Annotated in this window: 205 protein-coding genes, 1 other RNA gene and 1 pseudogene (2 of these 207 only partly in view); 98 read left to right on the forward strand and 109 right to left on the reverse strand. The window is 60.7% G+C overall.

Annotation, left to right across the window (positions count from 1 at the left end; genetic code table 11):
• The 9 genes from lnt to ABH944_RS00310 all read left to right on the forward strand — a co-directional run.
• Window positions 1–560, forward strand: partial view of an apolipoprotein N-acyltransferase gene (lnt, locus tag ABH944_RS00270; RefSeq protein WP_404603874.1) — the 3' portion only. The gene continues 1156 nt to the left of window position 1, outside the view; 560 of the gene's 1716 nt are visible here — the last part of the coding sequence; its start codon lies off the left edge, out of view; it ends in the stop codon at window positions 558–560.
• Window positions 541–1038: a GNAT family N-acetyltransferase gene (locus tag ABH944_RS00275; RefSeq protein ID WP_404603875.1), complete on the forward strand. Its 498-nt coding sequence runs from the start codon at window positions 541–543 to the stop codon at window positions 1036–1038. Before lnt ends, ABH944_RS00275 begins: the two co-directional genes overlap by 20 nt.
• A gap of 183 nt (window positions 1039–1221) precedes the next feature.
• Window positions 1222–2229, forward strand: a complete 1008-nt coding sequence (gene glyQ / locus ABH944_RS00280) for a glycine--tRNA ligase subunit alpha (protein WP_404603876.1) — start codon at window positions 1222–1224, stop codon at window positions 2227–2229.
• Window positions 2230–2247: 18 nt separating this feature from the next.
• Window positions 2248–4347: a glycine--tRNA ligase subunit beta gene (glyS, locus tag ABH944_RS00285; RefSeq protein ID WP_404603877.1), complete on the forward strand. Its 2100-nt coding sequence runs from the start codon at window positions 2248–2250 to the stop codon at window positions 4345–4347.
• An 11-nt stretch (window positions 4348–4358) separates the two neighbouring features.
• The gene (gmhB, locus tag ABH944_RS00290) at window positions 4359–4922 is read left to right on the forward strand and encodes a D-glycero-beta-D-manno-heptose 1,7-bisphosphate 7-phosphatase (protein ID WP_062089633.1); all 564 of its coding nucleotides are present in this window, start codon (window positions 4359–4361) and stop codon (window positions 4920–4922) included.
• A 70-nt stretch (window positions 4923–4992) separates the two neighbouring features.
• On the forward strand, window positions 4993–5784 hold the full coding sequence (locus tag ABH944_RS00295) for a lysophospholipid acyltransferase family protein (RefSeq protein WP_404603878.1): 792 nt from the start codon (window positions 4993–4995) through the stop codon (window positions 5782–5784).
• Window positions 5785–5889: 105 nt separating this feature from the next.
• Window positions 5890–6882 (forward strand): M48 family metallopeptidase, encoded by a 993-nt coding sequence (locus tag ABH944_RS00300; RefSeq protein ID WP_404603879.1) that lies wholly within the window; start codon window positions 5890–5892, stop codon window positions 6880–6882.
• 170 nt (window positions 6883–7052) lie between these two features.
• Window positions 7053–7439 (forward strand): lactoylglutathione lyase, encoded by a 387-nt coding sequence (gene gloA / locus ABH944_RS00305; RefSeq protein WP_056351352.1) that lies wholly within the window; start codon window positions 7053–7055, stop codon window positions 7437–7439.
• A 265-nt stretch (window positions 7440–7704) separates the two neighbouring features.
• On the forward strand, window positions 7705–8640 hold the full coding sequence (locus tag ABH944_RS00310) for a DMT family transporter (protein ID WP_404603880.1): 936 nt from the start codon (window positions 7705–7707) through the stop codon (window positions 8638–8640).
• Window positions 8641–8649: 9 nt separating this feature from the next.
• Here ABH944_RS00310 and ABH944_RS00315 read toward each other — a convergent pair whose 3' ends face one another.
• The 7 genes from ABH944_RS00315 to ABH944_RS00345 form a co-directional block, all read right to left on the reverse strand.
• Window positions 8650–9594, reverse strand: coding sequence for a LysR family transcriptional regulator (locus ABH944_RS00315; RefSeq protein ID WP_404603881.1), 945 nt, complete (start codon window positions 9592–9594; stop codon window positions 8650–8652).
• A 142-nt stretch (window positions 9595–9736) separates the two neighbouring features.
• Window positions 9737–10024 (reverse strand): porin, encoded by a 288-nt coding sequence (locus ABH944_RS00320; RefSeq protein ID WP_404603882.1) that lies wholly within the window; start codon window positions 10022–10024, stop codon window positions 9737–9739.
• 26 nt (window positions 10025–10050) lie between these two features.
• Window positions 10051–10884 (reverse strand): porin, encoded by an 834-nt coding sequence (locus ABH944_RS00325; RefSeq protein ID WP_404603883.1) that lies wholly within the window; start codon window positions 10882–10884, stop codon window positions 10051–10053.
• A 405-nt stretch (window positions 10885–11289) separates the two neighbouring features.
• Window positions 11290–12102, reverse strand: coding sequence for a 16S rRNA (adenine(1518)-N(6)/adenine(1519)-N(6))-dimethyltransferase RsmA (gene rsmA / locus ABH944_RS00330; RefSeq protein ID WP_404603884.1), 813 nt, complete (start codon window positions 12100–12102; stop codon window positions 11290–11292).
• Window positions 12103–12150: 48 nt separating this feature from the next.
• On the reverse strand, window positions 12151–13137 hold the full coding sequence (gene pdxA / locus ABH944_RS00335; RefSeq protein WP_404603885.1) for a 4-hydroxythreonine-4-phosphate dehydrogenase PdxA: 987 nt from the start codon (window positions 13135–13137) through the stop codon (window positions 12151–12153).
• Between the two features lie 11 nt (window positions 13138–13148).
• A complete protein-coding gene (locus tag ABH944_RS00340) occupies window positions 13149–14519 on the reverse strand; it encodes a peptidylprolyl isomerase (protein ID WP_404603886.1) in 1371 nt (456 codons plus the stop codon).
• 112 nt (window positions 14520–14631) lie between these two features.
• Window positions 14632–17010 (reverse strand): LPS-assembly protein LptD, encoded by a 2379-nt coding sequence (locus tag ABH944_RS00345; RefSeq protein ID WP_404603887.1) that lies wholly within the window; start codon window positions 17008–17010, stop codon window positions 14632–14634.
• Between the two features lie 259 nt (window positions 17011–17269).
• Here ABH944_RS00345 and ABH944_RS00350 point away from each other — a divergent pair, with 259 nt between their 5' ends.
• Both ABH944_RS00350 and murU read left to right on the forward strand, forming a co-directional pair.
• A complete protein-coding gene (locus ABH944_RS00350) occupies window positions 17270–18304 on the forward strand; it encodes an aminoglycoside phosphotransferase family protein (protein ID WP_404603888.1) in 1035 nt (344 codons plus the stop codon).
• Window positions 18305–18321: 17 nt separating this feature from the next.
• Complete coding sequence (murU, locus tag ABH944_RS00355) at window positions 18322–19014, forward strand: N-acetylmuramate alpha-1-phosphate uridylyltransferase MurU (protein WP_404603889.1); 693 nt, start codon at window positions 18322–18324, stop codon at window positions 19012–19014.
• An 86-nt stretch (window positions 19015–19100) separates the two neighbouring features.
• On the opposite strand, the gene ABH944_RS00360 is transcribed toward murU, so the two are convergent.
• Complete coding sequence (locus tag ABH944_RS00360; RefSeq protein WP_404603890.1) at window positions 19101–19409, reverse strand: type II toxin-antitoxin system RelB/DinJ family antitoxin; 309 nt, start codon at window positions 19407–19409, stop codon at window positions 19101–19103.
• Between the two features lie 210 nt (window positions 19410–19619).
• On the opposite strand from ABH944_RS00360, the gene purB reads away from it, so the two are divergent.
• From purB to ABH944_RS00375, 3 genes are all read left to right on the forward strand, one after another.
• Window positions 19620–21008, forward strand: a complete 1389-nt coding sequence (gene purB / locus ABH944_RS00365; protein WP_404603891.1) for an adenylosuccinate lyase — start codon at window positions 19620–19622, stop codon at window positions 21006–21008.
• A 628-nt stretch (window positions 21009–21636) separates the two neighbouring features.
• Window positions 21637–22161 (forward strand): IS630 family transposase, encoded by a 525-nt coding sequence (locus tag ABH944_RS00370; protein WP_007179814.1) that lies wholly within the window; start codon window positions 21637–21639, stop codon window positions 22159–22161.
• A 10-nt stretch (window positions 22162–22171) separates the two neighbouring features.
• Window positions 22172–22675 carry an IS630 family transposase gene (locus ABH944_RS00375; protein ID WP_404604263.1) on the forward strand — a complete coding sequence of 168 codons (504 nt, stop codon included), beginning with the start codon at window positions 22172–22174 and terminating at the stop codon, window positions 22673–22675.
• Between the two features lie 530 nt (window positions 22676–23205).
• Here ABH944_RS00375 and ABH944_RS00380 read toward each other — a convergent pair.
• The 4 genes from ABH944_RS00380 to edd form a co-directional block, all read right to left on the reverse strand.
• On the reverse strand, window positions 23206–23700 hold the full coding sequence (locus ABH944_RS00380) for a gluconokinase (protein ID WP_404603892.1): 495 nt from the start codon (window positions 23698–23700) through the stop codon (window positions 23206–23208).
• A gap of 10 nt (window positions 23701–23710) precedes the next feature.
• Window positions 23711–25075, reverse strand: a complete 1365-nt coding sequence (locus ABH944_RS00385) for a GntP family permease (protein WP_404603893.1) — start codon at window positions 25073–25075, stop codon at window positions 23711–23713.
• A gap of 233 nt (window positions 25076–25308) precedes the next feature.
• Window positions 25309–25944 carry a bifunctional 4-hydroxy-2-oxoglutarate aldolase/2-dehydro-3-deoxy-phosphogluconate aldolase gene (gene eda, locus ABH944_RS00390; RefSeq protein WP_062089607.1) on the reverse strand — a complete coding sequence of 212 codons (636 nt, stop codon included), beginning with the start codon at window positions 25942–25944 and terminating at the stop codon, window positions 25309–25311.
• 10 nt (window positions 25945–25954) lie between these two features.
• Window positions 25955–27805: a phosphogluconate dehydratase gene (gene edd / locus ABH944_RS00395; protein WP_404603894.1), complete on the reverse strand. Its 1851-nt coding sequence runs from the start codon at window positions 27803–27805 to the stop codon at window positions 25955–25957.
• A gap of 299 nt (window positions 27806–28104) precedes the next feature.
• Between edd and ABH944_RS00400 the strand changes: the two genes are divergently transcribed.
• Together ABH944_RS00400 and ABH944_RS00405 are read left to right on the forward strand one after the other, a co-directional pair.
• A complete protein-coding gene (locus tag ABH944_RS00400) occupies window positions 28105–28950 on the forward strand; it encodes a MurR/RpiR family transcriptional regulator (protein WP_404603895.1) in 846 nt (281 codons plus the stop codon).
• 283 nt (window positions 28951–29233) lie between these two features.
• On the forward strand, window positions 29234–30010 hold the full coding sequence (locus ABH944_RS00405; RefSeq protein ID WP_404603896.1) for a copper homeostasis protein CutC: 777 nt from the start codon (window positions 29234–29236) through the stop codon (window positions 30008–30010).
• 123 nt (window positions 30011–30133) lie between these two features.
• On the opposite strand, the gene ABH944_RS00410 is transcribed toward ABH944_RS00405, so the two are convergent.
• From ABH944_RS00410 to ABH944_RS00450, 9 genes are all read right to left on the reverse strand, one after another.
• A complete protein-coding gene (locus tag ABH944_RS00410; RefSeq protein WP_404603897.1) occupies window positions 30134–30550 on the reverse strand; it encodes a CopD family protein in 417 nt (138 codons plus the stop codon).
• 43 nt (window positions 30551–30593) lie between these two features.
• Window positions 30594–31871, reverse strand: a complete 1278-nt coding sequence (locus ABH944_RS00415) for a glutamate-5-semialdehyde dehydrogenase (RefSeq protein WP_404603898.1) — start codon at window positions 31869–31871, stop codon at window positions 30594–30596.
• A gap of 85 nt (window positions 31872–31956) precedes the next feature.
• Window positions 31957–33084, reverse strand: coding sequence for a DNA polymerase III subunit delta (holA, locus tag ABH944_RS00420; RefSeq protein WP_404603899.1), 1128 nt, complete (start codon window positions 33082–33084; stop codon window positions 31957–31959).
• A 23-nt stretch (window positions 33085–33107) separates the two neighbouring features.
• Complete coding sequence (locus ABH944_RS00425; protein WP_404604264.1) at window positions 33108–33659, reverse strand: LPS-assembly lipoprotein LptE; 552 nt, start codon at window positions 33657–33659, stop codon at window positions 33108–33110.
• A gap of 92 nt (window positions 33660–33751) precedes the next feature.
• Window positions 33752–36346, reverse strand: coding sequence for a leucine--tRNA ligase (gene leuS / locus ABH944_RS00430; protein ID WP_404603900.1), 2595 nt, complete (start codon window positions 36344–36346; stop codon window positions 33752–33754).
• Between the two features lie 389 nt (window positions 36347–36735).
• Window positions 36736–37164, reverse strand: a complete 429-nt coding sequence (locus ABH944_RS00435) for an ExbD/TolR family protein (protein ID WP_404603901.1) — start codon at window positions 37162–37164, stop codon at window positions 36736–36738.
• Window positions 37165–37213: 49 nt separating this feature from the next.
• Window positions 37214–37918 (reverse strand): MotA/TolQ/ExbB proton channel family protein, encoded by a 705-nt coding sequence (locus tag ABH944_RS00440; RefSeq protein ID WP_404603902.1) that lies wholly within the window; start codon window positions 37916–37918, stop codon window positions 37214–37216.
• Window positions 37919–37969: 51 nt separating this feature from the next.
• Complete coding sequence (dapB, locus tag ABH944_RS00445; RefSeq protein WP_404603903.1) at window positions 37970–38767, reverse strand: 4-hydroxy-tetrahydrodipicolinate reductase; 798 nt, start codon at window positions 38765–38767, stop codon at window positions 37970–37972.
• A gap of 146 nt (window positions 38768–38913) precedes the next feature.
• Window positions 38914–39768, reverse strand: a complete 855-nt coding sequence (locus ABH944_RS00450; protein WP_404603904.1) for an outer membrane protein assembly factor BamE — start codon at window positions 39766–39768, stop codon at window positions 38914–38916.
• Window positions 39769–39969: 201 nt separating this feature from the next.
• On the opposite strand from ABH944_RS00450, the gene fur reads away from it, so the two are divergent.
• Window positions 39970–40398: a ferric iron uptake transcriptional regulator gene (gene fur / locus ABH944_RS00455; RefSeq protein ID WP_050382564.1), complete on the forward strand. Its 429-nt coding sequence runs from the start codon at window positions 39970–39972 to the stop codon at window positions 40396–40398.
• Window positions 40399–40501: 103 nt separating this feature from the next.
• On the opposite strand, the gene gap is transcribed toward fur, so the two are convergent.
• Window positions 40502–41512 (reverse strand): type I glyceraldehyde-3-phosphate dehydrogenase, encoded by a 1011-nt coding sequence (gap, locus tag ABH944_RS00460; protein WP_062089624.1) that lies wholly within the window; start codon window positions 41510–41512, stop codon window positions 40502–40504.
• 90 nt (window positions 41513–41602) lie between these two features.
• Entirely contained in the window at window positions 41603–43633 is a 2031-nt protein-coding gene (tkt, locus tag ABH944_RS00465; protein ID WP_404603905.1) for a transketolase, read from the reverse strand.
• A 357-nt stretch (window positions 43634–43990) separates the two neighbouring features.
• Between tkt and ABH944_RS00470 the strand changes: the two genes are divergently transcribed.
• Both ABH944_RS00470 and ABH944_RS00475 read left to right on the forward strand, forming a co-directional pair.
• The gene (locus ABH944_RS00470; RefSeq protein ID WP_062089626.1) at window positions 43991–44404 is read left to right on the forward strand and encodes a VOC family protein; all 414 of its coding nucleotides are present in this window, start codon (window positions 43991–43993) and stop codon (window positions 44402–44404) included.
• Window positions 44405–44512: 108 nt separating this feature from the next.
• A complete protein-coding gene (locus tag ABH944_RS00475) occupies window positions 44513–45250 on the forward strand; it encodes a 16S rRNA (uracil(1498)-N(3))-methyltransferase (protein ID WP_404603906.1) in 738 nt (245 codons plus the stop codon).
• Between the two features lie 161 nt (window positions 45251–45411).
• Here ABH944_RS00475 and ABH944_RS00480 read toward each other — a convergent pair whose 3' ends face one another.
• The 3 genes from ABH944_RS00480 to ABH944_RS00490 all read right to left on the reverse strand — a co-directional run bounded on the left by ABH944_RS00480 (window position 45412) and on the right by ABH944_RS00490 (window position 49409).
• On the reverse strand, window positions 45412–45969 hold the full coding sequence (locus ABH944_RS00480; RefSeq protein WP_062089636.1) for a barstar family protein: 558 nt from the start codon (window positions 45967–45969) through the stop codon (window positions 45412–45414).
• Window positions 45970–45974: 5 nt separating this feature from the next.
• On the reverse strand, window positions 45975–46493 hold the full coding sequence (locus ABH944_RS00485) for a ribonuclease (protein ID WP_404603907.1): 519 nt from the start codon (window positions 46491–46493) through the stop codon (window positions 45975–45977).
• Between the two features lie 609 nt (window positions 46494–47102).
• Window positions 47103–49409: an NADP-dependent malic enzyme gene (locus ABH944_RS00490; RefSeq protein ID WP_404603908.1), complete on the reverse strand. Its 2307-nt coding sequence runs from the start codon at window positions 49407–49409 to the stop codon at window positions 47103–47105.
• Window positions 49410–49654: 245 nt separating this feature from the next.
• Here ABH944_RS00490 and thiL point away from each other — a divergent pair, with 245 nt between their 5' ends.
• From thiL to ABH944_RS00510, 4 genes are all read left to right on the forward strand, one after another.
• Complete coding sequence (thiL, locus tag ABH944_RS00495; protein WP_404603909.1) at window positions 49655–50710, forward strand: thiamine-phosphate kinase; 1056 nt, start codon at window positions 49655–49657, stop codon at window positions 50708–50710.
• A complete protein-coding gene (locus ABH944_RS00500; RefSeq protein ID WP_404603910.1) occupies window positions 50700–51236 on the forward strand; it encodes a phosphatidylglycerophosphatase A family protein in 537 nt (178 codons plus the stop codon). Before thiL ends, ABH944_RS00500 begins: the two co-directional genes overlap by 11 nt.
• A gap of 54 nt (window positions 51237–51290) precedes the next feature.
• Window positions 51291–51791 carry a CinA family protein gene (locus ABH944_RS00505; protein ID WP_404603911.1) on the forward strand — a complete coding sequence of 167 codons (501 nt, stop codon included), beginning with the start codon at window positions 51291–51293 and terminating at the stop codon, window positions 51789–51791.
• A 72-nt stretch (window positions 51792–51863) separates the two neighbouring features.
• Window positions 51864–55169, forward strand: coding sequence for a DEAD/DEAH box helicase (locus ABH944_RS00510; RefSeq protein WP_404603912.1), 3306 nt, complete (start codon window positions 51864–51866; stop codon window positions 55167–55169).
• A gap of 48 nt (window positions 55170–55217) precedes the next feature.
• Here ABH944_RS00510 and purM read toward each other — a convergent pair whose 3' ends face one another.
• On the reverse strand, window positions 55218–56273 hold the full coding sequence (gene purM / locus ABH944_RS00515; protein WP_097261007.1) for a phosphoribosylformylglycinamidine cyclo-ligase: 1056 nt from the start codon (window positions 56271–56273) through the stop codon (window positions 55218–55220).
• 232 nt (window positions 56274–56505) lie between these two features.
• Between purM and hda the strand changes: the two genes are divergently transcribed.
• From hda to panB, 6 genes are all read left to right on the forward strand, one after another.
• A complete protein-coding gene (hda, locus tag ABH944_RS00520) occupies window positions 56506–57243 on the forward strand; it encodes a DnaA regulatory inactivator Hda (protein ID WP_404603913.1) in 738 nt (245 codons plus the stop codon).
• Between the two features lie 89 nt (window positions 57244–57332).
• Window positions 57333–58019 (forward strand): histidinol-phosphatase, encoded by a 687-nt coding sequence (locus tag ABH944_RS00525; RefSeq protein ID WP_404603914.1) that lies wholly within the window; start codon window positions 57333–57335, stop codon window positions 58017–58019.
• A complete protein-coding gene (pcnB, locus tag ABH944_RS00530) occupies window positions 58012–59601 on the forward strand; it encodes a polynucleotide adenylyltransferase PcnB (RefSeq protein ID WP_404603915.1) in 1590 nt (529 codons plus the stop codon). Before ABH944_RS00525 ends, pcnB begins: the two co-directional genes overlap by 8 nt.
• A 72-nt stretch (window positions 59602–59673) precedes the next feature.
• Entirely contained in the window at window positions 59674–60201 is a 528-nt protein-coding gene (folK, locus tag ABH944_RS00535; protein WP_404603916.1) for a 2-amino-4-hydroxy-6-hydroxymethyldihydropteridine diphosphokinase, read from the forward strand.
• A gap of 36 nt (window positions 60202–60237) precedes the next feature.
• Window positions 60238–60945, forward strand: coding sequence for a deoxynucleoside kinase (locus tag ABH944_RS00540; protein ID WP_404603917.1), 708 nt, complete (start codon window positions 60238–60240; stop codon window positions 60943–60945).
• Between the two features lie 58 nt (window positions 60946–61003).
• Complete coding sequence (gene panB, locus ABH944_RS00545; RefSeq protein ID WP_404603918.1) at window positions 61004–61819, forward strand: 3-methyl-2-oxobutanoate hydroxymethyltransferase; 816 nt, start codon at window positions 61004–61006, stop codon at window positions 61817–61819.
• An 80-nt stretch (window positions 61820–61899) separates the two neighbouring features.
• Here panB and pabB read toward each other — a convergent pair whose 3' ends face one another.
• The 5 genes from pabB to grpE all read right to left on the reverse strand — a co-directional run bounded on the left by pabB (window position 61900) and on the right by grpE (window position 68345).
• Window positions 61900–63687, reverse strand: a complete 1788-nt coding sequence (gene pabB / locus ABH944_RS00550) for an aminodeoxychorismate synthase component I (protein ID WP_404603919.1) — start codon at window positions 63685–63687, stop codon at window positions 61900–61902.
• A gap of 24 nt (window positions 63688–63711) precedes the next feature.
• On the reverse strand, window positions 63712–64854 hold the full coding sequence (gene dnaJ, locus ABH944_RS00555) for a molecular chaperone DnaJ (RefSeq protein ID WP_404603920.1): 1143 nt from the start codon (window positions 64852–64854) through the stop codon (window positions 63712–63714).
• A 333-nt stretch (window positions 64855–65187) separates the two neighbouring features.
• Entirely contained in the window at window positions 65188–67143 is a 1956-nt protein-coding gene (gene dnaK, locus ABH944_RS00560; RefSeq protein WP_404603921.1) for a molecular chaperone DnaK, read from the reverse strand.
• 190 nt (window positions 67144–67333) lie between these two features.
• Entirely contained in the window at window positions 67334–67738 is a 405-nt protein-coding gene (locus ABH944_RS00565) for a thioredoxin family protein (RefSeq protein WP_404603922.1), read from the reverse strand.
• A 25-nt stretch (window positions 67739–67763) separates the two neighbouring features.
• On the reverse strand, window positions 67764–68345 hold the full coding sequence (grpE, locus tag ABH944_RS00570; RefSeq protein WP_404603923.1) for a nucleotide exchange factor GrpE: 582 nt from the start codon (window positions 68343–68345) through the stop codon (window positions 67764–67766).
• Window positions 68346–68802: 457 nt separating this feature from the next.
• Between grpE and ABH944_RS00575 the strand changes: the two genes are divergently transcribed.
• Window positions 68803–68964, forward strand: coding sequence for a hypothetical protein (locus ABH944_RS00575; RefSeq protein WP_197500396.1), 162 nt, complete (start codon window positions 68803–68805; stop codon window positions 68962–68964).
• Here the strand turns inward: ABH944_RS00575 and ABH944_RS00580 are convergent.
• The 3 genes from ABH944_RS00580 to hrcA all read right to left on the reverse strand — a co-directional run bounded on the left by ABH944_RS00580 (window position 68936) and on the right by hrcA (window position 71640).
• Entirely contained in the window at window positions 68936–69343 is a 408-nt protein-coding gene (locus ABH944_RS00580; protein ID WP_404603924.1) for an RNA-binding S4 domain-containing protein, read from the reverse strand. The two genes, ABH944_RS00575 and ABH944_RS00580, sit on opposite strands and share 29 nt — an antisense overlap.
• Before the next feature lie 19 nt (window positions 69344–69362).
• Entirely contained in the window at window positions 69363–70430 is a 1068-nt protein-coding gene (hemH, locus tag ABH944_RS00585; protein WP_404603925.1) for a ferrochelatase, read from the reverse strand.
• Window positions 70431–70623: 193 nt separating this feature from the next.
• Window positions 70624–71640 carry a heat-inducible transcriptional repressor HrcA gene (gene hrcA, locus ABH944_RS00590; protein ID WP_062091740.1) on the reverse strand — a complete coding sequence of 339 codons (1017 nt, stop codon included), beginning with the start codon at window positions 71638–71640 and terminating at the stop codon, window positions 70624–70626.
• 232 nt (window positions 71641–71872) lie between these two features.
• Between hrcA and ABH944_RS00595 the strand changes: the two genes are divergently transcribed.
• The 4 genes from ABH944_RS00595 to ABH944_RS00610 all read left to right on the forward strand — a co-directional run bounded on the left by ABH944_RS00595 (window position 71873) and on the right by ABH944_RS00610 (window position 75200).
• Window positions 71873–72775: an NAD kinase gene (locus tag ABH944_RS00595; protein ID WP_062091739.1), complete on the forward strand. Its 903-nt coding sequence runs from the start codon at window positions 71873–71875 to the stop codon at window positions 72773–72775.
• A 7-nt stretch (window positions 72776–72782) separates the two neighbouring features.
• Window positions 72783–74438 (forward strand): DNA repair protein RecN, encoded by a 1656-nt coding sequence (recN, locus tag ABH944_RS00600; RefSeq protein WP_404603926.1) that lies wholly within the window; start codon window positions 72783–72785, stop codon window positions 74436–74438.
• 97 nt (window positions 74439–74535) lie between these two features.
• The gene (locus ABH944_RS00605) at window positions 74536–74793 is read left to right on the forward strand and encodes a type II toxin-antitoxin system Phd/YefM family antitoxin (RefSeq protein WP_404603927.1); all 258 of its coding nucleotides are present in this window, start codon (window positions 74536–74538) and stop codon (window positions 74791–74793) included.
• Window positions 74790–75200, forward strand: a complete 411-nt coding sequence (locus tag ABH944_RS00610) for a type II toxin-antitoxin system VapC family toxin (RefSeq protein WP_404603928.1) — start codon at window positions 74790–74792, stop codon at window positions 75198–75200. Before ABH944_RS00605 ends, ABH944_RS00610 begins: the two co-directional genes overlap by 4 nt.
• A 100-nt stretch (window positions 75201–75300) precedes the next feature.
• Here ABH944_RS00610 and glnE read toward each other — a convergent pair whose 3' ends face one another.
• Window positions 75301–78096 (reverse strand): bifunctional [glutamate--ammonia ligase]-adenylyl-L-tyrosine phosphorylase/[glutamate--ammonia-ligase] adenylyltransferase, encoded by a 2796-nt coding sequence (gene glnE, locus ABH944_RS00615; protein WP_404603929.1) that lies wholly within the window; start codon window positions 78094–78096, stop codon window positions 75301–75303.
• A gap of 206 nt (window positions 78097–78302) precedes the next feature.
• Between glnE and ABH944_RS00620 the strand changes: the two genes are divergently transcribed.
• The 3 genes from ABH944_RS00620 to tldD all read left to right on the forward strand — a co-directional run bounded on the left by ABH944_RS00620 (window position 78303) and on the right by tldD (window position 85018).
• Window positions 78303–82496 carry a YhdP family phospholipid transporter gene (locus ABH944_RS00620; RefSeq protein WP_404603930.1) on the forward strand — a complete coding sequence of 1398 codons (4194 nt, stop codon included), beginning with the start codon at window positions 78303–78305 and terminating at the stop codon, window positions 82494–82496.
• 109 nt (window positions 82497–82605) lie between these two features.
• Complete coding sequence (locus ABH944_RS00625) at window positions 82606–83439, forward strand: carbon-nitrogen hydrolase family protein (RefSeq protein WP_404603931.1); 834 nt, start codon at window positions 82606–82608, stop codon at window positions 83437–83439.
• A 112-nt stretch (window positions 83440–83551) separates the two neighbouring features.
• Complete coding sequence (gene tldD / locus ABH944_RS00630; RefSeq protein WP_097260970.1) at window positions 83552–85018, forward strand: metalloprotease TldD; 1467 nt, start codon at window positions 83552–83554, stop codon at window positions 85016–85018.
• 191 nt (window positions 85019–85209) lie between these two features.
• Here the strand turns inward: tldD and ABH944_RS00635 are convergent, their stop codons facing one another.
• Window positions 85210–85464 carry a hypothetical protein gene (locus ABH944_RS00635; protein WP_404603932.1) on the reverse strand — a complete coding sequence of 85 codons (255 nt, stop codon included), beginning with the start codon at window positions 85462–85464 and terminating at the stop codon, window positions 85210–85212.
• Here ABH944_RS00635 and aroG point away from each other — a divergent pair.
• Complete coding sequence (aroG, locus tag ABH944_RS00640; protein ID WP_404603933.1) at window positions 85463–86536, forward strand: 3-deoxy-7-phosphoheptulonate synthase AroG; 1074 nt, start codon at window positions 85463–85465, stop codon at window positions 86534–86536. The two genes, ABH944_RS00635 and aroG, sit on opposite strands and share 2 nt — an antisense overlap.
• A 71-nt stretch (window positions 86537–86607) precedes the next feature.
• Here the strand turns inward: aroG and hmpA are convergent, their stop codons facing one another.
• Together hmpA and ABH944_RS00650 are read right to left on the reverse strand one after the other, a co-directional pair.
• Entirely contained in the window at window positions 86608–87810 is a 1203-nt protein-coding gene (gene hmpA, locus ABH944_RS00645; protein WP_404603934.1) for an NO-inducible flavohemoprotein, read from the reverse strand.
• A gap of 119 nt (window positions 87811–87929) precedes the next feature.
• Entirely contained in the window at window positions 87930–88481 is a 552-nt protein-coding gene (locus ABH944_RS00650; RefSeq protein ID WP_404603935.1) for a cob(I)yrinic acid a,c-diamide adenosyltransferase, read from the reverse strand.
• Between the two features lie 212 nt (window positions 88482–88693).
• On the opposite strand from ABH944_RS00650, the gene ABH944_RS00655 reads away from it, so the two are divergent.
• The 6 genes from ABH944_RS00655 (at window position 88694) to proC (ending at window position 95919) form a co-directional block, all read left to right on the forward strand.
• Window positions 88694–90109 carry an FAD-binding oxidoreductase gene (locus ABH944_RS00655; RefSeq protein WP_404603936.1) on the forward strand — a complete coding sequence of 472 codons (1416 nt, stop codon included), beginning with the start codon at window positions 88694–88696 and terminating at the stop codon, window positions 90107–90109.
• Window positions 90110–90292: 183 nt separating this feature from the next.
• Entirely contained in the window at window positions 90293–91786 is a 1494-nt protein-coding gene (locus ABH944_RS00660; protein ID WP_404603937.1) for an FAD-linked oxidase C-terminal domain-containing protein, read from the forward strand.
• A 188-nt stretch (window positions 91787–91974) separates the two neighbouring features.
• A complete protein-coding gene (gene glcE, locus ABH944_RS00665; protein WP_404603938.1) occupies window positions 91975–93063 on the forward strand; it encodes a glycolate oxidase subunit GlcE in 1089 nt (362 codons plus the stop codon).
• Between the two features lie 15 nt (window positions 93064–93078).
• Entirely contained in the window at window positions 93079–94305 is a 1227-nt protein-coding gene (gene glcF / locus ABH944_RS00670) for a glycolate oxidase subunit GlcF (protein ID WP_404603939.1), read from the forward strand.
• Between the two features lie 80 nt (window positions 94306–94385).
• On the forward strand, window positions 94386–95087 hold the full coding sequence (locus ABH944_RS00675; RefSeq protein WP_404603940.1) for a YggS family pyridoxal phosphate-dependent enzyme: 702 nt from the start codon (window positions 94386–94388) through the stop codon (window positions 95085–95087).
• 19 nt (window positions 95088–95106) lie between these two features.
• Window positions 95107–95919, forward strand: a complete 813-nt coding sequence (gene proC, locus ABH944_RS00680) for a pyrroline-5-carboxylate reductase (RefSeq protein ID WP_404603941.1) — start codon at window positions 95107–95109, stop codon at window positions 95917–95919.
• A gap of 86 nt (window positions 95920–96005) precedes the next feature.
• On the opposite strand, the gene ubiA is transcribed toward proC, so the two are convergent.
• The 6 genes from ubiA to recG all read right to left on the reverse strand — a co-directional run bounded on the left by ubiA (window position 96006) and on the right by recG (window position 103174).
• Window positions 96006–96866: a 4-hydroxybenzoate octaprenyltransferase gene (gene ubiA, locus ABH944_RS00685; RefSeq protein WP_404603942.1), complete on the reverse strand. Its 861-nt coding sequence runs from the start codon at window positions 96864–96866 to the stop codon at window positions 96006–96008.
• Window positions 96867–97032: 166 nt separating this feature from the next.
• Complete coding sequence (locus tag ABH944_RS00690) at window positions 97033–97524, reverse strand: Dps family protein (protein ID WP_062091721.1); 492 nt, start codon at window positions 97522–97524, stop codon at window positions 97033–97035.
• A 155-nt stretch (window positions 97525–97679) separates the two neighbouring features.
• A complete protein-coding gene (locus tag ABH944_RS00695; protein WP_404603943.1) occupies window positions 97680–97850 on the reverse strand; it encodes a hypothetical protein in 171 nt (56 codons plus the stop codon).
• Window positions 97851–97921: 71 nt separating this feature from the next.
• Entirely contained in the window at window positions 97922–99406 is a 1485-nt protein-coding gene (locus ABH944_RS00700; RefSeq protein WP_404603944.1) for a catalase, read from the reverse strand.
• Between the two features lie 363 nt (window positions 99407–99769).
• Window positions 99770–100729: a hydrogen peroxide-inducible genes activator gene (locus ABH944_RS00705; RefSeq protein ID WP_062091719.1), complete on the reverse strand. Its 960-nt coding sequence runs from the start codon at window positions 100727–100729 to the stop codon at window positions 99770–99772.
• A 204-nt stretch (window positions 100730–100933) separates the two neighbouring features.
• Entirely contained in the window at window positions 100934–103174 is a 2241-nt protein-coding gene (gene recG, locus ABH944_RS00710; RefSeq protein WP_404603945.1) for an ATP-dependent DNA helicase RecG, read from the reverse strand.
• A gap of 346 nt (window positions 103175–103520) precedes the next feature.
• On the opposite strand from recG, the gene queA reads away from it, so the two are divergent.
• From queA to ABH944_RS00745, 7 genes are all read left to right on the forward strand, one after another.
• Window positions 103521–104573, forward strand: coding sequence for a tRNA preQ1(34) S-adenosylmethionine ribosyltransferase-isomerase QueA (gene queA / locus ABH944_RS00715; RefSeq protein ID WP_404603946.1), 1053 nt, complete (start codon window positions 103521–103523; stop codon window positions 104571–104573).
• A gap of 179 nt (window positions 104574–104752) precedes the next feature.
• On the forward strand, window positions 104753–105940 hold the full coding sequence (gene tgt / locus ABH944_RS00720) for a tRNA guanosine(34) transglycosylase Tgt (RefSeq protein WP_404603947.1): 1188 nt from the start codon (window positions 104753–104755) through the stop codon (window positions 105938–105940).
• Window positions 105941–106111: 171 nt separating this feature from the next.
• A complete protein-coding gene (gene yajC, locus ABH944_RS00725) occupies window positions 106112–106435 on the forward strand; it encodes a preprotein translocase subunit YajC (protein ID WP_062091715.1) in 324 nt (107 codons plus the stop codon).
• A 132-nt stretch (window positions 106436–106567) separates the two neighbouring features.
• Complete coding sequence (gene secD / locus ABH944_RS00730) at window positions 106568–108637, forward strand: protein translocase subunit SecD (RefSeq protein WP_404603948.1); 2070 nt, start codon at window positions 106568–106570, stop codon at window positions 108635–108637.
• Between the two features lie 17 nt (window positions 108638–108654).
• Window positions 108655–109605: a protein translocase subunit SecF gene (secF, locus tag ABH944_RS00735; RefSeq protein WP_404603949.1), complete on the forward strand. Its 951-nt coding sequence runs from the start codon at window positions 108655–108657 to the stop codon at window positions 109603–109605.
• A 190-nt stretch (window positions 109606–109795) separates the two neighbouring features.
• Window positions 109796–110074 carry a BrnT family toxin gene (locus ABH944_RS00740; protein ID WP_404603950.1) on the forward strand — a complete coding sequence of 93 codons (279 nt, stop codon included), beginning with the start codon at window positions 109796–109798 and terminating at the stop codon, window positions 110072–110074.
• Window positions 110075–110120: 46 nt separating this feature from the next.
• Window positions 110121–110378 carry a BrnA antitoxin family protein gene (locus ABH944_RS00745; protein ID WP_404603951.1) on the forward strand — a complete coding sequence of 86 codons (258 nt, stop codon included), beginning with the start codon at window positions 110121–110123 and terminating at the stop codon, window positions 110376–110378.
• A gap of 45 nt (window positions 110379–110423) precedes the next feature.
• Here the strand turns inward: ABH944_RS00745 and ABH944_RS00750 are convergent, their stop codons facing one another.
• From ABH944_RS00750 to ABH944_RS00765, 4 genes are all read right to left on the reverse strand, one after another.
• Complete coding sequence (locus ABH944_RS00750; protein WP_404603952.1) at window positions 110424–111698, reverse strand: MFS transporter; 1275 nt, start codon at window positions 111696–111698, stop codon at window positions 110424–110426.
• A gap of 228 nt (window positions 111699–111926) precedes the next feature.
• The gene (locus ABH944_RS00755) at window positions 111927–112511 is read right to left on the reverse strand and encodes a YceI family protein (protein ID WP_404603953.1); all 585 of its coding nucleotides are present in this window, start codon (window positions 112509–112511) and stop codon (window positions 111927–111929) included.
• A 49-nt stretch (window positions 112512–112560) separates the two neighbouring features.
• The gene (locus ABH944_RS00760) at window positions 112561–113133 is read right to left on the reverse strand and encodes a YceI family protein (RefSeq protein WP_404603954.1); all 573 of its coding nucleotides are present in this window, start codon (window positions 113131–113133) and stop codon (window positions 112561–112563) included.
• Between the two features lie 147 nt (window positions 113134–113280).
• Window positions 113281–113841, reverse strand: coding sequence for a cytochrome b (locus ABH944_RS00765; RefSeq protein WP_404603955.1), 561 nt, complete (start codon window positions 113839–113841; stop codon window positions 113281–113283).
• 491 nt (window positions 113842–114332) lie between these two features.
• On the opposite strand from ABH944_RS00765, the gene ABH944_RS00770 reads away from it, so the two are divergent.
• The 5 genes from ABH944_RS00770 to ABH944_RS00790 all read left to right on the forward strand — a co-directional run bounded on the left by ABH944_RS00770 (window position 114333) and on the right by ABH944_RS00790 (window position 119023).
• Window positions 114333–115100, forward strand: coding sequence for a paraquat-inducible protein A (locus ABH944_RS00770; RefSeq protein WP_404603956.1), 768 nt, complete (start codon window positions 114333–114335; stop codon window positions 115098–115100).
• Window positions 115097–115792 carry a paraquat-inducible protein A gene (locus ABH944_RS00775; RefSeq protein WP_404603957.1) on the forward strand — a complete coding sequence of 232 codons (696 nt, stop codon included), beginning with the start codon at window positions 115097–115099 and terminating at the stop codon, window positions 115790–115792. The genes ABH944_RS00770 and ABH944_RS00775 overlap by 4 nt, the downstream gene beginning before the upstream one ends.
• The gene (locus tag ABH944_RS00780) at window positions 115785–117458 is read left to right on the forward strand and encodes a PqiB family protein (protein ID WP_404603958.1); all 1674 of its coding nucleotides are present in this window, start codon (window positions 115785–115787) and stop codon (window positions 117456–117458) included. The genes ABH944_RS00775 and ABH944_RS00780 overlap by 8 nt, the downstream gene beginning before the upstream one ends.
• Complete coding sequence (locus ABH944_RS00785) at window positions 117455–118168, forward strand: PqiC family protein (protein WP_404603959.1); 714 nt, start codon at window positions 117455–117457, stop codon at window positions 118166–118168. The genes ABH944_RS00780 and ABH944_RS00785 overlap by 4 nt, the downstream gene beginning before the upstream one ends.
• A 243-nt stretch (window positions 118169–118411) precedes the next feature.
• On the forward strand, window positions 118412–119023 hold the full coding sequence (locus ABH944_RS00790) for a glutathione S-transferase C-terminal domain-containing protein (RefSeq protein ID WP_404603960.1): 612 nt from the start codon (window positions 118412–118414) through the stop codon (window positions 119021–119023).
• A 75-nt stretch (window positions 119024–119098) separates the two neighbouring features.
• On the opposite strand, the gene ABH944_RS00795 is transcribed toward ABH944_RS00790, so the two are convergent.
• The 4 genes from ABH944_RS00795 to ABH944_RS00810 form a co-directional block, all read right to left on the reverse strand.
• Window positions 119099–120124 (reverse strand): alpha/beta hydrolase, encoded by a 1026-nt coding sequence (locus tag ABH944_RS00795; protein WP_404603961.1) that lies wholly within the window; start codon window positions 120122–120124, stop codon window positions 119099–119101.
• A gap of 626 nt (window positions 120125–120750) precedes the next feature.
• A complete protein-coding gene (locus ABH944_RS00800) occupies window positions 120751–121326 on the reverse strand; it encodes a TetR/AcrR family transcriptional regulator (protein ID WP_097260916.1) in 576 nt (191 codons plus the stop codon).
• A gap of 417 nt (window positions 121327–121743) precedes the next feature.
• On the reverse strand, window positions 121744–122895 hold the full coding sequence (gene mnmA / locus ABH944_RS00805) for a tRNA 2-thiouridine(34) synthase MnmA (RefSeq protein WP_404603962.1): 1152 nt from the start codon (window positions 122893–122895) through the stop codon (window positions 121744–121746).
• A gap of 26 nt (window positions 122896–122921) precedes the next feature.
• Window positions 122922–123428 carry an NUDIX hydrolase gene (locus ABH944_RS00810; RefSeq protein ID WP_404603963.1) on the reverse strand — a complete coding sequence of 169 codons (507 nt, stop codon included), beginning with the start codon at window positions 123426–123428 and terminating at the stop codon, window positions 122922–122924.
• A 223-nt stretch (window positions 123429–123651) separates the two neighbouring features.
• Between ABH944_RS00810 and ABH944_RS00815 the strand changes: the two genes are divergently transcribed.
• The 12 genes from ABH944_RS00815 (at window position 123652) to ruvB (ending at window position 136341) form a co-directional block, all read left to right on the forward strand.
• Window positions 123652–124803: a Re/Si-specific NAD(P)(+) transhydrogenase subunit alpha gene (locus ABH944_RS00815; RefSeq protein ID WP_404603964.1), complete on the forward strand. Its 1152-nt coding sequence runs from the start codon at window positions 123652–123654 to the stop codon at window positions 124801–124803.
• Between the two features lies 1 nt (window position 124804).
• Window positions 124805–125134: an NAD(P) transhydrogenase subunit alpha part 2 gene (locus tag ABH944_RS00820; protein ID WP_404603965.1), complete on the forward strand. Its 330-nt coding sequence runs from the start codon at window positions 124805–124807 to the stop codon at window positions 125132–125134.
• On the forward strand, window positions 125131–126573 hold the full coding sequence (locus ABH944_RS00825; RefSeq protein WP_097260909.1) for an NAD(P)(+) transhydrogenase (Re/Si-specific) subunit beta: 1443 nt from the start codon (window positions 125131–125133) through the stop codon (window positions 126571–126573). The genes ABH944_RS00820 and ABH944_RS00825 overlap by 4 nt, the downstream gene beginning before the upstream one ends.
• A 150-nt stretch (window positions 126574–126723) precedes the next feature.
• Window positions 126724–128052 (forward strand): THUMP domain-containing class I SAM-dependent RNA methyltransferase, encoded by a 1329-nt coding sequence (locus ABH944_RS00830; RefSeq protein WP_404603966.1) that lies wholly within the window; start codon window positions 126724–126726, stop codon window positions 128050–128052.
• A 31-nt stretch (window positions 128053–128083) separates the two neighbouring features.
• Window positions 128084–129490: an aminopeptidase P N-terminal domain-containing protein gene (locus tag ABH944_RS00835; protein WP_404603967.1), complete on the forward strand. Its 1407-nt coding sequence runs from the start codon at window positions 128084–128086 to the stop codon at window positions 129488–129490.
• Entirely contained in the window at window positions 129480–130706 is a 1227-nt protein-coding gene (locus ABH944_RS00840; RefSeq protein WP_404603968.1) for a UbiH/UbiF/VisC/COQ6 family ubiquinone biosynthesis hydroxylase, read from the forward strand. Before ABH944_RS00835 ends, ABH944_RS00840 begins: the two co-directional genes overlap by 11 nt.
• Before the next feature lie 227 nt (window positions 130707–130933).
• Window positions 130934–132046, forward strand: coding sequence for a tRNA dihydrouridine synthase DusB (dusB, locus tag ABH944_RS00845; RefSeq protein WP_404603969.1), 1113 nt, complete (start codon window positions 130934–130936; stop codon window positions 132044–132046).
• Window positions 132043–132276, forward strand: a complete 234-nt coding sequence (locus tag ABH944_RS00850; RefSeq protein ID WP_031357513.1) for a Fis family transcriptional regulator — start codon at window positions 132043–132045, stop codon at window positions 132274–132276. Before dusB ends, ABH944_RS00850 begins: the two co-directional genes overlap by 4 nt.
• Before the next feature lie 95 nt (window positions 132277–132371).
• A complete protein-coding gene (gene purH / locus ABH944_RS00855) occupies window positions 132372–133937 on the forward strand; it encodes a bifunctional phosphoribosylaminoimidazolecarboxamide formyltransferase/IMP cyclohydrolase (protein ID WP_404603970.1) in 1566 nt (521 codons plus the stop codon).
• A gap of 105 nt (window positions 133938–134042) precedes the next feature.
• Complete coding sequence (gene ruvC, locus ABH944_RS00860) at window positions 134043–134585, forward strand: crossover junction endodeoxyribonuclease RuvC (RefSeq protein WP_404603971.1); 543 nt, start codon at window positions 134043–134045, stop codon at window positions 134583–134585.
• Between the two features lie 21 nt (window positions 134586–134606).
• A complete protein-coding gene (ruvA, locus tag ABH944_RS00865) occupies window positions 134607–135188 on the forward strand; it encodes a Holliday junction branch migration protein RuvA (RefSeq protein WP_062090400.1) in 582 nt (193 codons plus the stop codon).
• 88 nt (window positions 135189–135276) lie between these two features.
• On the forward strand, window positions 135277–136341 hold the full coding sequence (gene ruvB, locus ABH944_RS00870) for a Holliday junction branch migration DNA helicase RuvB (RefSeq protein WP_404603972.1): 1065 nt from the start codon (window positions 135277–135279) through the stop codon (window positions 136339–136341).
• Window positions 136342–136526: 185 nt separating this feature from the next.
• On the opposite strand, the gene ABH944_RS00875 is transcribed toward ruvB, so the two are convergent.
• From ABH944_RS00875 to tyrS, 3 genes are all read right to left on the reverse strand, one after another.
• Window positions 136527–137189 (reverse strand): histidine phosphatase family protein, encoded by a 663-nt coding sequence (locus tag ABH944_RS00875; protein WP_404603973.1) that lies wholly within the window; start codon window positions 137187–137189, stop codon window positions 136527–136529.
• 76 nt (window positions 137190–137265) lie between these two features.
• Window positions 137266–137724 (reverse strand): D-aminoacyl-tRNA deacylase, encoded by a 459-nt coding sequence (gene dtd, locus ABH944_RS00880; protein ID WP_404603974.1) that lies wholly within the window; start codon window positions 137722–137724, stop codon window positions 137266–137268.
• A gap of 4 nt (window positions 137725–137728) precedes the next feature.
• Window positions 137729–138985 carry a tyrosine--tRNA ligase gene (gene tyrS, locus ABH944_RS00885; RefSeq protein WP_404603975.1) on the reverse strand — a complete coding sequence of 419 codons (1257 nt, stop codon included), beginning with the start codon at window positions 138983–138985 and terminating at the stop codon, window positions 137729–137731.
• A gap of 393 nt (window positions 138986–139378) precedes the next feature.
• Here tyrS and ABH944_RS00890 point away from each other — a divergent pair, with 393 nt between their 5' ends.
• Window positions 139379–140512 carry an anhydro-N-acetylmuramic acid kinase gene (locus ABH944_RS00890; RefSeq protein WP_404604265.1) on the forward strand — a complete coding sequence of 378 codons (1134 nt, stop codon included), beginning with the start codon at window positions 139379–139381 and terminating at the stop codon, window positions 140510–140512.
• 220 nt (window positions 140513–140732) lie between these two features.
• Here ABH944_RS00890 and erpA read toward each other — a convergent pair whose 3' ends face one another.
• The 3 genes from erpA to rplM all read right to left on the reverse strand — a co-directional run bounded on the left by erpA (window position 140733) and on the right by rplM (window position 142184).
• Window positions 140733–141098 (reverse strand): iron-sulfur cluster insertion protein ErpA, encoded by a 366-nt coding sequence (erpA, locus tag ABH944_RS00895; protein ID WP_031357523.1) that lies wholly within the window; start codon window positions 141096–141098, stop codon window positions 140733–140735.
• 253 nt (window positions 141099–141351) lie between these two features.
• Window positions 141352–141744, reverse strand: coding sequence for a 30S ribosomal protein S9 (rpsI, locus tag ABH944_RS00900; protein ID WP_056355701.1), 393 nt, complete (start codon window positions 141742–141744; stop codon window positions 141352–141354).
• Window positions 141745–141755: 11 nt separating this feature from the next.
• A complete protein-coding gene (gene rplM, locus ABH944_RS00905) occupies window positions 141756–142184 on the reverse strand; it encodes a 50S ribosomal protein L13 (protein WP_031357525.1) in 429 nt (142 codons plus the stop codon).
• Window positions 142185–142829: 645 nt separating this feature from the next.
• Here rplM and ABH944_RS00910 point away from each other — a divergent pair.
• On the forward strand, window positions 142830–143252 hold the full coding sequence (locus ABH944_RS00910; protein ID WP_062090395.1) for an OsmC family protein: 423 nt from the start codon (window positions 142830–142832) through the stop codon (window positions 143250–143252).
• 75 nt (window positions 143253–143327) lie between these two features.
• Here ABH944_RS00910 and rnpB read toward each other — a convergent pair.
• The 3 genes from rnpB to pyrC form a co-directional block, all read right to left on the reverse strand.
• Window positions 143328–143745, reverse strand: an RNA gene (gene rnpB, locus ABH944_RS00915) — RNase P RNA component class A.
• Between the two features lie 46 nt (window positions 143746–143791).
• Window positions 143792–144598 (reverse strand): DUF3025 domain-containing protein, encoded by an 807-nt coding sequence (locus ABH944_RS00920; RefSeq protein ID WP_404604266.1) that lies wholly within the window; start codon window positions 144596–144598, stop codon window positions 143792–143794.
• A gap of 145 nt (window positions 144599–144743) precedes the next feature.
• A complete protein-coding gene (gene pyrC / locus ABH944_RS00925) occupies window positions 144744–145829 on the reverse strand; it encodes a dihydroorotase (protein ID WP_404603976.1) in 1086 nt (361 codons plus the stop codon).
• A gap of 384 nt (window positions 145830–146213) precedes the next feature.
• Here pyrC and ABH944_RS00930 point away from each other — a divergent pair, with 384 nt between their 5' ends.
• Both ABH944_RS00930 and ABH944_RS00935 read left to right on the forward strand, forming a co-directional pair.
• Window positions 146214–147116: a class II glutamine amidotransferase gene (locus ABH944_RS00930; protein ID WP_404603977.1), complete on the forward strand. Its 903-nt coding sequence runs from the start codon at window positions 146214–146216 to the stop codon at window positions 147114–147116.
• Between the two features lie 92 nt (window positions 147117–147208).
• Complete coding sequence (locus ABH944_RS00935) at window positions 147209–147562, forward strand: YegP family protein (RefSeq protein ID WP_062090394.1); 354 nt, start codon at window positions 147209–147211, stop codon at window positions 147560–147562.
• 123 nt (window positions 147563–147685) lie between these two features.
• Here ABH944_RS00935 and ABH944_RS00940 read toward each other — a convergent pair whose 3' ends face one another.
• The 6 genes from ABH944_RS00940 to ABH944_RS00965 all read right to left on the reverse strand — a co-directional run bounded on the left by ABH944_RS00940 (window position 147686) and on the right by ABH944_RS00965 (window position 153471).
• On the reverse strand, window positions 147686–148411 hold the full coding sequence (locus ABH944_RS00940; RefSeq protein WP_062090393.1) for an amino acid ABC transporter ATP-binding protein: 726 nt from the start codon (window positions 148409–148411) through the stop codon (window positions 147686–147688).
• Window positions 148408–149085 (reverse strand): glutamate/aspartate ABC transporter permease GltK, encoded by a 678-nt coding sequence (gene gltK / locus ABH944_RS00945; protein WP_031357532.1) that lies wholly within the window; start codon window positions 149083–149085, stop codon window positions 148408–148410. The genes ABH944_RS00940 and gltK overlap by 4 nt, the downstream gene beginning before the upstream one ends.
• Window positions 149085–149825 carry an amino acid ABC transporter permease gene (locus tag ABH944_RS00950; protein ID WP_062090391.1) on the reverse strand — a complete coding sequence of 247 codons (741 nt, stop codon included), beginning with the start codon at window positions 149823–149825 and terminating at the stop codon, window positions 149085–149087. The genes gltK and ABH944_RS00950 overlap by 1 nt, the downstream gene beginning before the upstream one ends.
• Window positions 149826–149894: 69 nt before the next feature.
• Window positions 149895–150788, reverse strand: a complete 894-nt coding sequence (locus ABH944_RS00955; RefSeq protein WP_404603978.1) for a glutamate/aspartate ABC transporter substrate-binding protein — start codon at window positions 150786–150788, stop codon at window positions 149895–149897.
• Window positions 150789–151070: 282 nt separating this feature from the next.
• Window positions 151071–152393: a Glu/Leu/Phe/Val family dehydrogenase gene (locus tag ABH944_RS00960; protein ID WP_404603979.1), complete on the reverse strand. Its 1323-nt coding sequence runs from the start codon at window positions 152391–152393 to the stop codon at window positions 151071–151073.
• Window positions 152394–152502: 109 nt separating this feature from the next.
• Window positions 152503–153471 (reverse strand): LysR family transcriptional regulator, encoded by a 969-nt coding sequence (locus ABH944_RS00965; RefSeq protein ID WP_097260877.1) that lies wholly within the window; start codon window positions 153469–153471, stop codon window positions 152503–152505.
• Between the two features lie 383 nt (window positions 153472–153854).
• Between ABH944_RS00965 and ABH944_RS00970 the strand changes: the two genes are divergently transcribed.
• Window positions 153855–155246, forward strand: a complete 1392-nt coding sequence (locus tag ABH944_RS00970) for an MFS transporter (protein ID WP_404603980.1) — start codon at window positions 153855–153857, stop codon at window positions 155244–155246.
• A gap of 102 nt (window positions 155247–155348) precedes the next feature.
• Here ABH944_RS00970 and ABH944_RS00975 read toward each other — a convergent pair whose 3' ends face one another.
• Window positions 155349–157244, reverse strand: a complete 1896-nt coding sequence (locus ABH944_RS00975) for an ABCB family ABC transporter ATP-binding protein/permease (protein ID WP_404603981.1) — start codon at window positions 157242–157244, stop codon at window positions 155349–155351.
• A 329-nt stretch (window positions 157245–157573) separates the two neighbouring features.
• On the opposite strand from ABH944_RS00975, the gene ABH944_RS00980 reads away from it, so the two are divergent.
• Window positions 157574–157969: an acyl-CoA thioesterase gene (locus tag ABH944_RS00980; protein WP_097260871.1), complete on the forward strand. Its 396-nt coding sequence runs from the start codon at window positions 157574–157576 to the stop codon at window positions 157967–157969.
• Here ABH944_RS00980 and ABH944_RS00985 read toward each other — a convergent pair.
• Window positions 157915–161118 (reverse strand): sensor domain-containing protein, encoded by a 3204-nt coding sequence (locus ABH944_RS00985; protein WP_404603982.1) that lies wholly within the window; start codon window positions 161116–161118, stop codon window positions 157915–157917. The genes ABH944_RS00980 and ABH944_RS00985 overlap by 55 nt on opposite strands.
• Before the next feature lie 275 nt (window positions 161119–161393).
• Complete coding sequence (locus ABH944_RS00990) at window positions 161394–161870, reverse strand: nitrate reductase associated protein (protein ID WP_404603983.1); 477 nt, start codon at window positions 161868–161870, stop codon at window positions 161394–161396.
• Between the two features lie 193 nt (window positions 161871–162063).
• On the opposite strand from ABH944_RS00990, the gene fdhD reads away from it, so the two are divergent.
• The 4 genes and pseudogenes from fdhD to ABH944_RS01010 all read left to right on the forward strand — a co-directional run bounded on the left by fdhD (window position 162064) and on the right by ABH944_RS01010 (window position 167361).
• Window positions 162064–162912, forward strand: a complete 849-nt coding sequence (fdhD, locus tag ABH944_RS00995; RefSeq protein ID WP_404603984.1) for a formate dehydrogenase accessory sulfurtransferase FdhD — start codon at window positions 162064–162066, stop codon at window positions 162910–162912.
• Between the two features lie 449 nt (window positions 162913–163361).
• Window positions 163362–164435, forward strand: a complete 1074-nt coding sequence (locus ABH944_RS01000) for an ABC transporter substrate-binding protein (protein ID WP_404603985.1) — start codon at window positions 163362–163364, stop codon at window positions 164433–164435.
• Window positions 164436–164534: 99 nt separating this feature from the next.
• Window positions 164535–166301, forward strand: a pseudogene (locus ABH944_RS01005) (ABC transporter permease).
• Entirely contained in the window at window positions 166294–167361 is a 1068-nt protein-coding gene (locus ABH944_RS01010) for an ABC transporter ATP-binding protein (protein ID WP_404603986.1), read from the forward strand. Before ABH944_RS01005 ends, ABH944_RS01010 begins: the two are co-directional and overlap by 8 nt.
• Before the next feature lie 86 nt (window positions 167362–167447).
• Here ABH944_RS01010 and ABH944_RS01015 read toward each other — a convergent pair whose 3' ends face one another.
• The 18 genes from ABH944_RS01015 to ABH944_RS01100 form a co-directional block, all read right to left on the reverse strand.
• Window positions 167448–168212, reverse strand: coding sequence for an enoyl-CoA hydratase (locus ABH944_RS01015; RefSeq protein WP_404603987.1), 765 nt, complete (start codon window positions 168210–168212; stop codon window positions 167448–167450).
• A gap of 89 nt (window positions 168213–168301) precedes the next feature.
• Window positions 168302–169501 (reverse strand): acetyl-CoA C-acyltransferase, encoded by a 1200-nt coding sequence (locus ABH944_RS01020; RefSeq protein WP_062090375.1) that lies wholly within the window; start codon window positions 169499–169501, stop codon window positions 168302–168304.
• Between the two features lie 77 nt (window positions 169502–169578).
• Complete coding sequence (locus tag ABH944_RS01025) at window positions 169579–172014, reverse strand: 3-hydroxyacyl-CoA dehydrogenase/enoyl-CoA hydratase family protein (protein ID WP_404603988.1); 2436 nt, start codon at window positions 172012–172014, stop codon at window positions 169579–169581.
• Between the two features lie 84 nt (window positions 172015–172098).
• Window positions 172099–173886, reverse strand: a complete 1788-nt coding sequence (locus ABH944_RS01030; protein ID WP_404603989.1) for an acyl-CoA dehydrogenase C-terminal domain-containing protein — start codon at window positions 173884–173886, stop codon at window positions 172099–172101.
• 86 nt (window positions 173887–173972) lie between these two features.
• Entirely contained in the window at window positions 173973–174572 is a 600-nt protein-coding gene (locus ABH944_RS01035) for a TetR/AcrR family transcriptional regulator (protein ID WP_404603990.1), read from the reverse strand.
• A gap of 204 nt (window positions 174573–174776) precedes the next feature.
• Window positions 174777–176006: a phospholipase D-like domain-containing protein gene (locus ABH944_RS01040; RefSeq protein ID WP_404604267.1), complete on the reverse strand. Its 1230-nt coding sequence runs from the start codon at window positions 176004–176006 to the stop codon at window positions 174777–174779.
• A gap of 47 nt (window positions 176007–176053) precedes the next feature.
• Window positions 176054–176530, reverse strand: coding sequence for a dihydroneopterin triphosphate diphosphatase (nudB, locus tag ABH944_RS01045; RefSeq protein ID WP_404603991.1), 477 nt, complete (start codon window positions 176528–176530; stop codon window positions 176054–176056).
• A 205-nt stretch (window positions 176531–176735) separates the two neighbouring features.
• Window positions 176736–178538, reverse strand: coding sequence for an aspartate--tRNA ligase (gene aspS / locus ABH944_RS01050; protein WP_404603992.1), 1803 nt, complete (start codon window positions 178536–178538; stop codon window positions 176736–176738).
• 77 nt (window positions 178539–178615) lie between these two features.
• A complete protein-coding gene (locus ABH944_RS01055; RefSeq protein WP_062090314.1) occupies window positions 178616–179272 on the reverse strand; it encodes a DUF502 domain-containing protein in 657 nt (218 codons plus the stop codon).
• A 199-nt stretch (window positions 179273–179471) separates the two neighbouring features.
• The gene (locus ABH944_RS01060; RefSeq protein ID WP_062090316.1) at window positions 179472–179894 is read right to left on the reverse strand and encodes an FmdB family zinc ribbon protein; all 423 of its coding nucleotides are present in this window, start codon (window positions 179892–179894) and stop codon (window positions 179472–179474) included.
• A 238-nt stretch (window positions 179895–180132) separates the two neighbouring features.
• Window positions 180133–180792 carry a methyltransferase domain-containing protein gene (locus ABH944_RS01065; RefSeq protein ID WP_404603993.1) on the reverse strand — a complete coding sequence of 220 codons (660 nt, stop codon included), beginning with the start codon at window positions 180790–180792 and terminating at the stop codon, window positions 180133–180135.
• A 7-nt stretch (window positions 180793–180799) separates the two neighbouring features.
• Complete coding sequence (gene ubiB / locus ABH944_RS01070; protein WP_097260838.1) at window positions 180800–182377, reverse strand: ubiquinone biosynthesis regulatory protein kinase UbiB; 1578 nt, start codon at window positions 182375–182377, stop codon at window positions 180800–180802.
• Between the two features lie 11 nt (window positions 182378–182388).
• The gene (locus ABH944_RS01075) at window positions 182389–183090 is read right to left on the reverse strand and encodes a ubiquinone biosynthesis accessory factor UbiJ (protein ID WP_404603994.1); all 702 of its coding nucleotides are present in this window, start codon (window positions 183088–183090) and stop codon (window positions 182389–182391) included.
• Window positions 183091–183259: 169 nt separating this feature from the next.
• On the reverse strand, window positions 183260–184276 hold the full coding sequence (locus tag ABH944_RS01080; protein WP_404603995.1) for a Tim44 domain-containing protein: 1017 nt from the start codon (window positions 184274–184276) through the stop codon (window positions 183260–183262).
• A 25-nt stretch (window positions 184277–184301) separates the two neighbouring features.
• On the reverse strand, window positions 184302–185033 hold the full coding sequence (gene ubiE, locus ABH944_RS01085; RefSeq protein ID WP_404603996.1) for a bifunctional demethylmenaquinone methyltransferase/2-methoxy-6-polyprenyl-1,4-benzoquinol methylase UbiE: 732 nt from the start codon (window positions 185031–185033) through the stop codon (window positions 184302–184304).
• Between the two features lie 96 nt (window positions 185034–185129).
• Window positions 185130–185540: a gamma-butyrobetaine hydroxylase family protein gene (locus ABH944_RS01090; RefSeq protein ID WP_404603997.1), complete on the reverse strand. Its 411-nt coding sequence runs from the start codon at window positions 185538–185540 to the stop codon at window positions 185130–185132.
• Between the two features lie 55 nt (window positions 185541–185595).
• Complete coding sequence (locus ABH944_RS01095; RefSeq protein ID WP_404604268.1) at window positions 185596–186045, reverse strand: HIT family protein; 450 nt, start codon at window positions 186043–186045, stop codon at window positions 185596–185598.
• Between the two features lie 36 nt (window positions 186046–186081).
• Window positions 186082–190173, reverse strand: coding sequence for a DUF3683 domain-containing protein (locus ABH944_RS01100; protein ID WP_404603998.1), 4092 nt, complete (start codon window positions 190171–190173; stop codon window positions 186082–186084).
• Between the two features lie 650 nt (window positions 190174–190823).
• On the opposite strand from ABH944_RS01100, the gene ilvA reads away from it, so the two are divergent.
• From ilvA to queF, 3 genes are read left to right on the forward strand one after another with little or no spacing between them, the layout of a single operon-like run.
• The gene (gene ilvA, locus ABH944_RS01105) at window positions 190824–192347 is read left to right on the forward strand and encodes a threonine ammonia-lyase, biosynthetic (protein ID WP_404603999.1); all 1524 of its coding nucleotides are present in this window, start codon (window positions 190824–190826) and stop codon (window positions 192345–192347) included.
• A 15-nt stretch (window positions 192348–192362) separates the two neighbouring features.
• A complete protein-coding gene (locus tag ABH944_RS01110; RefSeq protein ID WP_404604000.1) occupies window positions 192363–193268 on the forward strand; it encodes a 5'-nucleotidase in 906 nt (301 codons plus the stop codon).
• Window positions 193265–194095 (forward strand): NADPH-dependent 7-cyano-7-deazaguanine reductase QueF, encoded by an 831-nt coding sequence (gene queF, locus ABH944_RS01115; RefSeq protein WP_404604001.1) that lies wholly within the window; start codon window positions 193265–193267, stop codon window positions 194093–194095. Before ABH944_RS01110 ends, queF begins: the two co-directional genes overlap by 4 nt.
• A 55-nt stretch (window positions 194096–194150) precedes the next feature.
• On the opposite strand, the gene ABH944_RS01120 is transcribed toward queF, so the two are convergent.
• The 3 genes from ABH944_RS01120 to ABH944_RS01130 are packed head-to-tail and all read right to left on the reverse strand — an operon-like array spanning window position 194151 to window position 196992.
• The gene (locus ABH944_RS01120; protein WP_062090327.1) at window positions 194151–194537 is read right to left on the reverse strand and encodes a RidA family protein; all 387 of its coding nucleotides are present in this window, start codon (window positions 194535–194537) and stop codon (window positions 194151–194153) included.
• 19 nt (window positions 194538–194556) lie between these two features.
• Window positions 194557–196038, reverse strand: a complete 1482-nt coding sequence (locus ABH944_RS01125) for an N-acyl-D-amino-acid deacylase family protein (RefSeq protein ID WP_404604002.1) — start codon at window positions 196036–196038, stop codon at window positions 194557–194559.
• Between the two features lie 42 nt (window positions 196039–196080).
• Window positions 196081–196992: a MurR/RpiR family transcriptional regulator gene (locus tag ABH944_RS01130; RefSeq protein WP_404604003.1), complete on the reverse strand. Its 912-nt coding sequence runs from the start codon at window positions 196990–196992 to the stop codon at window positions 196081–196083.
• Window positions 196993–197140: 148 nt separating this feature from the next.
• Between ABH944_RS01130 and ABH944_RS01135 the strand changes: the two genes are divergently transcribed.
• Window positions 197141–198415, forward strand: a complete 1275-nt coding sequence (locus ABH944_RS01135) for an amino acid deaminase (protein WP_404604004.1) — start codon at window positions 197141–197143, stop codon at window positions 198413–198415.
• On the opposite strand, the gene ABH944_RS01140 is transcribed toward ABH944_RS01135, so the two are convergent.
• Window positions 198412–198897 (reverse strand): MarR family winged helix-turn-helix transcriptional regulator, encoded by a 486-nt coding sequence (locus ABH944_RS01140; protein ID WP_097265791.1) that lies wholly within the window; start codon window positions 198895–198897, stop codon window positions 198412–198414. The genes ABH944_RS01135 and ABH944_RS01140 overlap by 4 nt on opposite strands.
• Before the next feature lie 110 nt (window positions 198898–199007).
• The gene (locus tag ABH944_RS01145) at window positions 199008–200606 is read right to left on the reverse strand and encodes an MDR family MFS transporter (protein ID WP_404604005.1); all 1599 of its coding nucleotides are present in this window, start codon (window positions 200604–200606) and stop codon (window positions 199008–199010) included.
• Between the two features lie 105 nt (window positions 200607–200711).
• Here ABH944_RS01145 and ABH944_RS01150 point away from each other — a divergent pair, with 105 nt between their 5' ends.
• On the forward strand, window positions 200712–201554 hold the full coding sequence (locus ABH944_RS01150) for an EcsC family protein (RefSeq protein WP_404604006.1): 843 nt from the start codon (window positions 200712–200714) through the stop codon (window positions 201552–201554).
• Between the two features lie 12 nt (window positions 201555–201566).
• Here the strand turns inward: ABH944_RS01150 and ABH944_RS01155 are convergent, their stop codons facing one another.
• From ABH944_RS01155 to ABH944_RS01190, 8 genes are all read right to left on the reverse strand, one after another.
• Window positions 201567–202493, reverse strand: a complete 927-nt coding sequence (locus tag ABH944_RS01155; RefSeq protein ID WP_404604007.1) for an alpha/beta hydrolase — start codon at window positions 202491–202493, stop codon at window positions 201567–201569.
• 85 nt (window positions 202494–202578) lie between these two features.
• Complete coding sequence (locus tag ABH944_RS01160) at window positions 202579–202986, reverse strand: CHRD domain-containing protein (RefSeq protein ID WP_404604269.1); 408 nt, start codon at window positions 202984–202986, stop codon at window positions 202579–202581.
• A 277-nt stretch (window positions 202987–203263) separates the two neighbouring features.
• Window positions 203264–203518: a porin family protein gene (locus tag ABH944_RS01165; RefSeq protein ID WP_404604008.1), complete on the reverse strand. Its 255-nt coding sequence runs from the start codon at window positions 203516–203518 to the stop codon at window positions 203264–203266.
• Between the two features lie 31 nt (window positions 203519–203549).
• Complete coding sequence (locus ABH944_RS01170; protein ID WP_404604009.1) at window positions 203550–203879, reverse strand: response regulator; 330 nt, start codon at window positions 203877–203879, stop codon at window positions 203550–203552.
• A gap of 181 nt (window positions 203880–204060) precedes the next feature.
• A complete protein-coding gene (locus tag ABH944_RS01175) occupies window positions 204061–204366 on the reverse strand; it encodes a response regulator transcription factor (RefSeq protein ID WP_404604010.1) in 306 nt (101 codons plus the stop codon).
• Window positions 204363–204608, reverse strand: a complete 246-nt coding sequence (locus ABH944_RS01180; protein WP_404604011.1) for a response regulator transcription factor — start codon at window positions 204606–204608, stop codon at window positions 204363–204365. Before ABH944_RS01180 ends, ABH944_RS01175 begins: the two co-directional genes overlap by 4 nt.
• Before the next feature lie 846 nt (window positions 204609–205454).
• On the reverse strand, window positions 205455–205982 hold the full coding sequence (locus ABH944_RS01185) for a single-stranded DNA-binding protein (RefSeq protein ID WP_404604012.1): 528 nt from the start codon (window positions 205980–205982) through the stop codon (window positions 205455–205457).
• 174 nt (window positions 205983–206156) lie between these two features.
• The gene (locus tag ABH944_RS01190; protein WP_404604013.1) at window positions 206157–207359 is read right to left on the reverse strand and encodes an MFS transporter; all 1203 of its coding nucleotides are present in this window, start codon (window positions 207357–207359) and stop codon (window positions 206157–206159) included.
• Between the two features lie 335 nt (window positions 207360–207694).
• Here ABH944_RS01190 and uvrA point away from each other — a divergent pair, with 335 nt between their 5' ends.
• On the forward strand, window positions 207695–210568 hold the full coding sequence (gene uvrA / locus ABH944_RS01195) for an excinuclease ABC subunit UvrA (protein ID WP_404604014.1): 2874 nt from the start codon (window positions 207695–207697) through the stop codon (window positions 210566–210568).
• Between the two features lie 89 nt (window positions 210569–210657).
• Window positions 210658–211731 (forward strand): AI-2E family transporter, encoded by a 1074-nt coding sequence (locus ABH944_RS01200; RefSeq protein WP_404604015.1) that lies wholly within the window; start codon window positions 210658–210660, stop codon window positions 211729–211731.
• A 105-nt stretch (window positions 211732–211836) separates the two neighbouring features.
• Here the strand turns inward: ABH944_RS01200 and purU are convergent, their stop codons facing one another.
• The 5 genes from purU to ABH944_RS01225 all read right to left on the reverse strand — a co-directional run bounded on the left by purU (window position 211837) and on the right by ABH944_RS01225 (window position 216912).
• The gene (gene purU / locus ABH944_RS01205; protein WP_404604016.1) at window positions 211837–212706 is read right to left on the reverse strand and encodes a formyltetrahydrofolate deformylase; all 870 of its coding nucleotides are present in this window, start codon (window positions 212704–212706) and stop codon (window positions 211837–211839) included.
• Window positions 212707–212763: 57 nt separating this feature from the next.
• Window positions 212764–213609: an NUDIX hydrolase gene (locus tag ABH944_RS01210; protein ID WP_404604017.1), complete on the reverse strand. Its 846-nt coding sequence runs from the start codon at window positions 213607–213609 to the stop codon at window positions 212764–212766.
• A 77-nt stretch (window positions 213610–213686) separates the two neighbouring features.
• The gene (locus ABH944_RS01215) at window positions 213687–214301 is read right to left on the reverse strand and encodes a LysE family translocator (RefSeq protein ID WP_097260797.1); all 615 of its coding nucleotides are present in this window, start codon (window positions 214299–214301) and stop codon (window positions 213687–213689) included.
• Window positions 214302–214322: 21 nt separating this feature from the next.
• Entirely contained in the window at window positions 214323–214889 is a 567-nt protein-coding gene (locus tag ABH944_RS01220; RefSeq protein ID WP_404604018.1) for an adenine phosphoribosyltransferase, read from the reverse strand.
• Window positions 214890–214911: 22 nt separating this feature from the next.
• A complete protein-coding gene (locus ABH944_RS01225) occupies window positions 214912–216912 on the reverse strand; it encodes a monovalent cation:proton antiporter family protein (RefSeq protein WP_404604019.1) in 2001 nt (666 codons plus the stop codon).
• A 180-nt stretch (window positions 216913–217092) separates the two neighbouring features.
• Between ABH944_RS01225 and kdsD the strand changes: the two genes are divergently transcribed.
• From kdsD to ABH944_RS01280, 11 genes are all read left to right on the forward strand, one after another.
• Window positions 217093–218076, forward strand: a complete 984-nt coding sequence (kdsD, locus tag ABH944_RS01230; protein ID WP_062090346.1) for an arabinose 5-phosphate isomerase KdsD — start codon at window positions 217093–217095, stop codon at window positions 218074–218076.
• Entirely contained in the window at window positions 218076–218624 is a 549-nt protein-coding gene (locus tag ABH944_RS01235) for a KdsC family phosphatase (RefSeq protein WP_404604020.1), read from the forward strand. Before kdsD ends, ABH944_RS01235 begins: the two co-directional genes overlap by 1 nt.
• 5 nt (window positions 218625–218629) lie before the next feature.
• On the forward strand, window positions 218630–219229 hold the full coding sequence (gene lptC / locus ABH944_RS01240) for an LPS export ABC transporter periplasmic protein LptC (protein ID WP_062090348.1): 600 nt from the start codon (window positions 218630–218632) through the stop codon (window positions 219227–219229).
• Window positions 219230–219277: 48 nt separating this feature from the next.
• A complete protein-coding gene (gene lptA, locus ABH944_RS01245) occupies window positions 219278–219976 on the forward strand; it encodes a lipopolysaccharide transport periplasmic protein LptA (protein WP_062090349.1) in 699 nt (232 codons plus the stop codon).
• 11 nt (window positions 219977–219987) lie between these two features.
• Complete coding sequence (lptB, locus tag ABH944_RS01250; RefSeq protein ID WP_404604270.1) at window positions 219988–220755, forward strand: LPS export ABC transporter ATP-binding protein; 768 nt, start codon at window positions 219988–219990, stop codon at window positions 220753–220755.
• Between the two features lie 165 nt (window positions 220756–220920).
• Window positions 220921–222444 (forward strand): RNA polymerase factor sigma-54, encoded by a 1524-nt coding sequence (locus tag ABH944_RS01255; RefSeq protein WP_404604021.1) that lies wholly within the window; start codon window positions 220921–220923, stop codon window positions 222442–222444.
• Between the two features lie 173 nt (window positions 222445–222617).
• On the forward strand, window positions 222618–222977 hold the full coding sequence (gene hpf / locus ABH944_RS01260; RefSeq protein ID WP_031357598.1) for a ribosome hibernation-promoting factor, HPF/YfiA family: 360 nt from the start codon (window positions 222618–222620) through the stop codon (window positions 222975–222977).
• A 339-nt stretch (window positions 222978–223316) separates the two neighbouring features.
• On the forward strand, window positions 223317–223808 hold the full coding sequence (locus tag ABH944_RS01265) for a PTS sugar transporter subunit IIA (protein WP_075644011.1): 492 nt from the start codon (window positions 223317–223319) through the stop codon (window positions 223806–223808).
• Window positions 223809–223996: 188 nt separating this feature from the next.
• On the forward strand, window positions 223997–224965 hold the full coding sequence (hprK, locus tag ABH944_RS01270) for an HPr(Ser) kinase/phosphatase (RefSeq protein WP_047895605.1): 969 nt from the start codon (window positions 223997–223999) through the stop codon (window positions 224963–224965).
• Between the two features lie 97 nt (window positions 224966–225062).
• Window positions 225063–225959 (forward strand): RNase adapter RapZ, encoded by an 897-nt coding sequence (gene rapZ / locus ABH944_RS01275; protein ID WP_404604022.1) that lies wholly within the window; start codon window positions 225063–225065, stop codon window positions 225957–225959.
• A gap of 33 nt (window positions 225960–225992) precedes the next feature.
• Complete coding sequence (locus ABH944_RS01280) at window positions 225993–226625, forward strand: LON peptidase substrate-binding domain-containing protein (protein ID WP_404604023.1); 633 nt, start codon at window positions 225993–225995, stop codon at window positions 226623–226625.
• Between the two features lie 32 nt (window positions 226626–226657).
• Here the strand turns inward: ABH944_RS01280 and mutY are convergent, their stop codons facing one another.
• Both mutY and mutM read right to left on the reverse strand, forming a co-directional pair.
• Window positions 226658–227716: an A/G-specific adenine glycosylase gene (gene mutY / locus ABH944_RS01285; RefSeq protein ID WP_404604024.1), complete on the reverse strand. Its 1059-nt coding sequence runs from the start codon at window positions 227714–227716 to the stop codon at window positions 226658–226660.
• 5 nt (window positions 227717–227721) lie between these two features.
• Window positions 227722–228552 (reverse strand): bifunctional DNA-formamidopyrimidine glycosylase/DNA-(apurinic or apyrimidinic site) lyase, encoded by an 831-nt coding sequence (gene mutM / locus ABH944_RS01290; RefSeq protein WP_404604025.1) that lies wholly within the window; start codon window positions 228550–228552, stop codon window positions 227722–227724.
• Window positions 228553–228637: 85 nt separating this feature from the next.
• Between mutM and ABH944_RS01295 the strand changes: the two genes are divergently transcribed.
• Both ABH944_RS01295 and lolB read left to right on the forward strand, forming a co-directional pair.
• A complete protein-coding gene (locus tag ABH944_RS01295; protein ID WP_404604026.1) occupies window positions 228638–230506 on the forward strand; it encodes a tetratricopeptide repeat protein in 1869 nt (622 codons plus the stop codon).
• 59 nt (window positions 230507–230565) lie between these two features.
• On the forward strand, window positions 230566–230686 hold the start of the coding sequence (gene lolB, locus ABH944_RS01300; protein WP_404604271.1) for a lipoprotein insertase outer membrane protein LolB. The gene runs 452 nt beyond the window's last position; the window shows 121 of its 573 coding nt (coding positions 1–121); it begins with the start codon at window positions 230566–230568; its stop codon lies off the right edge, out of view.

Here is a 230686-nt window from a genome sequence, read left to right on the forward strand (position 1 = left end):
TGCCATTCGGCGAATTCGTTCCAACCGGTTTCCACTGGTTCGTGGCGCTGATGGGCATTCCGCTCGGTGACCTTGGACGCGGCCCGCCGGTGCAGAAATCGTTCTTCGTGCACAACCAGCCGATTGCCGTCGATATCTGCTACGAAGATATTTTCGGTGAAGAGATTGCGCGAACGATTCGCGAACAGGAAGCACCCGCGGGCATCCTGGTGAACTCGACGAATCTTGCGTGGTTCGGCAACACCATCGCACTGGATCAGCATTTGCAAATGGCCCGCATGCGTTCGATTGAAACCGGTCGCCCAATGCTGCGCTCGACCAACACGGGCACAACGGCGGTGATCGCGGCGAATGGCGCTGTAGTGGCACGGTTGCCCGTGTACACAGTCGGTTCCCTCGATGCCACCGTCCAGGGCACGTCCGGCCGCACGCCCTACGTCACGAGCGGCAACCTGACGGTGATCCTGGTGTCGCTGTTGCTGCTGGCGTTTGGATTTGCGTTCGCGCCGGGCAGGAATGGCCGCAACAAGCCTGACGACAATGGTTCCCAAAAGTCCTGAGCCGGGCCAGTTTGCAATCCGTAAAGCGGTGCGAGCCGACGCGGACGCCGCGTGGGACATTCGCCGCGCGGCCGTGATGAGCGAATGCGCGAGCGTGTATCCATTGGACCAACTGGAGCAGTGGACCGGCGGTACGGCCTCGAGAGCATTCGCCGATGCCGTTGAAGAGCGTTTCCTGGTGGCAACTGTTGATGAGCACGTGGCGGGCACCGGCATGATCGACCTCACGACAGGCAAAATCGATGCAATTTTTGTCCATCCGGCGTATATGAAACGCGGCATTGGTGCGGCAATGATGCGTCACCTGGAAACACTCGCGCGCTCGCGGGGACTCCGCGAACTCAAGCTCGACTCCACGCTGAACGCCGCTTCGTTTTATCGCTCCCTCGGTTTCGAAGGCGATGAAATCGCGCCATACCGCTCGCCACGTGGCCTGACCATGGATTGCGTGCCAATGACGAAACGGCTCGGCGGATAACGCCCGTTTTTACCGGCCGAATGGCCGATGAGTCCGCCGTTCATCCCCGGAAAGTCGCACAAGACCCTCATTCCCGCTAAAATTCAACGTTTTAGCCCTCCGGCCGGCGCATTTTTCCGGCCCGCTTCGAGAACTCGCCGGCCCACCGGCCCCAAGCTTCGAAGGCACGCTTCAAAGGCATTCATGCTCACTTTTCAGCAAATCATCCTGACGCTGCAATCCTATTGGGATAACAAGGGTTGCGCGCTTCTCCAACCGATCGACATGGAAGTCGGCGCGGGCACCTCGCACGTGCACACGTTCCTGCGCGCAATCGGCCCGGAACCGTGGCGGGCGGCGTATGTCCAGCCGTCGCGTCGTCCCAAGGACGGCCGTTACGGCGACAACCCGAACCGCCTGCAGCACTACTACCAGTACCAGGTGGTGCTGAAACCCGCGCCTGAAAACATCCTGGACCTGTACCTCGGCTCGCTCGAGGCGCTTGGCTTCGACCTGAAGCAGAACGACGTGCGTTTCGTGGAAGACGACTGGGAAAACCCGACGCTCGGCGCGTGGGGACTTGGTTGGGAAGTCTGGCTGAACGGCATGGAAGTGACGCAGTTCACGTACTTCCAGCAGGTCGGCGGCATTGACTGCAAGCCGGTGCTCGGTGAGATCACCTACGGACTCGAACGGCTCGCCATGTATCTGCAGAAAGTCGAGAACGTCTACGACCTCGTGTGGACCGAATGGGAAGAGGACACGCCGAACGGCCGCGAATTGCGGCGCCTGACATATGGCGACGTCTATCACCAGAATGAGGTCGAGCAGTCCACGTACAACTTCGAGCACGCGAACGTCGACCTGCTGTTCACGTTCTTCAAGAGCTACGAAGCTGAAGCTCAGAAAATGATCGAAGCGAAGCTCTCGCTGCCCGCGTACGAGCTCGTGCTGAAAGCCGGCCACGCGTTCAATTTGCTGGACGCACGCGGTGCGATTTCCGTGACGGAGCGCGCGGCGTATATCGGCCGGATCCGCGATTTGTCGCGTGCGGTGGCAAAGGGTTATTACGAGTCGCGTGAGGCGCTCGGTTTCCCGATGCTGGGCAATCCCGTACATGCGGCGGCCGGACTTGTTTCGGACGCACAAGATGCCGCGAAGCCCGCGTGGGCGCCGGCGCTGAAGGTCGAGCGCAATATCGATCAGGCCTGACCAGAGCACGACATAACAATGACCGAAACCAATCTTGCATCGCTGCTCGTCGAGCTGCGGACCGAAGAACTTCCGCCGAAAGCGCTCGCGCGCCTGGGCACCTCGTTTGCCGAAGGCATCGTGCAGCGGCTTGCCGCGCGCGACCTGATTGAAGGCGAAGCGATCTTCGAAAAATACGCCACGCCGCGACGTCTCGCGGTGCTCATCAAGAACGTGCGCACGGTCGCGCCGGAACGGCAAGTGCGCGAAAAGGTGCTGCCCGTTTCCGTCGCGCTGGACAAAGACGGCCAGCCCACCGCGCCGCTCGCAAAGAAACTTGCGGCGCTGGGTTTCCCCGACTTCCCCATTGGCGACCTCGAACGCGCGCAGGACGGCAAGGCCGAAGCGTTTTTCCTGCGCTACGCCGCGCCCGGCGCAACGCTTGCGGACGGCCTGCAAACCGCTCTGCAAGAGACACTCGGCAAGCTGCCTATTCCGAAGGTCATGACGTATCAGCGGCCCGACGGCACCAGCGTGCAGTTCGTGCGGCCGGTGCATGGGCTGATTGCGTTGCATGGCCGCCATGTCGTGCCGGTGAGCGCACTCGGCGTCGACTCCGGTGACACCACGCTGGGTCATCGGTTCATGTCGGAAGGGACCGTGGCAATTGGCAATGCTGACGATTACGCCAGCACGCTGCGCTCGAAGGGCAAGGTCGTGGCGAATTTCGACGATCGCCGCGAATCCATCCGCACGCAGTTGCAGGCATTCGCCCGTGAAGATCGCGTGGTGATGCCCGAGTCGTTGCTGGATGAAGTGAACGCGCTGGTCGAGTGGCCCGTCGTGTATCAGTGCCGTTTTGACGAGTCGTTCCTGCAAGTGCCGCAGGAATGCCTGATCCTCACCATGCAGACGAACCAGAAGTATTTCGCGCTGACTGACGAGCACGGCAAGCTGCGTTCGCGCTTCCTGATTGTGTCGAACATCGACACCCAAACGCCGGGCGATATTGTGGAAGGCAACGAGCGCGTGGTGCGGCCGCGTCTGGCCGACGCCAAGTTCTTCTTCGAGCAGGACAAGAAGAAACGCCTCGCCGACCGCGTGCCGCTGCTCGCGAACGTGGTGTATCACAACAAGCTCGGTTCGCAGTTGCAACGCGTGCAGCGGCTTGAAGCGCTGGCCGGCGAAATCGCGCCTATGATCGGCGTGGACGTGGCCGTCACGAAGCGCGCCGCCCTGCTCGCGAAGGCTGACCTGATCACCGACATGGTGGGTGAATTCCCCGAACTGCAGGGGACCATGGGCACGTACTACGCACACCACGACGGCGAGCCGGAAGAAGTCGCGCTCGCGTGTTCGGAACATTATCAGCCGCGTTTCTCCGGCGATGAAACGCCGTCAACCGGCGTGAGCAGCGCCGTTGCTCTGGCCGACAAGCTGGAAACACTCGTCGGCATCTGGGGCATTGGCCTGCAGCCAACCGGCGAAAAAGATCCGTTCGCTCTGCGCCGTCACGCGCTCGGGGTGTTGCGCATCCTGCTGGAAAAGCGCCTTGCCATCGACTTGTTCGACTTGCTGCGTACCGCGTACAAGCAATTCGCCGACATGCCGCAAGTCGTGGATTCAACCGACGCCCTCTACGCGTTTTTCATGGACCGGCTGCGCGGCGTGCTGCGTGAGCGCGGCTTCAACGCCATCGAAATCGACGCGGTGCTGAGCCTGAACCCCACGCGCCTGGACGACATCGTCGCGCGTCTGGACGCCGTGCGCGAATTCGCTGCGCTGCCCGAAGCCGCGTCGCTTGCGGCGGCGAACAAACGCATCTCGAATATCCTGAAGAAGTCGGCTGAAGGCGTGCCGGCCAGCGTGCAGCCTGCACTGCTTCAAGAGGCGGCCGAGAAAGCGTTGTACGCTCAACTCGAGCAAGTCGCGCCGCGCGTGCAACAGCAACTGGCCGAGCGCAACTATACGGAAGCGCTTTCGGCGCTGTCCGCCTTGCGTGATGCCGTGGATACTTTCTTCAACGACGTGATGGTGAACGCGGAAGATCCCGCGCTGCGAAACAACCGTCTGGCTCTTCTCGGCGCACTGCATCAGCAGATGAATTGCGTCGCGGACATTTCGAAGCTTGCCGCCTGATGCGCCACACCATGCCGACCAACGCAAACAAGAAACTGGTGATTCTCGATCGTGACGGCGTGATCAACGTCGACTCCGACGCGTTCATCAAGTCGCCGGACGAGTGGGTTGCCATCCCCGGCAGTCTGGAAGCGATCGCACGTTTGAACCAGGCCGGCTATCGGGTGGCGATTGCATCGAATCAATCGGGTATAGGCCGTGGTCTGTTCGACATGGCCGCGCTCAACGCCATGCACGAAAAGATGAACCGGACGGCGGCGGCAGTCGGTGGCCGCATAGACGCCGTGTTTTTCTGTCCGCATACGCAGGAAGACGAGTGCGAGTGCCGCAAGCCGAAGCCCGGCATGTTGCAGCAGATCGTGGAGCGCTTCGAGATCGATCCCGCCGAAACACCCATGGTCGGCGACTCGCTGCGCGATCTGCAGGCAGGCGCGGCGCTCGGCTTCGAGTTGCATCTCGTGCTGACCGGCAAGGGGCAAAAAACGCTGGCAGCGGGCAATCTTCCGCCGAATACGAAAGTACACGACGACCTGCGCCACTTCGCGCTCGACTTCCTTGCCGCACATCACGACTGACCTGACACTTGGTACCTGATACCTGACGCAGGGGTTTTTCCGTCACATCACATAATACTTGTTCAAGCCGATGCGCTTCATTCGTTCGCTGTTGCTGATGGTTTTTTTCGCGGTCTATACGGTGCCGTACGCGTGTGCATGCTTCCTCGTATTCCCGTTCATGCGCGCTGAAAAGCGTTACTGGATGGCGGCATACTGGTGCAAGTCGTGCATCGTGGTGATGCGTTACCTGAACAATATTCGCTACCGGATCGAAGGATTGGAGAACCTCCCCGACGGTCCGGCCGTGTTGTTGTCCAAGCACCAGTCCGCGTGGGAAACGCTGGCGTTCCCCGCGTTGATGCCGCGGCCGCTCTGCTATGTGTTCAAGCGCGAGCTGCTGTTCGTGCCGTTCTTCGGCTGGACCATGGGCATGTTGAAGATGGTGCATATCGACAGGCGTCAGGGCAAGGACGCGTTTGCATCAGTGGCTCGACAAGGGCGCGAACGCATGGCCGAGGGCGCGTGGGTCATCATGTTCCCGGAAGGCACGCGTACGCGCGTGGGCCAGCAGGGCAAGTACAAGTCGGGCGGTGCGCGGTTCGCGTGTGCGGCGGGCGCGCCGGTTGTCCCTATCGCCCACAATGCCGGCCACGTCTGGCCGCGGAAATCGTTTCTCAAATATGCGGGTATAGTCACAATGTCGATCGGTCGCCCGATCGACACGACAGGCCTCACGCCGGAAGAAGTCAACCTGCGTGTGGAGCGCTGGATCGAAACGGAAATGCGTCGAATTGATCCAGACTCCTACGGTGCTGCCGATCGTTTCGTCGCTGAGACTGAACCAGAATCCAAGTCTCACGGCGCGGCTACCGGCCTGTAGACCCGAGTGTCGTTATCGCTTCGCCCGTTTCGACCGTTTCTGTCGTTAGTTTCATTACTTTCGTTCTTCCCGTCATTCCCGCGCCGCGTGCGCCAAGCTGAGCCGATGCAGAAGACTCCCTCGCGACAGCGTCCCGCTGCCGCGCTCGACAACCCGCAACTCGACCTGCCGCTCAATCTTCCCAGTGAGCCAAGGCCGTCGAGTGCGACGCCATCGCCTGCCACGTCGGGCACTCTCGCCGCGCCTGTCCCGGCCATGCCCGCAACCTTGCGTGGCGATATCGCGCCGGCTGATACGACCGAGACCGCGAGCACGCCCGCGCCGCCCTTACGTGCGCCCAGTGCGCCCGACGGCGCGCGCAACCGGCACCTCATGCTCGGTTCGCAAATGCTCGATTACCGCTTGAAGCGTTCGTCGCGCCGGACGATCGGCTTCACTATCGACGGCACCGGTCTTGCCATTACTGCGCCGCGCTGGGTGACTATCGGCGCAATAGAAAGCGCGATTGCCGAGAAGGAAAAGTGGATCTTCAAGAAGCTCACCGAATGGCAAACGCGGGTGGAACAACGCGTGGTGCCCCGCATTGAATGGAAGGATGGCGCGCAGCTTCCGTATCTCGGGCAGACCGTCACCGTGATGATGACCTCGGCGCCAGGTACGACGGGCAAGAGCGCGACTCAACCGGCCTTCGATACCGACAGTGGCGTGCTATGGCTCGGCGTTCCCGCACTGGCAGATGCTCAGCTCATTCGCGAGCGTGTGCAACGCTGGCTGCATGTTCAGGCGCTGCAGGTCTTCGGCGAACGGCTACCGGTGTATGCGGCCAAACTGGGTGTGGAGTTCAGGGCTTATGCGTTGTCTTCCGCTGCTACGCGCTGGGGCAGTTGTTCCAGCGAGGGCAAGATCCGCCTGAACTGGAGGCTGATTCATTTCCCGGTGCATGTCATTGACTATGTGGTCGCGCACGAACTCGCGCATCTTCGCGAGATGAATCACAGTCCGCGGTTCTGGGCCACGGTCGAGTCGATCTTCCCGGACTTCCGCGAAGCGCGGCATACCCTGAAGCATCATCCGCCCGAGTTGCTGCCGCTGCTTTAGCACCTCCGCAGCGCCGACCGACACGGAGCAGCGCGCGGCGAGTGTTCGCGGTGAGCAGTACAATTTTGGACGTGGCCGTTTTTGTCGCGCGCGCTGTTCACCGAGACACAGTAAAAGACGCGGTAAAGCGGACCATCCGCTCCATCGATATTCCCCACAGGAACCCCATCATGCGACTTCTTCACACCATGCTGCGAGTCGGCGACTTGCAGCGATCCATCGATTTCTACACGCGCATCCTCGGTATGAAAGTGCTGCGCCAGAGCGAAAACACCGAGTACAAATACACGCTGGCGTTCGTCGGTTACGGCGATGAAAGCGAAAACAGCGTGCTCGAACTGACCTACAACTGGGGCGTCGACAAGTACGACCTGGGCTCGGCTTATGGCCATATCGCGCTCGAAGTGGACGACGCGGCAGCGGCTTGCAACCGCATTCGAGAAGCAGGCGGCAAGGTTTCGCGCGAAGCCGGTCCGGTGAAAGGCGGAACGACGGTGATCGCTTTTGTTGAAGACCCGGACGGGTACAAGGTCGAGTTGATCGAGAAGCATTCCTGAGACGGTATGCTGGTTTCGAGTCAAGAGCTCCCGCAGTGTTTGAGGCTCCTTCGGGAGCCTCATTTTTTTAACTTCTACCACTCCGCATCGCACCTTGTTGCCTCGTTAATACCAGATCAATTAATAAGATATCCTTAATTAATTAAAGCAGCGACAACACCCACCACCACGCCCACTCTCCGCAAGCCCGCATGACAGCCCCACCTCATCGATGGCAGAATGCGCCAGAGACATGCTTCAGCAACCAGTTAAAACACAATAATCAATGAGCACCACTGCCCTGCCCGTGCGCCGCGCACCCGACGCCACCGCCATCCTGTTGATGATCGCGCTATGCGCAGTGTGGGGTTTCCAGCAAGTCGCCATCAAGGGTGCGAACGCCTCTTTCCCGCCGCTGCTTCAAGCGGGCATCCGCTCAAGCATAGCGACAATTCTGGTCTGGCTATGGACACGTTCACGCGGCGTCGCGCTGTTTCGCCGCGACAATACCCTCGCGTCCGGCCTGTCCGCCGGTGTGTTGTTCGGCGGCGAGTTCGTGTGCATTTTCCTGGGGCTTACGTTGACCAGCGCCACGCGCATGGTCGTCTTTCTCTACACCGCTCCGTGTTTCATGGCGCTTGGCCTGCACTGGTTCGTCCCGGGAGAAAAGCTGAAGCGGATACAGTGGGCGGGAATAGCGCTAGCATTCGGAGGCATCACACTCGCTTTCGCCGATGGTTTCCTGCACCCGGCCACGGGCAGCACGTCGACATGGCAAGGAACGGCAGGCGATGCCCTCGGCGTACTCGGCGGCGTCTTCTGGGCAGCGACAACGGTCGTCATCCGCGCGTCCCCACTCGCTCGTGCGAGCGCAAGCAAGACGCTCCTCTATCAGCTCGCGGTATCGGCCATTGTTTTGCTCGGGCTCGCCTTCGCGCTCGGGCAAACGCATGTGAGTACGATCACGTTGACCGCCGTCGCCAGCCTCGCCTATCAGGCAATCGTGGTCGCGTTCCTGAGCTATCTCACGTGGTTCTGGTTGCTCACGCGCTACATGGCGTCCCGGCTCACCGTGTTCTCGTTTCTCACGCCCATCTTTGGCGTTGCGTTCGGCGTGGCACTGTTGGGCGAAACGCTGACTCACCGTTTCATGATTGCATCGGCTTTAGTTGTGGCCGGCATCGCGCTGGTCAATGCACCCGCCGGCCGGCGGCGCACCTGATCACACCGGCTACCGCACACGCCCGGCCGTTTGCGCGGCGCGACTCGCGTCGTTCATGATCTGCCCGGCCAGCGCGAGCGCCACATCAACCGCCGCGGATTGCGTGCGATCCGCAAGACAAACAAGCGCGAACTGCAGTCCCAGCTTACGCGGGTGAACAATCAACACGCGCACGAGGCGATGGCCATCGGGATCTCGTCGCAGCAATGAAACCGTGCAGAACATCACGGCATCCGAGCGCGCGACCACATCCTTCGGCACGGCGACGTCGTTACATTCCAGCTGCACGGGAACCGCCTCGTGCGCGCGAAATTTCAGCAGCCTGCGCAATGCGTCTTCCATAAACCCGGACAGCGGCACGGACACCAGCGGAAATTCGCGTACCGCCGCGAGCGGCACCGGCGCACGCGCGAGCAACGGATGGCCGGGGCGCACGAACCAGCCACCGTCGTGACTGAGCAGGCGATGCGTAGTGATGTCTGGCGCAGCCGGCGATTCACGACGATCGATCACCACGAAATCCACGCCCTCTGAGCGCAGGCTTTGCATCAGCACACTGGATTCGGCTATTTGCACGGAAACCTTGGTGGCAGGAAATTGCCGCGCGCTTTCGACCAGCAGATTCGGAAACAGGATGGCGGCGGTATAGGACCCCATGCCAATTCTCATTTCGCCCAGCGCGTCCGTGCGGATCAATTCGACATCGCGAAAAAGACAGCGCGCTTCGAACAGCACGCGCCGGCCACGCTCGACCAGCATCCGGCCGGCGGCAGTCGTTGCCACGCCGCGCGCCGCTCGGTCGAAGAGCTTGATATCGAACTCGTCTTCCAGTGCCTGGATGCTGCGGCTCAGCGCCGGCTGGCTCAGGTGAACCCGCTCGGCCGCACGCGCGAAACTACCCTCCTCGGCGAGGGCGACCAGATGCGCGCGGCGTCGCGAATTGATCTCATGCATGATTTAAGACGGAACCCTAACTAATTGATCGTCGGTTGCGAAGGCGGGTGGTTATATCATTTCCGGCTATCACCGGGGCGTACGCAACGGCGCCCGTGGTTCACAAAGGCGGCATCCCCCGCCGGATACCACCGATCCTGGCTCAGAACTTGTGCCGGATCCCGGCCATCACGCCAAGCTGCGTGCTTTTCTGCGCGAGACTGACCGCGTTGACTCCTTGCAACTGCGAGCCGATCAAACCGGCCCTATAGAGTGAATAGTCGGTTTCCAGATAAACGTCAGTGCGCTTGGACAGGTCGTAATCGGCAACCAGTTGAAACTGCCACGCCGCGCCGTCCTGCGACTGGGTCTTGCCGGCCTGCAGCGTGCGCCACACGTTCCCGGCGAGATGGCAGAATCCGACTTGCTGCGTAACACCGCCGAGTATCATCGTGCGCCGCTCGAAGTCCGAGTATTTCAGCGAGGCGAGTCCCTGCGCGGTGGACGGTCCATTGGCGAAAGTGGAGTATCCCCTATCGTTCTGATTGACGAGATAACCAGCGCAAAGCGCGTTTTGTCCCACGTGTACGAACCGCCGAAGGTCCATGCTTTCCCGTTGCTGCCGTTGATGGAGTCCTTGGTCTCCTTGAACGCTCCACCGAGCGTGAACGGGCCGTTCGCGGGTGCGTAGGCTGCGGCTACGCCGTATTGAGAGCCGTACGCCATACGGCCGGCGTTGCCGCTGAACGAATAGGCTGTCGAGATGCGGAAGTCCTTGTACTTGCCGTGATACTGGACCTGGTTGCTGCTCCGGATACCGCCGGTCATGGTGACTTCGGGCTGGAAGTTGAAGTCGGAGGGAATCCACGGATTGCTGGAGTAGCCGCCCATCACGACCCCTTCGATCATCACGTTATACTGACGGCCCAATACGAGATGCCCGTAAGTGGCTGACTGCAGCCCGATCTGCGCTTCATTGAAGAAGGGCATGGACGGATCGCCCTGGCCGTTGTTCAGCAGGAAACGGTTTTCAAGCCTGAAGGTAGTCGACCAGCCACCGCCCAGGTCTTCCACGCCCTTGATACCCCAACGGCTCTCGCTCAACCCGCCCGGGCCCATCAGAAAGCGGCCGTTGCCGGCGGTGTCCGCCTTCGACAGATAACACACGCTCGTGTCGGCAATGCCGTAGAGCGTGACGCTGGATTGTGCTTCGCCGGTTTCGCAGGCAAACGCGGCGGGCAGCAATGCGCAACTGACCTTCCACCATTTTCCCGGCTTGCCATGGGTTCTCCGTTGTCCCGACTTGTTCATACGTCTCCTCGTGATGTCGTCATCCGACGATCAGGCTTGGCCTGTATCGCCACGAATCAAAGAAGCCGTTGTGTGTCTCCGATACACCCGCGTCATGCCGCTGAAGCGGCTGCCCTTCATAAGGGTCTGCTGCGCTTTTGAGCCGCTAATTTGAGACTAACAAGGGGGATTAACTCCAGTGCATTCCTTGCATCGTGAAGATGCAGAAGCCGCATGGGAGCAAGGAGAAAAGAGATCGCGCGGTTCGCGTCAACGAACCCGGAATTTAGAGATAGAAAAGAGGAAATGAGCAGCAACAGGCGCGATAGCAACCCGATAGAACCGCCCTGGCGCGACCAGCGCGGCACGCCTAAGCGGGTCCGGCCATGCATGCGCCATCGAACCCGCCTGCGGCCTCAAAAACCGCTACTGCGCCGCCTTCACCACCTGCGCCAGTTTCACGAATTCGGCCACGGGCACTTCTTCCGCACGCCGCGAAAGATCGAATCCCAGCGCATCGAAATCCACGCGATCACGGTATACACCCAACGTATTACGCATCATCTTGCGGCGTTGCGAAAACGCCGCCAGCACGACTTCGCCCAGCACCTTGTCGTCGACATCAGGCAGCTCATGCGGCGCATACGGAATCATCCGCACGATGGCCGAATTCACCTTCGGCGGCGGATTGAACGATTCGGGCGGGACATCGATGAGTTTGTCGATGGAATACCGGTACTGCAGCATCACCGTCAGCCGACCAAAATCCTTGTTGCCCGGCTCGGCGATCATCCGGTCCACCACTTCATCCTGCAGCATGAAATGCTGGTCGATGACTTTCGGCGCGAACGTGGTCAGATGAAACAGCAGCGGACTGGAAATGTTGTACGGCAAATTCCCGACAATCCGCAGGGACGGTTTTTCACCTTCCAGCGCGAGCGAACCAAAGTCAAACGCGAGCGCGTCGCCGGCATGCAGCGCCAGCAGATTGCCAAACCGCTTCTCAAGCCGCCCGATCAGGTCTCGATCCAACTCGACTGCGTGCAGCGGCGACTCCGGCGTGGAGAGCCGTCCGATCAGCGGCGCGGTGAGCGCCGCGAGGCCCGGTCCGATCTCTACCATGCGTTCGCCGCGCTTCGGCGCGATGGTGTCCACGATCGAATCGATCACGCCTTGATCGACGAGGAAGTTCTGCCCGAAGCGCTTGCGCGCGAAGTGGCCCTGGTGCTTGATGGACATCGGAGAAGCCGATTAAAACCGCAATGAAAAGAAATGACGCAAAAGCAATCAGGCCGCGCAACGATGGCGCGCCATGGCAACGGCTGTATCGATGGCAACCATCAGGCTGCCCGGGTCCGCGCGGCCCGTGCCGGCCAGATCGAGCGCGGTGCCGTGATCGACCGAGGTGCGGATAATCGGCAGCCCCAGCGTGATGTTGATACCTTCACCGAACGTCGCGAATTTCAGGACCGGCAGACCCTGATCGTGGAACATCGCGAGCACGCAATCGGCGTCTTTGAGATAACGCGGCTGGAATAAGGTATCGGCCGGATAGGGACCGGGAGCGTCAATGCCCAGCGCGCGCGCTTGCAGAAGCGCGGGCGTGATGACATCGATTTCCTCGCGGCCCAGGTAACCGTTTTCGCCCGCGTGCGGGTTGAGCCCAGTGACCAGGATGCGCGGCTTCGGCAGACCGAACAGCGCTTTCAGGTCGGAATCGATAATGCTCAGCGTCTCGACAATCCCATCCACCGTCAACGCTGCCGACACGTCCTTCAGCGGCAGATGCGTGGTGGCGAGCGCGACGCGCAGCGGCCGGTCGCCCATGCCCGCGAGCATCATGACAACGCGCGGTGTATGCGTACGTTCGGCGAGATATTCGGTGTGGCCGGTGAAGGGAACGCCAGCGTCGTTGATAGTGCTTTTTTGCAGCGGAGCGGTGACGATAGCGTCGAAACGCCCGCTCACGGCCCCGTCTATGGCTGTATCGAGCAGCCCGAGCACGTAACGGCCATTGGCGGCGTTCAGCTTGCCCGCGGTCACCGGAACACCCAGCGCGTGATGCTCGATCTCGATGTCCGCGCCCTTGGAAAGCCACGCCGACGAACCCGCCCGCTCAACCATCAACTCACGGTCGCCGAGCACGGTAAACCTCACCGACGGCCAGCGCTGCGCTGCCTCAGCCAGTGCCGCCACGGTCAACTCAGGCCCCACGCCCGCCGGTTCCCCGGTGGTAATTGCAATCGACAATGGGGACTGGCTTGCTGCGTTCATCTCGCCATGCCTTACTGGTTTAGCGCTTGCTGAGCCGCGGCACCCTTGTACTGCACGTACGCGGTGTCGCGCAGTTCACGCAGCCAGTCGGAATACGCTTGCTCGGCCTTGCGCTGGCCGATGGCCTGACGCGCGGTGTCCAGTTGCTGCTGCACGGAACCTTCCGCGTCGCGGCGTGCCAGCACCTGGATCAAGTGATAACCGTACTCGCTGCGAACCGGATCGCTGACCTGACCGTCTTTCAGGTTGTTCATGGCGCGCTCGAATTCCGGCACGGTCTCACCCGGGCTGATCCAGCCGAGATCCCCGCCCTGCGACGCCGAACCGTCCTGCGAATAGGTCCGCGCGAAGTTGGCGAAGTCACCGCCCTTCTCAACGTCACTCTTGATATCGAGCAGCTTCTGACGGGCGGCCGCCTCGGACACGCCGTCGGCTACGCGCAGCAAAATGTGCCGGACATGGGTTTGCACGAGCTTGGGTGCATCAGCTGCCTGGCCCTGGCCTGTGCGGCGCTCCACCAGCTTGATGATCTCAAAACCGCCGTCGGTGCGAATCAGTTGCGGATTCACCTCGTTCGGACGCAGCGTTGCAACCGCGCTCACAATGGACGCCGGCAACGAAGCCTGCGTGCGGAAACCGAGGTCCCCGCCCTTGGGCGCGTCGGTATCCTGCGAATTGTTTTTCGCCAGCTTGGTGAAATCCGTTCCGCTTTGCGCATCTTTCAGCACGGCCTCGGCCTTCGCCTGGATAGCGGCAATATCAGCCTGCGTTGCGTTGTCCGGCACCTTGAACATGATGTGCTGGAGATGCAGGTCGTTGGACTGGCGGGCGTTCGGTCCACGCTGGCTGGCAACGTAGTTGGCCACTTCGCCGTCCGACACCGTGATCTTGCTGTCCACCTCTTTCTCACGCAGTTTCGACAGCGTCAGCTCGGTGCGGGCATCGCGCTGGAAGGTCGACCAGGGCACCCCTTGCGCCTCGATGCGCGCACGGTACACGTCAAGCGTCATATTGTTTTGCTGCGCGAGGCGCTCGAGCGTGCGTTGCACGGTGGCGTCGTCAACAGTGATGTTGTCTTCCTTCGCCTTCTGCAACTGAATCCGCTCGATCACCATCTGGTCGAGCACCTGGCGTTGCAACTGATCCGCCGGCGGAACCGGCGCGTTCTGCTGTTGCAGGCGGCGCACGATCAGACCCGTGCGGTCGGCGAGTTCGCGTTCCGTGATCACATCGTTGTTCACCACCGCGACGACAGAGTCCGCAATCTGCGCGCCGCCCGCCGTTGTCGCGGGCGACAGCGCCTGAGCGTGCGCGGCCGGGCCGGCCAGTAAAGCTGCGGCGAAAACACCTGCCGCGAACATTGCGCACTTCAACTTGTTCATGTTTGACACAGATACTCCATCGATTGCGGCCGGTGACCGACCCTATTGCCTGTTGCCCTATTGCCCTGTTACCTGCGGCGTGCTTCACACATTTCGGCACACATCCGCACGCTCATTCGTAATTCGTGTAACGCGCGAGCGGCGGGGCCGGCGGCGGTGGCGGCGTGTACCCGTTGACGCCGGCGCGGAACGCCGAGGTCAGGCCATTATCGACGTTCGCCAGGCCTTTGAACGTCATTTGGGCGAGAACGCGCGTCCCGGCAGTGTTACTTCCGGTGCTGGTGATACCGTTTGCGTAACGCTGCACGCCGATGCCGAGCGTCCAGCAGTCGGCATCGTACTGGAAGCCCAGCAGCCCGTCGACGAGACGATGGCCCGCCAGATCGTAGTTCACCCGGGCGACGCTATAAATGTGTCGCGACAGTGGCCATTGTGCCGAAACCAGAATCTGGTTGATCGGCGAGGTGGACAGCGTGGTCTCGTTCGCCCGCGTGTACCGATAGCCAACATTGATGACTTCGCGCGCCGCCGGGCTGAACCCGAAACCGATGCTCGAACGCACCAGCTGGTTGTTATCGGCATTATATTGGAACGCCGTTTCCTGTGAAAAACCAGCGCCCAGCTTGAACGACGCGCCCAGGATCAGGTCCGAGTGCTTTGCCTGGTCGAGCGCCTGACCTTGCGTGATCGTGACGCGCTGCGGCTGGAAATAATACTGCTGCGCGATCACAAAACGCGCACGCTCGTCGCCCGTTGCCGGGTTGATGAAACGCGAGGTCAGGCCTACGGTCACACGGTTCGCGTCGGCAATACGATCGTTACCCGCATACGTGTTCGGCGTGTAGATTTCAGCGAGGCTGAAGTCTGACTGGCCGGTGTCGAAGATCGGCGCGAATTCCTGGTTGCGATACGGCGTGTACACGTAATACAGGCGCGGCTCGAGCGTCTGGATGTAATCCTGCCCGAAGATGCGCACCGAGCGGTCGAACACGAGGCCGGTGTCGAAGCTGACCGTGGGAATGGATTCCGACAGGGTCTTTGGCTGGTTCGCGGGCGTACCATTCGCCGCACTGCCGATCTCGTTCAAATCGTACGAGGCGAAGTGATACTGGATCTTCGGCGTGACGAAATAACCCGGCCCGGTGACGCTGTAGCTCAGGTACGGGTTAAAAACAACGCGCTGGCCTTCCGTGGAATCCGCAATGGTGGTCGTAAAGCGCGTGTAGTCCGCTTCCGCGCCGTAGTCGAAGCCGCCTACGTTGTACTTGTTGTACAGCACGTTCAACTGCGGTTCGCGGGCGTACGGCGAGGTCGCCGGCGGCAATACCTGCCAGCGCTGCTCGTGCGCGAGAATGGACCACGGTCCGTTGTTGTACGTGACGCCGACTTCCTGCTGATACAGCACCTGCGTACCATTGATGATCTGGTTCGCGGCGTTGCCCAGGTCTTCCGGATACTGATTGTCCGAGACCTTGTTGTAGTTGATATACGCGCCGAACCCGCCACCAAAGTTCTGCTGGTGCTGGATGTAGATCGCATAACGGTTCGTATGCGTCTGCATGTCCTGCGGCAGGAATTCGCCGGTGATCGTGCCCGAATAAGTCGGCGACAAATACCGGAACGTCGACTGGATCTGAATGCCGCGCCGCGTCATCAGGCGCGGCGTGACCAGCAGGTCGCGATTCGGCGCGATATTGAAGTAGTACGGCACCGAGACTTCAAAACCGGTGGTTGAATTCAGCGACACCGTGGGCGGCAAGATGCCGCTGCGCCGTTCGCTGGTCAGCGGGAACGACAGCCACGGGCTCGCGAACACCGGAAAGCCCTGGAAAAACAGCACGCCGTTATGCGCGACGCCTTCGCTCGCGCCGGTATCGAAGTCGAACGACGTGCCCTTGATGTACCAGGCGGGGTCGGTCTCGCACGAACACGCCGTGTACGTGCCTGAAGTAACGTGCGTTTGCTCGTCATTGAGCAGGTCGGCGCGCGACCCGCTGCCCGACCCATTCGAGAGATTGAAGCGGTACTTCGGGTTCGTCATGTAACCCTCGTTCGCCTCCACCTGCAAGTGCGCTTCCGGGCCAATGAACGAATTGCCGTTACTGAAGATCCTGACAGAGCCGTAAGCATCGGCCATGTCGGTGTCCTGGTCGTAATGCAGCGCATCCGACTTGATCACCGAGACATTGCGGCGCAATTCGGCCGAACCCTTCGCGGCCATGTCCCGGTCGGCCGTACCCGTGGTGTGGTCGCCCAGCACGAACGTGGCCGGCTGGTCGCCCTGGCGCAGCGGCCGCTCTTCGAGCTGCGGTGCAAGCCGCAGGCTCCAGGGGTCGCCTAGCGGCTGCGAGTCGGCTGCCGCACCGGCTAGCTGCGCCTGTGCGAGCGCGGGCATGAGACCCGGCACGGCTATCAGGGCTGCGAACAGCCGCCGCCTGCGTGGCCGCGCTTCGCGCAATGGAACTGGTTTGGAAAACTGTCGTGGCGGCATGTTTGAGTGCTGTTCAATCGCGTCACGCCCCGCGCTCGACGAGAGTGCCCGGGCACAGCCACCGGAACTCGCGCCACCGGAGTTGACGGTTCGCTGCGAACGAAAATGAATCGATCGATGGATGATACGGGCGGCTGTCGTACCCTTCAGTAGCCAACGATACCGTTGTGGCCTGCCAAAGGCTTCGCGCCGGGCGCAAACGGAATGCTTAAAAAAGTCGTGGGGTATTATATGGCAAGACGTTTCACCCCTCGAGTTTATGACGCCCTCATCCAACGATTTCCCGGATTTTCGCCTTACCCAGCTTCATGAATGGCTGCAAACCTTGGCGGAGCGGTATCGGCTGGGCCTTTCCACGCTTGAAGCCGCTTCGGCCGACGCCAGTTTCCGGCGCTATTTCCGGTTGGCCGCCGACTGCGACGCCGGCAAGACGCTGATCGCCGTCGACGCCCCACCGCCCGAGAAGTGCCGCGAATTCGTGCAGGTCGCCGGGTTGCTGCGCGCAGCCGGCGTGCATGTGCCGCAGATCCTGGAAACGGATTTCGATGCCGGCTTCATGCTGGTAACGGATCTGGGCACCACGACGTATCTTTCCGTCCTCGATGAAAAGAACGCCCGGCCGCTGATGCGCTCGGCCATTGATGCGTTGATCAAGTTCCAGGTGACCTCGCATGAAGGCGTGCTGCCTTCGTTCGATGAAGCGTTCCTGCGCCGCGAAATGGAATTGATGCCCGAGTGGTTCGTGGCGAAGCATCTGGGCCACACGCTGGACGCGGCTGAGCGCAAGGTGCTCGACGATACCTTCAGCGTGCTCGTTCAAAGCGCGTTGGCCCAACCGCAGGTCTTCATGCTGCGCGATTTCATGCCGCGCAACCTGATGGTCACCGAGCCGAATCCCGGCGTGCTCGATTTCCAGGACGCGGTGTACGGGCCGCTGAGCTACGACATTGCGTCGTTGTTGCGCGACGCGTTCATTAGCTGGGAAGAAGAGTTCGAGCTCGACTGCTTCGTGCACTACTGGGAAGGAGCGCGCAAGGCCGGATTGCCGGTGGACGCGGATTTCGGCGAGTTCTACCGGCAGATCGAATGGATGGGATTGCAGCGGCATATCAAGGTGCTCGGGCTGTTTGCGCGGATTTATCATCGCGATGGGAAACCGGTCTATCTCGCTGATTTGCCGAGGTTTATTGGCTATGCACGAAAGGTTTCCGAGCGTTATAGGCCGTTGCGGCCGTTTGCACGGCTGCTGGATACGCTGGAAGGGCGCGCAGTCGACGTGGGTTATACGTTTTGAGCACCTTGAATGTAGCGATGATTTTCGCTGCCGGACGCGGCGAGCGCATGCGTCCGCTGACGGATTCATGCCCGAAGCCTTTGCTTGCCGTTGGCGGGAAACCGCTGATCGTGTGGCAAATTGAACGGCTTGCTGCTGCGGGCTTCAAGACGATTGTTATTAATCACGCGTGGCTTGGACGGATGTTTCACTCCAAACTCGGCGATGGCTCCCGCTGGGGCGTTGAAATCCGCTACTCGCACGAGATGCACGCGCTTGAGACGGCCGGTGGCATTGCCAAGGCTTTGCCGCTGCTCGAGAAAGACGGTGAAGCTGCGGTTTTTATAGCGGTCAGCGGCGATGTGTTCTGCGAGTTCGACTACGCGCGGCTGGACGAGCGCGCCGCGAAGATGGCGCTGCAAGACGAACCCGCGATGCATCTGGTCATGGTGCCGAATCCACCCTTTCATACTCTGGGCGATTTCGCCTTGAATCCTGAAGGCACGCTTTCGCTTGATGGCTCCACTCGCTACACCTTCGGCAATATCGGCTTATATGACACGCGCATGTTTCGCGATCTCGCTTCGGAAACGCGGCGAGCATTGACCCCGTACTATCGCGAGACCATTGCGGCCGGGCGCGCCACGGGCGAGTTGTATGAAGGGCGATGGGAAAACGTTGGTACGCCGAAGCAGTTGGAAGAATTGGACGCCGCGTTACGAGGCAAATAAGCGGGTGTTAGCTACGTAGCGGTCCACGGACCAATAACAGTGATTCCCGTCACGATCCGCCATTGCGAAAGCCGACCATTCAAGCCTCACGCGTCACCTTCGCCGGCTTTCCGAAGCGCTGCCGCGCGACGCTTGGCGAAACGGGCTTCGACGTCCTCGTGCGGCATGGCTGGACGCGGATCGTCCAATGCTTCCTGCACTTTCGCGCGGAACCAGGCGTCATGCACCGCCGGGTCGGTCGCAAAGGCGAACGGCAACGCACCGTCGTTGGCAATGCGCGTCAGCAAGATACGCACGGCATCCGAGACGGTCAGTCCGATTTTGTCAAGCACCGCAGCCGCACGCTCTTTCAGCGCAGGGTCGATGCGCGTTTGCACCAATGCACTCGCCGTCATGGCGATTTCTCCTCTGTGGTAGTTTCGAAAACCTCATCGTAATTCAGTCGAATTACACGTGGTATCACTCCCTACGCGCACGAATCTGGCGATGGCCGCAAAAATGCCAACTTTCGCGATAAGGCAAGTTCCACCGCTTCCGCCTAACCCTTTTTGCCGCAATGGTAAAATCCGCTTCTCCTTTCGTCTCACTGCGCGGCTGCCCCCACCATGTCCGATACTCGTCCCGATACCCTCTTCGCGCTCACCGCGCTTTCCCCGCTCGACGGCCGCTACGCCGCCAAAACGGAAGCATTGCGCGAATGGCTGTCCGAATACGCGTTCATGAAGCATCGTGTGAAGGTGGAAATTCACTGGCTGATCGCGCTGTCGCAAGCCGGATTCGATGAAGTCCCACCCTTCTCCGAGACGTCCGAAGACTTCCTGCTGCAGCTCGCCGAGCGCTTCACCGCCCACGACGCCGCGCGCATCAAGGACATCGAAAAGGTTACTAATCACGACGTCAAGGCAGTCGAATACTGGCTCAAGGAGTCAGTGAAAGGTCAGCCGGAACTCGAGCGCGCGAGTGAGTTCATCCATTTCGCGTGCACGTCCGAAGACATCAACAACACCTCGCACGGCATGATGATCGCCGGCGCCCGCGAACACGTGCTCCTGCCCGCGCTGCGCGCCGTTCACGATCGGCTCGTCAAGCTCGCCCACGCGCACGCAGCGCAACCCATGCTCTCCCGCACGCACGGCCAGCCGGCCAGCCCGACCACGCTCGGCAAGGAAATGGCGAACGTCGCGGCCCGCCTTCAGAGCGCCATTGAACGGATTGCGGAAGTGCCGGTTCTTGGCAAGATGAACGGCGCAGTGGGCAACTTCAATGCGCATCTCTCGGCATATCCGGAGTTCGACTGGGAAGAATTCGCTGAAGGTGTGGTCGAAGACCGGCTGAAACTGACCTTCAATCCGTACACCATTCAGATTGAACCGCACGACTACATGGCCGAGATGTTCGACGCCATTTCGCGCGCCAACACCATTCTTCTCGATCTGGATCGCGATATCTGGGGTTATATCTCCGTCGGCTATTTCAAGCAGCGGACGAAAGCGGGTGAAATCGGTTCATCGACAATGCCGCATAAGGTCAATCCCATCGACTTCGAGAACTCGGAAGGCAATCTCGGCATGGCAAACGCAATGCTGCGTCATCTCGCCGACAAGCTTCCCGTCTCCCGTTGGCAACGCGACCTCACGGATTCCACCGTACTGCGAAATATTGGTGTGGCGTTCGGCTATTCATTGCTGTCTTATGACTCGCTGATTCGCGGGCTGGACAAGCTCGAAGTAAATGCGGCTCGGTTGAATGAAGATTTGGACAACTGCTGGGAAGTGCTGGCCGAACCGGTGCAAACCGTCATGCGCCGTTACGGCGTGGAAAATCCCTACGAGCAATTGAAGGAACTCACGCGCGGCAAGGGCATCACGCGCGAAGGCTTGCAGACGTTTATCAGCGGCCTCGCCATTCCCGACGACGCCAAGAAACTCCTGCTCGAGATGACGCCGGGGTCCTATGTTGGGAAGGCTATCGAATTGGCGAAGCGAATTAAGTAACACGCTGGTTTTCAAACCTGCGTAAAAGCCGCTCGAGTTCATAATCGAGCGGCTTTTTCTATTTTATGGACGACTCCGCATCGCGCCGGACGCGGTGTCGGCCTGCTCGGCAATCGCGCGGCACGCCGAACGCGCGGTAAAAGGGTTGCGCGGGAAATGCGGTGGTGCGGATTCGGCCGCGCCGCGATTCATCCAGGATGCGTTGGCAGGGAAAACATCCGCCTCGGTGACCCTCGTCGTCCGTCATGCCGTTGACGATCGGCTTGGCCGGAGCAACCGGCGTGTTCGACGGAATACTCACGGGCATCACGTCGCACGCTGTGCCGAAGCTTCCGGTGCTGCTCACGGCGATGGCCGAGAACGAGTGGTTGCCAGCCTTCAGACACCACCGGTGCCGTGAAGCTCCACGTACCGTTCTCCGCTACCGTGGCCGTACCGATGAAACGTGCGCCGTCGTAAATGTTAACCGTGGTGCCGGCATCAGCCGTACCTGTGATCAAGGGCTTCGAACTGTCCGACGTGCCGCCCTTTGTTGCGCCGCCAACCGATGTAATGACCGCTTTAAACATGGCGACATAAATACTGCAGCATTATATGATTACGTGGTTACTCTTTTGGAGAGGCGACCATGCGCAAGCTCGAAATTGCAGACCCGCAGATCATGCAGGTTGCGATTCAACAGGAGATCGAACGGAGCGAGGAATCGCGGTATGACCATCGTCTCCATGGGGTGCTGCTGGTAAGCAGCGGTTACTCGTGCACTGAAGTGGGCCAGTTGTTCGGTCAGGCGGCCACGACCGTTCAGCGATGGGTCCAACGTTTCGAGCGCGGCGGCTTCGAGGGATTACGGGAAGGTGAGCGGCCCGGACGTCCACGTACGTTGGATGAATCGCAATGGGCTCGTATTGAGGCTGACCTGCGCAAGACACCACGTGACTTCGGATTTGAAGCGGGCCTGTGGGATGGGCCCGTTCTGTCGGAGCACTTGCGTCAGTGCTACGGCATCGAGCTGGGCGTGCGACAGTGCCAGCGGCTGTTTCGCCAGATGGGTTTTCGGCTGCGCAAACCGCGCCCGCAAGTCGCCCAGTCTGATCCCGTACGGGTTGCGACAGTAAAAAAAACTGCGGCGCCTGGCAAAGCGCGACGACGTTGAGTTATGGAGCCTGGACGAATGCCATTTCCAGCAGCATGGATCGCGCTGTCGCATGTGGGTGGCCCCGGAGGTTCGCGATCCGGTGTTGATGCACGCGCCCACGCGCAAGTCGGTGGCGTGCTTTGGCGCCGTCAGCCTGAGCACCGGGCGCTTCGTCTGGCAGGTGTGCCCTGTCTTCAACGCAGAAACGTTTGCGTCCTTTCTGCGCCGGCTACTGCGTCATCGACGTCGTGGCAAGCGCATCCTCGTCGTGCTGGACAACGCCAAGTACCACCATGCCAACATGCTCAAGCCACTGCTGCGCAAATACAGGCGGGACCTGACGTTGCTGTTCCTCCCGCCATACAGCCCGCAACTGGCACCTATTGAACGGGGCTGGAAGCTGACAAGGCGTCTGGCGCTGCATAACCGGTACTTCGCCACGCTCGCCGAAGTCCTCTCGGCCGTCGAGGCCTGTTTCCGGCGCTGGATCGGACCAAATGAAGTTCTACGGAGATTATGCTGTATTATTTAAGACGCTGTGTTTAGAAGGAGATTGAATCTCCATTTCTTTATGGCTTGTGTTGCTGAGAGATCGACGAGACCAGGAACCCGCGAGATAATGACGGATTCATGCGACCCCGGCCTAGTACCGCAAAGAACTAGCTGACGCGCAAGCCTCCAGCGAGAACCGCGATTCTGATTGCGAAGCCCACTACTACGTACGGAAAAAATCCTAGTTACTCGGATATCTCGCCATGTCCGGTCGCAATTCACAAAATAACATTCCAGCACTGCGAAACAATGCCTTTTAAATTTTTATTTCGCTTGGATTCCTGATAATTTCTCAAGACGAGCACCGCCCCTCCTAGGCGACAGGATGGACAATACGTTTGCGACAGCGCTCCACGTTATAGAAAAGCAAAAGACCGGTCCAGCTTGGCGCTGAAACGGTCTTTTGCTTTAGTGCGAAAGCAGATTGACGCCTGAATTGGCGATGATTCAGGCATTCGAATGTTTCGCTATTCGCGCTGCCCCAGGCGAATCTGAAATAGTTTCTAGAACTCAGCGAGCCTTCACCTCATTCAACACCTTGTCCACAATCTGCTCCGGCGTGAGCGCAATATTCACCTCTATAGCCTCATCCGGGCTGGGCGGCTCTAGCGTATCAAGCTGACTCTGCAGCAGCGCCGGATCGAAGAAATGGCCCGTGCGCGTCTTGATCCTCTCCCTCAACAACTCCGGCGTTCCCTTCAAATAAACAAACGTCACGTCCTTATCGCCTTTGCGAAGAATGTCGCGGTACACGTGCTTCAACGCCGAACACGCATACACGTGCGTGGTGCCGTCCGCCTGCTTTTCTTCTATCGATGCCCGGATGGCCGCAAGCCACGGCCAGCGGTCTTCGTCCGTGAGCGGGATGCCCTTGTGCATCTTGTCCTTGTTCGCCTGGCTGTGAAAACTGTCGGCATCAGCGAAATCGCACTTCAGCCGTTCAGCCAGCATTTCGCCGATCGTCGTCTTGCCACAACCGGATACGCCCATCGCGATCAATATCATCAACGTCTCCTTACACGACCGTCGCGAGCGCGAAAGTCAAACCCAAACCCATGATTGAAATGATCGTCTCGCACAGCGACCACGTCTTGAATGTCTGGCCGACCGTCATGCCGAAATATTCCTTGACCAGCCAGAAACCGCCATCGTTCACATGCGAGAAAATCAACGAACCGCAACCCGTCGCAAGCACCAGCAATTCCGGGCTGACGCTGCCGCCGGCGGCCGACGCGATCGGCGCAACAATGCCGCAAGCGGTGGTCATGGCCACCGTCGCTGAACCCGTCGCGAGGCGAATCAGCGCCGCGACGAACCAGCCAAGCAGCAGCGGCGACAGATGCGCAGCCGACGCCGAAGCCACAAGCTGCTGGGAAATACCGCTCTCGCGCAACACATTACCGAAGCCGCCGCCGGCGCCCACGATCAGCGTAATGCCTGCGATAGGCGCTAGGCATTCGCCGCAAAACTTCTGGATCTGCTCACGATTGAAACCACGCGACGCACCAAAACTCCAGAAGCTGAACAGCACCGCGATCAACAACGCAACATCCGAGTTGCCGACAAAATGCAGCAGGTCGTTAGCAAGCGTTTTCGGCGTGGAGACCAGGTCCGCCCAACTGCCGATCAGCATCAGGATCACTGGCAGCAAAATGGTGAACAGCGTGATGCCGAAACCCGGCAGTTCGCGCGGCGCGTCGCCTTCCTTGCGTGAATCCACAAATTGAGCCGCGAGCGGATTGTGTTCCGGCAACTTGATGTACTTGTGGATCAGCAACGCGAACAGCGGACCGGCCACAATGGCCGTGGGGATGCCGACGATCAGCCCATACACAATCGTCCTGCCTATATCCGCGTGGTATGCCTGCACGGCGAGCATGGCGGCCGGGTGTGGCGGAATCAGGCCGTGTACCACAGAGAGCCCGGCGACCATGGGCAGGCCGATCAGCAACAGCGATTTACCGGTGCGCTTCGCCACGTTGAACGCAATCGGAATCAGCAGCACGAAGCCCACTTCGAAAAACACCGGCAAGCCCACGATGATCGCCACGAACATCATGGCCCAGTGAATATGCTTTTCGCCGAACCAGGCAATCAGCGTATTCGCAACCCGTTCTGCACCGCCGGATTCGGCCATCATCTTGCCGAGCATGGTGCCAAGACCGACCACGATCGCTATGTGCCCGAGCGTGTTGCCATTGCCGGTTTCGAACGCCTTGACGATCTTGTCCATCGGCATGCCGGCGGCCAGCCCAAGCAGCAACGAAACAATGATCAGGACGAGAAACGGGTACACCTTGTATCGCGTAATGAGCAAGATCAGCAGACCAATCGCGATAACCCCGTACACCAGCAACATGCTGCCGTGAACTGGCTCCATGAAGTGCCTCCCTCAACTGTTGACGTTATTTTTTCGTCCGCTGCAGCCGTTGTCACCGGTTTGCTTTTTACCTTGGCTTGTCCGGCCGGGCGGATGATCGAGTGTTGAAACGGGATTTTACTTGCAGCGTTCGAAACGCGCGCAGTAAGCGTTCCCGATTGAGTAAAAGAAAAAGCCTCCGCGGTGAGGGTCCGGGGAGGCTTTTCAATTGAAGCGGTACAGCACTAGGGTTTCTACGCCCTTGCCGGTGCCAGCGTACTCGCTGCGCGTGCAAGGCGCGTGACTTCTTCCCAGTTTTGCGCGCTAAGCGCGGCTTTCGGCGTGAGCCACGAACCGCCCACGCAGACTACATTCGGCAGCGCGAGGAACGTCGGTGCGATTTCAGCGGTGATCCCGCCCGTCGGGCAGAACTTCAACGTTGGGAACGGACCGTTGAGCGCTTGCAGCATAGCCACCCCGCCCGCCTGTTGCGCCGGGAACAGTTTCACGATTTCGTAACCGAGTTCCATCGCGTTGATGATGTCGGTCGGTGTCATCACTCCAGGCAGGAGCGGCAGGCCGGCGTCGAGCGAAGCCAGATGGATCTCCTTCGTCAACCCTGGCGACACCCCGAATTGCGCGCCCGCTTTTTTCGCCTGCGCGCAGTGCTCGGGTTTGGTGATCGTACCCACGCCCACCACAATGTCGTCCGCCAGATGGCTCGCCCGCTCGATAGCCGCAAGCCCCGCCGCCGTGCGCAGCGTGATTTCCAGCACCTTCACGCCGCCCGCGTGCAGCGCGCGCGACACGTTTTCGCCCTGTTCCACCGACTCGAACGCGAGGACCGGAATGACCGGCCCCAGCCGCACGATTTCGCTTACCGTTTTCATGTACTGCTCCTTATAGGTTGTGGGGGGCTTCGCCCACCATCGGCCCGAAAACCGATGCGCCCAGTTCAGCCGGCATTGCCGCGCTGCGAAATACGCCGAACAGCTCGCGTCCGAAACCGACTTCGTTGCCGGCCTGATGTTTCGGCTGCCCGACTTCGCGGGCGGCCCATTCCTGCTCGCCAATCTCGACGTCGAGCACACCCTTGTTTGCATCGATAACGATCATGTCGCCCGTGCGCACCTTGCCTATTGGGCCGCGCAGCAATGCTTCCGGCGAGATATGAATCACAGCAGGGACCTTGCCCGACGCGCCGGACATGCGTCCGTCCGTCACCAGCGCAACGTGGAAACCCTGATCCTGCAACACGCCCAGAAGCGGCGTCAACCGGTGCAACTCCGGCATGCCGTTCGCCCGCGCGCCCTGGAACCGCACGATGGCGACGAAATCGCGCTTGAGCTCGCCGTTGTCGAACGCTTCCTGCACTTCCTCCTGCGACTCAAACACAATAGCCGACGCCCTCACATGCCGATGCTGCTCCGCCACCGCCGAGATCTTGATTACGCCACGGCCGAGTTTTCCCTGCATCAGGCGCAAACCGCCATCGGGTGCGAACGGTTCCTTGTGGCTGCGCAGCACTTTCGTGTCGTGGCTGGTTTCGCTGCCGTCGACCCATTGCAGCTTGCCATCAATCAGTTTTGGTTCGCGCGTGTAGTGCTTCAGGCCCTTGCCTGCGACAGTCGTCACGTCTTCGTGCAGCAGGCCCGCCTGAAGCAGGTCGCGCACCAGATACGCAACGCCGCCCGCCGCGTGGAAATGATTCACGTCGGCCTTGCCGTTCGGATAGATCCGCGCGGTCAGCGGCACGGCTTGCGAGAGTTCATCGAAGTCATTCCAGTCGATCACAATGCCCGCCGCCCGTGCAATCGCCACCAGATGCAGCGTGTGATTGGTGGAACCACCCGTTGCCAGCAATGCAACGATGCCGTTCACGATCGCCTTTTCATCGACCACATGGCCAACCGGCGTGTAATGCCCACGTTCCACGGTCAGTTCCAGCACGCGCTTCGCGGCTTCGGCGGTGAGCGCGTCTCGCAGCGGCGTATGCGGGTGGATGAACGCGGAACCCGGCAGATGCAGGCCCATGACTTCCATCAGCATCTGGTTGCTGTTAGCCGTGCCGTAGAAGGTGCACGTGCCGTGGCCGTGGTAAGCCGCCGCTTCAGCTTCCAGCAACGCGCTGCGGTCGCAGGCGCCGGTCGCGAATTGCTGGCGGACCTTGGCTTTGTCGTCGTTCGTGAGGCCGCTGGTCATCGGACCGGCGGGAACAAAAATGGTTGGCAGATGACCGAACTGCAGCGCGCCGATCAGCAAGCCCGGAACAATCTTGTCGCAGATGCCCAGGCACAAGGCGGCATCGAACATGTTGTGGGTCAATGCGACGGCGGTGCTCATTGCAATCACTTCGCGCGAGAACAGCGACAGTTCCATGCCCGCGTTGCCTTGCGTGACACCGTCGCACATGGCCGGCACGCCGCCCGCGAATTGCGCCACACCGCCCGCTTCGCGGGCGGCGTGCTTGATGATGTCGGGGTAATTCTTGAACGGCGCATGGGCGGAAAGCATCTCGTTATAAGACGAAACGATGCCGATATTTGGCTCGCGTACCGCCTTGATCGCGATCTTCTCCTGGCCCTCGAGTCCGGCAAAACCATGCGCGAGGTTTGCGCATGACAGCGCGCCGCGGGCGGGAAAGTGGCCTTGCGCGCCGTCGATACGCGCCAGGTACGCCGAACGCGTCGGCTTGCTGCGCTCGATCACGCGCTGGGTGACTTTATTCAGATGTGAATGCGGGGAAACCATCGAAACTCCTTCGGCTCGTTGTAGCGAGCGGGCGGTTGACGCCGGGTTGAACGGTCGCAGGGATGGGGAAGTTTTGTTTTTGAGGCGTTCCCGAGTCATGAGTACGAATTTTAGTAGAAAAACTACACGAATTCCATCTGGAAAACCCTTATTTTGCGTCGAAATCTTATGTATTGGATCACTTTGCCAGCTTCCCGACATCTTGCGAAACGCTGAGAATCGCAAATATTTATGTAGTTTTTGTACATTTCTGTCAATCAGCTATAGTCCACGCATTTCCAGCATAGGCGAGATTCCCGATGTTGCTGTCCCAAGTCGAAGCAATGCGAGAGCAGTTGCGCCCCTCCGAGCGCAAGCTGGCTGACTACGTGCTGGAGGCGCCGCGCGAAGTGCTGGATATGGCCATGACGGACTTCGCCAAGCGCGCAGGCGTCAGCCAGCCGACGATTGCGCGGTTCTGCCAGGCGCTGGGTTTTTCGGGATTCCGCGAGTTCAAGATCCGGCTGGCGCAGAGCATTGCATCTGTTGTTCCCGCACCGGCCGTTTTCCGCGATGTCCGCGCCGATGAACCCGCCGCCGGCGTCGCGGCAAAAGTGCTCGACCGGACCATTGGCGCGTTGCTGCAGGTCCGCAATAGTTTGTCATCGGATAGCGTGGCGGCGGCGATCACCTTGCTTGCAGAAGCGCGGCGGATCGAGTTTTACGGCGCGGGCGGATCAGGAATTGCCGCGCTCGATATCCAGCACAAATTCTTCAGGCTCGGCGTGCCGAGCGTGGCGTATTCGGATCCGCATACGTACACGACGTCGGCCGCGCTGCTGGGCGCGGGGGATGTGGTCGTGGTTATCTCGAACACGGGCCGCACGCGCGACATACTCGACGCGGTGAAGTCGGCTTTGGACAGCGGCGCGAAGGTCATTGCGATCACGCATGGGAATTCGCCCCTGGCGCGTTTGGCGAGCGTGGGGTTGTTCGCGAACGTAGACGAAGACACGGACATCTTTTCGCCGATGACATCGCGGGTATCGCATCTCGCGATCGGCGATATTTTGGCGGTGGGTGTGGCGCTGGCGCGCGGGCCTGAATTTGCGGAGAGGCTCGCTGAGGCGAAGGGCGTGCTGGATAGAAGGCGGGTGGGAAATTAGGAGGGCTAGATTTTTACGCCATATAAAAAAGCGGGTCCTTCCGAAGAAGAACCCGCTTTGCATTTTAGAAGACCCTTTTCTTCGAAAAACCCGGTTCTGGCGAACCGGATTTCTCTCAGGTCAGACTTCGATTACCGAAGGGCACTAAGGCCAGACCCTTCTGGCATATTGAATAGTACTTATCGAAGCGCGCGTTTTCGCAAACCGGCGATACAACTCACGCGATGAAGCGAGGCCCCGTGCTTTAAGCTACCCGGCTTGACCTCATTGGGAAGATCCCTCCATGTCCGTGTCACCACTTCTGCTGGAAATCTGTGCCGGTTCCGTTACCTCTTGCCTGGCAGCGCAAGAAGGGCACGCGGGCCGTGTAGAGTTTTGCGACAACCTGCTGGAAGGCGGCACTACGCCTTCGTATGGCGCCATTGCCAGTGCCCGGGACAAACTATCAATATTGTTGAACGTGATCATCCGGCCGCGTGGCGGCGACTTTCTTTATTCGGATGTCGAATTCGACGTGATGGAGCGCGACGTCTTCGCCTGCAAAAAGCTCGGCGTGGACGGCGTGGTGATCGGACTGCTCACCGCCGATGGCGACATCGATGTGCCCCGTACCAGGCGTCTGGTCGAACTGGCCGCGCCCATGCCGGTTACTTTTCACCGCGCGTTTGACGTAGCGCGTGATCCGTTCAAAGCGCTGGAAGACATTATCGATGCGGGTTGCAACCGTCTTCTTACCTCTGGCCAGGAAGCGAACGCGTTGGAAGGTCGAGCGCTGATCGGGAAGCTGCGCGAGGCGGCGGAGAGCCGGCTGACGGTCATGCCCGGCGCCGGCGTGCGATTGAACAACATTGCACAACTGGTCTCTGAAACGGGCTGCGTCGAATACCACACGTCCGGCCGTGCGCCCATTGCCAGCGGCATGCGCTATCGCAATGAGCGCGTAAAAATGAGCGGTCCGGGGCAGGATGAATACGCGATCGTGGAGACCTCGGCGGATCTGGTGAAACAGGTCATTGCCGAGATGAATACGAGCTGGGAACGCCTGCATCGCGGAGATTGATAGCACTCTCGCGAGCCAGATATGGCGCAGCGAAACGCCCGCCAAATGTCGTCATGCTGCAGACCATCGGATGTGAAAACGCCGGCGCTTGGCTGCGCTGGCGTTTCGTCTGTCGCAACATGCTTAGAACGGCTTGATAACCACCAAGAGCGTTGCGCCCAGCAGCCCGAGCACCGGCAACTCGTTGAACATGCGATACCACTTGTCCGAACGCGTATTCTCGCCGCGCTGGAACCTGCGCAGCAGAACACCGCAGTACGCGTGGTAAATGATGATCAGCACCACAATGCCGAGCTTTGCGTGCATCCAGCCCTGGCCCTGGCCAATGCCCACGACCAGCAGCAGCCACAAGCCGCACGCAAGCGCCGGCACGGCGATGAACGTCATGAAGCGGAACAGCTTGCGCGCCATGATCAGCAAGCGGGCGGTAGCCGCCGGCTCGGTTTCCATCGCGAGATTGACGAAGATGCGCGGCAGGTAGAACAGACCGGCGAACCACGAAGCGACTAATACTATGTGCAGGGATTTGATCCAGAGCATTGGAATGGCGGTCTCGCTTATTGTCGTTGCTTGTTGACGTTGCTTATTGGCGTGATTCGCCGTGTCCGAGCACGACGTATTTCAACGATGTCAGCCCGTCCAGCCCAACCGGTCCACGCGCGTGAAGCTTGTCGTTGGAAATGCCGATTTCCGCACCGAGTCCAAATTCGAAACCATCGGCGAAACGGGTCGACGCATTCACCATCACGCTCGCGGAGTCGACTTCGCGCAGGAAGCGCATGGCGCGGTCGTGGTCCTCGGTAACAATGGCGTCAGTGTGATTCGAGCTGTAGGTGTTGATGTGATCGATGGCTTCGTCCAGATCGTTCACCAGCTTGATCGACAGGATGGGTGCGAGGTACTCGATGCTCCAGTCGGCTTCGGTCGCATCGTTGAGGAGACCGTCATATCTGGCTGCCTGCAGCACGGCGCGCGCTGCCGCGTCCACGCGCAACTCCACGTCTTTCGCCTTGAACGCCTTGGCCAGCAGCGGCAAGGCTTCCGCCGCGACACCCTTGGCGACCAGCAAGGTTTCCATCGTGTTGCAGGTTCCGTAACGATGCGTTTTGGCGTTATCGCAGACGTTGAGCGCCTTCGCCAGATCCGCCCGGTCGTCCACATAGACGTGGCAGATGCCGTCCAGGTGCTTGATCATGGGCACGCGCGCTTCTTCCATCAGGCGCGCGATCAGGCTCTTGCCGCCCCGCGGCACGATCACATCGACGTATTCGGTCATGGTGATCAACTTGCCCACTGCCGCGCGATCCGCCGTTGCGACCACTTGTACGGCTTCTTGCGGCAACCCGGCCGCCTCCAGCCCTTCACCAATCAATTTCGCCAGAGCCGTGTTGCACTCCAACGCTTCGGAACCGCCGCGCAGAATAGCTGCATTACCGGATTTAAGACAAAGCGCGGCGGCGTCGATAGTCACGTTCGGCCGCGATTCGTAGATGATCCCGATCACACCCAGCGGCACGCGCATCTGGCCCACCTGGATGCCGCTCGGACGGAACTTCAGACCGCTGATTTCGCCGATGGGGTCCGCGAGCGTTGCAACCTGCCGCAAGCCTTCGACCATGGTGTTCAAGGCTTTATCGGAGAGCGTCAGGCGGTCAATGAACGCAGCGTCATAACCTTTGTCGCGGGCGCGGGCGAGATCTCGCGCGTTCGCGTCTTTCAGCGCAACGCGCTCGCGTTCGATCGCGTTTGCGACCGCTTCGAGCGCGGCGTTCTTCGCCGCCGTCGATGCACGCGCCATCGCGCGCGAAGCCCGGCGCGCACGGCGGCCGAGGTCGGTCATGTATTCGTCGATGTCGGTCATCGTCATTCTCTTGGTTTCGTTCGACGCTTGAGGTACAGCGCGGTTTTCGGCTTTTGGAGCCGAAGAGGGCAATTTTAAGCCGTTGTCAGGCTGGGCGCTTGTTAGCTGGCGGCGTCGGCTTCGCGGCAGGCGCGTTGCGCTGCAGCGGACTGCCCGATGATGCGACGATCATCGCGAGTTCGAACATGCCGTCCCACGGGTCAGGCGGGGGATCGCCCGAGTTCGCGCTGCCTCGCGGGCCAGTGCCGCCCGAGAGGCCCTTGACCTGCCGGTCGAGCTTCGCCGCCAGCGACAACGCCTTTTCCAGCGCCGCCTCGGTCACCCGCGTAAGCGCCGGCCCGATCAGCCGTTCGCGCGGACCCCAGACGCGGCTCTCGCGCAGCAGCGTGGCGAGCGGCTTGCCGGCCGCCACGCCACGTTTCATCCGCAGCAGCGTGCGCACTTCTTCCACCAGCGCCCAGATCACGAGCGTTCCCGCTTCGCCTTCGCCCTTCAGGCCGTCAAGCATGCGTGTCAGACGGCCTACATCGCCGGTCAACATGGCTTCGTTCAACTTGAACACGTCATAACGCGCGACGTTGAGCACGGCCTCGTGGATCTGTTCAAAGGTGAGCACGCCCGCCGGATACAGCAATCCCAGCTTGAGGATCTCCTGATGCGCGGCGAGCAGATTGCCCTCCACCCGTTCCGCGATAAACACCAGCGCGCGCCGCCCGTCTTCGCCGGGAGCCACGCGCTGGTTCTGCGCGCTCAGCCGCTGGCCGATCCACATGGGCAACTGCGCGCGTTCAACCGGATCAATCTTCATCATCACGCCCGGGCCACTCAGCGCCGTGAACCACGCGGACTTCTGCGTGGCTGCGTCGAGGCGTGGCAAGGTAATGAGCGTCAGAACGTCGGGGTTATCGGCGGCGGCTAACGTTTTCAGCGCCTCGCCGCCTTCCTTGCCGGGCTTGCCGGTGGGAATGCGCAACTCGACCAGTTGGCGGTCGCCGAAGAGCGACATCGACTGGCTCGCGCCCAACAATGAACTCCAGTCGAAATACCGGTCGACGACGAACACCGAGCGATCCGTGAAACCCTGCGCTCGGGCGCTCGCGCGAATCTTGTCGCACGCTTCCTGCGCGAGCAGATGCTCGTCGCCATAAACGACGTACAAGCCTTTTGGCCCTTTCGCGAGATGCGCGTCGAGCGCGTCGAGTCGAAGTTGCATGGTTTTTTGCGAAGCTCCGGCGCTTACAGCGGCGGCACAGGCAACGGCGCACGCGGGGCGATGCCCGGCAACGCTTCACTCGGCGCTGGATGCAGCGAACGCACGACTGCGAGGCGGCGCATCAACTGGTCAACGGCGTCGAACTGCATGTCACGGAACAGCGTCTGCGCTTCAATACCCTTCGCGAGCGTGAACTGGTCGCTATACGTCAGCGCACGGTTCAGCGAAATTGAGCTCGGGGGAATCAGAACGGTGCCGTCGGCACCGACCATCGAGTAGCCCAGGCTGTAGTCGAGCTCGTATTCCTGCACGACGCCCTGTGCATTCAGGCTCAGGGTCTTCATGCCACTAGCGCTGGTCAGCGAAAGGATCGCGTCGGGCTGCTCGGCGGCCTTCACGACCACGGTGTCGCTACCGCCTTCCACCACACGCTGCAGGCGCCCGAGCATTTCCGGCGGAGCCCCGACAACCGCGAGCCGCTTGAACGCGTAGTCCTGCTGGCCACGCAACTGGAACCCGCATGCCGACAGCAGGACCGCACTGCACGCCAGCGTCAGGATCGAGCGCCGGCTGATCGCGCGCTTCGTCTTCGTGTTGGTCGAACTCAAGCTGACAGCTTTCCTGCTCACAACATCCTCCAGGATTTTCATGGCGCGCGATCTCCGGCTCATACGACCACGTTCACCAAACGGCCCGGCACCACGACGACCTTCTTCGGCGTGCGCCCTTCCGAAAATTTCTCGAACATCTCATGCGCGACCGCCGCCTTTTCGATGTCCTCGCGCGACGCATCCTTCGCCACGGTGAGCGAACCACGCATCTTGCCGTTGACCTGCAGCACGAGTTCGATTTCAGCCTGCTCGAGTGCGGCTTCGTCCACTTTCGGCCAGGCTGCATCGAGCAAACTGCCATGCAGACCGGCGTAGCCGAGTTCCTGCCACAACTGGAACGTGATGTGCGGCACGACCGGATACAGGACACGCAGCAATACGCTGAAGGTCTCGTTGAGAACAGCGGGCGTTGCATCCTTCGCGCTATCCACCGCGTTCAGCATCTTCATGGCCGCCGAGACGACCGTGTTGTACTGCAAGCGGCCATAGTCGAAATCGGCCTGCTTCAGGATGGTGTAGATCTCGCGGCGCAGCGTGCGGTCCGTGTCGTTCAGCTTCGACGTATCGAGCTTTGCGTGCGTTTTCAGCACGTCCGCACGGCCATGCGCGAGTTGCCACACGCGGCGCAAGAAGCGGCTCGCACCTTCCACGCCCGTGCCCGACCACTCGAGCGACTGCTCCGGAGGAGCCGCGAACATCACGAAGAGACGCGCGGTATCCGCACCGTAAGCATTGATCAACGATTGCGGATCGACACCGTTGTTCTTCGACTTCGACATCTTCTCCACGCCGCCGATCACCACGGGCTTGCCATCAGCGTTGAGCACCGCGCCAACCGGGCGGCCTTTGTCGTCGTGCGTGACGGTGACGTCCGCGGGATTGATCCAGGTCTTCTTGCCCGCGGCGTCTTCGCGATAATACGTTTCGTTGAGCACCATGCCCTGCGTGAGCAGGTTCTTCGCCGGTTCATCGAACGTGACGAGGCCCAGGTCGCGCATGACCTTGGTCCAGAAACGCGAGTACAAGAGGTGCAGAATCGCGTGCTCGATCCCGCCGATGTACTGATCCATCGGCATCCAGTAGTCGGTACGCTTGTCGACCATGGTTACCGCGTCAGGGGCTGCGTATCGCGAGAAATACCACGCGGAATCGACGAACGTGTCCATGGTGTCCGTCTCGCGTTTCGCCGGCGCGCCGCACTTCGGGCACGTGCAATTGACGAACGCTTCGGACTTCGCGAGCGGATTGCCCGTGCCGTCCGGCACGAGGTCTTCCGGCAACACGACCGGCAGGTCCGCTTCCGGCACCGGCACGTCACCGCACGTGGCGCAGTGGATGATCGGGATCGGCGTGCCCCAGTAACGCTGGCGAGATATGCCCCAGTCGCGCAGGCGCCAGGTGATTTGCTTGTCGCCCAGGTTCTGCGCTTTCAGGTCGGCGGCGATTGCGGTGGTTGCTTCTTCGAAATTCAGGCCATCGTACTTGCCGCTATTGACCAGCGTGCCCGCGCCCTTTTCCGCGTACCACTCTTGCCAGGCGTCCGTGCTGTAGGTCTTGCCTTCAACCGCAACGACTTGCTTGATCGGCAGCGCGTATTTCTTTGCGAACGCGAAATCACGTTCGTCGTGTGCCGGCACGCCCATCACGGCGCCTTCGCCATAGCTCATCAGCACGTAGTTGCCGACCCAGACTTCGACCTTTTCCTGCGTCAGCGGATGCGTGACGAAAAAGCCCGTGGGCATGCCCTTCTTTTCCATGGTCGCGACGTCGGCTTCAGCCACGCCGCCGCGTTTGCATTCTTCGATGAACGCTTGCAGGCCCGGGTTATCGCGAGCAAGGCGCGTTGCCAGCGGATGCTCCGCGGCAACCGCAGCGAAGGTCACGCCCATGATGGTGTCCGCGCGCGTGGTGAACACGCGCAGCAGTTTGCTTTCGCCGTCGATCTCATACGGGAAGCCAAAGTTCACGCCGAAGCTTTTGCCGATCCAGTTCTGCTGCATGACCTTCACGCGCTCGGGCCAGCCGAGGCCTTCCAGGTCGCCGAGCAACTGGTCCGCATATTCCGTGATGCGCATGTAGTACATCGGGATTTCGCGCTTTTCCACCAGCGCGCCCGAGCGCCAGCCGCGCCCGTCGATCACTTGCTCATTGGCGAGCACGGTCTGGTCTTCCGGGTCCCAGTTCACCGTTCCGGTCTTTTTATACGCAATGCCCTTTTCCAGCATCTTCAGGAACAGCCACTGGTTCCACTTGTAGTACTCGGGCTTGCACGACGCAATTTCCCGCGACCAGTCGATAGCGAGGCCCATCGACTGCATCTGCTTCTTCATGTAGTCGATGTTGTCATACGTCCACTTCGCCGGCGGCACGTTGTTCGCCATTGCCGCGTTTTCCGCCGGCATGCCGAACGCGTCCCAGCCCATGGGCATCAGCACGTTGTGGCCGTTCATGCGCAGGAACCGGTACATCACGTCGTTGATCGTGTAGTTGCGCACGTGCCCCATGTGGAGCTTGCCCGACGGGTACGGCAGCATGGACACGCAGTAGAACTTGGGTTTGTCGCTGGTTTCGGTCGACCGGTAGACGTCTTTCGCGCGCCAGTCGCTTTGCGCTGCGGATTCGACGTCGGCGGGTACGTATTTATCTTGCATGGTGTGGTTTTGGCGGTTTTGCCTTTCGGCGTTACGGCAGTGCTGCCTTGCGGCGAGATGACCTTGGCTGCAGTGCTCGGCTGGCGTCGGTTTGCGGGTTTTGCCCGGGGCTTACGGGTCTTACCTACAAGGTCTTACCGGTAAGTGCAGCCCTCGGGCCGCTGCCTTGCGGTACTCCGCCCCGGTAATTCCCAGGTAGGCGCGCCCACGCGGCCAAAGCGCGATTATACCGTTGAGGCAGAAGGTTCTGGCACTGCGCGTGCCGCGGCATTGGACTTGTCTGGACATGCGTGTTGCCGGGGGCAATTGGTTTGGGCGAGTCAGGGAGCTTTTTATCCCGGCGAAGCGGTGCGCTCGAGGTTTCGGCTGGGGAGCGTTGCCCGAACAGGCTACTGATGCACCGGCTTGACCTGATCGGTCACAAAGCCAATCTTGTTTAGCCCCGCGCCCTGCGCCGCGCCCATTACCTGCGCGATCACGTCATAACGCGTGGCACTCGATGCCCTCAGGTGAATCTCCGGTGGCGTTGCGCGTTTGCCTTCAGCCACGAACTGGGCGCGCATCTGATCGAGCGTAATCGGCTTGTCGTTCCAGTAAATCTTGCCTGCATCATCGATGGAAAGCGTGATGGTCTCAGGCGTCTCGCGCGCCACTTGGGACGCGACCTTCGGTAAATCGAGCCGGATAGCATGCGTGAACAATGGCGCCGTGATGATGAAAATCACCAGCAACACGAGCATGACGTCGATCAACGGAGTCATGTTGATCTCCGCCATGGGCGCGCCGTTCGATTTCTTGTCCAGTCCGCCGAATGCCATGATGTGCTTGTCCGGGTGCGGAAAATTTAAGGGTCGGCTGGCGCCTTGATTAAACCACGCGGTCTTCAACGGGCGCGCTCTTCGCGCGGCGCGGCGCCACGCCGCTCGTGTAAGCGTGCAGATCGTGCGCGAAACCGTCCAGCTCCTCCGATATCTGCCGTACAAGCCGACCGAGCACGTTGTACGCAAGCACAGCCGGGATGGCTACGACCAGACCGAACGCCGTCATGATCAGCGCCTCGCCCACCGGTCCCGCCACGTTTTCGATCATGGCCTGCCCGCTCGCGGCAATGCTGCCGAGCGCGTGATAAATGCCCCACACGGTGCCGAGCAAACCGACGAACGGCGCGGTACTTCCCACCGACGCCAGCAGAACCTGCCCGAATTCAAGCCGCCTTTGCGACGCCAGCAACGCATGCCGCAGCGCGCGCAATACGCGCTCACCCGGCTCCACATGTGCGATCAGCGCGCCAGGCATTTCTGCCTCCGACGCGCGCCACGCAGCCACCGCAAGCGGCAAATACACGCCTTCCCGATCCAGCTTGCGCAATTCCGCGATCCCTTCGGCCAGCGTCGGCGCCTGCCAGAAACGCTGCACGGCGCGCGGTCCCTGACGCTTCGCGCGCACCAGGACCCACGCCTTCACGACGAGAAAACACCAGCTCGCCACCGACATGGCCAGAAGCACACCTGCGACGCCATGCGTAATGCCGTCGCTGCTCTGCAGATAATGGAAGATGCCGGTTGTAGCCATCGGACAAAAACCCCGGGTTTGAGTGGCTCAAGATCAGGCTGAGAATCAGGCTCAGCGCAGACCGAGCACGTCTTGCATGTCGAAGAAACCGCGCTCGCGGCCGGCAAGAAAGTGCGCCGCACGCAACGAGCCCTGCGCGTAAGACAGCCGGTTGGCCGACTTGTGCGTGATCTCGATCCGCTCGCCAATGCCTGCGAACAGCACAGTGTGGTCGCCGACAATGTCACCGCCGCGAATGGCGGCGAAACCGATGGTGGATGGATCACGTTCGCCGGTCACGCCTTCGCGGCCGTACACCGCGCAATCCTTCAGCTCGCGGCCGAGCGCATGGGCAATGGTTTCACCCATCGCAAGCGCGGTGCCCGAGGGCGCGTCGACCTTGTGCCGGTGGTGCGCCTCGATAATCTCGATGTCGTAGCCTTCAGCGAAATGCCGCGCCGCGAACTCGAGCAGCTTGAGCGTCACGTTCACGCCCACGCTCATGTTCGGCGCAAACACAATGCCGATTTTTTCACCGGCAGCGCGCAATTGGGCTTTTTGATCATCGTCGAAACCGGTCGTGCCGACGACCATCTTCACGTTATGCCGCAACGCCGCTTCCAGATGCACGAGCGTGCCTTCGGGACGCGTGAAGTCGATCAGCAGATCCGCGTTGGCGAAAACCTGCTCAATATTGTCCGTCAGCACTACGCCCGTCTCTTGTCCGAGGAAAGCGCCTGCGTCCTGCCCGAGTTGCGGCGCTCCGGTTCTGTCGAGCGCACCGGTCAGCGTGGCGTTGGCGTCCTTGAGAACGGTTTCTATGAGCATGCGGCCCATGCGGCCCGATGCGCCGGCAATGGCGATTTTCATGGCGTGTCTCGCGTGAGTTGAGGCTACGAAGTCAGAAGCATGGAAGCGATAAGGCCGCCGCCTGGCGCGCGGCCGCCGGAGCAGGACAGGTCTCGACTAAACCAGACAAGGCAGGCGGGCGAAGTGTGCCGGCCCGCCGTTTCTGCTTAGTTGGTGCTCGTCGCCGGCACGGAGGACGCGCCAAGGCCGCTGCTCGAGTCCGCCGGAGCGGACGACGACGGGCCTTGCGGACCCACGGCGTTGCTGTCCGGCACGGTGACCGGGTTCGGACGACGCTGCAACTGGATCTGCGAGTTGCCTGCGGCGCTCACGTTCGGCGGCAATCCAGGGTTGCCCGGCACGGTCGGCATGGCCGACGAGCGGGTACGGCCCGTGGGTGCCTGCACGGCGTCGGTCGCGCGATTGGCGGCCTGGGCGGCTTGCTGGTTGGCGTCACCGGCAAATGCGCTCGACGCATTCGATGCATCCGGCTGGACACCCGGCGCACTCGCCGCTCCCGCGACCGCTGCACCGCTGGCGGACGTACCCGCTGCCGTTGCTGCCGACGTGGCGCTAGCCCCGCTGGCTGCTGCAGCCGTGGCCGCAGCTGTAGCGGCGGCCAGCTTACGGCCCTTGTCGCCGTCAATTTCAGCAAGCAATTCGAGATTCGACGGCAAACCCTCGCCGCCCGACCAGCTCGCCACGCGGTCGCCCGCGAACAGCACGACGAAATCACGCTGCTGCACGACCGCCGTGGAGCCACGCTTGAAATAGAAGATGTAGTCCCAGCGATCCGCATGGAACATGTCTGCCAGCAACGGCGTGCCGAGCAGCGCCTTCACCTGGTCGCGCGTCATGCCGGTCTTCATCTGGCTGGCAGCTTCCGCCGAAACAAAGTTCCCCTGTACAACCGTGATCCGATACGGTGTGATGTGCTGCGCGAAGCTCTGCGTAACGCTATCGTAAGTGGAACAACCGGCCAGGACGGTCATAGTGGCGGCAGCGATCAAAGTTCCGCGCATACGACGGCTCTCCCGGCTATTCAATAAAGATTTTAAAAACATTTCACCCTTCATTTCACCCTTCGCCTGGCCCATCGCCCGTGGGGGCGCAAGAAGTTTCGGAGTCTTTCGGAGATCGCGCCATTTCGTTCGGATGGTGACCGGAACGGTAAAAACGCATTACTATGAGAACCTTGAATTGTACTCTAGGGATGCCTAGCGATGACCAATCCCGCCGATCTGAAAAATATCGGGCTGAAGGCGACCTTGCCCCGGCTCAAGATACTTGAGATTTTCCAGCATAGTCCTGTGCGTCACCTGACTGCAGAAGACGTGTATAGAAACCTGTTGCATGAGGAACTCGACATCGGTCTCGCCACCGTATACCGCGTGCTCACGCAGTTTGAGCAAGCTGGCCTGCTTTCCCGCAGTAACTTCGAGTCGGGCAAAGCCGTGTTCGAGCTCAACGAAGGGACCCATCATGACCACCTGGTGTGTCTGGACTGCGGCATGGTGGAAGAGTTCTTCGACGCCGAGATCGAAAGCCGTCAGCAGGATATTGCCAAGCACCGGGGCTTCAAGCTGCACGAACATGCCCTCGCGCTGTATGGCACCTGCACGAAGGAGCACTGTCCGCACAGGAAGAACTGATTTCGAATGACCGTTCAGGCGCGTGATGTCGGCGCGCCCAAGTGTGAAAAAGCCGCCGGTTCTTGCAAACCGGCGGCTTTTTTTTCAGCTTCGCTTCACTGTGTTACTTGGCGTTAGCCAGCGCGACCGCCGTATCCAGCATGCGGTTCGAGAAGCCCCACTCGTTGTCATACCAGCTCGACACCTTCACCAGACGCCCGGACACCTTCGTGAGCGTCGCGTCGAACGTCGACGAAGCCGGGTTATGGTTGAAGTCGATCGACACCAGCGGCGCCGTGTTGTAGCCCAGGATGCCCTTCAACGCGCCTTCCGACGCTTCCTTCATGATCGAGTTCACTTCATCGACCGTCGTGTCGCGTGCGGCGATGAACGACAGATCCACGATCGACACATTGATGGTCGGAACACGAATGGCGTAACCATCCAGCTTGCCGTTCAATTCCGGCAACACCAGGCCCACCGCCGACGCAGCACCGGTCTTCGTCGGGATCTGGCTGTGCGTGGCCGAGCGCGCGCGGCGCAGGTCCTCGTGATACACGTCCGTCAGCACCTGGTCGTTCGTGTACGCGTGGATGGTCGTCATCAGGCCGTTCACCAGGCCGATCTTGTCGTTGAGCGGCTTGACGAGCGGCGCCAGGCAGTTCGTCGTGCACGATGCGTTCGAGATAACCGTATCCGACGCCTTCAGCACGTGGTGATTCACGCCATAGACGATGGTTGCGTCAACGTCCTTGCCGCCCGGTGCCGAGATGATGACCTTCTTCGCGCCGCCCTTGATGTGGGCGCTGGCCTTTTCTTTCGTCGTGAAGAAGCCGGTGCATTCCAGCACGACGTCCACGTTCAGCTCGCCCCACGGCAGTTCAGCCGGGTTGCGGGTAGCCAGCACACGGATGCGGTCGCCATTGACCACGAGGTAGTCGCCGTCCACCGACACTTCGCCCGGGAACTTGCCGTGCGCCGTGTCGTACTGCGTCAGGTGCGCGTTCGTGGCGGCATCGCCGAGGTCGTTGATGGCAACGATCTCGATGTCGTGCTTCTTGCCGTTTTCATACAAGGCACGCAGCGTATTGCGGCCGATCCGGCCGTAGCCGTTGATTGCAACGCGAATCGTCATGGTCTATCTCCTGATGGCTGAAAAAAAGTTCCAATTCGCTGCTGCCGGGTTCGCTGGGTCAGCGGGTTATAGCGCTGCCCTAGCGCCCTGTCAGCCCGCGAGCGCGGCTTTCGCCGTCTCCACGACATGCTCGACGGTGAAGCCGAAATACTTGAAAAGCTCGCCGGCGGGCGCGGACTCGCCGAACGAATCAATACCCACCACGCCGCCTTCGAGACCCACATACTTGCGCCAGAAATCGGTCACGCCGGCTTCGATCGCCACGCGCACGACGCCCTTCGGCAACACGCGGTCGCGATATTCCTGGTCTTGCAGATCGAACACGTTCGTACACGGCATGGACACGATGCGCGCGCCAATACCTTCCTGCGCCAGTTTCTCGCCGGCCTTCAGCGCCAGTTCGACTTCCGAGCCCGTCGCGATGAGGATGATCTTGCGTGCGGGAATGTCGTCGTTCCAGTCGCGCAGCACGTAGCCGCCCTTCGAAATGTTCGCGATCTGCACGTCGTTACGCGGCGAGAACAGCAGGTTCTGACGCGTGAAAATCAGCGCCGACGGCCCTTTGTGCTCAATGGCGAACGTCCAGGCCACAGCGGTCTCGACGGTATCCGCCGGACGCCACACTTGTAAGTGCGGAATCAGCCGCAAGCTCGACGTTTGCTCCACCGACTGGTGCGTCGGGCCGTCTTCGCCCAGGCCGATCGAATCGTGCGTGAACACGAAGATGGACGGTGCCTTCATCAGCGCAGCCACGCGTAGCGCGTTGCGGCTGTAGTCCGAGAAGGTCAGGAAAGTGCCGCCGAACGGGCGATAACCGCCATGCAGCACGATGCCGTTGATGGCCGCGCTCATGCCGAATTCGCGCACGCCGTAGTTGATGTGGTTGCCCCACTGGATGTCGGTCGTGCCCTCACCGGCGCGCACCGGCTTCGATGCCTTCCAGTTCGTCAGATTCGAACCCGTCAGGTCGGCGGACCCGCCCAGCAGTTCCGGCAGCGCGGCGGCGAGGCCGTCGAGCGTTTGCTGCGAAGCCTTGCGGGTGGCAATGGTTTCGCCCTTCTGATTCGCGGCTTCAACAATGTCCTTCGCGTCCTGCGCCCACTTGGCCGGCAGTTCGCCGTTCATCCGGCGCACGAATTCCGCGGCTTCGGCAGAATGCTTCGCGCGATACGCATCGAATTGCTTGTTCCATTCCGCTTCCGCGCGCGCACCGGCTTCCTTCGCGTCCCACGCTGCATAGACTTCCTGCGGAATCACGAACGGTTCCCAGGTCCAGCCCATGCCGGCACGAGCGTCCGCGATTTCCTTGGCGCCCAGCGGCGCGCCGTGCGAATCGTGGCTGCCTTGCTTCGTCGGCGCGCCCTTGCCGATGGTCGTACGGCAGCAGATCAGCGTGGGTTTATCCGAGTTCTTCGCTTGCGCAATGGCCGCGTCCACCGCGTCCACGTTGTGGCCGTCCACCGCGCGAATCACGTTCCAACCGTAGGCTTCGAAACGCTTCGGGGTGTCGTCGTGGAACCAGTGCTCCACATGACCGTCGATCGAAATACCGTTGTCGTCGTACAGCGCGATCAGCTTGTGGAGCTTGAGCGTGCCGGCGAACGAACAGGCTTCGTGCGAGATGCCTTCCATCATGCAGCCGTCGCCGAGGAACACATACGTGTGGTGGTCGACGATCTTCGCGCCGTCCTTGTTGAACTCGGCTGCGAGCAGCGCTTCGGCGAGCGCCATGCCCACCGCGTTCGCCAGACCCTGGCCAAGCGGGCCGGTGGTCGTTTCAACGCCCGGCGTCATGCCGTATTCCGGGTGTCCCGGCGTCTTCGAATGCAGTTGGCGGAAGTTCTTGAGTTCGTTGATCGGCAGGTCGTAGCCGGTCAGGTGCAGCAACGAGTACAGCAGCATGGAACCATGACCGTTCGACAAGACGAAACGATCGCGGTCAGCCCAGTGCGGGTTGCCCGGGTTGTGCTTCAGGTGACGCGACCAGAGCGCGACACCGATTTCCGCCATGCCCATTGGCATGCCCGGATGGCCGGAGTTGGCTTGTTGAACGGCGTCCATTGCCAGCGCACGGATTGCGTTGGCCATCAGGGTGGTCTGGCTGGAAGTCGGGGTCGTCATGTCGAGTCCGGTAGGTCCTGAAAAGATCCTGGGATGATTCTGGGCGACGCACCGGAGCAAACGATGAAACCACGTTTTCAACAGCCGGAGCGACGAGAAACGAAGAGGATCGGAAGCCGGTTATTCTAGCAGACGACTTTGAGACGCTGGCGCGAGGGCCGCGGGGAACCGGGCGGCGGCGAAGGGGATTGCCCGGCGGAAACATAAATCATAACGAATGCTTCGCGCGGGCACGCTCCCTGCATCGGGATATCCCGCGGACGCGACGTAGCGCAGCAACAGACGCCCGCCCAGCCCTTCTGCCAAAGGGCGCCATGGCACAATGCACCTGTCAGCCGAGCTCGAGGAGAAGCCCATATGTCCGACCCCCGCCCCGCCGATGTGCCGTGGCTCACGCCTTACCTGACTGTTCGCGACGCCCGTGTCTCCACCGGCTTCTACGAACAGGCGCTAGGTTTTGCGGTGCGTGACAGCGTCAACGACGACGGCGCCGTGATCCACGTCGAGATGACGTATCGCGGACAGTTGATCCTGATGTTCGCGCCCGAAGGCGCCTACGGTTCGCACGCGAAGACGCCCAAGAGCACGGGTCTGATGGCGCCGCAATCGTTCTATCTCTACGTCGACGATGTGGATGCCGCGTTCGCCCGCGCGGTCGCGGTTGGCGCGAAGCCGCTGATCGAACCCCAAGACCAGTACTGGGGTGACCGTTTTGCGCAGTTCGAAGACCCGGACGGGTATCGCTGGGCAATCGCCCGGCATTTGAATTAGGCTGGGTCCGTCGCGTTCCATGTTGTTGGTCGAAGGTTGAACGGATAACGCTCAAGCACCCATCACTTCCCTGCCCGCGCGCTTCCTTGCGTCCGGGCGAGTTACTTCATGCCACGTTTCTTTGTTGCCAGTCCGCTCGTCGCGGGCGAAATCATGAGCTTGCCGGACGATGTCGTCCGCCATGTTCATGTCCTGCGTCTGCAATCAGACGACACCGTCTGTCTCTTCAACGGCTCGGGTGGTGAATATCACGCGCGTCTGGTTGAAATCGGCAAGCGGACGGCGACCGCGCAACTCGATGAATTCATCGACCGCGAAGCGGAAGCGCCGTATAGAGTCACCCTGGCGCAAGGTGTGGCAGGCGGCGACAAGATGGATTGGCTGATCGAGAAGGCGGTGGAACTGGGGGTGTCGTCCGTCATCCCGCTCACGGCCGAGCGCGGCGTGGTGCGGCTGTCGGGCGAACGCGCGGCGCGTCGGCAAGGACATTGGCAAGCGCTGGTGCAGGCAGCATGCGAGCAATGCGGAAGAAACCGGGTGCCGGACGTAGCGGCGCCTCAGGACCTGGATAAATGGCTTGGCAACCTGCCGCCCGCGCAGGACGGCGAGTTGCGGCTCCTCCTGTCGCCGCGGGCGCAGCTTGGTTTTGGGTCTTTGCCCGCAAGCGCGCCCGCGGCACCCGTGACCATTGCGATCGGGCCGGAAGCCGGGTTTTCGCCGGCAGAGGAAGCAACCATTGTCGATGCCGGTTTTGCCACCCTTGGGCTCGGACCTCGCGTCTTGCGCACCGAGACAGCTGGCATTGCAGTCCTTGCGGCGCTTGCCGCGCGCTGGGGCGGGTGGTGAATGAACCACCGCCTCGCTGCAATCCATCCCCAAATCAAACGCAAAAAAGCCGGCCAGCGCCTGTGTTTAACAGACGATGACCGGCTTTCCAACCTCTTTGCGCTGAGAACACTCAGCAGTATCAGCTCCGCGACGCAGGCGCTTATCTTCAGGCGAACCGCTCAGGCGAACGAGTAAAACACCCTGAACGCGACACGCCGTTCCGCCCAGAATTCTGACGCTTCGCGAAATACGTCGAGCAAGGTCTCACGACCTTCCTTGTCAAATTTCTGCGCAACGGGGAGCGCTTCCAGCACGATCACGAAACCCGGTTGCGAACCGGCTTTGTGCACGAGGTCGGTGAGACTGTCGTACAGCGCGTCGTAGTTCTTCCCAAAGTGCTTGGGAAACAAAAACGACGTGGCAATAGTTTCGAGCACTTCCTGCTTGCTCTGGGCCTGCCCGCAATACGCGTAAAGAAAATGCTGGCCCAGCTTGCTCGCTTCGTCGGCGAGATCCTGAACCCTGAAAGCGCGGATCGACTGCACGATATTCGATCGTACCGTCTTGAAAAGACTCATAGACCCCTCGTTCAATGATGACAGCGCCGCGCTCTGCTCGTCGTCGGGTCGATTTTCTTCTGTCGTGCGAAGTCGCAAAACTCGCTGGAACATGTTGCCATCGCCGGCGAAAAGATCACCCGCGACACCGTTGTCGTGCGCGTAGATGTTGTCGCTCATGCCGTTCATCCCGAAGTTAATCCCGCAATGCGTTTAAAACTCACGTAATGGTCGTCGGTATAGAAGCAGTTGTCGATCTGCCGACGAGGCCCGCCACATACGATCCGACGTGCGCCGCGATCGCGGGCGCGCGGCGTAGGAACGGTGTATTCGTGGTAAAAGCCGCGCGGGTGCGGCGGCAGGATACGCTCGCGGTTGCCGAACACGATGCCGTCTTTTTCATACGGGAAAGGTCCGCCAGCCTCGATCCGCCGCAGCGTCACAATGGCCTGTTTGGGCAATTGCGCGGCGTCGACAGTAGTCTGCGACGGTTCCGAACCCGTTGATGCGGTATCGCGCCAGTTCCCTGCGCGCGGATCGCTTTTCAGCTTGTCCTTGTCTTGCAACACGTGCGGCGGTTCCGCCTGCGACGCTACTGCAGAGGCATTCGCAGCCGGGCTTTGGGAATCCGGCCCGCTTTTCCCGCAGCCGCTCAACACCCAGGAAAGCGCCACGATAAACCCACAAAACCATGCGCGCTTCACCAAACCTGTCCCCGCTTTGAACCCAAAAATATGACGACCATTAAAGACGTAAGGGTATCGCTAATGACACGCGGAATCAATGTCGGTTCGGAAGATGCCAATTTTTTGGGCGGGCGTTGCAGCTTATCTGACCGTTGCATGCGGCCTGCCGCCGGTTTTATGTCCGTGATCCATAAAATAGGGCCAGATTATATTTAAGATAAAATTGAGATATTTTTATCTTTAGCAGGTTAATAATGACTTCATGCGTGGTTTGGGGAGTGGAACCAGTTTCGCCTCTCTCGCGAAGCTCCCACGGTGCAAAGCCGGCGCCATCGCTGTTTGGAGGAGAAAGCAAATCCCCTTGCATGCCTCAAAGCGTGCCGGATCATCCGGCACGCTTTTTTTCGTTCGATGATTCGTTCTCGTCGGCCGATTCAGCGCAACCATCAGGAATCCGATCATTGATCAGATCACTAGTCCGATCACTCCCTTCAACCGTACGGCGCGATCGACGCACAAATAAAAAGAGGGATGGCGACTACTTGTCGCAATCCCTCCCGCAATCCCTCTCACTGAAGTTCCGCCCGAACCCGCCAGCCCTGCGCGGGCGTTCGGACGTTAAGGCGCTTACCGTGCCACAGCCGTTGCGTCCGCCACCAGCAACGCCGTCATGTTGACGATCCGGCGCACCGTGGCCGACGCCGTCAGCACATGCACGGGCTGAGCCGCGCCCAGCAGGATCGGGCCAATGGCGATGTTATTGCCGGCGGCTGTCTTCAGCAGGTTGTACGAAATATTCGCGGCGTCAATGTTCGGCAGTACGAGCAAATTCGCGTCACCCACCAGCGTTGATTCCGGCAGGACTTCGCGGCGCAGATTGGCATCCAGCGCCACGTCGCCGTGCATTTCGCCGTCCACGTCCAGATCCGGCGCACGCTCGCGCAGCAACGCCAGTGTGTCACGCATCTTGATCGCTGTCGGCGCGTTGCTCGTGCCGAAGTTCGAATGCGAAAGCAGCGCGATCTTCGGCGCGATGCCGAAGCGGCGCACCTCTTCCGCCGCCATGATCGTGATCTCGCAGAGTTGCTCCGGGGTCGGGTCCACGTTCACGTGCGTATCGACAATGAAGATCTGCCGGCCCGGCAACACCAGCGCATTCATTGCCGCGTAGACGCTGCAGCCTTCCTTCTTGCCGATCACCTGATCGACGAAATGCAGGTGGCGATGCGTCGTGCTGATCGTGCCGCAGATCATGCCGTCCGCTTCGCCCTTCTTGACCAGCATCGCGCCGATCAACGTGGTGCGGCGGCGCATCTCCAGCTTCGCCATTTGCTCGCTGATACCCTTGCGCGCCATCATGGTGTGATACGTCTGCCAGAAGTCGCGGTACCGCTCGTCGTGATCCGTATCCACCACCGTGAAGTCCACGCCCGCCGTCAAACGCAAGCCGTACTTCGTGATGCGCTGCGCGATCACGGCCGGGCGTCCGATCAGGATCGGCTTGGCGATCTTCTCGTCCACCGCGATCTGGACCGCGCGCAGCACGCGCTCTTCTTCACCTTCGGCGAACACAATGCGCTTCTTGTCCGGCTCCACGCTACGCGCGAGCTGGAACACAGGTTTCATGGTCGTGCCGCTGTGATAGACGAACTGCTGCAGGTGCTGTTCGTACGCGTCCATGTCTTCAATAGGACGCGTGGCTACGCCTGACTCCATGGCAGCCTTGGCCACGGCCGGTGCGATCTTCACGATCAGGCGCGGATCGAATGGTTTCGGAATCAGGTACTCGGGACCAAACGACAGGTCCTGGATGCCGTAAGCCGTTGCGACGATATCGCTTTGTTCCTGCCGCGCCAGTTCCGCGATCGCGTTCACCGCGGCTATTTCCATCTCGCGCGTGATCGTGCTCGCGCCGGCATCCAGCGCGCCACGGAAAATGAACGGGAAACACAGGACGTTGTTGACCTGATTCGGGTAGTCCGTGCGGCCTGTAGCAAGCACGGCATCCGGGCGAACTTCGAGCGCGAGTTCCGGCAGGATTTCCGGTGTCGGGTTGGCGAGCGCAAGAATCAGCGGCTTTTGCGCCATGCCCTTGACCATCTCCTGCTTCAGCACGCCGCCGGCGGACAGGCCCAGAAATACGTCGGCGCCTTCCATCACCTCGGCCAGCGTACGCGCCGAGGTTTCGCGCGCAAACCGTTCCTTGTCCGGGTCCATCAGTTCCACGCGGCCCTTGTAGACCACGCCGGCCAGATCCGTCACGAAGATGTTTTCCAGCTTCATGCCGAGTTCAACCAGCAGGTCCAGACAGGCCAGGGCTGCCGCGCCCGCACCCGAGGCGACCAGCTTCACTTCTTCAATCTTCTTGCCGACCACGACCAGGCCGTTGGTGATAGCGGCCGCGACCACGATAGCCGTGCCGTGCTGGTCGTCGTGAAACACCGGAATCTTCATGCGCTTGCGGCATTCTCTCTCGACGATGAAGCAATCCGGCGCCTTGATGTCTTCCAGGTTGATGCCGCCGAACGTGGGTTCAAGCGCGGCGATCACGTCCACGAGCTTCAGCGGGTCCATTTCGTTCAGCTCGATGTCGAACACGTCGATACCGGCAAACTTCTTGAACAGCACCGCCTTGCCTTCCATGACGGGCTTCGACGCGAGCGGGCCGATATTGCCGAGCCCGAGCACCGCGGTGCCGTTTGTCACGACGCCGACCAGGTTGCTGCGCGCGGTAAAACGCGCGGCATTCAGCGGATTGGCGACGATTTCCTCGCACGCGAAAGCCACGCCCGGCGAATACGCCAGCGCGAGATCTCGCTGGTTGATCATCTGCTTGGTGGGGGCAATCGCGATTTTGCCGGGGGTGGGAAACTCGTGGTAATCGAGCGCGGCTTCGCGGAGTTTGGCTTTGGCGCTATCGGCAGGAGTGGTCATGAGGCGTCTGGCTTTAGGCGAGATTAGAATAGAAGTTCGAACGCATTGTAGCGCCAATCAAAGTCCGTCCCGATCGGTGATACCGGCAATACACGGCACATAGCCCATTTGGACAAGGCCCCGAGAAGCAGCATGAACGCCAAGCCAGCAGCGGGTTCACGCCGCAAAATTCCCTTATTGAGATGAAACGCGCGTCAACACGCGCGCATCGTCCCCAACTCTCTCCCGACATTGCCGGATTGCCGATGCTCTCAGAGTTTTCCCTGATCGAACGATATTTCTCCCAGCCCGCCGCCACGTTCCCGGCGACGGACGACGAGCCGAAGGCGACGCTCGGCATTGGTGACGACTGCGCGCTGCTCGCGCCGAAGCGCGGTGAGCACCTGGCAATTTCCACAGACATGCTGGTCTCGGGCCGCCATTTCTTCCCCGATGTCTCCCCGTGGGCACTCGGTTACAAGGCGCTGGCGGTGAACCTGTCGGACCTCGCCGCCATGGGCGCGAAGCCGCGCGCGTTCGCCCTTGCTTTGTCGATGCCGAAAGCCGACGAAAGCTGGCTCGAAGCATTCAGCAGCGGTCTTTTCCAGATGGCCAACCAGTACGGCTGCGAGCTGATTGGCGGCGATACGACCAGTGGTCCGCACGTGTGCATCAGCATTACCGTGTTCGGCGATGTCCCCGTGGCGCTTGCGCTGCGTCGGGACGCAGCGCGTCCGGGCGATGATATCTGGGTGTCCGGCGTACTCGGCGGTGCGCGCGCCGGGCTGGGAATCCGCCGTGACGAATGGTCGCTGAAGGACCCCGCCGACGAAGCCATTGCTATCAAGGCGCTCGAACAGCCCGAACCCCGCGTGGCGCTCGGCATGGCGTTGCGGGGCATCGCGCACGCGGCGCTCGATATCTCCGACGGTCTCGCCGGTGACCTGCTCCATATCCTGAAGCGCTCGAATGTTCGCGCGACGGTGAATATCGATCAGGTGCCCCGCTCCGGCACGCTCGCCAGCCTGCCCGCGGCCACGCAGGTGCATTGCATCCTGGCCGGCGGCGACGACTACGAACTCTGCTTCACCGCGCCTGTTGCCGCGAGGGCCGAAATCGAGCGGATAGGAACAGCGCAGAAAGTTTTGTTGACTCGTATCGGTACAATCGAGGGTCCGGCCGCCGAAGGACGAACGGCTTCCGGCGCGTTCAGCGCAGCCCCGGCGGGCGCGCCGCGCGACGTGCCGGCCATCGGCTGGCACGACAACACTGGTCCGGTTTCTTTCCCAGACACGGGCTTCGACCATTTTCATGCAGACTGATCCGATCATCGACACAATCGACGACACACCCCGCGCAAAGCCGTCGCGCCGGACAAGTGCGCGCTTCATGTTCTCCCATCCGCTGCATATCCTGTCGCTGGGTTTCGGCAGCGGCTTGTCGCCAATCGCACCCGGCACCGTCGGCACCTTGTTCGCGTGGGTGTCGTTCGTGGTGTTCAACCCGCACCTGACGGTCGCCGAATGGGCTGTGCTGATTGCCGTGGGGTTCGTGGCCGGCTGCTGGTTCTGCGGTTTCACGGCGAAGAAAATGGGCATTTCCGATCCCTCACCGGTGGTGTGGGACGAGATCATCGCGTTCTGGCTGGTGTTGCTGTTCGTCACGCCGGCCACGTTCACCGGGCAGTTGTGGGCGTTCATCGTGTTCCGTTTCTTCGACATGGTGAAACCGCCGCCCATCCGGTATTTCGACCGCCAGTTGAAAGGCGGTTTCGGCATCATGTTCGACGATATCGCCGCTGCGTTCTTCACGCTGCTCGTGATTGCGCTGTGGCGCATGACCGTTTGATTTCCGTCTTGCCTGCGTCTCACGTCTTTCGAGCGCTCCACCCGAGGCTTTGCCATGGCTACCGATAACGTCGTCCACCAACTCGCCATCCGTGTCGGCAACAAACTGCGCGACGAGCGCCTGATGCTCGCGACTGCCGAATCGTGCACCGGGGGGTTGGTGGCTGCCGCCATGACCGATATTTCCGGCAGCAGCGCATGGTTCGAACGCGGCTTCGTGACCTATTCGAACCTGGCGAAGATCGAGATGATCGGCGTGCCGGCCGACATGATCGATCGCCACGGCGCGGTCAGCGAACCGGTCGCCAAAGCCATGGCGGAAGGTGCGCTGAGAAATAGCCGGGCGCAGGTCTCGCTGTCTATTACGGGCGTGGCCGGACCCGGTGGCGGTACGGAAACAAAGCCCGTCGGCATGGTGTCTTTTGCATGGAGCAACCGCCTGCACACGGCGGTGGAGACGCAGCAATTCAAGGGCGATCGCGAACAGATCCGCACCCAGGCGGCGGCCTACGCGTTGCGTGGCTTGCTGGAACTATTGGAAAGAAGGGAACGGTGAGTAGACGGTGATTGAGCGGATGGCGGCAGAACGGGCTGAGACGGGAACGGCCATGCACGGGCGGGTTTGCTGATGCCGGCGTTTGTGTACGACACGGCTCAGATCATCAAGTGGCTCGGCTCGCATACCGTTGCCAAGGCACGCTCGTATGTGGATGAAGTGACGCGTCTGCATTGGGACGAAGACGTGCTGCGCGCCAACGTTCAAGGCACGCAACGCCAGCCTTATATCGTGGAAGTGACGTTCAACGATCACCACGGCAATCTGTCCGCGCAGGGTCATTGTTCGTGCCCGGTGGGATACGGCTGCAAGCACGCTGCCGCCGTATTGCTCGCGAGCGCCGCGGACAGACCGCGCGAGTCCGAAACCGTGCGCCCCGAAGTAGCGGGCTGGCTTGAAGGATTCCGCTCGCGGTTCGCCTCCACTCGCAACACCGCCGCAAAAAAGCCCGGCGAGTCGGGCGGTACGCTCGCGCTCGTTTATCTGCTGGGAACGTCGCGCATCATGCGCACCGCCGAAGTCGCACTGTATAAGGTGCGGCTCAGCCCGGACGGATCATTCCAAACGCTCGACCGGCCTTGGACCAATCTGGACGCGGCGCTGGTCAAGCAGCCGAAGTTCGTCAGCGACGAAGACATGAGCATCGTGCGCGGGCTTGTCATTGGACGTACCCGCAACGATTTCGGTGGCTTCGGGCTGCACGGCGAAGAAGGCGCGGATCTGATGCAGCGCATGCTGGCAACAGGACGGTTGTTCAGCGCCATGCCGGCCGATCACGACGCCGCGGAGCCGCGCCGGCCGCTGCGCGAAGCTCAGCAACGGCCGGGACGGATCGAGTGGACACCCGACTTGGACGATCGCGTGCGTCCCGTGCTTCAAACCGAGCCGCCCGCCACGCTGGTCATTCCTACCGAACCGCTCTGGTTTGCCGACGCGCAAACGCTCGAAGCGGGCGTTGTCGATATGCCGCAACCTGCCCGGCAACTGGCCGACTATTTGTCGATGCCGCCCATCTCGCTGGCCGAAGCGCCGCTGGTGAGCGCAATGCTGCGTGAAGTCGACTCCGACCTGCCCCCGCCGCCGGAGCAGGAAACGCTGAACGTGCATATTGTCGATTCGGAACCGGTGCCGGTGCTCCTGCTCGATACACGGCCGGTCAACAGCAGCTGGCGGTCCCGCGACGAGCGCACTGCCGCGAACGTGCTCGATTTTGCTCTCGTCAGTTTCGATTACGATGGCTTCAGCATCGACCCCACGCGCGCCACCACGGTCATGCGCGCGGCGTCCGGCGAGATGGTCCAGGTGAAGCGCCGGCACGACGTGGAGGCGCGTTACCTGGCCTCGCTCTACGACCTTGGCTTCCGCCAGATTCCTTCGCATCAGCGGTTCGGCCCCAAGCCCATTCCCAATGGCGTGCTCGGCTTGCCGGTGCCCGACGCATGGGCCGTGTTCACCAACGACGCGCTGCCCGAGTTGCGCGAGAACGGCTGGCGCGTGAGCATGTCGCCGGAATTTCGCTTCGACTTCATTGAGATCGATGACATCCAGGGCACCGCGCGTCAGGGCACCGATGGCTGGTTCGACCTGGAGCTCGGCATTGTCGTAGGTGAGCGCAGCGTGCGGCTCGAACCGCTGCTGGCCGACCTGTTCCAGCGCGACCGGCGCTGGCTCGCGGGCGCCATCGATTCAATCCCGGACGAAGAAGGCATCGAGCTGAAGACCGATTTGGGCGAGCGGCTGCGGGTGCGGGCGGCACGAATCAAGCCCGTGGTGCGCGTGTTGATCGATCTCTTCGATACCCTCGCCACCCATCCGCTGCGTGTTTCCGAGCAGGACGCCGGACGGCTGGAAGCGCTCAGCGACACGGGCCGCTGGCAATTCCACGGCGACCTTTCCATTCGTGAGCTTGCCCGGCGTTTGCAGGAAGGGCCGGGCTTGCGGGAAGTGCCCGTGCCGCGCGGCTTGCGCGCCGAGCTTCGCGGGTACCAGCGCGAAGGGCTCAACTGGATGCAGTATTTGCGCGAGCGCAATCTGTCGGGCGTTCTAGCCGACGACATGGGCCTCGGCAAGACCGTGCAGACGCTGGCACACATCCTGGTCGAGAAGGAGTCGGGACGGCTGGACCAGCCGGTGCTGGTGGTGTTGCCAACCACGCTGATTCACAACTGGCGTGAGGAAGCGAAAAAATTCGCGCCTGATTTGCGGGTGCTGGACCTGCATGGCCCGCAGCGCAAGGAACGTTTCGACCAGATTGGCGAGCACGATCTCGTGCTGACCACGTACCCGCTGCTGTGGCGCGATCAGGCCATGCTGGCGCTGCACGAATACCACCTGCTGATCCTCGATGAAGCGCAGATAGTGAAGAACGTCGCGACCAAGGCCGCGAAGGGCATTCGCGATTTGCGCGCGCGGCATCGGTTGTGCCTGACCGGCACGCCCCTGGAAAACCACCTGGGTGAGCTGTGGGCACAATTCGATTTCCTGCTGCCCGGTTTCCTTGGCACGCAGAAAGACTTCACGAAACGCTGGCGCACGCCGATCGAAAAGTACGACGACCCGGTGCGGCGCGATTTGCTGGTGCGCCGGATTCGGCCATTCATGCTGCGTCGAAGAAAGGATGAGGTCGCGAAGGAATTGCCGCAGAAAACGACCATTGTGCGGACGGTGGCGCTTGAGGGTGCGCAGCGCGATCTGTACGAGACGGTGCGGATCGCGATGCAGGAAAAAGTGCGGATGGCGGTAGCGGATCAAGGGCTGGCGCGCAGCCATATTGTTGTGCTCGAAGCGCTGCTCAAGCTGCGGCAGGTTTGTTGCGATCCCGCACTGGTGAAGCTGACGCGGGCCGGGCGTGTGGAGGAATCGGCGAAACTCGATTTGTTACTCGATATGTTGCCGGAGTTGCTTGAGGAAGGGCGCCGGGTGCTGCTGTTTTCCCAGTTCACCGGAATGCTGGCGATCATTGCCGCCGCGCTCGATAAAGCCGGGCTTCCGTATGTCACGTTGACGGGAGACACCACGGATCGGATTACGCCGGTTAAGCGCTTCCAGGACGGTGAAGTGCCGTTATTCCTGATCAGCCTGAAAGCGGGTGGCGTGGGGTTGAATCTGACGGCTGCGGACACGGTGATTCATTACGATCCATGGTGGAATCCGGCGGCGGAGAATCAGGCGACGGACCGGGCGCACCGGATTGGGCAATTGAAGCCGGTGTTTGTCTACAAGCTGATCGTGGCGGGGAGTATTGAAGAACGGATTGTGGCAATGCAGGGCCGCAAAGCCGCTCTCGCCGATAGCATTTTGCGTGAGGACGCAGCCGGGGCAGCGAAGTTTTCTGCCGAGGATATTGAGGCGTTGCTGGCGCCAATGCCGGTGGTTTGAGGTCGTTCGCGCCGGTGGAATCCGCCGGCGCGAACGGAAATTCAAACTTTAAACCACCACCGTCTGAGCTTCACCCGGCAGTGAATCGCGCACCACGCCGATCGACCAGACTTGCTCTCCAGCCGCCGACAAAAGCGCCGTCGCGGCTTCAACGTCGCCGGCGGCCACCACCACGACCATCCCGATCCCGCAGTTGAACACCCGATGCATTTCCGCATCGGCCACGCCGCCATGCTTCTGCAGCCACGAGAACAACGGCGGCAATGGCCACGCCCGGTGATCCAGTTCAACCGTCAGGCCATCGCGCAAAACCCGCGGAATGTTTTCAACCAGGCCGCCACCAGTGATATGCGCCATGCCCTTCACGGCCATCTGCGACATCAGCGACAACAACGGCTTCACGTAAATATGCGTAGGCGCCATCAACGCGTCGGCAAGCGAACGGCCATCGAAGTCGGCGTTCAGGTCAGGCTGAGCGCGCTCAATGATCTTGCGCACCAGCGAATACCCATTCGAATGGATGCCGGACGAAGCAAGACCCAATACGACGTCGCCAGGCTGAATGGTCGAGCCATCGATAATCTTGCTTTTCTCAACGGCGCCCACCGCAAACCCGGCCAGATCGTACTCGCCGTCCGGATACATGCCCGGCATTTCAGCCGTTTCACCGCCAATCAACGCACACCCGGCCAGCTCGCAACCCTGCGCAATGCCCTGCACCACGGTCGCGGCCGTATCCACGTCCAACTTGCCGCAAGCGAAATAATCGAGGAAAAACAACGGCTCGGCACCCTGCACCAGGATGTCGTTGACGCTCATGGCGACCAGATCCTGCCCTACGGTGTCATGCTTGTTCAACTGGAACGCCAGCCGCAGCTTCGTGCCCACGCCGTCCGTGCCGGACACCAGCACCGGCTCCTTGTACCGCTTGGGGACTTCGAACAGCGCGCCGAATCCGCCAATGCCGCCCAACACGCCGTCGCGCATGGTTTTTTTGGCAAAGGGCTTGATCCGGTCGACAAGTGCGTCGCCGGCATCGATGTCCACGCCCGCGTCGCGATAGGACAAACCTTGGGCGTCTGGGGCGGATTTCGGTTGATTCATGGGGGATCGGCGAGAAGGTCGGTAAAATGAGATTTTAACCGATGCCAGCCGCCCGGCCGGATTTCTCGCTGTTCGCGGCCCTGACTCCGAAAGACCGCACCAGACCCTTTTCGAGACTCGCGCCCATCCGGCTGGAAACTCGACCCTGCGCTCAACGCCTTTCGCCACGGCATAAACCGGGCATCGGCATACTGAGCGCGCCGCTTTTCAAGATACGCCCTGACGGAACCGATTGCCCGTGCAACGCCAACTGACGCTCGATCTCGGCACGCCGCCGCTCGCCACCTTCGATAATTTTTTCGCCGCCGGCAACCATGAACTGGTGACCCGTCTGCGCGAACTCGACGGTGCGCTCGCAGCCGGCCCCGTGGCCGACCGGACCTTCTATGTGTGGGGGGAAGCCGGCAGTGGCCGCAGCCATCTGCTGCAAGCGCTGGTGCACGAAGCGAACGGCCGGGCGCGCTTCCTGAGCCCGCAGGCGCCGCTGGCCGCTTTCACGTTCGATCCGAAAGCCAGCGTCTACGCCATCGACGACTGCGAGCGGCTCTCGGGCGCCCAGCAAATTGCGCTCTTCAATCTGTTCAACGAAGTGCGCGCGCATCCGGCAAGCGCGCTGGTGGCAACCGGCAATGTGGCGCCGCTGGGGTTATCGGTGAGAGAAGATTTGCGCACGCGGCTCGGCTGGGGACTCGTGTTCCAGCTCACGCCCCTCTCCGACGAAAGCAAGGCCGGTGCGCTGAAACACGCGGCACGCGAGCGCGGCATTGCGCTGGCGGACGACGTCCCCGCTTACCTGCTCACCCATTTTCGCCGCGACATGCCCAGCCTGATGACCCTGCTCGATGAACTCGACCGCTTTTCGCTGGAACAAAAGCGCGCGGTGACGCTGCCGTTATTACGCACCATGCTCGCCGCCAAAGAAGGCAAGACGGACGATGACACGCCCCGTCCGCAGACCGAGCTTTTTTAGTGCCCCTTTTTTAGCCCCTTTTCAAGCCCATCAACCCGCCGCGAGCAGCTAGCGAACGCTTCCACCCGCTTCAAGTAAAATGCGCTCCCATGAACCTAGCCCTTTTTGATCTCGATCACACTCTCATCCCGACGGATAGCGACCACGAATGGGGTCGCTTCATGGCGAAGCTCGGCATTGTCGACGCCGAGAAGTTCGCGAAGCAAAACGACGCGTTCTACGAAGATTACAAAGCCGGCACGCTCGATATCCATGCGTACCTGAACGCCCAGCTTTCACCGCTCGCCAGGCATTCGCGCGCGCAACTGGACGACTGGCACGCGCAATTCATGCGCGAAATCATCACGCCGGCCATTGCGCCCGCCGCGCTCGAACTCGTGCGCAAGCACCAGCAAGCCGGCGATCTCTGCTGCCTCGTCACCGCCACGAACGCATTCATCACGGCGCCAATAGGCCGGGCGTTCGGAATTGAAGCGTTGATCGCATGCGAGGTCGAAACGGTCGACAATGTGCCTAACGGCGAGTTGACCGGCCGCGCAACGGGCACGCCGAGCTATCGCGAGGGCAAGATCGTACGCACCGAAGCGTGGCTAGCGTCGATGGGAAAAAGCCTGACCGACTTCGAACACAGCTACTTCTACAGCGACTCGCACAACGACATTCCTCTACTCGAGAAAGTCACCGACCCGATCGCGACCAATCCCGACGACACCCTGCGCGCCCATGCGCAAGCCCGCGGCTGGCGCATCCTGGAAATCTTCTCCCCACGTGATTAAAAAACTCATCCGCAAGCTGTTCGGCCAGGAAAGCGCCAAAGAAGAGACCCCGGCAACCGCCCCGCTCTCCGACGATGTAAAACCCGCCCGCAAGAGCACGCGCAAGAAAGCCACGCCCGCCGCGGCGAAGCGCGATCCCAACGTGCCGGTGATCCTGTCGGCGGATGTGCATGGCATCGACCCGGCGCTGATCTCGAAGAACGCGATTCGCGTTACCGAGGGCCTGCAGCAAGGCGGGCATCGCGCGTTTATCGTGGGTGGCGCGGTGCGCGACCTGCTGCTGAACGTGGCGCCGAAGGATTTCGACGTTGCAACGGACGCCACGCCCGACCAGGTGCAGAAGCTGTTCCGCCGCGCGCGCATCATTGGCCGGCGATTCCAGATCGTGCACGTGCAGTTCGGACAGGACATCATCGAGACGTCGACATTCCGCGCGCTCGTCGATACCCCTGTCGACGCTCCGCCCTCGCCGCCTCCGCCCCGCCTGCGGCGCGGCGAGATGGACACGCGCACGCATGCGGTCGATGCCAGCGGCCGCGTGCTGCGCGACAACGTGTGGGGCGAGCAGCACGAAGACGCCACGCGCCGGGACTTCACTATCAACGCCATGTATTACGATCCGGCCACGCAAACCGTGCTGGATTATCACGACGGCATGGCCGACATCCGCGCGCGTTTGCTGCGCATGATCGGCGACCCGGCTACGCGGTATCGCGAAGATCCGGTGCGCATGCTGCGGGTTGTACGTTTTGCCGCGAAGCTGGGCTTCGAGATCGAGCCCGCCACGCGTGCGCCGATCGCGGAACTGGCCGACCTGATCAGCAACGTGCCGGCAGCCCGTCTCTTCGACGAAATGCTCAAGCTGCTGCTCTCAGGCCACGCGCTCGCGTGCCTGACGCGGTTGCGCGCCGAAGGTTTGCATCACGGCGTGCTGCCGCTGCTCGACGTGATTTTCGAATCGACGCACGGCGAGAAATTCATCACGCTCGCACTGACCAATACCGACGAACGCGTGCGCGCCGGCAAGGGTGTATCGCCAGGTTTCCTGTTCGCCACGCTGCTCTGGAACGACATGCAGACTCGCTGGCAGCAATACACGCTGGCCGGTGAATTCCCCGTGCCCGCCCTGCATCGCGCGATGGACGACGTGCTCGACATGCAGACCGAAAAGCTCGCTATCCACAAGCGCTTTTCGTCGGATATGCGCGAGATATGGGGTCTGCAACATCGGCTCGAAAAACGCTCGGGCAGAAGCGCGATGAAGCTGCTGGAACACCAAAGGTTTAGGGCGGGTTATGATTTCCTCCTGCTGCGATGCGAATCCGGTGAGCTGGATGCATCGGTTGGGCAGTGGTGGACGGATTTTATTGAAGGGGACGCTGCTGCGCGGGAGTCATTGCTTTCGCAAGGCGGGAAGGACCGGGCACCCAAGAAACGACGGCGGCGTAGCAGCAACGCCAGGAGCCGCGGACCGGGTGACGGAATGCAGGGCGGCGCGACCGCAGAAGGGTCAGCTCGCGAAGAGCGTGACGTGCGTGACGTGCGGTATGGCGACGAAAGTGGTGGCCAGCGCGACGATTGACACGGACCGCGCGCGTTTTGACCAACGCGTTTGAGTCGTGTTTCGCCGAACGACAGTCGTAGGATTCATGCCATGACGGTAGCTTATCTGGGCCTGGGCGCAAACCTCGGTGACGCGCGCCAGACCCTGAAAGACACAGTGGTGTGTCTTGCCCAGCAACACACGATCACCGTGCTCGCGAAGTCGAGCCTCTATCGCACCGCGCCTGTTGACGCCGGTGGCGACGACTACTTCAATTGTGTCGTCAAGATCGATACCACGCTGGCCGCACGCCAGCTGCTGCGGCTGTGCCACGGCATAGAAAGCCATTTCGGACGCGAGCGCCCGTACCGGAACGCGCCGCGTACGCTCGATATCGACATCCTCCTGTATGGCGATTCCTGCGTCGAGGAAGCCGATCTCGTCGTGCCGCACCCGCGCCTCACCGAGCGCGCGTTTACACTCGTGCCCTTGATCGAACTCGACCGCAATGTCGTCATCGCGCAACGTGGCCGCGCCGATGCATTTCTCGCTTCGGTCCAGGATCAACGTATTGAAAAAGTGGCGACACATCAGTGTCCGCTATTCGCTTCCCGCTGCACTTCGCGACGCGAAGCCTAGAATTTCGCGACACGAAGCCTGAAAGGTGAATAGCCCATGAGCATGTCGCCCCTTACCGTCACCGCGCCGCAGTTGCGCCCGCCGCATCGGTACATTGCGATTGAAGGGCCCATTGGCGTCGGCAAGACCACGCTGGCGCGCTTGCTTGCCGAACGCTGGTCAATGCGCACGCTGTTCGAGCGCCCGCAGGAGAACGTGTTTCTCGAGCGGTTTTATCGCGACAACACGCGTTACGCGCTGCCCACGCAATTGCAGTTCGCGTTGCAGCGCGCGCAGCAAACGCAGGAAATCGCGGCGGCGCTGCTGGGTGCACCGGGGCATCACGGGCAAAACGCCGGCGCGCCGCTCATCACCGATTTCCTCACCGATAAAACCGCGCTGTTCGCACGCCTCACGCTTCCCGACGACGAATTCGAGCTGTTCCGGGAAATCACCAGGCGTATTGATGCTTCCGCGCCCGCGCCGGATCTGGTCGTGTATTTGCAGGCAAGTCCCGAGGTGTTGTTCGCGCGCATTCAAAAGCGCGCGCTGCCGATGGAACTGCAAATTCCCGACGCCTACCTGCGCGCCCTTTGCGACGCCTACAATGACTTCTTCTATCACTACGACGCGACACCGCTGCTTACGGTGAACGCCGAGCATTTGAATCCGCTGGAATCGGACGCCGATTTGGCGCTGCTGGTAGACCGCATTGAAACCATGCGTGGGCGCAAGGAATTCTTTGTCAAGGGCACGTCACTTTAAGTCCGTCCGGCTTGCGCGCAGGCGTGCCGTCTCTTATCTAGTCGATGTGGAAATTCTCATGGCGTATTTGCAGGAAACCAGCCGCACCGCGATCACCGTCCCGAAGCTCAGGACCATGCGCGAAGCCGGCGAAAAAATCGCGATGCTCACGTGTTACGACGCAAGTTTTTCCGCGTTGCTGGATAGCGCGGGCGTCGATGTATTGCTGATCGGCGATTCGCTTGGAAACGTGCTGCAAGGGCATGGCACGACGCTGCCCGTGACACTGGCCGATATTGCCTATCACACAGCCGCCGTCGCACGGGGCAACAAGAACGCGCTGGTTGTCGCCGATATGCCGTTTGGTACGGTCAGCTCGCGCGAGGAAACTTATGCGAACGCCGTGCAGTTGATGCGCGCGGGTGCGCAAATGGTGAAGATCGAAGGCGGTGAATGGGTCGCCGATACAGTCAAGTTTCTGGTTGACCGGGCCATTCCTGTTTGCGGGCATGTGGGCTTGACGCCGCAATCGGTGCACGCGTTTGGCGGGTTCAAGGTGCAAGGGAAAACCGACGCCGGCGCCGAGCAAATGCGCCGCGACGCTCAGGCGTTCCAGGACGCCGGCGCGCAGTTGCTGGTGATCGAAGCGGTGCCTACGTTGCTGGCCCGCGAGGTGACGCAGCAGTTGGTCATCCCGACGATTGGCATTGGCGCGGGGATCGAGTGTTCGGGCCAGGTGCTTGTGCTGCACGACATGCTCGGGATTTTCCCCGGCAAACGGCCACGGTTTGTTAAAGACTTCATGCAAGGGCAGCCGAGTATTTTTGCGGCCGTCGAGGCATATGTCCGTGCTGTCAGGGAGAAGACGTTTCCCGGGCCGGAGCATACGTTTTAAAGGGGTTTTGCTGACATCGATGGTCGGGGCGCGTTTGAGTGTTCATCGCGTTCCCATTACTGCACACATTTCGCTTCCGCTTAGCTCAACCGCTTCAGCCGCGCCGGCATCGCGCCACGCAGCGCGTTGCAAACCATCAACGATTCCGCACGGTCCAGGTCCTCACGCGTCAGCGTGCGTTCCTCGGCATCCAGCTCTTCGATCAATACACCGCGCATCACGCCCGGCAACACTCCCGCGTCAAGCGGCGGTGTGGTCCAACGGCCATTGAGTCTCACGAACACGTTCGATCGGCCGCCTTCCGTCAACTCTCCGCGCTCGTTAAAAAACAGCATGTCGAACGCGCCTAGCGCTTCGGCCGCGCGCCACGCGCGGTCATATTCCTCACGCGACGTCGTCTTGTGCCTGAGCAAAGGATCATCCGCCGATCGCGCTGCGAAGCCATGTTCCGATGCCAGCAAAACATCAACCGCCGATGCCGCCAACGGCACGAGCGGCGCACTCGTCACAGCAATCTCGCCGCTTTTGCTCAACGCAATCCGCAACCGATAACCCGTCTTCGCCTCAAAGCCCGCACATGCTTCATCGATACATTCCTGCACCTTCACCGGATCAAACGGGAAACCGCACCATTCGGCGCTGGAGGCAAGCCGGGCAAGATGACGATCTCCGTAGCGAACGCCCTCTTCCTGTGTAGCAAAAGTGGTCTCGAAGAGTTGGAAGCCCGGATCGGAGCCGGTCAGGAATTGGGCCTTCAATTCGCACTCCTCGAATTCATCGGCGGCAATGCTATCCAGCACAATGCCGCCGCCAACGCCCATCTTGCCTCGGCCGCGCAGTATTTCCAGCGTGCGGATCGGCACGGACAAACAGAAGTCTCGGCTTTTATCCAGCCAGCCGATCGCGCCCGTATAAATGCCGCGCGGCGTGCTTTCCAGCGCGTCGATCAACTGCATTGTGTTGTGCTTCGGCGCGCCCGTGATCGAGCCGCAGGGCAGCAGCGCCCGGAGTATGCCGGCGAACGTGGTGCCGGGAAGCAAGCGCGCCTCTACCGTCGACGTCATCTGCCAAACCGACTTGTACGGCTCGACCGAAAACAAATGCGGCACCTGCACGCTTCCCGTGACCGCGACACGCGACATGTCGTTACGCAGCAGGTCGACGATCATCAGGTTTTCGGCGCGATTCTTTGGATCGAGCCGCAGCCATTCGGGGTCCACGCTGCGCGGCGCCGTGCCCTTCATCGGACGTGCTCGGATCACATCGCCCTGGCGCTCGATGAACAACTCGGGTGAGCACGACAGCACATCGCGTCCGTCGGGTAGCGCAATCAGCGCGCCATAACGCACCGGCTGCCGCTCCCTCAGCCTTCGATATAACCCGATCGTCGAACCGAACACATCGAAGGCAAGACGGAACGTGTAGTTGACCTGATAAGAATCGCCTGCCAGCAACGCTTCCTGAACAGCCGCAATGGCTTGCTCGAACGCATCGCGCGACACACTCGCTTCGATGTTCGCCACCCCGGCCACCGATGGCCGATCAGCCAGGCCGTTATCGCGCGAGGTGAGCCAACTCTCGGTTTCTTCACGCGACAACAACGTGCACTCGCGGAACAACAAAAAGCGCAGCGCGGCATTGCCGGGCTGCGCTAACTGGAGGTTGCGGCCAAATTCATAGTCTGCGAGCACGACGGCGTGCAGTTCGTCGCGCAGGTCTGCATCAACACTCGCGCAGACTTCGTCGAGTTGAGCGGGATCATGACACGACCGTTCGTGCAAGAAGCTGGCGTAAAGGCGACTCGACCGCCTGTCGGCGGTCGAGTCGCAATCGTCGAGCAGCGCAAAGACCTCGCTGCGTTGCTGCATGATTAGTGCCTTGATCGAAGAAACTCAGTCGAAGAAACTCTTCACCCGATCGAACCAGCTCTTGCTTTGCGGGCTGTGACGCGAGCCGCCCTCGGTCAGCGAGCGTTCGAACTGCTTGAGCAGATCGCGTTGCTGGTCGGTGAGCTTGACCGGCGTTTCGACCTGCACATGCACATATAGGTCCCCGGCAATGCTCGAGCGCAATCCCTTGATACCCTTGCTACGCAGCCGGAACGTCTTGCCCGACTGAGTACCTTCCGGCACGGTGAAACTCGCGCGGCCAGCCAGCGTAGGCACTTCAATCTCACCGCCAAGCGCCGCCGTGGTGAAGGGAATCGGCATCTGGCAATGCAGGTCGTCGCCGTCGCGTTCGAACACCGAGTGCTGCTTGATGTGAATCTCGACGTACAAGTCACCGCTCGGACCGCCATTGATGCCCGGCTCGCCGTTACCCGACGAACGAATCCGCATACCGTCGTCAATACCGGCCGGGATCTTCACTTCCAGCGTCTTCGTTTCCTTCACCTTGCCCGCGCCGTGGCAATGGCCGCACGGCTCAGGAATGTAGGTGCCGGTGCCATGACACTTCGGGCAAGTCTGCTGGATGCTGAAAAAGCCCTGCGACATACGCACGGTGCCTTGTCCCTGGCACGTCGGACAGGTTTCCGGCTTGGTGCCGGGCTTCGCGCCCGAGCCCTTGCAGATCTCGCAATTTACCCAGCTCGGCACGCGAATTTGCGTGTCGTAGCCATGCGCGGCCTGCTCCAGCGAGATTTCCATGCTGTAGCGCAAATCCGCACCGCGATAAACCTGCGGACCCGCACGCCCGCGGCTGGCTCCCGCCCCACCGCCGGCCGCCTGGCCGAAGATGTCGCCGAAAATATCGCCGAATGCGTCTGCGAAACCGCCGAAACCCTGCTGACCTGCGCCGGCCATGTTCGGATCGACGCCTGCATGCCCGTACTGATCGTAGGCTGCGCGCTTTTGCGGATCAGAGAGCATTTCGTAGGCCTCTTTGACCTCCTTGAAATGCGCTTCCGAATCCTTGTTATCCGGATTGCGGTCGGGGTGATGCTTCATCGCAAGCTTGCGATAAGCCTTCTTGATTTCGTCGTCGCTCGCATTCTTCGCGACGCCCATAACCTCGTAGTAATCCCGTTTCGCCATATCGGTTCAGCGCCCCCGTGCCTGATCGAAGATCAGGTCCGGCGGCTCCCTCTTGGATGCCTGGAGTCTCGCGACTCATGTGGTTCGTCGACGCCTGGCCTTCATGCGGGACTCGCGCGATCAAAAGATGATCGGCACGCTTGGGTCAACCCGCACAAAACGCAGCGCCCTCTAAAAAACAACGTGCCCGGGAAGCCATTTGGCTCGCCAGGCGCGCTCTTCGTCCGTACGCTCAGTCGCGCACGAGACATTTTCCGTCGCGGTCCCATGCAAGGCCGAAGCCGCACGAGACCGGTTCCTTCATCGACGAATCGCTGATGCGGTTCAATCGACTTAGTCCTTCTTCACTTCCTTGAAGTCGGCGTCGACGACATCATCGTGCTGCTCCGGCGCCGCTTGCGCACCCGGACCGCCTGCTGCGCCCGCTGCACCTGCCGCGCCCGCCGCACCTTGCGCTGCAGCCATGTCGGCATACATCTTTTCGCCGAGTTTCTGCGACGCCGTTGCCAGCGCTTCGATCTTCGCGTCGATCGCGGCCTTGTCGCTCGCCGTGCTCTTCAGCGCTTCTTCAAGATCCTTCAACGCCGCTTCGATCTTTTCCTTCTCAGCCGCTTCGACCTTGTCGCCGTATTCCGCCACGGCCTTCTTCGTGCTGTGCACCAGCGCGTCGCCCTGATTGCGCGAATCGGCCAGTTCACGCAGACGGTGATCTTCGTCGGCGTTCGCTTCGGCGTCCTTCACCATCTTGTCGATCTCGGCGTCCGACAGACCCGAGTTCGCCTTGATGACGATCTTGTTTTCCTTGCCGGTCGCCTTGTCCTTCGCGCCGACGTGGAGAATGCCATTCGCGTCAATATCAAAGCTCACTTCAATCTGCGGCGTGCCGCGTGCTGCGGGCGGAATGCCTTCGAGGTTGAACTCGCCCAGCAGCTTGTTGCCTGCTGCCATCTCGCGCTCGCCCTGGAACACCTTGATCGTCACGGCGCTCTGGTTGTCGTCGGCGGTCGAATAGACCTGTGCGTGCTTGGTCGGGATGGTCGTGTTCTTGTTGATCATCTTCGTCATCACGCCGCCAAGGGTTTCAATACCCAGCGACAACGGCGTCACGTCCAGCAGCAGCACGTCCTTGCGATCGCCCGACAGAACCTGGCCTTGAATCGCGGCGCCCACGGCCACGGCTTCGTCCGGGTTCACGTCGCGACGCGGTTCCTTGCCGAAGAATTCCTTAACCTTTTCCTGCACCTTCGGCATACGCGTCATACCGCCGACCAGGATGATGTCGTCGATTTCGCCGACCTTCACGCCTGCATCTTTAATAGCGATACGGCACGGTTCCATCGTGCGTTCGATCAGGTCTTCGACCAGCGACTCAAGCTTCGCACGCGTAATTTTCAGGTTCAAGTGCTTCGGACCCGACGCGTCCGCCGTGATGTACGGCAGGTTGATTTCGGTCTGAGCAGCAGACGACAACTCGATCTTCGCCTTTTCAGCCGCTTCTTTCAGGCGTTGCAGCGCGAGCACGTCCTTGCTCAGGTCAACGCCTTGATCCTTCTTGAACTCGGAGATGATGTAGTCAATGATGCGCTGGTCAAAATCTTCGCCGCCGAGGAACGTGTCGCCGTTCGTGGAGAGCACTTCGAACTGCTTCTCACCGTCCACGTCCGCGATTTCGATGATCGACACGTCGAACGTACCGCCGCCCAAGTCGTACACGGCAATCTTGCGATCGCCCTTTTCGTTCTTGTCGAGGCCGAACGCGAGCGCGGCTGCGGTCGGTTCGTTGATGATTCGCTTCACTTCCAGACCGGCGATACGGCCTGCATCTTTCGTCGCCTGACGCTGGCTGTCGTTGAAGTACGCCGGAACCGTGATCACGGCTTCCGTCACTTCTTCGCCGAGATAGTCCTCAGCGGTCTTCTTCATCTTGCGCAGCACTTCAGCCGAGATTTGCGGCGGCGCCAGTTTTTGATCGCGGGCTTCGACCCAGGCGTCACCGTTATCGGCGCGCACGATCTTGTAAGGCATCAGCGCGATGTCCTTTTGCACTTCTTTTTCGTCGAAACGGCGGCCAATCAACCGTTTGACTGCGTACAGCGTGTTCCTCGGGTTCGTCACCGACTGGCGCTTCGCCGGCGCGCCGACGAGAATTTCGTTGTCGTCCACATAAGCGATGATCGACGGCGTGGTGCGCGTGCCTTCCGCGTTCTCAATTACCTTGACCGTGTTGCCTTCCATGATCGCGACGCACGAGTTCGTCGTGCCCAGATCGATACCAATGATTCTGCCCATTTTTATCACTCTCCTGACTTTGATTGCAGCAGGCCCGATTTCGCGTTTTCGACGTGTTTGACGATCGAATTCGCTACTCGGACGCCCAAAATTTAACCCTGTACGCCAAATAAGAGCGTTCGCATCGTTTTCAAGACCAAAAACTGATGCTTTCCCGCTTTTTTTCAGCCGATCTGAAACCTTTCCTGACTTACCTGCTCAAGCCCTTCGCTTCGAGCGCCCGGATTTTCTCGCGAGCGGCGACGACAGCGGCTTCGAACTGGCCAAGCCCATGCCAGCCGGTTGCTCGTCCCAGGCGCTTGCCCCGGTAGAAGAAGAACCAGGTTGGCACGCCATGCAACATGAAACGGCGGCCGAGATCGCGATGCTCGTAAACGTTGCTGTGAAACCATTTCAGCCCGAGCGCCCGGATTTCGTCCGGTTTTGCGAGCATCGCCTTCTTCGCGATTTCGCAGTTGAAGCACTCGAAACCCCAGAAAAACACGACGGCCAATTCGTCCGCTGCCGACTCAAGACCGGCATCGAACGTCTCGGCACTCAGCTCCTGCATGTCAAAAACGGCAAACGCGGAGGCGTCGACGGGGATATTGGCCATGCAGCAGCGTCTTTAACTGGAACGCTTATTTCGGCGCAGCGACTGTGACCAGCGCCGGACGCAAAACGCGGTCCGCAATCACATAGCCCTTTTGAAGCACCGAAACCACCGTGTTCGCGTCCTGGTCGGCCGGCACCATCGAAATAGCCTGATGGCGATGTGGATCGAACTTCTCGCCCACCGGATTGACCTCGACCACACGGCCCTTTTCGAGCGCGGCAGTCAGTTGGCGCAGCGTCAGTTCAACGCCTTCGCGGACTTTTGCCAGGTCGGTGGATGAATGCGTCAGCGCGGCTTCCAGGCTGTCGAGCACCGGCAACAGGTTTTCCGCGAAATTTTCGATCGCGAATTTATGCGCCTTCTGCACATCTTCCTGCGCCCGGCGCCGCACATTCTCGGTCTCGGCTTTCGCGCGCAAAAACTCTTCTTGCAACGACGTCACCCGCGCTTGCGCTTCGGCGAGCAATGCTTCAGTTTCGTTCGCGTCGACGGTTTCCGGTGCGGAAGTCGCGTCCGGCACGCCGGGCTGCTGGATAGTTTGAGCCGCCGCGGGATTGTCGGCGGGCGTAGGGTTCTGGCTCGCGGAGTTGTCTTGCGTGTTTTCCATGTCGCTTGAGATTTTGCTATGGGTGAAAACGGGTGAAATCGAACGCAACGTTGCGGGTTCGGCTCATCAAAAAGCTGCCGATGATACCGCCAACTCAACGTTGCAAAAACACAACGGGCCTCAACGGCAGACGGTGCGAGTAAAGCGGGGTGCATCCTGTGTTCGTCCTAAGCAACCCATCTGAGGCTCAGACGAGCGTTTTCAAGGGGTTGCACGCGCTTTCCGGGGCCGTTTCTAGACTGCGGAAATGGCCGGTTACAACCATTTTCGACCTGTCATCAGATTCAGATTGAGCCGGTTGACTTGCTCGCCTACACTTCGAACATGACTCCGGAAGCACTAGTTAACCCTAATCTTACGATTGCCCGAAGCCAAGTTTTTTTAATCGCTAAAGCCTGTTTCAAGTCAGCTCTAGCGCCCGTTTTTCAGAGTTGTTGCGTTGTTACAGGGGGTGCCCATGAAACTGACCTTTGCTATTGCGATCGTCGCATTGGTACTCGTTGGCGGCACCACGACCATCTGCATGTCAGGCGCGGTCAATGACCGCACCACGGAGTACGGCGGCATTTCGGCCACCATGGAACACTTTTTCAGTCCGAACCTGAAAGTTTGTCGATAATGCGGCGGTCGCGCTTGGTTGGGCGACCCTGCAATGCGGCTGCCGGCTCGCGATACGTCTTCCTCCGCTCATTCTCCGCCACGCGTTTTTCCCTTCCAGAATCGGTTTCCGCATAAAGCGTCTGCGCAATGGGGGCGGGACCGCGTACTTCGCAAATTCCCAGCACGTTCACTTGCCAAAGCACGTGCTCAATCTCGATCTCCACGAGATCGCCAATGCGCACATCCTTGGACGGCTTGACGTTCGCGCCGCCAATTCGCACACGGCCCTTCTCGACAGCGTCGCCGGCCAATGAGCGCGTTTTGAAAAAACGCGCTGCCCACAGCCATCTGTCGATACGAAGGCGCGCGCCGGAGTCCGTTGAGATCTGGTAGTTCACAAGTGGTCAGTTAGATGGTCTATGCGGCCGCGCTCAGCGTTTGCGGCACCTGAACCGGCCAGCCCTGCAGGTGCTGCGCGACAATTTCGCCCAGCGCCTTGATCCAGGCCGGCGATGCATTCAGGCAGGGAATCCGGTGAAACTCCTTGCCGCCCGCGTGCAGGAATTCATCACGCACTTCAATGCCAATTTCCTCGATAGTTTCCAGGCAATCCGACGTAAAACCCGGGCAGAACACGTCCACCCGCTTCACACCCGCCGCGCCGAGTTCGGCCAGCGAGGGCGCCGTATAAGGCTGCAGCCATTCTGCCCGGCCAAAACGTGATTGAAATGTCACCCGGCATTCGACCGGCGACAACCCGAGCGCCGCCATGAGCAACGAGCCGGTCTGTTGACACTGGTCATGATACGGGTCGCCAAGATCCATGGTGCGTTTGGGCACGCCGTGAAAACTCAGCACCAGCCGGTCACCCGCCGCGAAGTCCGGCTGCCCGTGATGCCGCCAATAGTCCCGCACCTGCTCGGCCAGCGCGCCAATATAGGCCGGATGGTCAGCATATTGGCGGATGGTGCGCAGTTCCGGCTGGTTGCGCACGCGCCGCAAGGCGTTGAATGCGTCGTCAAACGCGGTGGCCGTGGTCGATGACGAATATTGCGGATACATGGGTACCAGCAGCACGCGCTCGGCGCCTTCCAGCTTGAGTTGATTCATCATGGCCGGAATGCCGGGCGTCCCGTAGCGCATAGCATAGTCAACTATTACGTGATAGTCGTTCACCATGAACAAGCGCCGCAACGCCTCCACCTGCTTTTCCGTATGGACCCGCAGCGGCGAACCTTCGGGCAGCCATACCTGGGCATATTTCTTCGCCGACGCCCGGCCGCGAAACGGCAGGATTGCCAGCCGCAGGATCACCTGCCATGCGAGCGCCGGAATTTCCACCACCCGCGGGTCCGACAAGAATTGCGCAAGGTACTTGCGCACCGCCTTGGGCGTGGGCGCGTCCGGCGTGCCGAGGTTGATCAGCAGCACCGCAACGCGATGCGAAGCGGAAGGCTGCGAAGGCAACTCGAGGTCGTAGCGCATAAAAGAAAGAGGCTGCGAAGCCCGTGTAAGTATGTGAAACCCATTATAGCGGCGGCCTTCGGAACGCAACATCGACCGAACGGCCGACTGGTGCACGGGGCTTGGGACGTGGCAAGATGGGTTGTCTGCCGGGGTTCGCAGCATTTTGCGGGCCGCACCGGCGGATGGCTTGTTGCAAGCCGCTTGTATCGGCCTACTGCTGACTGAGCGAGAGCGACAGCAGGCGCGCGGTGATATCGACAATGGGAATGACGCGGTTGTACGCCATCCGCGTGGGTCCAATCACCCCCAGCGTGCCCACGATTGTCCCGTTCACTTCATAGGGCGCGGTCACCACGCTCATTTCCTCGATCGGCACGAGATTCGACTCGCCGCCTATAAATATCTGCACGCCTTGCGCGTGGCTCGAGACATCGAGTAATTGAAGGAGACTCGTCTTTTGGTCGAACACGTCGAAAAGCTTGCGCAGCCGCGCCATGTCGGAAGAAAGATCCGCCACTTCCAGCAGGTTGCGTTCGCCGGAAATCAGCAGGGTGTCGCCCTGATCCGTTTCGTCGACACTCGCGGCCACCGCTGCCTGCATCAGCGAGGTCATGTCACCGCGCAACGCGTCGATTTCCTCGCGCAGTCGGCGGCGTACTTCGTTGAAGGACAAACCGGCGAAATTCGCGTTGATATAGTTCGACGCCTCGGTGAGCTGCGACGGCGAGTAGTCGCGCTGGGTCGCCATGATGCGGTTCTGCACGTCACCTTCCGGCGTCACGATGATCAGCAGGATGCGCTTGTCGGACAGGCGCATGAACTCGATCTGCTTGAACATATGGCTGCGGCGCGGCGTGAGAATGACGCCCGCGAACTGCGAAAGATTCGACAGCACGCTCGCGGCGGCGGCCACGATCTTCGCCGGCTCGCCGCCCTGCAGCTTGATCTTGACGGCGGACGTCATGGCTTCGTCGTCGGTGGTTTCGACGGTGAGCATGGTGTCCACGAAGAGCCGGTAGCCGCGTGGCGTAGGAATCCGTCCTGCCGACGTATGCGGACTCACTACCAGTCCGAGGTCCTCCAGGTCCGACATGACGTTGCGGATGGTGGCCGGGCTGAGCTCGAGTCCGGAGTAACGCGAAAGCGTGCGGGAACCGACCGGCTGACCTTCGGCGATATAGCGCTCGATCAGCGTCTTGAGGAGGGTCTGGGCACGTGGGTCTAGCATGGGGAAATTTTAGCTCAACGTGTAAGGAAACAGCGAGCACACCAAATATGGCGATGGCGGGCTGACGTTATTTTGTCATTCATCCGTCATCAATTCATGATCGATACCATTCTAGCGACAATTCCCCGTTACGCCCGGGGCTTAACATATATAGGACAACCCAACGCGCCGGAACGCGTCACAGACGTGGCGCGCGGTTCTTTTCGACACTCACCTATGGTGTAATGCCGGCATGGAAATTGGTACCCAATTCAAGACTGTTGCGCTCGTGGGGCGCAACAATACGCCCGGCATCAGGGAGCCGCTGACGGCGCTCGCCGCGTGCATTGTGAAACGCGGGTTCAGTGTCGTGTTCGAAGCGGAAACAGCGCACGATGTTGGCGTGACCGACTACCCCGCGTTGACCGCGCAGGAAATTGGCGCGCGGGCGGATGTGGCTGTCGTGCTGGGCGGCGACGGCACCATGCTCGGCATTGGGCGGCAGCTCGCGCCGTATCGCACGCCGCTGATAGGCGTCAATCATGGGCGGCTCGGTTTCATCACGGACATCACGCTGGCCGAAATGCACGAGCTGGTGCCCCAAATGCTCGCCGGCAGTTTTGAGCGCGAAGAGCGGACCTTGCTCGAAGCGCGCATTGTCCGGGACGGCCGGCCTATCTACCACGCGCTGGCGTTCAATGACGTCGTGGTGAATCGGAGCGGTTTCTCGGGTATGGCGGAATTGCGCGTGTCGGTGGATGGGCGCTTCATGTACAACCAGCGCTCGGACGGGCTGATTGTCGCCACCCCTACGGGTTCGACCGCGTATGCGCTCTCCTCGTCCGGACCGATCCTGCATCCGCAATTGCAGGGCTTCGTGCTTGTACCCATCGCGCCGCATTCACTGTCGAATCGTCCAATTGTCCTGCCCGACGACTCTCAGGTGGATATTCAGATTATTGGCGGCCGCGACGTCAACGTGAACTTCGACATGCAGTCGTTTACCGCAGTCGAATTGAACGACACCATTGAAGTGCGGCGTTCGCGCCATACCGTGCCGGTGTTGCACCCGGTCGGCTACAGCCATTACGCCACGCTGCGCAAAAAGCTGCACTGGAACGAATATCCCTCGCACGAAGACGCCACGAAACTCTAAGACGCCCATGCTCCGCCATCTCTCGATTCGCGACTTCGTCATTGTCGCCGCGCTAGACCTCGAGTTCGAGCGCGGCTTCACCGTATTTTCAGGCGAAACCGGCGCCGGCAAATCGATTCTCATCGACGCCCTCGCGCTCACGCTCGGCGCCCGCGCTGACGCCAGCATTGTGCGGACCGGCGAAGCGCGAGCGGACATCACGGCCGAGTTTTCGACTCACGCAGGGGTGTCGCGCTGGCTGGACGAGCACGCACTGGCTGTTGGCGACGCCGACACGGTCATGCTGCGGCGCGTCGTCGATTCGAGCGGGCGTTCCCGGGCGTTCATCAACGGTACGCCGGCCACGCTCGTGCAACTGCGTGAACTGAGCGAAATGCTCGTCGACATCCACGGCCAGCACGCCCATCAATTGTTGATGCGCCCGGACGCCCAGCGCGAGCTCTTCGACACCCACGCGGGCCTTCTCGACGGAGCGCAGAAAGTGGCGCGGGCACATCGGGTCTGGCGCGACGCCGCGCACGCGGTGGAGTTGGCGCAGAACCGCGATCGCGAATTGCAGCTGGAACGCGAGCGTCTTGCATGGCAGTTGAGCGAACTCGACAAACTTGCCCCGCAGCCGGGTGAATGGGAAGAAGTGAGCGCAGAGCATCATCGGCTGTCGCATTCGGCGAGTTTGATCGACGGTGTGCAAGGCGCCCTGAACGCGCTGTCCGAGTCGGACGAAGCCATGATCACGCAGCTCTCCGCGATCGTGTCGAAGCTGCGGAGTCTTGTCGATATCGACCCTGCGCTGGCCGACGTGCTGGCTTCGCTCGAACCTGCCGAAATTCAATTGCAGGAAGCGTCGTATTCGCTTTCCCACTATGCGCAGCGGCTCGAACTCGATCCGAACCGCCTGGCGCAGGTCGAGCATCGGATGGAGCAACTGCATTCGGCCGCGCGCAAGTTCCGCATGCAGCCCGAGGCGTTGCCCGAGGAGCACGCGGAGCGGCGCAGGCAACTGGCGGCGCTCGATGCCGCCGCCGATCTCGACGCGCTGCGCGCAGCGGTCGCCAAGGCGAAAGAGGTTTATCTGGCGGAAGCGACGGTGTTGTCGAAGGCACGCGGGAAAGCTGCGAAGTCGCTTGGCAAGGCAGTCACCAAGGGCATGCAGGAATTGTCGATGGTGGGCGGCAGCTTTGAGGTCGCGCTCGTGCCGCTTGCAGAGGGCGGCGCGAGCGGGCTCGAGCAGATCGAATTTCGCGTGGCCGGACATGCGGGTGTGACATTGCGGCCGTTGGCGAAGGTCGCGTCCGGCGGCGAACTCGCGCGGATCAGTCTCGCGTTGGCGGTGATTGCGAGCACGGCGAGCCCGACCCCCACGTTGATTTTCGACGAAGTGGATACGGGAATTGGCGGCGGAGTGGCGGAAGTAGTCGGGCGTTTGCTGCATCAACTGGGCCGCGACCGGCAGGTGTTGTGCGTGACGCATTTGCCGCAGGTCGCGGCGCGCGGCGATCATCATTTCCAGGTGGCGAAAGCCGGAGACTCAGCGGGCGGAACGGTCAGCACGGTTACGCCGCTGGATAAATCGAAGCGCGTTGAGGAAGTCGCGCGCATGCTGGGCGGGCTCGAAATTACGGCCACTACCCGCAAGCACGCGAAGGAAATGCTTGCTGCATAAGCGGTGAATTAACGCGGCCGGTCGACACCGTCGCTATGCGCCCGTTTTTCGATCTCGTGATAGACTAAGCTAATCTAGCTAAGTCAATGAGAACACCATGCCCACCATCACTGTCAACATGCATGAGGCCAAAACCAACCTGTCGCGGCTGGTCGAGAAGGCAGTGCAGGGCGAATCCGTTGTAATCGCAAAAGCCGGCAAGCCAATGGTACGGATCATTGCCATAGACGCCCCGGTGCCGGCCAAGAGGAAGCGGATCGGTTTTCTTGCCGGTCAGGTCATCGTGCCTGATGTACGGACTTTCAACGACCTGGGCAGGGACGAAATCGCCGCGATGTTTGGCGGTGACGAATGAAGCTGTTGCTCGACACGCATTTACTGTTGTGGACGGCAGTTGCAAGTGCGGACATTAGCTCGACTGGCGCGCTATCCGAAGAAGCGCGCGCGTTGATCGAAGATGAGGAAAACGAACTGCTCTTCAGTGCGGCCAGCGTTTGGGAAGTGGCAATCAAGAACGGACTTGAAAGACCCGACTTCAAAGTCGACGCGCACTTGTTCCGTCGGGCGCTGCTGGACAACGGCTATATCGAGTTGGCCATCAGCAGCGCGCACATGGCGGCCGTCGGCAACCTGCCCGACCATCACAAAGACCCTTTCGATCGGCTGCTGATCGCGCAAGCGACAGTCGAGGGCATCACCTTGCTGACAAATGACGAAACGGTCGCTGAGTACAAAGCGAGCCCGATTCGCCTGGTGAAGTAGCGAGCGCGGCTGTAGTCAAAAACCCCGGCCGAAGCCGCGCCCGAAGCTGAGACCACGCTCCAATGTTCAGCGCGGCAAGTGAGGCGAAGCAAAGCTGCTATTACCCGAACACCCGCTTCCAAAGCCCCGTTACCGCTTCCCTCTCCGCGACCACAACCTCCGGCTCAACCCGCGCCTTTTCCATCCCGTCGAGCCTCAATGTGTGTTGCAACTTCCGATACCGCCTGTACGCCGCTGCCACCGTTTCAGCCTCCTCGGCGCTCATCAACCCGAACCCCGCAGCCAGCCGCAACAGCGAAATATTGCCCATGTTCCGCACGAACTCAGCGTCTTCGCGTGCGTGCAGCAGCACCCAGTACTGCACGATGAACTCGATATCCACCATCCCGCCGCGGTCGTGCTTCAGGTCGAATAACTTGCTGCGGTTCGGATGCCCGGCATCCACCCGCTCGCGCATCACGACAATCTCCTGCGCCAACGCAGCGGCATCGCGCGGCATCGTGAGAACCTGGGCGCGGATCTCCTCGAAGCGCTCGCCAATCTCGGCATCGCCGGCGCAATACCGCGCCCGCGACAGCGCCTGATGCTCCCAGACCCACGCCGTATTCGCAGCGTCGCCCTCACGAATCTGATAGCGCCGGAACGATTCCAGGCTCGTCACCAGCAAACCCGATTCGCCATTCGGACGCAGCCGCAAATCGACATCGAATAATGTGCCCGCTCCCGTTGCCGTGGTGAGCCACGTGATCAGCCGGCGAGCGAACGTGGCGTAGATATCACCAGCGGATTCGTCGGGGTCATCGTGAAGGAAGATCAGGTCCAGATCCGACGCGTACCCCAGTTCCTTCCCGCCCAGCTTCCCGTAAGCGATCACGGAAAAGCGCGGCACGTCGCGGTGACGCTTCGGAAACTGCGACCACACCGTTTCGATAGTGACATCGAGCACGGCATCAGCCAGCGCCGACAACAAGTCGCTCACGTGTTCAACAGTAAGCTTGCCGCCCAGGTCGATCAGCAGAATGCGGAAGACCTCGGCCTGATGGGCGTGCCGCAGCAGGTTCATCTGCTGCTCGGCGCCATCGGCGGCGGCAATCTGCGCGCGCAAGGATTCGCGGAATTGTCCCCAGTCAAAGGGACTCGCGATCACTTCGTCATCAAGCAATTCATCAAGGAGCTGCGGATGGCGAATCAAATACCCCGCCGCCCAACGCGACGCGCCGAGCACCGACAACACTCGCTCGAGCGCCGCCGGATATTCGGTCAGCAACGCAAGATAAGCGCCGCGGCGGCTGACGGTTTCGAGCAGGTCGAACAGCCGGGCGATAGTGTCGCCGCGCCGCTCGGGCGGCTCGATGGCCTGCGCGGCTTCGAGCGCACGTTGCGCGACGATGTCGAATCGTTCCCGGCTGCGCTCGGGCAAACCTTCGTATCGTGTCGACTTCCACACGTTGCGCAGACGCGTGAGCACCGCGGTGGCATCGGTGAAACCGAGTTCGGTCATGCGCTCGACCAACTGCTCCTCGGCGCTGTCGTCGGCGAGCGCGCTGCTCCAGACCCACGACGCCGCCGAATCTTCCGCGACCGCACAACCGCCGTCGCCCTTCACCTTATCGGCGAAAATCTGGTCGAACTGATGCTCCACGCGCGCCCGGTGCGCTTCCAGCGCATCTGTCAGCGCCGGGTAACCGGCGAAACCCATTGCACCGGCAAGCACCGCCCGGTCTTCCGGCGCGACTGGCATGGCGTGCGTCTGTGCATCGTTTCGATACTGCAATCGATGCTCGAGCTTGCGCAGGAACAGGTACGCGTCGGTGAGTTCGCTGCACACGTTCGCAGATATCAACCCGTGGGCCGCCGCGCGCTTCAGCACGGACAAGGTCGGGCGAATCCGCAGGTCGGCAATCTGGCCGCCACGGATCAGTTGAAACACCTGCGCGCTGAACTCGATCTCCCGAATGCCGCCGCGGCCGAGCTTAATGTCGTCGGCTTTATCAGGACGCATTGACGCGCGCCGCTGCGCTTCCTGCCGGATCTGCACATGCAGCGCACGAATCGCGCTGATCACGCCGTAGTCGAGATACCGCCGATAAATAAACGGCTTGGCGAGTGCGTCGAGCAGCTTTGCCAGCCGTTGCGCCGCTTCGCTCTCGCCCTCGGAGACGAGCCGCCCCTTGATCCACGCGTACCGTTCCCACTCGCGGCCCTGCACGTAGAAATATTCTTCGAGCATGCCGAGTCCGCACGCGATCGGCCCGGCATCGCCGTTCGGCCGCAACCGCATATCGACTCTAAAGACATAACCGTCTTCCGTCACCTCGGCCAATGCGCCTATCAGCTTGCGGCCGAGCCGCGTAAAATATTCCTGGGTCGATAACGCCGCGCGTTCGCCGCCTGCCGTCTCACCGTCTTCTTCATAGACGAAGATCAGATCAATATCCGACGACACGTTCAACTCACGTCCACCGAGTTTTCCCATTCCCACCACACCCAGCGTCAAGCGCTGTCCGTCAGGCCCACGCGGCTCGCCGAACGTGACTTCCAGATCCGCCGACAACACCGCGAGCGCGCGCTGGATAGTCAGCTCGGCAAGATCGGTCATAGCGCCCGTGACTTCGGCAACAGGCGCGAGGCCGGCGAGATCACGTTCCATCACCGTGCAGAAGACCTCGATGCGCAACCGGCGAAGCGCGGTCTTGAGCGCGGCCTCATCAAGCCGGCCACTGGCCGAACTCGCAGAACACGCGTCGCACAGCTCGTTCAGCCGCCCTTCTATCCACGCGCGACGGATCGGCGCCTTCGCCCATTCGGCCACGGCCGCCGGCAATTCGGGACGCGCGGCATACACGCGCGCGGCGTAGTGGGAAGCACTGGAACTCAGCAAAACGGCGTCGGTCATGAAAGGTCGGGCTCAGTCATTGCTCACAAAGAAGTCCGGCAATGCACCGGGGCTTTCGCGCGAATTGGCGCGAGGTGCGCAGAACGCCATCCGGTGCGGCTTGGCGGCTGCATCGTAGCGTGTTCCCGCAGTTTTTTGCATTGCGTGCTGTGTTACATTTCAACGTCAAATCTCGAAAACCTACCATATCGCCGACCCGCCGCAGCATGTCCGACCGAAAGGAACTTGCCGACCCACCTGAAGCTGTACCCGTGAAGCTAGGTGGTCGCGCCGAGCTCGCATTATCGCGGGTGCTCAAAGTCCTTCTGGTGCTGGTTGCCGTGGTCTATTTTGCGGTCGCCGGCATCTATCTCGCGCTGCGTTACGCCGTGCTGCCCCAGATCGACGCGTTCAGGCCACGCATCGAGCAAATGGTCTCGTCGAAGATCCATGCGCAGTTGCACATCGGGCGCATCGCGGCGAAGTGGTCCGGCTTCGAGCCTTCATTCGATATAGACAACCTCCGGATCGATGCCGCTGACGGCACGCCCGGTCTCGCCGTACCGCACGCCAGCGCCACGGTCGCGTGGCGCTCGCTGCTAGGTCCTGTCCCGCTGCTCTCGAATCTCACCGTCGATGGCCCCGATGTCGTCATCTCACGCGCCGCCGACGGGACCTTCAGCGTGGCCGGCGTGCCGATCCAGGCGAAACACACAGGCAACGACGCGTTCATGACCTGGCTGCTGAGACAGCAAGCCATCGTGCTGCGCGACGGCACGCTGCGCTGGCACGACAGCGAGCACAACGCGCCGGAACTGGCGCTGAAGCGGATCAAGCTGGCCATTCTCAACAACGGCCCGCATCATCGCGTGGCGCTGCAGGCGCTGCCCGACGGCGACCTGCTGCACGGGCCGCTCGATTTTCGCGCGGACTTTCGCACGCCGCGTTTCAGCGTGCCGGGCCGTCCAGCGAACTGGACAGGGCAAGCGTATCTGTCGACCGGTCCCGTCGATCTGCCCAAGCTCTCGCAATACGTGACGATGCCGTTCGCGACCTACGGCGGACGTTTCGACAACCGCATCTGGATCGACTTCGCGAGCGGCAAGCTGAAAACGGCGGGTGGCGAGCTGACCGGGTCCGACATCGCGTTGCGCGTGCGCCCAACGCAGCCGCGTCTTGATGTGCCGATCGCGAACTTCAACTGGAATCTCGGGCTGCAGGACGACGAATACACGCTGCACCTCGCGAACCTGCGCGCGGAACTCGGCCAGCCGCCGCTCGCGGACGGCACACCGGTGTCGCGCCTGCTGGCCCTGCACACGCTGACCGGCCATTACCGGGCGGCAAGCCTGCAGCATGGGCAGATGTTCGGGGTAGCGGGCGATGTCGTCGATCTCGGCATCCTCGGCGAATTCTTGCGCGCGCTGCCTTTGCCGTCGAAGCTGCAAAACGATCTGATCCGCTTCAACCCGCGTGGCCAGATTGCCAATTACACGCTGCGGACCGAGCGGCCCAGACCGGCGACCCACGCTCAAATGCTGGCCCAGCGCCAGACAGGCGCCGAACCGCCGATGCGCTACACGGTCAAGGGCGACTTACACGGCGTGAGCGTGCAGGCCCAGGAGCCGCCGCCGGGACTGACAATCAACAACCATCCGCGGGCCGGGATTCCCGGCGTGGAGAACCTGTGGGGCAGTATTGACGCCGATCAGGATCACGGCAGCGCGGTCATCGATACAAAAAATACGGCGATCACCGTCCCTGGCGTTTTCGATAACCCGCGCCTGGTGCTCGACCAGATCGACGGCCGCGTAACCTGGACTCTCGCAGACGCGCCCGGCAAGCCGCACAAGGCAATCACCGCGCACGTGGAGACGTTGCACGTCAAGAACGCGGATGCGGAAGCCAGTGCAACGGCGGATTACCACAACGAAGGCGAAGGCCGCGGTTCCCTCGATCTCAAGGCAAAGGCAGCGCGCCTGAATGTGACGAGCCTCGTGCACTATCTGCCGACGAGCATCAGCGAAAAATTGCGCCTGTATCTGGGCCACGCGTTGCAGGCCGGCGTCTCGCGCAACGGCACCATCGAGATTCACGGTGACCTGACGAAATTCCCCTATACGCGTTTCCCCGATGCCGGCCAGTTCCGCATCGTCGCGCCGTTCACCGGCGGCAAGTTCGAGCCGACGCCCTATCCGCCAAAGACCATGGCGAACGGCACGCCGAACGTGTGGCCGGCGTTTGACGGTATCGACGGGACGTTTCATCTCGCCGAAAACAAGCTGGGTTTCGATATTTCGCGCGGCCGTTATCTCGGCGTGAGCGTGGTCAAGACCACCGGACGTATAGAAGACCTGGGCAACCGCGAATCGAAGCTGCTGATCGACGCCGACGCGAACGGCCCCGTCACCGACATGCTCCATTACGTGGAAGACAGCTCGCTCGGCTCGCTCTCCCACCACGTGGCGACGAAGATCCATGCAACCGGTAACGCCGCGCTGGCGTTGCAACTGGAGATTCCGCGGGTCGCGCCGCCGCCCGGCATGCGGGCGCATGTGGGCTACAAGGGCGCGCTCACGTTCAACGGCAACGACCTTGCATACAGCACGTTTCCGCCGCTGTCGAATCTCAAGGGGCGGGCGCGGTTCGGCGAAAAAACCGCGTCGCTCGATGGCCTGACGGCGAAATTTCTCGGCGGCGACGTGCGCGGCGCGGGTGGCGTGAAACCCGACGGCAGTTATGCCTTCGATGTAAACGGCCGCATAGGCACCGACGCCGCCCAGAGCCTGAACGCGCATGACCAGATGCAGGCCGCGCAGATCCTCAAGCACATCAGCGGCACCGCGCCTTACGACCTGCGCGTGCGCGGCGTGAAAAACACGTTGCCGCAAATCGAGGCGAACTCCGACCTGACCGGCCTCGGCCTGGACTTCCCCGCGCCCTTCAACAAGAGCGAGGGCACGCCCATGCCCTTCGCGTTCACGTTCAAGCCGATCGCCGGATCGACAGAGGAGCACGACGCGACACTCACGCTCGGGCCGGTCAATGCGCATTACCTGCTCAAGCAGACGGGCAAGGAAGCGCCGACGGTGGAGCGTGGTGCTATCGGCGTGAACAAGCCGGCCGATCTGCCGGTGCAAGGCGTGTCGGCGGCCGTGGATATCGACGAACTTGACGCCGATGCGTGGCGCAAGCTGATCACTGAATTGGGACCGATGCCGCAGCCGGATCCAAAGACGCAATCCCAGGTGGTGAAACAGTTCGTTCCGACTCGCTTGGCGCTGCATTTCGCCACGATCAAGCTGCTCAACCGGCGCTGGGAAGATGTGGCGATCGGCGCAAATCTGGGCGATGACCGCAAGTGGCAGGCGAACATTGCGTCAGATCAGGTCACGGGAAATGCGCAGTGGCTGCCGGGCGCGACGAAAGGCAGCCCGGGCGCATTGCAGGCGCGGTTCGAAAAGGTCGTGATTCCCGGAAAACAGGAAACCGATCTGGTCACGCAAATGATTCGCAAGCCGCCGGCCAACATGCCGTCCATCGACTTGATAGTGAACGAACTCGTGGTGCGTGGGCGCGAGCTCGGACGCCTCGAGGTCGACGCACGCAACGACGTGGAAGACAACGTGCCGGTCTGGCATCTGGACAAGCTGGAGCTGAGCAACCCGGACGCGAAACTTTCCGCAACCGCCAACTGGCGCACGATCAGCGGCCCGGTTGGTTTGCCGGCCGACACCGACGACAATGCCCCTCGCCGCACAGCACTCGATTTCAAGCTGGACATCATGGACGCCGGAGCGCTGGTCGAACGGCTTGGCCTGCCGCGCACGGTGAAGGGCGGCACAGGCACGGTGACGGGCCAGCTTGGCTGGGACGGCAGCCCGGCCGCTGTCGACCTGCCCACGCTCAACGGCAAGCTGAACGCCGACCTCCAGCACGGTCAGATTCTCAAGGTCAACCCGGGCGCGGCCAAGCTGCTTGGCGTGCTTAGCCTGCAAAGCCTCGCGCACTTCCTCACGCTGAATTTCCAGGATGTGGTCGGCAAGGGGCTGCCGTTCGAAAAGATCACCGGCTCGGGCACGGTTCAGAACGGTATCGGCCGCACCAATGACTTCACGATGATCACGGCGCCTGCGCGCGTGGAACTGAAAGGACTGGTCGACCTGCCGAAGGAAACGCAGGACCTGCACGCCAAGGTGATCCCGACCATCAGCGCGGGCGCCGTCGCGCTGGGCGCAGCCGTGATCAATCCTTTGCTGGGGCTCGGCACGCTGGTGGCCGACCTGCTGCTCTCGAAGTCGATCGGCAAGGCGTTCACCATTGACTATTCCATTACCGGACCGTGGTCGAAACCCGTCATCCAGCGGGTGAAAGGCGATCAGGGTAAGATCGAAATTCCGGCTGCAACCGTGCCCAACTGAGCGTCTGAATGGCGTTCCGGTAAAGGCCCGCTGACTGGCGGCAGGCAGATTCAACCACAATTCTGGTCACGATCCGGTCATCATCGCGCCCCTTTTTTAGCAGGCTGACATGAGCGAAAGATCAAGCGAAGGCACCCCTGGCACGTACCGCGTCGCCGCGCTGCAAATGGTGAGTGCGCCGGATCGCGAGCGCAATATCGCGGAAGCCGGCCGGCTGATTGCCGAAGCCGCGCGGGGCGGCGCGCAGCTTGTGCTGCTGCCCGAATATTTCTGCTACATGGGGTTCAAGGACACGGACAAGCTCGCGATCCGCGAGACGCCCGGCCATGGTCCGATCCAGCAGTTCCTGGCTGACGCTGCGCGTGAACATCGCGTGTGGGTGATCGGCGGGACCTTGCCGCTGGAGTCAGCTGAAGCGGCGCGCGTGCTCAATACAACGCTCGTTTTCGATCCGGCCGGCAAACAGGTCGCCCGCTACGACAAGATTCATCTGTTCAATTTCGAAAAAGGCACGGAATCCTTCGACGAAGCCCGCACGATCTGTCCGGGAAGCGAAGTGCGTACGTTTGATGCGCCATTCGGACGTGTCGGGTTGTCGGTGTGCTACGACCTGCGCTTTCCCGAGCTGTACCGGAAGATGGGCGACTGCGCGTTGATGGTGGTGCCGTCGGCGTTCACGTACACGACCGGCGAGGCCCATTGGGAAACGCTGCTCAAGGCGCGTGCAGTGGAAAACCAATGCTACGTGCTGGCCGCCGCGCAAGGCGGCAAACACGAAAACGGCCGCCGGACCTGGGGGCACAGCATGCTGATCGACCCGTGGGGCGAAGTCGTGGCCGTGCTGGCGGAAGGCGCCGGCGTAGTGGCAGGAACACTCGATTCCGAACGCATTGCATCGGTCCGGCAAAGCCTGCCGGCCTATCGCCATCGCGTATTGGGTTAGCTTGTTGCTTGGCTTGTTATTCCGGAGCACTCCTCCATCTGGTCAGGATGTCGCACGAACATCCGGACGTTAGAATGCTTTTAATCCCCATAGACTTCGCCACAGGCAACGAATGAACATCATCGAACCCGGCATCCGAAATCTCGCCACCGCGAAAGAGATCCTGCTGACGCCCTACGGCCTCGACGAATCCACGATTACGCGCACGCTGGCGGAGATCTTCACGCACCGCGTGGACTACGCGGATCTCTATTTCCAGTCCACGCGCAGCGAAGCGTGGAGCCTGGAAGAAGGCATCGTCAAATCGGGCAGCTTCAGCATCGACCAGGGTGTCGGCGTGCGCGCCGTGTCGGGCGACCGGACCGCGTTTGCCTATTCGGACGACTTGTCGCCCGAATCCATCCGTCAGGCGGCTATCGCGACGCGCGCCATCGCGAAGGCTGGCGGTGGCAAGCACAAGATCAAGTCGGCCAGTTCGCTGACCGGCGTGTTCGGCCGCGACCTGTACCTGCCGTCCGATCCGCTCACGTCGCTCGACGCCACCGCAAAGGTGAAGCTGCTCGAACGCGTGGAGAAGATGGCGCGCGGCCGCGATCCGCGCATCGTCCAGGTCATGGCGGGTCTGGCGGGTGAATATGACGTCGTGCTGGTCGCGCGCAGCGACGGCGCGCTGGCTGCCGACATCCGGCCGCTGGTGCGCGTGTCCGTGACGGTGATTGCCGAAAAGGACGGACGCCGTGAAATGGGCAGCGGCGGTGGCGGCGGACGTTACGACTACGCCTATTTCACCGACGAAATCCTGTCCCACTACGTCGATCAGGCCGTGCACGCCGCGCTCGTCAATCTCGACGCGCGTCCGGCGCCCGCCGGTGCAATGACCGTCGTGCTCGGACCGGGCTGGCCCGGCGTCCTGCTGCACGAAGCGATCGGCCACGGGCTGGAAGGCGACTTCAACCGCAAGGGTTCGTCGGCGTTTGCTGGGCGTATCGGCGAGCGGGTGGCGGCGAAGGGCGTGACAGTCGTCGACGACGGCACGCTGCCGAACCGGCGCGGCTCGTTGAATATCGACGACGAAGGCAATCCCACGCAATGCACGACCTTGATCGAGGACGGCATTCTCAAGGGCTACATTCAGGATTCGCTGAATGCACGTCTCATGAAGATGCCGGTGACGGGCAACGCCCGGCGCGAGTCGTATGCCGCCCTGCCCATGCCACGCATGACCAACACGTATATGCTCAACGGCGACAAGGATCCGGGCGAGATCCTGGCATCGGTGAAAAACGGCCTGTACGCGGTAAATTTCGGCGGCGGCCAGGTCGACATCACCAACGGCAAGTTCGTGTTCTCGGCGTCCGAGGCGTACATGATCGAGAACGGCAAGATCACGTATCCGGTGAAGGGCGCAACGCTGATTGGCAGCGGCCCGGAATCGCTCAAGTACGTGACCATGATCGGCAACGACATGGCGCTCGACGGCGGCGTGGGCGTGTGCGGCAAGGAAGGCCAGAGCGTGCCGGTGGGCGTTGGCCAGCCGACCTTGCGGATCGAAAAGATGACGGTGGGCGGCACGGTTTGACCATGTAGTCCGCCATTTGGTCCTTGATTTTCCCGCACCGCGCTCCGTATAGCTTTCGAGCGCGTCATGCGGGAAATCCGCATCAAATGCGCACGTTTACTGCGGAGTTCGGCGTTGTGACGCGGAATATCCGCATTTTGGCGGCTGACAACTTGCCAACCGCGCGTGTTTAAGGTTATAAAGCCAGACGTTCAATTTTTACCAACGCGACCCAAACCATCATGTCCGCCAAGTTTTATTTTTACTTTTTTTGGCATCTCAAGCCGCTGGCGGATCGAGAGGGGTGAGTCGTTTGTGTAGAACCCAAGTTTCCCGAAAAACCGCCAGCGCAGCCTGGCGGTTTTTTTATGCCCACTTTTTTTGACGACTTTTGCACTGTCCCTGATCTGTCGGCCCTTTCGACAAGACCAACGCAGCACCAAAACGAGTTCCCGGAGAACCAGCATGCCCCCGCACAACACCGACGATGTCCGAATCCGCGAATTGAAAGAACTGACACCCCCCGCTCACCTGATCCGTGAGTTCGCTTGCGCCGAGACGGTTTCGGAGCTGATCTACAACTCGCGCCAGTCGATGCATCGCATCCTGCACGGCATGGAAGATCGCCTGATAGTAATCGTCGGGCCGTGCTCGATCCACGACACCAAAGCGGCCCTGGAATACGCGGGCCGTCTTGTCGAAGAGCGCAAGCGCTTTGCCGGAGAGCTTGAAATCGTGATGCGGGTGTATTTCGAGAAGCCGCGTACAACAGTCGGCTGGAAAGGCCTGATCAACGACCCGTACATGGATAACAGCTTCAAGATCAACGACGGCCTGCGGACCGCGCGCGAATTGCTGCTGCGGATCAACGAACTGGGGTTGCCGGCCGGCACCGAATACCTCGACATGATCAGCCCGCAGTACATCGCGGACCTGATTTCATGGGGTGCGATCGGCGCGCGGACAACGGAATCGCAAGTGCATCGCGAACTGGCGTCGGGCTTGTCGTGCCCGGTAGGTTTCAAGAACGGCACCGACGGCAACGTGAAGATTGCGGTCGACGCCATCAAGGCAGCGTCGCAACCGCACCATTTCCTCTCAGTGACGAAAGGCGGCCATTCTGCCATTGTCTCGACGGCCGGCAATGAGGACTGCCACATCATCCTGCGCGGCGGCAAGGCGCCGAACTACGACGCGGAAAGCGTGAACGCCGCCTGCAACGACATCAGCAAGGCCGGACTGGCCGCGCGCCTGATGATTGACGCGAGCCACGCGAACAGTTCGAAGAAACATGAGAACCAGATCCCGGTCTGCGCCGATATCGGCCGGCAGATTGCGGGCGGCGACGAAAGGATCATCGGCGTGATGGTGGAATCGAATCTGGTCGCCGGACGGCAGGATCTGAAGGAAGGTTGCGAGCTGACGTACGGGCAGAGCGTCACCGACGCGTGTATCGGCTGGGAAGACAGCCTGAACGTGCTGGAAGGGCTGGCCGAAGCCGTGAAGCAACGGCGCGTGGCGCGCGGAAATGGGAACTGATTGACCCTTGATGCGGGGTGAGCAAGCAGGGCCGCCAAGTCGGGCGGCCCTCGCTTCAAAACGCCATCGCGCTACGCTATCTCGCCGGAACCGTAGATCTCGGTACGCACCCGCGCCTTCGATACCCCCGCCGCTATCAATGCTTCCTGCTGCGCGCGCATGAAGGGGACAGGGCCGCAGAGATAATAATCGGCGTCGGGATGCAGGGTTTTATCGGCGATCCTCGAGAAATCCAGGCGCCCCGCGAAATCGAAATCCGTTCCCGGGCGGTCATCGGCGTGAGTGTTTTCATAGAACACGGCCCGCGATACATTCGGATGTTTCGCGACAATCGCGTCAAGCCAACGGCCAAATGCGTGCGTGCGGCCATTCCGGCAAGCATGCACAAACGATATCTTCCGCGTGCTGTTCTGCGCAGTCAGCGAAGTGAGCATTGACACCATCGGCGTAATGCCCACACCGCCGCTGATCAACACAACGGGCGTGGTCTTGGCTGCGTCGAGCGTGAACTCGCCCATCGGTGCGCTGACTTCGACAATTCCGCCAACTTCAATGCCCTCGTGTATCTGGTTGGACACGTACCCGGGCGGCGCATCCTGCGGCCGCTCGCGCTTCACCGAAATCCGCAGCCACTCGCCGTTCGGGGCATCGGAGAGCGTGTATTGACGCGGCTGGTCAACGCCAATTTCCTTCACGAACCGCTTCACGCTGATGTACTGACCCGGTTTGAAATCGCAGACTGGTCCGCCATCGGACGGCTTCAAATAAAACGATGTGATCTCGTCGCTTTCTCGTTCGCGCCGAAACACCACGAACGGCCGGAAACCGCTCCACGCGGCTTGGGCATAGAGAGCCTTTTCAGCCCCGATGAGGATCTCCGCGAGCTGCGCGTAAGCGGCTCGCCAGGCGTCGAGCGTGGGTTCATCAACGGCATTGCCCAGCACTTCGGATATGGCGGCGAGCAGATTTTCACCGACGATCGGATATTGCTCCGGCCGGATATTCAGGCTCGCGTGCTTGTGCGCGATATGCGTGACGGCCGAACCGAGCGCCCCGAGGTTATCGATGTTCGCGGCATACGCGTACACCGCGCGCGCGAGCGCTTGCGGCTGGCTCGAGCTCTGTTGATGCGCCTGGTTGAACACGTTTTTCAACTCAGGATGATGGGTGAACATCCGCTTGTAGAAGTGTTGGGTGATGGTCACCCCATGTTCGGCGAGCACGGGAGCGGTGGCTTTTACACGGGCAATCTGGTCGGCGGTCAAGGCTGTCATGAGTGGGCTCCTTTAAATATGCATTTATAGTACATCTTTAAAGGGACACGAATTTGCGCGTTTTGTCGCAGGGGCTGCCTGGTGTTCCGCGGCGCAATCGGTACCGAACACGCCCTGTCCTAGACTTTCCGTTCGTGATTCCACAGTACGTCCGTTCCGCCATCCACGCGATTCAATACGCGGGCCAGCACGAACAGCAGGTCGGACAGCCGATTCACATACTGACGCGGCGCCGCGTTGATCTTGTCCACCCGGCCGAGCGCAACAATCGAGCGCTCCGCGCGCCGGCATACCGTCCGCCCCACATGGGCGAGCGACGCCGCCCGCGATCCGCCCGGCAGGATGAATTCCTTGAGCGGCGGCAAGGTCGCGTTGTATTCCGCGATCCATTCATCGATACGAGCAAGATGCGACTTCTCGATCATCGAATGGCCGGGAATGCAGAGTTCGCCGCCGAGATCGAAGAGATCATGCTGAATAGCCGACAACGCTGCGCGCACCTCGTCCGGAAGCGGTTCGCACAGCAACACGCCAAGCTGCGAATTCAGTTCATCGACATCGCCGATAGCCGCGATCCGTGCATCGTCCTTCTGCACGCGGCTACCGTCGCCGAGGCCGGTCGTGCCGTCGTCGCCGGTGCGCGTCGATATCTTGCTCAGGCGATTGCCCATGATCTTCTCCAGATAACCCGGAACGCCAGTCCGCGCTCGCGCTCATTATAGGCAACGCGGGAGTTCCGCCCGCAGGCGGGCTCAAGGCGGGCTCGATGTGGGCTATCGGCGTAAAATGAATACATAAAACGCACGATTCCCGCATTTCGATGCGAAATCCAGTGCATCCCAACATCCCAACATCCCATCACACCGATGTCCGGAGACATGCCGTGAACCATCCCGTCCCGCCGCTGGCAGTGCGCCGCGCCTTCCCCGCCGCCCTGCTCGACGCGCTGAAAACCGCGTTCGCCGAACGCGTCTCGACCACTGCCGCAGTCCGCGAACATCACGGCCGCGACGAATCGCCATTCGATCCTCAACTGCCCGACGCTGTCGTTTTCGTGATCAGCACAGAAGAGGTCCAGACCGTGGTCCGGCTTTGCGCCGAATACAATGTGCCGGTCATTCCGTACGGCAACGGGTCGTCGCTGGAAGGTCATTTGCTGGCAGTACAGGGCGGCGTATCCATCGATATGTCTGGCTTGAACCAGGTGCTGTCAATCGATGCTGAAGACCTGACGGTCACCGTGCAGCCGGGCATTTCGCGCAAGCAGTTGAACGAAGCGCTGAAGGACACCGGGCTGTTTTTCCCCATCGATCCAGGCGCGGACGCGAGCATTGGCGGGATGTCGGCAACGCGTGCATCGGGTACCAACGCCGTGCGCTACGGCACGATGCGCGAGAACGTGCTTGGCCTCACCGTCGTGTTAGCCGATGGCCGCGTCATCAAGACCGGTACACGGGCGCGCAAATCGTCGGCCGGGTACGACCTCACACGTTTGTTCGTGGGCTCGGAAGGCACACTCGGCGTGATCGTTGAAATCACCGTGCGGCTTTATCCGCAACCGGAAGCGGTATCGGCGGCCGTCTGCGCATTTCCGTCGATGGGAGACGCCGTGCGTGCCACTATCGAGACCATCCAGATGGGTGTTCCCGTGGCCCGTGTCGAGTTCCTGGATTCGCTTGCCGTGCGCGCGATCAACCGCCATTCGAACCTCACCTTCCGCGAATCGCCCATGCTGTTCTTCGAATTCCATGGCACGGAAAGCAGCGTGAAGGAGCAGGCGGAAACGGTGCAGGAAATCGTCGCACAAAACAGCGGTACCGATTTCGAATGGGCAACCCGCCCGGAAGACCGCAGCCGCCTGTGGAACGCGCGTCACAACGCCTATTTCGCGATGCTGCAACTGAAGCCCGGCAGCCGCGCCGTGACCACGGACGTCTGCGTGCCGATCTCGCGGCTGGCCGAATGCGTGATTGAAACGGAGCAGGACCTGAAGGCCAGCACGCTGCCCTGCCCGATCGTCGGCCATGTCGGCGACGGCAATTTCCACGTCGCCATGCTGCTGGATCCGGCCAGGCCCGAGGAGTTGGAAGAAGCCGAGCGGATCAATCACCGGATCGTGGAACGCGCGCTGCGCATGGGCGGAACGTGTACCGGCGAACACGGTGTCGGGCTGCACAAGATGGGTTTCCTGATCGACGAACACGGCGAGGACGCCATCAGCGTGATGCGCTCGATCAAACATGCGCTCGATCCGAAAAACCTGATGAACCCGGGCAAGATTTTCTCGTACGACGCCTGAGCGAACGCGGGCCGGTTATTCCCGGATAACTGAACGGTGAGCGCCCCGCCCGAACAACGCGGTGGCGTATAAACATGCTCCGTCCCCGTAATTAGCCCAATCGACGACAGACACGCGCAGGTGCAAGATCAATGCTCTGCTTTTTGGAACTGCTCCAGAGCACAAACACCGCCGGGAGGAGACATGAACGCACCCGCCGAGCTTTCGCCTGAAGTGCTGGCGCAGCGTCAGCGTGAAGTGGTCCAGGCGTTGATGGCCGTGCTGCCGACGCATTGCCTGCTGTATCGCGAGGAAGATACGGCTGCTTACGAATGCGACGGGCTCGCGGCATACAGGCGCCTGCCGCTTGCGGTCGCGCTGCCCGAAACCGAAGCGCAGGTTCAGCGCGTCGTGCAGATCTGCGCGCGGCTCGACGTGCCTATCGTCCCGCGTGGCGCGGGCACGGGCCTGTCGGGCGGCGCCATGCCAATCCGGCATGGGATCGTGGTATCGCTTGCGCGCTTTCGCAAGATCGTGGAAGTCGACCCGTACGCCCGCACCGCCACGGTCCAGCCGGGCGTGCGCAATCTCGCCATATCTGAAGCGGCGGCCCCGTTCGGGCTCTACTACGCACCCGATCCGTCATCGCAGATCGCTTGCACTATTGGCGGCAATGTCAGCGAGAACTCAGGCGGCGTCCACTGCCTCAAGTACGGCCTGACGTGCCACAACGTGTTGCGGGTGCGTGCCGTCTCAATGGAAGGCGATATTCTTGAGTTCGGTTCGCTCAGTCTTGACGCGCCGGGGCTGGACCTGCTGGCGGTGCTGATCGGCAGCGAAGGCATGTTCGCCATCGTCACCGAGATCACCGTCAAGCTGATCCCGAAACCGCAAACAGCCCAGGTGATCATGGCGAGCTTCGACGACGTCGTCAAAGGCGGCAACGCGGTCGCGGCGATCATCGCGGCCGGCATCATCCCCGCCGGGCTCGAGATGATGGACAAACCCGCGACCCGCGCTGTGGAAGAGTTCGTGAAGGCGGGCTACGACCTCGACGCCAAGGCGATCCTGCTGTGCGAATCGGACGGCACGCAGGACGAAGTCATGGAGGAAATTGTGCGGATGACGGCCGTGCTGCGCGAATTCGGCGCGAACCGCATCCAGATCTCGCGCTCGGAAGCCGAACGGCTGAAGTTCTGGTCCGGCCGCAAGAACGCGTTTCCGGCTGCCGGCCGTATTTCCCCCGATTACTACTGCATGGACGGCACCGTGCCACGCCGCCAGATCGGGCCGTTGCTGGCGCGCATTGAAGAGATGGAAAAAAAGTACGCACTGCGTTGCATGAACGTTTTCCATGCCGGCGACGGCAACATGCATCCGCTGATTCTCTTCAACGGCAACGATCTCGACGAATGGCACCGGGCAGAGGCATTCGGCTGCGACATCCTGGAAGCCTGCGTGGAATTGGGCGGAACGGTGACGGGCGAGCATGGCGTGGGTATCGAAAAGATCAATTCCATGTGCGTGCAGTTTTCGCCCGAAGAACGCGATACGTTCCACGCGATCAAGCGCGCCTTCGATCCCCCCGGCCTGCTCAATCCCGACAAAGGCATCCCGACGCGTGCGCGTTGCGCCGAGTACGGGAAAATGCATATTCGCGGCGGCTTGCTACCGCATCCGGAGATTCCACGCTTTTGAGCGGCGTGTTTAGGCGACGCCTCTAAACGTTACGTGCAGATAACGTCCCCTTCAGCGTCTCTTTAATGTCCCTTTGAAGAATCGGCGGTTGTCCGGGCGTTCAAGCCCGCACGTATCCACGTTTATACGAGTGGCCGTGCGGGAACACGCCGATACACTGACCCAAGAGCCATAAAACGCGGGACACCATGACAGAGGAAGACATTGTCGCGAACTGGTCCGAGCGTATACGCGCCGCGACGGCGAGCAACACCCCGCTAAGGATTCGCGGCGGCGGCACGAAGGATTGGTACGGGCAGGCGCTGCAAGGCGAGATAGTCGATACGCGGGCGCATCGCGGGATTATCGAATACGACCCGGCCGAACTCGTGATCACCGCGAAAGCCGGCACGCCGCTTAGCGAGATCGAAGCGGTGCTGGACGAATGCGGCCAGATGCTGCCGTTCGAGCCGCCGCACTTCGGGCTCAATGCCACGCTCGGCGGCTGCATCGCCGCGGGGCTCGCCGGCCCGCGGCGCGCCGCGGCCGGCGCGCCGCGCGACTTCGTGCTCGGTGCGGTGGTGATGAATGGCCAGGGCCACGTGCTGCATTTCGGTGGGCAAGTGGTGAAGAACGTGGCGGGATATGACGTCTCGCGGCTACTCGCGGGGTCTCTCGGTACGCTTGGGTTGATCCTGGAGATATCGGTGAAAGTGCTGCCGAAACCCGTTGCCGAAGCCACGCTCAAGTTCGAGATGAACGACACGGACGCCGTGCGCAAGCTCAATGAATGGAGCGGCCATCCGTTGCCGCTGACCGGCAGCGCCTGGCGTGACCACACGCTGGCGTTGCGCCTGGGCGGCGCGGAAGCTGCGGTAAAAGCGGCACGGACATCGTTGGGCGGCGAAGTGGTGGACGCGGTCGAAGCCGAACGTTTCTGGCACGGTTTGCGCGAACAATCCGATCCGTTCTTCGCCGTGCTGCCGCCGAAGTCCGCTTTGTGGCGGCTGTCGTTGCCATCGATTGCCGAACCGATGCATCTTCCCGGCCCGCACCTGATGGAATGGGGCGGCGCGCAGCGCTGGTGGATCACGGACGCCGATCCGCAAACCGTGCGCATCAGTGCCAAACAGGCCGGTGGCCATGCGACCATCTTCCGTTCCGGCACCCTGTATGACCGCAACGCGGGTGTCTTCACGCCCTTGCCTGCTCCGATGATGAAGATTCATCGCGGGCTGAAAGCTGCATTCGATCCCGCGAGCATTTTCAATCGCGGCCGCCTCTACCCCGACTTCTGAACGAAGACACACGCAATGCAAACCAACCTCGCCGACTTCATGCGCGACACCGCCGATGGCGAAGAGGCCGAGGCCATCCTGCGCAAGTGCGTGCATTGCGGATTCTGCACGGCGACGTGCCCGACGTATCAAATATTGGGCGATGAACTCGACGGCCCGCGCGGCCGGATCTATCTGATCAAGCAGATGTTGGAAGGCGCGCCCGTCACACGCAGTACGCAACTGCATCTGGATCGCTGCCTTACGTGCCGTAATTGCGAGACCACGTGCCCCTCGGGCGTGCAGTATGGACGGCTGGTGGAGATCGGCCGGAAGGTGGTGGAAGAGAAAGTGGAGCGGCCATTTGGCCAGCGTGTTCAACGCAAACTGCTCGCCAACTTCCTGCCGAACAGCAAGCTTTTCACGCCCGCGATGAAACTCGGCCAGCAGTTCCGGCCGCTGCTGCCCAAAACCTTGCGCACCAAGATTCCGGTCGCGCAACGGCCGCTCGAACCGCCAACCGGCACGCATAAGCGCACGATGCTGATGCTCGCCGGCTGCGTTCAGCCCGCCATGATGCCGAACGTCAACATAGCGACTGCACGGGTCTTCGATGCCTTGGGCATCCAGATCCTGACCGCTCCCGACGCCGGCTGTTGCGGCGCGATCCGCCTGCATCTCGGCTACAACGGCGAGGCGCTGGACGACGTGCGCAAGAACATCGACGCATGGTGGCCGTACGTCGAGAACGGCGTGGAGGCGATCGTGATGAACGCGTCCGGTTGCGGCGCGACGGTCAAGGAATACGCGCATTTGCTGCGTAACGATCCGGCCTACGCCGAGAAGGCCGCGCGGATTGTGGACCTGACCCGCGACCTGTCCGAGATCCTGCCGCAATACGAGGACGAACTGACCGCGATGGCAAGACGGCGCGCCGTCCACACCGTCGCGTTCCATCCACCGTGCACGTTGCAGCACGGCCAGCAGATCCGCGGCCACGTGGAGAACTTGCTTACGGCGCTGGGCATAGAGGTACATCTTCCCGCCGACAGCCATTTATGTTGCGGCTCGGCTGGAACGTACTCGGTGCTGCAGCCGAAACTCTCGTACGCGTTGCGCGACCAGAAACTCGACACGCTCGAGAAACTCGAACCGCAGATGATCGTGTCGGCGAATGTCGGCTGCATCGCGCACTTGCAAAGCGGCACGTCCACGCCTGTCGTGCACTGGATCCAGCTGGTGGAACATCTGGTGTATGGCTAACGCTGGCGCGCGCTGACTGCGTTGCGCCGCCGCGTCCGTATAATCGGGTCTCTGCTTCTATTGCTGCGGCGTCCGATCCCATGTCCTCTCACATAGCCCGTCATCTCGACGAAGTCCGTCAGCGCATCGCGAAAGCAGCGGCTGACGCTTCGCGCAATCCGTCTTCGGTCGCGTTGCTTGCGGTGTCGAAGACATTTCCGGTGGAAGATGTTCGCGCCGCCTTCAACGCCGGGCAACGTGCGTTCGGCGAAAACTACGTGCAGGAAGCTGTCGCGAAGATTACCGAACTGACGGAGTCGCGCCGCGAGATCGAGTGGCATTTCATCGGACCGTTGCAGTCGAACAAGACGAAGATCGTCGCCGAGAATTTTGATTGGGTACATTCCGTCGATCGCCTCAAGATTGCTCAGCGTCTCAGCGAACAGCGGCCCAACCATTTGGCGCCGCTCAACGTATGTCTGCAGGTCAACGTGAGCGGTGAGGCGTCGAAAAGCGGCGTTGTGCCGGACGAGGCCTTGACGCTTGCTCATGCCATTGCCGCGCTACCCAATCTCACGCTGCGCGGTTTGATGGCCATTCCCGAACCGGCCGGAACGCTTGATGAACAACGCGCGCCACATCGGCGTCTGCGTGAACTCATGGAAGCGTTACGCGCGGACGGGCTTGAGCTCGACACGCTTTCCATGGGCATGTCGGCGGACATGGAAGCGGCAATCCTGGAAGGCGCGACAATGGTTCGTATTGGTACGGCCATCTTCGGCGCGCGCGATTACTCTCACTGACTTGATTGATGAATTCACTATGAAAATTGCGTTTATTGGTGGCGGCAACATGGCGTCCGCGCTTATTGGCGGTTTGATCAAGCGTGGCGTGGTGGCGGCGGATCTTTATGTCGTCGATCTCGGGGAGGAAGCACGCGCTCGCGTTGCGAAGGAGTTTGGCGTTGCGACGGGTGCGTCTATCGACTCGAAACTTGCGGACTACGATGCAATCCTGCTCGCCGTGAAACCGCAGGTTCTAAAGGACGTCGCCGGTGCGCTTCGGCCGGTGTTATCGAAGCAGCTAGTAATCAGTATTGCCGCCGGCATTCGCGCCGCCGACCTGTCGCGCTGGCTCGGAGGTTATACGCAGATCGTACGCACCATGCCGAATACGCCAGCGTTGATCGGCATGGGCGTGACGGGTTTGGCCGCGTTGCCCGGGGTTGATGAAGCAGGCAAGACTCTGGCGTCCAAGGTATTGGAAGCGGTAGGTCAAAGCGTCTGGTTCGACGACGAAACGAAGATTGACGCCGTCACCGCCATATCCGGAAGCGGCCCTGCGTACGTGTTCTATTTCATCGAAGCAATGCAGGAAGCGGCGCGCCAACTTGGCATGGACGAGGAGCAGGGCCGCGCGCTCGCGGTGGCGACATTCACCGGCGCGGCGCAATTGGCGGCGCAATCGGGTGAGCCGGCAAGCGTGCTGCGTGAACGCGTGACGTCGAAAGGCGGCACGACGGCAGCGGCCTTGGCTTCCTTCGATGCCCAGGGGGTGAAGGATGCCATTGTTCGCGGCGCGTTGGCAGCGGATGCGAGAGCGAAGGAAATGGGTGAGGAGTTGGGCAAAGCCTGACGTCCACGCATCCTCGGCAAATGCATGCTGCCAAGCATTGCGCGGAACGCTAAAAGAGACGCCCCGTTGCGGTAACGACGAACGCGCTACCGCATGAACGCGTAATGCGCTGCGATACCCGCGAACAACACCCCACCCAGCCAGTTGTTATGTTTGAACGCGGCGAAGCACGGCATGCGCTCGCGGTTCTTGATCAGCGTGTAGTGGTAAATGGCACATGCCGCCGCGGCCACCCATCCAATCCAGTACAGCGCCCCGAACGCCAGCGTCAGGCCGATCCACACATAGATCCCTAGCGTCACGGCATAACACAGCATGATGGCCGCTACGTCGAACCGGCCAAATGTCAGCGCTGACGTGCGGATGCCGATCTTGATGTCGTCGTCACGATCGACCATCGCGTATTCGGTGTCGTAGGCTACCGACCAGAACACGTTCGCGGCGAGCATGATCCATGCGAGCGGCGGCACGTGATCTTGCACGGCAGCGAAGGCCATCGGAATGCCGAAGCCGAAAGCGATACCCAGATACGCCTGGGGAATCGCGAAGAACCGCTTGGTGAACGGATAACTGCCCGCCACAAATAACGCGAACACCGAGAGTTCTTTCGTCAGCGTGTTGAGCGGCAGGATCAGCAGGAACGCAATCAGCGATAACGCCGCCGCCAACGCCACCGCTTCCCACGCGGCAATCTTGCCGGACGTGATCGGACGATTTTCGGTGCGCTTCACGTGTTTATCGAAGTCGCGGTCGGCGTAGTCGTTGATTGCACAACCGGCCGAGCGCATGAGCAGCGTGCCGAGCACGAAGATCAGCAAGAGCATGGGCGATGGACGACCGCTCGATGCGATCCACAACGCGTTGAGCGTTGGCCACAGCAGCAGCAAGCTGCCGATGGGCTTGTCCATGCGGACGAGGCGGAGATAGAGCGGAAGGCGAGCGAGCATGGCGACGGTCGGCGGCAATTGGCGGTAACGGTATTTTAAGGCAGCGGCGATTTGCGGTTCGTTTCCGGATTGCCCCAAAAAAACCAAAAGCCCCACGCTCGACCGAACGCGGGGCTTCCTCTATTCAATTCGCCGTGCTCAATGCACCGGCGATCACATCAAATCTTTACTGCCCCAGCATCGCGCGCAACATCCACGCCGTCTTCTCATGAATCTGCATGCGCTGCGTCAACAGGTCGGCCGTCGGTTCGTCGTTGGCGCTATCGGTCAGCGGAAAAATTGCACGCGCCGTGCGTACAACCGCTTCCTGACCTTCCACCAACTGGCGGATCATCTCTTCCGCGGCCGGGATGCCGTCGGCTTCAGGAATGGACGACAGCTTCCCGAATTCGCGATAGCTGCCGGGTGCGTACACACCCAGCGCACGAATACGTTCTGCGATCGAATCCACAGCCAGCGCCAGTTCCGTGTATTGCCCCTCGAACATCAGGTGGAGCGTGTTGAACATCGGCCCCGTGACGTTCCAGTGAAAATTGTGCGTCTTGAGATACAGCGTGTACGTATCGGCTAGCAGATGCGACAAACCTTCGGCGATCTTCTTGCGGTCTTTGTCGCTGATACCGATGTTCACAGCCGGTGATGCGATTTTCTTCGCCATAGTGACTCCGTGAGAGTGATACGAACAATGCAAGCGACCCGGCCAATGCTGCTGCCGGGGCCGCCAAGCGTTCGTGAGTTTATCTTAGAAACGCGGCGCGACCCGCCATGGAGGCGGGTCAGAGCGGTTATCGGGTGCGTCGTGACGACGCGCTTTCAGGACAATCCGGCGAAACCAACGCCATGCAGTCCTTCGATAATCACCACCGCGTAACTCGCCGCGACAATGCCAAAACCGATCGCGAGCCGGACGCCGCGCGACGCATTGAGGCTCGTCGTCTCAATACCGCTCACCGCCCGTTCGAGTGTCATGATCGCTCGTGTCATCGTCGTTCTCCTTTGAGTCCTGCGTGTCAAATCAAAGGGGGCGCGCTTTCTGAAAACGCGTCCCGCCCTGCTTACTTCATTGCCGCTTCAGCATCCGCGTCGACCGTTTCAAGCTTCTGGCCCAACACCGCGAGCGCCGCGACAACACCTGCCGCATACGCCGGGTCAGCGCGCCGGAAGTGCTCGACCTGAACCGCCACGATCTCGTTCGGCACGCCGAAAATATGCCGCGCGATGTTGCCGAAAAAGCGCTGCTTTTGCGCGTCGTCGAAGAGGCGGAACAGCGCGCCCGGCTGGCTGTAGTAGTCCCCGTCTTCACGATGGTCATAACGCTCGACCGCACCTGCTGCCAATGCCGGCTCGTTCACGCTCGCGTCCTGCGCAAAGTCGCCGAACCGATTCGGCTCGTAGTTCACGCGGCCGCCGCTATTGCCGTCGACGCGCATGCCGCCATCGCGATGAAACGAGTTCTGCACGGCGGCCTTCGGCGCATTCACCGGAATCTGATGGTGATTGATGCCAAGACGATACCGATGCGCATCGCCATACGAGAACAAGCGTCCTTGCAGCAAGCGGTCCGGCGAGAAGCCGATACCCGGCACCACGTTCGCCGGCGTGAAAGCAGCCTGCTCGACATCGGCGAAATAGTTGCCGGCGTTGCGATTCAACTCGATCGTGCCCACGTCGATCAGCGGGAAATCCTTGTGCGGCCACACCTTGGTGACATCGAATGGATTCATGCGGTACGTCGCCGCTTCCGCTTCCGTCATCACCTGGATGCGGAAATTCCACTTCGGGAAATCGCCGCGATCGATGTTATCCACCAAGTCACGCTGCGCGCTTTCCCGGTCGCTGCCGACCACGGCTGCAGCTTCGGCATCGGTGAAATTCTCGAGCGGCTGCTGCGATTTGAAATGGAACTTCACGTAGAAACGCTCGTTATTCGCGTTGATGAACGAATACGTGTGCGAGCCGAAACCATGCATCTGCCTGTAGCTCTTCGGAATCCCGCGATCACTCATCAGGATGGTGACCTGATGCAACGATTCCGGATGCCGCGACCAGAAGTCCCACGCCGCCACGTTGCTGCGCATATTCGTGTACGGATCACGCTTTTGCGTGTGAATGAAGTCAGGAAACTTCAGCGGATCACGGATAAAAAACACCGGCGTGTTGTTGCCGACCACATCCCAGTTGCCTTCTTCCGTGTAGAACTTGATCGAGAAACCACGCACATCGCGCTCGGCGTCAGCCGCGCCGCGCTCGCCGGCAACGGTCGAAAAGCGCATGAACAACGGCGTCTGCTTGCCGACTTCCGCAAATACCTTGGCTTTCGTGAAGCGGGAGATATCGTGCGTGATCTTGAGCGTACCGAATGCGCCCGACCCCTTGGCGTGCACACGGCGCTCGGGAATCACTTCGCGGTCAAAATGCGCGAGCTTTTCGATCAGCCAGAAATCCTGCAGGGCGATCGGACCACGCGGACCAGCGGTGATCGAATTCTGGTTGTCGCCAACCGGCGCGCCTGCGGCGGTGGTGAGGATGCGATTGCTCATCGATTACTCCGTGGAATTTGTCTGGCGACGAAACGTTATGTCGGGGAAGCTCAGCAAGTGCTGGCGAAACTGGCCAGCACTTCAACCACAACGCCTTTTGCTTCGCGAAATGTCGCAGTGAGTTGCGTGGCCTGGCGGGCGATCAGCGTCATGGCTTCCTCCGGTGATGTTCTGGGTGGATCGGGTCGATCCATGGAGGTGAGAATAGCAAAGACTATCTGATTATCGAATTCAATTAATTTAATCTATTCGATAGGCCAGGCACATTCGCGGAGTGCGCGCAGCTTGAAAGGAGCGGGAAAATGGTGCCGAAATCCGCGCCCATGCTGGACGCGGTACGAGCTAAATCCAGCCAGGAAAGGATTAGTTGACTGCGGCGGGCAACTCTAGCCGCGTAACGCCAGGAATATTGCAGGCGGCGATTGCGTCGCAGATGGCCTCGATGGCCGGCATCCGCGTGAAACTCTTGCGCCACGCCAGCACGACGCGGCGGTCTGGAATGGGGTCGTCGAAGGGAACGTAGCTCAGCAGGCCGGCGTCCACGCCGCCCGCGTGCGGTTTCACTTCCATCACCGACATCCGCGGCAGCACGGTAATGCCAACGCCGCTTGCAACCATGTGCCGGATGGTTTCCAGCGACGACCCCTCGAACGTCTTCTGGATGCCATCCGCGCTCTGCGAAAAGCGCATCAGTTCGGGACACACGCCGAGCACATGATCGCGGAAACAGTGGCCGCTACCCAGCAGCAGCATGGTTTCCAGCTTCAGGTCGTCGGCATTGATCTTCGCGCGGTTTTCCCACGGATGGCCCGCCGGCATGGCGACAACGAAGGGTTCATCGAATAGCGGGCGCACCATCAGGCCGGTTTCCGGGAACGGCAGCGCCATGATGGCGACATCGATTTCGCCCTGCTTCAGCAGTTCGATCAGCTTGAGCGTGTAGTTTTCCTGGAGCATCAGCGGCATCTGCGGAACGCGCTTGATCATCTGCTTGACGAGCGTGGGCAACAGATACGGCCCGATGGTGTAGATCACGCCAAGGCGCAGCGGCCCGACCAGCGGGTCCTTGCCCTGCTTGGCGATTTCCTTGATGGCGAGCGTTTGTTCCAGGACGCGCTGCGCTTGCGTGACGATCTGTTCGCCAATTGGGGTAACGCTGACTTCGCTGGTGCCGCGCTCGAAAATCTGCACGTTCAGTTCATCTTCCAGCTTCTTGATTGCTACCGACAAGGTCGGCTGACTCACGAAACACGCCTCGGCCGCACGGCCAAAATGCCGCTCGCGCGCCACCGCAACGATGTACTTCAATTCGGTTAAGGTCATTAGGGGCCAATCAGAGTCGTTGAATCGATAGGATTTGACTTATACACCCGTCGGCGGGATTCGCCAACCCGCGGTGGCTTTTGGAGTTCATGAACGGCGTTTCGTTCGCACCCGTGAGCGGAATGTTTCGTTCGCGCGCGGGGGCGTACAGGGGCCGCCTCGCCCGATCCCGCAAATCCGCACCGTGCGAACAAGAAACCCCTTTCAAGCTTTCAGGTATTGCTCGCGCGCACCAAGCCATCGCGCCAGATGGTTCGTGACCGCCTCAGGGAACTGGGCCAGCATCTCGTCGGCCGCCGTGCGCGCCGGTTCGATCAGCCAGCCATCGTTTTCCAGGCTGGCAAACCGAAGCATCGCCGCACCCGACTGCCGCGCGCCAAGGAACTCGCCGGGGCCGCGAATCTCCAGGTCGCGACGGGCGATTTCGAAGCCGTCGGTGGTTTCGCGCATGGTCTGCAAGCGAGCGCGCGCCGTCTGCGACAACGGCCCGGCGTACATCAGCACGCACACGGAAGCCGCGCTGCCCCGCCCCACACGGCCACGCAACTGGTGAAGCTGCGCCAGGCCAAAGCGCTCCGCATGTTCGATCACCATCAGCGAGGCGTTCGGCACGTCCACTCCCACTTCGATCACCGTCGTTGCCACCAGCAACTGGACCTCGGCGCGCGTGAACGCGTCCATGACAGCGGCTTTCTCCGCCGGCGGCAAACGCCCGTGCACCAGCCCGATGCGCAACTCCGGCAATGCGGCAACGAGTGTTTCGCAGGTCTCCACCGCCGTCTGCAATTGCAGCGTCTCGCTTTCCTCGATCAGCGGACACACCCAATACACTTGCCGCCCGGTCAACGCCGCTTCGCGCACACGGGCAATCACCTCTTCCCGGCGGTTATCGGCGACGAGCTTGGTCAGGATGGGCGTGCGCCCTGGCGGCAATTCATCAATAGTCGATACATCCAGATCCGCGTAATACGTCATGGCAAGCGTGCGCGGAATCGGCGTGGCCGACATCATCAGTTGATGCGGCTGGAAGTTGTTCACGCCATCCGCTGCGTTATGCGCCTTGGCCCGCAACGCAAGCCGCTGGGCCACGCCAAACCGGTGCTGTTCATCGACAATCACAAAACCCAGCCGCGAAAACTCCACCGCGTCCTGAATGATCGCGTGCGTGCCAATCACCAGTTGTGCCGCGCCCGATGCCGCCGCTTCCAGCGCCGCGCGTTTTTCCTTCGCTTTCAAACTGCCGGCGAGCCATGCCACCGTCACGCCAAGCGGCTCGAGCCACGTTCGCAGCTTGCGCGCGTGCTGCTCGGCCAGGATTTCGGTCGGCGCCATCAACGCGGCCTGATAACCGGCATCTATAGCTTGCGCGGCAGCCAGTGCCGCCACGATCGTCTTGCCGCTGCCCACGTCGCCCTGCAACAGACGCTGCATGGGATGCGGCAACATGAGTTCGCCGGATATTTCTGCGCACACGCGCTCCTGCGCACCGGTCAGCTTGAACGGCAGCGTATTGAGGAACCTCGCGACCAGCGATTCCGGCACGTTCTGTAAGCGCGGCATCACCGGTGCGGCGCGCGTACGGCGCTCTTCATGCGCGCGTTTGAGCGACAATTGCTGCGCGAGCAATTCCTCGAACTTGATGCGCGTCCACGCCGGATGCGTGCCGTCGATCAACGCGTTTTCATCGGAATCGGCGTGCGGGTGATGGAGCGTTTTGACGGCATCGAGCAACGCGGGCACATGCAGCGGCTGCAGATGCGCCCGGGCAATTTTCTCCGGCAACAACTCAGGCAGATGAACCCGCGACAACGCGTTGTCGATGGCCTTGCGCAAATACGCCTGCGACACCCCCGCCGTGCTCGGATACACCGGCGTCAACGCTTGCGGCAGCGGCGTGTCTTCATCCACCGGACGCACCGCCGGATGCACCATCTCCATGCCGAAAAAACCGCCACGCACATCGCCACGCACCCGCAGGCGCACACCGATCGCCATCTGCTTGACCTGCGAGCCGTAGAAATTGAGGAAACGCAGCGTGAGTTCGTCGCCGGCGTCGTCGTGGATCTTGACCAGCAACTGCCGGCGCGGCCGGTACGCGATTTCGTTGTCGAACACCACGCCTTCGGTCTGCGTGTTGTCGCCGGGAATCAGATGGCCGATCGGCGTGATGCTGGTTTCGTCCTCATAGCGCATCGGCAGATGCAGCACGAGATCGATATCGGATTTCAGGCCGAGCTTGGCGAGTTTATCGATTGGTTTGGGTGGCGCCGCGGCGGGTTTCAAGGGCTGGACCTTGTCCTCGGCGATCTCCAGATTCGCGAGCGTTTTCGCGCCGCCCGAGCGCGAACGCTTGCGCTTTTGAACAGGCGCGTCGGGTTCACCGGCTGCATCGGGAGCGTCTTGGGCGTCGGGAGCAGCGAGCAAACGGCGGTCGGGCAAGGGCATCTAATCTCTTCAAAGTACAATATGGGCTTCGTTCGGCACGGCGATGCTCTCATCATCCGCTCGCCGCGCGGCACACGTGGGTTCGTTACAGCGCCCGAACATGCAGCCGGCAAGGGTGTTTCCGCCTATCGACCGGCACAGGACGCAGCGGCGAAAACAACGGCTTCCCGGGGCGGTCCAGTGGATATCGAGAGGCCGCGCCGCTATTTGAGCTGTCGCAGCGGTCCATCAGAGAGCCTGCCCGCGAAACCGCATTAACGGACTGAATCCGCGCCTACCCGCGCCGCCTTGCCAAATGCCTGGCCAAAATAACGCGCGTTTCATCGCGCATCGACCTGCTTTCCCCATGTTCACGCTTTCCGACTTCGATTTTAATCTGCCGCCCGAGCTGATCGCGCAAACGGCGCTCACCGAGCGCAGCGCGAGCCGTTTGCTCGACGTGGATAACCGCGCCGCGACCGCGGCTTTCACCGATCGCCATTTCACCGAATTGCCCAACCTGCTCGAACCCGGTGACCTGCTTGTCTTCAACGATACCAAAGTCCTGAAGGCGCGGTTCCTCGGCCAAAAGGCCAGCGGTGGCCGTATCGAGGTGCTGGTCGAGCGCCTGACCGGCGCGACCACCGCGCTCGCCCAGATCCGGGCAAGCAAAAGTCCCTTGCCGGGTACGAAACTGGTTCTCGCCGATGCCTTCGAGGTCACGGTCGGGGAGCGCGTGGAACCGTTCTACACGCTGCATTTCCCCGCCGATTGCCTGACGCTGATCGAGCAATACGGCCGCCTGCCGTTGCCGCCCTATATAGAGCACGATCCCGATTCCTTCGATGAAACCCGCTACCAGACCGTCTACGCAGCCAACCCCGGCGCGGTCGCGGCGCCCACGGCGGGCCTGCACTTCGACCCGGCGCTCTTTGCCGCGCTCGACGCGCGCGGCGTGGAACGCGCGACGCTGACGCTGCACGTGGGCGCGGGCACGTTCCAGCCGGTGCGCGTGGAGAACCTCGCGGAACACAAGATGCATAGCGAATGGTATCGGCTGCCGCAGGAACTCGCGGACAAGATAACCGCGACGAAAGCGCAGGGAAACCGGGTGATCGCAGTCGGCACGACTTCGCTGCGCGCGCTCGAAGCCGCCGCCCGCGACGCGGCCCTTGCTGGCCGGCCGCTCGCGCAAACCAGCGCCGAGACGGACATTTTCATCACGCCGGGGTATCAATTCCGGGTGGTCGACCGGCTCGTGACGAACTTCCACTTGCCGAAATCCACGCTGATGATGCTGGTTTCGGCGTTCGCCGGCATGGACGCGATCCGCGCGGCATATGCGCATGCGATTCAGGAGCGGTATCGGTTTTTCAGCTACGGCGATGCCATGCTGCTCACGCGGCAAGCGGTGGCCTAAAGAGCGCCGCGGGCCACGCGAAAAACCTTGAAGCAAGAATGATTAAAACGCGCCAGCTACGACCGTGGCCGCGACTAAACTCACGAACACTGCGCCGGACTTGCCGATCCGGAGTTGGCACTTTAGTGCCTTACTCCGGCCCCATGCAAAGCGGCCTCCGGTGGCACAGGAGCTTTTGAATGTCCGAAACAAGCAACCCCGCCGATACGATCGAAGCACCGGCCCAACCCGCGAACGGCCTCAAGTTCGAGCTGATCACCACCGACGGCCAGGCGCGGCGCGGCCGCGTCACCTTGAACCACGGTGTAGTCGAAACGCCGATCTTCATGCCCGTGGGCACATACGGAACGGTCAAGGCCGTCGCACCGCGCGAGCTCGAGGAGATGAACGCGCAGATCATCCTCGGCAACACGTTCCACCTGTGGCTGCGCCCGGGGCTCGAAACCATTGCCGCCCATGGCGGGTTGCATCGATTCATGAACTGGCAGCGCCCGATCCTCACCGACTCCGGTGGTTTTCAAGTCTTTTCACTCGGCGATCTGCGCAAGATCACCGAAGATGGCGTCACGTTCGCGTCGCCCATCAATGGCGACAAGCTGTTTTTATCGCCGGAAATCTCGATGCAGATCCAGAAGGTGCTGAATTCGGACATCGTGATGCAGTTCGACGAATGCACGCCGTACGCGACCAACGGCGTGCCCACGCCGCATCAGGACGCGGCCGACTCCATGCGCATGTCGATGCGCTGGGCCAAGCGTTCGGTCGATGAATTCGCCAAAGGTGAAAATCCGAACGCGCTGTTCGGCATCGTCCAGGGCGGCATGTTCGAAGATTTGCGCGATGAATCGCTGGCGGGTCTCGCGGACATCGGCTTCCATGGCTTCGCGATTGGCGGCCTGTCCGTCGGCGAACCGAAGGAAGACATGATGCGGGTGCTGGAGCACATCGGCCCGAAGCTTCCCGCCGATAAACCGCATTACCTGATGGGCGTCGGCACGCCGGAAGACCTGGTGGCGGGCGTAGTCTCGGGCGTCGACATGTTCGACTGCGTGATGCCGACCCGCAACGCCCGCAATGGCTGGCTGTTCACCCGTTTCGGCGACGTCAAGATCCGCAACGCGGCCCACAAGAACTCGCTGAAGCCACTCGATGAAACCTGCGGCTGCTACACCTGCCGCAACTTCACGCGAGGTTATCTGCATCACTTGCATCGCGTGGGCGAAATCCTGGGCTCGCAGCTCAACACGATTCACAACCTGCACTACTACTTGCAACTCATGCAGGAGATCCGCGATTCGATCGAAAATCACGCGTTTGACGCATTCGTGAAGCAGTTTAAAGAGGATCGCGCACGCGGAATTGACTGACCGGATGGCTGACGTGCAGCTCTTGAATCGGCCATCGGCTCAAGAAACATTACAATTGCTTTACGCAACGCTTTAACAGCTTGATCACAAAGCGCATTCCGCGCTTGGCTTGCGTAGCCCGGTGATAGAATAGCGGGCTAATTTTCTGATCGTTATAACGGAGAGACCGACGTGGATTTTATTTCCAAAGCCTTCGGCGGCGGCGCAGATGGCGCCCAGTCGAGCATCATGAGCTTTTTGCCGCTCATTTTGATGTTTGCAGTGCTGTATTTCATCATGATTCGTCCGCAAATGAAGCGTCAGAAGGAACATCGCAACATGCTGTCTGCCATGGCAAAGGGCGATGAAGTGGTAACGAACGGCGGGATTGTCGGCAAGGTCACGAAGGTGACGGACGCGTACGTTGGTGTTGAAATTTCGGAAGGCACGGAAATCACCATCCAGAAGGCTGCTGTCACGACTATCCTCCCGAAAGGCACGATCAAGTCGCTCTAAGGCCAACTTTCTCGCGTCCGGCGCGGCCAGCATGGCCCGGTCTCGGTGGCGCGGCCTCCGCGGCCAGTTGCCCGCTCATCGCCGGACGCATCGCTTACCCCTCCTCGCCAACTCTCCTGTTCGGCCATCCCCATGAATCGCTACCCACTTTGGAAATATGCCGTGATGCTGGTGGCGCTAGTCATCGGCCTCGTCTATACACTGCCCAATTTTTTCGGCGAAGCGCCGGCGGTGCAGGTATCGAGCGGCAAGGCAACGGTCAAGCTGGATTCAACTACGCTTGCCAACATCGAAAACGCGCTGGCCGCCGACAAGGTGACGCCGGATGAAGTGACGTTCGACAATTCGTCGCTGAACGCCAACATTCGTGTACGCCTGAAAGACACTGACACCCAATTGCGCGTGAAGGACCTGTTGCAGAAGTCGCTCAACAGCGACCCGACCGATCCGCAATATATCGTCGCGCTGAATCTGCAGGCAGCCTCTCCGCGCTGGCTGTCCGCGTTGCACGCGCTGCCCATGTACCTCGGCCTCGACTTGCGCGGCGGCGTGCACTTCCTGTTGCAAGTGGACATGGCGGGTGCGCTGAACAAGAAGCTCGACTCGAACGCTGCCGATGCCCGTGCGCTTTTACGCGATAAAAACATCCGCGATGGCGGTGTGAATCGCGTGAACCAGTCAGTCGTGGTCAACTTCGCCGACCAGGCAGCAGCCGATGCCGCGCGCACCATGCTGACGAGCAGCCTGAGCGAATTGCAATGGGCGACGCGTCAGGGCGGCGACGGTTACCAGGTCGTCGGCACGTTCACGCCGGCGGCTCAAAAGCTGGCGGAAGACAGCGCGCTCAAACAAAACATCGTTACGCTGCATAACCGGGTGAACGAACTCGGTGTAGCGGAACCTGTGATCCAGCAGCAAGGCTCCGACCGCATCGTGGTCGAATTGCCCGGTGTGCAGGACACCGCCAAGGCGAAGGACATCATCGGCCGCACGGCAACGCTGGAAGCGCGCCTCGCCGACCCGGTCAACACGCACCCCGGCCCGAACGACCCGGTTCCTCCTGGCGACGAACTCTTCACACAGGGTAATAACGGCCCGACGCTCGTGAGAAAGCAGGTGATCTTCACGGGTGACCGGATCATCGACGCATCGGCGGGCTTCGACGAACATCAGCGTCCGTCGGTGAACATCCGCCTGGACGCAGCCGGTGGCCGTGCGGTGAGCAGCGTGTCGCGCGACAACATCGGCAAGCCCATGGCCATGATCCTGTTCGAGAAAGGCAAGGGCGAAGTGCTGACGGTCGCGACCATCCAGTCCGAACTCGGCGACCGCTTCCAGATCACCGGCCAGCCCTCGCCGCAAGCAGCCGCCGACCTGGCGCTGCTGCTGCGCGCAGGTTCGCTCGCGGCGCCCATGGATATCATCGAAGAACGCACGATCGGCCCGAGCCTTGGCGCCGACAACATCAAGAAGGGTTTCGATTCCGTGCAGTACGGTTTCGCCGCGATCGCCGTCTTCATGATCGCGTACTACATGCTGTTCGGCCTGATCTCCATGTTGTCGCTGTCGGTGAACCTGTTGCTGCTGATCGCAATCCTGTCGATGCTGCAGGCCACGCTGACGCTGCCGGGTATTGCAGCTATTGCACTGGCGCTCGGTATGGCCATTGACGCCAACGTGCTGATCAACGAACGCATCCGTGAGGAACTGCGTCACGGCGCGCCGCCGCAGCTCGCTATCCAGAACGGCTTCGCGCATGCATGGGCCACGATTGTCGACTCGAACGTGACCACGCTTATCGCAGGCCTGGCGCTGTTGGCGTTCGGTTCCGGTCCGGTGCGTGGCTTCGCGGTCGTGCACTGTATCGGCATCCTGACGTCCATGTTCTCCGCTGTGTTCTTCTCGCGCGGCCTCGTGAACCTCTGGTACGGCGGCAAAAAGAAACTGCAATCGCTTGCTATCGGTCAAGTCTGGCGTCCGGCCGGCAGCGACACGGCTGCGGCCACCGCCGCTTACCTGGCGAACGAACGTGGCGGCGACGACTCCGCCGTCGATCAGGTCCTCCCGGCTGCACGCCCCAAAGCACCGGTTCCGGCCCGTTCGCAAAAGCAGGCCGCGCCTCCCGTTCGTACCGGCAAGCCGGTTGTGCGCCGTCGCTCGGGTCCGGGTATTGAACCGAAAAAACCCGGCTCGTCCAACTGAGTCCCGGAGAATAAATCATGGAATTCTTTCGTATTCACCGCGACTTACCGCTGATGCAGCGCGCGTTGATCTTCAACGCAATCTCGCTCATCACGTTCCTCGCAGCTGTGTTTTTCCTCGTGCATCGTGGGCTGCATCTGTCCGTGGAGTTCACCGGCGGGACGGTGGTGGAAGTGCAATATCCGCAAGCCGTGCCGCTTGAACCGGTACGTGGCACGTTGAGCACGCTCGGTTATCCCGATGCCCAGGTGCAGAACTTCGGCACGTCACGTGATGTACTGATTCGCCTGCCGTTGAAGCAAGGTTTGACCTCGGCGCAGCAGAGCGACCAGGTGATGACGGCGTTGAAGAATCAGGATGCGCAGGTGCAGTTGCAGCGCGTGGAGTTTGTCGGCCCACAGGTCGGTAAAGAGCTTGTGACCAACGGCTTGCTCGCGCTGGCATGCGTGGTGATCGGTATCGTGATCTACCTGTCGTTCCGCTTCGAGTGGAAATACGCGGTGGCCGGCGTGATCGCCAACTTGCACGACGTCGTGATCATTCTTGGCTTCTTCGCGTTCTTCCAGTGGGAGTTTTCACTCTCCGTACTGGCGGCCATTCTCGCGGTGCTAGGGTATTCGGTGAATGAGTCGGTCGTTATCTTCGACCGGATTCGTGAAACCTTCCGCAAGCAACGCAAGATGACGGTGATCGAGGTCATCAACCACGCCATCACCAGCACGATGTCGCGAACGATCATTACCCACGGCTGTACGGAAATGATGGTGCTGTCCATGTTCCTGTTCGGCGGGGCAACGCTGCATTACTTCGCACTGGCGCTGACGGTCGGTATCTTGTTCGGTATCTACTCGTCGGTGTTCGTCGCGGCCGCGCTTGCCATGTGGCTGGGCGTGAAGCGCGAAGACCTGGTGAAGGAGAAGAAACCGAAATACGATCCCACCGATCCCAACGCAGGCGCAGAGGTCTGATCGCGGGCTTCAAGGTGTGAGGTTCAAGATCTGAAAGTAGCAAAGGCCGATTCTCGCGAATCGGCCTTTTTGCTTTTGAGGCGGCAATTGCAACATTTCGTGGTCGGTGTCGATGTGCTCGCACAGCGCGCGCCGGAAAATAATCCCAACCCCGTACATTGTATGTACAATCGTCAATACAGGTGGTCGCATGCAATTCGAATGGGATGAAGTAAAGAACCGAAGCAACATCCGCAAACACGGCATCGACTTTACAGACGCAATCGAAATTTTCAAGCATACGATCCTGACCGCGGCGGACGGCCGGGAAGACTTCGGAGAGGATCGCTGGATTGCAGTCGGATGGATGCAGTTGATCGTAGCCGTGGTCGTGTACGTCGAGCGTCGCGGAGACACCATCCGGATCATTTCGGCGCGCAAAGCAACCCGTCCCGAAATCAAGCGCTACGGACATGCGCTCGTACATTGAACCGTTTTACTGCCGCTTGGCGGCAACAGGGAGAGGAGCACACATCATGAGCAAGGTCACGAAGACAGATTGGAAACGCCTGGAAGCCATGCCGGATTCCAGTATCGACACCAGCGAGATGCCGGAACTGGGAGACGACTTCTTCCAACGCGCTGAACTGCACTCTCCGCCCAAGCAAGCCGTGACCATGCGCCTCGACGCTGACGTCCTGGCCTGGTTCAAGGAACAAGGCCAGGGTTACCAGACACGGATCAACAAACTTCTTCGCGCTTATATGCTGGCGCAGCAAAAGCAGCACTCGTAAAACCTCGAGGCTGCAGCGGGCGAACAAGCCCGTTGCGCACAAGCGCTACTTGAATCCCAGCCGCTTGCGTGCTGCCATCAGAGCGACCAGGCTCACTACCGCGGCAAAGATCAAATAGAAGCTGGGCGCGGCCTTCGATCCCGTCGACGTAATCAGCCACGTGATGATGAACGGCCCAAATCCACCGAACACCGTCACCGCAATGTTATAAGCGAGCGACATCCCGGTCGTGCGCGTGGCAACCGGAAACATCTCCGATAACAACCCCGGCAACGCCGCGAAATACCCGGTCATCAACACGCCGAGCACAGCTTGAACGACCAGCAGCGTACCAAAGGTAGGACGGCCAACCAGCCACGTGAACAGCGGATAGATCAACACGAGCAACAGAACCGCCGAGATCACCATGATCCGGGTTCGGCCGTGGGTATCGGACAGATGACCTACAAATGGCGAGAGGACCATCTGGATCGCCCCCGTGAGCAGGATGGCGGAGAACGCCACCGACGGCGCGAGCCCCAACTGCCGGATTGCATACGTGGGCATGAAGAGCACGAGGTAGGTCGCCACCGTGCCCAGCACCACCGTTCCAATGGCAATCAGCAGGCGCTCCTTGTTCGACGCGAAGGTGTCGCGCAGAGGGGTGGTGGTGGGAACGGCGGCGAGAAATTCCGGCGTTTCGTCAAGGCGCGTGCGGATGTAGTACGCCACCGGCCCAATCAGCAAGCCGAAGAAGAACGGCACACGCCAGCCCCACGAACTCATCTGTTCGGGCGAGAGGTTGCCGGTCAGTACCACGCCGAAGATGGCCGCCAGGAGCGTGGTCAACCCCTGGCTCGCAACCTGCCAGCTCGCGAAGAAGCCGCGCCGGCCGGGAACATGTTCAGCCAGAAACGCCGTTGCGCTGCCGAACTCGCCGCCAGCCGAAAAGCCCTGCATCAGGCGCGCGAGAACCAGGATCAATGGCGCGGCAACTCCGATTGACGAGTAAGTGGGCAACACGGCAATGATGAACGTACCCATCATCATCAACAGGATGGACAGCGTGAGCGCGGCCTTGCGCCCTGCTCGGTCGGCATACGCGCCAAGCACGATAGCCCCGAGCGGCCGCATGAAAAACGATACGCCGAACGTACCGAGTGTCAGCAGGATGGACACGGAGTCATTGCCCGAAGGGAAAAACAGCTTCGAGATAACGACCGCGAAGAACCCATAGACCACGAGGTCGAACCATTCGAGCGCGTTGCCTATGGACGCGGCCACCACCGCCCGCCACGCGGCCGGGCGGCTAATAGGTACTGCTGCTGGCGTACTGCTCATGCATTTCTCCAGTGTCGACCAGAGTTAGTGCAGAGCACTTACTCCCGTCCCATGCAAAGGTGGTTCCGTTATTGTCGGTGTGACTGCCTGTCGGCAAACGTGCAAACGTGCAAACGCTGCCGACTGTGCCACACCGAAATCCGGATCGAAATGCTCGCAATACCGGGGGCGAAAAAAAACCGCTTCGATGGAAGCGGTTTTCTTATCCAGCGGGAAAGAACGTCCGGCTTATTGCTTTACGCCTTCAGCTTGAATATGCAGCGTCGTCTTCATCTTGAAACCGTATGCCTTGCCGTAGTCCACGCCGAAGTCGCCGCGGTCAAACGTTGCCGTCGATTCCGTGCCGCACACTTCCTTCTTCAGCATCGGGTGCGTGAAGCACTTGAACGATTCGATCTTCAGGTTCAGCGGCTTCGTCACGCCATGCAGCGTCAGCTCGCCAATCACTTCCACCGGCACATCGCCCTTGAACTTCATCGACGTTCCCTTGTAGGTCGCTGTCGGGAACTTGTCGGCGTCGAAGAATTGCGCGCTCTTCAGTTCACCGTTCAGCTTGTCGTTGCCAATATCGATCGACGTCATGTCGATAGTCGCATCCAGCGTGCCCTTCTTGGCCGCGCGATCGAGCGTCACCGTGCCGCTGCTCTTCGTGAACTTGCCGCGCCAGACCGAGATGCCGCCGAAGTGATCGGCCTCGAAGCTCGGGGACGTGTGGCTCGGGTCGAGCTGATACGTGACTTCTTCAGCCATGGCGTTAAACGAAACGGCCGCGAAAAGCGCGCCTGCAGCTGCAATCAGAAGGTTCTTTTTCATGAGTTTTCCTGGATGAATGTTGAAAGCGATGAACGCTCGTTTCTATGGCTTATTTCTTGGCTGCCACGAGGTGGAACTTGATGACAACTTCGTCGGCCACGACCGAGGTGTCTTTCCATTCACCCGAGCCGACATCGAACTGCGTGCGTTTGATAGGCAGCGAGCCGTCAAAGGTTTGCGTCGCGCCTTGGCTCGTGACCGTAACCGGCACGGTGACGTTCTGCGACTTGCCCTTGATGGTCAGCTTGCCGCTGACGTTGAACTTCGTGCCGCCGGCCGGCGCAATGGCGGTCGACGTGAACGTGGCGGTCGGGAAGTGCGCCGTATCGAACCAGTCCTTGTCGGTCGCCTGCTTGTTGTAGCTGTCATCGCCGAGATCGTAGCTGCTGGTATCGATACTGATGCTCGCGCTGCCGGCAGCCGGCTTGGCCGGATCGAAGTCGAGTTGCGCGGTGAACTTCTTGAACTTGCCTTCAACCGGCACGTTCATTTGCTTCGATGTCGCCGTGACCGTGCTCTTGGCCGTGTCGACCTGGGCTTGACCAAAGGCGGAAACCGCCGCGACCAGCGATGCGGCGGAAACGCCTGCAAGCAACCAACGGGAGAATTTCGCGTGTTTCATGTATGTCCTAAGGCCATCCGGAAAATCGGCTGAGCCGCTATTGAAGAGTCAAACGCAATCCGGCGCAACCCGCGCGCAGGAAACTGGCTATCAACAACAAGGAATCAATTACGTCTTATTTCCGCCGAATGCGAACACAGGCCGTGCTTATCGAAGGAACGGAAGCATACGTGCGAGCAAACCGTCACGGTCGACGAATTGATGCTTCAGCGCCGCCAGGACATGCATGATCACGAGCACGAGCAGCGTGTAATTCAGGTAGATATGGACCATCTTGAGCGTGCCTTTCAGCACGTTATCCGGTCCGATGATCGTCGGCAGCGGCACCAGTCCGAGATACACGACCTGAATACCGGCCGCCGAGCTGTAGAGATATCCGGAGGCCGGAATCACCAGCATCAGCGCGTAGAGCAGAAAGTGCGTGAGATGTGCGACCCCTTTCTGCCACGCCGGAATGCGCCGCGGCATGGACGGCGCCTTATGTGTGGCGCGCCAGAGCACGCGCACGACGGCGAGCGCGAAAACCGTTACGCCGATCCATTTGTGCCATGAGAAATATTTGAGCTTGGTTGGCGTGAAACCGGGAATGTCGGTCATGATCCAGCCAAGATAGAAGCCGCATACAATCAGCAGCGCGATCAGCCAGTGAAGGCCGATCGCGGTCCGGCTGTAGCGCTCGGAGCTGGCGAAATTCGGGCTGCGTTCCATACGTGGTCCACCAGAAAAGAGTGCGGAATTGATGACTTGACCCGAAGCGGGTTATCGCGGATTTACCGCAACAACCCCGGCGACAGGGTCTCAAGGCCGCCATCCTACCCGAACAAGTAAAAGACGGCTTTTTGCTAAAGAAATAGTTGCCGATCCGTCGGCGACCGCGTTACAAATCTGGTATCGGTGGCTTGCTGACACTGTAAGCGAGCGACGCGAACGAAGCGTTCCGCGCGGGCAAAACCGGTCACAGACTGAATTACAAGTCGATTACAAACCGACCCGCGCCCCTTAAGGCCGCAGTCAGGGAGCGGAGAGGACCGGTTACCGGCCAAACTATAGTGGGCGAGCCCAGGACGCCTTCCGCGCGACAGCCTCGCCGTTTGTTACCATGCCCGCAGGCCCGGCCCTTGCTCTTGTAGGCAGCCGCCCAGGTCCAAAAGTTTCAAGACACTAAAACAACGCGCCAGTACGAGCCCAGTATTTCGCCCATGGAAGAAGACGATCTGATCGCATGCCACGAATGTGACACGCTGTTTCATAAGCGCGCGCTGCCTTCCCGCAGTTCCGCGAAATGCATGCGCTGCGGCGCCACGCTCTATCAGAGCGTGTCGTCGAATCTGGACAAGCTTTGCTCCATCACGCTAGCCGCGCTGATCACGTTTCTGATCGCGCAGGCGTTTCCTATTGTCGAGCTTGAAACAAACGGCATCACGTCGCAAACGACCCTGATTGGTGCAATCGTCGCGTTGTGGGGCGAGAACATGGAAGTGATCGCAACCATGGTTTTCTGCGCGACCATTCTCTTTCCGCTCACCGAACTGGTTGCCATGCTGTATTTGCTCGTGCCCTTGCGCGTGGGTTTCATTCCGGCCGGCTTCAGTCAGGTGCTGCGCGCGATCCAGTTTGTTCGGCCGTGGGGAATGATCGAAGTGTTCATGCTCGGCATACTCGTCACGCTGGTGAAAATGGTGAGTATCGCCCGCGTGATTCCCGAAGCAGCGCTATTCGCGTTCGGCGCACTGACCTTGCTGTTTGCGGTCATTCTCACCTTCGACCCGCGCGCTCTGTGGGAAATCGCCGAGCGAGTGGGAGGTCACGGACCGTTGCGGTACACGCCTTTCGGCGGCCTCCGGCCCGGCCCGGTATCGGCTCGTCCAGCCGATCCGCGTTCCAGCCCCCCATCCGACTTGATGCGTCCGTTCGCGCCGCAGCATGGGACGCCGCCCGACACAGCCGCTCCACCAACGAAACCATGACCCATCAGCCCGATCCCGATACTGCCGGCACTCCCGGCGCACCCGAATCGCCCGAGCCGATATACACCACGGCCAAGGAAGCGGGTCTGATCGCCTGCCACGCGTGCAATCGTGTGCAAAAGCGCGTGTTCACGGTTGAGCGCCAGCTTTGCGTGCGCTGCGGCTCGCCGTTGCATAGGCGCAATCCGGACTCGGTCGCGCGCACCTGGGCGTTGCTGTTGTCCGCCGCGATCCTGTACATTCCGGCAAATTTATATCCGGTGCTGCATACGTCGTCGATCGTCGGTTCAGAAGACGACACGATCATGAGCGGCGTGGCGATGTTCTGGAACGATGGTGACTATCCGCTCTCCGCGATCATTTTTATCGCCAGTATTCTCGTGCCGATGCTCAAGCTCGGCACGCTGGCGTTTCTCACCTGGGCCACGCAATCGGGTTCCAAGTGGCGTCCCCGCCAGCGCACGACGTTGTACCGGATCGTCGAAAAAATTGGCCGATGGTCAATGCTCGATGTCTTTGTCGTGACGCTTACCGTGGCGCTCGTACGCTTCGGTTCACTCGCCGTCATCACGCCAGGGCCGGGCGCGCTCGCGTTCGGCTGCGTGGTGGTGCTCACCATGCTGGCCTCCATGCAATTCGACCCGCGACTGATGTGGGATCACATCGAACCTTCAGGAAAGAAACATGACTAGCCCGCAAGGTCCTGCGAACAACACCGTCAAGGGCCCGAACGAGCCGTCGCGAAATGCAGGCGGTGGCGGCGGCTTGCCGCCCAATCTCCCGGATCCCGTGATCGAGCCGCGCAGCCGCTGGATACCCTCGCTCGTCTGGGTGATTCCGCTGATCGCCGCGCTGATCGGCATTGCGCTGGTGGTGAAATCGGTGTCGGGACGCGGACCGACTATCACCATCAGCTTCGCAAGCGCCGAAGGCCTGGAAACCGGCAAGACCAAGCTGAAATACAAGGACGTCGATGTCGGCACGGTCAAGGACATCACGCTATCGAAAGACCACTCGCGGGTGCTTGTGAACGTCCAGTTGACCAAGGTCGCCGAGGACTTCGCGGTAAAGGACACACGCTTCTGGGTCGTGCGTCCGCGCGTGGCCGCGAGCGGCGTGACCGGGCTCGGCACGTTGCTCTCCGGCGCATATATAGGCGTGGATGCGGGGAAATCCAAAGAGGACGAGACCCATTTTGTCGGGCTCGAAACGCCGCCCGCCGTGACTGGCGATCAAAAAGGACGGCAGTTCACCTTGCGCGGCGAGTCGCTGGGTTCTATCGATATTGGTTCGCCTATCTACTACCGGCGTGTGCAGGTCGGGCAAGTGGTCGGCTTTTCGCTCGACAAGGACGGGACCGGCGTCACCATGCAAGTGTTCGTCAATGCGCCATACGATCAGTATGTCGGCACGAATTCGCGCTGGTGGCACGCAAGCGGCGTCGACCTGCGGCTGGATGCAAGCGGGTTCAAGCTGAACACGCAGTCGCTTGCGACCGTCGTGCTGGGAGGTATCGCGTTCCAGACACCCCCCAACCAGGAACCCGGACAGCAGGCGCCGGACAACATGACCTTCCGCCTGGGTTCGGATGAACAGGACGCCATGCGCGATCCGGACGGCCAGCCAATCCGCGTGGTCATGAATTTCAACCAGTCGCTACGCGGCTTGTCGGTGGGCGCACCCATCGATTTCCGCGGCATCCTGCTCGGCAGCGTGACGGGCATCGGGATCGAATACGACCCGAAATCGCGCAGCTTCCAGATGCCGGTGACCATGAATATCTATCCGGACCGGTTGGGCAAGCGCTTCCGGGATTCCGTGCCGCGCCAGAACACGGTAGCTGGACAGGAACTGCTCCAGAACCTGGTTTCGAACGGTTTGCGTGGACAGTTGCGTACCGGCAACCTGCTGACCGGCCAGCTTTATGTCGCGCTCGATGTGTTCCCGAAAGCGCCCAAGGCCACCGTGAACGCCAGCGCCGATCCGCTCGAGTTGCCAACCGTCCCCAATACGCTCGACGAACTGCAACTGCAGGTGGCGGATATCGCGAAGAAGCTGGACAAGATTCCCTTCGACGACATCGGCAATAACCTGAACAGCGCGCTGAAGAACGCGAACAGCCTCTTCAAGCAACTCGATACGCAGGTTGCGCCCGAAGCGCGCAACACGCTCGTCGCCGCGCAGAAGACCTTCGGCGAGGCGCAAAACACGCTGCAGCAGGACTCGCCGCTGCAGACGGATGTTCATCAGGCGTTGCAGGAACTCACGCGGACGCTGCAATCGCTCAACGCGCTGGCCGATTATCTGGAACGTCATCCGGAGTCGCTTGTGCGCGGGAAACCAGGAGATAAGCCATGAGCTTGGCCAGAGTATTGAGGGCCGTCGGCGCAGTGTCGGCGATAAGTCTGGTCGCCGCACTCGCCGCGTGCAGCAGTTCGCCGACGAGCCGCTTTTATACGCTGAGCGGTAGCGACGCCGCGACGAGAACGGCCGCGCCTGCTTCGTTCTATCTGGAAGTGTCCTCGGTGGACATGCCGCCGCAAGTCGCGAAGAACCAGCTGGTCGTGCAGGATGGCTCGGCGCAAGTCCGCGTGCTCGAGGACGAGCGCTGGGCATCCCTTCCCGCCGACGAAGTCCGGCGCGCGTTGTCGGCGGACTTGTCGCAGCGGCTGGGCGCGATCGACGTCTACGGCACGCCGCATCCCGAGGGCGTACCGGTGTATCGCGTGAAGGTGAATGTGCAGCGCTTCGAATCGTCGCCCGGCCGGCGCGCGCTGATCGACGCGGTGTGGAGCGTGCGCGGTGTGAATAACCAGGCGGTCCTGACCTGCCGGACGGTGGCCGAACAACCTGTCGATGCCGGGTATGACGCGCTGGTGGCGGGGCATCGGCGAGCTGTCGATCAACTCGCCAGCGAGATTTCCTCCGGGGTTCGGACCGTGAGTTCGGTGCCGCTACCGGTCGCAGCTTCGGCGAGCAAGGCAGGAAAAGTCACGGCAAGTGTGCCGGCTGTGCTTCCCTGTCCTGCTGCCGCCATGTCCGCGAACGCGGCGTCGCCGGCACAATGAACGCAGCTGATACGGTTGGGCGTCATACCTCAAGAGCATTCTCAAGAGGATGCGGTAGGTAGGCCGAAGTACCTGTCACGGGTACGACCCGGTGCCACCAGACTGCAACCCGGTTGCACCGAAAGGAGCCCGGGTTTTTCTGTCGCCCGACCACAACGCCGCCATCCTGAATTTACAGTCGGCGTGCGTCCGGGCGGTTAATATCCATCTCCGTGACTACTTTTTGCAGAAACGACAACACAGATGATGAAACTGATCGGTTCGCTCAACAGTCCGTACGTCCGCAAGACGCGGATTGTGATGGCAGAAAAAAAAATCGACTGCGAACTAGTGCTCGAAAACGTCTGGGCATCCGATTCGAAAATCCATAGTTACAATCCGCTCGGCAAAGTGCCGTGCCTGATCCTGGACGATGGCGAAGCGGTTTTCGATTCGCGCGTGATTTGTGAATATGTCGACACGCTTACCCCGGTCGGCAAACTACTGCCGCAGGAACGCCGCGAGCGCACGGAAGTGCGATGCTGGGAAGCACTCGCCGACGGCATGCTCGACGCCGCCGTCCTGATTCGCCTGGAAGGCACCCAGCGCGAGGAAGGGCAGCGCAACGACGCGTGGGTAGCGCGCCAACAGCGCAAGATTGACGACGGCCTGAAGGCCATGTCCAAAGGCCTCGCCGCCAAGAACTGGTGTTCGGCCAATCACTTCACGCTGGCGGATATCGCCTGCGGCTGCGCGCTCGGTTATCTCGATTACCGGATGCCTCAAGTGAACTGGCGCGAGGAGTTTCCCAATCTGGACAAACACTTTCAGCGTTTGTCGCAGCGCCAGTCTTTCATCGACACATTGCCAGCTTGAAGCCTGAGAATGACTTGAAAAGCCCCACGCGCCTAACCGGCGCGTGGGGCTTTTTCATGCTGGTGGATCGCCTGCTTACTTCGCCAGCGCCTTCTTCAGTACGGTATTCGCCTGATCAATTGCAACGCGTGTAGCGGGTGTGTTGGCCAGCGCGTTCAGCATCACGAAGTCGTGGATCGTGCCGGCGTAGCGCACCGCCGTCACCCGAACGCCAGCCTGTGACAGCTTGCGCGCGTACGCTTCGCCTTCGTCACGCAGCACGTCGTTTTCGTCGGTGATGACGAGCGCCGGCGGCAATCCCGCCAACTGATCAAGCGATGCACGCAGCGGCGACACCGTGATTTTTTCCCGATCAGCCGCGTTCGGCGCGTAAGCGTCCCAGAACCACTTCATCGCATTTTTGGTGAGCCACGGACCATCGGCGAATTCGTTGTACGAGCGATCGTCGAAATTCGCATCGGTGACCGGGTAGAACAGCACTTGGTACCGCAGCGCCGGGCCGCCCTGTTCCTTCGCCATCAAGGTGACCGCCGCCGCCATGTTGCCGCCGACACTGTCGCCCGCCACAGCCATGCGCGTGGCATCGACGTTGAATTGTTTCGCGTGCTCGGCCACGTAACGCGTGGCGGCGTAGGCTTCTTCCGTCGGCACCGGGAATTTTGTCTCGGGCGAGCGATCGTAATCCACGAAGACCACTGCGGCCTGCGCACCGTTCGCGATCTCGCGGATCAGGCGATCGTGCGTATTCTTATCACCCAGTACCCATCCGCCACCGTGGAAATACATGATCACGGGCAGGACGCCCTTTGCGTGAGCCGGACGCACGATACGGATCGCGATCTTGCCCGTCGGCCCAGCCTCGATCACTCGGTCTTCAATCTGCGCTGGCTCTTTCGACACCGGCTGCGACTGTGCGCCCGCAAGGACGTTGCGGGCGTCGGCGGGGGCCAGGGTGTAGATCGGCGGGCCTTTTTGCGCTGTGAGTGCATCGATAAACTGCTGCGTCGCAGGTTCGAGCACCGGCGCAGCTTGGGCAACAACGCTCGCTCCGAGCAAAGCAGCGACAGCGGAGGCGATGGCGAGGGACTTGAGCTTGTACATGGTTCACTCCTGTTAGTGAAAAGACGGCGGGTTAGGGCCCAGTGTGAAAACCGGGTTACTGCGGTTGGGGTAAGACGGCTAAGGCCCGGTGAAAACGCAGTGCGCTAAAAAAGACTCACCTAAAAAACTCATCCAAGGCTATAATTTATCTACTCATAGATAGACAAAGCGATGAAGTAAACTCAGGAAAAACTGACCTCTTCGTTAGTTTCCGTGCTCACGACAGAAACGACGACAACATCAATGCGATCCAGCACACGCCCAACTCACACGAGTACCTGACCCATTAACTGCATCAGTCGCAATTCGCCGCGAGCCTGCCTGGTTGGCTAAATCGCAAAAGCGCCGATGCTGATCTTTCATTTGCACACCGGATCGCGTCCTCGACGCTCCCCGTCGATGCCTTTTTGATGACGGTAAAAATAACGTCAAAATAAAGGGCCTACGCATAAAATCGGCAATCAAAATCTACCTATCTGAAGATAGATAAATCGAGTAAGTTACCGATAAATGCTAATTCTGGTACACGCTTAATCATTCTCGACAATTATCTCAACGATGCGAGTGGACGACCGCAAACATGCCCTTTCAATTCATTCGTAAAGCGTTTTCACCCACATCGTGAATTAACGTTTCACAGTCTGCGTCACTTCGTCCAGACGTACCTTCGTGTGAAACAAACGGCAGGCCAGCAAACTTCCCTGATACGCCGCGAACAATGCGCGAGCCGTCACTTCCGGCTTTCCGTTCACTCTCAGGGTTTCTTGCTTCTCACCTTCGGCCAGCACCTTTGCCAGCCAGGTTTCGTTAGCTTTGAAGAAAGCCTGGACCGCATGGCGAACATCTTCGGGAAGCGATTCAATATCTGCTGCGAGCATTCCGCAAAGACAAACCTGATCGCCCTCGCCCACGATTTTTCCAAACAGCTTTACATACCGGTCCAGCTTTTTCTCGGCGGAGGCGGAGCTATCGATGGCGTAAATAGACGACATCACATCCGCGCTGTACGTATTCACCGCTTCGAGCACCAGATCTTCCTTCGACGGGAAGTAATAATGAATACTCGATGTCTTCACACCCACCAGCGCCGACAGATCCCGATAACTGAACCCGTTGTAGCCGCGAGTCATCAGCAAAACCTGGGCGTGATCGAGCAATTGCTCGCGCACAGTATTTTTGTCGGGGGCTTTGTCAATATTCATTTTGGTTCTGGCTCGCTACTTCCACAGTATTGTTGTGCTGATGCCGCCTGGTTGCCGCAGCGTTGCTATCGAATCGACTTCTCTTGCCAGGTCATGCAGCGAGACTCATGGCACTAAACTCATGCAGCAACATCCATGGCGTTAATTTATCTACTAGAAGATAGGCAGTCAAGAACTTTCGCTACGAACTTTCAACATGATTCAACATGAGAACCTTCAACATGAATTCCCGCGACAAACCTTCAAAGCACCGGGTCAATTTTTTCCCTCTGGACTGCTCAGAGCGTCTCAAGCCCCACCGGGTATGTACCGATTTTTTGTGAATTACTGATTTGTGCGCGTTTTCCGGCGAATTCACCGCAACAAAAAAGCGGGCCGCAGCCCGCTTCCAACCAGCGCAATGTACTAAGGAAACGCCTATCGTGCGGAGAGCAGTGCGACTCCCGCGTCACGCCGCATAGGCTGTGCAGTTGCCGCCGATTCAATGATCCCGCCGCCCAGACAAACATCGCCCTGATAAAGCACGGCCGATTGTCCGGGTGTGACGGCCCATTGGGCGTCGTCGAAACGGAGTTCGAAGCGACCGTCCACCGGACCCGACGCACCCATCACACAGGGTGCATCCGACTGCCGGTACCGCGTCTTGGCCGCGCAAACCGTGCCTTCGACCGGCGCGGCGCCCGCGACCCAGCTGGTATTGCCGGCCACGAGCGAGTGCGACAGCAGCCACGGGTGGTCATGCCCTTGCACCACGTAAAGCGTATTGGACGCCATGTCCTTCCCCGCGACGAACCACGGGTCGCCGCTACCGTCCTTGCTGCCGCCAAGCCCGATGCCCTTCCGCTGACCGAACGTATAAAACGCCAGCCCGACATGCTCGCCGATCACCTTGCCATCGGGCGTTTTCATCGGACCGGGTTGCGTCGGCAGATAGCGGTTCAGGAACTCGCGAAACGGCCGTTCGCCAATAAAACAAATGCCCGTGGAATCCTTCTTCGCCGCATTCGGCAAGCCGATCTGCGCCGCGATTTCGCGGACCTTCGTCTTCGGCATCTCGCCAAGAGGAAACAGCGTCTTCGACAATTGCGCCTGATTCAGCCGATGCAAAAAGTAAGACTGATCCTTGGTCGAATCTGTAGCCTTCAGCAGTTCGAACAACCCGTCGCGCTCGCGCACACGGGCGTAATGCCCCGTCGCGATGGTCTCGCCGCCCAGCGACATTGCGTGGTCGAGGAAGGCCTTGAACTTGATCTCGGCGTTGCACAGCACGTCCGGGTTCGGCGTGCGGCCGGCCGAATATTCCCGCAGGAATTCGGCGAACACGCGATCCTTGTATTCTGCCGCGAAGTTGACCGCTTCCACGTCGATGCCGATCAGATCCGCCACCGACACCACGTCGATCCAGTCCTGCCGCGTCGAGCAGTATTCGCTGTCGTCGTCATCTTCCCAGTTCTTCATGAACAGGCCGATCACGTCGTAGCCCTGCTCCTTGAGCAGCCATGCGGTCACCGACGAATCCACGCCGCCCGACATGCCTACCACGACTTTCTGTTTTCCGGCCTTGCTCATTTTGCTCTCTGCGTTACTTGCCTGAATCAGGTACCTGAAGCTGAATTCGAATCCTGGACCTGCACCGGCGCTACCGAATGCGTATGAATGAAGTCGAGCGGCACGCGCCGCCCGGCGAGGTAGTGATCGAGACATTCCAGCACGGCCGGCGACCTGTGCCGGTCAGCGCAGGCGCGCAATTCGTCGGCGGTGAGCCACATGGCCCGCACGATGCCCGAGTCCAGCGCGCGGCCCGGCACCTCGCCCGACGTCGTGCCGCAGAACGTAAACCGCAAATACGTGACCGATCTTCCCGGCCGTTCGAAGTGCGTGAGATACGTGCCGACAAGCGCCTCAGGCTCAAAACGGTGCGCCGTTTCCTCGAGCGTCTCGCGCTTCACGGCGTCGACAAGTGTTTCTCCTGCTTCCAGATGCCCGGCCGGCTGATTAATCTTGAGCCCGTCCGACGTGTGCTCCTCGATCACGAGAAAGCGCCCGTCCCGCTCCACAATTGCCGCGACCGTCACGCGCGGTGTCCATCGTTCTGGTTTCATGGGACGGTATTTTACCGTTTTGCGCGTTTTTACGTCGCCCGCGGGGTTCGGGCAGGTTGTTGTCCGATGGCGTCATTTTTCGCGAAAGTTTCGGTTACAGTGACGATCAGTCGCAAATAACAGCTTAAATAACCGCTTAATCACGTGCACAGGATCGTTGCTGCAAACACGCGAGCGACTGCACACGGCCAAATCAAAAACTAGAACGTGAGGAGGATTGAAGATGCATATCGGAGTGCCTGCCGAAACGCGGGCGAACGAGGCGCGAGTCGCCGCCACGCCGGAGACGGTCAAGAAGCTCGTGTCGCAAGGTCACCGGGTCACGGTGCAGCGCGGCGCGGGTGTGCCTGCGAGTTATATCGACGACGCCTACGCCGCTGCCGGCGCTGAACTAGTCGATGCGAACACCGCGTTTGCTGCTGATCTCGTCCTCAAGGTTCATTCGCCCAACGAAGCCGAGTTGCCGCTGCTGAAGTCCGGCGCGGTGATTGCCGGCATGCTCGATCCCTTCAACGCCGAGAACAACGCGCGCCTGGCTACCTCCGGGATTACCGCGTTCGCCCTGGAAGCCGCGCCGCGTACCACGCGAGCACAGAGCCTGGACGTGCTGTCGTCGCAGGCGAATATCGCCGGGTACAAGGCCGTGCTGGTTGCCGCCAACATCTATCAGCGTTTCATGCCAATGCTGATGACCGCCGCCGGCACCGTGAAAGCGGCGCGCGTGCTCGTGCTCGGCGCGGGCGTGGCGGGCTTGCAGGCTATCGCCACGGCCAAGCGGCTGGGCGCGGTGATCGAAGCCTCCGATGTCCGTCCGGCCGTGAAGGAACAAATCGAATCGCTGGGCGCGAAGTTTCTGGAAGTGGCCTACGAAACCGATGAAGAACGCGAAGCCGCGGTCGGTGTGGGGGGTTATGCCCGTCCCATGCCTGCCAGCTGGCTTGCGCGGCAATCCGTGCTGGTGGCCGAACGTGCGAAACAGGCCGATATCGTCATTGCGACCGCGTTGATTCCCGGCCGCCCCGCGCCTACCTTGATTGCGGCGGAAACCGTCCAGCAGATGAAGCCGGGCTCGGTGATCGTGGACCTGGCGGCGGGACGCGGCGCCGAATACGAAGGCCGTCGGGGTGGCAATTGTCCGCTTACGGAAGTCGATCAGGTCGTGACGAAACATGGTGTGCATCTGGTCGGCTACACCAATCTCGCCTCGCTGGTCGCCGCCGATGCCTCCGCCCTCTACGCACGCAACCTGCTTGATTTCATCAAGCTGATTGTGACGAAGGAAGGGACGCTGAACATCGATATGGCCGACGATATCGTCGCCGCGACGCTCCTGTGCCGCGACGGCCAGGTCACGCGCGGGATCAAAGGAGACTGACATGGAACTGGTAAATCACACGGTCATCAATCTGATCATCTTCGTGCTGGCGATCTATGTCGGCTATCACGTGGTTTGGAACGTCACGCCTGCATTGCACACACCTTTGATGGCGGTGACGAACGCGATTTCGGCAATCGTGATTGTCGGCGCGATGCTTGCGGCCGGCCTGACAATTGGCGATGCCGGCAAGTTCTTCGGCACGCTCGCGGTTTTATTGGCAGCCGTCAACGTGTTCGGCGGGTTCCTGGTGACGCGGCGAATGCTCGAGATGTTCAAGAAGAAAGCGCCGAAGCAGATTACCGGCGCTTCGAAGGGGGCCGCGCAATGAGCATGAGCGTTGTCACTCTCCTGTATCTCATCGCCTCGGTGTGTTTCATCCAGGCGCTCAAAGGGCTGTCGAATCCGAAGACGGCGCGTATCGGCAATACGTTCGGCATGGCCGGCATGGCGATCGCGATTCTCACGACTATCGCGTTGATCGTGAAGCAGGCTTCGGCGCTGGGATCGGATCTGTCGCTCGGGCTTGGCCTGCTGTTCGGGGCGCTCGTGGTCGGCGGCGCGGTTGGCGCGTATGTCGCGGCGAAAGTCGAGATGACGAAGATGCCCGAACTGGTCGCGGCGATGCACTCGCTAATCGGTCTGGCCGCGGTGTGTATTGCGTACGCCGTTGTTTCGGAACCCTCAGCGTTTGGTCTTGCTGCGTTGGGTGAACCGATTCCCGTGGGTAATCGCGTGGAGTTGTTTATCGGTACGTTTGTGGGTGCAATCACGTTCTCCGGGTCGGTGATCGCGTTCGGGAAGTTGTCCGGCAAGTACCAGTTCCGCTTGTTCAAGGGCGCGCCGGTCGTGTATGCCGGGCAGCACATGATCAACCTGCTGCTCGCACTCGCGATGCTCGGGTTTGGCATCATCTTCATGCTGACGCAATCGTGGTTGCCGTTCGTGATCATGACGCTGATTGCGTTCGCACTCGGCGTGCTGATCATCATCCCGATCGGCGGTGCGGATATGCCGGTGGTCGTGTCCATGCTGAATTCGTATTCGGGCTGGGCGGCGGCGGGTATCGGCTTCTCGCTGAATAATCCGATGCTGATTATCGCCGGGTCGCTGGTGGGCTCGTCGGGTGCGATTCTGTCGTACATCATGTGCCGCGCGATGAACCGCTCGTTCTTCAACGTGCTGCTGGGCGGGTTTGGTAACGAAGGCGGTGCGGCAGCAACGGGCGGTGCGCAAGAGCAACGTCCGGTGAAATCCGGTTCCGCCGATGACGCCGCGTTCATGCTCGGCAATGCCGAAACGGTGGTGATCGTGCCGGGATATGGGCTGGCCGTGGCGCGCGCTCAGCATGCGCTGAAGGAACTCACCGACAAGCTGATCGAGAAAGGCATCGACGTGAAGTACGCGATTCACCCGGTGGCAGGTCGTATGCCGGGGCATATGAACGTGTTGCTGGCTGAAGCCGAAGTGGACTATGAACTGGTCCACGAGATGGAAGACATCAATGGCGAGTTCCAGCAGACGGACGTGGTGCTCGTGCTCGGGGCGAATGACGTGGTGAATCCGGCGGCGAAGACCGATCCGAAATCGGTGATTGCAGGTATGCCGATTCTGGAGGCTTATCGGGCGAAGACGATTATCGTGAACAAACGGTCGATGGCGGCGGGGTATGCCGGACTGGATAACGAGTTGTTCTACATGGACAAGACGATGATGGTTTTCGGCGATGCCAAGAAGGTGATTGAGGATATGGTGAAGGCGGTGGAGTGACACTCGCTGTCGGGTAAAACGGAACGCCGGTGTGCTCGCGAGAGACACCGGCGTTTTTGTTGATCCGTCGTACCTGGCTGCGTATAGCCCGTCCACTTCCCTCCCCCCGCGTACAATATCCCCCTTCGATTCCCAAATAAGCACCGCCCCATGGCCACTACTTTCCTTTTCGACTGGTTTGTCCCCTGCCCGCGCGGTCTCGAGGCCCCGCTTGCGGCCGAACTCGGCGAAATCGGGGCAAAGCACGTAGATGGCTCGCAGTTCCGCATCGGCAAGGAAGTCCCCGGTGGCGTGCATTTCCGCGGCTCGTGGGCCGCCGGCATGGCTGCCAACCTCCATTCGCGCATCGCAAGCCGCGTGTTGCTGAAACTCGCTCAAGGCCCGTATCGCAGCGAACACGACATCTACGAACTCGCGTATCAGCAGCAATGGGAAAAATGGTTCTCGCCGAACGAAACCATTCGTGTCGACATCACCGCCATCAAATCCCCGCTACGCAGTCTCGAGTTCGCGACCTTGCGCGTGAAAGACGCCGTGTGCGACCGCTTGCGCGAGTTGACGGGTAACCGGCCAAGCGTCGATACCGCGCAACCCGACGTCCGCGTCTTCGCGTTCCTCACGCTGAACGAATGCACGCTTTACCTCGATACCTCCGGCGATCCGCTCTTCAAACGCGGCTGGCGGCTCGATAAGGGCGCAGCGCCTTTGCGTGAAAACCTCGCGGCAGGAATTCTGCGCCTGACAGGCTGGACGCCCGGCACGCCGCTTTACGACCCGATGTGCGGCAGCGGCACCTTCCTCGCCGAAGCCGCGCAGGTCGCGTTGAACATTGCGCCGGGCGTCGAGCGTCGTTTCGGCTTCGAAAAGCTGAAGCAATACGATGTAAACGCGTGGCAAAAGCTAAAAGGCGCAGCCGTCGATGCCAAACGCGCCGCGCAGTCATCACGTGCGGACATCCAGATCTACGGCAGCGACATTTCCGGCGACATGCTCGACAAGGCGTACTCGAATCTCGAACGCGCGGGTTTGCCGGAGCTGTCGCTGAAACAGATCGACGCTCGCCATATGACACCGCCGTCCGACACCCCCGGGATCCTCGTCGCGAATCCTCCATACGGCGAGCGGATCGAAGTGCGCGGACGTGGCCCGCGCGGCGAGCTTCGCGAACCGAAGAACCGCGGTCACGACGAGGACGAGGACGCATTCATCCGCGCGCAACCCGATCCCGCCGACCAGGAGTTTTTCATCTCGTTCGGCAACGCGATGAAACAACGCTTTCCGGGTTGGCGCGCGTACGTGCTGACATCGGATCGAAAACTGCCGGGATTGCTGCGACTGCGTGAATCGACAAAAACACCGCTCTTCAACGGCGCGCTCGAATGCCGGCTGTTCCGCTTCGACCTGATCGCGGGCAGCGTGCGGAATCGACCGGCAGCAGCGGAACCCGCCGCCGATCAGGCGCCCGACGCGAAGGAGTGAAGCATCGCGGAGGCAGCGCTACAATCGCTGAATGAACTCATCGACTGAAGCCCAATCCTTATTAGCCATCGACGTCTACCGGAGCCGCCGTGACCGCGTCCTCGCGGCGCTGCGGGAATCGGGCGGCGGCGTGGCAATCGTTCCGACGGCGCGCGAGGTCATGCGCAACCGCGACGCCGACTACCCGTTCCGCCACGACAGCTACTTCTACTACCTCACGGGCTTCGCCGAACCGGAAGCAACGTTGATCCTCAACGCCGGCGCCGAGGGGGACGAGCCGGCAGCCATCCTGTTCTGCCGCGAGAAAAACGCCGAGCGCGAAACCTGGGAAGGTTTCCGCTACGGCCCCGAAGGCGCACGCCTCGCGTTGGGTTTCGACGCGGCGTTTCCCATCGATCAACTCGATACGGAAATGCCCCGCCTGCTCGCCGATAACCCCGCGCTGCACTATGCGCTCGGCAGTTCCGCGGAGCTCGACGAGCAGGTTCGCGGCTGGCTCGCGGCGGTTCGGGCGCAGAGCCGGACCGGCGTGAAAGCGCCTACGAAAGCGATCGATTTGCTGCCGGTGCTCGACGAAATGCGCCTCATCAAGGACGCGCACGAACTCGGGATCATGCGGCGCGCGGGGACGATCTCCGCGGAGGCGCACCGGCGCGCGATGCAAACCTGCCGCCCCGGCATGCACGAATACGAGATCGAAGCCGAGCTGCTCTACACGTTCCGCCGACGCGGCGCGCAAGCGCCCGCGTACGGCACGATCGTCGCGGCCGGCGCGAATGCCTGCACGCTGCACTACCCGGCGGGCAACACAATCGTGCGCGAAGGCGACCTGATCCTGATCGACGCCGCGTGCGAGCTCGACGGTTATGCGTCCGACATCACGCGCACGTTTCCGGCGAGCGGACGGTTCACATCGGCGCAAAGGGAAATCTACGAGATCGTGCTGGCCGCGCAATATGCCGCCGTCGACGCAACCCGCGAAGGCGTCAGCTTCGACGCGCCGCACGAAGCCGCCGTGCGTGTGTTGTCGCAGGGCTTGCTGGACACGGGGATCATCGACCGGAATAAATTCGCGACTGCCGACGATGTCATCGCCGAGCGGGCATATCAGCGCTTCTACATGCATCGGACAAGCCACTGGCTCGGCATGGACGTGCACGACGCCGGCGATTATCGCGACGCCCATGCGCAACTCGACGACCAGGGCGCTCGCGCGTGGCGCACGTTGAAGGCGGGCATGACGCTGACCATTGAGCCGGGTTTGTACATCCGCGCCGCAGAAGACGTGCCCGAACGGTACACGGACATCGGTATCCGGATCGAGGACGACGCGATTGTCACAGCCAATGGCTGCGAGTTGATGACCCGCGAAGTGCCGGTGGATGCCGACGAAATCGAAGCCTTGATGCGCGATGCGCAAACGCCAGATGCAAATTGAAACTGCGGAAACTATCGGCCACGCACCGCCTGCCGATTATCACTTCGATATCGCCATTGTCGGTGCGGGTCCTGTCGGGCTCGCGCTCGCGGGCTGGCTGGCGAAAAGGAGCGCAACGTCGCGCTTGTCGGTGGCGTTGATTGATGCACGCGAGCCCGGGGCGGCGTCGGCTGATCCGCGTGCCATCGCGGTGTCGCATGGCAGCCGCGCGATGCTCGAGTCATCGCTCGGTTTTCCCGCCGATGCCACCCCGATCAAACGCATTCACGTTTCACAACGTGGCCAGTTCGGCCGCACGCTGATCGATCACGATGAACACGGTTTGCCTGCGCTCGGCTACCTCGTGCGTTACGGCTCGCTTGTTACAACCCTCGCTCAAGCCGTCAGCAAAACCGGCGTGCACTGGTTCACGGAAACCACGGCATCCACACCCTTGCACGACCACGATGGCGTCACGCTCCCAATTCGTTCGGCAACCGACGACCGGACGATCCGCGCTCGCGTTCTGGTGAACGCCGAAGGTGGGTTGTACAAGGAGGCGGACGCTTCTTCCGCGCTTTTCGCCGAGGCCAAGAACACACGCGATTATGGCCAGACGGCTATTGTTGGGACCGTGAGCGTATCGTCGCCGCAGCCCGGCGTCGCGTGGGAACGCTTCACGCCCGAAGGGCCGATCGCACTGCTGCCATGCGGCGGCGCGCGCCAGGCGGACTACGCGCTTGTCTGGTGCTGTGATCCTGAAGAAGCGGCACGCCGCTCGCAACTCCCCGACGATGCATTCCTCGCGGAGCTCGGCTCGGCCTTCGGCGAGCGCATGGGCCGCTTCACGCGCATCACCGGCCGCGCGATGTTCCCGCTTGGGCTGAATGCGTTGAATGCGCTGGTCGACCGGCGCACGGTCGCTATCGGAAACGCGGCGCAAACGCTGCATCCCGTTGCAGGGCAAGGACTCAATCTGGGCTTGCGCGACGCCCACGCGCTCTGCGACGCGTTATCGACCAACGGCCCGACCACCGTCGCATTGAGTCTTTTTGCTCAACGGCGCGCATTGGACCGGCGCATGACGATTGGCGCAACCGATACACTCGCGCGTCTTTTCACCGTCGATTTCGCGCCACTCGCCGCGATGCGCGGGTTGGCGTTGAGCGCGTTAGAACTGGTCCCGCCGGTTAAAACCGTGCTGGCGCGACAGATGATGTTCGGGCAACGGCGCTGACCCGGGGAATCCGTGCGATCAGCGCGTATCGATCAGGTCAAAGATGCTTTCTCCGCACTGCATTCATCTGCCCATAGTTGAGCTTTTCCTCTATGACGTTCGCGATATTCATAGAAGATTTAACAACTTGCGCGACGATTGGACTTAATTGACCCGGCACGTTCGCGTTAAAATAGGCGTTTCCTTAAGCGCTTTTGCGTCCCTGCATTTGGGGCGCCGCGAGTTTCATGCCCATTTCCACACCGGCCATCGGCCCCCATATTTTGCGCAACAACTTGTTTGTCGCCCCCATGGCCGGGGTGACGGACCGTCCGTTCCGGCAGTTGTGCAAACGCATGGGCGCGGGTTACGCGGTGTCCGAAATGGTTGCGTCGAATGCGCAATTGTGGAAAAGCGAGAAAACGCTCCGCCGCGCGAATCACACCGGCGAGGTGGAGCCCATCTCCGTGCAGATCGCAGGCGCTGATCCGAAAATGCTGGCCGAAGCCGCGCGTCACAACGTCGCGAACGGCGCGCAGATTATCGACATCAACATGGGCTGCCCAGCCAAGAAAGTCTGCAATGTGGCGGCCGGGTCAGCATTGCTGCAAAACGAAACGCTGGTCGCGCAGATCGTGCAGGCCGTGGTGAACGCAGTCGGCGTTGGCCCGGACGCGGTGCCCGTCACGCTGAAGATCCGCACGGGCTGGAATCGCGAGAACAAAAACGCGCTCAACATTGCGCGCATTGCACAGGATGCGGGCATTGCCATGCTGACCGTGCACGGTCGCACTCGCGCCGATCTCTACAAGGGCGACGCGGAATACGAGACCATTGCCGCCGTCAAAGCGTCCGTGCGCATTCCGGTGGTAGCCAACGGCGACATCGCCACGCCTGAAAAAGCGCGCCACGTGCTGGCCGTAACCGGTGCGGACGCAATCATGATTGGACGTGCCGCGCAGGGGCGCCCGTGGCTCTTTCGCGAGATCGAACATTTTCTGGCAACGGGCGAACATTTGCCCGCGCCGCGTATCGACGAGATCCAGCAACTGATGAATGAGCATCTCGAAGATCACTATGATTTCTATGGCGAATTCACGGGCGTTCGTACAGCGCGCAAACACATCGGCTGGTACACTCGCGGCCTTTCCGGCGCCAACACGTTCAGACATCGGATGAACACGCTGGATTCCACACGAGAACAATTGCTCGCCGTGAACGAATTCTTCAACGCTCAAAAGGCGTTGTCCGACCGTCTCGTCTATGTCGAAGAACTCGACGCAGACAGCGACCGCGGCGGCAACGACGAAGCGGAAGAATCGTGCGACGGGCAGAACCACACAGACCGACTAGCCGCATGAGTAGACATCACATAGAACAATGCGTCCGCCAGAGCCTGGATAATTATTTCCAGGACCTGGACGGCTCCAAACCGCACGACGTCTACGAGATGGTGATTTCGTGCGTCGAGAAACCCATGCTGGAAGTTGTGCTGAAGCAAGCCGAAGGCAACCAGTCGCTCGCGGCGGAGTTTCTCGGCATCAACCGCAACACGCTGCGCAAGAAGCTGCAACAACACGGCCTCATCTGAAGCACCAGATTTAATCCGGACCGTCGCGGCGTACGGCGGTCGACCCGAATTTCCTGATTCCCTCGACTCCCCTACCGGCCTCCGCCGTTCCCATCATGATCAAGCAAGCGCTCCTTTCCGTTTCCGACAAGTCTGGCATTGTCGAATTTGCGAAATCGCTGTCGGAGCTAGGCGTCAGCCTGCTCTCGACCGGCGGCACTGCAAAACTCCTGGCCAATGCCGGTCTGCCCGTCACCGAAGTCGCCGACTACACCGGGTTCCCGGAGATGCTCGACGGCCGCGTGAAAACGCTGCACCCGAAGGTTCACGGCGGCATTCTGGCGCGCCGCGATCTTCCGGAGCACATGGCCGCACTCGAACAACACGGCATTCCGACCATCGACCTGCTGGTGGTGAACCTGTATCCGTTCGTGCAGACGGTATCGAAGGAAGAATGCTCGCTGGAAGACGCGATCGAGAATATCGATATTGGCGGCCCGACCATGCTGCGTTCGGCAGCGAAGAACCATCGTGACGTGACGGTAATCGTCGATCCGTCGGATTACGCGACGGTCCTCGAGGAAATGCGCGCGGCTAAAAACACGGTCAGCTACGCAACGAACTTCAAGCTCGCCACCAAGGTGTTCGCGCACACCGCACAATACGACGGCGCGATCACGAATTACCTGACGAGCCTGACCGACGAACTGCAGCACAAGAGCCGCAACACTTACCCGTCGACGTTCAACCTCGCGTTCACCAAGGTGCAGGACCTGCGTTACGGCGAGAACCCGCATCAAAGCGCTGCGTTCTATCGCGACCTGACGACACTCCCCGGCGCGCTCGCGAACTACAAGCAGTTGCAGGGCAAGGAACTGTCGTACAACAACATTGCGGACTCCGACGCTGCCTGGGAATGCGTGAAGACCTTCGACGTGCCGGCCTGCGTGATCGTCAAGCACGCGAATCCGTGTGGCGTGGCGACCGGCGCGGATGCGCACGAAGCGTACTCGAAGGCACTGCAGACCGATCCCACATCCGCGTTCGGCGGCATCATCGCGTTCAACCGTGAAGTGGATGAAGCGGCAGCGCGGGCTGTTGCCAAGCAGTTCGTGGAGGTGCTCATGGCACCCTCGTTCAGCGATGCGGCCAAGCAGATTTTCGCGGCGAAGCAAAACGTGCGTCTGCTGCAACTCGATCTCGGCGACGGCCACAACGCATTCGACCTGAAGCGCGTGGGCGGCGGCCTGCTTGTCCAATCGCTGGATTCGAAGAACGTCCAGCCGCACGAGTTGCGCGTGGTCACGAAGCGTCATCCCACGCCGAAGGAAATGGACGATCTGCTGTTCGCGTGGCGCGTCGCCAAATACGTGAAGTCGAACGCCATTGTGTTCTGCGGCGGCGGCATGACGATTGGTGTGGGCGCGGGCCAGATGAGCCGCGTGGATTCGGCGCGTATTGCCAGCATCAAGGCGCAAAACGCGGGTTTGTCGCTGGCCGGATCGGCAGTGGCATCGGACGCGTTTTTCCCGTTTCGCGACGGCCTCGACGTCGTGGTCAACGCTGGCGCGACCTGCGTCATCCAGCCGGGTGGCTCCATGCGCGATGACGAAGTGATCGCGGCTGCGGACGAGCACAACATTGCAATGGTGCTGACCGGAACGCGTCACTTCCGTCACTGAGTACGTTTCGCCTTCGGATAGCCCGGTGGCCGGCAGGCACACCGGGCTTTTTACTTTCCGCGCCGCGCTGTTAGTATCGCAAGCACTACGTTCCAACGGCACTCCATGAGAATTCTCGGTATTGACCCGGGCCTGCGTGTGACTGGTTTCGGCGTCATCGACAAAACCGGCCAAACGCTGACCTACGTGACGAGCGGCGTCATCAAGACCGCCGACGCGGATTTGCCGTCGCGTCTCCACACGATCTTCGAAGGTATCTCGACGCTTGTCCGGCAACACGCGCCCGACCAGTCCGCGATCGAAAAAGTGTTTGTCAACGTCAATCCGCAATCCACGCTGTTGCTCGGCCAGGCTCGTGGCGCAGCAATTTGTGGCTTGGTCGCGAGCGGCGTGCCGGTCGCCGAATACACGGCTTTGCAGTTGAAGCAAGCCGTGGTGGGCTATGGCCGCGCCACGAAAGAACAAATGCAGCAAATGGTCGTCCGCTTGCTCGCGCTTACAGGGGTGCCCAGCACCGACGCGGCCGACGCGCTCGGCATGGCCATCTGCCACGCGCACGCCGGCGGCGCGATGACAGCACTCGGCGAGATCGCGCCATCGCTGGCTAAAAAGGGCCTGCGCGTACGGCACGGCCGCCTTGTCGGTTAACTCCACTACAAGTTCCTCACCATGATTGGTCGCATAGCAGGCGTTTTGCTGGAAAAAAATCCGCCGTACTTGCTCGTTGATTGCGGCGGCGTAGGCTACGAAATCGCCGTACCTATGAGCACCTTCTACAACCTGCCGAACAGTGGCGAAAAGGTCGTGTTGCTGACCCAGTTGATCGTTCGTGAAGACGCGCATTTGCTGTACGGATTCGGCACGCAACAGGAGCGCACGACCTTTCGTGAACTGCTCAAGATCAGCGGGATCGGGGCACGCATGGCGCTGGCCGTGCTGTCGGGCATGAGCGTTCAGGAACTCGCTCAGGCAGTGACGATGCAGGACGCCGCTCGTTTGACCCGAACGCCGGGTATTGGCAAGAAGACGGCCGAGCGCCTGTTGCTCGAGCTGAAAGGCAAGCTTGGCGCGGATCTGGGTACGGCACCAGGCACGGTAAGCGGGCCGGACCACGCGAGTGACATCCTGAATGCATTGCTGGCACTGGGTTACTCCGAAAAAGAAGCGCTTCTGTCGGTCAAGAATGTTCCGGCCGGCACGGGCGTCTCCGATGGCATCAAACTGGCGTTGAAGGCGCTCTCCAAAAGCTAGTCAGGCCAGTGTCCCACGCGACTGATCCGGCCAACAGTCGGCCGATCGGCCAACTTTCGGTGTTCGAGCCACGCGGTACAATCGACACATGATAGAAACCGACAAACTCGCTGCCGAACGCATCATTTCGGCTACTCCCGTCTCGCCGAACGAGGAAGTGTTCGAGCGCGCGCTGCGGCCGCGCCAGCTCGAGGAATACGTCGGGCAGGAAAAGATCCGGAGCCAGCTCGAGATCTTCATCGAAGCGGCGCGGCGTCGCTCGGAGGCGCTCGATCACGTGCTGTTGTTCGGGCCGCCGGGTCTCGGCAAGACCACGCTCGCGCACATCATCGCGCGGGAAATGGGCGTGAATCTGCGGCAAACGTCGGGACCGGTACTGGAACGCGCCGGCGACCTCGCCGCGCTGCTCACAAACCTTGAAAAGAACGATGTACTTTTCATCGACGAGATTCACCGGCTGTCGCCGGTCGTCGAAGAAATTCTGTATCCGGCGCTCGAGGATTATCAGATCGACATCATGATTGGCGAAGGTCCGGCCGCGCGCAGCGTGAAGCTCGACCTCCAGCCCTTCACACTGGTGGGTGCCACCACGCGCGCCGGCATGCTGACTAATCCATTGCGGGATCGCTTCGGCATTGTGTCGCGGCTCGAGTTCTATACCGCGAGCGAACTGGCGCGAATCGTTACGCGCTCGGCTTCGCTGTTAAAGGCGGATATCGTGCCGGAAGGTGCGTTGGAAATAGCGAAGCGGGCACGCGGCACGCCACGGATCGCGAACCGGCTGCTCAGGCGCGTGCGCGATTTCGCCGAGGTAAAAGCGGACGGCAATATCACCGCCGAAGTAGCGGACGCCGCGTTGAAAATGCTCGACGTGGACGCGGTCGGCTTCGACCTGATGGACCGGAAACTGCTGGAAGCCATCCTGCACAAGTTCGATGGCGGCCCGGTCGGGGTCGACAACCTCGCCGCGGCCATCGGCGAGGAGCGCGACACCATTGAAGACGTGCTCGAGCCCTATTTGATCCAGCAGGGATACTTGCAGCGCACGCCACGCGGACGCGTTGCCACGTTGCTTACCTATCGCCACTTTGGCCTTGCTGCCCCGGACGCCGGGCCGGTCCGCGAGCTGTGGGATGCCAACACTGAAAGCTGAGTCAACAGCTGCAATTGCCGAAACAGCCTGATAGCAGCTAGCAAAGCAATGTCCCATCAAGCAAGTCCGCGCCCTGACGAGTCATCCGGCTTAGCGGGCAGATGGTCAAGCGGCACGTGCGCTGCGGGCTTGCCGGCAGTATCGCGAGCCCAACGACCCCGGCGCCGCGCAGCGATGAAGCCCGACTAGCGCGGCACTTCCTTCAGGTCGTCGTCGCTGCCGGGGGAAGAAAGATGCTCGACGTCGCCCCAGGACACGACCCTCGCCTGACCGTTCTCAAACTCCACCACGTTGATGCTCGAATTCAGCAGCGGCCAACCGCGCGGCTCCTCGAGCGGCAATCCGCGCACAAACCGATAAATGCAGTCCAGCACGCCACCATGCGCGACGACCGCGATACGTCCGTCCGGATACGCGGCGACGATAGGTTCGACAGCGCGCAGCACACGTTGTGAGAATGCTCGTTGCGACTCTCCGCCAGGTGGCGTGAAATCCGGGTCATGACTCTGCCAAATCGCGTATTCGGTCGGATATTTCGCGCGGATCTCTTCACCACTATGAGCTTGAAAGTCACCGTACAACCGTTCACGCAGACCTTCACTCAGGTTCAGCGGCAAACCAAGTGCATCCGCGAACGGTTTGGCCGTTTGCTGGGCACGTTGCAGATCGCTGCAATACACTGCGTCGAGCCGCGCGCCGGCCTTCGACTCCTGCAGGAGACGCCGCGCAAGCTGCCCGGCTTGCGCCACGCCACTCGCAGCCAGTGGAATATCAATATGCCCCTGAATGCGTTTGATCCGATTCCAGTCGGTTTCGCCATGCCTGATGAAGAGGACTTTCGTGGTCATGGGATATGTGAAACTCCGGAAGGTGCACCCGGCCGACAGGTGCGGTGACAAAATTCAGGAGCGTCTCGGGGACGTCTCAGGAACGTACTTGCAGCCAGAACGTGACCGGCCCGTCGTTCACCAGCGAGACCTGCATGTCCGCGCCGAACTCGCCCGTCTCGACAATGGGATGCGCGGCGCGCGCCTGCGCCACGAAGTAGTCGAACAGCCTGCGGCCTTCCTCGGGCGGCGCGGCCGGCGTGAAGCTTGGCCGCAGCCCGCTGGAGGTATCGGCCGCGAGGGTGAATTGCGACACGAGCAACACCCCGCCCGCGCGCCCGTTGCCGTCTATATCCCGCACCGGCAGATTCATCTTGCCGGCAGCGTCGCTAAACACGCGATACGCGAGCATCTTTGCCAGCAGCTTGCCTGCAACCGCGGGCGTGTCGCCACGCTCCGCGCACACCAGCGCCAGCAAGCCGGCATCGATCGCACCCGTTATTCGCTCACCCACGCGCACGTCGGCTCGCAAAACACGCTGGATGAGTGCGATCACACGCTTACGCCGTCAGCGTGACGCGTGCGAAACGGCGTTTGCCGACCTGCACGACAAACTCGCCCGCCTCGATCCTCAAGCCCTTGTCGGACACCGTCACGCCGTCGATCTTCACGCCAGCCTGCTCGATATTGCGGAGCGCCTCGCTAGTCGAAGGCACCAGCCCGGCTTGCTTCAGCAACTGCCCGATGGCAAGCGGTGCGCCGCTGAGCGTCACCGACGGAATCTCGTCTGGCACCCCACCCTTTGCACGATGGTTGAAGTCTTCCAGCGCCCGTTCAGCGTCAGCAGGCGAATGGAAACGCCCGACAATTTCCTGCCCGAGCAGCACCTTGAAATCGCGCGGATTACGACCGCCCTCGGCTTCGCTCTTGAAGCGCGCAATCTCTTCGATACTTCTAAACGACAGCAGCTCGAAGTAGCGCCACATGAGCGTGTCGGAGATGCTCATCAGCTTGCCGAACATGTCGGTGGGCTTCTCGCTGATGCCAATGTAGTTGTGCTTCGACTTCGACATCTTCTCGACGCCATCCAGCCCTTCCAGCAGCGGCATGGTCAAGATGCATTGCTGCTCCTGGCCATATTGCTTTTGCAGTTCGCGACCGACCAGCAGATTGAATTTCTGGTCCGTGCCGCCGAGTTCGAGATCGGCGTTCAGCGCAACCGAGTCGTAACCCTGCATCAGCGGATACAGCAGTTCGTGGATCGAGATGGGCATGCCGCCCTGGTAGCGCTTCGTGAAATCCTCGCGCTCAAGAATTCGCGCGACCGTGTAGCGTGACGCGAGCTTGATCATGCCGTCGGCGCCCAGCGGCATGGACCATTCGCTGTTGTAGCGAATCTCGGTCTTCTCACGATCCAGCACGAGCGCGGCCTGCTCGAAATAGGTCTTCGCGTTCGACTCGATCTGCTCACGCGTAAGCGGTGGACGCGTGGCGTTACGCCCCGACGGATCGCCGATCAGCGACGTGAAGTCGCCGATCAGGAAGATCACCGTATGGCCGAGGTCCTGCAACTGACGCATCTTGTTCAGGACAACGGTATGGCCAATATGGATATCAGGTGCGGTCGGGTCGAGGCCAAGCTTGATGCGCAGCGGCTTGCCGCTCGCGGCGCTGCGAGCGAGCTTCTGCGCGAACTCAGCTTCGATCAGCAGTTCGTCACAGCCCCGTTTCGCGATGGCAAGCGCGGCCTGCACTTCGTCGGTGAGGGGCAAGGTTTTCGCAGCCGAAGCCGGAGAGTCGTTCGGTTCAGTGGTCATGCTTGCAACTTTTTCGGGTGATTTATTCGGGGCGCTAACAGGCGCGTATCAGGCAACAGCCGCGGCTTCCAGACTCGTTCACAGTCGCGTTCGAACACGGAAAATCGTGCGGCATTCGCTTGTTCAGGCAACGGATTTTACGTGATGTCGCCAGCCTTCGCCCCGTTTTCCCCGTGTGTTGACCGTTTGGCCATGTTTCGAACGCCTTGGCTCCGCAAGCGCGGCGCGAAACATAGCCAGATGGCCAGCGGCTTAACTAGCCGCCTCGATGCGTGGATAATCGGTCCATCGCGGCGTTTTGGCCGCACGAATTGCACCAATGCCCGCTCGAACAGCGGTCATCGGCGACCCCGCATCGAACAGGAGAGCAACGTGGCGCGACGGACCGAGGCGATCGAAACAGGTGACATGGCGGACGGCGTGTACTTTGGGCTGATGTCGGGTACGAGCATGGATGGCGTGGACGGTATTGCCGTCCAGTTCGCGGCAGGCAAACCGCCCGTTGTGCTCGGCGAGGCACACGTCGGGTTCTCGCAAGGCCTGCGCGACGCGCTGTTCGCCCTCCAGGCGCCCGGCGACAACGAACTGGAGCGGGAGGCTCTTGCAGCGAACGCGCTGGCCACGCGCTACGCCGTGTGTTGTCACGAACTCGCGAGCATGAGCGGCTACTCGTCGGCGAAAGTCCGCGCGATCGGCGTACACGGGCAGACGGTGCGGCATAGGCCGGAAAAAGGCTACACACGGCAGATCAACAATCCCGCGCTGCTTGCCGAAATGACCAACATCGACATCGTCGCCGACTTTCGTAGCCGCGATGTCGCCGCCGGCGGTCAGGGCGCCCCGCTCGTTCCGGCGTTTCACGCGACCATTTTCGGCAGCAAGGACGAGACGCGCGTGGTCTGCAATCTTGGCGGCATCAGCAACATCACCATTCTCGCGCCCAACGGCAGCGTTCACGGTTTCGATTGCGGACCCGCGAACGCGTTGCTGGACGAATGGGCGCATCGGCACCTGAAACGCCCCTTCGACGAAGGCGGTCGTTTCGCGGCACAGGGCCAGGTGCATCGTCCGTTGCTGAATGCACTGCTCAACGAACCCTTCTTCGAACAGCAGCCACCTAAAAGCACCGGCCGAGACCTATTCAATCCCGCGTGGCTGGACGCCAAGCTCGTCGGTTTTGAAAAGGTATCGCCCGAAGATGTGCAAGCGACGCTTGTTGCGCTGACGGCCGTCACCGTCGCACGAGAAATCGAGCGGCACGCATCCGACTGCCGCGCGGTCTATGTGTGCGGCGGCGGCGCCCGCAATCCGGTGCTGATGCAGGCTATCGAGCAGGCGCTTGGGGAAAGCGGCGTAGCCGGCGTCCCGGTGATGACCACGGACGCGCTCGGAGTGCCGCCACAGCAGGTTGAAGCGTTGGCGTTTGCATGGCTCGCAATGCGCTGCGTGGCCCGTCAGCCGGGCAACGTCTCGACGGTGACAGGCGCAGCGGGAGAACGGGTTCTGGGAGCGATTTATCCGCGGTGAGGGCTGCCCACCGCCAGCAACCTGTTGTTGGCGAAGACGCTATCAGCGCAAAAGAGAAGATGATGGCTCGCCCAAGCGTGCTGCCGGAACTTGGCCCGTTACGTCATCAACGCAATTTCTCCCCGAAGCGCACGTCGAGGCAAACGCTGGCTTACCAAACAAAAACGGAGCCCGAAGGCTCCGTTTCACATTTGCATTACGCCGTGCAATCTAATCGGAATCACGCCGAGAACGAGGATCCGCAACCGCAGGTGCTGGTTGCATTCGGATTCTTGATCACAAACTGCGCGCCGTTCAGATCGTCTTTGTAGTCAATCTCAGCGCCGACGAGGTATTGATAGCTCATCGAATCGATCAGGAGCTGTACGCCAGCTTTGTCCATCACGGTGTCGTCTTCGTTGATGGCTTCGTCGAACGTGAAGCCGTACTGGAACCCCGAACAGCCGCCGCCCTGCACGAACACGCGCAGCTTCAGTTCCGGATTGCCTTCTTCGTCGATCAGTTGCTTGACCTTGTCAGCTGCTGCGTCGGTGAAAACGAACGGCAACGGCATTTCGGTCGTGGGGGTGTCGGTCACAGCGTTCATTCGAACTCTCCAAAAAAGCTTCTAGTGCCTATTGTAGGGCTGATCTCAATATCGTGCTGGAAGCCCATGTAATCAATAGGCTATCGCTCCAGACTATCCCGAATTTGCCGCGGCTGCCTGGGGTATCACAGAAGCATCGCTGAAAAATTGCCGCAATCGTTGAGCATCCACCACGAAAAAAGCCGCCAGCGCATACACGCAGGCGGCTTTTTCGAGCCATTTCGCCGTAATAACGACGAAACCGCCAAACAGCTTAACGCTTCGAGAATTGTTTCCGGCGACGTGCCTTGTGGAAACCAACCTTCTTACGTTCAACTTCACGAGCATCGCGGGTAACGAAGCCGGCTTGTGACAGCGTGGGCTTCAGCGTTGCGTCGTAGTCCATCAGCGCGCGGGTGATGCCGTGGCGAACTGCACCGGCCTGACCCGTTTCACCGCCGCCGTTCACGTTGACCTTGATGTCGAACGTGGTGGCGTGGCTCGTCAGTTCGAGCGGCTGGCGCACGATCATCAGCGACGTTTCGCGCGAGAAATAATCAGCAATGGGCTTGCCATTGACAATGATCTCGCCCGTACCGGACTTGATGAACACGCGAGCAACGGCGCTCTTGCGGCGGCCCGTACCGTAATTCCAATTACCGATCATATGGGCTCCCTTTAGATCTCGAGCGCTTTAGGCTGTTGAGCCGTATGCGGATGCGTTGCGCCAGCGTAGACCTTGAGCTTCTTGATCATCGCGTAGCCGAGCGGACCTTTCGGCAACATGCCCTTGACCGCTTTCTCGAACGCACGGCCCGGGAAGCGTTCTTGCATCTTGTTGAACGTCGTTTCGTAGATGCCGCCCGGATAGCCCGAGTGACGGTAGTACTTCTTGTCAGTACCCTTGTTGCCCGTGACGCGCAACTTGCTGGCGTTGATGATGACGATAAAATCGCCAGTGTCGACGTGCGGGGTGAACTCGGGTTTGTGCTTGCCGCGAAGTCGGGCGGCCACTTCACTGGCGACACGTCCGAGAACCTTATCCGTCGCGTCAATCACGTACCATTCACGCGTCACCTCATGGGCTTTTGCGGAAAACGTCTTCATGATCGATCCAAAAAATAATTCTGCCCTGCTTTGTCCCGCTTGTATGTTCGTGCGCATCGAGGCGCGTGCGGGCTCTCCCTGTTTCTCGTCCACGGGCATGGTGCGGATAGAGAACTTTGAATTATAAGGGAAATTTCGACGTGAAGTCAAAACTTGCCTGTTCGGCGACAAATGCCCATCCTGCCGGCACACAAATCGACGCTAAAGCAGACGAAAAAGCAGACGAAAAAAAGCCCGAACCTTGGGCTCGGGCTGAATCCACCTAGGAGGAGGTGGAGGAGACGCTGTATGTTTGTCGGACTGCGACAACCAGTGAGAGCAAGTATATGAAGTGCTTTTGTGCAAAGCAAGTAAATTTGCATTATGGGATTGAATTTCATAATGCAAAATATATAAACAAGCCATCAGCAGATTATTTATTATTTAAAATCATCTACTTACCTAAAATTTAAAGACTTCACAGGGGCAAATCGCGCTCGAAACCCCTCACTCACAGTAGGGAAATCGCGGATTTATCTTATCTATCGCAATGCAACAAAACTCTATGGCAAACGCAAACGAATGCAGTGCTGCGATTCCTACAATCAGCTAAAACGCTACAATCAACACGATTAGACAAGTGTCTTATGGCACCGGAGTTTTCTCATGGAATGCAAAGTTAGCTGGATGGGACAGGACGGCATGGCGTTTGCCGCGGAAACGGGCAGCGGTCATCTGGTCACAATGGACGGTGCGCCGGAAGGCGGCGGCCGCAACCTCTCGCCGCGGCCTATGGAAATGGTCTTGCTCGGCACGGGCGGTTGCACGGCATACGACGTCGTGATGATCCTGAAGAAAAGCCGCCAGGAAATTGCGGGCTGCTCGGTGACGCTCAAGGCCGAGCGCGCAAGCGAAGACCCGAAAGTGTTCACGAAGATCCACTTTCACTTCACGGTAACGGGCAAGAACCTGAATCCCGCAACGGTCGAACGCGCGATCACGCTCTCGCACGACAAATATTGCTCGGCGTCCATCATGCTGGCGAAAACCGCCGAGCTGACGCATTCCTTCGATATCGTCGCGAGCTGAGTTCCGGGCATCGAAGAAGAAACAAGAAGGAAAAAAAGCCGGCGTCATCACTGACGCCGGCTTTCTTTTTGAATCTCACAAAGCAGGCCGATAAGCCGGATTCTGTGCACGCCTCACGCCCGAAAGCGTAACGCGCGTGGCAGCCATTCCTCTAGTCGCGCCATTACTGGCGCGCTCAAGCTTCCTACCCGCAGACGAGACGGAGGCACCGTCCTGCATCGCGAAGATGCGCGCCTGCCTACTTGGAATTGCTCCGGGTGGAGGTTACCTTGCCGGTCTGCCTTGCAGCAGCCGCGGTGCGCTCTTACCGCACCGTTTCACCCTTACCTGATCCCCGGACTTGCGCCCGGGGCCATCGGCGGTTTGCTTTCTGTTGCCCTGTTCCGCGTGTCGCCACGGATGGCCGTTAGCCATCACCCTGCCTGGTGGAGTCCGGACTTTCCTCGCCCTCTCCGGCCGAAACCGGAAAAGCCGCGACTGCCTGGCCTACTTTGCGACGTCGATTTTAGCATGGGGTCAGCGCGGCCCCGCTGCCAGGCTCATTGCGCAGGTTGTGCCCGCGATCGACGGCCGGACCGGAAGACCTCAGGGTCATCGTAGAAAGACGGGGTTTCGTTTTCGGGCCACCAGCCCGGCACGCCCAGCACGGGCAACGGCGTGAAATACCGGCTGGAAATGGCTTCGCTGTTTAGCCGTTCAGATACTGCGTGGTCGAGGATCGCGCGACGCTCGTCATCGGTAGCGGAGAAATACGCTGGTTCGACGTCCACGATCCACGCATGCCCCGTGCACGCCTTATAAGGTGCGACCAGCTTTTCCAGCAACGCATGACCGAAGATGCGCGCCTCGCATCGAAGACCCCAGGCTGCGCGTTGCTCAACAAGCAGCGTGTGCCAGTCGAATGCGCGAAGCGCGGCGGCAAGCGACGCGTCTGCGCAGGCAAAGAGGATCGCGTTTTCGTCGAAGAGCGTCAGGGCGTCGCGCGCCGCACCTCGGGTCGGGCCGATGCCGAGCACATCGATTTCCGCGGCCTGCCGGGAATTCAGCGCCGCCTTGATGCGCGGATACTGAAACCATATCGAGCCATTGAAGAAATCGTGCAGGTTGTGGCGCGTAGGCACACAGCCGGTCCCAGCAATATGCCCTTCATACGATGCGCCCGCCGGCAAGTCGTCCTGCGCGATGAATGACAGCGGCTTACCGCGTCCGGTTATGCGTGAGTCCCGGTGTACGTCCGCGTTAAGCGCGGAAAGATAGGCTGAGTAGCTAACGAGTGCAGCCTGGCGCCAGCGCTCACCACGCTCAGCAAGTGGCGCCAGCCACGGACAGGACCAGTCGATGTCCATAAAGCGCCGCGCCGCGAGGGTATCGGTTGGCAGCGATGCTGGTTCCGCGTTTTCGGGCTTCAATGAATTTTCCCGGTCGGACATACGAGTCGCCAGAGTGGCGCGCGGGTTACGTCCAGCAAAAACCGGCGCGCCCCGGCAATCGTCACTCCATTCGCCAGCCAATCGATTCGCCACCGCCCAGCGGCACGATTTCATCGCCGCCCGCCATGAATTCTGCCGGCAGGGTCCAGGGTTCCCGGCGCAGCGTCACGCGCTCGGTTGCGCGCGGCAAACCGTAGAAGTCCGCACCGTGAAAACTTGCGAAACCCTCGAGCCGGTCGAGCGCGCCGGCCTGATCGAAGGCTTGCGTGTAGAGCTCCAGAGCATGCAGCGCCGTATAACAACCCGCACAACCGCACGCGTGCTCCTTCAACCCCTTTGCATGCGGCGCGCTGTCCGTGCCGAGGAAAAACCGCGAATTGCCCGACGTGGCCGCCGCGAGCAGCGCCACGCGATGCGTCTCGCGCTTGAGCACCGGCAAGCAGTAGTAGTGCGGCCGGATTCCGCCAACAAACAGCGCGTTACGGTTGTACAGCAGATGATGCGCCGTCAGCGTGGCGCCGGTCGGGCCGTCCGCATCGCGCACGTAATCCGCGGCGTCCTTCGTCGTGATGTGCTCGAACACGACCTTCAGCGCCGGGAAATCGCGGCGCAACGGGGTCATCACGCGGTCGATAAATACCTTCTCGCGATCGAACATATCGATGGCCGGGTCCGTTACTTCGCCATGCACGAGCAGCGGCAGGTCGTGCTTTTGCATGGCCTCCAGCGTTTTCGCGCATTTCGCGATGCTCGTGACGCCGGCGTCCGAATTGGTCGTCGCCCCCGCCGGATAAAGCTTCACACCATGGACAAAACCACTTTCTCGGGCGCGGCGAATTTCATCGGGCGGAGTGTTGTCGGTGAGATAAAGTGTCATCAGCGGCTCGAAACGCGCGCCTGGGCCCTCCTTGGGCAACGCCGCCAGGATGCGCCCGCGATACGCCGCCGCCATTTCGGTCGTCGTCACCGGCGGCCGCAGGTTCGGCATGATGATCGCGCGGCCGAACTGCCGCGCCGTGTGCGGCAGCACGGCGGCAAGCACAGCGCCATCGCGCACATGCAGATGCCAGTCGTCGGGACGTACGAGCGTGACGGAGTCAACGGCGGAGTCGACGGAAGATGCGGAAGCAGGCGTGGAAGCGGACATTGGCGTGATGACGATGAAAATAATCGGATGACGAAACGCAGGGGCAGTAGTGGCCGCGAAAATCAAAAAGCATGAACACGCACGGAAAAACATAAGCGGGGCCGAAGCGTGTTTCAACCTGCGCAACACACTTTCGCCATCAATATCGGCCGGCCGGATCAGCGAATCAAGTGCCAACACTGCGTGCTGAATGAAGCTACCAGTGGCAGCTCCCAGCCCACCCGGTCAGTTTTTCTACCGCGAGCCGGCCCATACCGTGGAAATTCCACAACGATGCCACCCTGCAGTCGAAAGCGGCGATTTTTTGGCGGTTTCGTCGGTGCTATGCTTTGGCTAGCCGTATTGTAACGGTTAGCTCCATTCACCCAGTCTGCAGCCTCAGCAATGTGCCAACTTCTCGGAATGAACTGCGCGGAACCAACGGACGTGACTTTCTCGTTCACCGGTTTCGCGGCGCGTGGCGGCGTTACCGACCATCACGCGGACGGCTGGGGCATTGCGTTCTTTGAAGACAAGGCGTGCCGTCTTTTCATCGATCATCAGTCGTCGGCCAGTTCACCGCTCGCCGAAATGGTAAAGCGTTATCCGATCAAGTCGAAAAACACGATCGCGCATATTCGCAAGGCCACGCAAGGTCACATCCTGCTTGAAAACTGCCATCCGTTCATGCGCGAGTTGTGGGGAAGGCATTGGATTTTCGCGCACAACGGCGACCTGAAAGATTTCAAGCCCTGTCTGAATGGACAATATCAGCCTGTCGGCACTACAGACAGCGAGCTGGCGTTCTGCGCTTTACTGCAAGGTCTGCGGCGCGAATTCCCTGGCTGCCAGCCGCCGCTGGACGAGCTGTTCGCGGCGCTGGAAAAGCTGACGCGTGAGATCACGCAATTCGGCGTATTCAATTTCCTGATGTCGAACGGCCAGGCGCTCTTCACGCATTGCTCCACGCATCTGTATTACCTCGTGCGCAGCTGGCCGTTCTCCACGGCGCATTTGATCGACGCGGACATGTCGATCGATTTCGCGAAGTACACCACGCCGGAAGATCGCGTCGCGGTGATCGCCACCTCGCCGCTCACTGACGACGAAATCTGGACACGCTTCGAACCCGGCGACCTCGCATTGTTCCAGCACGGCGCGCTGCTCAGGACGATCAACGTTCCGGTGCCGGCAGACGTCGCGGAGAAAGCACGCGAACCGTTGTGCAAGGTTTGCGTTGAATCGGTGCTGCGCGCGGAGACCATCGAGACGACGGCGGATGTGGAGACCGAACTCGGGATAGAGTAAATGCGGAGTAGTTGAGGAATAGTTTGAAGTAGTTTCGCGGCTGAAGGATCACCTGAACTCACGCTTGTTCCACTCTCCAGGGAGCTCATGCAATGTCAGGAAAATTCGTCATCGACAGAGCCCGCAACGGCCAGTTCTATTTCAACCTGCGGGCCGCCAATGGCGAACCGATCCTCAAGAGCGAGACGTATGTGACGCGTGCGTCGGCAGAACATGGCATTGCGTCGGTCAAGGCGAACGCGCTGATCGACGAACGCTACGAGCGCAAGACGGATAAAAGCGGCGCGCCTTACTTCAATCTGAAGGCCGGCAACCACGAGATCATTGGCGTGAGCGAGGCATACAGCAGCGCGGCGGCCAGGGATGCCGGGATTGAATCGCTGAAGAAAAACGCGCCCGATGCGGTGACACAAGACAACACGAAAGCCGCTTCGACCAGCCACTAGCGCCGGACCTCGAAGACAAAAATGGCCGCTCCGGCTCACGCGGGAACGGCCATTTTCACGTTGCGCGGGTTTCAAACAACGCGCGAGGTTGCCCGGCGCCAGCCAGGCAACCTGCATCAGCAATCAGTGCAGGATCTTCGCCAAGAAGTCCTTCGCACGATCCGACTTCGGGTTCTGGAAGAACGCGTCCTTCTGGTCGTCTTCCACGATCAAGCCCTTGTCCATGAAGATCACGCGATGCGCCACCTTCTTGGCAAAGCCCATTTCGTGTGTCACGCACATCATGGTCATGCCTTCCTGAGCGAGTTCGACCATCACGTCGAGCACTTCGTTGATCATTTCCGGGTCCAGCGCGGACGTGGGTTCGTCGAAGAGCATGGCGATCGGATCCATCGATAACGCCCGCGCAATCGCCACCCGCTGCTGCTGTCCACCGGAAAGCTGACCGGGGAATTTGTCGGCGTGAGCGGAGAGGCCCACGCGTTCCAGCAGCTTCAATCCCTTCGCCGTTGCTTCGTCCTTCGAGCGCCCCAGCACCTTGATCTGCGCCAGTGTCAGGTTCTGCACGATCGTCAGATGCGGAAACAGTTCGAAGTGCTGGAACACCATGCCGACTTTCGAGCGTAGCTTCGACAGGTTGGTTTTCTTGTCGCCAATCGACTGACCGTTGATCGTGATCTCGCCCTTCTGGAACGGCTCGAGTCCGTTCACGGTCTTGATCAGCGTCGACTTACCCGAGCCCGAGGGGCCGCACACCACCACCACTTCGCCCTTTTTGACTTCCGTCGTGCAATCGGTCAGCACTTGAAACGGGCCATACCATTTCGAAACATTCTTGAGTGAGATCATCGAGCGACCTTTTTCTGAAGACTTTTGACGAGACCGGATGCGACCAGACACACCACGAAATAACAGGCACCGGCGAACAGCACCATTTCGACGGTTGTGCCGTCGCGATCGCCCACATTCGTTGCCGTGCGGAAAAAGTCCGCGAGGCTGATCACATACACCAGCGACGTATCCTGGAACAACACAATAGCCTGCGTGAGCAGCAACGGCACCATTGCGCGGAACGCCTGCGGCAGAATGATCAGCTTCATCGCCTGCATGTAGGTCATGCCGAGCGCGAACGCCGCATTGACCTGCCCGCGCGACACCGCCTGAATGCCCGCACGGATGATTTCCGAATAATACGCGGCCTCGAACAACGAGAACGCGACCATGGCGGAGGCGAGCCGGATATCGACTTCCGCCGATAACCCCAGCACATTTTGCAGGAATTGCGGCACGATCAAAAAGAACCACAGCAGCACCATCACGAGCGGGATGGAACGAAACAGCGTGACATAACCCTTCGCGAACCATTCGAGCGGCTTGATGCCCGACAGGCGCAGCAGCGCGAGCACCGTGCCCCACAGAATCCCGAACACGAGCGCGAGCAGCGTGATCTTGAAGGTGATGATGGCGCCGGTCCACAGCGTGGGCAGCGAACTCAGCACACTGCTCCAATTGAAATGATGCATCACTTGCCTCCAATGTAGCCGGGCAACCGGGTCTTGGCTTCGACCCAGCGCATCAGTTGCATGACGACCAGATTGATCAGCATGTAGGCAAGCGTCACGGCAATGAACGACTCATAGGACTGCGCGGTGTAATCCACGAGTTGTCGCGCCTGAGCCGACAATTCCAGCAAACCGATGGTCGACGCCACGGCCGAGTTCTTGAACACGTTCAGGAATTCGGACGTGAGCGGCGGCACGATGATGCGGTACGCGACCGGCATCAGGATGTACCGGTAGGTCTGCCACTCGGTGAAACCCATGGCGAGACCGGCGGCGCGCTGTCCGCGGGGTAAAGCCGCAATGCCCGAGCGCACTTGCTCGCACACGCGTGCGCCGGTGAACAACCCGAGGCAGATGATGGATGACGAATAGAACTGCACGTTTGGCGGTAACTGCTTGAACCAGTTGCCGATGGAAACGGGCAACAACTCCGGTATCACGAGATACCAGATGAAGAATTGCACGAGCAGCGGAATATTACGAAAGATGGCGACATAACCCGTGCCGATGGCAGCCAGCTTCCTGTTCGGCACGGTACGCAGAATGCCGAACAACGAGCCGACCACGAGCGCCACGACCCATGACGCGAGCGACACGGTAACGGTCACCCAGAAACCGGAAATAAGCCAACCGAGATAGGTTGTGGGCTCGCCGGTCGATACGGGGCTTAGGAAAACGCCCCAATTCCAGTGGTAGGACATGGACTCCCTCCAAAAGAAAACGGAAGAAGCAGCGCTCCTTCCGTTTCCATCAATCAAGCAGAACCGAGATTAGTCGATTGCCTTGTCGTTCGGGTTCTTGAAAAGCGCCTTCATGTCATCGCTTTCCGGGAAGGCCAGATTCAGACCCTTCGGCGGAATCGGGCTTTCAAACCACTTCTTGTAGATCTTGTCGCCTTCGCCCGAGGTTTCTACCTTGGCGATGGCGTCATCGACTACCTTCTTGAACTCCGGATCGTTCTTGCGCAGCATGCAGCCATAAGCTTCACGCGATTGCGGCGTACCGACAATCACGAAATCGCCCGGGTTGCTCGACTTTGCACGTTCGCCGGCCAGCAATGCGTCATCCATCATGAACGCAACGGCGCGTCCCGTCGACAACGTCAAAAACGAGTCGCCATGATCCTTCGCGCTGATGATGTTCATGCCCATGTTCTTGTCCTGGTTCATCTTGCGAAGCAGGCGCTCGGACGTGGTACCGGCGGTCGTCACAACGGTCTTGCCTTTCAGGTCGCCGAAGTCCTTGATCCCCGAATCCTTCTTGGTCATCAGGCGCGTGCTGATCACGAAGATAGTGTTGGAGAACGCGACTTGTTGCTGACGTTCAAGGTTGTTCGTGGTCGAACCGCACTCGAGGTCGATCTGGTTGCCCGTCACGAGCAGCAAGCGGTTTTGCGACGTGACCGACTTCTGTTGAATCTTCAGGTTCGGCATGTTGAGCTTTTCCTTGACGGCGTCGACCACCTTCAAGGCAAACTCATATGAATAACCAATGACCTGTTGCTTGTCGTCGTAGTACGAGAACGGAATCGACGACTCGCGGAAACCCAGGTAGATGTTCCCTGAATCCTTGATCTTCTTGAGCGTATCGTTGTTTTGCGCTTGCGCGCCCGATGCGAAAAGGCCCAATGCGGCGAGCAGCAGCGCAGCTTTTTTAATCTTCATAATCGTTGATCTCCTTGGCGAAAACGGCGCAATTTTAGCAGGGTAATAAATTTGAAAGAATGAATGTTGTCCACAGTTGTTATTTTTGAGACACCCGCTGGCAGGTCCGCTTGAGCGGGTTCCAGCGCTTTCAATTGACCTTGGTTCTGCCCTAATTTTTTTGTGCTTTTTACGCGAAAAGCCCGTCGACGTCCCGAAGGACGCCGCCGGGCGTCTTGATGCTTTTCAAGTTAGCGCCGCTTCACGCAAGCATGCGCTCGCAAACGTTTCTGATGCGTGAAATCACGGATATAAGCCACGCATTTCGCGCGCTTGCAGAATTCGCGTACAGGCAACAATAAACGCCGCCGTACGCACTGACACCGAATGCTCGCTCGCCACTTGCCACACGGCCGCGAATGCTTCGCGCATCACGCGTTCGAGTCGCTGGTTGATTTCATCTTCGGTCCAGAAGAAGCTCGAGAAGTCCTGCACCCATTCGAAGTACGACACCGTCACGCCGCCTGCATTCGCGACCACGTCGGGGATCACGAGAATGCCCTTGTCGTGAAGAATGTCGTCGGCTGCCGTTGTGGTCGGGCCGTTGGCGCCTTCCACCACGATCTTCGTCTTGATCTTCGGCGCATTTTCTTCCGTGATCTGGCCTTCGAGCGCGGCCGGAATCAGGATATCGCTTTCAATGGTCCAGAATTCGTCCTTCGATACCGGGTCAGCACCTTCGAAACCAGCCACGCCGCCATGCTTCCCCACGTGCTCGAACAACGCGACGGCATCGATACCCGAGGACTTGTACAGCGAACCGGTGTGATCCTGCACCGCCACCACTTTCGCGCCGGCTTCCTGGAACAGCCGTGCAGCAATCCCGCCGACGTTACCGAAACCCTGCACGGCGATACGCGCGCCTTCAATATCAAAGCCAATCCGGCGTGCCGCTTCCGAACCCACGACAAACACACCGCGGCCGGTTGCTTCCTTGCGGCCGAGCGAACCACCGAGCGAGATTGGCTTGCCGGTCACAACACCGGTTGCCGTCTGGCCCTGGTTCATGGAGTACGTGTCCATCATCCACGCCATGATCTGTTCATTCGTGTTGACGTCGGGCGCGGGGATGTCCTGGTTCGGTCCGATGATGATGCCGATTTCGCTCGTGTAACGACGTGTCAGCCGTTCGAGCTCGCCACGCGACAACGTGCGCGGATCAACGCGGATACCGCCCTTCGCGCCGCCGTACGGCACGTTCACGGCCGCATTCTTCACCGACATCCACGCCGACAACGCCATCACTTCGGAAAGCGTAACGTCCTGGTGATACCGCACACCGCCCTTGCCCGGACCACGCGACATGTTGTGCTGGACCCGATAACCTTCGAAATGCGTGACCGTGCCGTTATCGAGTTCGATAGGGCAATCGACGATCAGGATGCGCTTCGGGCGCTTGAGGGTTTCAACCCAGCGCGACAGCGAGCCAAGATACGGCGCGACGCGATCGACCTGCTGGAGATAGTTGCCCCAGGGGCCGAGATGGGTGGAATCGAGATAGGAGGGAATGGTGTGCTGAACAGCGGGAACAGCAGAAGCGGTGCGGTCTTGTTGCGGCGATGACATCGAAACCCCAGCGTTGTGTGGAATGGCTTCATTGTCGAAAATTCGGATATTGAAATCCAATGCCGTTTCATCATTGCGTTATGTTTATCTTGCATAACGCCTGTGAGGCCTATGTGGTGGGGGTTTCCACCGGTCTCGACAGCTCCTCGCCCACTGCCTCCCAAAGGTTACGCATCAACGCTTGCCGGGGATCATCACCCTTCGACGCCATTTTGTCTCGATACAAGCGGATTTCCATCGTGAGCGTGAACTGACCCGCCGGGGTTCCGCGGGTTCCCCGGTCGAGCCGGATCAGGCTGCCCTCGTCGACTTCCTTGGCTACCGCGCTATGCGGCAGGAAAGCCACGCCATGACCGGCCAGCGCCATCGCCTTGAGGCCTTCGGCCATGTCGGTTTCATACACCTTGTCGAGATAAAGACGCACTGCCGAGGTCGCGATGATCACCTCCGTCATCCGGCCAAGGTAAGCGTTCGGCGTGTATGAAAGATACGGCACGGGGGCGTCGGCGGTGGCGGGCAGCGTGTAGCGCGCGCGGCCGCCCTTGTTCACGGACGAGAACGGGCTGATGGGTTCAGTGCCAAGCGTCAGCATGTCGTAGCGGGCGGGATCGAGCGCCATCGGATGGCTCGGATGGTGATAACCCATCACCAGGTCGCAGCCGCCTTCCACCAGCGACAACACCGCGTCGTGCACGTTCAGCGCGCGCAAACGTGTATTGATGCGCCCAAGCCGCGCTTCTATATGGTGTAGCCAGCGCGGGAAATAGGTCAGCGAGAGCGTGTGCGGAACCGCGAAATCGATGGTCGCATCCGGCACGCCCGTCTGCCCTCGCAATAGCGTGCGCGCTTCGTGGAATTGCGAAAGCATCGCGAGCGCCTGCTCGTAGAAGACCTGACCGGCTTGCGTAAGGCGGGTCGGGTAGACGGAGCGGTCGATAAGATCCGTGCCGAGCCACGCTTCCAGCGCCTGGATCCGGCGCGAGAAAGCCGGCTGCGTAATGTGCCTCAGCTCAGCCGAACGGCTGAAACTCCGCGTCTCCGCGAGTGAGACGAAATCTTCGAGCCATTTCAGTTCCATGCGGCTCCTTCGGCCTGGTTGGGAATGCTCCCTGAACGCCCGGGCATTTTACCGTTCGCCCGCAGCGGCTTCATGCAGGCCGCTTCATTAATAACCCGAAGCGCCCCGCACCATTCTCACGCGGCTCGCACACGCGCGGTGCTGCGCCGCAGCGATAGCAGTGCGTACGGTGTCGCGTCAGGGTGGGCTCGATCGGGCCAAACGTCGGCGTCTATCGGAGGTCATCCGGCGCAAAGCCGCGTTGATGTTCGGTCCGCGGTTATCGGCTTAAAAGATGGATTTCGTTGGCATGATACTTGCGAATTGCTGCCGGCCGAGCGTCGACCGCAGTTCTGACCGGTGGATCGATGCCTCGCCACAGCCGCCCCACGCCGAGGATCCCGATGAAAAACCTGCTCACCTCTTTAAAAAGCGGCAACTGGCGATCGCTGGTTGCCTGCTTCCTGTATTTCGATACCGGTTTCACCGTCTGGGTGCTGTATGGGCCGCTTGCGCCGTTCATCAGCAAGGACATCACGATGACCGCCGCCCAGCAGGGCTTTCTCGTGGCGGTGCCGGTTCTGGCGGCCGCGATCCTGCGCGTGACGCTGGGCAACCTGTACCAATCCACCGATGGCCGCCGCGTCGCGTTGATGGGTGTCCTGCTCTCGTCCATCCCGACCATTGTCCTGCCGCTGTTGTCCGGTACGCCGTCGTACTCGTTGCTGCTGGTGCTCGGCGTGTTCCTCGGCATGGGTGGCGCGAGCTTCGCGGTCGCATTGCCAATGGCCGGCAGCAACTATCCGCCAAAGGTGCAGGGCCTGGTGCTCGGACTGGCGGCAGCGGGCAACATTGGCGCGGTGCTGGACGGTTTCCTGTTCCCCCATCTCGCCGATGCCTTAGGCTGGAAACTCGCCACCGCCGCCGCATTGCCGTTGCTGGCGATCACGGCCATTTCGCTGTTCGCGTGGGCGTCGGATGGTGGTCAGAAGAGCGGCAGCACATCGCGTGCAATGACCAGTTTCGCGATCACGCTCGTCGGGCTGATCGTGATGGTGCTCGCGGTGCACGGCGGTGTGTTCGGCGGCGCGCGCACAGGCGTCCTGCTGCTGCCGGTGCTCGGCGCGCTGCTCGCCATTGCCGTGCTCCCGAAGCATTACCGGGCAGTGCTCGGTGAACGCGATACGTGGGTTGTGATGCTGATCTACAGCATCACGTTTGGCGGGTTTGTCGGCATGTCTTCGTATGTGACGTTGCTGCTCACCAATCTCTATCAGATGCCAAAGATTGAAGCCGGCCTCTTCATGGCAATGCTCGCGTTCCTCGGCGCGATCGTGCGGCCGTTCGGCGGTTATCTCGCCGATCGCGTCACCGGCGTGCGTGCGCTGCTTGTGTTGCTGGCGATGATTGCCATTGCAGACTTTGCGTTTGCCCTCTGGATGCCGCCGGTGGCGGGGGGTATCGCGTTGCTGGTGTGTCTTTACCTGTGCTTCGGGCTGGGCAACGGTTCGACGTTCCAGCTCGTGCCGCAGCGGTGGAAGGGCAAGACGGGGTTGTTATCGGGAATCGTGGGAGCTGCGGGCGGGATCGGCGGGTTCTATCTGCCGGTGATCATGGGGATGGCTAAGGAAAGTACCGGCAGCTACCAGATGGGTTTCGCGACGTTTGGCGTACTCGCGGTGTTCGCTTTCGGCTTCCTGCTGGCGCTGCGCTCGCAATGGCTGCACTGGGCCGCGCCGGGAGTGGCGGTGATTGGGCACGGCGGCGCTAGCGCGATGGTTCACGCGACGGAATAAGGTCGCGTGGTTCAAGCGAAAAAAGCGTCGATGCCTGAAGAAGGTATCGACGCTTTTTGTTGTGTTCCGGCTTGGGTAATCACCTTCCGGTTGTCACCGCCCTCAAGCCCGAGCCGACTCCCCCACCTCCACCGTGTCATCCGCCCCCTCTTCCGGCTCCGCTGCCTTCTGCTGTTGCAGCGCCCACATCTGCGAGAAAAGTCCACCGGCGCGCACCAGTTCCGCGTGCGTCCCGCGCTCCACAATCCGCCCGTGATCCATCACGATAATCTGCTGCGCGTGAACCACCGTCGATAACCGGTGCGCAATGATCAGCGTCGTCCGTTCGCGCGCAATCAAGTCGAGTTCATGCTGAATCGCGCGTTCGGATTTCGAATCAAGCGCGGACGTGGCTTCATCGAAGATGAGAAGCGGCGGGTTCTTCAACAGGGTCCGTGCAATCGCCACGCGCTGTTTCTCCCCGCCCGACAACTTCAACCCGCGCTCACCCACAGGTGTCTCATACCCCGCCGGCAAACTTTCGATGAACTCATGAATATGCGCCGCCCGCGCCGCCGCGATCACTTCATCGCGTGAAGCCGATGGCCGGCCGTACGCGATGTTGTAGTAGATCGAATCGTTGAAGAGCACCGTATCCTGCGGCACGATCCCGATCGCCGCGCGCAGCGAATCCTGCGCGACATCGCGGATATCCTGGCCGTCCAGCAGAATCCGCCCGCCTTGCTCACGGTCGAGATCGTAGAAACGAAACAGCAGACGGCCGAGCGTCGACTTGCCCGACCCGCTATGGCCGACCACCGCCGTCGTGGTCCCCGCCGGAATCGTGAAATCGACGCCATGCAGGATCGACCGCGTGCGCTCGTACGAGAAACTCACGTTCTCGAACCGGACCTCCGCGCCGCCCACGACCAGCGACGGAGCGTTCGGCACATCCGGCACTTCACGCCCTGCGCCGAGCAGGGTGAACATGCGATCCATATCGGTGAGACTCTGCTTGAGCTCGCGATACACCACGCCCAGGAAATTCAGCGGGACATACAGCTGCAGCATGAACGTGTTGATCAGCACGAGATCGCCGAGCGTCAAATGCCCCGCAATAACGCCCTGCGTCGCGCGCCAGAGGATAAACACGAGCCCCGTGCCAATGATGAATTGCTGCCCGAAGTTAAGCACCGAGAGCGAACGCTGCGAGCGAATGGCCGCCGCGCGATAACGCTTCAGATTTTCATCGTAACGCTGCGCTTCCCACTCCTCGTTACCGAAATACTTGACGGTTTCGTAGTTCAACAAAGAATCGATAGCACGCGAATTCGCCTTCGAATCGAGTTCGTTCATCGTGCGCCGGAAGTGCGTGCGCCATTCGGTGAGCTTGATCGTGAACACGATGTACGTCACCAGCGCAATCAAGGTGACGATCGCGTAGTACGCCTCGTATTTCGCGACAAAGAACCCGAGCACGAGACCGACTTCGACGAGCGTCGGCAGGATGCTGTAAAGCGAATACGAAACGAGTTGCTGAATGCCGCGCGTGCCGCGTTCTATATCCCGCGACATGCCGCCGGTCTGCCGCTCGAGATGAAACCGCAGCGATAGCGAATGCAAATGCCGGAACACTTTCAGCGCAAGTTGCCGCACGGCGCTTTCAGTGACTTTCGCGAACAGCATTTCGCGCAATTCGGTGAAGAGCGAAGTGGACAGGCGCACGATCGCGTACGCCACGACCAGCAAGCCCACACCACTTACCAGGATGATCGCGGCGGAGTCCTGCGCGCGTCCGAGCGCGGTCAGATGCTGGATGGAACTCAGGCTGTCGATGACCTTTTTCATCACGATCGGCACGCCCAGATTCGCGACCTTCGCGCCGATCAGGCAGGTCAGCGCGAACGCAACGCGCCACTTGTACGTGGTCAGGTACGGCAGCAGCGAGAGAATGGTCTGCCAGTCGTTACGCGGGCCTTTTGCAACGGGAACCGGTTCGGAGGGAGAATTGCGGCGCATGGATTCAAGGTCTGCAGAAGTCAGCGCCGCAGCGGCACAAGGTGCCAAACGGTGCTGGACGAGCGAGGTATCGCGGGACGGGCGCCCATCTCAAAATGTGGGCTTTCCCGTACAATTCGATGTTTCGCGGCGTGGGCAACGCGTGGGCAATGATCAGCCAAGCCTCTCGCCAAACGCCGTAAAAACACGCTGGAACGGGTGCGACCAGCTCAGACTCACACCTGACTCGTTCGAGCGCAAAGCAACATCGTTTAATCCTGCATTGTCGCAGAAGGCGCCACGGCGCGCTGACCGCCGGCATCCCGTCACTCTTTCATGGAAATCCGCCCGTGACCCAATCCCTGCAACTCCCGAACAAACCGGTCGCGCTGCGCGTGGTGCCGCAACCGTCCGATGCGAACGTCCACGGCGACGTCTTTGGCGGCTGGATCATGGCGCAGGTGGACATCGCCGGATCGATCCCGGCCAGCCGGCGCGCGAACGGCCGCGTGGCGACCATCTCCGTGAATTCGTTCGTATTCAAGCAGCCGGTGTTTGTCGGCGACTTGCTGAGCTTTTATACGGATATCGTGAAGACGGGCAATACGTCGGTGACGGTATCGGTCGAGGTCTATGCGCAGCGCATGAGCCTGACCGAAGACGTGGTGAAGGTGACGGAAGCCACGCTCACCTACGTTGCCACCGACAGCGACCGCCGGCCGCGCGCACTGCCCTCGCTCGACTGATCGGACAGACTCTGGCGCGCGCCGAGCTGAAGGGTGGCCAGGCTGTTCAGCAACAGCGCGGGAATGTCCGCGGCCGGCAGCGGCTGCGAGAAGAAAAATCCCTGCATCTCGTCGCAGTCGCGTGCCACGAGGAAGTCGAGCTGCGCCGCCGTCTCCACACCCTCCGCGATCACCCGCAACTCGAGCGAATGAGCGAGCGCGATGATCGCTGAAGTAATCGTTTCATTGCCTCCCGGCGAGCCAATATCCGCAACAAACGAGCGGTCGATCTTCAACCGGTCCACCGGAAAGCGCTTCAGGTAACTGAGGCTTGAATACCCGGTTCCGAAGTCGTCGATGGCAATGCTGATTCCGAGCGCCGCCAGCTCCGACAAGGTGGCGACGGTGTCCTCCCCGTTGCACATGATCGCGCTTTCGGTGAGCTCGATTTCTAGGTATTGCGGCGCAAGGCCCGTTTCGGCCAGCACCGACGTCACGAGCACGCGGATATCGCGTTGCTGGAATTGCCGCGCCGACAGATTCACCGACATCCGCGCCAACGGCAAGCCCCCATCCTGCCACGCCTTGTTTTGTCGGCACGCCTCGCGCAGCACCCACTCGGACAATTGCCCGATCAGCCCGCATTCCTCGGCCACCGGAATGAACGCGCTCGGCGAGACCAGCCCGAACTCCGGGTCCATCCAGCGCACGAGCGCTTCCATGCCGACAATCCCGCCTGTTGTCAGATCGACCTGCGGCTGGTAGTGCAGCAGGAATTCGTCGTCGCGCAACGCACGCCGCAAACGCCGCTCGACGTCCAACCGCGCACCGACGCTCGCGTTCATGTCGGGCTGGTAGAACTGGTACGTGTTGCGCCCCATGTCCTTCGCCCGATACATCGCGAGATCGGCCTTCTTGAGCAAGGTTTCGGCGTCGTCGCCATCTTGCGGGAACAGGCTCGCGCCCATGCTGCAGCCCACGTACATCTCCGTGCCATCGAGCCATACGGGGTCCGATATGACGGTCCGCACGCGCTCCATCCAGGCAATCAGCGCGTGTTCGCGGTTCATATCCGGAAGCACGACCACGAACTCGTCACCCCCGTGACGCGCAACCGTATCGCCGGAGCGGCCGCAACGCGCCAGCCGCTCCGCGACCACCGCAAGCAAACGGTCGCCGACACTGTGCCCGAGGCTGTCGTTGACGTTCTTGAAACCGTCGAGGTCGACGAAAACCACCGCCAGCGCGGTGGCCTCCTGGCGCGCGCGGTCAATCGCGTGTTGCAGGCGGCTCCGCAGCAGATTGCGGTTCGGCAGCCGCGTGAGCGTGTCGTAGTTCGCCTGATATTCGAGCTGCTCCTGATAGCGGACCACCTCGGTGACGTCATTGATCACGCCGACATGATGCGTCGCGTGTCCATGCGCATCCGGCACAGGCGCGATGAACAGCTTGTTCCAGAACAGCACGCCATCCTTACGATAATTGCGCAGCAGCGCGCTGACCTCGCGGTTCGCAGCGAGACCCGCCCGGATCGCGTTGAGCCCCTCCTGGTCGAGGTCGTCGCGCTGGAGGAACCGGCAATCGCGGCCCACGATATCGGCCGGGTCGTAGCCGGTAATGCGCTTGAACGCCGGATTCGCGTATTCGATCACATTGCCCGTGGCGGTCGCATTGGTGATCAGTACGGCATTGACGCAGGCATCCAGCGCCCGGCTTTGCAGGCGCAGAGCCAATTCGGCGCGCTTGCGCTCAGTCGTATCGTCATACGAACCCAGCACGCCGATAATGCGCCCCTCCCCGTCGAGCAGCGGCATCTTGCTGGTGATCGACGCGCGCACCTCGCCGTCGCGCTCAACGTCGCATTCCAGATCCATCAGTGGCTGGCTGGTCGCGATGACCCGGCGGTCGTCGTCACGAAGTTGCGCGGCCGAACGCCACCAAGGCAGGTCCGCATCCGTCAAGCCAACCACCTGGTCCTTGCTCGCGAGACCGGCATCGCGGGCAAAGGCCAGATTGCAGCCCAGATAGCGCGAGTCGCGATCCTTCCAGAAGATCCGCTGCGGAATATTGTCGATAAGCGACTCCAGCATCTGCTTCGAACGCCGCGCTTCGGTCTCGGCATTGATGCGGTCGGTGACATCGTTGGCCAGCATGAAAATGCCTGGATGCCCCGAATAAGTCAGCGCGTGCGACGAGATGTCGGCGCTCACCTGCGCACCGTCACGGCGCTTGTGCCGCCAAACGCCGGCAGGCCGTTGGGCGCCCGGCTGGCGCGGCTGACTGTCCGCATGACTGCGCGCATGGCGCGCGAGAAGCGCGGCGAAGCGCTCGAAGTCGTCGTCGGCGTGCAGGTCGCGCACGCTCATCGACAGGAATTCGAGTTCGTTGTAGCCGTAATGAGCAAGCGCCGCCGGATTCACCGCGACAAAGCAATACGTCGTCGCATCGACAATCCACATGGGTACCGGATGCGCGTCGAACAGATCGCGGAAACGCTCGTTGCTGCGTTGCATCGCGCGGGCAATGCGCAACTTGTCGTGCGCCGACTTCTCGTGGCGCGCGAAGGTGTAGATCAGCGCGCCGCCGCCGGCGAGCATCGTGAGGATCAGCAGGCCAACGGCGCGGCTGGATGCCAGCGCGGATTCGTTGAGCGCTGCCGCGAGCGAATCGGCTTCCCTCGCACGCAGCACCGTGAGTTCGACATCGAGTGATTGCTGATCTTCGGCGAGCCGGCGCACCGCTTGCTCGGCCCAGTCGCGGGCTGCACCGGGTGCGTCCGCGTCGGCGCGTTCGTACGCCGATTGAGCGTCGCGTTTCGCGATGCGCGCGCTTTCGCCGAGCAGGTAGAACGCTCCTTGCATGTCGGGTTCGTAATCGAACTGGGCGCGCAGGCCGCTTTCCAGCGCGTCGATATGCACTGCACGCGCCTCGCGAACGTCGGCTGGTGCAAGCACCCCGCTTGCCTTGTACCAGCTGATTTCCGGGAGACTTTCGCCGAGAGCGCTGCGGTACGCGTCAAGATCGCGCATCAGGCTGAGTGAGCGCTGCGTGCGCGCGTCGGCATCGCTTTGGCGGTCGATTTGCTGGTATGCGACGAACGCGTTCGCCCCCATGGCGATCAGGACCACAGCCAGGTTCACCAGCAGACGGCGGGAAAAGAATGAATTCATGGGTTCGATCGCCGTGCGGGAGGCGGGGCCGGGAAGACGGGGCGCGCGTCTTCACATCGATTTCCGTACATCGATAGCTATTTATCGGCAGGCGCTGGGGGGAATTTAGGGCAGGCGCTTAAAAAGCGCCTTTTTTGAGGGAATTTCACTCTCGTGGGCCGAGAGCGCGGCATGCAGCGTCCGGGGGGGCCGCTCGCGCCCAGGTTTTTGCGAGCAAGCCGCTGCCATTGCCTCTCAACATCCGGCGGCCCACGTCTACAGGCGCGAGCAAAAGCCTAGTCGGCCAGACCGAACTCCCGCATCGCCGGAACGAAGTCGTGGTTCACGTCGGCCTTGCGCGATAGCTTCGCCAGCGCATAGCGCTGGAACCGCGACAGCTCCGACCATCGCCCAAGACTGGGTGAGCCGATCCCGCACAAACTGCTCTGGCGAATCACGGTTTCCGGCACGACGTCGGTATGTGCCCAGATTGGATCGCCATCGGGCGTGAAGGTCTCGGGCCTTGCGTCGGCATGCGTTCGCAGCATCTCGGCGAGCGCCTGGTCAAAATTAGGTTCGATAGCAACGTCGTCTTCAACAGGAAAGCGCGCGAGCAGTTCCCGGTCGCCGTGTGGCAGTCTTCTCCACTGCTCAAGCGAAATGCGCTGGCCGAAGCGGTCCAGATTAAAGCGGACGACGAGCGGAATGAAGCTTAGATTCTCCGTCGACTCCTGTTCGAATCCGAACAGGAGCGGAGCGTCGTAAAGTGCCATGGCAGGTGCCTCGTTGGCGTAATGGACAAGGAAAGCAGGTGAGGCCGCGGTAGGTTATCGTAGGGCCTTGAACGGCTTGTAGTGTGTCTGTTGCCCCATAAAGCAGCAAGCGTTATGCCCGAATTTATCTCGTAAAAGCTGATGGGAAGCGGCTAAAACGCGACATCGAAAGCAATCAGCAAGTGAGCATGCAATGAATGACACAGACATCGATGACCAACCCGGCTACGTACAGCGTCCGGTGCGGCGTCACCGGTTAGGCGAAACACGCGACGCCGCCGACGACGTCGGCCAGGAATGGCCCGTCGCGCTCGTCTACAACGGCATTTCTCACGCGGTCATGATGTGCACGCCGCGCGACCTGGAAGCGTTCGCGGTGGGCTTTTCGGTGACCGAGGGCATTGTGGAGCGCGGCAGTGACATTCACGACATCGAGGTATTTTTCCACGATACGCCCGCCGGCGACACATTACCGCACGCCGAAGTGCATCTGCAGGTCGTACAGCAGGCATTTGTCGCGCTGAAGCAGAAGCGCCGGGCGCTGGCCGGGCGCACGGGCTGCGGGGTGTGCGGCATCGAGAGTATCGACTTGCTGGATCTGCAGCCTGAACGCGTGCCCGACACCGGCTTCCTGGGCCGTCTTGCGGACAACGCCATCGCCCATGCCGCGCATGAATTGCCCGCGCATCAGCAGTTGTCGAAGCTGACGGGTGGATTGCACGCAGCCGCCTGGTGCGACGAAAGCGGCGCGGTCAAATATGCGTTCGAGGACGTGGGCCGCCATAACGCGCTCGATAAACTCATCGGGCATCTGGTGCTGCAACGCGTGGACACCACGCAAGGTTTCGTCTTCCTTTCAAGCCGGGCAAGCTATGAACTCGTGCGCAAGTCAGCGCGGGTCGGTGTGCCCATGCTCGTCACCATCTCCGCGCCTACGTCGCTGGCTATTTCCATCGCCGAGAAAGCCGGCTTGCGGCTGGTGAGTTTTGCGCGGGAGAACGGGTTTGTGGAGTATGGCCGCGTGGGCGGCGGCGCAAACTGACCGCCAAGCCGCGGCGCTCTCTGACACCCGACGTCGATCCCCTGGCGTCATGAAATAACCGCTGTCCACGCCGGGTCCCGACCTGCCGCACATTCGCTGCGGATCCGGCATGCGCACACGCGGGAGTCTTTGATCCCACCGGCCCCTACGCAATATTTCCTTGTTGATCGCACCGCCGTTACGCCCTATCGATCTCTCACATTGCACACCCTTGTGGTGTGCGCGCAGCAATTTGCCGTCGGCTGGAAGGCCCCGACGCGAGATGCGAACGAGCGACGCCTGCATCGCGCGACTAGGGAAAGCCATGAGGCCGAATCGGAGATTGTGAATTGATTCCTCACACAAATGAAAGCGGCCTGAAAGTACGCAGGACTTAGGATGCATCCGCTTATTCATAAACACTACAAACCATTTGTGGAGGAAGACATGAACTTACTGAGAACAGCAGTGTGCGTACTGGCGGCCGCTGGTGTGTGCTTCAGGGGAACGGTCCACGCGCAAGCCCCCCGGGATATGCGGCCACCTACCAAACCGTTATCGACGACGCCAGGGAAGAAGGCAAGCTGATCATCTACGCTGCCACCGACACCTCCGTGATCCGCTCGTTGCTCAAGGATTTTGAGGCCATGTACGGCATCAAGATCGAATACAACGACATGAACAGCACCGAACTGTATAACCGCTACATCAGTGAAAACGCGGCGAGCAGCGCGAGCGCCGACGTGCTGTGGAGTTCAGCCATGGATCTCCAGATGAAGCTGGTGAACGACGGCCTGATCGCAAGCTATGCCTCACCGGAAGCGTCCAGCATTCCGCAATGGGCTCAGTACCAGCAGCAGGCTTTCGGCACGACCTATGAGCCGCTTGCGATTGTCGACAACAAGCGTCTGGTGCCCGCAGGCGACGTGCCGCAAACGCGCGCTGCACTGATCAATTTGTTGCAGACCCAGTCCGCGAAATACAAAGGCAAGATCACCACCTACGACATCGAGAAGGTGGGAGTGGGCTTCAATGCGCTCACGCAGGACGCACGCGTGAATCCGCAGATGACCTGGCAGCTTGTGGATGCAATCGGCGCAACCGGGCCCAAACTGCTCTCGAGTACAGGCGCGATGATGGAACGAATTTCATCGGGTGAGAACTTGATTGGATACAACATTCTCGGATCGTACGCCTTCTCAAGGGCGAAGAAAGATCCCTCGATTGGCTATGTTTATCCGAAGGATTACGCGCTGGTGGTGAGCCGCATCGTGACGATTTCCAAGAAGGCAAAGCATCCCAACGCAGCGAAATTATGGCTCGATTACCAGCTTTCAAAGCGCGGTCAGACCTTGATCGCAAACCAGGCCAATCCGTTCTCGATCCGCTCGGACGTGGAGGGTGAAACCGCGATGGTCGCTCTCCAGCAACAACTAGGCGATTCGCTCAAACCCATCCCCATTAGCGCAGGATTGCTGGTCCATCTGGATCAGGCAAAGCGGCTCGAGTTCATGAAGCGCTGGCAGCAGGCCATCAAGCGTTAAACCGAACCCGCTTGGTCCCCGCGCTCGCGCGTGGGCGATTGCGGGCAATATCCATCGCCACCATTTTCTTGATGCGCTTTTGACGCGCAGGGGAAACGCATGCTCGATTCAAGAACAACCGTTTCGCCGCCGATCCTGAAGCCGGATGGCGAGCGCAAAGTCCCTCACCTTCCCGCTGGCGGATGGCGCGGGTTGAGCGCGATGTTTCGCTGGGCCGTGATCGCGGTGCTGACGATAGTGGTGCTGATGCCGCTATCGTTCATCGTGTTCCAGAGCCTGCTGAGCACGCCCTTCTTCGATGCCAATCAAAGCTTCGGCATCGGCGCCTTCCAGTTTATTTTTGACGATCCCGACTTCTGGCTGGCACTGAAAAACTCGTTGATCATCGCGGGCGGCATGCTGTTTATCGCGATCCCCCTCGGCGCCGTGCTCGCGTTCCTGATGATCCGCACCGATTTGCCCGGGCGTCGCTGGATCGAACCCATGCTGCTCACGCCAGTCTTCATCTCTCCGATGGTGCTGGCTTTCGGCTACGTCGTCTCCGCGGGTCCGGTGGGGTTTTACTCCGTGTGGTGGAAGACCTTGTTCGGAGTGGAAGAGGCGCCCTGGTCGATCTACACAATGTCCGCCATCACGCTGATCGTAGGACTGACCCATGTCCCGCATGTGTACCTGTACTCGTCCGCGGCGCTGCGCAGTCTCGGCTCCGACGTCGAGGAGGCCGCGCGCGTCGCGGGCGCAAAACCCTTCCGCGTCGCGTGGGACGTCAGTTTTCCCATGACCATGCCCGCACTGCTGTTTGCCGGCGTACTGGTGTTCTTCCTGGGTTTCGAGGTGTTTGGATTACCGCTCGTACTCGGAGACCCGGAAGGACATCTGGTCCTAGCAAGTTACCTCTACAAACTGACCAACAAACTTGGCGTGCCGTCGTATCACCTGATGGTGGCAGTGGCGGTTTGCATCATCGGGATCACGTTTCCGCTTGTACTGCTGCGACGGTATTTGCTAAGGAATGCTAATAAATTTGTCACGGTCAAGGGCAAAGCCGATCGTCAGTCCGTTTTACCGCTTGGACCATGGCGCTGGGTTGCGTTGGCGATTGTCGGCCTGTGGCTTTTTCTTACCGTATTCGTGCCGCTGTCCGGCATCGTGCTGCGCTCGTTCGTAACGAATTGGGGCGAAGGTGTCAGTCTTGTCGATGCCTTCACGCTCGCGAACTTCACCGATCTCTTCGAGCAGGACAACCTGGTCCGGGCGATTTTCAACACGCTCGGCATCGGGGTGATCGGCGGAGCGCTCGCAGTGGCCTTCTATGCGCTGGTCGCATTCGCGGGTCATCGGCATAACGACTGGGGCACCAAGCTTCTCGACTACCTCGTGCTGCCGCCGCGTGCGGTACCGGGCCTGCTTGCCGGTCTCGCGTTCCTGTGGATCTTCCTGTTCGTTCCGGGCGTCAAGGAGCTCAAGAATTCAATGTGGAGCATCTGGATCGCATACACGGTCGTCTGGCTCGCCTACGGCATGTGGTTGATTCAAAGCGCCTTGCTGCAAGTAGCGCCCGAGCTTGAAGAAGCGGGGCGCAGCGCGGGAGGCACGCGCACCCGCGTGAGCCTGGATGTGACGCTGCCGCTCGTGCGTTTTGGTCTGCTCAGCGCATGGCTGTTGCTCTTCATGATTTTCGAGCGCGAATATTCAACCGCCGTTTATCTGCTTTCGCCGGGCACCGAAGTCATCGGCGCGTAGCTTGTCTCCATGCGGGCAGCGGGTGCAGTGGATCAGGTCGCAGCACTCTCAGTCATCAACATTGCAATGGTCAGCGTCGGTCTCGGCGTGGCGTTGCGCTTTGGAGTGAAAATTCGTGGATAAACTCATTGTCGAACACCTCTTCCTCAGCTACGGAGCCAATCCGATCCTGAAGGGTGTTTCGTTTGAATTGAAGACAGGGGAAGTCGTGTGCTTGCTGGGCGCGTCCGGAAGCGGCAAGACGACGCTGCTGCGTGCGGTAGCCAGACTTGAACAACCGTCCGATGGCCGCATCGCGCTGGATGAAAAAATCTTCTTCGATAGCACCAGAAACATCGACTGCCCGGTCGAACAGCGCTCGCTTGGTCTTGTGTTCCAGTCGTATGCACTGTGGCCGCATCGCACGGTGGCGGAGAACGTGGGGTATGGACTGAAGCTGCGCAAGGTCTCCGTTTCAGAACAAAAGCGCCGCGTGCAGAGCGCGCTCGACCAGCTGGGCCTCGGGCAACTCGCGGAGCGTTTCCCTTACCAGCTATCGGGAGGACAGCAACAACGCGTAGCCATTGCACGAGCGCTGGTCTATAACCCGCCGGTGATCCTGCTCGACGAACCGCTTTCCGTTCTCGATGCAAAGTTGCGTGAAGAAGCACGCGCATGGCTGCGGGAGTTGATTGCGTCGCTGGGTTTGTCAGCGTTGTGCGTGACCCACGATCAGACCGAAGCCATGGCCATGTCCGATCGAATCTTGCTGCTGCGCAACGGACGTATTGAACGGGAGGGAACGCCGGCCGAACTCTACGGCTCGCCGCGCTCGCTTTACACAGCGGAGTTCATGGGCAGCAACAATCGGATTGATGCAAAGGTCACGGCAATCAATGGTGATCACGTGACGCTTTCGGGCGAAGGCTTCGAACTGCAAGCGCATGCCAAAGAAGCATTGCATGCGGGGCAGGCCGCGCAGGCCGTGATTCGTCTCGAGCGCGTGCAAGTGGCCGACGGCCCTGGCGCAAATCGCTTACGAGCGAAGTTGGTTACATCGATGTATCTCGGCGATCGATGGGAGTACCTCTTCCATCGCGGAGAAATGCGCTTCCGTGCGTTTGATCAAATGCCGCGCGCCGCCGGTGATCACTGGGTTGAGTTTGCAGCTAACGACTGCTGGGCATTTGCCAAAGCGGGCTAGGCGCTCGCCAACCAGCCGATGAACAAGCAGGCGTAAGCGCCGGCTTGTTCATCCGTTCCGGGCCAGTCATCAGTCCAGGCCGATCCTCAATTAAACCGGCTGAAATCCGGCTTGCGCTTCTCGAAGAAAGCCGTGAACGCTTCCTTCGCTTCCGGCGCGGTCAGCATGTGAGCGAAGTGTTCCGCCTCCGCCGCCATCTGCGCGCTGACTTCTCCAGCCTGAGCGCCCTTCATCAACGCCTTGGTAGCCTTCAGCGATGCCGGGGGCAACGCCGCGAGTTTCTTCGCCTGGGCGAATGCGAAATCGCCCACTTCTTCCGCCGATAGAACCCGGTTCACGATCCCCATGTTCGCAGCCTCGGTGGCACCGAACGATTCGCCCAACAGCAGCTTCTCGGCCGCGCGCTGATAGCCCGCAATGCGCGGCAACAGCAAACTCGACGCCGCCTCCGGACAAAGCCCAAGCTGCACGAACGGCAACGCGAACTTCGCTGTGGACGCTGCGTAGACCAGGTCGCAATGCAGGAGCATCGTCGTACCAATGCCCACGGCCCCGCCCGCCACAGCCGCCACCACCGGCTTCTGCGCGGTGCTGATGCGGCGCAGGAACTGGAATACGGGCGCGTCCTGCGTCGCGGGCGGCGCCTTCATGAAGTCCTCGATATCGTTGCCTGAGCTGAACGTATCGCCCACTGCGCGAATCAGCACCACCCGTACGGCGGGATCATTTTCGGCGTCGAAGAAGGCGTCAGCCATGGTCTGGTACATCGCGGCCGTCAGCGCGTTCTTGCGAGCCGGGCGGTTCATGGTGATGCTCAGCACGCCGTCGACGTGTTCGGTGATGATGTCCATTCTCGTCTCCTGAATGAAGAAACGGTCCGCGAACCGGATGGTGCACGAACCGTTGTTTTACGCTTTGGCAATACCCCGGGTTTCGCCGTTTACATCCGTTCGATAATGCCTGCCGCGCCCATGCCCGTTCCCACGCACATGGTCACCATGCCGTACTTGAGGTTGCGCCGGCGCAAGCCGTGCACGACCGTCGCGGCACGAATGGCGCCGGTTGCGCCCAGCGGATGACCCAACGCAATCGCGCCACCAAGCGGGTTGATCTTCGACGGGTCGAGTCCCAGGTCCTGGATCACAGCCAGCGATTGCGCTGCAAACGCTTCATTGAGTTCGATCCAGTCGATGTCATCCTGCGTCAGACCCGCTGCCTTCAACGCCGCGGGAATGGCTTCCTTCGGCCCGATACCCATGATTTCCGGCGGCACGCCACGCACCGCGAAGCTCACGAAACGCGCCAGCGGCGTCAGGTTGAACTGCTTCAGAATCTTCTCGCTGACCACGATCAACGCGCCCGCGCCGTCAGAGGTCTGCGAGCTGTTGCCGGCCGTGACCGAACCCTTTGCGGCAAAGACGGGACGAAGCTTGGCAAGCCCTTCCAACGTCGTGTCCTGGCGCGGGCCTTCGTCATTCCTGATCTCGCGTGCGTTGACGCGGATCTCGCCTGTCGCCAGATCGGGAAACCGTTCATTCAGCGTGAACGCTGCGATTTCGTCGTTGAACTCGCCGGTACGCTGCGCTTCCAATGCACGTCGATGCGACTCCACCGAGAACGCATCCTGCGCTTCGCGGCTGATCTTCCAGCGCTCGGCCACGCGTTCGGCGGTCAGGCCCATGCCGTAAGCAATGCCGACGTTCTCGTCGCGATCGAAGATATGCGGCGACAGCGACGGCTTGTTGCCCATCATGGGCACCATGCTCATCGACTCGCAGCCGCCCGCAATCATTACGTCCGATTCACCGACGCGAATCCGGTCGGCGGCCATCGCCAGCGCCGTCACGCCCGAGGCGCAAAACCGGTTCACTGTCACGCCGCCCACCGAGTTCGGCAGGCCGGCCAGCAACGCGCCAATTCGCGCCACGTTCAGGCCTTGCTCGCCTTCGGGAATCGCGCAACCAATGATCGCGTCTTCAATCAGCTTCGTATCCAGACCCGGTACCTGCGCGACCGCTGAGCGGATCGCATGGACCAGCAGTTCGTCGGGCCGCGTGTTCTTGAAGATGCCGCGCGGCGCCTTGCCGATAGGCGTCCGGCTCGCGGCGACAATATATGCGTCCTGCACTTGTTTGCTCATTTTTTGGCTCCGTTGTCGGCCAGAGTTGGCGCTTTAGCGCCTTACTCTGGCCCCATGCACTTTTGCGGTCGCGCCCGTTAGTTACGAACCGGCTTGCCGGTCTGCAACATGCCCATGATCCGTTCCTGCGTCTTGGCGGTGCCGAGCAGGTCTATAAACGCGCGACGTTCGAGCGCCAGCAGCCATTCTTCATCGACGAGACTGCCTGCTTCAACATCACCGCCGCACACCACTTCCGCAATACGGCTCGCAATCAGGAAGTCGTGGTCGCTGATGAAACGGCCATCGCGCATATTCACGAGCGACGCCTTGATGGTCGAGATCGCCGAGCGTCCGGCCACAGGTATTTGCGTGACACGCAACGGCGCGCGATAACCCGCCGCGGAAAGAGCCCGCGCTTCCTTCTTCGCGATATCGAGCAATTCGTGCACGTTGAAAACGATCGTGTCCGATGCCTTCAGGTACCCCATCGAACGTGCTTCCAATGCCGATGCGGAGACCTTCGCCATCGCGGCGTTTTCGAACGATTTCTGCAGGAACTTGAGCAGATCGCTAGTAGCGTTCACGGCGCTGGCCGCGCTCGCAGCACGCAACGCTGCTTCCTTCAAGCCGCCGCCTGCAGGCACGAGACCCACGCCCACTTCCACCAGCCCCATATAACTTTCGATGTGCGCAACGCGCTTGGCCGAGTGCAGCGCGAGCTCGCAACCGCCGCCGAGCGCGATGCCCGACAAAGCCGCCACCACCGGCACGCTCGCGTACTTCACGCGCAACATGCCTTGCTGGAAGTTCTTCACAAATGGCTCGATACCCTTCGCGCCGCCCATCATGAACGCGGGCATGGCTTCTTCAAGGTTCGCACCGGCCGAGAACGCCCCGCCCGGATTGCCGAGCTTCAGCGCCGACGTCTGCCAGATCACGACGCCCTTGTAATCGGCTTCGGCGAGTTCGATCGCCTTCGTCAGGGCTTCGATCACCGATGGTCCAATCGTGTTCATCTTGCTTTTGAACGACACGATGACGACATCGTCTTCGCCCGCGCGATCGTCGACCCAGGCGCGCACGGCGTCGGTTTCGAACAGCGTCTTGCCGTAGGTTTTCGGATCGGCGCCCGCTTCACCGATCAGTGGTGCGCGAAACACCTGCTTCTTGTAGACGTCAAGCGAGGACCGCGGGCTGAACTTGTTGGCAGTCGCCGACCACGATCCTTCGGCCGTATGAACGCCGCCCTTCTCGGCCACGGGTCCGTCGAAGACCCATGAAGGCAACGGTGCTTTCGACAACGCCTTGCCGGCATCGATATCTTCCTGCACCCACTTCGCGACTTGCGTCCAGCCAGCCGCTTGCCAGCTTTCGAACGGACCTTCGTTCCAGCCGAAACCCCAGCGGATGGCGAGATCGATATCGCGGGCGTTGTCAGCGACGGAGTCCAGATGCACGCCGATGTAATGGAACACGTCGCGGAAAATGGACCACAGGAATTGAGCCTGTGGATGCTCCGATTCGCGCAGCAGCTTCAGCCGTTCAGCCGGCGGGCGCTTCAGGATCCGGCCGACGAGTTCATCCGCCTTGCTGCCGCCATCAACGTATGTTCCCGTCTTCGGGTCCAGCACCTTGATTGCCTTGCCTTCTTTCTTGTAGAACCCCGCACCCGACTTCTGGCCCAGCGCGCCGTTCTTCACCAAGTTGGCAAGAACCGCCGGCGTTTCGTACAGCGGGAAGAAGGGATCGTCGGGGAGGTTGTCCTGCATCGTCTTGATGACGTGCGCCATGGTGTCGAGACCGACCACATCGGCCGTGCGGAACGTCGCCGATTTGGCCCGGCCGAGGCGCGCGCCCGTGAGGTCATCGACTTCATCGAAACGCAGTCCGAACTTCTTCGCTTCCGCGACTACCGCAAGAATCGAGAAAATACCCACACGATTGGCGATGAAATTCGGCGTGTCCTTCGCGCGCACGACACCCTTGCCCACCACGCTCGTCAGGAACGTTTCAAGCTGATCGAGGATCTGCGGCTGCGTGGTATCAGTTGGAATCAGTTCGACCAGATGCATGTAGCGCGGCGGATTGAAAAAGTGCACGCCGCAGAAACGCGCCTTGAGTTCATCGGAGAAACCCTTCGACAACTCCGTGATCGATAGCCCCGACGTATTGGTCGCGAAAATCGCCTTCGCACCAATATGCGGCGAGACCTTCTTGTACAAGTCGTGCTTCCAGTCCATGCGCTCGGCGATCGCTTCGATCACGAGATCGCACTCTTTCAGCTTCTCGATGTCGTCGTCGTAGTTCGCGGGCTGGATATATTGCGCGTCGTCCTTCACGCCGAACGGTGCGGGCGACAGCTTCTTCAGATTCTCGATCGCTTTCAACGCGATGCCGTTCTTCGGACCTTCTTTAGCAGGCAGGTCGAACAGCAGGACCGGCACCTGGGCGTTGATCAGGTGCGCAGCGATCTGCGCGCCCATCACGCCGGCGCCGAGCACGGCCACCTTGCGTATGTTCAGATTGCTCACGTTGTGTCTCCGGGAGAGGTATTCGGTAAGACGATGCGCCGCGTTTTTTGAACCAGCTAAAACGCGGCGCAGTGCAAAAGAGGCCTAGAACAAGGCTTCGTCGTAGTCCATCAGCGTCTTGGATCCGGCGCGCGCGGCGCGAATGGTCGATGCCGTTTCAGGCAGCAGCTTGGCGAAGTAGAACCGCGCGGTGGCGAGCTTCGCTTTGTAGAACGGATCGCCTTCGGCTTCCTTATCCAGCGCGATACGCGCCATGCGTGCCCAGAAATACGAGAACACCAGATGCCCGACGGTGCGCAGATAAGGCACGGAGGCGGCGCCGACTTCGTCCGGATTCTGCATCGCCTTCATGCCGATTTCCATGGTCAGCTTCTGCACCTTGTCGCCAATGTCCGCGAGCGGGTTGATGAACTCCTGCATCTCCGGCTTCACGCCTTCCTCTTCAACGAAGTCGGTCACGAGCTTGCCGAATTTCTTCAGCTTCGCGCCCATGTCGCCGAGAATCTTGCGGCCGAGCAGGTCCAGAGCCTGAATCGAATTCGTGCCTTCGTAGATCATGTTGATGCGGGCGTCGCGCACGTATTGCTCCATGCCCCATTCGGAGATGAAACCATGGCCGCCGTAGATCTGCATGCCCATGTTGGTGCCTTCGAACGCGTTGTCCGTCAGGAACGCCTTGATGACCGGCGTGAGCAGCGCGACGAGATCGGCGGCGTCCTTGCGCGCTGATTCATCGGCATGGGACAGTTCCTTGTCGATATTCAACGCAGCCCAGTACGTGAACGCACGACCGGCTTCGGCGTAGGCCTTTTGCGTGAGCAACATACGGCGAACATCCGGATGCACGATGATCGGATCAGCCGCTTTTTCCGGCGCCTTCGGGCCGGTCAGCGAACGCATTTGCAGGCGTTCCTTCGCATACGTCAGCGAGTTCTGATACGCGATTTCCGTCAGCCCCAGCCCCTGCATGCCAACGCCCAGGCGCGCCGCGTTCATCATCACGAACATGGCGTTCAAGCCCTTGTTCGGTTCTCCGACAAGCCAGCCCTTCGCGTTATCCAGATTGATCACGCACGTGGAGTTACCGTGAATGCCCATCTTGTGTTCGATCGAACCACACTTCACGCCGTTGCGCTCACCGGGAGCGCCGGCGTCAGTCGGGATGAACTTCGGCACGATGAAGAGCGAAATGCCCTTCGTGCCGTTCGGTGCACCCGGCAACCGAGCCAACACCAGATGCACGATATTCTCCGCCATATCATGCTCACCGCTGGAGATGAAGATCTTCGTGCCGCTGATGGCATAGGAACCGTCGCTATCCGGTTCGGCCTTCGTGCGAAGCATTCCCAGATCGGTGCCGCAATGCGGTTCGGTCAGGCACATGGTGCCGGTCCAGGTACCGTCGACAAGTTTCGGCAAGTAGGTTTTCTGCAGCTCCGGTGCACCATGTGCGTGAAGACATTCATACGCGCCGTGCGACAAGCCGGGGTACATCGTCCAGGCCTGGTTAGCCGAATTCAGCATTTCGAACAGCGCATTGTTCACGAACGCGGGCAGGCCCTGGCCGCCGTATTCCGGGTCGCAACCCAGTGCCGGCCAGCCCGCTTCCACGTATTGCTTGTAGGCTTCCTTGAAACCCGCCGGCGTGCGCACAACGCCATCGCCTTCGTACGTGCAGCCTTCGCGGTCGCCAATCTGGTTCAGCGGAAAAAGCACCTCGGCGCAAAACTTGCCGGCCTCTTCGAGAACCTGATTGATGGTGTCCGCGTCGAGGTCGGCATGCTTCGGCATGTCCTTGACCTCGGCTTCCACATTGAGCAATTCGTGCAAGACAAACTGCATGTCACGTAGCGGCGCTGTGTACTGTCCCATTTTTTCTTCTCCAAGTGTCCAGGAAGCTTGGGCCTTGGTCGCCGCCGAATCCGCCGTACTGCTCCTTCTGCTGATCCGCCCGACGCCTAATGGCCGTTGCTTTGATACGAAACAATCGTCTTTTCCAGCGCGTCCCGCGTCAGTTGCACCGCGTCCGGCAGGTGCAGGAAACGGGCATCATGATGCAGGCCGAGCGTGAAGCTATAGAGTTCGAACAGCATCAGCCCCGGATCTGTGTCCGCCCGCAGATGCCCTTCGTCTTTCGCCTGGTTGATCGCACGCGTGAGCGCCGCTCGCCAGGTGGTCACGCTGTGTACAAGTTGTTCCCGGACTGCACTGTCGGCGCGATCGTCATACTCCACCGCGCCGCTGATGTAGATACAGCCCGTTGTCACTTCCTCAATGCGCTTTTCCATCCAGCGCGCCAGCATTGAGCGCAAGCGCGGCAAACCACGTGCTTCGCGCAGGCTCGGGTAGAACACCTCGTCTTCAAAGCGCCGGTGGTATTCCTTGACCACTTCCACCTGAAGATCCTCGCGCGAGCCGAAATGCGCGAACACGCCGCTCTTGCTCATTTGCATCCGTTCGGCCAGCAGGCCGATCGTCAAACCCTCAAGTCCGTCCCTGCTCGCCAGGTCCAGCGCAGCATCGAGGATCGCGACTCGTGTCTGTTCGCCTTTTCGCATGATCTTTACCGTTTTCATTGAATCGAAATAAAATCGAACGGCCGTACTATTGTTATAGCTAGCCGCTCATGAAACAAGCTTTTTATTAGAAACCGGGGTCTAACTTCTGACCACATCTATCGGACGAGTCTCAGTTTGTCCCGGTTTGTGGGCGGACGGCCAGTCGGGCCTGCCCGGGTTTGACCGCGCGGCGTTTTTTACGCCTCAATCGTAGCGGCCGATGGTGAGCATTTTCATCATCGTGCGGTACGCGTTGTAGGCGAGCCAGTTAAGCAGACGCTCACCAACCGGGCGCGCCGCGTATTGCTCAACCGTGATCGGGCGGCCGTCGTGGAAAGCGGCCAGGATCGCGTCGCGCAGCTTCACGATCTCCTGCTCATGGTTCACCAGCACCATGTTCGCCTCATTGTTCAGCACGAGGCTCAATGCGTCCAGATTCGATGATCCAACCGTAGCCCAGTTCGAGTCCACCACGGCCACTTTGCCGTGCAGGATGGTTTTCTCGTATTCCGCGATCCGCACGCCGTACTTCAGGAGATTGCGATACAAAAACGGCGTGGCGTAATCGAGCGCGACAAATTCCTTTCGTCCGATCACCAGCGTGACACGCACGCCACGCTGCGCTGCGCGAGCCAGCGCGCGACGCAGTTTGCGCCCCGGCATGAAATACGGATTCGCGAGCATCACTTCTTTTTCCGCGTGCGAAATCGCCGCGAGATACGCCTTTTCGATTGCGCGCCGGTTGAGCAGGTTGTCACGGGCGACGAATGCCACGCACGGTCGATCGACCGCGTGAATCAGGCCCCGCCGTGCTCGCAGGCGCGCGCGCAATGCGCTGCGGCTGGTTCTCGACGAAACGCCTGGCGCAGATTGCTGGTCCTCCTGTCGCGCCGCCCGCGGTTTCACGCCGAGGCGAATTCGCTGCCATTGGATATCGAAGGCTTCGCGCACGTCCTTGACCACCGGGCCTTGCGCTTCGAGCGCAAAATCCCAGCGCGCGTGATCGAGATGAACGCCGTTCTGATCGAAGTCATCGACAATATTGATGCCGCCGCAAAACGCAATGTGACGGTCGATGACCGCCAGCTTACGATGCGTCCGTGAAAACCCAAGCTGCCCGAACAAGTGCGGGTTGTACACGCGATGTTCGACGTTCGCCTGCGTCCACTCATCGAAAAGCGGGAGTTTCGCGGTGCCTATGCCGTCCGTGATCACGCGTACGTGTACGCCGCGCCGGGCCGCGTTCATCAGCGCGGTGGAGATGGCGCGGCCGGCGTCGTCGTCGCTGAAGATGTAGGTTTCAAGCGAGACGTCGTGCTGGGCGGCGTTGATGCGTTCGATCAGCGCCGGGAAAAATTCCACACCGGACTTGAACAGCCGCACCGTGTTGTTGATGGTGAAGCACAGCCGTGCCGGGCGGCGTCCGCGAAACAGGGCTTGCTTGAGTCCGGCGAACCGCCGTTTGGGCGTGCCGAAACCGATCACCGGCTGTGCTCCGCGAGACGCTCGGGCAATTGCAGGATCGCTTCCCGATTTGACGATGAAAAACACTTCGCCGCCGCCTCACGAAACGGCAGCCAGAGAAAGGCGGTGTGCTCGCGCGGCGCGAGCGTCACTTCCATGCAATGCGGGACGAGCAGACTGAACTGGTGTTCGACGTTGCGCACGACGCCTTCGGCATACCGATGCCGCCATTCGGGATAGATGTCGTATTCAATCCGGTGATGCCAGTCGATCAGCGAGCGCTCCGGTACGGCCGCGCTGCCGACCACGATCCCCGTTTCCTCCGCGACTTCGCGCGCCGCCGTCAGGACCAGCGGTTCGTCGATATGATCTTTTGAACCTGTCACGGACTGCCAGAAACCCGGCCGGTCGAAGCGCTCAATGACAAGCACGTCCAGTTCGGGCGTATGGATGACAACAAGGACAGACTCGGGAATTTTCGGCGGCTTGGACATGATGGGAACGTTGCGGCCTTTCTAGGAGGCTGGCCGAAGAATGTAACCTAAAAACGGGAAAAGTCGCACCACGCGGAGGTTTCGTTTCGTCTGTTGCAAATGGGTGACGGGGTGGGGCGGGTAGCACGGCGTGGATCAGAACCCCATAAACTGAAAAAGGCGCCTGCGGCGCCTTTTCCGTTTCAACCATTGTTACTCGCTACGCTTACTGCGGCTTCGGCTCCGGCGCACGCAAACGAATATGCAGTTCTTTCAACTGCTTCTCGTCCACTTCGCTCGGTGCTTGCGTCAACAAATCCGTCGCGCGCTGCGTCTTCGGGAATGCGATCACGTCGCGGATGGAATCGGCGCCCGCCATCATCGTGACGATACGGTCCAGCCCGAACGCAATACCGCCATGCGGCGGCGCGCCGTACTGAAGCGCGTCAAGCAGAAAGCCGAACTTGATCCGTGCTTCTTCCGCACCGATCTTGAGCGCGCGAAACACCTTGCTCTGCACTTCTTCCTGATAAATCCGCACCGATCCGCCGCCGATTTCCCAGCCGTTCAGCACCATGTCATAAGCCTTCGCGAGGCAGCGGCCCGGATCCGTTTCCAGATATTCCAGATGCTCGTCCTTCGGGCTCGTGAACGGGTGATGCGCCGCCACGTAGCGGTTATCTTCCTCGTCGAATTCGAACATGGGGAAGTCGGTCACCCACAGCGGCTTCCAGCCCTTTTCGAACAAGCCGTTCGCACGACCGAACTCCGAATGACCGATTTTCAGACGCAACGCGCCCAGGCTGTCGTTCACGACTTTCGAACGATCCGCCGCGAAGAAAATGATGTCCCCATTCTGCGCGCCGGTCCGCTCGATGATCGCGGTGATCGAGGCGTCGTGCAGGTTCTTCACGATCGGGCTCTGCAGGCCATCGCGACCCTTCGCGATGTCATTCACCTTGATCCAGGCCAAGCCCTTCGCGCCGTAGATACGCACGAACTCCGTATAACCGTCGATCTCGCTGCGCGTCATCTCGCCCCCACGCGGCACGCGGATCGCCGCCACGCGGCCATCCTTGGAATTGGCCGGCGTGCTGAAGACCTTGAAATCGACGTCCCGGACAGCGTCCGTCAAGTCCGTGAATTCCAGCTTCACGCGCAGGTCCGGCTTGTCCGAGCCAAAACGGCGCATGGCCTCCGAATACAGCATGACCGGAAACTTCTCGTCGAGCGAGACGTTGATGGTTTCCTTGAAGACGTGACGGATCATCGCTTCGAACAGATCGCGGATTTCCTGTTCCGTCAAAAATGACGTTTCACAGTCGATCTGCGTGAATTCCGGCTGACGATCTGCGCGCAGGTCTTCGTCGCGGAAGCATTTCACGATCTGGTAGTAGCGGTCGAAGTTCGCCACCATCAACAATTGCTTGAACAATTGCGGCGACTGCGGCAACGCGAAGAACTGACCCGGGTTCGTACGCGACGGCACAAGGTAATCGCGCGCGCCTTCCGGCGTGCTCTTGGTGAGCATCGGCGTTTCAATGTCGATAAAACCCTGCGCGTCCAGATACTTGCGCACTTCAATAGCCACGCGGTAACGCAAACGCAGGTTCTGCTGCATCTGCGGACGGCGCAAGTCGAGCACACGATGCGTCAAGCGCGTGGTTTCGGAGAGGTTGTCGTCGTCGAGCTGGAACGGCGGCGTCACCGACGCGTTCAGCACATTCAGCTCGTGACACAGCACTTCAATCTTGCCGCTCGTCAGCCCGGCATTCGCCGTGCCTTCCGGACGGCCTCGCACCACGCCTTTCACCTGCACGCAAAACTCGTTGCGTACGCCTTCGGCCACTTTGAACATTTCAGCGCGATCCGGATCGCACACGACCTGCACGAGGCCCTCGCGGTCGCGTAAATCGATAAAAATGACGCCGCCATGGTCGCGCCGGCGATGTACCCAGCCGCACAGGGAAACGCTTTGGCCCAGCAGGGCTTCGGTCACCAGACCGCAGTATTCGGATCTCATCGACATGATGTTGTGTCTTTCGTTATTCATTGATCAACGGTGCGCGCGCACAAGTCCAAGGTCTCGTTCGCAGCGCGCCGGCATTACAGCGGCGGATCGACGGGACGGCGCGGCGCGGCCTGCGCTTGCGGCATGGACGGCGCGACTACTCCCATTGACACGATGTACTTCAACGCAGCATCGACAGACATGTCGAGCTCGATGACTTCGCTTCTCGGCACCATCAGGAAGAAACCCGAGGTGGGATTCGGCGTGGTCGGCACGTAGACGCTCACATGTTCTTCAGTCAGGTGATTGACCACGTCGCCGCCGGGAATACCCGTCAGGAAACCGATGGTGTAGGACCCCGAATGCGGGTAACGGATCAGCAGTGCCTTGCGAAACGCGTTGCCGCTGCTGGAGAGCAACGTGTCCGACACTTGTTTAACGCTGGTATACAGCGGTCCGACCACGGGAATGTGGCGCACGATCACATTCCACCACTCGACCAGTTTCTGGCCGACGAAGTTCTGCGTGAGCAAGCCCACGACGAAAATGAAGGCGAGCGTCAGCACAGCGCCAAGGCCCGGCAGATGGAAGCCGAAGATCCGCTCGGGTTGCCAGGATTCCGGCAACAGCAGGAGCGTCTGGTCCATGGTCCCGATCACGAGCCCGATCACCCATAGCGTGATGGCGAGCGGAACCAGCACCAGCAGGCCGGTTGCGAACACGGATTTCAACGTAGTCTTTTTGGTCGTCATTTACACAGCCGGAAGGCCGCCCCGCTTGGGCTTTCGCGGTTTGGCTGGTTCGCCGCCCAACGCACGTTCATGGCTTCGGGCGGTCATCTTCTTGCGTGCGATCGGACAGATCGAGCAGATCGAGCAACTGAGCGCGCTTGTCAGCGCAGGCCGGGCAAGATTGAGTTGCAGGCGTCGCGCTTCGCGCAAGCGACGAGCGTCAATTCGATGCAGGCGACGCCGGTTTGCCCGATGACGCCGCAGCCGACGTCGTGCTGCTTGCTGCCGGCGCGCTTGCGGTGGACGAATCAGTCTTCGACGACTGATTACCCGAATCCTTGCTCGACCCGTTACTCGAATTACCCGAATCCGATGCGCTTTCGCTTTTCGTTTCCGCTTTGGCGCCTTCGTCCTTCTTACCGCCCTCTTCCTTCTTGGAAGCAGCGGCGGCGCCGTTGTTGCCGCCACGGAAATCGGTGACGTACCAGCCGGAACCCTTCAACTGAAAGCCCGCGGCCGTTACCTGCTTGACGAAAGTTTCCTTCCCGCACTGCGGGCACTGGGTGAGCGGTGCATCGCTCATTTTCTGGAGCGCGTCTTTTTCGAAGCCGCAGGACTCGCAGCGGTACGCGTAGATCGGCATGTCACTCTTCCTACGATTAACGTTTCGGCGCTTGCAAAGCCTTGAATTATAGCCGCAAACCATCGGCGGCCCCTTAATTTTGGGCTTGCAGGCTTAGGTTTCAAGGGCATGCGGCACGTTTGCGCAGGTTTCTTTCTTCGAAACACAAGGTGCGCAAGCACACGCCGATTGGTGCAGATACGGGCTTTGGGTCAGCCGCGGGTCGGCCGCTGCAGGCCCGATCCTGGATACGACGGATTCAGGCGACAGGCCCGGCTTCTGCCGCACGCCGGCGCCAGGTTAGCCAGCGTTCGCGTCCAGCAAAGACGTCGATGGAGCCGGTCACTTCGTGCTCTTCCACGAACTCGAAATACGGGGTCAGCAACGTATCCAGCGCGCCCCGTTCAATGCCGAACGGCGGCCCCTTGGGCGTCTCACCGAGGAAATAGAAACCCGCCAGCAGCGCCCCGGGCCGCAGCAGTTCGGCCATGCGCGCGGCGTAGTCCTGCCAGCGGTCTCGCGGCAAAGCGCACAAGAACGCGCGCTCATAAATCCAGTCTGTCTCGAACGGCGGCCTGTACGCGAAGAAATCGGCTTGCTCCACTACTCCGGCGTACTCTGCCAATTGCTCACGCGCCGCCGCAACGGCGCTTGAGGAGAAATCGATGGCTTTGACCGGCCAGTTTTCGCGTGCAAGCCATAACGCTTCGTACGCGCTGCCGCAGCCGGGGATCAGCACGTTCGGCGACGTGCTGCGATGTTCAAGGGCAAACGCTCGGAACGCCTCCGGTACGCCGGCATGATCCCAAGGCATGAAGCGCTGGTCGAAGCGTTCACTCCAGAACTCGGGCGAATTGGGGTCCCGGGTTTGGAAGCTCGGAGGGGTAGCGGGTGCGGCGGGCTTGCTATTGTCGACCATGGTGCTCTCAACCTCCGGATGCAAATACCTGCCAGAACTGGACCAGCACAGCGCCCGCACCCACCGCCAGCCCGAAGATCAGCAAGGCTTGCAGCAAACGGTTGGTGCGCTTCTGCTCGATCAGGATCATGCGCATGAGCTCGTCATTGCCGCCGCCCGGCTGATCGTGCCGGTCAGCCAGCACCTGATGGATCAGGCGCGGCAACTGCGGCAGCGTCTTGCTCCACTGCGGCGCTTCCAGTTTCAGCCTTTCATACCAGCCGCGCCAGCCGACCTGCTCGTTCATCCAGCGCTCAAGATACGGCTTGGCGGTCTTCCACAGATCGAGTTCAGGATCGAGCGACCGGCCGAGCCCTTCCACGTTCAGCATCGTTTTCTGCAGCAGCACGAGTTGGGGCTGAATCTCGACGTTGAAGCGGCGCGAGGTGGAAAAGAGCCGCATCAGCACCTGGCCCAGCGAAATATCCTTCAACGCCCGGTCGAAGTAAGGTTCGCACACCGCGCGGATCGCGCTTTCCAGCTCTTCGACACGCGTGCTAGGGGGCACCCAGCCTGACTCCAGATGCAGCGTGGCCACACGGTGATAGTCGCGCTTGAAGAAAGCCAGGAAATTCTGCGCCAGATAGTTTTTATCGAAGTCGGACAACGCGCCGACAATCCCGAAATCCAGCGCGATATACCGCCCGAACGTCTCTTCCGCGAGACTCACCTGGATGTTGCCGGGATGCATGTCGGCGTGAAAAAAGCCGTCGCGGAATACCTGCGTGAAGAATATCTCGACACCTTCCTGCGCCAGCTTCGGAATATCCACCCCGGCCGCTCGCAGGACTTCCACCTGGCTGATCGGCACGCCGACCATGCGCTCCATCACCAGCACGGTGGGCGCTGAATAGTCCCAATACATCTCGGGCACCATCAGCAGATCGAGGCCCACAAAATTGCGCCGCAACTGGCTGCCGTTCGCCGCCTCGCGCATCAGGTCGAGTTCGTCGTGGAGATATTTGTCGAATTCGGCGACGACTTCGCGCGGCTTCAACCGCTTGCCGTCCGCCCACAGCCGCTCGGTCCAGTAAGCAATGTCGCGCAGCAACGCGAGATCCGAATCGATCACCGGCAACATGTTCGGCCGCAACACCTTCACCGCCACCGCCTTGCCCGCATGCGCGCCGGTCTTGATCTTGGCGAAATGCACCTGGGCGATCGATGCGCTCGCCACAGGCACACGCTCGAAGTCGTCGAACAAAACGTCAATGGGTGAGCCCAGCGACTTTTCCACAATGGCGATAGCGACGTCCGAGTCGAATGGCGGCACCTGGTCCTGAAGCTTGGCGAGCTCGTTCGCTATGTCGACGGGAAGCAGATCGCGGCGCGTTGACAGCACCTGCCCGAACTTGACGAAGATTGGCCCGAGACTTTCGAGCGCGAGACGCAACCGCACGCCGCGTTCGACGTCGAACCTGCGGCCGAACGTGGTAACGCGCATGAGCAAGCGGACACGCCGGTCCTGGATGCCGCTCATTACCAGTTCGTCGAGCCCGAATCGCACTACGGTGAAGAAAATCTTGAGGAAACGCAGAAGACGCATGGTTCAGCCCATTACTTGCTCGTGCCGCGCGGTAACGCGGCGCCGGACGCTGACGCGCCGCGGGCTTCGGCTTTTTGTTCGAGTCGCTCGATGCGCTTTTCAACGCGCGCAAGCGCGTCCCGGGCGATCGACAGTTCCGCATTGAACGTGTCGAGGGCGCTGCGGCGCACGAGTTGAGGTTGTTCGTCGAGCAGGTATTCGGCCACCGATTCAAGCAGGTTCCGCCCAGAGCGGCGCGCTTGTTCGCCCGCCTTGCGCACGGTCGAGCCGATTCGGTGGGCGGGACCGTCGCCAATCACGCGCGCCAGATCTTCTTCGGGCTCCCACCGCAAATGTTCGGCCAGCTTCGCGATCGTGGTCGCGAACTCCGCGTCGCCTTCTATGCGGACGTGTTTCATCACCGCCGCCTGGCCCCCTTGCAGGAACGCCGGGACGGCGTCTGCGGGAACGGAGAGCGTAACGTCGAAAGTGCGCGCTTCGGTTTCATCGACAGCGGTTATCTGCCCGTCCGGCTGGACCATCAGCAACAACGAGAACGGCGAAAGCGCCAGCCGCGCGGTCTTGCCTGCGTAAGGCGTGAGACGCTCGCGGGCCCACGATTCGCGCGCGAGCACGTGGTTCACGGCAGCCGCGAACGCTTTCGATGCAGCTCTGGCTGCGGCCTGGGTGGCAGAAGATGCGGCGGGGTGGGCGAATTCGTCTGCGTGCGTCATCGGCTCTGAGATGAATAAACCCGCGCAAGCGGTCACTCGCGCGGGTTTCTATTCTACCTTTGCAACTGGCGTTATCGTTTGGCACCCGGCGCGGCCGACATTGCGTTAGCCATCGGGCCTACCCTTCAACGCCCGGGCGACCGGCTTTTTGAGCCCTTCGCCCGACCCATTAACTGACCTGTTGAATCCCGGCCAGCAACCAGCCTTCGTTGCCGTACTTCTGCTTCGAGAGGTTCCAGATCTCGATGAACGGCTCGGCCGCAGCGCCTTCCGTTTCACGAATCAGCCCGTGGAAACGCACGCTGGCAAGGCTTTCCGTACCACGCTCCTCGACACCCAGGATGTCGGCGTTGAGTTGCACGACGTCGGTGCGGTTCGGCTGCGTGCCGCGCCCATCGATATCCAGCTTCACTTCCGCGAACATTTCCGGCGTGGTGAATTCGCGGATGTCGTTGGAATTGCCACGGTCCCACGCGTCCTGCAAGCGCACGAAATAAACCTTCGCGTTACGCACGAACGCTTCGGTGTCGAAGCCTGCGGGCACCTCGATCTGCGGCGCGGCGTCGACCGTATTCGCGCTGCTCAGCGCTGCAGCGGACGGACCATAACCGCCCGGCGCCGATTGCGGCACATAGCTGGGCTCCTGCGAGTTGAACCCGCTACGTGCCGACCCGCCGAACGGCGAAGCTGCGCCTGCGGCTGCATACGCCGGTGTATTGGCGTTTTTCCTGCGGTTCATGATGAAGCGGAACACCATCACGGCGGCCATCACGATCAACGCGATCATGATCATGTTTGCCATTGCGCTTGCGAACGCGCCGCCAAGACCAAGGGACGACAACAGCGCCGCAATACCAAGACCGGCGGCGAGACCGGCGAGCGGACCCATCCAGCGGTTACGCGCGGGCTGCGCGGCCGCGGCGGCGGGCGCCGCGGCCGGCGCCGCACGCTGGGCGTTGGCGGCCTGGCCCGACTGCATGGACTGCGAAGGCGGCGTAGCCTGGTTTTGTTGTGCTGCGCTGGTTGATTGACGGCCCATGCTGCGGCCGCCACCCATGCGGCGTGCCTCCGCATCTTCCGTGGCTAGTGCACCGGCCATGATTACGCCAGCCAGCGCAACGACCCCGGCTTTCCTGAATAACGACTTCAGGAAACCCCGAGTCTGGGGTAAGCGCGAATCGGACATTTCGAATCCTTATAAAAGTGGAACACTAAAATTTGGTCCCGACGTGTAAAGCTACCACGCCACCTGACAAATTGTAATATTCGACTCGATCCAATCCTGCGCGTTCCATCATTTCTTTTAAAGTTTCTTGATCGGGATGCATCCGGATCGACTCCGCCAAGTAGCGATAGCTATCTGCATCTTTCGCGAATTTGTCGCCAAGCCACGGCAAAAACTTGAAACTGTAGAGATCGTACGCCTTCTTCAAAGGCTCCCATACCTTCGAGAACTCCAGGACCAGCACTCTGCCGCCCGGCTTCAACACTCGGTACATTTCAGTTAGCGCACCATCTTTGTGCGTCATATTACGGAGACCAAAGGCAACTGTAATGATATCGAAATAATTATCCGGGAACGGGATCTTCTCCGCGTCGCAGATCAAGGTTGGTGTGATCACACCTCGATCGATCAGACGATCACGCCCGACGCGCAGCATCGATTCATTGATATCCGTGTGCCAGACTTCGCCTTTTTCGCCTGCCTGTTTCGCGAACGCTTTCGCCAGATCGCCCGTCCCGCCTGCCAGATCGAGCACTTTGTAGCCTGGACGAACCTTTGCCTGGCCGATCGCGAAGAACTTCCACGCGCGATGCAGCCCGCCCGACATCAGGTCGTTCATCAAGTCGTAATTGCTCGCGACCGAATCGAAAACGCCCGCCACCTTCTTCGCTTTTTCTTGTTCGTCGACCGTTTCAAAACCGAAGTGGGTCTTGCTCATCGCGTTCGTCCTCATCTTGTTCGTGTTGTTGGCCGCGCCCGAAAGCGGATTTGCAGCCGGTTGCCGCGACAAATTGCCGCGACAGATAAAAACCGCTCAGTGGCGGTGGCCGCCCGACGCTTTTTGCGTCATTGGCGTATCGCGGTCGATACCCGCCGCTTCCAGTTTGGCGAGATAGTCAGCCCAGAGTTCATCCTGGCGGACCGCGAGGTCATGCAGGATGTCCCAGGAATAAAGACCGGTATTGTGGCCGTCGGAGAAATTGAGTTGCAACGCGTAGTGGCCGACCGGCTCGATCGCGATGATCAGCACGTCGCGCTTGCCCGTTTGCAGCGTTTCCTGTCCGGGACCGTGGCCCTGCACCTCCGCCGACGGCGAATATACGCGCAACAGCTCAAAGGGTATCCGATACGTCTGATCGTTCGGATATTGCAGTTCGAGAGCCCGCGTTTTCGAATGCACGACAATGCCCGTCGGAATCGGCGTTTGTTTAGTCAATCCGCTCATGGTGAGCCTTTATTGAGTCGGTAGTCGGTCAGGCCCGAACGCCCTCGCGCCTGGGTCAGCCGGGTTCGCCGGGTGGTTGGCCGAACGCCAGCACCATTTCGGCGCGCACCGCTTCGCGCAGCAACGTAGCCTGGGCGCGGCGGTTGGACAGCAGCGCTTGAGACACCGTGCGCTGGCGCGGAGCCCAGACAGGGAGCGGAAAACGGGAATCGTTGGAATGGCGCGGGATGACGTGCCAGTGAACGTGCGGAACCTGGTTGCCGAGGCTTGCCAGATTGATCTTCGCCGGCGCGAGCGCGCGACGGATCGCGCGCTCCACGCCGTTCACCGCCGTCATCAGCTTGAGGCGGGCGGCGTTGTCGAGATCGGACATTTCCGCCACGTGCGCATGCCAGATCACGCGGCAGAAGCCCGGCCACTCGGGCTCATCGGCGAGGACGACGCGCACTGAGTCGTCCGACCACAAGACCTCGCCGCCGTCTTCACGGCAAAAGACACAGTCCATCATTTTCCTCTAGCGAAACAAGCCCCGGTTCCGCTATTACACCAGCACGCGCTCGATACCGCCATCGTTAGCGCGCGCCACGTAATCTTCCATCCAGCTCGCGCCGAGCACCTTGCGGGCAATTTCCACAACGATATAGTCCGCCTCGATGTTTGCGTCCTCGTTATAACGCGACAAACCTTGCAGGCAGGACGGGCAGCTAGTGAGGATCTTGACGTCGGTTCCGCTGGATTGAGCGCCGTCGCCCGCTTTTAGCACCGAACCCGGTGCAGCACCCGCCGTTCCAGCCGATGCGTTCGCCAGATTGATGCCGTTCGCGCCCGCTTCGCCCACGAGCGGAATGTCGCGCAACTTCGCCGCGCCCTTGCGAATTTCCTCTTCCTTGCGGAAGCGGACTTGCGTGGAAATGTCCGGCCGCGTCACCGCGAGCGTGCCGGATTCCCCACAGCACCGGTCATTCTTCTCGATCTTGTAGCCATCGTTCGCCGAACCCATGAGTTCATTCACGAGCTTGATGGGGTCCATTGTCTTGATCGGCGAGTGGCAGGGGTCGTGATACATGTAGCGCGTCCCCGTCACGCCTTCCAGCTTGATGTTCTTTTCCAGCAGGAATTCGTGGATATCGATAATCCGGCAGCCCGGGAAAATCTTCTCGAATTCATACCCGGCCAGCTGGTCGTAGCAAGTCCCGCACGACACCACCACCGTCTTGATGTCCAGATAGTTCAGCGTATTGGCCACACGGTGGAACAACACGCGGTTATCGGTGACAATCTTCTCGGCTTTATCGAATTGACCGGCGCCGCGTTGCGGATAACCGCAGCACAGGTAACCCGGCGGCAACACCGTCTGCACGCCGGCTTCCCACAGCATGGCCTGCGTGGCGAGGCCGACCTGCGAGAACAAGCGCTCCGAGCCGCAGCCCGGGAAGTAGAAGACCGCTTCCGTATCCGACGTGGTTGTCTTCGGATTGCGGATGATCGGGACAATCTTGTTGTCCTCGATGTCGAGCAACGCGCGCGCCGTCTTCTTCGGCAGGTTGCCCGGCATCTTCTTGTTCATGAAGTGGATCACCTGCTGCGTGACCGCGGGCTTGCCGACCGTTGCAGGCGGTTTCGCCGTCTGCTTCTTCGTGAACTTCTTCAGCACGTCATTGCCGAGGCGCTGCGCCTTGTAGCCAATGCCCATCATCGCCGTGCGGGCGAGGTTGATGGTCTGCGGGTTCGTGGCGTTGAGGAAGAACATGCCGGCCGCATTGCCCGCGTTGAATTTCTTCTTGCCCATCTTGCGCAGCAGGTTGCGCATGTTCATGGTGACATCGCCGAAATCGATCTTCACCGGGCACGGCGTCACGCACTTGTGACAGACGGTGCAGTGATCGGCGACGTCGTTGAACTCGTCCCAATGTTTTATCGATACCCCGCGCCGCGTCTGCTCTTCATATAGGAACGCTTCGACCAGCAGCGACGTCGCGAGAATCTTGTTGCGCGGGCTGTAGAGCAGGTTGGCGCGCGGCACGTGGGTCGCACAGACCGGCTTGCATTTGCCGCAACGCAGGCAGTCCTTGATGGAATCCGCGATCGCACCAATGTCCGACTGCTGCATGATCAGCGATTCATAACCCATCAGGCCGAAGCTTGGCGTGTAGGCATTGCGCAGATCAGCGCCCGCGAGCAACTTGCCCGCGTTGAAACGGCCTTGCGGATCAACGCGTTGTTTGTACTCGCGGAACTCCGCAATTTCGTCTTCGGTCAGGAACTCGAGCTTCGTGATGCCAATACCGTGTTCGCCCGAAATCACGCCGTCCAGATCGCGCGCGAGCTTCATGATGCGCGCGACCGCGACGTGCGCGTCCTGCAGCATCTCGTAGTTGTCGGAGTTGACCGGGATATTGGTGTGGACGTTGCCGTCGCCCGCGTGCATGTGCAGCGCGACGAATACGCGGCCGCGCAGCACCGTCTTATGGATGTTCTGCGCTTCTTCGAGGATGGGCTTGAATTCGCCGCCGCTGAAGATGTGACGCAATTCGGCGCGGATTTCTTGCTTCCAGGAGATGCGGATCGTGCGGTCCTGCGCGACATCGAACACGCGGACACCGGGCTGCAAATCCACGCGATCCGCGAGTTTTTCGGCCAACCCTTCGTAGCCGAGCTGAACCATATAGTGCTGCGCTTCGCGCAACGGCAGATCCAGCTTTTCGCCGATGAAGCTCCAGCGTGCACGCACTCGCTGCAACAGATCTAGCGCTTGCTGCACACGGTCTTCGAGCAATTCGGCGCTCGGAATTTCATTGGCGTCGTCGCTCTTTCCAAGCGGCAGCTTGCCCGTCTTGAAGAACGTTTCGAGGGCATCGACGAGTTGCAGCTTGTTCTTGATCGACAATTCGATGTTGATCCGCTCGATCCCGTCCGTGTACTCGCCCATGCGGTTCAGCGGGATCACCACGTCTTCGTTGATCTTGAACGCGTTCGTATGCTTCGCGATAGCGGCTGTACGCGAGCGATCGAGCCAGAAGCGTTTGCGCGCCTCGGCATTCACCGCGACAAACCCTTCGCCGCTCTTGCCGTTCGCCATGCGGACGACTTCGGAGGTGGCTTGCGCGACCGCATCCGGATCGTTACCGACGATATCGCCGATCAGCACCATCTTCGGAAACGCGTTGCGCTTGCTCTTGGTCGCGTAACCGACCGCGCGCAGATAACGTTCGTCGAGATGCTCGAGACCGGCGAGAATCGCCCCGCCCTGCTTCGACGTCTCGAACAAGTAATCCTTGATTTCCACGATGCTCGGAATCGCATCGCGCGCCTGACCGAAGAATTCGAGGCAGACGGTGCGCGTATGAGCGGGCATCTTGTGCAGGATCCAGCGCGCCGAGGTAATCAGCCCGTCGCAACCTTCCTTCTGCACGCCTGGAAGACCCGACAGGAATTTATCCGTCACGTCCTTGCCGAGGCCTTCCTTGCGGAACTTGCTACCGGAAATATCCAGCGCTTCCGTGCGCAGCAATTTCTCGCCCGGCGCACGCGTTCCGTCGAACCAGTCGAGCCGGAAACGCGCCACGGGAATGTCGTGGATCTTGCCGCAGTTGTGATCCAGGCGCGTGACTTCGAGCCAGTTGCCCTGCGGATCGACCATGCGCCACCAGGCCAGATTGTCGAGCGCCGTGCCCCACAGTACGGCCTTTTTACCGCCGGCGTTCATCGCGACGTTACCGCCGACACACGATGCATCCAGCGACGTCGGGTCAACCGCAAAGACGAAACCGGCCTGTTCGGCGGCTTCGGTCACCCGGCGTGTGACCACACCCGCGCCCGAGAAAATGGTCGCGACTTTGTGGTCGACGCCTGGCAGGTCCGTCATTTCGACGGGTCCGAGCTGTTCGAGCTTTTCGGTGTTGATGACGGCCGCGAACGGCGTGAGGGGAATCGCGCCACCCGTGTAGCCTGTGCCGCCTCCACGCGGAATCACGGTCAGGCCGAGCTCGAAGCACGCCTTGATCAAGCCGGCGATTTCCGCCTCGGTATCCGGCGTGAGCACGACAAACGGGTATTCGACGCGCCAGTCCGTTGCGTCCGTCACGTGGGACACCCGCGACAGCCCGTCGAACTTGATGTTGTCTTTCTCGGTGACCTTGCTGAAGACCTTCGACGCCTTCTTGCGCAGATCGTAGGTTTGCTCGAACTCTTTCTTGAAATCTTCCACCGCGCGGCAGGCGGCGCTGATCAGCAGTTCCACGCGTGCGGCGCGCTCCCGGCCGGCGTCATCCTGATGCTGCGACAGATCCGCTTTACGACGCTTTTCGATATCGCCCAGACGGTGATTCAACGCTTCGATCAGCAATGCGCGGCGTTTCGGGTTGTCGAGCAGGTCGTCCTGCAAATACGGATTGCGACGCACGACCCAGATGTCACCGAGCACTTCATACAGCATGCGTGCCGAGCGGCCCGTGCGGCGTTCGCTGCGCAGAATGGCCAACGCTGCCCAGGCTTCCTCGCCCAGCAGGCGAATGACGATTTCGCGATCGGAGAAAGACGTGTAGTTATAGGGAATTTCGCGCAGGCGCGGCTCGGTATCCAGGGCCACGGCATGCGCGGCGCCGTTCGGATCGAAGGCTTGGGGTGCGTTCATATTCGACAGTTCGGTGAGCCGGCGCTTGTGCTGACGATAAAGTCACGAGCAGCGCGATAGCCGGCATTGCGCGGGGAGGCGCAGATTTTCGAGTGATACTTTTTTGTGAAGGTGCTCGCCGGCAGGGGTTGGCAAACGATGCAAAACCTTCGGAGGGTCCGGAATCAGCGCCACGATCGCTGATGACGCGCATGCCGTTCCGAAGCCGCATGGATAGCGCAGCAGGGCGCGCAGCATTCGCGTGGAGCGCCGCGGGGAACATGCGTTAAAAAGCCGGTCCGGGACTGCCGTTGCATCTTCCGATCCTGTATCGAAAAGCGAATTCTAACCCATCGGGATGTTTGCCGTTCGCAGCCAGTAGCGGGTTGAAGGGCTTTGTGCATGCCAATTTTCGACGGTTTTTTGGCTGTTTTTTCACCGGCGACGGGGTTTTTCGCGGGCGCCGGCTCGAAGCGCAGCGCTCGGGGTTGATGCCTTGTTGTCAACGGTTTCCGGCAAAGCGCTTGGGATTGACGTCGGTTTGCGGCTACCAGGCTCTGCGGGCGGAGTCAACGCCGTCAAGCCCGAAACCCGTGCCAGCGAGCCCCTGCGCTATTATTAACGCTTTCGCTCTTAAAAATGGCGCGCACAGCCGCGCGAACGGCTCCGGAATGACACACCCCGATTACCTCAAGAAAGTCCTGACCGCGCGCGTCTACGATGTCGCCCGCGAAAGCGAGTTGGAACCTGCGCGCAATTTGTCCGCGCGGCTGCACAACTCGGTATACCTGAAGCGCGAAGATAACCAGCCGGTGTTCTCGTTCAAGATTCGCGGCGCGTACAACAAGATGGTGCAGCTTTCCGCTGACGTCCTCGCACGCGGCGTGATTACGGCATCGGCGGGCAATCATGCCCAAGGCGTCGCTTATTCCGCCACCCGGCTTGGCTGCAAGGCGGTGATCGTGGTGCCGGTCACCACACCGCAGGTCAAGATCGACGCCATGCGCGCGTTCGGTGGCCCGACTGTGGAAATCGTCCAGCACGGCGAATCGTATAGCGACGCGTACGGCCACGCCGTGAAGCTTCAGGAGGAACGCGGCCTGACCTTCGTCCATCCGTTCGATGATCCCGACGTGATCGCGGGCCAAGGCACCGTTGCGATGGAAATCCTGCGCCAGCATCAAGGCCCGATCCACGCAATCTTCGTCCCGATCGGCGGCGGCGGGCTCGCCGCAGGTGTCGCGGCTTACGTAAAGGCCGTGCGCCCGGAAATCCGGGTTATCGGCGTGCAGGCGGTCGACTCATGCGCGATGAAGCAATCCATCGCGGCGGGCGAGCGCGTCACGCTGGCCGAAGTCGGGCTGTTCGCCGATGGCACGGCGGTGAAACTGGTTGGCGAGGAAACCTTCCGGCTGTGCCGCGAATTGCTCGACGAGATCCTTACCGTCGACACCGACGCCCTCTGCGCTGCGATCAAGGACGTTTTCCAGGACACGCGCAGCGTGCTGGAACCGTCGGGAGCGCTGGCTGTTGCGGGTGCGAAGCTGTATGCCGAGCGCGAGGGGCTGGAAGCGAAGACGCTGGTCGCCGTGACGTCCGGCGCGAACATGAACTTCGACCGCATGCGCTTTGTGGCCGAACGGGCTGAAGTCGGCGAGGCGCGCGAAGCCGTGTTCGCGGTGACCATTCCGGAAGAACGCGGCAGTTTCAAGCGGTTTTGCGAGCTGGTCGGCACGCGCAGCGTAACCGAGTTCAACTACCGGATCGCGGATGCCAAAGCCGCGCATATCTTCGTTGGCGTGCAGATCAAGACGCGCAGCGAAGCCGTGCAGATGGCGAATGCGTTTATCGAACACGGGTTTGCCACGGTCGATCTCAGTCACGACGAACTGTCGAAGCAACATATCCGCTACATGGTCGGCGGCCATTCGCCGCTCGCACAGGACGAACGCCTGCTGCGTTTCGAGTTTCCGGAGCGCCCGGGCGCGCTGATGAAATTCCTTTCATCGATGGCGCCGAACTGGAATATCAGCCTGTTCCATTACCGGAACCAGGGAGCGGATACGAGTTCGATCCTGGTCGGCATCCAGGTGCCGGCGTCGGAGAACGCCGAGTTCGAACGATTCCTCGCTACGCTGGGTTATCCGTGGTGGGACGAAGGCGCGAATCCCGTCTACAAGCTGTTCCTGGCCTGACGAGCGGACGAGCGCATGGCCTTCACGCTGGACGACAAACTGGTGGTCGCGATTTCATCGCGGGCGCTGTTTGACTTCGAAGAAGAGAACGAAGTCTATGAAGCCGGCGACTCGCGCGAATACGAGGCGCTGCAGCGTTCCCGGCTTCATGTTCCGGCTAAACCCGGTATCGCGTTCTCGCTGATCGAGAAACTGCTCGCGTTGAACGTGGACGGCGAGCGGCGCGTGGAGGTGGTGATCTTGTCGCGCAGCGATCCCATAAGCGGTCTGCGCGCGTTCAGTTCATGCAAGGAGCATGGGCTGGTGATCGAACGCGGGGTGTTCACGCGCGGCCGGTCGCCTTTTGGGTATCTGGAACCGCTTCGCGCATCGTTGTTCCTGTCCGCGAATTCAGCCGATGTCCGCGATGCCCTCGCCGCCGGCTTTCCCGCCGCGACGGTCGTGCCGCGAGCGCCGCTTGCGGCGAGCCGGTATCCTGACGAAATTCGAATCGCTTTCGACGGCGATGCCGTGCTTTTCTCTGACGAAGCCGAGCAAGTGTTCCAGGCGCAGGGTTTGCCGGCGTTTGTGGAACATGAAGTGGGCAAGAAGGAATTGCCATTGATGAACGGCCCGTTGAAACCGCTCCTGGAAGCGCTTCACAAGCTACAAAAACTTAGCCACGACACCGCGCGGATGCGCATTCGCACGGCGCTGGTCACGGCGCGATCGGCGCCTGCCCACGAGCGCGCGATCCGGACGTTGATGGCCTGGAACATCGAAATCGACGAAGCGATGTTCCTCGGTGGATTGGACAAAGGCCCGTTCCTGGGCAAGTTCGAACCCGACTTTTTTTTCGACGACCAAATTAGCCATTGCGAATCGGCCCGCGTCGTGACTGCGACGGGGCATGTTCCGAGTGGCATATCGAACGCATCATGAATACGCCCGAACACTCTCCCCTTGGCAAGCCGGTCCAGTACAGCGAACGCTACGATCCGGCGTTGCTCTTTCCCATCGCGCGGACTGCTGGCCGCGAGGCTATCGGCGTGCCGGTGCAGTTGCCGTTTTTCGGCACCGATATCTGGAATGCCTACGAGCTTTCATGGCTGAACAAAAAGGGCAAACCGCAGATCGCGGTGGCGACGTTCATCGTGCCGGCGGAGTCGCCGAATATTGTGGAGTCGAAGTCGTTCAAGCTGTATCTCGGGTCTTTCTCGCAGACGGCGTTTGAATCTATCGACGAGGTTCGGGCTGCGATTCGCAAGGATGTTTCCGCTGTTTGCGGTGCGAATGTTTCTGTGCAGCTTGTCGCGCCTTATGAGTTTGCGTTGAAACTCAAGATGGAGGAGTTCGAAGGGTTATCGCTGGATCGGCTCGATCTGGACGCTGATGTTTATTCGCCGGATCCATCGTTATTGCGCGCCTCTTTTGACGAATCACCAGTCGATGAAACGCTGTTTTCGAATCTGTTGAAGTCCAATTGCCCGGTGACCGGGCAACCGGATTGGGGCAGTGTGCAAATTCGCTATGTCGGTGCGCCGATCGATCACGCCGGTTTGCTGCGATATATTATTTCTTATCGCGAACATACGGGGTTTCACGAGCAATGCGTCGAGCGGATTTTCATGGACGTGATGCGCGAATGCAAGCCGCAACGGCTGGCGGTTTATGCGCGATATACACGGCGCGGCGGGTTGGATATCAATCCGTTCCGTACGAACTTCAATCTGCCGTTGCCGGATAACGCGCGATTGGCTCGGCAGTAAAAGCTCTTCGCGCGGGTGGTCCAACATACCGTCCGCGCGAACAAAATCAACGCACTTAGGCTCCGGCCTTCTTATAAGCCACGCAATCCACTTCGACCTTGCAATCGATCACCATCGACGAAACCACGCAAGCGCGTGCCGGCGGATGCTCGCCAAAGTACTCCTTGAACACCTTGTTGAACGACGCAAAGTCGCGCGGATCGTCGAGCCATACGCCGCATCGAACCACATGCTCCGCGCCATATCCGGCTTCTTTCAAAATCGCGAAAACATTCTGAATCGCCTTATGCGATTGGGCCACAATCCCGCCCTCGATCACTTCGCCATTTTCCATCGGCGTCTGGCCTGAGACATAAAGCCAGCCATCCGCTTCCACCGCCCGCGAAAACGGCATCACTGCACCGCCTTGCCCCTTTCCACCTTCCACGCCATATCGCTTCATTTCAAATCCTCAACGTTAATCAAAAATGCCCGAGCGCATCGAGTCTGGAACCCCCGCCACGCGCCACAAAATGTCCTGCCCTCAAGCCCGTCACGGCGCCGTCGAGATACGAAAGCACGCCATTCACCCAAACCGCGTCGATACCGTCCGCCGTCTGCCGAGGCTCGGCGAACGTGGCGGTATCGATGACCTTGTCGGCATCGAATAGCACCAGATCCGCGTGATACCCCACCTGGATCTGACCACGCTCCGACAACCCGAACCGTCGCGCCGATAACCCCGTCATCTTGCGCACCGCTTCCTCGAGCGGCACCAGCGACGTATCACGCGCGTAGTGCCCCAACACGCGCGGAAATGCGCCCCACAACCGCGGATGCGGCAGCGGATCATTCGGCAGGCCGTCGGAACCGACCATCGTCGCCGGATGCGACAAGATCCGCCGCACGTCGTCTTCCGACATGTTGTGATAAACCGCGCCCGCCGGCCGCAAGCGCTTGCCCGCCTCCTGCTGCGTCACGCCCCACTCCGCCGCAATTTCGGAAATCAACTTCCCTGCCATCTCCGGGTGCGGCTCCGACCACGTGATCGTGATCTCGATATCGCCGGTCACCTGCTTCAAATCGAGCGTCGATGAACTCCGGTTGTACGGATAACAATCGCATCCCACCGGCTGCCCGTCGCGCACCTTCTCGAGCGACTTCAAGACCTCCGTGCTGCGCCCCCAGTTCGATGGCCCCGCGCACTTCAAATGCGAGATCACGACGGGAACGCGCGCGTGCTTGCCGACCTGATACGCCTCGTCCATTGCGTCGAGAATGGCGTCGAATTCAGTGCGCATGTGCGTGGTGTACAACCCGCCGGCGTGGGCCAAAGGCTCGGCCAGCGCCATCACTTCTTCCGGCGGCGCACTAAATGCCGAACCGTAAGCGAGACCGCTGCTCAACCCGAGCGCACCATGCGCCAGCGCTTCTTCCAACTGCGCGCGCATGCTGTCGATCTCCTGCGCAGAAGCCCCGCGATCCAGCCGGTCCATATGGTTGTTGCGCAACGCCGTGTGCCCGATCAAGGCGCCCACATTCACGGCCGGGCGCGCGTGGTTCACCGCATCGACATAGGCGGCAAAGGTCGGATACTGAAAGTCATCGAACGCGCCGAGCAGGTTCATCGGATCGGGCGGCTCGCCCTTCAGCGTCACCGGCGACGCGCTGATGCCGCAATTGCCGACAATCACCGTCGTCACGCCCTGCGATATCTTCGGCAGCATCTGCGGCGAACGGATGACGTGCGTGTCGTCGTGCGTATGGACATCGATAAAACCCGGCGCCAGCACGCGCCCCTCCGCCTCCACCACGTTCTCCGCCGTCCAGCCGCTCAGTTCGCCGATCGCGACAATCCGGCCATCCTTCACCGCCACATCGCGCTGAACCGCCGGCGCGCCCGTTCCGTCGATCAGCCTTGCGCCTTTGATCAGCGTATCGACGTGCTCTCTATCCGATGCCATGAGTAATCCCCTGAAAATTCGCGCGTTTGTCTGGAAGACCAGTCAATCGCCCAACGGCTGACGCTCGTCCACACCGCCGCCGCGATAAACATCCAGCGCGTGTTTCATGCGCCGCAAAAGCTCGCGGCTCGTCTCGCCCTGCTTCACGGCAAGTTCGGTCACAAGCAGGTCGAGCGCCATCAACATGGCGTAGCGGGAGGTCGACGGCTTGTAGATAAAATCGGTCTCGTTCGCGATGATCGGGATCAGCCAGTCGGCCAGTTGTGCGAGCGGCGACGCGGGCGCGGTCAGCGCAATCACGCGCGCGCCATACTCCCGCGCGATCCTGCAGCTTTCGACCATCTCCTGCGTCTGCCCCGTCACCGATAACGCCACCACCACATGCTCGCGCGAGAGCGTCGCGGCGACCATCCGCTGAAGCAGACCGTCCTGATACGACGCCACCGGCCGCCCCAGTCGAACCAGGCGGAAACGCATTTCATCGGCTAAAGCGGTCGAGCCACCGCCCATGCCGAACACGTAGATCATTCGCGCATCGGCAAGCGCGTCGGCGGCCGCGGCAATCGGCGCCGCGCGCAACGCGCCGCGATTGTGGGCGAGCGTGGTCTGAATATCGTCGAAAATACGGGCGGCGAGTGAATCGGCGGGATCGTCGGCGCCGGTTTCGTCGTACGAACCGCCGCGCAGGAAGCGCTGGCCGACCGCCGCAGCCTGAGCCAGCCGCAATTTGAGTTCGCGCACGTCCTGGCATCCCACCGCCTTCGCAAAACGCGTCACGGTGGCAATGCTGACCTCGGCTTTTTTTGCGAGCGCACCGATGCTGGCGCGCGAAGCACCGGTCAAATCGTCGAGAATGAGCGCCGCGACCTTCCGTTCCGCCGAGCGCAATTCGGGCGCACGCTCGGCAATCCGGGCGACGATATCGAAAGCGGGCGGTTCGGACGAAACGTTCATTGAGACCCTTTGATCCAGGCTTGGTACTAAATAACAATGTCTTGCGCATCGTACTTTCTGTACCATTATCGCGTCAATCTCGATATTGAATCGAACACAGCCGTACAAGCCCCTGACTCTATACAAACGAACGATGGAGTAGCAGCACATGAAAGTTACAAACTATCAAAGCGCGACAATCGACCCTTTTGGCAAGGGTCTGGGCATGGTGCCGGGTGTAAGCGTCCATCTGGCGGATGCCGCGCGCCTTGACTGGAACCTGCTGGACGAAGACGTGAGCCTGCCGGCCGCCGTGCTGTACGCGGACCGGATCGAGCACAACCTGAAGTGGATGCAGGCCTTCGTGGCCGAATACGGCGTCAAGCTCGCGCCGCACGGCAAGACGACCATGGCGCCGCAATTGTTTCGCCGCCAGCTTGAGACCGGCGCGTGGGGCATTACGCTGGCCACCGCGCATCAGGTGCGGGCGGCTTATCGCGGCGGCGTGTATCGCGTGCTGATGGCGAACCAGCTGGTCGGCAAACGCAACATGGGCATGATCGCGGAACTGCTCACCGACCCGGGTTTCGAGTTCCATTGCCTCGTGGATTCGGCAGACAACGTCGATCAGCTCGGCGCGTTTTTCAGCGATGTGAACAAGCAGGTGAACGTGCTGCTGGAACTGGGCGTGGCAGGCGGGCGCACCGGGATTCGCGACGACGCGCAGCGCGACGCAGTGCTGGCGGCCATTGTACGCTGGCCCAATGCCGTGAAGCTCACCGGCGTCGAACTGTATGAGGGCGTGCTGCAGGACGAATCGAAGGTACGGGCGTTTCTACAGAACGCGGTGGACGTGACGCGGGCGCTTGTCGCCGAGGGCAAGATCGCACGCAAGCCGGCGATACTCTCGGGCGCGGGATCGGCGTGGTACGACGTTGTTGCCGATGAATTCGCGAAAGCGAATAGCGATGCAATCGAGGTGATCCTGCGCCCGGGCTGCTATCTAACGCACGACGTGGGCGTGTACAAGAAGGCGCAGAACGAGATTTTTGCCCGTAACCCGATCGCGAAGAAGATGGGCGAAGGGTTGAAGCCGGCGCTGCAATTGTGGGCCTATGTGCAGTCGATTCCGGAGCCGGATCGCGTGATCATCGGCTTGGGAAAACGCGATGCCGCTTTCGACGCCGGCATGCCCGAACCCGCTCGCCACTTCCGCCCCGGCACGCAATGGCCGCGTGACATCAAGAGCGATGAAGGCTGGGAAATCTTCGGCATGATGGACCAGCACGCGTACCTGCGGATCAGGCCGGGCGACGACATCAAGGTGGGCGACATGATCGCGTTCGACATCTCGCACCCCTGCCTCACGTTCGACAAATGGCGCCAGATCCTGGTCGTCGATACAAAATATCGCGTGAAGGAAGTGATCGAGACGTCGTTCTAGGCTTCGTCAGGAAGAGCGGCGCTGTCGGTGCCGCTCACCTCGGCAGCTGTTCCGGCGGCAACTTCCTGAATCCGCTGCTCCAGCGCGCGCAGCGCGTCGGAAAGTGCCGTGACAGCATCATCCGGAAGCGTGGACAGCGTCTCGTGAAGAAACTCGTTGCGGCGTGGCATACCGGCTTCAGTCACGGCGCGACCCGCATCCGTGAGAATCACGTTCGAGACCCTGTTGTCACGCTGGTCGACGCTGCGCGCAATCCAGCCCAGCGCCTCCAGCGTCTTCAACTGCCGCGTGAGCGCGCCCGGATCCACGCGCAGCCGCTCGACCAACCGCTTCTGCGACAACTCGCCCGCGTGATCGTGCAGCGCGAGCAAGATGCGCCAGCGCGGCATTGGATGGCCGACCTGCGATTCGAACGCCTGCATGAACGCGCGATAAGTGCGTCCGAACTGCTGTATGAAGGCGATACGTTCCGTTTCGTCCATGCTGATTGGTTCCCGGCTGACTGCTTTGATACTGGTTGCTTCAGTGGTGCGCGTTTGCGCGTCGTTCGTGCCCGTGGCGCTCTGCACGGGCTTGCTTTCTGTCATCGAGCTCATTCGGCCACTATTGTCGGTTCAATCTTCGCGCCCTTCAGGCGAATCGGTGGTACACGGCGCGCTTGCCACACGGACAGCACCGCGACAACCGCCGCCACCGCCAGACCAATGTGAATTGCCGCAACCAGCGACTCGCGTGCCGATTCAAGCAGCATTGCGCCGTTATGGCCGGCGGTCGCGAGTTGCGACAACAACGTGGCTTGCGCGTCATGATTGATCAGGATCTGCGGATCGCTCAGGTCGCCGAACCAGTGGCTGGCGTTGTCTTTATCGAGTGAAAGCTGCACGCCGCTTGCGTACAGATGACTGATCAGCGTACCGGTCAACGCCGTGCCTATCATCCCGCCAATCATGCGCAGCGACTGCAGCAGCGCCGTCGCAATCCCCAGATGCTCGCGCCCGGCCGTCAGTTGCGCGAACACGGTCAGGTTCGGCATGACAAAACCCAGCCCCATTCCGCCCAGCACCATGAACATCATCAACAGCGGACGCGGCATCGAGCGGGTGGCGATCACCACGCCGAGACACGCCACCGCGAGCAGCGCGAAACCAATGAACAGCATCGCATTGGGATTCTTCACGCGCGTCACGATCCGGCCGTTCACGATACTGCCGATCGTAATGAACACAACCAGCGGCGTGATCATCAGACCAGCGTCTTTCGGCGACATCCCAAAACCGCCTTGAAACAGCAAAGGCGCGTAGAACAGCAGCGAAAACATGGTGAAACCGCCGAGAATCGCCAGCGTGAACAGCGCGGACAGGCTCTTGTTGCGGAACATATCGACGGGAAGAATGGCGTAATCACAGCGCCGTTCCCACTTCCAGAGCCCATAGCCGGACGCAACGCTCGCGAGCAGCAGCATCAGCGACTCGGCCGAGAGCCCATGCTTCGGCAACATTTCGACGAACAATTGCAGCGAACCCAGCGCAATCGCGATCAGGCCCGCGCCTTGCCAGTCAAGACGCATCTTGCCTTCGTGCTTGACGTGCCGAAGATGCGGCAGGAAACGCCAGACGAAAAACACCGACAGCAGGCCGACTGGCAGATTCACGTAGAACACGGAGCGCCAGCCGTAGTATTGGGTCAGAATCCCGCCAAGCGATGGCCCGACCGCGTTTGCAATACCGAACGCCGAACTCATCATGACCTGCCACCGGAGCCGCACGACAGAGTCGGGAAACAGATCGGCGATGCAGGCAAACGCAGTGCCTACCAGCATGCCGCCGCCAATTCCCTGGAGGCCGCGCGCGAGCACGAGGAACAGCATGTTGTTGGCGAGGCCGCAAAGCGCGGATGCGACCGTGAACACGACAATGGACGCGATCACGAACGGTTTGCGCCCGTAATAGTCGCCGAGCCGGCCGAAAATAGGCACGGTGATGACCGACGTGAGCAAGTAGGACGTGGCGACCCACGCGTAAAGATCGAACCCTCTGAGTTCGGCGACGATGGTAGGCAACGCCGTGCCGACCACGGTTTGATCGAGCGCGACCAGCATGGTCACGAAACAGACGCCTAACATCGCCATGAGCGATTCGCGAAACGGGAGCACTTGTCCCGCTGAGTGGTGCGCGGCAGTATGAACGGCCATTTTTTGATACCGCAATGATTGACTGGTCAACAGAATGTGAATCATAGCACGGTGAAAGGCTCTAATCCAAGGCCGGACGCCTTCTCAACCTTTTAGAAATTCGCCATGGAACCGACGCCAATTGCCGCTTCGCCCCTCTCGCAGGAAGATCTCGCCTCGCTGCGCCGCGCCAAGGAAGCGCTGGAAAGCCCTTCGCTCACGATGAAACTTGCCAGCGTGGTGGGCTCGCCCATCGAAAAGATGATGGCGAAAATGCCGAACGTTGCGCAGGAAAAAATCGACGAGGCGACTCAAGCCGCGCTGAAGAAATGCCTGCAGCTCGCGCTGCGCACGCTGAGTAAAAGCACTGTCGACGGCGTGGTTCTGCCGCCGGAAAAACCGCACAACCTGATGCACAAGCTGGCCGTCGCGACGACGGGTGCGGCAGGCGGCGCGTTTGGGTTGTTTGCATTGCCGATCGAATTGCCGGTCACCACCACGCTGATGTTTCGGTCAATCTGCGACATTGCGCGCAGCGAGGGCGAAGACGTGCATCTGATCGACACCCAGTTGCAATGCCTGATGGTGCTCGGCATGGGCGGCCCGAGTTCGAGCGACGACAGCGCGGATATTGGCTATTTCATCGTGCGTGGAACCCTGGCGCAGTCGGTATCGAAGGCAACAAGCGAACTTGCCGCGAAGGGCTTGAGCGGACACGGTTCGACCGCATTGCTCAAGTTTTTGCAGACCGTCGCGTCGAGGTTCTCGGTGCAGGTGAGCGAACAAGTCGCCGCCAAGTCGATTCCCGCAATTGGCGCAGTGCTTGGCGCCATGATCAACACGGTGTTCATCGATCACTTCCAGCAAACGGCGCACGGACATTTCACCGTGCGCCGGCTGGAGCGCCAATATGGCCAACTGGCCGTCGAGCGCGCTTTCCAGACCATCGATATAGCGAGCGGCAAGTGACGCTGCGCTCGTCTAGGAGGTTTCCGCAGCCTGCAGCGCCGTCACCCGGCGCACGAACCTCGCTGCCTGCTCCAGCGCCCGGTTCGCCTCCGGCACGAACGGCGCGAACATCTGAAAAACGTGCGGCATCTTCGGCAAGATGTTGAGTTCGACGCGCACGCCCGCCACGCGGGCTTTCTCCGCCACACGCGTGGAGTCGTCGAGGAGCACTTCGGTATCGCCTATCTGGATAAGCAACGGCGGCAATCCTTCGAACCGCCCATATAACGGCGATACGTACGGATGACGTATGTCGGTTTCTCCTGCATAGAGCTTACCGGCCGGTGCAAACGCACTGCCGTGGAACATGGGATCGCGGCCCTCGTTGGTCGTGATCGACGCGCCGGTCGCCGCCAGATCCGTCCACGGCGAAAAGGCTACAGCGCCGGCAGGAAGCGGATCGCCGGCGTCGCGCAAAGCGAGCAGCGTAGCCAGCGCGAGGCCGCCACCGGCCGAGTCCCCTGCTATCACCAGGCGCTCGGGTAACACGCCATCGGCGAGAAGCGTTCTGTATGCCGCCAGCGCGTCGTACAGCGCCGCAGGAAACGGATGCTCGGGTGCGAGCCGGTAGTCGAGGGAAAAGGTTCGCGCGCCTGAGCGCCGGGCCAGCGGGAAAACGATCCCGCGGTGAGTCGCGGGCGAGCAGAAGTAATACCCACCTCCATGCAGATAGAGGATCGTGATGCCGGAAGGTTGCTCCGGCGTCAGCCACTCTCCGCACAAGGGCGCATCGTGCGGACCGTACCGCTGAACGAGATGCCAGCCAGCGGGTACCTTCGGCGACCACACGCGTTCGGACGCCATCGCGCGTGCGCGCGCGACATCAATTCGCGGCTTGGCCGTCTCGGGACGCGTCCAGCGCCGTAAAACCCAGCACGCCAGCGCACTTTGCCAACTCATCGCAGCTCCTCATTGGGGGACCCGTCGATCATAAGATCCCTGGGCAAGCCGCGTGTCACAAAAGTGCTCGGTCAGCCAAGCGGCTTCAGTTTGCCGGCATGACTTGTCCGCGGATCTCTCCGGTCGGGTTCTTCTCGGTATGGATATTGAAATAGTACTGGCCGGCCAACAGGTCCGTGGACTGTTGCTCGGAAAGCGTGGCCTGTCCGCTGATGGGACTGGGGAGCGCGTCCTTGCCGACAGCAACCTGCACCTTCGCGTTCTGGCCCACGGGCGCGGGGCCGTGGAAATGGGCCATGGTCGCCGGGCCAGACAAATCGGCGTATGTCACGGTCCACTGCAGCGTCTTGGTCGTGGTGTCGAAGGTGGCTTTCAGCACCCCATGCCCCTTGCTCACGCGAGGCGGCACTTCACTCGATGGTTGCAGGTTCGCCTGCAACGCAACGGTATCGGCGAACGCCATGCTCGACGCCAATGATGTTACGGACGACATCAACACCACGCTCAAACTCAACACGCTGTTACGCAGACTGAATCTCGTGAACATGTTTGCACTCTCCCGGTGACCGACGAATGGACGAGTCATCTGCTTTCCGCCACGAAGGACGAGAGTAATAAGCACAGGCTCATCGACGCGCCATGGTAGTGCATTTTTTAGTGTCCAGCCTGCGCGCACGAACCCCGAGTCGATGCGCGACCGGAAATGTGAAAAGGCGCCTCACGGCGCCTTTTCACTACTACTTTCGTTACTACGTCAGACTTTCAGCAATTTAGAAGCGGTGGCGCAGACCTGTTGATACCACTACCTGGTTGCCATGGGCCGAGACGTTAATCGTGCCATAGACTTGCGCTTCGGCACCCTGCTTGGCAAGTTGCACCGCGCCTTCAGCATAGATGTCCGTGCGCTTGGACAAAGCGTAGTCCGTCTGCAGGCCGAACTGATGGTACTTCATGTGGTCGTTGTTGTTCGGACCCGGCGTGTAACCCTTCACCTCGGTGTAGGTATAGGCGGCGCCAAGTGACAATGCCGGTGTCAATGCATAACAGCCATTCAGCTCACAGTTGTTGAAACGCGCCGTGGAATCGCCCGTTGGCGCCCGCGTCGAGCGCACGCGCGATCAGGTCGGCATCGGTTGTCATTGATAAAGCGACGATTGCCGCCTGCGGATGATGTTCGACGATGTATTTGATCAGGTCGATGCCATCACCATACCCGCCGCCCGGCATATTAAAATCCATGATGACGACATCGCACGGCTGCTCCTCGAGCGCTTCGACCAGCTCGGTTGAATCCTGTGCGCGAAACACAATTTCTATGTTTTGCACATTGGCAATCAGTCGCTCGATGGCAAGAACAACTAATGGATGATCGTCCGCTACCGCCAATCTGATTCGTTGAGTGAACCCAATCATTTACTAACCTCTTCTAACCTGAAATTCGCCCAAGTGATGCGTCCGCTCGCGGCGGGGTTCAATTTGCCAGCGCTTGCCCAGCCCGCTGAAGGATCGTTGATCCGGACCGTCATCGACATAAGATGCGTCCGAAAGCATTTCGCAATCTGTGTCATCACGTCAGTCCATGCGCACGCGCGAACGCGAACAATCCCGGGTCATTCTGCACGCCGAGCTTGCTCATGGCGTCGCGCTTCATGAAGCGCGCGATCTCGGTGATCGACAATCCGCTCGCAAACATACGCACGACTTCGATTTCCCGGGGCGAAAGCCTCGGGCCATCTCCGAGCGCGTCGGTTTCAGCGCCGGCCACTGCCAGAGCCGACACAATCGAGGTGCTCAGGTAGCGACGTCCAACTCCTGCAAACTTCACCGCGGCCGCAAGTTCGTCCATGGACTCGACCTTGTTGAGCAGGCTCATTGCGCCGGCGGCCAGAATTGAACGGAGGATCGCGACATTGCCATGCTCGTGAGCACGACAATGCGGATGGCCGGCCAGTCCCGGCGCAATCGTTTGATCAGCCGCAAGCCGTCTTCCGCCTGCAAGCCTTGCTCGGGCATTGCGAAGTCAGTTACGAGCACGTCGCACGGCGTGTACAACAGCAGTCTCAGCAGCTCCGCGGCGCTCGCAGCCTCGGCTACGACTTCCAGGTTCTCATCCATGCTGGACGTCGCTCGAATGCCGAGCAAAACGAACGGATGATCGTCTGCGAGAACGATTCGCAGTTTCAGTACTGCCTCTCAGTTTTTTTGTTTGCACTTCAGGTTGAATCCGCGCCAACTGGCAACGATCAATTGAGTAATACGCCGTTGCACATAAGAACACGGCGATAGGTCTCTCTATATAGGATCACTCTCAATGTTCCTGCTGCACCGCGTGTTACTTCCAAGACTCGTCTGTCTTATTGCCGCTCGGGTCGGAGCTCTCTTGCGTGGCTTGCGTGCCTGCAATGCACGGCTTATGGCCGGCAGGCTGTATCGCGCAATTCAACGTGGGTCAGAGTAGTTTTCAACTGGCTGACGATTCAATACGAATTGTCCTATTCCGCTTGATTCGAAACGTTTATCCAATTCGTTTCGAAATAAGCAATCTCCAGAGGACGGCAATGTGTACCGACTTAAAGGGGGAACGGTCGTGATGATTTATGGAAATTCGTCATGGAAAGACAAGACAAGGGGTCTGCTTGTCCTTTAGCTGAGGGACGAAGAGGCCACCAGCCGTTTCCCGTCGAAAATAGAGGCCAAATCCGGAATGATCGAAGACACCCCTGTCCGTCACATCGGGCGTTTTTTCTTGGTTTTATTTTTTTCGACGGACGCGTGCTGAAACAACGTTACGTGGCGCAATTGCAACGCCTATGGGCCCGGTCCGCTAGTCGAGCCACGCCATCCCCTGCAAATTGAGCAGAGGCGGTAGCAGCGAACCAATCTCCTCCGCGAGGTGCGCACATGCAAAAAGCCCGCACGAGGCGGGCTTTTTGCGTCAAATCAAAACTGCGTGGGCGCCAATCAAAATGGAATATCGTCGTCCATTTCGTCGAAGCCGCCACCCGCCGGTGCACTCGGACGGCTTGCGCCGCCGGCGTTGCCGCCCGCAGGACGTCCGCCCGCAGCCGCAGCACCGCCGCGGCTCGCGCCGCCACTGCTGCGCTCGGCCGGGGCACGGCTGTAGCCTTCATCGCCACCACCACCGCCTGCACCGCTGCGTCCGCCCAGCATCTGCATCTGCTCAGCAACGATCTCCGTCGCATACTTTTCCACACCAGCCTGGTCGGTGTACTTGCGCGTACGGATCCGGCCCTCGATATACACCGACGAGCCCTTCTTCAGGTACTCGTTAACGATTTCGGCCAGCCGGCCGAAAAACGACACGCGATGCCATTCCGTCAGCTCCTTCATCTCGCCGGACGTTTTGTCCTTGAAGCGATCGGTGGTGGCAAGACGGATGTTGGCCACGGCGTCGCCGCTCGGCAGATAGCGGGTTTCCGGATCGGCTCCCAGATTTCCGACGAGAATGACTTTATTGACGGATGCCATGATTTCTCCTGTTGATTCAATTCAATGTGATCTGATGCGGTGCGCTCGCCGCGCGACACGCGGTGGTAGTCGACCTGTCCAGCAAGAGCTGCAAAATCCGCAAACCTCATGCACTACGCTACGGCAAGATTTCGCCAACGCGGCGAAATGCACCCACCTGGAAACTAAAACCGCTTAAACCGTGCGCCGGACTTTCTGCGGCGGCGGTTTCATGTTCGCCGCCACGATCAGCCATGCAAAAACCAACCCTGAGCACGCGAAAAATACAGCGCTTTGCCCGTCTACCTTCAACAGCCAGCCGCCGATCACCCCGCCAATGGCAAGGCCGATTGACTGCGTTGTGTTGTAGACGCCTGCCGCCGCACCCTTTCTCGTGCCAGGCGCGAGTTTGGAGACGAGCGACGGTTGTGACGCTTCCAGCACGTTGAAGCCCAGGAAGTACACGAACAAAACCGCGGCCACTGCCCACAGGGTATGCGGAGCGGCGCCGAGTAACAACTGGCCAATCAGGATAAGACCTATGGCGCTGACCATCACAGCCTTCATTTTCCCGCGCTTCTCCGCGGCAATGATGGCCGGCACCATCATGACGAACGCAAGGCCCATCACAGGTAAATAGACTTTCCAATGGGCGGCGACCGGCAAGCCGCCCGCTTCCAGAATGCGCGGCACGACGAGAAACAGCGCGGTTTGCGTAGCGTGCAAAACGAGCACGCCGAAGTTCAGACGCAGCAATTCCACGTTATGCAGCACCTCGGCGAACGGCGCTTTCACGTGCACAGGCGGCATGGGTGCGTTCGGGACGACCCAGATCACCACGCCGACGGCGAGTATCGATAAAAAGCCGATCAGCGTGAACAGTCCGCTCATGCCGACCCACTCGAACACAATTGGCGCGCCGACAATGGCCACCGCGAACGAGACGCCGATGCTCGCGCCCACCATGGCCATGGCTTTCGTGCGGTTTTCTTCCGTAGTCAGGTCGGCGATAAACGCGATCACCGCCGACGATACCGCCCCCATGCCCTGGATCACACGTCCGACGATAATCCAGGTCATGGAATGGCCGACCGCCGCCACGAAGCTGCCAATGGCAAACACGACCAGGCCGAACGCGATGACCGGCTTGCGTCCGAGCTTGTCGGACACCCAGCCATAAAAGATGTACAGCAGGGATTGCGTCACGCCGTAAGCGCCGAGCGCGATGCCGACGAGCAGCACGTTGTCGCCGCCGGGAATGGTTTTCGCGTAAATGGAAAACACCGGCATGATCATGAAGAGACCGAGCATGCGCAGCGCGAAGATTGCGGCAAGCGACACGGTCGCACGCAACTCTGGCGCGCTCAAACGTGTGGACGTAGCAGACGGATTGGACATCGGGACGAGGTAATGTGGAAACGCGTCTGGCCGTGCGCGCGGACGCGGAACTCAAGCACGGCCGCCTTGTGGTTGCCCGGAACGGCACTATATGAGACGGGTGGCTGAATGAGACGGGTGGCTGAAGCGTCTGGACCCGCCTTGCGTCCGGATCTGCCCTGCGTCTGGACGGCACGCAAAAGTCCTTCGAATGTCACCCGGACGCGGCATGAATAATCCGCCAATACCCTTCGCAACCCCGCCGCACGCTTGATTGACGCCGATGAGCGCGGGCAACGCGCCCTCGAAAAGTCGTTATAGTAGCAGGTTTAGCCCCCTTACTTTCCGCCCGGTTCATGGAAGAAATTCGTATTCGTGGGGCTCGTACCCACAACCTTAAGAACATCAGTCTCGACTTGCCGCGTCACAAGCTGATCGTGATTACGGGCTTGTCCGGTTCGGGGAAATCGTCGCTCGCGTTCGACACGCTCTACGCAGAAGGCCAGCGCCGCTACGTCGAAAGTCTGTCCGCCTACGCGCGTCAATTCCTGCAGTTGATGGAAAAACCGGACGTGGACCTGATCGAAGGATTGTCGCCGGCAATTTCCATCGAGCAGAAAGCGACTTCTCACAATCCGCGCTCCACTGTCGGCACCGTCACCGAGATTCACGACTACCTGCGCCTGCTGTTTGCCCGCGTCGGTACGCCGCACTGCCCGGACCACCACATTCCGCTCGAAGCGCAAAGCGTGTCGCAAATGGTCGACGCCGCGCTCGCCATGCCCGAGGAAACCAAGCTGATGATCCTCGCGCCCGTGGTGGCGGATCGCAAGGGCGAACATCTCGAATTGTTCGAAGCCATGCAGGCGCAGGGTTTCATCCGGTTTCGCGTGCGTTCGGGCGGGGGCACGGCGAACGAGGGTGTCGCGAAAATCTACGAAATCGAGTCGCTGCCCAAGTTGAAGAAGAACGACAAACACACTATCGATGTCGTTATCGACCGGTTGAAAGTGCGGCCGGACATGAAGCAGCGGCTGGCGGAATCGTTCGAAACAGCGCTGCGTCTCGCCGATGGCCGAGCGATCGCGCTCGAAATGGATTCCGAGAAAGAGCATCTGTACAGCTCGAAATTCGCTTGCCCGATCTGCTCCTACTCGCTGCAGGAACTCGAGCCGCGCCTGTTCTCGTTCAACAATCCCATGGGTGCGTGCCCCGAATGCGATGGCCTCGGCCAGATTACGTTCTTCGACCCGAAGCGGGTGGTCGCGCATCCGTCGCTGTCGCTCGCGGCGGGCGCGGTGAAAGGATGGGACCGGCGCAACCAGTTTTATTTCCAGATGCTGCAAAGCCTGGCGTCGTTCTACGAATTCGATATCGACGGCGCCTTCGAGGATCTGCCCGAAAAGGTGCGCAAGATCCTGCTGTTCGGATCCGGCAAAGAGGTCATTCCGTTCTCGTACATTAACGAGCGCGGCCGCACGACGGTCCGCGAACACGTGTTCGAAGGGATCATTCCGAGTCTGGAACGCCGCTACAAGGAAACGGATTCGGCGGCGGTCCGCGAGGAACTGGCGAAGTACCAGAACAACCAGGCGTGCCCGGCATGCGAAGGCACGCGGCTGCGAACCGAAGCGCGCAACGTCAAACTCGGCACGGGCGAGAACGCGCGAGCCATTTTTGAGGTGAGCGGCTGGCCGCTGCGCGAGACGCTCGGCTACTTTCATACGCTGCGCCTGGACGGCGCGAAGGGCGAGATCGCCGATCGGGTCATCAAGGAAATCGTCGCGCGGCTCACGTTCCTGAACAACGTCGGGCTCGATTATCTGTCACTGGAACGCAGCGCCGAGACGCTCTCCGGCGGCGAGGCGCAGCGTATCCGGCTGGCATCGCAGATTGGTTCGGGCCTGACGGGCGTAATGTACGTGCTCGACGAACCGTCTATCGGCTTGCATCAGCGCGATAACGACCGGCTCATTGCCACGCTCAAGCACTTACGCGACATCGGCAATTCGGTGATCGTGGTCGAACACGACGAAGACATGATCCGCATGGCCGACTACGTGGTCGACATGGGGCCGGGCGCAGGCGTGCACGGCGGCGAGATTGTCTCGCAAGGTACGGCGAAGCATGTCGAGAACGACCCGAATTCAATGACCGGACAGTATTTGTCCGGCAAACGGAGTATCAGCTACTCAACCGACCGCACGCCGCCCGACGAACGGCGGCTGCGAATCATCGAGGCCTACGGCAACAACCTGAAGCACGTATCGCTCGATCTGCCGGTCGGATTGCTGACCTGCGTGACGGGCGTATCCGGCTCGGGCAAGTCCACGCTCATCAACGACACGCTATACCACGCCGTCTCCCAGCATCTGTACGGTTCGTCCGCCGAACCCGCGCCTTACGAGGCAATTGAAGGGCTGGAACACTTCGACAAGGTGATCAACGTCGATCAATCGCCGATCGGCCGCACGCCGCGCTCGAATCCGGCGACCTACACCGGCCTCTTTACGCCGATCCGCGAGTTGTTCGCGGGCGTGCCGGCGTCCAAGGAACGGGGCTACGATCCCGGCCGCTTCTCGTTCAACGTCAAGGGCGGGCGCTGCGAAGCGTGCCAGGGCGACGGCGTGCTCAAGGTCGAAATGCACTTTTTGCCTGACGTCTACGTGCCGTGCGACGTCTGTCACGGCAAGCGCTACAACCGCGAGACGCTCGACGTCCAGTACAAGGGCAAGAACATCCACGAGGTGCTCGACCTCACGGTGGAAGTGGCGTACGAATTCTTCAAACCCGTGCCTATTGTGGCGCGCAAGCTGAAAACCTTGCTCGACGTGGGTCTCGGGTATATCCGGCTCGGCCAGTCGGCGACTACGCTGTCCGGCGGCGAGGCGCAGCGCGTCAAGCTTTCGCTGGAACTGAGCAAGCGCGATACGGGTCGGACTCTGTACATTCTCGACGAACCGACTACCGGCCTGCACTTCCACGACATCGCGCTGCTGCTCGAAGTGATTCACCGGCTGCGAGATCAAGGTAATACTGTCGTAATCATCGAGCATAATCTCGATGTAATAAAAACTGCGGACTGGGTCATCGACCTCGGTCCGGAAGGCGGCGCCGGCGGCGGCCAGATCATCGCGCAGGGGACGCCGGAGCACGTCGCACAATCGAAGGCCAGTTTTACCGGCCGGTATCTTGCGCCTTTGCTGCAGAGGCCGAGATCGGCCGCCTGACAGATGATTCGCCCGCACCGCGTCCATGCGCCGCGCCGTCCGGGCTGCGGCCATCCACAAACCGTTAGCGGCAGGAGACTGAAGGATTCATGGCAAAGCGCAACGAAGCGGCCGAAGAGAGGCCAGCTGTCCGGCCCGTGCGGCTGACGAGCGATATGAGCATGCCGAAGTTGTCGGCTGTGGAGATTGGCAGCTATATCGCCGCGTTCGCCGGTCTCTTCCTCGTGCTGCATTTGCAGTTGCTCGGCGCGCTCCTGGCGGGAATGCTCGTGTACCAGCTCGTGCACGCCATCGCACCCCTGATCGAAAAAACCATGACGAGCGGACGGGCGCGCTGGGTCGCGGTCGTGATCGTGGCGGCGGTGATCGTGGGAGGGCTGGCGGGCACGACGATCTTGCTCATCGATCATTTTCAGCGTGATGTTCCAAGCGTCCAGAAACTTCTCGATCAGTTGATGATGCTCACCTCGCACGCCCGCTTGCAGGTGCCCGAGTGGATCGCGGACTACCTTCCTGTCGATGCAGAGCAGATGAAGGACAAGGCAACCGAGCTGATGCAAAAGCACGCCGCCATGTTGCAGCAGGGCGGGAAAGACGCGGCGCGCGGTTTCGGACATGTGCTGATCGGCATGATCGTGGGCGCGATTATCGCGGTGGGGGTGCCGCGGACAACACATCGGCTGCCGCTTTCCACGGCTCTCGTGATGCGCGTGACGCGTTTCTCGGAGGCGTTTCGCCGGATCGTTTTCGCACAAGTCAAAATTTCCGCGATCAACGCCACGTTCACGGCGTTGTATTTGCTCGTCGCGCTACCAGTGTTTCACGAGCAGTTGCCGCTGTCGAAGACGCTGGTGATGGTGACGTTTATCGTCGGGCTGTTGCCGGTGATCGGGAACCTGATTTCGAACGCGATCATTGTGGGGATTTCATTGTCGGTGTCGTTCGGGACGGCCGTGGCTTCGCTGGCCTTCCTGATCATCATTCACAAACTCGAATACTTTTTGAATGCGCGGATCATTGGTGGCCAGATCGAGGCCCGCGCCTGGGAATTGCTGCTGGCCATGCTTGCGATGGAAGCCGCTTTCGGGCTGCCCGGCGTCATTGCCGCGCCGATTTTTTATGCTTATCTCAAGCGCGAGCTGGTTTATTTGCGGCTGGTTTGACCGCTGGATTTTTGCTCGCGCCGGTGGAGGGGTAAGCAGCGGCGGTGCCGGGATTAGCCTGGAACCACCGGCAACACAGCGCCCCTCAACAAGCGCGAACGCCCTCTACTTGAATACCACCGTCTTGCTTCCGTTCAGCACGACCCGGTGCTCCACGTGCCACCGTACCGCGCGCGCGAGTGTCACGCATTCCACGTCACGACCGATCGCCGTCAACTGATCCGGCGCCATGCTGTGGTCCACGCGCTCCACCTCCTGCTCGATGATCGGCCCTTCATCAAGGTCCGTCGTCACGTAATGCGCAGTAGCACCAATCAACTTAACGCCGCGATCGAACGCCTGGTAATAAGGCTTGGCGCCCTTGAAGCTCGGCAGGAACGAGTGGTGAATATTGATGGCCCGGCCATTGAGCGCTGCGCACATCTCCGGCGACAAAATCTGCATATAACGCGCGAGCACGACGAGATCGACCTTGTGCTGATCGACAATTTCCAGCACCCGCGCTTCCTGCGAAGCCTTCCCTTCGGGCGTGGACGCTATCAACGGCAGATGATGAAACGGCACGTCATAACTGGCGGCAAGCTGATAAAAATCCCGATGATTCGAAACAATCGCCGGAATCTCGATCCCGAGCTGGCCGGTGCGATATCGGAACAGCAGGTCGTTCAGGCAATGCCCGATCTTCGACACCATGATCATCACGCGCGGTTTCACCGACGCATCGTGCAGCTCCCACTTCATGCCGAATTCATCGGCGAGCGTGCCGAACGATGTGCGCAACGCGGCGAGACCGGGGTCGCCGCCGACCTGCTGGAAGTGCACGCGCATGAAAAATTCGCCGGTGTGACTGTCACCGAATTGCGCGGAATCGAGAATATTGCTGCCGAGGTCGAACAGGAATCCGGACACGGCATGCACTATGCCGGGACGATCCGGACACGACAACTTCAAGATAAAACTATGTTCGGTCGACATGAACCGATACTCCTCTGAGATGTTTCAAAGCACGTCCAACATGTGTTCACCGCGTATTCAAACCGTCGGCAGTAAATAAATCGCCTGCATGCCCTCGCACGCTTCTTCGTCTATCCACTTACGGCGCAGCAGGCAATCCAGGGTGGCCAGACTCGCATCGACCGTCATTGCGCCTTCTTCGATCCATCGCGCGACTTCATCAATGCGCGCAAGCCGGTGTTCGCCCACTTCGCCATCCTGATTGCGCGGCGCGAAATCGGCAGGCAAGGCCACGTCGAAAACATAGATCAACTCTGCCTGAGTGCCTTCAGGCAGCGATTGCAGCACGTAGAATTCGCGCCCGCGCACGGCGTTGGCGGCGAGCTCCGGCTGCATGCCCGCTTCTTCCCAGCACTCTTTCACGAGCGTTTCCTCGATCCCCATCCCCCAGCCGATACCGCCTGCCACCACGTTATCGAGCATGCCGGGATCGGTCGCCTTGGTTTCGCTGCGCCTGGCGATCCAGAGTTTGGGCGCGCGGCCCGGCTCTTCGACAATGCCGTTCAGATGGACCGCGTACGTCATTGTGCCGAAGAATCGCGATGCGGCTCGCTCGATGAACGCAAGCGGCTCGGCGTCGAAGGCATTGCGGATTGCGTAGGTTTCGTTGCGCCAGCCGGGGATGCGACCGTCAGCGGCCAGCATGCCGATGACCGCGCCAAGCGCGGCGCTGCGCGCGTTGAGATCGGAGAAAGTATTGGCGAGGTGGATCGCCGTTTGATCGATATGAAACACGTCCGGCCATGAGTGCAGCGCGGGCGCGTCGGTGCGGCGAATCCAGCCGACCCGTTCCCGGTCGATGTAAAACGGCAGGTGCGCCGAAGCATCGAAATGACGCGCGGCGACGATGGCAGGCAAGCTCATGAGGGGCTCCGGCGACGACGGAAAGCCGGAAATTGTACAGGGCGTTTCGTTCACAGCAGGTATGAACGAAAGCGCCCTTAATCCTTCAGCGCCACGCGAATCCCCAGCCCGATAAACGTCGCCCCGGCCAGCCGGTCAAGCCACACCCCGACCTTCGGACGCCGCTTCAGATAAGCCCCGATCATTCCGGCGGCAACGCCAAAAACCGAAAACACCACCACCGTCTGCAACATGAACACGCCGCCGAGTTCAAACATCTGCAACATGACGCTCTGTGCGCCATGCGGATTGACGAACTGCGGCAGGAACACAATAAAAAACAGCGTCACTTTCGGATTCAGCAAATTGCCGATCACGCTTTGCCGAAACACCACCGCCAGCGGCTGGCTGGGCCGCTCATGCGCAGTCGACAAACCCTTGCTACGGATCGCCTTGATGCCAATCCAGACCAGATAAGCCGCGCCGGCCAGCTTGACCGCTTCAAAGGCCATTGGGGAAGACTTGAGCAACGCCGCCACGCCAAGCGCGGCGAGCGTCGTATGAAATGAGATGCCAGCGGCAAATCCAAGCGCGGCGACCAGCCCGGCCGCACGGCCCTGGGAAATACCCCGTGCAAGCACCTGGAGATTGTCCGGACCGGGTGCTGCGGTAATGGCAATGGAAGCCGCGAGGAACAAAAGGAAATTAGGCATAGGTCAGAGAATTCGGAGAAATTAGTGGCCGCTGAACTCGCAAACCGTATAAAGCGGCAAACCCGCTTCGCGCAGAAGTTTCGAGCCGCCAAGCTCCGGCAAATCGATAATCGCCGCCCCCTCGACTACCACCGCGCCGAGCCGTTCGAGCAACATCTTGCCGGCCATCATCGTACCGCCCGTTGCAATCAGGTCGTCAACGAGCACCACCCGCTCGCCCGGCTTGCAGGCGTCCTCGTGAATTTCGACGGTTGCGCTGCCATATTCAAGTTCATAGGACTGCGAGAACGTCCTGAATGGCAACTTGCCCTTCTTGCGGATAGGCACGAAACCCAGGCTCAATTCGTAAGCCAGGATCGGCCCGATGATAAAACCACGCGCATCAAGCCCGGCAATCGTATCGATCCGCGCATCTATATAGCGCTGCACCAGCAGATCAATCAGCGTACGCAGCGCTCGCCGATCCTGCAAAACCGGCGTGATATCGCGGAACTGCACACCGGGCTGCGGCCAGTCCGGCACAGTGCGAATCCGCTCCCGGACAAAACTGGCAGGATTGGGCACCGAGTGCACTGGGAACTCAGACATGATTGATGTCTCCTGGAAAACGTCAGGCTACCGCGCCCGCACGGCGATTGCGCGACAGCCGCTCTTCCGCCTGCTGCAGCGCTTCGGGCAAACCGCGCAGCACCACGATGTCGCTCGCACGCAACTTGGTGTCGGGATCGGGCTCCACGCCCCGAATGCCGTGCCGGCGGATTGCGGTCACTTCCACCCCGTCGCCCACCAGCCCAAGCTCGTCGAGCGTACGGCCGACCGCGTCAGCGTTTTCATCGACGGGAACCGATTGTAGCCGGACCTGCTCGCGCCGCTCGTCGTCGTCCTCATCCGCGCCGTGAAAATAACCCCGCAGCATGCTGTAACGCTCGTCGCGCATTTCCTCCACGCGCCGGACCACGCGCCGCATCGGCACGCCCATCAGCACCAGCGTATGCGACGCCAGCATCAAACTGCCCTCCACGATCTCCGGAATTACCTCCGTCGCGCCGGATGCAATCAGCTTTTCCAGATCGGCGTCGTCGACCGTACGCACGATGGTGGGCAACGTGGGCTCGAGTTCGTGGATGCTGTGCAGCACGCGCAACGCGGAAGGCGTGTTCGCGAAGGTGATCGCAATGGTGGCTGCGCGATGGATGCCGGCCGCAACCAGCGCCTCCCGCCGCCCCGCATCGCCGTACACCACGCTTTCGCCCGCCGCCGCAGCCGATGAGACACGGTCCGGGTCCAGGTCGAGCGCGACGTACGACAACCCTTCATGCTCCAGCATCCGCGCCAGGTTCTGCCCCGCACGGCCGTAGCCGCAAATGATCACGTGGCCGCTCTGCTTGATGCTTTGCGTCGCAATGCGCGTCATCTGCAACGACTGCCGCAACCATTCCGTGGATGACAGCCGCAGCACGATCCGGTCGGCGTTCTGGATGATGAACGGCGCGGCCAGCATGGAAAGCAGCATGGACGAAAGGATGGCTTGCAGCAGCACCGGTTCGACCAGGTGCTTGTCGAGGATCAGGTTCAGCAGCACGAAACCGAATTCACCTGCCTGGGCAAGGTTGAGGCCGGTGCGCATCGCCACGCCCGGCGGCGAACCGAACAGCCGCGCGAGGCCAGTGATCATCACTGCTTTCAGCAGGATCGGCAGGAAGAAAAACGACGCCACGAGAAACGGATGTTCCCAGATCACGCGCGGATTGAGCAGCATGCCCGTGGTCACGAAAAACAGGCCGAGCAGTACATCGCGGAACGGCTTGATGTCCTCTTCCACCTGATGCCGGTAAGGCGTTTCGGCGATCAGCATGCCCGCGATAAATGCGCCGAGTGCGAGCGAAAGGCCGAACTTATCGGTAATGAACGCCGCGCCGAGCGTGACCAGCAGCAGGTTCAGCATGAACAGTTCTTGCGAACGCCGGCGCGCAACAATGTTGAACCAGCGCGTCATGAACTTCTGGCCGATGAACAGCAGCACCGTCAGCGCCACCACGATCTTGACCGCTGCGAGCACAAGCCAGAACGCCAGCTCCTTCGAATTGCCGTTGCCGAACGCGGCGATGATGATCAACAGCGGCACCACCGCCAGGTCCTGGAACAGCAGCACGCCGAAGATATTGCGGCCATGCTCGGACTCCAGTTCGAGCCGCTCGGCCAGCATTTTTGAAACGATGGCGGTAGAGGACATCGACAACGCGCCGCCCAGCGCGATGCTCGCTTCCCACGACATGTCCGTCCAGAAGTTCGCGATCCACCCGAACAACAGCGCGATCGCAACTGTCCCGGCCACCTGGCTGGCGCCGAGGCCGAACACAATCCGTCGCATCGAACGCAATTTCGATAACGAAAACTCCAGCCCGATCGAAAACATCAGGAACACAACGCCGAATTCGGCCAGATGCTGCGCGCGGTCGCTATCCGGCGCGATGCCGGCAGCGTGAGGTCCGACAATGATCCCTACCGCCAGGTAACCCAACATGGGCGGCAGGTTGAAAAAGCGGAATACGACGACCCCTGCCACTGAACACAGCAGCAACAGCAACGTCATTTCAAGCGGGGAAGTCATCCGTCTAGCGTCCTCGTTTGTCGGCGGATGGCGGCTCGATGAGCGCATCCGGATCTTGTGTTTTTTAACGCGTGCAAGCGCTGCACGCAACAAAACACACGGCCTTTCGGGGGCGGATGAGCGGCTGAAAGCCGCCCCGTGTCCGGCGCGGCGCAAAGATGCCTTTGTTATACTTCGCGCATGATAGCGAAAATCAATGGCGACCGGGCACTCGCGCTGGCTCGCACCGTGCTCGAAATTGAAGCCGACGCTGTGCGCGGCCTGTCCGCACAACTCGACGACAACTTCACCGGCGCCGTCGAATTCCTGCTCGGATGCAAGGGCCGCGTGGTGGTATCGGGTATCGGCAAATCCGGGCATATCGCCCGCAAATTCGCGGCTACGCTCGCGAGCACCGGCACGCCCGGCTTCTTTGTTCATCCGGCCGAAGCGAGCCACGGCGACCTCGGCATGGTGACCGCGGACGATGTGTTCATCGCCCTGTCGAACTCGGGCGAAACCTCGGAACTCATTGCCATTCTGCCCATCATCAAGCGGCTCGGGGCAAAATTGATCGCCATCACCGGGCGGCCTGAATCAAGCCTCGCGAAACTGGCCGACGTGCACCTGAATGCGCACGTCGACAAAGAAGCCTGCCCGATGAATCTCTCGCCAACAGCCAGTACAACCGCCGTGCTCGCGTTGAGCGACGCGCTCGCGGTCGCCGTGCTCGACGCCCGCGGTTTCGGCCCCGACGACTTCGCGCGCTCGCATCCGGGGGGCGCACTCGGGCGGCGCCTGCTTACTTACGTGCGTGACGTGATGCGTGTCGGGCCGGAGATACCGGAAGTGCCGCTTGACGCCACCGTCTCCGACGCCCTCTTCCAGATCACCGCTAAGCGCATGGGCATGACGGCCGTGGTCAACGAAAAGCGTCATGTGGAAGGCATCTTCACGGACGGCGACCTGCGCCGGATCCTTCAGCGCGACGGCGATTTCCGCGCGCTGCCGCTGATCGATGTCATGACGCGTAATCCGCGTACGATCGGTCCGGACCATCTCGCGGTGGAAGCAGTGGAACTGATGGAGCGTTATCGCATCAACCAGATGCTGGTCGTCGATGAAAACGCGATCCTGATCGGCGCCCTGAACATGCACGACCTCTTTTCCAAGAAGGTAATCTGATGTCGAACAAGCCTGTCACGCCCGACGGCGCAAACGACCGCGCGAGCCGCGTCAAGCTGATGATTTTCGACATCGACGGCGTGTTCACCGACGGCAGCCTGTTTTTCACCGCTGACGGCGACGCCATGAAGTCCTTCAATTCACTCGACGGCCACGGCGTAAAGATGCTGCAAGCGGTGGGTGTGCAGACGGCGATCATCACCGGGCGCAACTCCGGCATTGTCGCGGCACGGGCACGTGAGCTGGGCATTACGCACCTGCACCAGGGCGTCGCCGACAAAACCGTCGCGCTGGCCGAATTGCTGCAAACCACGGGTATCGCGGCAACCGAATGCGGTTACATGGGCGACGACTGGCCCGATCTCGCGGTGATGCGGCTGTGCGGTTTCGCGGCGGCGCCCGCCAACGCGCATGAGGAAGTGCTGAACCGCGTGCATTTCGCTACTGCCAAACGCGGCGGTGAAGGCGCGGTGCGCGAAGTGTGCGACGTCATCCTGCGCGCCCAGAATCGCTACGACGGCCTGCTTGCCGCGGCTATCGGAGCCTGAATCCCATGCAACGACCTACCAAATTGACCTCAGCGCTGCCCGTGGTCGCGGTGGCGATGCTCGCGGGCGTCACCTACTGGATGCTGCAGGCTACACTGCCCAAGCCCCAGGAACCGGAGCGCCCGAAGGAACACACGCCCGACTACTTCGCGACCAACTTCTCGGTCTCGGAACTCGACACCACGGGCACGACGCAGTATCGCCTGACCGCGATCTCAATGGTCCATTACGAGGACGATGAAGTCAGCGACCTCACGAAACCCGCCATGCGCATGTTCCAGCCGCTGCGGCCAACCGTGACGGCCACGTCCGAGCGCGGTACCGTGAACGGCGACGTCTCGATTGTCGACCTGTACGAGAATGCCCACATTTTGCGCGTGGCCGGTTATGGCGACCCGCAGATGACCGCCGATTCGGAGCACTTTCGCATCCTTGTGAACGACGATGTCATCGAAACAGAAAAGCCGGTTAAACTTCAGCGCGGTCCGTCCGTGATGACGGGCAACGGCATGAATTACAACAACGCGACCCGGGTAATGAAGCTTTTTGGGCAGGTGCGCGGCCAGATCGCCGCCTCCGACACCCTCGGCACCTCATCCAAATAACCCCGGCAGTTCCGACGAATTGCGCTTAATCCATTCAAGTGTGACTGCATGAACAAACCGTTTCTCCGACCCGAATCTGGCCGTCTGTGCGCAGCACGCGCTGCGTTTTCGCGCCGCGCCGCACGTGTCGTGCAATTCGGGATTGCGGCAGCATGCGTGGCGTTGCCCCTGGCAGCGTTTGCGCCAGCCGCACACGCCGAACGCGCCGACAACGACAAGCCGCTGAATATTGAAGCGGACAACATGACCTATGACGACCTGAAGCAGGTCAACATCTTCACGGGCCACGTGGTCGCGACCAAAGGCACGATCATCATCAAGGCCGACCGTGTCGAGGTAACGCAGGATCCGCAGGGATATCAGTACGCGACCGGCACGTCCGACGGCGGCAACCTCTCGTATTTCCGCCAGAAACGCGACGGCCTCGACGAATATATCGAAGGCAATGCGGTGCGGATCGACTACGACGGCAAGCAGGATCTCACCACGCTGACCACGCGCGCCGTGGTACGCCGCCTCGTGGGTCTCACGACGATCCAGGACGAAGTGCACGGCAGCGTGATTACCTACGACGGCCAGAAAGACTTCTATACAGCGAAAGCCGGACCTGACGTCGCCGGTCCGGGCAATCCGACCGGCCGCGTGCGGGCCATGCTCGCCCCGCGCAACGGCGGTGCCGCGCCGCTGACCGGCGCGCCGGCCACCCTGACGCCGTCCACCAAGATGCAAGGAACGCAGCAGCCGTGAATTCGCCCGCCATGCCTCATCGTAAGCCGGCCGGTACGAGCAGTTCGCTCACCGTCCGCAACTTGAAGAAACGCTACGGCTCGCGCACGGTCGTGAAGGACGTCTCGCTCGACGTGAAAAGCGGCGAAGTGGTCGGGCTGCTCGGGCCGAACGGCGCGGGCAAGACCACATCGTTCTATATGATCGTAGGACTGGTGCCGCTGGACGCGGGTGAAATCCTGCTCGACGGCACGTCCATCAGCCTGCTGCCCATTCACAAGCGCGCGCGCCTCGGGCTCTCGTATCTGCCGCAGGAAGCGTCGGTGTTCCGCAAGCTGAGTGTGGAGCAGAACATTCGCGCGGTGCTTGAACTGCAAATGGACGAGAACGACAAGCCGCTCTCCAAACAGGCCATTACGGACCGCGCGGAGGCGTTGCTCGACGAACTTCAGATCGCGCATCTACGTGAAAACCCGGCGTTGTCGCTCTCGGGCGGCGAACGGCGGCGGGTGGAAATTGCCCGTGCGCTAGCGACCAATCCGGCGTTTATCCTGCTGGACGAACCGTTCGCCGGCGTCGACCCGATCGCCGTGCTCGAAATTCAGAAGATCGTGAAGTTCCTGAAGCAGCGCAACATTGGGGTGCTGATCACGGACCACAACGTGCGCGAGACGCTCGGCATCTGCGATCATGCTTACATCATCAGCGACGGCAGCGTGCTCGCAGCAGGCGCGCCAAGCGACATCATCGAAAATGAGAGCGTGCGGCGCGTTTATCTCGGCGAACATTTCCGCATGTGAACGCGGGGACGCAGCGTCCTGCGCCCTTGCAACACCGGAGTGGACGGCGTCCCGCGCCGCCAGCAAATCTTACGTGCCGCCCGCGAGGCGGCACGCTTGTTTTTGGTCGATCCCCGCGAGGTGTCGCGCCCGTGGCAAACTCTCTACAATGATTAAAACCTTGCCATGAAAGCCAGCCTCCAACTTCGCCTGTCGCAGCATCTTGCGCTGACCCCACAACTGCAGCAGTCCATCCGGCTGCTGCAGTTGTCGACGCTTGAACTGCAGCAGGAAGTCGCAATGGCTGTTGCGCAAAACCCGCTGCTCGAGAACGAGGACGACTGGACCACCAGCCCGCTGCGCGTGGCAGCGGACGGCTCGCTGATCACATCGGGGGCGTCGGTGAACGCGCCCGACCCCATGATGAGCAACGGCACGTCGTCGAGCAGCAGCACGACAACCACTGACCGCTCGGAAAACGGCGAACCCCAGGGCGTAGACGAATACAACGGCATGAGCTCGTCGGATAACGGGCCGGATTCGAGTTCATGGAATCTGGAAGACTACGGCCGCTCGAATAGCGGTTCCGACGACGACGACCTGCCGCCGCTGCAAATCCACGAGTCCACTACCACGCTGCGCGATCACCTGACATCGCAACTGCGCATGACGAAGGCGAATCAGCGCGATCGGGCGCTGATCACGTTCCTGATCGAATCGCTCGATGAAGACGGCTACCTCACGTCGTCGCTCGAGGAAGTGAAGGCGGATCTGCCGGACGAACTGGAAGTCGATGTCGACGAACTGAGCGCGGCGCTGGCATTGCTGCAGAGTTTCGATCCGCCGGGAGTGGGCGGACGTTCGGCGTCGGAGTGTCTCAAGCTCCAGTTGTTGCGGCTTGAGGCATCGCCTATCCGTACGCTGGCGCTCGATATTGTGATGCACCATCTGGAATTGCTGGCGGCGCGCGATTTCACGCGTTTGCGGAAACAGCTCAAAGCCTCGGACGACGCATTGCGCGACGCCCATTTGCTGATTCGTTCATTGGAACCGTTCCCCGGCGCCGCGTTTGGCAAGAGCGAAGCGGATTACGTTGTTCCTGACATTCTGGTGCGCAAGATGTCGAGCGGCTGGACCGCAGAATTGAATCCGGAAATCGTGCCGCGGCTTCGCATCAATCACCTCTACGCGAATATTTTGCGCAACAATCGCGGCGATCCGGGGAGTGGTTCGTTGCGTCAGCAGCTTCAGGAAGCGCGCTGGCTGATCAAGAATATTCAACAAAGATTCGAGACGATTCTCCGCGTTGCACAAGCCATTGTGGAGCGTCAAAAGAACTTTTTTGCGCACGGCGAAATTGCAATGCGGCCCTTGGTTTTGAGGGAGATTGCTGATACGCTGGGTTTACACGAATCCACTGTCTCACGTGTGACAACCGGTAAGTACATGCTGACCCCATTCGGGACGCTGGAATTTAAGTACTTCTTCGGATCACACGTTTCAACCGACACGGGTGGCGCGGCATCGTCAACGGCGATCCGGGCACTCATCAAGCAACTGATAGGAGCTGAAGACTCGAAATCTCCTCTTTCAGACAGCCGCATCGCAGAGTTGCTGGCAGAACAGGGATTCGTGGTGGCGCGCCGCACGGTGGCCAAATATCGCGAAGCTCTGAAGATCCCGGCAGTGAACTTGCGAAAGTCTCTGTAGCCCGCTGCATGTCGCGGCGGGCCTTTACCGGCCGCGTCGCGAAAGCGCGAGCGAGCCGGCCGATGCGATCCCGTTCCGTACTACCGTTCAACAGAATGGGCACGTATGGGCAAGCAGCGACCGGTTTGAGCAGCGTGATAGCGTCCAGGCGGCCATCAGCTTGGAGAGCAACTATGAATCTGCAGATCAGTGGACACCATCTCGAATTGACGCCTGCGTTGCGAGAATATGTGATCACCAAACTGGATAGAGTGCTACGGCACTTCGATCAGGTGATCGACGGCAGTGTGGTCCTCTCGGTCGACAATCATAGGGAAAAGGACAAGCGCCAAAAGGTCGAAATCAACCTGCATCTGAAGGGCAAGGACATTTTCATCGAGAGTTGTGACGTTGATATGTACGCCGCCATCGACCTGATGGTCGACAAGCTGGACCGGCAAGTGCTCCGCCACAAGGACAAGATCCAGGGCCATGCACACGCCACCATGAAGTACGGACACGAACCGCAGGAGAGCGAAGTTCCGGCGCCGTGAGTTCCATGAGGTAGTGCGGACACCGTGAACCTTTAGAGGAATGAGTCGGAACGAGCCGCCTGAAAGCAGGCGGCTTTTTTTGTCACCAGCAGTTCGGGGCGGTTTTTGCCGCGACCGGGGAAGTTGGGGCGACAGCCGAGCGTTGCGTTATGCGCAACAAACGTGTCCAGCGTATGGCGCGCCGCACCATCGCTGATTACGCTGTTCTATAATGGTCCGGTCAGTAGGTTAGTACCGGGTACCGGGGTTGTTAATCGGAGTGAAGCGAGACCCAGGTCTCCCGCGCATTCCTTACCAAAATCGCCGTGAGCGTTTCGTGCAGGATCTGCAGCCGCCACGATGAGGAGAATTCAGGCCACGCATCTGCCTGCCAACATGAATCGTTTAGCCAAATTTCTTCCCCTCGAAAATGTCGTCCTCGGACTGTCCGTCACCAGCAAGAAACGTGTATTCGAGCAAGCGGGCCTGATCTTCGAGAACCAGAACGGCATTGGCCGCAGTATCGTCACCGACAATCTTTTTGCGCGCGAGCGGCTCGGCTCGACGGGTCTCGGTGAAGGCGTCGCCATTCCCCACGGACGCATCAAGGGTCTGAAGCATCCGCTCGCCGCCTTTGTGCGCCTGGCTGAGCCGATCGCTTTCGAGTCGCCGGACGGGCAGCCCGTGTCGCTGCTGATCTTTCTGCTCGTTCCCGAACAGGCCACGCAACAGCACCTCGAAATCCTCTCGGAGATAGCGCAACTGCTGTCCGACCGGGACGCACGCGAACGCCTGAATACTGAAGAAAACCGTGAGACGCTGTACCAGGTGCTCACGCAATGGCAGCCCTGAGCTCTCACCCAAGCCAGGCCTCGTGCTGGATCTGAAGCCAGACTGGGTGTGAGGACCAGGCCGAACGGCCCTCTCGCGCCAGCGGCCCTTCTAGCGCACAATCAGTCCTATTGAGCGGAGCATTGAAGAGACCAACCCCGGCTCTTCAATTGCCTCATGCTCGCGGCCTCTCACGGAGTTCCGGCCTCATGGATACGTCCAGCATCAACGCCCAGAGCATTTTCGACGACAACGCAGCCGCGCTGAAACTAAGCTGGCTCACGGGTCACGAAGGCTGGGAGCGCGGCTTTTCGACTGAAACCGTCGCCAATGCCACATCAAGCGCCGATCTCGTCGGGCACCTGAACCTGATTCACCCCAACCGTATCCAGGTACTCGGCGACGCCGAGATCAACTATTACCAGCGCCAGTCCGACGAAGACCGGTCCCGCAACATGGCCGAACTGATCGCGCTGGAACCGCCTTTCCTGGTGGTGGCGGGCGAAGTCGGCGCCCCTCCTGAACTGGTTCTGCGCTGCACCCGCTCGTCCACGCCGCTCTTCACCACGCGCATGTCCGCGGCAGCGGTGATCGACAGCCTGCGGCTCTACATGTCGCGCATTCTTGCGCCGCGCGCCACGCTGCACGGCGTGTTCCTCGACATTCTCGGCATGGGTGTGCTGCTGACCGGCGACTCCGGTCTCGGCAAAAGCGAACTCGGGCTGGAGTTGATCAGCCGCGGTCACGGTCTTGTCGCTGACGACGCCGTAGACTTCGTGCGCCTCGGTCCGGATTTTGTCGAAGGCAGATGCCCGCCCCTGTTGCAGAACCTGCTGGAGGTCCGCGGCCTCGGCCTGCTGGATATCAAAACCATCTTTGGTGAGACCGCTGTTCGGCGGAAAATGAAGCTCAAGCTGATCGTTCAGCTTGTGCGTCGTCCAGACGGTGAATTCCAGCGCCTGCCGCTTGAGAGCCAGGCGGTCGACGTGCTCGGTTTGCCGATCAGCAAGGTCACCATCCAGGTGGCGGCCGGCCGAAATCTGGCCGTGCTGGTGGAAGCGGCGGTGCGCAACACGATCCTGCAATTGCGGGGTATCGATACCTTGCGTGATTTCATGGATCGTCAGCGCCTCGCGATGCAGGACCCCGAAAGCCAGTTCCCCGGCAAGCTGATCTGACCGGTTCATATGGCTAGACCGGCGGCTCCAGCACCCAGCCGCCGCCCGGACCCGAATTTTTTGCGTGCTTTTACCCAGAGCGAACGAGTCCTTATTCATGCGCATTATTCTGATTACGGGTATTTCCGGCTCCGGCAAATCGGTTGCCCTGAACGCGCTCGAAGATGCCGGCTACTACTGCGTCGACAACCTCCCGCCGCGCTTTTTGCCCGAGCTCGCCAAGTATCTTGACACGCAAGGGCAGCCGCGTCTGGCTGTTGCTATCGACGCACGTTCGAGCCGTTCGCTCGACGAAGTGCCCGCGATCATCAAGGACTTGTCGCAAGCGTTCGACCTGCGCGTGCTGTTTCTGAATGCCAGCACACAGTCGCTGATCCAGCGTTTTTCCGAGACGCGCCGCCGCCATCCTTTGTCGGGTTCGCCGGGTCACGACGCCGACGTCGGGCTGCTGACCTCGCTGGGCGAAGCAATCGAGCGTGAGCGCGAGCTCGTCTCGGGCCTTGCCGAATTCGGCCACCAGATCGACACCAGCAATCTGCGGGCGAACTTGTTGCGCGCGTGGGTAAAGAGTTTCATCGAGCAGGAAACGGCCGGGCTCACGCTGATGTTCGAGTCGTTCGGATTCAAGCGCGGCGTGCCGCTTGACGCCGATTTTGTCTTCGATGTCCGCACGCTCCCGAATCCGTATTACGACCACGAACTGCGGCCGCTGACGGGCCTGGACCAACCGGTTATCGACTTTTTGTCCGCCCAGCCCATGGTCCACCAGATGATCGATGACGTGGGCGCGTTCATCGCCAAATGGCTGCCGCAATTCCGTGACGACAACCGTAGTTACCTGACGGTGGCGATCGGCTGCACGGGTGGCCAGCATCGCTCGGTATTCATCGCCCAGGCGCTCGCCGCGCGCTTCGGTGACAAGGCCAATGTGATTGTGCGGCATCGCGACGCACCCATCGATGTGGATGGACACGTCGTGCCCTTGCCAACCTGATCGCCTTCGGGCGGCCTTTTAAAGAAGCGCGCGATGTCTACCAATCCCCTTCTCGCCGACCTGCCGCTGTTTCCGCTGCACACCGTGTTGTTTCCGGGCGGCCATCTCCCCCTGAAAATCTTTGAAGCCCGCTATCTCGACATGGCGCGTGCGTGTTTGCGCGAAGGCACGCCGTTCGGCGTGTGCCTGCTGAAAAGCGGCAATGAGATTGCGTCGCCGGGGGATCCGTCGGTGCCCGAGAGCATCGGCTGCCTGGCCGAGATCACGCAATGCGACGTGGACACGTTCGGCATGCTGTTGGTCCAGGCGCGCGGCACGACGCGCTTTCGGCTGTTGTCGCATCGCGTGGAGGCGAGCAACCTGCTCGTGGGCGTGGCGGAAACCATTGGCGACGACACGCCGCTGGACGGCACGGAAGCGCTGGTGAAGTTCGGTGCGTGCGCGGAAGTGCTTGAGCGGATCATCGATGCAATCAAGGCGCGCGAGCCGAAGGATCTGCCGTTCACCGAGCCCTTCCTTCTCGACGATCCGACCTGGGTATCCAACCGCTTGTCCGAGATCCTGCCTATCCCCATGCGTGCCCGGCAAAAGCTGATGGAGCTTGAAGACGCGGCCGCGCGGATCGATGTGGTGCATCACTATATGCAGCAGCATCAGTTGCTTTAACGTCGCTCCGACGGCTTTAGCGTCCTGTCAGATCAAATCAGCGAGCCCTGCAGCGCGTCGAGCAGTTTACGGACGGGCGCAGGAACGCCATACGCGTCGATATTCGCTAGCGGTGCCCACACGGTCTGGTTATCGGCTGCGTCGGGCACACCGTTCGCCCGCCCGAGACGCGGTTCAATATCCAGTTTGAAATGCGTGAACGTGTGCGTGAACGGCGTGAGCCGCTGAAGCTCGGCCGAACCGCCGAAGCTGTGTGAAACCGCCGCGAGCGCGTCTTCATCCGCGGCCTCCGGCAGGCTCCATAGACCGCCCCAAATGCCCGTCGGCGGGCGCTTCTCAAGCAGTACGCTATCGCCGTCCTGCAACACCAGCATCCAGGTCTTGCGTGTCGGCACCGTTTTTTTCGGGCGGGATGCGGGCAATTCCTTTTGCCTTCCAGTTACGTTTGCCACGCAATCAACGGCGAACGGGCAGCGCGCACAATCCGGCTTGCCGCGCACGCATAACGTTGCGCCGAGATCCATCAAGCCCTGCGTGTAAGCGGTGACGTCGTCCTTGTGCGCGGCATCGGGAAGCAGCGATTCAGCCAGCGTCCACATCGTGTTTTCCACGCGCTTTTCGCCCGGAAATCCTTCGATGCCAAACACCCGCGCGAGCACCCGCTTCACGTTGCCATCGAGGATGGTCGCACGTGCGCCAAACGCAAACGACGCAATGGCCGCCGCCGTCGAACGCCCGATCCCCGGCAGTTCAGCCAACGCGTCGACGCTGCGCGGAAACTCGCTGCCATGCTCCGTCGATACGACAAACGCGCATCGATGCAGATTTCGCGCGCGCGAGTAGTAGCCGAGGCCGGCCCAGAGCGCCATGACGTCGTCGAGCGGGGCGAAGGCAAGCGCGTTCACGTCGGGGAAACGGTCGAGAAAACGCGCGTAGTACGGAATCACCGTCGATACCTGCGTCTGCTGCAACATGATTTCGGACAACCAGATCCGGTAGGCGTCGCGCGTGTTTTGCCACGGCAGGTCATGGCGGCCGTGAACGCGTTGCCATGCGATCAGACGCGTGGAGAAGTCGGTGAGCTGGAGCATGGCGGCTAGCGCTGGCAGCGCGGGCAAAAGTACGTGGATCGCTGGCCTTGCACGATTTGTTTGATGGCCGTTCCGCAAACATGGCACGGCTGGCCCGCGCGATCATAGACGAAATAATCGAGTTGGAAATAGCCTGACTCGCCATTGCTGCCCACGAAATCGCGCAACGTGCTGCCGCCCTTTTCGATCGCCGCCGCAAGCGTCGTGCGAACGGCATCGGCGAGAAGATCGTAACGCACGAGCGAGACGCGACCGGCCGCCACCGTGGGCCGGATACCCGCGCGAAACAGGCTCTCGGACGCGTAAATATTGCCCACACCGACGACCATCGTGCCCGCGAGCAACGCCTGCTTGACGGACACCTTGCGCCCGCGCGTCTGCCGGTACATCAGCGCGCCGGAAAATTCAGGCGTGAAAGGCTCTACGCCCAGTCCCGCCAGCAGCGGATGGTCGAGGACATCGCCGTCTTCGCGCGCATGCCATAGCACTGCGCCAAAGCGCCGCGGATCGCGAAAGCGCAAAATAAAGTCATCGAAGATCAGGTCTATATGATCATGCTTCGCCGCATCCGGCGGACGCGGCACGTTACGCAGTACCCGTAGCGTCCCCGTCATGCCGAGATGCACGATCAGCCAGCCTTCGGAGGTTTCGAACAACAGGTACTTGCCGCGCCGCTCGACTTTTTCGATTTTCAGCGCCTTCATCGTCTTCGCGAGATGTGGCGGAATTGGCCAGCGCAGCGCCGGTGTACGGACATCGACACGCTCTACCCGGCGTCCGGAGACGAACGGTTCGATCCCGCGTCGGGTTACTTCGACTTCCGGCAACTCTGGCATGTTTTACTGGTCTGCAACTTGCTGTGGGATGTGCGCGTATTGTAGCGAGCGCGTTACAATCGACTGAAACATTGATCGGATTTCCATGAACTTGTCCTTCGTAAAGTTGTTTTCGAAGCAGCGTGCAGCGACCGCTCAAACGAGCGCTGCACGCGGTAAGCCGGTCTACCCGAGCAAACTCGCGGCCGCCGTGGCGTTCGCGGTGGCTGTGTTTGCACTCGCGCCTGCCTATGCGCAGAACCCCGCGCAGTCTCCCGCGCCGGACGACGATCAATCCGCCATCAGCGCGGCGGACCTGATCACCGCGCCGCCCACGGGCAAGGAAGTACAGGATTTGCCGAACATCCCTGTGACTAGCCAGATCGTGTTCCAGGTACTGGCAGCAGAAGTCGCACTGCAACGCAATCAGGCAGCGCCGGCGTACCAAACCTATCTTGCCCTCGCTCGCGACACGCACGATCCGCGGTTCGCCCAGCGCGCAACCGAGATTGCAATCGCCGCACAAAGTCCCAACGACGCGCTGACGGCAGTCCAGCTTTGGCAGCAGTTCTCGCCGAATTCGGAACGTGCCGCGCAGTTGAGCGCGTCGCTGCTGATCCTTTCAGGCAAGCCCGACGAAGCCAAGCCCATCCTCGCGACCGAACTCGCGAAGGTACCCACGGAGCAGCGCGGCGACGCGATCATCTCGCTGCAAATTCTGCTGTCGCGCGGACCGAATCGCGTGGGCGGGCTGAATGTGCTGAAGGACCTGGTCAAGAACGACCTGGACCGGCCGGAAACGCAACTGGCGCTCGCCCGGCAGCAAATTGCCGCCGACGACCAGCCCGGCGCGAAGGCATCGCTTGAACAAGCGCTGAAACTGAAACCCGACTACTTGCCCGCGGCGTTGACGCTCGCGCGTATGGGCCCGAACGAACGCAACGAAGGTATTGCTTCGTTCGAGAAATACCTCGAAAAGGATCCCAAGTCGCACGACGCGCGCCTTGCGCTGGCGCAACTGTATCTGTCGGCGGATCGTCTCGACGACGCCCAGAAGCAGTTCGAAATCATGCGCAAGAACGATTCGAAGGATTTGACGCCGCTGATGGCGCTCGCGCTGATCAACATTCAGAAGAAACAGCCGGACAAGGCGCAGGATTACCTGAAGCAATACGCGGCGGCGGCTGATAGCACGCCCGGCGCCGATCCGGGACAGGCTTACATCTATCTCGCGCAGTTGGCGCTGGAGAAGAAAGACGACGCGGCCGCGAGCCAGTGGCTCGACAAGATTCCGCGTGAGAGCCAGCAGTACTTGCCGGCGCAAGTCACGCGCGCGCAGATCCTCGCCTCGCACGGGAAGGTAGACGAAGCCCGGCAATTGCTGGGCAGCTTGCAGACGTCAGACCCCCGCGACCTCGCGCTGCTCGCACGCACTGACGCCGCGATCCTGTTCCAGGCGCAGCGGTATCCGGAGGCGGAAGCGGCCTTGTCGAAGGCATCGGCAGCGTTCCCGGATGACCCGGACATTGCCTACGACTACGCGATGGCAGCCGAGAAGAACGGGCACTACGACACCATGGAAGCGCAGTTGCGCAAGCTGATGAAAGAGCAGCCGGACAATGCGCAGGCGTATAACGCGCTCGGCTATTCGCTCGTCGATCGCAACGAGCGGCTGGACGAAGCGGAAAAGCTGATCGAGAAGGCCGTATCGCTTGCGCCGAACGACGCGTTCATCATGGACAGTCTTGGCTGGGCGAAGTACCGGATGGGCAATGACGCGGAAGCTGCGAGCATCTTGAAGAAGGCCTACGACCTGCAGCCGAACGCCGAAATTGGCGCTCATCTCGGCGAAGTGCAGTGGAAGTCAGGGCAGCAGGACCAGGCGCGCAATACATGGCGTCAGGCGCAAAAGCTCGAACCCGGCAACGACACATTGTTGAAAACGCTCAAACGATTCCAGGTGAACGACCTTTGAACTTGATTGCAACGAATTTCCTGGGCGGCCGGCCCGCACGTCGCGGTGCGCTGGCCTTGATGGCAGCGGGTGTGGTGGTGATGTCGGGGTGCGCGGTCACCCCGCGCGTGCCGACTACCTCGAATGCAGCAACCGCGGTGACTGCGCAGACCAGCCGTGCCTATCACGGCCGGTTCGCGG

The sequence above is a fragment of the Caballeronia udeis genome, from assembly GCF_044909315.1.
Lineage (GTDB): Bacteria > Pseudomonadota > Gammaproteobacteria > Burkholderiales > Burkholderiaceae > Caballeronia > Caballeronia udeis_A.

Excerpts from the sequence above, each read along its gene's own strand:
- ABH944_RS00275 (WP_404603875.1), top strand. The coding sequence starts at position 541 with ATGGTTCCCAAAAGTCCTGAGCCGGGCCAGTTTGCAATCCGTAAAGCG.
- glyQ (WP_404603876.1), top strand. The coding sequence starts at position 1,222 with ATGCTCACTTTTCAGCAAATCATCCTGACGCTGCAATCCTATTGGGAT.
- glyS (WP_404603877.1), top strand. The coding sequence starts at position 2,248 with ATGACCGAAACCAATCTTGCATCGCTGCTCGTCGAGCTGCGGACCGAA.
- gmhB (WP_062089633.1), top strand. The coding sequence starts at position 4,359 with ATGCCGACCAACGCAAACAAGAAACTGGTGATTCTCGATCGTGACGGC.
- ABH944_RS00295 (WP_404603878.1), top strand. The coding sequence starts at position 4,993 with ATGCGCTTCATTCGTTCGCTGTTGCTGATGGTTTTTTTCGCGGTCTAT.
- ABH944_RS00300 (WP_404603879.1), top strand. The coding sequence starts at position 5,890 with ATGCAGAAGACTCCCTCGCGACAGCGTCCCGCTGCCGCGCTCGACAAC.
- gloA (WP_056351352.1), top strand. The coding sequence starts at position 7,053 with ATGCGACTTCTTCACACCATGCTGCGAGTCGGCGACTTGCAGCGATCC.
- ABH944_RS00310 (WP_404603880.1), top strand. The coding sequence starts at position 7,705 with ATGAGCACCACTGCCCTGCCCGTGCGCCGCGCACCCGACGCCACCGCC.
- ABH944_RS00315 (WP_404603881.1), bottom strand. The coding sequence starts at position 9,594 with ATGCATGAGATCAATTCGCGACGCCGCGCGCATCTGGTCGCCCTCGCC.
- ABH944_RS00320 (WP_404603882.1), bottom strand. The coding sequence starts at position 10,024 with ATGATACTCGGCGGTGTTACGCAGCAAGTCGGATTCTGCCATCTCGCC.
- ABH944_RS00325 (WP_404603883.1), bottom strand. The coding sequence starts at position 10,884 with ATGAACAAGTCGGGACAACGGAGAACCCATGGCAAGCCGGGAAAATGG.
- rsmA (WP_404603884.1), bottom strand. The coding sequence starts at position 12,102 with ATGTCCATCAAGCACCAGGGCCACTTCGCGCGCAAGCGCTTCGGGCAG.
- pdxA (WP_404603885.1), bottom strand. The coding sequence starts at position 13,137 with ATGAACGCAGCAAGCCAGTCCCCATTGTCGATTGCAATTACCACCGGG.
- ABH944_RS00340 (WP_404603886.1), bottom strand. The coding sequence starts at position 14,519 with ATGAACAAGTTGAAGTGCGCAATGTTCGCGGCAGGTGTTTTCGCCGCA.
- ABH944_RS00345 (WP_404603887.1), bottom strand. The coding sequence starts at position 17,010 with ATGCCGCCACGACAGTTTTCCAAACCAGTTCCATTGCGCGAAGCGCGG.
- ABH944_RS00350 (WP_404603888.1), top strand. The coding sequence starts at position 17,270 with ATGACGCCCTCATCCAACGATTTCCCGGATTTTCGCCTTACCCAGCTT.
- murU (WP_404603889.1), top strand. The coding sequence starts at position 18,322 with ATGATTTTCGCTGCCGGACGCGGCGAGCGCATGCGTCCGCTGACGGAT.
- ABH944_RS00360 (WP_404603890.1), bottom strand. The coding sequence starts at position 19,409 with ATGACGGCGAGTGCATTGGTGCAAACGCGCATCGACCCTGCGCTGAAA.
- purB (WP_404603891.1), top strand. The coding sequence starts at position 19,620 with ATGTCCGATACTCGTCCCGATACCCTCTTCGCGCTCACCGCGCTTTCC.
- ABH944_RS00370 (WP_007179814.1), top strand. The coding sequence starts at position 21,637 with ATGCGCAAGCTCGAAATTGCAGACCCGCAGATCATGCAGGTTGCGATT.
- ABH944_RS00380 (WP_404603892.1), bottom strand. The coding sequence starts at position 23,700 with ATGATATTGATCGCGATGGGCGTATCCGGTTGTGGCAAGACGACGATC.
- ABH944_RS00385 (WP_404603893.1), bottom strand. The coding sequence starts at position 25,075 with ATGGAGCCAGTTCACGGCAGCATGTTGCTGGTGTACGGGGTTATCGCG.
- eda (WP_062089607.1), bottom strand. The coding sequence starts at position 25,944 with ATGAAAACGGTAAGCGAAATCGTGCGGCTGGGGCCGGTCATTCCGGTC.
- edd (WP_404603894.1), bottom strand. The coding sequence starts at position 27,805 with ATGGTTTCCCCGCATTCACATCTGAATAAAGTCACCCAGCGCGTGATC.
- ABH944_RS00400 (WP_404603895.1), top strand. The coding sequence starts at position 28,105 with ATGTTGCTGTCCCAAGTCGAAGCAATGCGAGAGCAGTTGCGCCCCTCC.
- ABH944_RS00405 (WP_404603896.1), top strand. The coding sequence starts at position 29,234 with ATGTCCGTGTCACCACTTCTGCTGGAAATCTGTGCCGGTTCCGTTACC.
- ABH944_RS00410 (WP_404603897.1), bottom strand. The coding sequence starts at position 30,550 with ATGCTCTGGATCAAATCCCTGCACATAGTATTAGTCGCTTCGTGGTTC.
- ABH944_RS00415 (WP_404603898.1), bottom strand. The coding sequence starts at position 31,871 with ATGACCGACATCGACGAATACATGACCGACCTCGGCCGCCGTGCGCGC.
- holA (WP_404603899.1), bottom strand. The coding sequence starts at position 33,084 with ATGCAACTTCGACTCGACGCGCTCGACGCGCATCTCGCGAAAGGGCCA.
- leuS (WP_404603900.1), bottom strand. The coding sequence starts at position 36,346 with ATGCAAGATAAATACGTACCCGCCGACGTCGAATCCGCAGCGCAAAGC.
- ABH944_RS00435 (WP_404603901.1), bottom strand. The coding sequence starts at position 37,164 with ATGGCATTCGGCGGACTGGACAAGAAATCGAACGGCGCGCCCATGGCG.
- ABH944_RS00440 (WP_404603902.1), bottom strand. The coding sequence starts at position 37,918 with ATGGCTACAACCGGCATCTTCCATTATCTGCAGAGCAGCGACGGCATT.
- dapB (WP_404603903.1), bottom strand. The coding sequence starts at position 38,767 with ATGAAAATCGCCATTGCCGGCGCATCGGGCCGCATGGGCCGCATGCTC.
- ABH944_RS00450 (WP_404603904.1), bottom strand. The coding sequence starts at position 39,768 with ATGCGCGGAACTTTGATCGCTGCCGCCACTATGACCGTCCTGGCCGGT.
- fur (WP_050382564.1), top strand. The coding sequence starts at position 39,970 with ATGACCAATCCCGCCGATCTGAAAAATATCGGGCTGAAGGCGACCTTG.
- gap (WP_062089624.1), bottom strand. The coding sequence starts at position 41,512 with ATGACGATTCGCGTTGCAATCAACGGCTACGGCCGGATCGGCCGCAAT.
- tkt (WP_404603905.1), bottom strand. The coding sequence starts at position 43,633 with ATGACGACCCCGACTTCCAGCCAGACCACCCTGATGGCCAACGCAATC.
- ABH944_RS00470 (WP_062089626.1), top strand. The coding sequence starts at position 43,991 with ATGTCCGACCCCCGCCCCGCCGATGTGCCGTGGCTCACGCCTTACCTG.
- ABH944_RS00475 (WP_404603906.1), top strand. The coding sequence starts at position 44,513 with ATGCCACGTTTCTTTGTTGCCAGTCCGCTCGTCGCGGGCGAAATCATG.
- ABH944_RS00480 (WP_062089636.1), bottom strand. The coding sequence starts at position 45,969 with ATGAGCGACAACATCTACGCGCACGACAACGGTGTCGCGGGTGATCTT.
- ABH944_RS00490 (WP_404603908.1), bottom strand. The coding sequence starts at position 49,409 with ATGACCACTCCTGCCGATAGCGCCAAAGCCAAACTCCGCGAAGCCGCG.
- thiL (WP_404603909.1), top strand. The coding sequence starts at position 49,655 with ATGCTCTCAGAGTTTTCCCTGATCGAACGATATTTCTCCCAGCCCGCC.
- ABH944_RS00500 (WP_404603910.1), top strand. The coding sequence starts at position 50,700 with ATGCAGACTGATCCGATCATCGACACAATCGACGACACACCCCGCGCA.
- ABH944_RS00505 (WP_404603911.1), top strand. The coding sequence starts at position 51,291 with ATGGCTACCGATAACGTCGTCCACCAACTCGCCATCCGTGTCGGCAAC.
- ABH944_RS00510 (WP_404603912.1), top strand. The coding sequence starts at position 51,864 with ATGCCGGCGTTTGTGTACGACACGGCTCAGATCATCAAGTGGCTCGGC.
- purM (WP_097261007.1), bottom strand. The coding sequence starts at position 56,273 with ATGAATCAACCGAAATCCGCCCCAGACGCCCAAGGTTTGTCCTATCGC.
- ABH944_RS00525 (WP_404603914.1), top strand. The coding sequence starts at position 57,333 with ATGAACCTAGCCCTTTTTGATCTCGATCACACTCTCATCCCGACGGAT.
- folK (WP_404603916.1), top strand. The coding sequence starts at position 59,674 with ATGACGGTAGCTTATCTGGGCCTGGGCGCAAACCTCGGTGACGCGCGC.
- ABH944_RS00540 (WP_404603917.1), top strand. The coding sequence starts at position 60,238 with ATGAGCATGTCGCCCCTTACCGTCACCGCGCCGCAGTTGCGCCCGCCG.
- panB (WP_404603918.1), top strand. The coding sequence starts at position 61,004 with ATGGCGTATTTGCAGGAAACCAGCCGCACCGCGATCACCGTCCCGAAG.
- pabB (WP_404603919.1), bottom strand. The coding sequence starts at position 63,687 with ATGCAGCAACGCAGCGAGGTCTTTGCGCTGCTCGACGATTGCGACTCG.
- dnaJ (WP_404603920.1), bottom strand. The coding sequence starts at position 64,854 with ATGGCGAAACGGGATTACTACGAGGTTATGGGCGTCGCGAAGAATGCG.
- dnaK (WP_404603921.1), bottom strand. The coding sequence starts at position 67,143 with ATGGGCAGAATCATTGGTATCGATCTGGGCACGACGAACTCGTGCGTC.
- ABH944_RS00565 (WP_404603922.1), bottom strand. The coding sequence starts at position 67,738 with ATGGCCAATATCCCCGTCGACGCCTCCGCGTTTGCCGTTTTTGACATG.
- grpE (WP_404603923.1), bottom strand. The coding sequence starts at position 68,345 with ATGGAAAACACGCAAGACAACTCCGCGAGCCAGAACCCTACGCCCGCC.
- ABH944_RS00575 (WP_197500396.1), top strand. The coding sequence starts at position 68,803 with ATGAAACTGACCTTTGCTATTGCGATCGTCGCATTGGTACTCGTTGGC.
- hemH (WP_404603925.1), bottom strand. The coding sequence starts at position 70,430 with ATGCGCTACGACCTCGAGTTGCCTTCGCAGCCTTCCGCTTCGCATCGC.
- hrcA (WP_062091740.1), bottom strand. The coding sequence starts at position 71,640 with ATGCTAGACCCACGTGCCCAGACCCTCCTCAAGACGCTGATCGAGCGC.
- ABH944_RS00595 (WP_062091739.1), top strand. The coding sequence starts at position 71,873 with ATGGAAATTGGTACCCAATTCAAGACTGTTGCGCTCGTGGGGCGCAAC.
- recN (WP_404603926.1), top strand. The coding sequence starts at position 72,783 with ATGCTCCGCCATCTCTCGATTCGCGACTTCGTCATTGTCGCCGCGCTA.
- ABH944_RS00605 (WP_404603927.1), top strand. The coding sequence starts at position 74,536 with ATGCCCACCATCACTGTCAACATGCATGAGGCCAAAACCAACCTGTCG.
- ABH944_RS00610 (WP_404603928.1), top strand. The coding sequence starts at position 74,790 with ATGAAGCTGTTGCTCGACACGCATTTACTGTTGTGGACGGCAGTTGCA.
- glnE (WP_404603929.1), bottom strand. The coding sequence starts at position 78,096 with ATGACCGACGCCGTTTTGCTGAGTTCCAGTGCTTCCCACTACGCCGCG.
- ABH944_RS00620 (WP_404603930.1), top strand. The coding sequence starts at position 78,303 with ATGTCCGACCGAAAGGAACTTGCCGACCCACCTGAAGCTGTACCCGTG.
- ABH944_RS00625 (WP_404603931.1), top strand. The coding sequence starts at position 82,606 with ATGAGCGAAAGATCAAGCGAAGGCACCCCTGGCACGTACCGCGTCGCC.
- tldD (WP_097260970.1), top strand. The coding sequence starts at position 83,552 with ATGAACATCATCGAACCCGGCATCCGAAATCTCGCCACCGCGAAAGAG.
- aroG (WP_404603933.1), top strand. The coding sequence starts at position 85,463 with ATGCCCCCGCACAACACCGACGATGTCCGAATCCGCGAATTGAAAGAA.
- ABH944_RS00635 (WP_404603932.1), bottom strand. The coding sequence starts at position 85,464 with ATGCTGGTTCTCCGGGAACTCGTTTTGGTGCTGCGTTGGTCTTGTCGA.
- hmpA (WP_404603934.1), bottom strand. The coding sequence starts at position 87,810 with ATGACAGCCTTGACCGCCGACCAGATTGCCCGTGTAAAAGCCACCGCT.
- ABH944_RS00650 (WP_404603935.1), bottom strand. The coding sequence starts at position 88,481 with ATGGGCAATCGCCTGAGCAAGATATCGACGCGCACCGGCGACGACGGC.
- ABH944_RS00660 (WP_404603937.1), top strand. The coding sequence starts at position 90,293 with ATGAACGCACCCGCCGAGCTTTCGCCTGAAGTGCTGGCGCAGCGTCAG.
- glcE (WP_404603938.1), top strand. The coding sequence starts at position 91,975 with ATGACAGAGGAAGACATTGTCGCGAACTGGTCCGAGCGTATACGCGCC.
- glcF (WP_404603939.1), top strand. The coding sequence starts at position 93,079 with ATGCAAACCAACCTCGCCGACTTCATGCGCGACACCGCCGATGGCGAA.
- ABH944_RS00675 (WP_404603940.1), top strand. The coding sequence starts at position 94,386 with ATGTCCTCTCACATAGCCCGTCATCTCGACGAAGTCCGTCAGCGCATC.
- proC (WP_404603941.1), top strand. The coding sequence starts at position 95,107 with ATGAAAATTGCGTTTATTGGTGGCGGCAACATGGCGTCCGCGCTTATT.
- ubiA (WP_404603942.1), bottom strand. The coding sequence starts at position 96,866 with ATGCTCGCTCGCCTTCCGCTCTATCTCCGCCTCGTCCGCATGGACAAG.
- ABH944_RS00690 (WP_062091721.1), bottom strand. The coding sequence starts at position 97,524 with ATGGCGAAGAAAATCGCATCACCGGCTGTGAACATCGGTATCAGCGAC.
- ABH944_RS00695 (WP_404603943.1), bottom strand. The coding sequence starts at position 97,850 with ATGACACGAGCGATCATGACACTCGAACGGGCGGTGAGCGGTATTGAG.
- ABH944_RS00700 (WP_404603944.1), bottom strand. The coding sequence starts at position 99,406 with ATGAGCAATCGCATCCTCACCACCGCCGCAGGCGCGCCGGTTGGCGAC.
- ABH944_RS00705 (WP_062091719.1), bottom strand. The coding sequence starts at position 100,729 with ATGACCTTAACCGAATTGAAGTACATCGTTGCGGTGGCGCGCGAGCGG.
- recG (WP_404603945.1), bottom strand. The coding sequence starts at position 103,174 with ATGCCCTTGCCCGACCGCCGTTTGCTCGCTGCTCCCGACGCCCAAGAC.
- queA (WP_404603946.1), top strand. The coding sequence starts at position 103,521 with ATGTTCACGCTTTCCGACTTCGATTTTAATCTGCCGCCCGAGCTGATC.
- tgt (WP_404603947.1), top strand. The coding sequence starts at position 104,753 with ATGTCCGAAACAAGCAACCCCGCCGATACGATCGAAGCACCGGCCCAA.
- secD (WP_404603948.1), top strand. The coding sequence starts at position 106,568 with ATGAATCGCTACCCACTTTGGAAATATGCCGTGATGCTGGTGGCGCTA.
- secF (WP_404603949.1), top strand. The coding sequence starts at position 108,655 with ATGGAATTCTTTCGTATTCACCGCGACTTACCGCTGATGCAGCGCGCG.
- ABH944_RS00740 (WP_404603950.1), top strand. The coding sequence starts at position 109,796 with ATGCAATTCGAATGGGATGAAGTAAAGAACCGAAGCAACATCCGCAAA.
- ABH944_RS00745 (WP_404603951.1), top strand. The coding sequence starts at position 110,121 with ATGAGCAAGGTCACGAAGACAGATTGGAAACGCCTGGAAGCCATGCCG.
- ABH944_RS00750 (WP_404603952.1), bottom strand. The coding sequence starts at position 111,698 with ATGAGCAGTACGCCAGCAGCAGTACCTATTAGCCGCCCGGCCGCGTGG.
- ABH944_RS00755 (WP_404603953.1), bottom strand. The coding sequence starts at position 112,511 with ATGAAAAAGAACCTTCTGATTGCAGCTGCAGGCGCGCTTTTCGCGGCC.
- ABH944_RS00760 (WP_404603954.1), bottom strand. The coding sequence starts at position 113,133 with ATGAAACACGCGAAATTCTCCCGTTGGTTGCTTGCAGGCGTTTCCGCC.
- ABH944_RS00765 (WP_404603955.1), bottom strand. The coding sequence starts at position 113,841 with ATGGAACGCAGCCCGAATTTCGCCAGCTCCGAGCGCTACAGCCGGACC.
- ABH944_RS00770 (WP_404603956.1), top strand. The coding sequence starts at position 114,333 with ATGGAAGAAGACGATCTGATCGCATGCCACGAATGTGACACGCTGTTT.
- ABH944_RS00775 (WP_404603957.1), top strand. The coding sequence starts at position 115,097 with ATGACCCATCAGCCCGATCCCGATACTGCCGGCACTCCCGGCGCACCC.
- ABH944_RS00780 (WP_404603958.1), top strand. The coding sequence starts at position 115,785 with ATGACTAGCCCGCAAGGTCCTGCGAACAACACCGTCAAGGGCCCGAAC.
- ABH944_RS00785 (WP_404603959.1), top strand. The coding sequence starts at position 117,455 with ATGAGCTTGGCCAGAGTATTGAGGGCCGTCGGCGCAGTGTCGGCGATA.
- ABH944_RS00790 (WP_404603960.1), top strand. The coding sequence starts at position 118,412 with ATGATGAAACTGATCGGTTCGCTCAACAGTCCGTACGTCCGCAAGACG.
- ABH944_RS00795 (WP_404603961.1), bottom strand. The coding sequence starts at position 120,124 with ATGTACAAGCTCAAGTCCCTCGCCATCGCCTCCGCTGTCGCTGCTTTG.
- ABH944_RS00800 (WP_097260916.1), bottom strand. The coding sequence starts at position 121,326 with ATGAATATTGACAAAGCCCCCGACAAAAATACTGTGCGCGAGCAATTG.
- mnmA (WP_404603962.1), bottom strand. The coding sequence starts at position 122,895 with ATGAGCAAGGCCGGAAAACAGAAAGTCGTGGTAGGCATGTCGGGCGGC.
- ABH944_RS00810 (WP_404603963.1), bottom strand. The coding sequence starts at position 123,428 with ATGAAACCAGAACGATGGACACCGCGCGTGACGGTCGCGGCAATTGTG.
- ABH944_RS00815 (WP_404603964.1), top strand. The coding sequence starts at position 123,652 with ATGCATATCGGAGTGCCTGCCGAAACGCGGGCGAACGAGGCGCGAGTC.
- ABH944_RS00820 (WP_404603965.1), top strand. The coding sequence starts at position 124,805 with ATGGAACTGGTAAATCACACGGTCATCAATCTGATCATCTTCGTGCTG.
- ABH944_RS00825 (WP_097260909.1), top strand. The coding sequence starts at position 125,131 with ATGAGCATGAGCGTTGTCACTCTCCTGTATCTCATCGCCTCGGTGTGT.
- ABH944_RS00830 (WP_404603966.1), top strand. The coding sequence starts at position 126,724 with ATGGCCACTACTTTCCTTTTCGACTGGTTTGTCCCCTGCCCGCGCGGT.
- ABH944_RS00835 (WP_404603967.1), top strand. The coding sequence starts at position 128,084 with ATGAACTCATCGACTGAAGCCCAATCCTTATTAGCCATCGACGTCTAC.
- ABH944_RS00840 (WP_404603968.1), top strand. The coding sequence starts at position 129,480 with ATGCAAATTGAAACTGCGGAAACTATCGGCCACGCACCGCCTGCCGAT.
- dusB (WP_404603969.1), top strand. The coding sequence starts at position 130,934 with ATGCCCATTTCCACACCGGCCATCGGCCCCCATATTTTGCGCAACAAC.
- ABH944_RS00850 (WP_031357513.1), top strand. The coding sequence starts at position 132,043 with ATGAGTAGACATCACATAGAACAATGCGTCCGCCAGAGCCTGGATAAT.
- purH (WP_404603970.1), top strand. The coding sequence starts at position 132,372 with ATGATCAAGCAAGCGCTCCTTTCCGTTTCCGACAAGTCTGGCATTGTC.
- ruvC (WP_404603971.1), top strand. The coding sequence starts at position 134,043 with ATGAGAATTCTCGGTATTGACCCGGGCCTGCGTGTGACTGGTTTCGGC.
- ruvA (WP_062090400.1), top strand. The coding sequence starts at position 134,607 with ATGATTGGTCGCATAGCAGGCGTTTTGCTGGAAAAAAATCCGCCGTAC.
- ruvB (WP_404603972.1), top strand. The coding sequence starts at position 135,277 with ATGATAGAAACCGACAAACTCGCTGCCGAACGCATCATTTCGGCTACT.
- ABH944_RS00875 (WP_404603973.1), bottom strand. The coding sequence starts at position 137,189 with ATGACCACGAAAGTCCTCTTCATCAGGCATGGCGAAACCGACTGGAAT.
- tyrS (WP_404603975.1), bottom strand. The coding sequence starts at position 138,985 with ATGACCACTGAACCGAACGACTCTCCGGCTTCGGCTGCGAAAACCTTG.
- erpA (WP_031357523.1), bottom strand. The coding sequence starts at position 141,098 with ATGAACGCTGTGACCGACACCCCCACGACCGAAATGCCGTTGCCGTTC.
- rpsI (WP_056355701.1), bottom strand. The coding sequence starts at position 141,744 with ATGATCGGTAATTGGAATTACGGTACGGGCCGCCGCAAGAGCGCCGTT.
- rplM (WP_031357525.1), bottom strand. The coding sequence starts at position 142,184 with ATGAAGACGTTTTCCGCAAAAGCCCATGAGGTGACGCGTGAATGGTAC.
- ABH944_RS00910 (WP_062090395.1), top strand. The coding sequence starts at position 142,830 with ATGGAATGCAAAGTTAGCTGGATGGGACAGGACGGCATGGCGTTTGCC.
- ABH944_RS00920 (WP_404604266.1), bottom strand. The coding sequence starts at position 144,598 with ATGGACATCGACTGGTCCTGTCCGTGGCTGGCGCCACTTGCTGAGCGT.
- pyrC (WP_404603976.1), bottom strand. The coding sequence starts at position 145,829 with ATGTCCGCTTCCACGCCTGCTTCCGCATCTTCCGTCGACTCCGCCGTT.
- ABH944_RS00930 (WP_404603977.1), top strand. The coding sequence starts at position 146,214 with ATGTGCCAACTTCTCGGAATGAACTGCGCGGAACCAACGGACGTGACT.
- ABH944_RS00935 (WP_062090394.1), top strand. The coding sequence starts at position 147,209 with ATGTCAGGAAAATTCGTCATCGACAGAGCCCGCAACGGCCAGTTCTAT.
- ABH944_RS00940 (WP_062090393.1), bottom strand. The coding sequence starts at position 148,411 with ATGATCTCACTCAAGAATGTTTCGAAATGGTATGGCCCGTTTCAAGTG.
- gltK (WP_031357532.1), bottom strand. The coding sequence starts at position 149,085 with ATGCATCATTTCAATTGGAGCAGTGTGCTGAGTTCGCTGCCCACGCTG.
- ABH944_RS00950 (WP_062090391.1), bottom strand. The coding sequence starts at position 149,825 with ATGTCCTACCACTGGAATTGGGGCGTTTTCCTAAGCCCCGTATCGACC.
- ABH944_RS00955 (WP_404603978.1), bottom strand. The coding sequence starts at position 150,788 with ATGAAGATTAAAAAAGCTGCGCTGCTGCTCGCCGCATTGGGCCTTTTC.
- ABH944_RS00960 (WP_404603979.1), bottom strand. The coding sequence starts at position 152,393 with ATGTCATCGCCGCAACAAGACCGCACCGCTTCTGCTGTTCCCGCTGTT.
- ABH944_RS00965 (WP_097260877.1), bottom strand. The coding sequence starts at position 153,471 with ATGGAACTGAAATGGCTCGAAGATTTCGTCTCACTCGCGGAGACGCGG.
- ABH944_RS00970 (WP_404603980.1), top strand. The coding sequence starts at position 153,855 with ATGAAAAACCTGCTCACCTCTTTAAAAAGCGGCAACTGGCGATCGCTG.
- ABH944_RS00975 (WP_404603981.1), bottom strand. The coding sequence starts at position 157,244 with ATGCGCCGCAATTCTCCCTCCGAACCGGTTCCCGTTGCAAAAGGCCCG.
- ABH944_RS00985 (WP_404603982.1), bottom strand. The coding sequence starts at position 161,118 with ATGAATTCATTCTTTTCCCGCCGTCTGCTGGTGAACCTGGCTGTGGTC.
- ABH944_RS00990 (WP_404603983.1), bottom strand. The coding sequence starts at position 161,870 with ATGGCACTTTACGACGCTCCGCTCCTGTTCGGATTCGAACAGGAGTCG.
- fdhD (WP_404603984.1), top strand. The coding sequence starts at position 162,064 with ATGAATGACACAGACATCGATGACCAACCCGGCTACGTACAGCGTCCG.
- ABH944_RS01015 (WP_404603987.1), bottom strand. The coding sequence starts at position 168,212 with ATGGACATCATCACCGAACACGTCGACGGCGTGCTGAGCATCACCATG.
- ABH944_RS01020 (WP_062090375.1), bottom strand. The coding sequence starts at position 169,501 with ATGAGCAAACAAGTGCAGGACGCATATATTGTCGCCGCGAGCCGGACG.
- ABH944_RS01030 (WP_404603989.1), bottom strand. The coding sequence starts at position 173,886 with ATGGGACAGTACACAGCGCCGCTACGTGACATGCAGTTTGTCTTGCAC.
- ABH944_RS01035 (WP_404603990.1), bottom strand. The coding sequence starts at position 174,572 with ATGCGAAAAGGCGAACAGACACGAGTCGCGATCCTCGATGCTGCGCTG.
- nudB (WP_404603991.1), bottom strand. The coding sequence starts at position 176,530 with ATGTCCAAGCCGCCGAAAATTCCCGAGTCTGTCCTTGTTGTCATCCAT.
- aspS (WP_404603992.1), bottom strand. The coding sequence starts at position 178,538 with ATGTCGATGAGATCCGAATACTGCGGTCTGGTGACCGAAGCCCTGCTG.
- ABH944_RS01055 (WP_062090314.1), bottom strand. The coding sequence starts at position 179,272 with ATGACGACCAAAAAGACTACGTTGAAATCCGTGTTCGCAACCGGCCTG.
- ABH944_RS01060 (WP_062090316.1), bottom strand. The coding sequence starts at position 179,894 with ATGCCGATCTACGCGTACCGCTGCGAGTCCTGCGGCTTCGAAAAAGAC.
- ABH944_RS01065 (WP_404603993.1), bottom strand. The coding sequence starts at position 180,792 with ATGGTCGACAATAGCAAGCCCGCCGCACCCGCTACCCCTCCGAGCTTC.
- ubiB (WP_097260838.1), bottom strand. The coding sequence starts at position 182,377 with ATGCGTCTTCTGCGTTTCCTCAAGATTTTCTTCACCGTAGTGCGATTC.
- ABH944_RS01075 (WP_404603994.1), bottom strand. The coding sequence starts at position 183,090 with ATGACGCACGCAGACGAATTCGCCCACCCCGCCGCATCTTCTGCCACC.
- ABH944_RS01080 (WP_404603995.1), bottom strand. The coding sequence starts at position 184,276 with ATGTCCGATTCGCGCTTACCCCAGACTCGGGGTTTCCTGAAGTCGTTA.
- ubiE (WP_404603996.1), bottom strand. The coding sequence starts at position 185,033 with ATGAGCAAGACCCACTTCGGTTTTGAAACGGTCGACGAACAAGAAAAA.
- ABH944_RS01090 (WP_404603997.1), bottom strand. The coding sequence starts at position 185,540 with ATGAGCGGATTGACTAAACAAACGCCGATTCCGACGGGCATTGTCGTG.
- ABH944_RS01095 (WP_404604268.1), bottom strand. The coding sequence starts at position 186,045 with ATGGACTGTGTCTTTTGCCGTGAAGACGGCGGCGAGGTCTTGTGGTCG.
- ABH944_RS01100 (WP_404603998.1), bottom strand. The coding sequence starts at position 190,173 with ATGAACGCACCCCAAGCCTTCGATCCGAACGGCGCCGCGCATGCCGTG.
- ilvA (WP_404603999.1), top strand. The coding sequence starts at position 190,824 with ATGACACACCCCGATTACCTCAAGAAAGTCCTGACCGCGCGCGTCTAC.
- ABH944_RS01110 (WP_404604000.1), top strand. The coding sequence starts at position 192,363 with ATGGCCTTCACGCTGGACGACAAACTGGTGGTCGCGATTTCATCGCGG.
- queF (WP_404604001.1), top strand. The coding sequence starts at position 193,265 with ATGAATACGCCCGAACACTCTCCCCTTGGCAAGCCGGTCCAGTACAGC.
- ABH944_RS01120 (WP_062090327.1), bottom strand. The coding sequence starts at position 194,537 with ATGAAGCGATATGGCGTGGAAGGTGGAAAGGGGCAAGGCGGTGCAGTG.
- ABH944_RS01125 (WP_404604002.1), bottom strand. The coding sequence starts at position 196,038 with ATGGCATCGGATAGAGAGCACGTCGATACGCTGATCAAAGGCGCAAGG.
- ABH944_RS01130 (WP_404604003.1), bottom strand. The coding sequence starts at position 196,992 with ATGAACGTTTCGTCCGAACCGCCCGCTTTCGATATCGTCGCCCGGATT.
- ABH944_RS01135 (WP_404604004.1), top strand. The coding sequence starts at position 197,141 with ATGAAAGTTACAAACTATCAAAGCGCGACAATCGACCCTTTTGGCAAG.
- ABH944_RS01140 (WP_097265791.1), bottom strand. The coding sequence starts at position 198,897 with ATGGACGAAACGGAACGTATCGCCTTCATACAGCAGTTCGGACGCACT.
- ABH944_RS01145 (WP_404604005.1), bottom strand. The coding sequence starts at position 200,606 with ATGGCCGTTCATACTGCCGCGCACCACTCAGCGGGACAAGTGCTCCCG.
- ABH944_RS01150 (WP_404604006.1), top strand. The coding sequence starts at position 200,712 with ATGGAACCGACGCCAATTGCCGCTTCGCCCCTCTCGCAGGAAGATCTC.
- ABH944_RS01155 (WP_404604007.1), bottom strand. The coding sequence starts at position 202,493 with ATGAGTTGGCAAAGTGCGCTGGCGTGCTGGGTTTTACGGCGCTGGACG.
- ABH944_RS01160 (WP_404604269.1), bottom strand. The coding sequence starts at position 202,986 with ATGTCGTCCGTAACATCATTGGCGTCGAGCATGGCGTTCGCCGATACC.
- ABH944_RS01175 (WP_404604010.1), bottom strand. The coding sequence starts at position 204,366 with ATGAGCCTGCTCAACAAGGTCGAGTCCATGGACGAACTTGCGGCCGCG.
- ABH944_RS01180 (WP_404604011.1), bottom strand. The coding sequence starts at position 204,608 with ATGGATGAGAACCTGGAAGTCGTAGCCGAGGCTGCGAGCGCCGCGGAG.
- ABH944_RS01185 (WP_404604012.1), bottom strand. The coding sequence starts at position 205,982 with ATGGCATCCGTCAATAAAGTCATTCTCGTCGGAAATCTGGGAGCCGAT.
- ABH944_RS01190 (WP_404604013.1), bottom strand. The coding sequence starts at position 207,359 with ATGTCCAATCCGTCTGCTACGTCCACACGTTTGAGCGCGCCAGAGTTG.
- uvrA (WP_404604014.1), top strand. The coding sequence starts at position 207,695 with ATGGAAGAAATTCGTATTCGTGGGGCTCGTACCCACAACCTTAAGAAC.
- ABH944_RS01200 (WP_404604015.1), top strand. The coding sequence starts at position 210,658 with ATGGCAAAGCGCAACGAAGCGGCCGAAGAGAGGCCAGCTGTCCGGCCC.
- purU (WP_404604016.1), bottom strand. The coding sequence starts at position 212,706 with ATGTCGACCGAACATAGTTTTATCTTGAAGTTGTCGTGTCCGGATCGT.
- ABH944_RS01210 (WP_404604017.1), bottom strand. The coding sequence starts at position 213,609 with ATGAGCTTGCCTGCCATCGTCGCCGCGCGTCATTTCGATGCTTCGGCG.
- ABH944_RS01215 (WP_097260797.1), bottom strand. The coding sequence starts at position 214,301 with ATGCCTAATTTCCTTTTGTTCCTCGCGGCTTCCATTGCCATTACCGCA.
- ABH944_RS01220 (WP_404604018.1), bottom strand. The coding sequence starts at position 214,889 with ATGTCTGAGTTCCCAGTGCACTCGGTGCCCAATCCTGCCAGTTTTGTC.
- ABH944_RS01225 (WP_404604019.1), bottom strand. The coding sequence starts at position 216,912 with ATGACTTCCCCGCTTGAAATGACGTTGCTGTTGCTGCTGTGTTCAGTG.
- kdsD (WP_062090346.1), top strand. The coding sequence starts at position 217,093 with ATGATAGCGAAAATCAATGGCGACCGGGCACTCGCGCTGGCTCGCACC.
- ABH944_RS01235 (WP_404604020.1), top strand. The coding sequence starts at position 218,076 with ATGTCGAACAAGCCTGTCACGCCCGACGGCGCAAACGACCGCGCGAGC.
- lptC (WP_062090348.1), top strand. The coding sequence starts at position 218,630 with ATGCAACGACCTACCAAATTGACCTCAGCGCTGCCCGTGGTCGCGGTG.
- lptA (WP_062090349.1), top strand. The coding sequence starts at position 219,278 with ATGAACAAACCGTTTCTCCGACCCGAATCTGGCCGTCTGTGCGCAGCA.
- lptB (WP_404604270.1), top strand. The coding sequence starts at position 219,988 with ATGCCTCATCGTAAGCCGGCCGGTACGAGCAGTTCGCTCACCGTCCGC.
- ABH944_RS01255 (WP_404604021.1), top strand. The coding sequence starts at position 220,921 with ATGAAAGCCAGCCTCCAACTTCGCCTGTCGCAGCATCTTGCGCTGACC.
- hpf (WP_031357598.1), top strand. The coding sequence starts at position 222,618 with ATGAATCTGCAGATCAGTGGACACCATCTCGAATTGACGCCTGCGTTG.
- ABH944_RS01265 (WP_075644011.1), top strand. The coding sequence starts at position 223,317 with ATGAGGAGAATTCAGGCCACGCATCTGCCTGCCAACATGAATCGTTTA.
- hprK (WP_047895605.1), top strand. The coding sequence starts at position 223,997 with ATGGATACGTCCAGCATCAACGCCCAGAGCATTTTCGACGACAACGCA.
- rapZ (WP_404604022.1), top strand. The coding sequence starts at position 225,063 with ATGCGCATTATTCTGATTACGGGTATTTCCGGCTCCGGCAAATCGGTT.
- ABH944_RS01280 (WP_404604023.1), top strand. The coding sequence starts at position 225,993 with ATGTCTACCAATCCCCTTCTCGCCGACCTGCCGCTGTTTCCGCTGCAC.
- mutY (WP_404604024.1), bottom strand. The coding sequence starts at position 227,716 with ATGCTCCAGCTCACCGACTTCTCCACGCGTCTGATCGCATGGCAACGC.
- mutM (WP_404604025.1), bottom strand. The coding sequence starts at position 228,552 with ATGCCAGAGTTGCCGGAAGTCGAAGTAACCCGACGCGGGATCGAACCG.
- ABH944_RS01295 (WP_404604026.1), top strand. The coding sequence starts at position 228,638 with ATGAACTTGTCCTTCGTAAAGTTGTTTTCGAAGCAGCGTGCAGCGACC.